Below are 225,644 nucleotides of genomic sequence, written 5' to 3'. Positions count from 1 at the left end.
ATTTAAAGCGTAATTCAACCCAAATATGTTTATGACAAGGTGTGAGAATGAACAATAAAAACCTGCAACAACGTCGTCTGGATGCCACCCCGCGTGGGGTGGGCGTGATGTGTGATTTTTATGCCCAGTCGGCAGAAAACAGCACCATTACGGATATCGAGGGCAATCAGTACATTGATTTTGCTGCCGGGATTGCCGTGCTGAACACCGGACACCGTCATCCTCGTCTGGTGCAAGCTGTTGAAGCACAGCTTCAGGCTTTTACTCATACGGCTTATCAAATCGTCCCATACGAAAGCTATGTGTCCTTGGCTGAGAAAATCAACGCCGTCGCACCTATCGACGGCAAGCGTAAAACCACCTTCTTCACCACCGGGGCTGAAGCGGTGGAAAACGCAGTAAAAATTGCCCGCGCGTATACCGGCCGTCCAGGTGTTATCGCGTTTGGTGGGGGTTTTCATGGGCGTACTTACATGACGATGGCGTTAACAGGCAAAGTGGCGCCGTATAAAAAAGGTTTCGGTCCGTTCCCGGGCTCTGTATACCATGCGCCGTATCCTTCTGCGTTGCAGGGGATTTCCACAGCGGATTCCATCAAAGCGATTGAGCGCCTGTTCAAAGCTGATATCGATCCAACCCAGGTGGCGGCGATTATTTTTGAACCTGTCCAGGGCGAAGGGGGCTTCGTAGTGGCACCGGCGGAGTTTGTGGCTGCCATCCGCCGTATTTGCGATGAGCATGGCATCGTGATGATCGCTGATGAGGTGCAAAGCGGATTTGCCCGTACCGGCGAGCTGTTTGCAATGGATCATTACGCCGATAAAGCGGACCTGATGACCATGGCGAAGAGCCTGGCTGGCGGGATGCCACTGTCAGGGGTAGTGGGTAAAGCAGACATTATGGATGCGCCTGCGCCGGGTGGTTTAGGCGGTACTTACGCCGGGAACCCGCTGTCGATTGCAGCGGCCCATGCGGTGCTGGATATCATTCGTGATGAAAAGCTGTGCCAGCGTGCGGCGGCTCTCGGAGAACAACTGCGTGCCACTTTGACAGATGCGCAAGCAGAGTGTCCTGAACTGGCTGAAGTGCGTGGCTTAGGCTCGATGATTGCCGCTGAATTCTGTGATGCTGCGACGGGGGAACCCAGTGCGGCCGTGGCACAACGCGTGCAGAAGAAAGCCCTTGAGCAAGGATTGCTGCTGCTAACCTGTGGGCAGTATGGCAACGTTATTCGTTTCCTTTATCCACTGACGATCCCGCAGGATCAGTTCGCCAGAGCGCTTGATATCATCAAAGTGGCCACCAAATAGTAGCGCCGCACACTATTAATGAAAGCCGACAGTAGCTCTTGCCGTCGGTTTTCCTTCGTTCGCATAAATTGATCCACTTCGTGTGCATTGCAGTAATTTTCGGGAATGGGTTGCCAGTTTATTCGTTATGTAATTTAATACATATCGATTTTTACTCCTCTCTTCAGATGGTATCCCATGTTAAGTCTCCGTTCTTTTGCGCTGGTATGTGCCAGCATGTTGTTCGCGTTTGCTGCCCAGGCCGACCGGACGATCACCGACCAGCTTGGTCGTCAGGTGACCATTCCTGATCGCGTCGATAAAGTGGTCGTGCTGCAACACCAGACGCTGAATATTCTGGTCCAGCTCAATGCGCAGCAGGACATTGTTGGCGTGATGTCGAGCTGGAAAAAGCAGCTTGGGCCTGAGTTTGCGCGCTAAAACAGGGTATTCGCCTGATTGCGGACGTCGTAGGGCGTAAACCGCAGGCCGAAACCTTAATTGATTACGTTTTTGCGGCGCGGACAAAATTCAACGCACCAGTCTCAAACATCCCGGATGCGCAAAAAGTCCGTATTTATATGGCTAACCCCGACCGCGCTGAACACGGCGTTTAGTAGGTTTTAGCGCATCGTTTATTAACAGCATTATGCGGACAATTAATTGAACTGAAGGATAAAAACAGAAGGTTTATTGAGGAATAACTATGGGAAGCAGCACCAAATCATTGAGATAATTTGGTGCGTCCGAGTGGACTCGAACCACCGACCCCCACCATGTCAAGGTGGTGCTCTAACCAACTGAGCTACGGACGCAAGATGGTGCGTTCAATTGGACTCGAACCAACGACCCCCACCATGTCAAGGTGGTGCTCTAACCAACTGAGCTATGAACGCAACGTTGTAGGTGACAACGGGGACGAATATTAGCGGCACAGACCGAATGAGGCAAGAGGGAAATAGCATTTTTCTTCCTGATCTCACGCGATTGCAGAGTAATTAAGCAAGTTGACTATATTTTGTTGATTTTGCAGCGTGTTTTTTATTCAGGCAGCAAGCAGGTGCATAATGTGAACGGTTTTGAATGACTTGAGCGCTCAGTCTTTTAGCGCTGCAAGGATCGTGGCTTCTATTTTCTCTGGGGTCGTGAAGGGGGCAAAACGTTTAAGCGGCTTGCCGTCACGCCCGATCAGGAACTTAGTGAAGTTCCACTTGATCCGCCCACCCAGCATGCCGGGTAATTCGTCTTTAAGGAAACGAAACACCGGATGTGTAGCAGCGCCGTTGACGTCCACTTTCTCAAACATTGGGAAGCTCACACCGTAGTTGATGTGACAGGTTTGAGCGATTTCATCGGCTCCACCAGGTTCCTGCTTACCAAACTGGTTGCAGGGGAAACCCAGCACCACCAGACCCTGCGCGGCGTACTTCTTGTAGAGTGCTTCGAGGCCTGCATATTGTGGCGTGAAGCCACAATGGCTGGCGGTATTCACCACCAGCACCAGTTTGCCAGCGTAATCGGCCATCGAGATGGGTTGGCCATTGAGACTGGTGGCAGTGAGTTGATGAAAGGTGGTCATACCGGAATCCTCAAATATGGTTGCATTACTCATATTGCCTGCGGGTTACAGGCTTCGCTTCGTGACTTGTTATTATGGTAGCAACTGCCAGATTAATAAAATGACTAAGTTGAGAGGAAGGGAAAGGATTTTTCAACGGGTTAAGGGCGATTAATCTTCACTCTGAATTTTGCTGATAAAACGTGGATAAGATTCTGAAAACTCCCGGCGAAGGTAACTCGTCGGGAGCTGTCTTTATTTATTGAGCCAACTGTAACAGGTCGAGTTCAGAACACCGGCAAACCCAGCCCTAGCTTCACTTCTCTTAATGTCTGATGTGTGACTTCATGCGCCTGTTCGCTGCCTTTTTTGAGCATCGCCATCAGCATGCCTTTATCCTGGATGTAAGTTGCGCGCCGCTCGCGCATCGGGGCAATAAGCTCTTGCAAGCACATCTCCAGCTCGTTTTTGCATGCACGGTCGCCCAGCCCGCCGCGCTGATAATGCGCTTTCATCTCCGCGACTTTTGCTTTATCCGCATGAAAAGCATCGAGGTAAGTGAATACCATATTGCCGTCAATCTGCCCTGGATCGGACACTTTTAGATGATTGGGATCGGTGTACATCGCGCTGACCGCATGATGAATGGCCTCTTCGCTGGCGGACAAGAGTAATGTATTGCCAAGCGATTTTGACATTTTGGCATTACCGTCGATCCCCGGAAGACGGCTGGTTTCACTCAGCAGCGCTTTACAATGCGACAAGACGGGGGCAGGTAACAGACTATTCATTTTATGCACGATTTCATTGGTCTGTTCAATCATTGGCAACTGATCGTCGCCAACGGGAACCACTTCGGCTTTGAAGGCTGTAATATCTGCCGCCTGGCTGATGGGATAAACCAGAAAACCAACCGGTAACGAGCGGGCAAACCCTTTCTGCGCAATTTCGTTTTTGACCGTAGGATTACGCTCCACGCGAGCCACGGTGACGATGTTCATATATAGCGCGGTCAGCTCCGCAAGGGCAGGCAGGGCCGATTGCAAACAAATAGTGGTCAGTGAAGGATCTATTCCTGCAGCAAGATAATCGGCCAGCACTTCGGGAATATTGTCGCGGATCTTTTGCGGTGTGCTGCCGTTATCGGTCAGCCCTTGGAGGTCAGCAACTAATACAAACTGCTGATAATCGTGTTGCAGCATGGCGCGCTGACGCAGCGAGCCAACATAATGACCGAGGTGCAACGGGCCGGTAGGTCGATCGCCAGTGAGGATAATGGTTTTGTTGTTCATATAAGACTCCTTAGTCATAAAACCGAAAGGGGTCTTCAAATGCAAATAACCGCCTTTCGGCGGTTATCTAAAATGGGGAAAACACATTCTGACCGCCTTTAAGAAGGCAGCCACCACAGGTTGTGATTAAAAGCGGTGATATCGTGTTTTGTGTTCATTGAAATAACATATCACCGCCTGGCATCGAGGTAAAGCCATGTTCAGCTCGCTTCCAGCATGCCAAAGCTCACGATGCGCGAACGTCCCAGCTCTTTAGCGCGATACAAGGCCACGTCTGCAGCACGCAGCAGGTTGTCGCTCTGGGCGTGCTGAGGATAGCTGGCTACGCCAATAGAGACATCGACGTGACCAATTTCAGAGACGCCAAAGCGCAGCGACAGTTCCCGTACACCGTTATAAATATCCGTCGCAAAGCGGTTGGCGGCCTGCTCATCCGTATTGGCCAGCAGCACCAGAAATTCCTCACCGCCATAGCGGAAAGCCATGCCGCTGTCGTGGACCACGCGCTGAATAGTCGTGGCGATACTTTTTATCACGCTATCTCCTGCCTCATGACCAAAGCGATCGTTAATATTTTTAAAATGGTCGATATCGATCATCAGGCAACTGATCGGCTCCTGGTTGCGTACGGCCTGGCTCATCTGAGTGCGTAAGGAATCTTCCAGATGATGACGGTTGCGCAGACCGGTTAGCGGATCGTAGAGCGCTTTCTCAAGCAGCGCATCGCGCAGGCGCTGGTTGGCTAAGGCCAAACCGAGTGCTTCCGCCATCAGCTCCAGATACGCACGCGAAGGAGCTGACTCATTGCTGAGATTCTGGAATGAAAGCAGGCCAATGGCTTCACCCTGGGCAATCAGTGGCACGCACAGAGTATGTTGCTGGCATGATTCCGGCAGATGGTAGCAGGCGATATCGGGTTCGCCTTGCACCGGCGGATGGCTCTGACCGCGGCGCACTGCCCAGCACTCATCCGGATGGAAAGCATCTGCTTTGCCCTGCGGTGAGAGCCATTGTGCAACGGAGCGCATCTGCCAGGGCTCCCGGTCAAGAATGTAAAGTCGTCCAGCAATACCTGGGGCAATATTCGGTGCAAACAGCTCAGCCACATTGATGACATCAGCAAAACTCTCGCAGCCCTGTAAGCGTTGTGTCATACGCGCCAACAGTTCGCGAATTGCCCAGTCAGCGTCTCGTTCTTGCTCCAGCTGTTGCCGTACCAGGCCGTTTTCGCGAAAAATGCGGATCGCCTGCGCCATATCGCCGATTTCATCAATCTGGTTAAAGCTTGGCGTCTCAACGGCGTAATCCTGCGATGCCAAACGGTTGACCACATCGCTCAAACGCACGACGGGACGCAGTACACGGCGTTTTAAAATAAAGCCGAGGACGAACAAAAATAGCAGAGCCGTAAGCCCAACCATCACTTCAGAGGCCGTACGCAGCTTACGCGATGTTTGGGTTGCATCTTCAATGGCATTACGCACGCGGTTGTCGAGCAACTGGCGGAAATGGTCTATGCGATCCTGAGCTCGCTCCAGTTCCTGTTCATAGGCTTTCCCGTACAGCAGGGCGATGGCCTGCGACTCTTCTCCACGCGCGACGCTGGCAAGCGCCGTGGCCTGCTCATCCTGCAGGGCATCCACAATCTGCAGCCCTTCATGCAATAGCGCCAGCTCTTCATCCGTTGCCCCAAGGTCTTTTAGCTTCGACAATCGCTGTTCAACCGCTTTTAGCGACGCTTCTTTCTGGCGGTAGGTGTTAAGTGCTTCTGAATCTTTTGCAATAACATATTCGCGTGCCAGATCTGATAGAGACCAGGCGTCAAGCTCCACTTCTTCGGTCAGTTGATCGAATTGATAACGCTGCTCCACCACCTGGCGTTCGGTATTATCGGCGCTGGAGGCCATCAGCATGACAATGCCGGAGGCGATGGTCAGACATACCGTCGCGCTATAGGCCCAGTTGGTAATTGTGGCTATTCGCACTGATGAGTTCCTTTTGCGACGATTAATGAATAAGCATGATTGAAATTATAGGAAACGTATGATTTTGCGTGAAAACAAAAGGCGGCCCTGAGACCGCCTTTTGTTATCGTCCAGCCATCACAGATCTGGAGGATTTTTTCCTTCTTCCATAAAAGCTTCGTCGATTCCTTCCACGTTACCTTCATGGTCACGTCCGGAAAACAGATTCCAGCAGGTAATGAACAGCGCGGCAATTAGCGGGCCAATTACAAAGCCGTTGATACCGTAGATCTCCATCCCGCCGAGGGTGCTTATCAGGATCAGGTAATCAGGCATTTTGGTGTCTTTACCGACCAGCAGCGGGCGCAGGATATTGTCCACCAGCCCGACGATAATCACGAAGAAGCCGACGATGAACAGCCCTTGCCATATCTGATGCGTGGCGAAAAGGAATATTGCCGCAGGTACCCAGACGATCGCTGAGCCGACAGCGGGCACGAGGGAGAGAAACGCCATTAGCGCGCCCCACAGTACGCTGCCGTCGATATCAACAACAGCAAACGCGATGCCGCCAAGAATCCCCTGAACCAACGCGACTACCGCCGTGCCCTTAACCGTAGCCCGTGTCACGCCAACGAACTTAGCGAAGAGGTGCTGTTTGGCAAAATCAGAAAGCGGTAATGAGTCCAGAATCTGGCGTACCAGATAAGGTCCGTCCTTTAGTAAGAAAAACAGCAGATACAGCATGATGCCAAAGCTAATAGCAAAGCCGAATGTCCCTTTACCAATCAGGAACGCGCTACCTGCCAGGTACTGGCCACCCTGCAGCGCAACGTCCGACAGTTTTTTCTGGAGCTGTGCAACGTTATCCAGATTATGTTCGGCGAGGAATCCTCTGGCCCAGTCAGGAAGATGCGAAATAATGGAGGTGACCACTTCCGGGAACTGTGTGTCGTTTTGTTGTAATTTGGTATACACCACGTTCAACTCAATCGCCAATGAGGAGAGGATCACCATCAGTGGGATAAAGACAATCAGACAGATAATGCCGATGGTGAGCAGTGATGCCAGCCCGTTGCGTTCGCCAAGGGCACTGCGCAGCCTGTTTTTCACCGGGTTGAATATTGTGGTCAGGATGGCAGCCCACAAAATAGCAGAAAAGTAGGGGGACAATACATCGAAAAACGCCCAGGTAACGAGGGCAAGGATGAAAATGAAGAAACCTTTAGTCAGTCCGTTAAATCGCATTAGTGAACCCTGTAATGAGAAGCAGTCCCGACTATAGAACTGTTCAGGGAAATTACCAACTTTCACTGCAAATATTCGTTATTTATGATTAATGTATCCGAACATTAAAAATTAAAGCTCACGAAAGTATGTCGTTTAAATATGCTTTACTTAATGGAACAGTCACACGAATCCTTCCCGAAAAGGGGCGCAAACAAAAGAGGGGATCGTTATGCATACTCAACCTGTTATCGGGATTAGTGGATGTTTGACCGGCTCAGCCGTGCGATTCGATGGTGGGCATAAGCGGATGGGGTTTGTGATGGACGTGGGTGACTTATAAACCTGTCTGTCCGGAGATGTCCATCGGTTTGCCTGTACCACGTCCCGCGTTGCGTCTGGTTCAGACTTCCCAAGGGGATATTCGCATGTGTTTTAGCCATGCGCCGGGTGAAGATGTAACCGATAAAATGTCCGAATTCACCGCCTCATATCTACAGGGACTTGGTAGTCTGGCGGGTTTTATCGTTTGTGCTAAATCACCGAGCTGCGGGATGGAAAGAGTAAGGCTGTATGACGAAAAGGGAAATCGTGGGCGAAAAGAGGGGACGGGTTTATTTACTGGTGCATTAATGGAAACCTACCCGTGGTTGCCGGTCGAAGAAGATGGCCGCTTGCACGATCCGGTGCTGAGGGAAAATTTTGTCGCGCGAGTGTTCGCGTTACATGAGCTAAATAAGTTGCGAGCCAATGGCCTTACTCGCCACGGATTAATACACTTTCATAGTCGCTATAAGCTCCAGCTGCTGGCTCATAACCAGGCGGGTTATCGGGAAATTGGCCCCTTTGTTGCCTCGCTTCACCAGTGGGATGATTTGGATGCTTTTTTCGTGGCCTATCGTGAAAAGCTTATGGCTATTCTTAAAAAGCCCGCATCGCGGAAGAATCACACCAACGTGCTGATGCATATTCAGGGTTACTTCCGTGAGCAATTGAGCGCTCGCCAGCGCGGAGAGTTACGTGACGTCATCCTCAACTACAGCAGTGGACTTTTGCCAATCCTGGCTCCACTCACGCTACTCAAGCACTACCTGGCTGAATACCCGGACAGCTACCTGCTTGGCCAGAACTATTTTGATCCTTATCCGAATGAATTAGCGCTTCGTTTAATGGTTAATTAGCTTACTGTTGGCGAATACGGGAAGTTATCACATTTTATTTAAACTTCCGTGAGGATGTGGTGATCACAATGCTGCCATGATGCGCTCATGTCATTCATGGAGAGCGCATCATGCGACCATCAACTTCAGAAACGGTACACCCGCTTTGGCTGCGCTGTTGCCATTGGGTAAATGTCGTTGCTATCGCGGGCATGTTGTTTAGCGGTTGGCGCATCTACAACGCCGCACCGCTATTTTCATTTGAGTTTCCTGCACAAATAACCCTCGGTGGCTGGCTGGGGGGCGCACTCCAGTGGCACTTTGCCATGATGTGGGTACTGGCCTTAAATGGCGCAATTTATCTCTCGCTTGGCATAGCCAGTGGCCGTTTTCGGCAAAAGTTTTTTCCGTTGTCATATCGACAGTTGAAGGACGATCTCTTGCAGGCGCTGCGAGGGAAACTCCAGCACGCCGATCTGCGCCACTACAATATGGTGCAAAAAATAGCCTATCTGTTCATTCTTCTCGATGGCATCGTGCTGGTTTTATCCGGTCTGGTACTGTGGAAATCCGTACAGTTCCCGTTTTTACGGACCTTATTCGGTGGATATGATTCTGCGCGGTATGTCCATTTCTTCGCCATGAGCGCACTTGCGCTGTTTATTGTCATTCATCTGCTAATGGTCCTGCTGGTTCCGCGCACGTTGCTGGCAATGTTACGGGGGCGCTAAGGAAATACATCATGAAAAAATCCCGATTTCTCTCCGACACTGACACGCATTACCTGGTCAAAGAAGCGGAAAAATTACTCAGCCCGGACCGCCGTCGTTTACTGCGCCAGGGACTGACGCTCGGCGGCATCATGATGCTTACCGGTTGCGATATCAGCGATAACACGGATGTGGAAAATGTGCTCTCACGTATGTCACGTTTTAACGATCGGGTGCAGGGGTTTTTATTCAGCGACCGTGCGCTTGCGCCTGAATATACATCCGCAGAGATCACGCGTCCTTTTCCATTTAATGCTTTTTACGGGCCAGAAGATATTCCGCAGGTGGATGGCCGGGACTATCGCCTTGAAATTCGCGGGCTGGTGCGTGACAACCGCAACTGGACGCTGACGGAGCTGCACAACATGCAGCAGACAAGTCAGATTACCCGTCACATTTGCGTTGAGGGATGGAGTGCAATTGGAAAATGGGGTGGTGTGCCGTTTCGCCACTTTTTGACGCTCGTTGGTGCCGATTTGCGCGCGAAGTACGTCAGCTTTCGCTGTGCAGATGACTACTACACCAGCATAGACATGGCCACGGCGTTACACCCTCAGACGCTGATGGCATTGACGTGGGATAACCAGATCCTCCCGGCAGAATATGGCTACCCCATAAAGCTACGTATCCCTACCAAGCTGGGGTACAAGAATCCCAAACATATCCAGGTCATTGAAATCACGAATCGTTTCCCGGGCGGTTATTGGGAAGATCAGGGTTACAACTGGTTTGGTGGCAGTTAATACTACAACACAACGAGGAACTACCATGAAAAAGATGATCATCGCCGCAACCGTATTTTCCGCTCTGTTTATGGCAAACGTACAGGCCGCCGATTCGATGGGCAAAGACGGTATGGCTAAAGACACAATGTCAAAGACACATGACAACATGTGTAAAGACAATATGTGCAAAGACACTATGAGCAAAAAACCAATGACCAAAGACAGTATGGGAAAAATGGACAATATGAAAAAAGATAATATGAATAAAAACCATGAAATGAAAAATTAATTCTTTTTCAATTTCACAGATGTACCCTGTTTTAAAACAGGGTACATTAATTTTTAACGGCGACTGCAGGATGTCAGTCAGTGACTAAAAGTTAATTAACATCCTTTTTCCCAAGGCCAGGCCATTCAGAGCTGGGGAGGCGTTTGTGATTTAACCATGTCTGATTTCCTTATCAATACAAGGTTGAGGTTTACCAAACAGATATCCTTGCGCGAAATCGCAGCCGAGAGCCTGCAGTCTTTCCAGTTGTTCCTGCGTTTCAACACCTTCTGCGACAGCCTTCATATTAAGGGACTTCGCCATGCCAGTGATCAGTTTGATGATATTAAGGGCATCTTCCTGTGTAGATATCGAATGCACAAAGGACTTGTCTATTTTGATTTTATCGAAGGCAAGCCTGCTCAGTCGCGAAAGAGAAGAGTATCCGGTACCAAAATCGTCGATGGAGATTTTTACGCCAAGGGCTCTGAGTTTATTCAGGGTATTCATCGGCGTTGTACTCTCAGTAAAGATAGAGGATTCTGTCACCTCCAGTTCAAGACGATCAGGTGGTAGTCCTGTTTCTTTCAGAATGGACAGCACGATACCGGCAAAGGTTTTGCTGCTTAGCTGAACGGGAGAGACATTGACTGAAATTTTAACCGGAATTGCCCAACAAGCTGCCTCCCGGCAAGCAATTTCGAGCACGGCTTTCCCCATCTCATTAATCATTCCTGTTTTTTCAGCAACGGGAATGAAGCTATCCGGTGACAGGAGGCCCTTAAGAGGATGGAGCCATCTAATAAGTGCTTCGTAACTGTAAATTTTCTGGCTGAAAGAGTCGACAATAGGCTGATAATAAACCACGAATTCTTTGTTCACAATTGCCAGGGCCATATCATGCTCAAGTGTTCTGCTTTCTTGCAGCTTTTCTAACATTCGTTGCCGGAAGACCTTTATCTTGCCAGAACCGTCGTTTTTGGCTTCATAAAGCGCCAGATCGGCAAATTTATAAAGATAGTCGGGGCGACGTTCAGTATCTGAGATAACAATACCAACGCAGGTAGTTATATTGATAATTGTGTTGTAAATAGTATAGGGTTGGCTGATATATTCACATATTTTCTGAGCTCGTGAAACTGCGCGACTTTCTGTCAAACCGCTTGAGAGAAACGCAAACTCATCTCCACCTAATCGATACAGTGTATCCGAAGTCAGGCTTATCGAAGTCAGACGGTTTGATATCTGACGTAGTAAAATGTCACCGGCATCATGACCATAGGTATCATTTACCTCCTTGAAGCGATCTAAATCAAACAACATCACAATCACAGAGTCGTTATTTTTTTCTGCCATCTCGATTGTTTTATTTAAATCACCCCAGAATAGCTGGCGATTATTCATCTCGGTAAGAGAGTCATGGTAGACGTCATATTCCAGTTTAGCATTCTGGATTTGTAGCTTTTCTTTAGATATCTGCAGTTCTTCGGCAAGACTCTTAACCTGAAGGTGTGCACGTAGGATATTTCTGTTTTGATAGAAAATGAGCACGCCCAGAATCGCACTCAGTATTATCAGTAGCACAGAGGTTGCTGAATATATGTAGTACAGTGTTTGAATTTTCTGGTTGGCGTTATTGATCGAGTTAACATCCTTGTTTAACGCGCCGGACGAAAGACGACCAAGTGGCGCATCCAGAGTATGCATTTTTTTTAGATAGTCCTGGAGTGCTGAACGGTTCATTTTTTCCAGATTAACATCCAGAAAATTCAGGGTGTTTTCAAGTTTTACCGCCAGTTGACGGTGCGCTATATTGCTTTCAATGTAGCGCCCCAAATCACCCTCTTTGATCAAATCACTCTGGCTGAGCATAATGTCGAGACGCATGCGTACATTATCGAGATTCATCGTATCATCGATAGTGTAAAGAGCTAACAATGATTCAAATCGATAATATTGAGATACCAGCTGTGCAGCAGACCAGGAATCGGTGTAGTGAGTTAGCTTCTGTAACTCTTGTTGTCTTTCATGCACGAGGAATGAGATATATCCAGTAGATATAAAAAGAAAAAAGATGATGCCAGCCAGTATTCTGTTCATGATGTTCCTCTGAACGTCTACTCGATATCCATACTACTGACCTGCCATGCAGACCTGGAGTAATAAATCTGGTTATTCAGTTCCGGCATGCTGTCATAGGGGTACACAATGAATAACGGGCCTTTATCACGGATGCGCATATATTTTCCGTTGATTTTTAAAGCAAGGATAGCATCGTATTTTTTGAAATCACTGAGAGGGATAACGGTCGTGTAGTCATTGAGCGCAGTCACCTTTACAACCGATCCTTTTGCCCCGACATAATCCATGAGCTTTTGTAATGGAATGCCCGTAAAGGTCGTGCGACCATTATACCAGGGGGAGGTGGTCTGGAAACTTACCATTCCCAGTTTCTCAAGGCTGGCGGTATCAAAAACGGCTTTCCCGTCTTCATTTGTATTTTCAATATTTCCGGACAGTGTTAAAAGGACTTTACCTGCAGGTTTGGGCAGTTCGCTGGCATAGACCTGGGTGACGAGCATAAAGCTTAACAACATGGCGATTAATCGCATTCTGACCTCACCGGCTACCGGATGTGTAAAAGAATTATAATTTAGATATTATGTTAATTATATATGCGGCCTGGTTAATATTTGTTGAATAAACGTGAATATATTTTTATTGATAAAAATCAGATGGTTAGGGTTTGCTTGCTTTTAAAGTTGCTCAAGCAAAGTTGATGAAGTTATTAGAAGGGCGTTAATCTTTATTGATTTGTACAAAAAACAACCTGCATGTTTAACTGGGGTAATTAAACACGCAGAGATGCGAAGGTTTATCTTTTGTGTAGTCACAAGGTAATACTGTTTTTCTTGCGGATGGCTATGTCGGCACAACGCCCCCTCAGCATGTGGCGGAGCACTTTGTGCCAGTAATGAATGACAGGTCACTGACCTGCGCTAAGGCATACCTTATATGACCATCTTACTCATTTAACGGTGTTGACTGACGGGCATACAGGTAAGCGGTAGCTCTGGATACCCCCAGATGCTGTGCCACGGTATCCATTGATTTTCGTACGTTTAGCAAACCCTCTTTGCGTAACTGTTGAATCAGCAGCTTACGGTCTTCAGGTTTAAGGGCGCGGGCCGTCGTTGCGCGTTTAGCGGCAAAGTCATCGATACGCTGGCGGATGACTTCATTACTGCCAGGGTCGATATGTTCCTTAATAGGCGAGTTTTCGGTTTCAGTAAATTGTGCAAGGGCACTCTGCATGCCACGAAACAGCGTCATATCCACGTTCAGACAGAGTGCTGCTACGTATTTACCTTCTTCGTCTTTGATGCCAATGGATGTACTTTTCACCGGGCGGCCATCGGCAAACTGGTTGCTGTAATTCGCAATGATGCTGGGAAATTCGGGCGATGCGATTCGCGCCAGACCCAGTTCTGTTGCCGGCTGGCCGGGTTTGCGTCCTGACAAATTGTTATGGATGGACAAAATGGCATGTTCAGGATTCTTGAGATCATGAACCACCACTTCGCAAAATGGAGAAAAGGTCTCGCCGAGCCCCCTGGCGATAGTGTCAATTTGGCTGAGAAGCGAGTTGTTGTCAGTTTTGGGCATGCCAGTCTCCTGTGGTGATGCCTGTAGCCACGATTGCGAGCAGTTTACAGTGAGCAAGGTTCGCTTTTCCAGACAGGAATATACAGACAGTAATAAGGTATCCGCATAGCAGATACCTTTTTGATCAACTTACGAGGAATTCACTGTAGCGGCTGATATCCACGTTCCCGCCGCTAATGATAATACCGATTTTCTTACCGCGAAGTTCTGCCTTGCGGGCTCGCGCAGCAGCAAAACCCAGGCATCCGGTCGGCTCCACGACGATTTTCATGCGCTCAGCGATAAATTTCATCGAGGCGACCAGTTCATCATCTGAGACGGTCAGAATATCGTTAACGTTTTGCTGAATGATCGGAAACGTTATCTTCCCGAGATGTTGGGTCTGCGCACCGTCAGCGATGGTTTTGGGCGTATCAATATGAACAATTTTTCCGCTGCGAAACGACCGTTGCCCATCGTTTCCCGCTTCGGGTTCGACGCCATAGATGAGGCAGTCAGGGGAGAGATGTCGGGCTGCCAGTGCGGATCCTGAAAGCAGGCCGCCGCCACCCAGACACACGAACAGAACGTCCAATTGACCCACTTCTTCAATCAGCTCTTTTGCGGCAGTGCCCTGGCCCGCAATCACGTGCGGATGATCGTAAGGCGGGATTAGCGTCAAACCGTGTTTCTCTGCCAGCTCCCGGCCTATTTTCTCACGATCTTCGGTATAGCGATCGTAAATCACCACATTTCCACCATAGCCTTTTGTTGCCGCAACTTTAGCTGCCGGGGCATCGTGCGGCATGATAATCGTCGCCGGGATCCCCAACAACTTTGCCGACAGGGCAATGGCCTGCGCATGGTTGCCGGAAGAAAAGGTGACGACGCCTGCAGCGCGTTGTTCTGGTGTAAACTGGCGCAGCGCATTCATAGCTCCGCGAAATTTAAACGCGCCCATTCTCTGGAAGTTTTCGCATTTGAAGAAAACGTCAGCCGCAAATTCGTCATTAACCGTTCGGGAGGTCATCACCGGTGTTTTGTTGGCATACTCGGCGATGCGCTCTGCCGCAGCGGCAACATCGTTATAATCAGGCAGTGTCATTTCAGTCATTCTTGTTCACCTGTATGTCGTTAAACGTCACGCTTGTGGGGCCAAGGCAATAGCTTCGATTTCCAGCGCGAAACCATAATGAAGCTCTGCAACACCGGCTACTGCTCGAGATGGGCGGAAATCACCGATCCACTCGCCATAGATTTTGTTAAACGTTGGCCACTGGTTGATATCTGTCACATAGACGCGTACTGACACCAAATGCTGTCGGGAAATTCCAGCGCCAGCCAGGCAGGCATCAATATTCTGTAGCACCAGTCGCGTCTGCTCTTCAAAAGAAGCATTCGTTTTCTTTTCGCCATCAATAGTGACCGGCAACTGGCCGGAAATGAAGACGAACCCGCCAGCCGTTGTACTGTGCGAGTAATGACCAGCAGGTGGAAAGCCCCCTGCAGATGCGTTCAATGTAATCTCCACAGACATAAAGAATCTCCTGATGTTGATGATAATTCATTTTGTATAAAATAATACATTTTGTATTATTTTATACGCTTTCATGCAACGTCAGGCTAGTGATAATTTTCACAGGTGCTGATTTTGTGAACTATTGCAAATGTGGTTAACGTAAAAGCTATGCTGAGTGGGAACAGGGAGGTTTCGGTTTTAACGAGGGGAAAGCAGTATCAGTGGTGAAACGCCCCGGGGAGGGGCGTCTGAAGCAAAAAATTAGCCAATATTACCGTGGTTAATTTTACTTAACGGCTCATTAATATCGAAGATTTTGAACGTCACGTCTTCCACTCCCAGATGCTTCAGACGGGCAGTGTGCTTTTTGATATAGGCTAGCGCGCTGACTTCATCCTGAAACAGGTAGATGCCACCGGCTTCGTGGTTTGCTTCGTTCTCGGTCCAGATTTTCCAGATGAACCCCGGCTCCTGGTTGATGGATTCGGCCAGTTCAACAAGCTGATTCGACATCTCAGCGCCAAACGGACCATGAAAATCAAAGTGTATCTGCACGAGTTTGTTCGCCATAAATCCTCCTTGGATTGGTTAATTCGGGGAGAGCTGCTAGCGCAACAGCACTTTCCCAGTTAGATAAGTGATTGCCTGTCCGCCGATATAAACACGCGTTCCTGCCAACTGGCAGCGTAAATCTCCGCCGCGCGCAGAGACCTGGCGTGCCAGCATCTGTGATTTATTGAGTTTTGCAGCCCAGTAAGGAATCAGCATGCTATGTGCCGAGCCCGTGACAGGGTCTTCCGCTACGGCTTCACCCGGACAGAAGAAACGGCTGACGAAGTCGTATTGCCCGTCACCCGGCGCGGTGATACAAACCATTTTCCGCAACGGAAGCATGGCGTGGATGTCCGGGCGTACAGCCTCAACCTGCTGTTGATTATCCAAAACAATCATATAATCGCGCGCGACACGCACTTCCTTGTATTCGGTGATGCCTAATGTTTCCAGCAGTAAGGCGGGCGGTTCGGTGGGCTCGCTTTGCCAGGCAGGAAAATCAAGCGTCAGCCATTCACCGCTGCGCGTGACCGTCAGTGGCCCCACGAATCGAGTGGCAAAATGGAGGGTCGTACCTGGGTAGTCCAGATGTTCAAAGATGACATGTGCGGCGGCAAGCGTGGCATGTCCACACAGATTGATTTCTCCCTGAGTGGTAAACCAACGCAACTCAAAGCCATTCTCGTTGACGACAAAAAAAGCGGTTTCTGACTGGTTATGCTGCTGCGACATTTTCAATAATGTTTCATCGGGCAACCAGTCTGGGAGCGGACATACTGCTGCGGCATTACCGCCAAACGTGGTGGTGGTAAAGGCATCTACCATATAGAAATCGATTTGTTGCACGGTGTAACCCTCTCATCGTACTCGGGATAACCCACACTCTATCATGCCTGTACGACTCAAATTCGCCAGTCTGGTGAAAATTGGATATGATCTGCTCCCACATTTCATTCTGGCCGCACATGTCTACGATCCTCGATACTTTTATTGCCCCGCCTTGTCATGACGAGATAGAGATCCTCTATCAGGACGAACATCTGGTGCTTATCAATAAACCTGCCGGGCTGCTAAGTTTGTCGGGGAAAAATCCGCAAAATCTCGATTCGGTACATCATCGGCTGGTACAGATTTATCCCGGTTGCACGCTGGTACATCGGCTCGATTTTAGCACTTCAGGGTTGATGGTGGTTGCCCGTAACAAAGCGATCAACGCCGCGCTTTGCCAGCAGTTCAGTCGACGTACGGTAAGCAAAATGTACAGCGCGCTGTTATGTGGGCATCTGAAAAATGATGAAGGGGTTATAGACGCAGCGATAGCCAAAGACCCGGCGTTGTTTCCACGGATGTCGATTTGCGCCTTCAACGGCAAACCCGCGCGCTCGCGCTATCAGGTTGTTGAGCGTTTTCATTATCGCCAGGAAAATGGGGCGTCACTCTGCCTGACCCGGGTACAACTGACGCCTGAAACCGGGCGTACCCATCAACTGCGGATCCACTGTCAGTTGTTAGGACATCCGATTTTAGGCTGTGATTTGTATGGAGGTTGTCTGCTGCCAGGCACTGAAAGGGCGCCGCGACTGATGCTGCATGCCAGTGAATTGCATTTCAGGCATCCCATCAGTCAGGAATGGATGAATGTCCAAAATGCCAGTCCGTTCTGAGGATGAAAAAAGCCGCCAACGGCGGCTATTTGGGTATTATCGTGCAGCTCGTTGCAATATAACCGCTGACGGTTGGCGTTGTAGAAAACGCATTCGCAGCATCATCAGCACCGCCGCAGAAGTCAGGCCGATAATAAAGCCCATCCAGAATCCTGCTGGCCCCATCCGGTCAACCACCAGATCGGTCAGCGCCAGAATATAGCCGCTCGGCAGACCCAGCACCCAGTAGGCCGTAAAGGTAATAAAGAAAATTGAACGGGTATCTTTATAACCACGCAGGATACCGCTGCCAATAACCTGGATAGAGTCAGATATTTGATACACCGCCGCCAGCAACATGAGCTGTGCTGCCAGAGCGACAACTTCCGGGTTATTGTTGTAGAGCAGGGCAATGTGTTCACGGAATGTCACGGTGAAAATCGCCGTTACCACGGCCATGCAGACACCGACGCCCAGACCCGTTCTGGCTGCGGTTTGGGCATCCAGCGTGGAACCCTGACCCAGACGATAACCGACACGAATGGTGACGGCGGCAGCCAGAGACATCGGCAGAACGAACATTAACGAGCTGAAGTTCAACGCGATCTGGTGTCCGGCGACGTCAACAATCCCCAGTGGGGAAACCAGCAACGCGACTACTGCAAACAGCGTCACTTCGAAAAACAACGCCAGCGCGATAGGTAAACCCAATTGCACCAGACGCTTCATTACTGCGGTGTCCGGCTTCTGGAAACCACGCTCATTACGGATGTCGCGCATTGAGCGTGCGCGTTTAATGTAAGACAGCATCGCGATAAACATTACCCAGTAAACCGCTGCCGTAGCGACGCCACAACCCACGCCGCCCAGTTCCGGCATGCCTAAATGCCCATAAATGAAAACGTAGTTAACCGGAATGTTCACCAGCAGCCCGAGAAATCCCATCACCATTGCGGGTTTGGTCTTGGCCAGACCTTCGCACTGGTTACGGGCTACCTGGAAGAACAAATACCCCGGTGCGCCCCACAGCAGCGCGCGAAGATAGCCAACGGCTTTATCCGCCAGAGCCGGGTCGATGTTATGCATGGAGCGAATAATGTAGCCTGCGTTCCATAGCACGATCATAATCAGAACGGAGACGCTACCCGCCAACCAGAATCCCTGACGTATTTGATGGGCAATCCGATCGCGGCGTCCGGAACCATTGAGTTGCGCAATGACCGGCGTCAGAGCCAGTAACAGTCCATGGCCAAACAGAATAGCTGGCAGCCAGATGGACGTTCCAATAGCGACGGCAGCCATGTCCGTGGCGCTGTATCCACCCGCCATGACGGTATCAACGAATCCCATTGCAGTTTGAGCGATTTGCGCAAGAATCACCGGAATTGCCAGAGCTAATAACTGACGCGCTTCACTTACATACTTTTGCACGTGTACACCACTATATTGTTGTTATTTGAGAGACTAAAAAAGCCGCCTTATCTGGCAGCAAGGAGAAAAAGCTGGGGAAATTTCAGTCTATTGTAGCGAGGAATACGTAATTCTCCAGTGAAAAAACAGGCAGTAGCGGCGCATCGCTGGCAACCTGAATTTCCACCTGCTATTGTGCTGTGCAGAGATGTCTTAATTGAGTTCAGGAGTTAGAAGTATGTTTACGGGTATTGTGCAGGGCACCGCGAAATTGGTGTCTATTGATGAAAAACCAAATTTTCGTACGCATGTTGTGGAGTTACCTGAATATATGCTGGATGCGCTTGAGACCGGCGCATCGGTTGCCCACAATGGGTGCTGTCTGACGGTCACCGAAATCAACGGTAACCAGATAAGCTTTGATCTGATGAAAGAAACGTTGCGTATCACAAATCTGGGGGATCTGAAGGTCGGAGATTTGGTCAATGTTGAGCGCGCGGCAAAATTCAGTGATGAAATCGGCGGGCATTTAATGTCGGGCCATATTATGACTACTGCCGAAGTATCGAAAATTCTGACCTCAGAAAACAATCGCCAGGTGTGGTTTAAAGTTCAGGATCCGTCACTGATGAAATATATCCTGTACAAAGGATTTATCGGTATTGACGGCATCAGCCTGACGGTAGGCGAAGTCACACCGACACGCTTTTGCGTGCATTTGATTCCGGAAACCCTGGAGCGTACGACGCTTGGCAAGAAAAAACTGGGTGCGCGGGTCAATATCGAAATCGATCCGCAAACGCAGGCGGTGGTTGATACCGTTGAGCGTGTGCTGGCGGCGCGAGAAAGCGCTATCAGCAACGTCACAGGTGAAGCAGGAGCCTGAGAGTAAAGCCCCCGTTAGCACGGGGGCGATAATAATTAGCGGGGAACGCGTAGGCCGTGTTCAACTCCGCGGGAGAAAACCACCTGCCATAGCTGAATGTCGCGAGCGCGAAATGCGCCTGCGCAAGCGTTCAGGTAATAGCTGAACATCCGTTTAAAGCGCTCGGTGTAATTATCGGCGATTTCAGGCCAGGAACTCATGAAACGTTCGTGCCAGGCCATCAGGGTGGTATCGTAATCCGCACCAAAATTATGCCAGTCTTCCATCACAAAATGCGGCTCGCTGGCGTTGGCAATTTGGCGAACTGACGGTAAACAGCCGTTCGGGAAGATATATTTATTGATCCACGGGTCAACGTTATTGTCGGTTTTATTAGAACCGATGCTATGCAGCAAAAAGAGACCGTCCGGTTTTAAATTGCGATCGACTACGTCAAAATAGGTCGCGTAATTTTTCGGTCCTACATGTTCAAACATGCCGACGGAGACAATGCGATCAAATTTGTCGTTCAGGTCGCGATAATCCTGCAGCAAAATGGTGACATCCAGCCCCGCACAACGCGCTTGCGCCATTTTCTGTTGTTCTGCAGAAATGGTCACGCCTACCACGCTTACGCCATATTGTGATGCCAAAAACTGGGACAAGCCACCCCAGCCGCAGCCTATATCGAGTATCCGCATTCCTGGCTGCAACTGCAGTTTTTCGGCAATCATTTTCAGCTTCGCCTGCTGGGCAGATTCCAGGGTGTCGGCATCTTTCCAGTAGGCGCAGGAATACTGCATATAAGGGTCGAGCATGCGGGAAAAGAGATCGTTGCCTAAATCGTAATGTTCTTTGCCGACAACCCACGCACGTTTTTTGGTCTGCAAATTAAACAGGCGAGCCGCTGCAATTCGCAGTGTATCTTTGAAATGGCGGGGGAGTTGGTTTTCAAGACCGGCGCGCAGGGCTTTACTAAAAAACATGTCCAGCCGGTCGCATTCCCACCAGCCATCCATATAACTTTCACCCAAACCTAACGATCCTTCCTGCAATACGCGCTTGAAAAATCTAGGGTTGTTAACGCGAATATCTGCCGGTGCCGGACCATTAACGGCGATGCCTGCACGGCTTAACAATTCACTGGTGATGCGGTACCAGTTATCATCCGGTACGCTGATGTCTTCTATACACGATGAACTCATAGCTTCTCCATCACTGGTCGGTGATCAGAACCTTAAAACAGCGTAGACGCTTTTTTGGGCTGTGTGAGAAATCTCACGAAATTAATCCGTGAATCTATAATCCGACGTAGAACAGAGGAAGGGAGGAACCCTTGCCGAAAAGACCATCCGTGGGAATACGAGAACGTTCTTGTTCCCGTTACCGCATAAAAATTATCGTTTTTTTAAAAACCGGAAATCAGTATAGGCCTGAATTTTTTATGATTCAACATATAATTGTTAGCGGGCTAATTAATAGCCCGCGGTAATTATTAGTGAGACTCTCCGTGGACAATTTGCACACGGTCGTCTGTTTGAGGGGTGCCAGCTTTCTGTGATTGCATTTTGTACCCTACGGCCGCCAGTAGCACCGTAGTCAGCATCACGCTGGTAGTGGTGAGCAGCGGGGTGGCGATCAGCCAGGAAACCACAAGGCTTGCCAGGAAGCATAAACCCAACTGCAACGTATTCTGCAATGCGGCTGCTCGTCCGGTCGCCTGCGGGAACGGGCGTAATGCCTGAGCGACAACGATAGGGTAGATGGCACCGTTGGCAATCGCCATCACGCAGAATGGGATCAGGATTTCAGCGAGCGCAACATGGTGAATAAAGCCGGTAGCCCAGGTGGCAACGACACTAATCGCATACAGGATGAGTAACCATGGCAGCAGTTGACGACCTTGCCATTTTTGTAACGCAGCGCGACAGCCGTAACCGCCGACTAAGAAGGCAATGGTTTGCGGTACATAGCTCAGGCCAATCACTGCCGGGCTGTAGCCCATTTCGCTGAGGATGAACGGGGAGCCCGTCAGCCATGCGAAGAAGCTCGCGGAACAGGCGGCATAAATCAGTACGTTCCCGCGATAGGTTTTCGAGCGTAGCAGGGTGGCGAATGTCAGTTTATCCTGGCTGTCGTCGCGCGCTTTAGCCGTTGGTTTTAAGCGCAGGGCAGGAAGCATCAGAATTAGGGTTATGGCAAACAGGGTGGCGAAAATGGCCTGCCAGGAAAAATGTACAAGGATCCAACTGCCTAACAACGGCGCCAATGCCGGAGATAATCCGACCAGCGGCATAATGGTGGCAAAGATGCGATTTACTTTTTGTGACGGATAATAATCAGTGACCAGCGCCTGCCAGATTACCGATGCCGCACAGACACCAACGGCTTGAACAAAACGCAGCGCCAGCAGGCCTGTGGCGTTTTCAACCCACAGCATGCCCAGACTACCCAGAGCAAAGATAGATAAACCCAGCAACAAAATAGGTTTGCGGCCGTAGTGGTCGGAAAGTGGCCCCCACAGAAGCTGTGCCACGGCAAAACCGGCTAAGAACAAGCTAAGGCTGGCGCTGACGGCTGATGCAGGCGTTTGCAGATCGGACTGAATTGCGGCGAAGGCGGGCAGATACATATCCGTTGCCAGAAAGCCGAGCACGCTAAGACCCGCCAGCCAGACTAAAAACCCTTTCCCAGGTTGCATCATCATTTCTCTTTTTTTAGCAGTAGAACAATGCCGCTGAGTGTAGTGAGTGTAATTCTTGCTGTGAAACGCTAATATTTGCTTACTGATTTCAAATTTTTTGCAGGCAGAATATGTGGTCGGAATATTCACTTGAAGTGGTTGATGCGGTTGCGCGTAATGGCAGCTTTAGTTCGGCCGCGCAGGAGTTGCACCGTGTACCCTCGGCGGTAAGCTACACCGTACGTCAGCTGGAAGAGTGGCTGGCGGTGCCGCTTTTTGAGCGACGTCATCGGGATGTGGAGTTGACGCCTGCCGGTGCGTGGTTCCTCAAAGAAGGCCGCTCTGTTATCAAAAAAATGCAGATCACCCGCCAGCAATGTCAGCAAATTGCCAACGGCTGGCGCGGACAGCTGGCGATTGCGGTAGATAACATTGTTCGCCCGGATCGCACCCGACAGATGATCGTGGATTTCTATCGTCATTTTGATGATGTGGAACTGTTGGTTTTCCAGGAAGTGTTTAACGGCGTCTGGGATGCGCTGTCCGATGGCCGCGTTGAGCTGGCAATTGGCGCCACGCAGGCGATTCCGGTGGGGGGACGCTATACCTTTCGCGACATGGGAATGCTGAGCTGGAGTTGCGTGGTGGCCAGCCATCATCCGTTGGCGTCAATGCCTGGGCCGCTTAGCGACGACACGTTGCGCAACTGGCCGTCGCTGGTGCGTGAAGATACTTCCCGTACGCTGCCAAAACGCATTACCTGGCTGCTGGATAACCAAAAACGTGTCGTGGTGCCTGACTGGGAATCTTCCGCTACCTGCTTATCCGCAGGGTTGTGTGTTGGCATGGTACCGACGCATTTTGCCAAACCGTGGATCGATAGCGGCAAGTGGGTCGCGCTACAGCTGGAAAATCCATTTCCTGATGCCGCATGCTGTCTGACATGGCAACAGAACGATACGTCACCTGCATTGAGCTGGCTGTTGGACTATTTAGGGGATAGCGAAACGCTGAACAAAGAGTGGCTGCGGGAGCCAGATGAGGCTCCCGCACAACGGTCTTAACGACGGTAATCGCGGAACGGGCCGTCGGCAACGGAGCGACGCTCTACCAGACGCGGATGCACCTCGATAGATTGCGACTCTTCACGTTTATTCACGATACGGTCTAACAGCATATTGAAGGCCGTTTCACCGAGCGAATCTTTAGGCTGGTGAATGGTCGTCAGAGCCGGCGTGAAGAAACGGGCGTTGCGCACGTTGTCGTAGCCGATAAGCGAGATATCCTGCGGTACCCGCAGTCCCATCTCATCAGCGGCGCACAGCGCACCCATCGCCATGATATCGCCACCACAGAAGACGGCGGTCGGACGATGCGGCTGTGACAGAATTTGCTGCATGGCGCGATAGCCGGATTCAGGCTCAAAATCCCCCTGGACAATCCAGTTGTCCGGTACTTTTATCAGCGCTTCTTCCATCGCTTTCATAAAGCCAGCCAGACGCCCGGCTCCGGTGTTACGTTCCATTGGGCCTGGGATCACGCCAATCTCACGATGACCGCGTTCGACCAGATACCGACCCGCCATGTAACCACCTTCGAAGGCATTATCAATGACGGTATCGGTAAAGTCGGCTTTGGCCTCGCCCCAGTCCATGACGACCATCGGGATATGGCGGTATTCTTCGAGCATCGAAAGCAGCGACTCCGGATACTCAGAGCACATCACCAGCAGACCATCAACGCGCTTTTGCGCCATCATCGACAGATAAGCCTGCTGTTTTTCAAGGCTGTTCCATGCGTTACCCAGAATCAGGGTATAGCCTTTCTGGAAACAGTTTTTCTCAACGGCTTCGATAATTTCAGCGAAATAGGCCGCTTCACTGCTGGTGGCCAGCAAGCCAATAGACTTGGTGTGATTCACCTTCAGGCTGCGCGCAACTGCGCTCGGAGAATAGTGCAGCTCTTTGATTGCCGCCCAGACAGCATTACGCGTTTCTTCCGCGACAAAGCGCGTCTTGTTAATCACGTGTGATACGGTTGTAGTGGAAACGTTTGCTCGCTTCGCTACATCTTTAATTGTTGCCATTACATCTCACTCCAGACCATATCCTAAGCTCCTGAGAAAACTCCAGGTAAACGTTTGCCTTCACACACCCTTAGCGCAACGTAAGGGTTGCGGCACGCCGGGAAAACGACACGGAACGTCAGGAAGGGGTCAATGGCCGGTACGCTAATCAAGTAAGCGTGGAATTTTGTCTGATCTTAACGAAAAGGGGAAGAGTTAAAAGCAGTTATCAATATAAATCGTGAGAGATTTTTGCTTTCAAGTGTGTAAAAATGCGCAATATCACTTTTTGTGTGGGAATAAAAAGGAGAAAACTTGATGAGCACCGATCTGAAATTTTCGTTAGTGACTACCATTATTGTTCTGGGTTTGATCGTCGCGGGTGGCCTGACCGCAGCGCTGCATTAATTTCCTCGAGGGAGTTAGCTCTCCCTCACTCTTTCCGCTCGTCTATCTCTTCTATTGTTTGCGAATAAGCAAAAGTCTTTTGCAATTTTGTTAACTTTATTAATTTTGCGATCAATGTCATGCTTTTGACTCTTATTTTATGTCGCGCCACGGCTCGACGTTACGGAGTCGCAATATGAAACTCAATTATCCTTTACTGGCGCTGGCGATCGGAGCGTTTGGCATTGGCACCACCGAATTTTCGCCAATGGGATTATTGCCCGTCATAGCCAAAGGAGTGGATGTTTCGATTCCGGCCGCCGGCATGTTAATCAGCGCGTATGCGGTTGGCGTGATGGTGGGGGCTCCGCTGATGACATTATTATTGTCTCATCGTGCGCGACGTAATGCGTTGATTTTCCTGATGGCGATTTTCACGTTGGGTAATGTCCTCTCGGCGATTTCACCGGATTACTCCACGCTGATGTTATCACGCATTTTGACCAGTCTTAATCACGGGGCATTTTTCGGCCTTGGCTCTGTGGTTGCTGCAAGTGTGGTGCCCAAACATAAACAGGCCAGTGCCGTGGCAACCATGTTTATGGGGTTAACCATTGCCAATATTGGCGGCGTTCCGGCGGCGACCTGGCTTGGTGAAAGCATCGGCTGGCGCATGTCGTTCATGGCAACGGCAGGGCTCGGCGTTATCGCCATGGTCAGTCTGTTCTTCTCATTACCCAAAGGCGGGGCGGGAGAGCGTCCGGATGTCCGCAGCGAACTGGCGGTACTTATGCGTCCTCAGGTGCTGTCGGCTCTGCTGACGACCGTTCTGGGAGCAGGGGCGATGTTCACGCTTTATACCTACATCTCACCGGTGCTGCACACTATCACTCATGCCACACCAGCATTTGTGACCGGTATGCTGGTGCTGATTGGCGTGGGCTTCTCAATCGGTAACTATTTTGGCGGCAAGCTGGCTGACCGTTCAGTCAATGGTACGTTGAAAGGCTTTTTACTGCTGTTAATGGTTATTATGCTGGCCATTCCTTTCCTTGCGCGTAATGAGCCTGGCGCGGCGGTCAGTATGGTGGTCTGGGGTGCGGCGACATTTGCAGTGGTTCCACCGTTGCAGATGCGAGTGATGCGTGTTGCCAGCGAAGCGCCGGGTTTATCATCGTCAGTCAATATTGGCGCATTTAACCTGGGGAATGCACTGGGGGCCGCAGCCGGTGGGGCGGTGATATCCGGTGGCCTGGGTTACAGTTTTGTGCCTGTGATGGGGGCGATTGTGGCAGGGCTTGCGCTGATGCTGGTGTTCATTTCCGCAAGAAGACAGCCTGAAGAGGCTTGCACTACCGCGAATTAATGCAAAAACGCAGAAGGAAGCCCTTCTGCGTTATCTTTTTTATGCTGCGAAGTTCTTCGCAACAAACTCCCAATTCACCAGCGCCCAGAAATGTTCCAGGTAGCCAGGACGAGCATTGCGATAGTCGATGTAGTAGGCGTGTTCCCATACGTCAACGGTCATCAGTGGCGTCGCGTCGGTGGTCAGCGGCGTACCCGCGTTGGAGGTTGAAACGATAGCCAGTTTGCCATCCGTTCCTTTAACCAGCCAGGTCCAGCCAGAACCGAAGTTTTTGATAGCGGCATCGGTGAACTGTGCTTTGAAATCTGCAAAGCTGCCAAAGGAGGCTGCAATGGCTTCGGCCAGTTTACCAGTCGGTTCGCCACCTGCGTTCGGTGCCAGGCAGTTCCAGTAGAAAGTGTGGTTCCAGACCTGGGCTGCGTTATTGAATACACCACCTTCAGAGCTACGAACGATCTCTTCCAGTGATTTACCTTCAAACGCCGTGCCTTTGATCAGGTTATTCAGGTTAGTAACGTAAGTCTGGTGATGTTTGCCATAGTGGTATTCCAGCGTTTCAGCAGAAATGTGCGGGACCAGAGCATCTTTGGCATACGGTAATGCAGGTAATTCGAACGACATTGCTTCTCTCCTTATTATTTATATTGAGTACACACAATAGCCTCATTGTGAGTAAGGATAGGGTAGCAAATTGAAAGGTTATGCAAAAGAAGAACTTACCCTACAGCATGTTCTGTAGGGTAAGTTTTTAGCGAATTGTTTTTGGCGTCATTACCCGGCGAGCGCCCACATAGTGGCGCTGCCAGTAATCTTCGCTCAGCGAGGTGATTTGAATTTCCCGGCCGCTGCGCGGGGACTGAATAAATTTTCCGTTGCCGACATACACACCAACGTGATCGGCTGTTCCGCGACCCTGAGTACGGAAAAAGACCAGATCGCCATTTTTCAGTTCGCCACGTTCAATCGGCGCGGCATCACGTAGATGGTACATTTCGTTCGCAGTACGGGGAATGCGGAATTTCACCAGATCTTTATATGCATAATAGACCAGACCGCTGCAGTCAAACCCGGTTCTTGGCGATGTACCGCCCCAGCGATAAGGCTTGCCTATTTGATTCATCAGCGTGGACATGGCGGTTTTAGTGGCTTTCTGCACTTTGACCTTGTGTGCGTCAGCGAGCGTAGTCGGAGCCGTGGTTTTCACTTTTACACAGCGTGGCTTATGGCCTTTACGCGGCGTGCATTTTTCAGTCCAGGTCACGGCAGCGGTTTGTGCTGCGGCGGTTTTGCCTCGACGGTTTGCAGTTTTAGTCGACTTTGCCGGAGTGGCAGTGCGATTTTTAGAAGAGGAAGCGGTTTTGGTGCTGGTTTTACTGGAGGTCTTTGTCGCCGTTTTCTTGTTGGTCTTTGTTGTTTTTTGGCTGGTTGTTGCGCTTTTCTTTTTATCTACCGTTTTGATGGGGTGGGATTGGGTAGTTGTCGTCCTGGCCTGCTTGGAAGCATGAGCCATAGGCGTAAAGGGCAGTGTAGTAAAAAGTAAAGCACAGAGCGTGATCGAGATTCGGTTTATCCGCGCCACTGAGCAGTCCTCTGGTAAGGCAGGTCTATAGTGCCTGCGTGTGATTTTCAAAACTTGATGATTCTAATCTATAGAAAGAGGGAAAGTTAATAGCTTTTTTTGTTTAAAACTGTGTTTCGTAACCGACCGCAAAAAAAAACAGCAATTAACGTGGGAACAGGTGAAAGGACAATCAAATCCACAGGCTTCAAGGGGATAAATGAGATTATGAATGCAACTTTTAGCGTCAGGGGATAAAATAATAAGGCGTAATGAAAATGTTATTTTCCGTTGCCTGTCTGACCCGTTACAATGTCAGACTACTGCCGTAAAAGAAGTTTAAGGAAGCAAGATAATGAGCACCACTATCGAAAAAATCCAGCGCCAGATCGCTGAAAACCCGATTCTCCTGTACATGAAAGGTTCCCCTAAACTGCCAAGCTGCGGTTTCTCCGCTCAGGCTGTGCAGGCGTTGTCTGCCTGTGGTGAACGTTTTGCTTACGTTGATATTCTGCAGAACCCGGATATTCGCGCCGAGCTGCCGAAATACGCAAACTGGCCGACCTTTCCGCAGCTGTGGGTTGATGGTGAGCTGGTTGGCGGCTGTGACATTTTGATCGAAATGTACCAGCGCGGTGAGTTACAGCAGCTGATTAAAGAAACAGCGGCGAAATACAAAACCGAAGAACCAGACGCTGAGTAATTTTAGCGGAAATAAAAAAGCGACCTGTGACGGTCGCTTTTTTTATCGATCCGTTATGCCTCTTCAGGCACGGGAAGAGGCCAACCGCCGAGGCGTTTCCAGCGGTTAACGATTTCGCAAAACAGTACGGCCGTCCGTTCGGTATCATACAGCGCCGAGTGCGCCTGATTCCCGTCAAACTCCATTCCAGCCGCCAGACATGCTTTTGACAACACCGTTTGCCCCAATGACAGACCGCTTAATGCCGCAGTATCAAAAGTGACAAATGGATGAAATGGATTTCGTTTGAGAGAGGCGCGCTCTGCTGCGGCCATCATGAAACTGTGATCGAAGGTAGCGTTATGCGCCACCATGATAGCCCGATTGCAGCCGCTGTCTTTAATCCCTTTGCGTACCATTTTGAAGATGGCATGCAGTGCGTCATATTCGCTGACCGCACCACGTAGCGGATTGTTAGGGTCAATACCGTTAAAGGCGAGGGCTTCCGGCTGTAAATTCGCGCCTTCAAATGGCTCTACGTGGAAATGTAACGTCGTGTCCGGCATCAGCCAGCCTTGTTCATCCATTTTCAGTGTGATGGCGGCGATCTCAAGCAGCGCATCGGTTTTGGCATTGAACCCTGCGGTTTCGACATCAATGACGACAGGATAAAAACCACGAAAACGGTCACACAGACCGGAAAGTTGAGCGTTATCGGACATCTGGGTCTCTTAATACGGGAAAATTGCAGCACGTATTATTGCAAAATGATGAGTATAAAACTACGGGCACAGACGATCTGCGCCCGAGGGGGAAGTTAGTCGCCCAGACCGCGCCCGGCGTCTTTCTCTTCGATCAGCTCAATTTTGTAACCGTCCGGATCTTCAACGAACGCGATCACTGTTGTGCCGCCTTTTACCGGACCCGCTTCACGCGTTACGTTGCCGCCATTCTGACGAATACGTTCACAGGCTTCGGCCGCATTGTCTACACTCAGGGCGATATGGCCGTAGGCTGTGCCCAGCTCATACTTATCGACACCCCAGTTATAGGTCAGTTCGATCACCGCTTCACTGGTTTCCGGGCCGTAGCCGACAAAGGCCAGAGAGTACTTATATTCAGGGTTCTCGCTGGTACGCAGCAGCTTCATGCCCAGCACGTTGGTGTAAAACTCGATGGAACGCTGCAGGTCACCCACGCGCAGCATGGTATGAAGTAAACGCATCTTTTTCCCCTTCGAAAATGGCTAATACATTCAAAATGTTGTTTTATTATAGCGGCGTTGTTACACCGCTATCAATGGCAGAACTGAGTTTGTGACGTTAGAGGGTAGGATAATCGGTGTAACCTTCAGCGCCGCCGCCGTAGAAGCTTTCGGCACGCTGTGGATTCAGCTCCGCTTTACGCTGCAGACGCGCGACCAGATCCGGGTTAGCGATATAAGCGCGACCAAAAGCAACGGCGTCGATCAGACCTTTTTCGATCAGCGATTCTGCTTTTTCTGGTGTGTAGGCGCCCGCGCCAATGATCGGACCGTGAAAACGCGCGCGAACTTTTTCGCGAAACGCATCGGAATACGGCTCGCCACCGGCCCAGTCAGGTTCCGACATATGCAGGTAAGCGATGCCGCGTTTGCCCAGTTGTTCAATCAGATAAAGCGCATCGGCTTCTTCGTTCGGACCGTTGTCAACGTTCTGGAAAGAGCCAATCGGGGAGATGCGAATACCAATGCGATCGGCACCCCATTCTTTAATACCTGCATCGACAACGTCCAGTACCAGACGCGCACGATTTTCGACGCTACCACCGTATTGATCGGTACGCTGGTTAGACGTTGGTGACAGGAACTGGTGCAGCAGGTAGCCGTGAGCGGAGTGCAGTTCTACCATGTCGAAACCTGCTTCGCGTGCGTTGGCTATAGCCTGACGGAAGTCATTTACAATGCCTGGAATTTCTTCGGTTTCCAGAGCGCGCGGCATGGAGGTATCGACGCGTGTTGCCAGGCCGTTTTCATCACGCAATGAGGTGCGGGTACCGGCGATAATTGCAGAAGGTGCAACCGGTGCCTGTCCATTTGGCTGCAGACTGGCGTGAGAAATGCGCCCGGTGTGCCACAACTGAACGGCAATATGACCTTGCTCAGCGTGTACAGCCGCAGTGATTTTTTTCCAGGCGACGATTTGTGCTTCGCTGTGTAAGCCGGGGGCTCCAGCATACCCTTTTGCCTGGGCGGAAATCTGCGTGGCTTCGCTGATAATAAGGCCTGCGCTGGCGCGTTGACGGTAATACTCGACCATCAGCGGAGTAGGGATGTCGCCAGGCTCGATGCTGCGCAGACGCGTCAGTGGCGCCATGAATACGCGGTTAGCTGCCGTGATGGCACCCACTTTCAGTGGGGAAAACAGTTTTTCAGATGACATGTGGCACTCCTGAATAGACCGGTCGTCTAGTAATAAAGTAAATAAAAACGCCTGTTAAACGGCAGGCGTTGTGATGATGTTTTTAACGTGCGCCAGCGCATTTTCCAGCGGGGTGGCGCTACGAGAAATCTTGGCCTGCAGGTTGGCACCAAGCCAGAGTGCATACAGGACCTGCGCTTGCTGTAACGGCTCGCCAACAAAGGACAGACATTGGTTGGCCCGACCTTTCTCCAGCGCCTGCGCTAACAGCGCAATAATGTGTCGCGCGCCTTTATCCATCGCTGTGCGCATATCTTCTGACAGATCGCATACTTCAGCAGAAAGTTTTACAGTTAAACAGCCGCTAATAATCCCGTGCTGGCTAAACTGGTTCAGGGTTTCCTGATAGTAGGCCAGTATTCGGTCGCGGTAATTCCCCGCCCCTGTATCAAAATGCGTAGCCAGTCGCTGATGATAGGCCGCATAGTGGCGTTCCAGCATCGCGACACCGAATGCTTCTTTAGAGCGAAAATAGTGATAAAACGAACCCTTAGGAACTTCAGCAGTTTTCAGTAGTTCGCTTAAACCCATGCCGGTGAAGCCGCGCTGCATACACAGCTGTTCGCCAGTCGCCAGCAGATGTTCGCGTGTATCGTATTCAGTGACTTTGTTCATGAGATGGAGTGTAATAGACCAGTCGGTCTAATGCAATAGCCCCTTGCGAGAAATTCAGTTAACGTCTTCAATAAGTATATCAATTTTACTAAAGGAGGGGATGTGGCGGAACAGCTGGAGTTTTTCCCCGTCCAGAGCCCATGCCGTGGAATATGTCAGTCTGACGAGCGCGGCTTTTGCCGTGGCTGTTTTCGTAGTCGGGATGAGCGTTTTAACTGGCAAAAGATGAGCGATGCCGAAAAGCAGGAAGTGCTGCGGCTTTGTCGTCAGCGTCTGATGCGTAAATTACGCGCAAACAAACCCAATCCTTCGGAAGAACCGCAACAACCTTCACTCTTTTAAAAGTGTAATTGCGTATACTCGATGCACATTCACTCATAAGGAAGCTGCTATGGTTCAGCGTATTACTATTGCGCCACAAGGTCCTGAATTTTCTCGCTTTGTGATGGGGTATTGGCGCCTGATGGACTGGAATATGTCCGCGCGCCAGTTAGTCAGCTTTATTGAAGAGCATCTGGATCTGGGGGTTACCACCGTCGATCACGCCGATATTTACGGTGGATACCAGTGTGAGGCGGCGTTTGGCGAGGCAATGAAGCTGGCCCCGCATCTGCGTGAAAAAATGCAGATTGTGACTAAATGTGGGATCGCGACGACAGCACGCGCGGAAAATGTGCTGGGCCATTACATTACCGATAGTGCGCATATTATTGCCAGTGCGGAACAGTCGTTGAAATTACTGGCGACCGATCATATTGACCTGCTGCTGATCCACCGTCCTGACCCGCTTATGGATGCAGACGACGTAGCAGACGCTTTTAAAAAATTACACCATAGCGGCAAAGTACGTCACTTTGGCGTTTCTAATTTCACTCCCGCACAGTTTTCACTGCTGCAATCGCGTCTACCGTTTACGCTGGCAACCAACCAGGTTGAGATCTCTCCGGTACATCAGCCGCTCCTGCTGGATGGTACTTTAGATCAACTGCAGCAACTGCGTATTCGTCCAATGGCCTGGTCCTGCCTTGGTGGCGGTCGCTTGTTTAATGACGATGCGTTCCAGCCATTACGCAATGAACTTGCCGCGATCGCAGAAGAGTTAAACGCGCAGTCTATTGAGCAGGTGGTGTACGCCTGGATTTTACGCCTGCCGTCCCAGCCGCTGCCAATCATTGGCTCAGGTAAGATAGAACGTGTCCGCGCCGCCATTGAGTCTGAGTCACTGGACATGTCTCGCCAGCAGTGGTTCCGTATTCGTAAAGCCGCCCTGGGTTACGACGTACCTTAATCGCGTTTTCAGCGCTTTACCGTTCAAATTAGCGTCACTGGTTTACACTTATCAATCAGACACCTTTTGGACGGAGTTCTTATGAAGCGTTTGAGTTTGGCCATTATCACATTACTCGCCTGTGCAAGTGCACAGGCTGCCAGTGAAGAAAACGTGACGATGAATCTGGTAACGTCGCAAGGCGTCGGCCAGGCGATTGGTACGGTCACTATTACTGAAACCGCGAAAGGACTGGAGTTTACGCCCGATCTTAGAGCGCTGCCGCCAGGTGAACATGGCTTCCATGTGCATGCGAATGGCAGCTGTCAACCGGCTATTAAGGAAGGAAAAGCTTCAGCCGCAGAATCGGCTGGAGGCCATTATGATCCACACAAAACTGGCAAACACGAAGGGCCGGAAGGCGCAGGTCACATGGGCGACCTGCCGCTGTTACTGGTAAATAACGACGGGAACGCCACAACACCAGTTGTTGCACCGCGGCTGAAAACGCTCGACGAGGTGAAAGGTAAGGCGCTGATGATCCATGTGGGCGGCGATAATATGTCCGATCAACCGAAACCGCTGGGCGGTGGCGGAGCGCGCTACGCTTGTGGCGTTATTAAATAATCAACTGCTTAGTGTACCCGGCGGCGGCGCTTGTTCGAGTTGCGAAAGCGAACAGTGTAGCCGCCAGACAAGCGCAGACAGTTCCTGCGCGGCAGGTTGATGATGGTGGGCAAGCGTATCGCAGATGCGCTGTAACTGATTTAGCGTGGCATTCAGCGGTCGTTGCTGGACGCCACGTTCACTCATCACGTCACGGAGCAGTAAGATACATACGTCCCTGACGCGAGCGAGTGGATCTGAACGCGCCTCCCATGTGCGAAGCTGCCACACCACGTGTGAGCAGTTCAACAAAACTACTCCCCAACGCAATAACCAGCGTCTCGCCAGCGCGTCCTGACTGTTGCTAAGCTGGCTGACGTGGTGATAGGTCAGCGACTCAAATTCGTTTTCACTGAGTGAGGGACGTCGACTCAGCTGATCGACAAAATACCTACGCAGGGCACGAATATGACGCCGACTTTTCCGCGCATCTGAACCTGGACGCAGAATAGCGAAGGCCAGCCAGGACAGCGCCACGCCGATGATTTTCGCCATATTGTCATTCAGGAAATCAGCGAAATCATAAACCGGCGGATTGGTTACCGCGATAAACGATCCCATAAACACGATCAGCTGTCCCCACAGGCCCGCCAGCGCAGGCATTTGTAGCTTCAGGAGTTGCATGGTGGCGAGAAGCGGGAAGAGAAAAAGAATGAATTGCCAGAGATCGGAAATTTGCACCATCAGGCCAAACTTAACCACGAAGCTAAACAGCGACAGCAGAACCAGCGTGCGCATCAGCAGCGAAAGTGACTTGAATGGTGTAGCGACGGTAGAATACAGAACGCTGCTGATGGCTGCGAGCGTGAGCGCGCCAGATCCTGATTCCCATTGTGCGCCAATGCTCCATGCGCCGATAAGCATCAACGTGCAGAATGTACGCAACCCGCTCCAGATGGCTTCCGCATTATCAGTGTGGCGCGCAAGACCTGGCGTACGGTCAACATTAATCTGTTCCGCAGTGACCCCATTTTCAAGTAAATGCAGGTAATGGCTACTGCGCAGGTAAATTCGGCAAAAATAGCGTAACCGTTGCCAGAAAGCGACGTGTCGGTAGTCGCGCGCATCGGTTGGGCGAAGAGGGGCAATAATACGCGCAACGGTGTAGCTGTCGGTATTGGATTTGACCAGCGCGCTGAGCAACTGCTCGATGACCTCCCGGGTATTGACCGGGGGATTAGGCCAGTTCAGCAACATCCTGCGCAGACTGGAAATCACGCTGGTCATACGCAACTGCTGGTGCAACAGCGAATTGAGCAACGCATTTTGACGGCGAAAGCGGTAGTGGCTCCAGAACGCCTGTATACGCAGCAGGTTCATGGTCAGGATCTGCCCGATGACACTTTCATGAGCCGTACGAATGGCGTCCGTTGTCTCCGGTTGCCAGAGTAAGCAGGCATGTTCCAGTAAACGAGAATGCATGTTTTTCAGCGCGGTAAGTAACGTGGTGCCATCGGAGGTGCTGGGCAGGATCATCATCATCATCCCACCGCACAGGATACCCACGATAACCTCGCACACGCGGGCCTGCGCGATATTCCACAACTGCGTAATCTCAATGGTATTAACCATGGGAAACGCAATGATTGCCGCGGTGTAGCCCGCCAATTGAAAGGCGTAAGCGACGTTATTGGTAAAATGGGCACAGGCCCAGGTACAAAAACCAATCCACAGCGACATGCAGAGCAAAAACAACCACGGCTCATTGAGGGCATGTCCGGCAATAATTAAGGCGGCGGTGGCACCAAGCAAGCTACCCGCAACGCGACCGAGGCTTTTACTGATAACCCCGCCAACAGTAGGAAAGCTGACCACCGCCGCCGAGGTCATCGCCCAGTAGGGTTCATCCAGATTCAGGTAATAGGCGAACGTTAACGCCAGACACATCGCAATGGTGTTTCGCAGTGCATAGCGCCACTGCGCCGCCGTGGCTTTAAACCACGGCAAATTGCCAGGTGTCAGATGGGGCAGTTTCATTTACGCTGACCGATAGACACGCTGCAGGTCGTACCTGAAACCAGCGTGATACCCTGCACTGGCTCGTCGAATTCGATGCGCACCGGAACACGTTGCGCCAGGCGCACCCACGGCACGTTAGGTTTAATATCGGGGATCAGGCCGGAGTCACTTTCCACACTTTGGTCGTAGATGGCACGACCAATACTGGATACGTGACCCTGTAACTTTATATTGCCACTGTAGAGGGTGATCAGCGCAGGCGCACCTTCGCGAATATGGCGCAATTTGGTTTCTTCAAAATACCCCATTACATAAAAAGATTGACTGTCGACAAGGGCAAAAAGGGGTTTACCGGTTGAGGCGTAGTCTCCGGTACGGATTGAAAGGTTGGTGACCCAGCCTGCCACGGGGGCTTTGACCACCGTTTGTGTCAGTTGCCACTGTGCCTGGCGCAGACTGGCCTCTGCTGCTTTAACGCTCGCCTGCATGGCTTTCACGTTGAGGTTGGCGGTATCCAGGTCTTCGGCAGAGATATAATTTTGCGATAAGTGACGGCGGCGGTTGGCCTCGTTATTGGCTTTTGCCAGATCGGACTGTGCTTTAGCCAACTGGGCTTGTGCATTCAGTTCAGCAATGTGAAATGGCGTCTTGTCGATAACAAACAGGACATCGCCTTCATTCACAAACTGGTTATCTTTTATGTTGAGTTCGCTGATACTGCCCGAAACCTGCGGCGTGATGCTGACCTGCTCAGCGCGCACTTTGCCGTCACGGGTCCAGGGCGATTGCATATAGTAATTCCACATCCACCATCCGGCGAAAACTGCGATTGCAGCGACTATAATCGTGGAGAAGTATTTAACGGTTTTAAGCGACATAATCACCACACAATCAGCATGACAAAGGCCAGACATACGCATAGCGTAAAGAGGGACAGATCCATTAACAGGGGATGCCAGATTTCGCCGGAATAAATCCAGTCGCGAAGCAGGCGATGAACAACCAGCCAGAGAAGGAATCCTGCTACAAATGCCTTGAAAACAGGCGGGAAGTAGACAGATGCGCCGATCATTAAATCTTGTAGGGGCAATCCTGTTGCATTAAACATAAACTTCACGGGCAAAATCCTTGGCGGAAGAGAGCATCGCTATAGGTTTAGCAAAAAAGAGACAACGAGTCTCTGTAACGCATAATGTCTGAAAAAATGTCTGCCGGTAAGCAAATTTGGCAATACATTTGTTTTGGCAATACAAATGCTGCACACTATTCTAAAATCAGCACAATAACTTAGCAAGCTAATTATAAGGAGATGAAATTGGAATCGCCATTAGGTTCTGATCTGGCACGGTTGGTGCGCATTTGGCGTGCTCTGATTGACCATCGCCTGAAACCTCTGGAGTTGACGCAGACCCATTGGGTTACGCTGCACAACATTCATCAATTGCCGCCCGATCAATCGCAGATTCAGTTGGCGAAAGCGATTGGCATCGAACAGCCTTCGCTGGTACGTACGCTTGACCAACTGGAAGAAAAGGGACTCATTTCACGCCAGACTTGCGCCAGCGATCGCCGGGCAAAGAGAATTAGACTGACAGAAAAAGCAGAGCCGCTGATCGCGGATATGGAAGCGGTTATCAACAAAACACGTGGAGAAATTTTGGAAGGGATTTCAGCTGAGGAAATTGATCTGCTGATTAAACTGGTCGCCAGACTGGAACATAATATTATTGAGCTACAGTCACAAGGCTGATACAGAAGATAGCGTGTGGCCAGAGTCTGACCACACGTAAATTCGATTAGCGTGGAGACACGGTAACCTGGCTGCCGTTGTTTGCCATAACAACGCGTTGACCGGCTGAAAACTTGGTCGCACCCTGTTTCTGAACCACCATAATGGTATTACCGTCGTCCTTACGGATTTCCAGTTCCACACCCTGGGTTTTATTCATCGCACCTTGTACGCTTTGACCCGCTACGCCGCCGGCAACGGCGCCTGCAGCCGTCGCTAATGAACGACCCGTACCGCCGCCAACGGTGTTACCGAGGAACCCGCCGAGTACCGCACCGCCAATAGCGCCAATCACGTTTGCGTCATCACCACCCTGGATTTGCACCGGACGAACATGAACAATCGTACCGTAGGTCACGTTCTGAACTTGTTTCGCTTCGGATGCGGTATATACGTCGCCCGAAAGGCTATCATTGTTAACGCAGCCCGCTAAAGATACGCCCATTAATGAAACAATCAGCACACGTTTAATCATTTACAAATCTCCTTTGTCGCCACGAAATGCTCAATAAGCACCCTTCATGACTAAATTATATGGCATTTGTGAACCCAAGTTCACATGTTCTACTGGAACAATATGAAAATCTTAACTGAAATCGGATATACCGAGTATAAACGAATCATTCATATAATTGATGTAATAAAGCATCCATTGTAATGATTAGCCATCAAAAATCATTAAGGAAGCATGGCATTACTCGGCACTTTATGGTTGAGTGTCAAGGCTAATTTGCTTAAAAGGATGACATATGAAATCGGGCCGTTTTATCGGTGTAATGTCTGGAACCAGCCTTGATGGCGTCGATGTTGTGCTGGCGACAATAGATGAAACGATGGTTGCGCAACAGGCGAGTCTGAGCTGGCCTATCCCTGGTCATGTAAAACAAGCGATTCTGGATATCTGTCAGGGTCAGCAGCTTACGCTTTCTCAGTTTGGGCAACTGGATGCACAGCTCGGTTATCTGTTTGCTGAGGCGGTGAATGCCCTGCTGGCGCAGGAAAAGATGAAACCGCAGGACATTGTTGCGATCGGTTGTCATGGGCAAACCGTGTGGCATGAACCGACAGGCCCCGCGCCGCACACGCTGCAAATTGGCGACAATAATCAGATTGTGGCACGCACAGGGATAACCGTAGTAGGCGATTTTCGCCGCCGCGATATCGCCCTCGGCGGGCAGGGGGCACCGTTGGTTCCGGCTTTTCATCAGGCACTGCTGGCTCATCCAACGGAGCGGCGGATGGTGCTAAACATCGGCGGAATTGCCAATTTGTCTCTGCTTATTCCCCAGCAACCCGTTCGCGGCTACGATACCGGACCTGGCAATATGCTGATGGATGCCTGGATCTGGCGGCAATGTGGTCAACCCTACGACAAAGATGCGCAGTGGGCCAGTTCAGGAACGGTGATCCTGCCTTTACTGCAAAATATGCTTAGCGATCCTTATTTTTCTGCGCCTTCACCCAAAAGCACCGGTCGTGAGTATTTCAATTATGGCTGGATAGAACGTCATCTGTCGCAGTTCCCGGGTATAAGTCCGCGGGATGTACAGGCGACGCTTGCCGAACTGACCGCGGTGACTATTTCAGAGCAGGTCTTGCTCAGCGGCGGCTGTGAACGACTCATGGTCTGCGGGGGAGGAAGCCGTAATCCGCTGTTGATGATGCGTCTGGCGGCATTATTGCCGGGTACAGAGGTCACCTCAACCGATGAAGCCGGGATTAGCGGCGACGATATGGAAGCGTTAGCCTTTGCCTGGCTGGCGTGGCGAACGCTTGCAGGGTTACCGGGAAATCTGCCTTCAGTCACCGGCGCATCAGAGCCGAGCGTTTTAGGGGCGATTTATCCAGCTAACCCACGAACTCAGAGTTAACTGAAATTATTCAGCGCCATATGCCGGTAAACTAGGAATATTAGGGAGGGTGCCATTACCCTCCAGGACCAGGAAAGTCTTCAGGATATGGCTATGAAAAAACTGTTGTTAGTGTGTCTGCCGGTACTGCTTAGCGGGTGTAGTGTGTACAACCAATTTGTCGAACGTATGCAAACGGATACGCTGGAATATCGTTGTGACGAAAAACCGCTTACCGTGAAGTTGAACAATACCCGTCAGATGGCAAGCTTTGTATATGATAATCAGCTATTGAACCTCAAACAGGGCGTGTCGGCATCAGGTGCGCGCTATACCGATGGTATCTACGTCTTCTGGTCTAAAGGCAACGAGGCAACGGTCTATAAACGAGACAGAATTGTGCTAAATAACTGTCAGTTACAGAACCCGAAGCGTTGAGATTTTCACCTGGGCGGCGCACAATAGCGTCACCCACTGACAATCCGTAGCCAACATCATGTCTGATAACGACGAATTGCAGCAAATAGCGCATCTGCGCCGTGAATACACGAAAGGCGGTCTTCGCCGCCGCGATCTTCCCGCCGACCCCCTTGCACTGTTTGAGCGCTGGCTGGGGCAAGCCTGTGATGCCAAACTCGCCGATCCCACCGCGATGGTCGTTGCGACCGTCGATGAAAATGGTCAGCCGTATCAGCGTATCGTGTTGCTCAAACATTATGATGATAAAGGGCTGGTGTTCTATACCAACCTCGGTAGCCGTAAGGCGCATCAGATCGAGAAAAACCCACGCATTAGCCTCTTGTTCCCCTGGCACACGCTGGAACGGCAGGTGATGGTTATCGGTAAGGCTGAGCGTCTTTCCACACTTGAAGTGGTCAAATACTTCCACAGTCGCCCACGCGACAGCCAGATTGGCGCCTGGGTATCTAAACAATCCAGTCGGATCTCCGCTCGCGGTATTCTCGAAAGCAAATTCCTCGAACTGAAACAGAAGTTTCAGCAAGGGGAAGTGCCTCTGCCCAGTTTCTGGGGCGGCTTTCGTGTGAGTATTGAACAAATGGAGTTCTGGCAGGGTGGTGAAAACCGCTTACACGATCGTTTTTTATACCAACGCGAAGATAACGCGTGGAAAATTGATCGCCTGGCTCCCTAAAGATGCAAATTTCTTGTTTTAAGCGCTGGTGCTGAACAATCCGGCGCTTTATTCTATGTTTCTTTCGCATCAGGCGAAAAGTCGTGTACCGGCAAAGGTGCAGTCGTTTTATACATGGAGATTTTGATGGCAAGCAGTAACTTGATTAAACAATTGCAAGAGCGGGGGCTGGTGGCCCAGGTGACGGACGAGGAAGCGTTAGCAGAGCGACTGGCGCAAGGCCCGATCGCGCTCTATTGCGGCTTCGATCCTACCGCTGACAGCTTGCATTTGGGGCATCTGGTTCCATTGTTATGCCTGAAACGCTTCCAGCAGGCAGGCCATAAACCTGTCGCACTGGTAGGTGGCGCAACCGGTCTGATTGGTGACCCGAGCTTTAAAGCCGCCGAGCGTAAACTGAATACCGAAGACACCGTGCAGGAGTGGGTGGACAAAATCCGCAAACAGGTTGCGCCGTTCCTCGATTTCGACTGTGGCGACAACTCGGCGATTGCTGCGAATAACTACGACTGGTTTGGCGGTATGAACGTACTGACCTTCCTGCGTGATATCGGCAAACACTTCTCTGTTAACCAGATGATCAACAAAGAAGCGGTGAAGCAGCGTCTGAACCGCGACGATCAAGGGATCTCCTTTACCGAGTTTTCTTACAATCTGCTGCAGGGTTATGACTTTGCCTGTCTGAATAAACTGCACGGCGTGGCGCTGCAGATTGGTGGTTCAGACCAGTGGGGTAACATTACTTCAGGTATCGATTTGACCCGTCGTCTGCATCAGAATCAGGTATTTGGTCTGACCGTTCCGCTGATCACTAAAGCTGACGGCACCAAATTCGGTAAGACTGAAGGCGGCGCTGTGTGGCTGGATCCGAAGAAAACCAGCCCTTATAAATTCTACCAGTTCTGGATCAACACCGCCGATGCGGACGTTTATCGCTTCCTGAAATTCTTCACTTTCATGGACATTGAAGAGATCAATGCGCTGGAAGAAGAAGATAAAAACAGCGGTAAAGCACCGCGTGCCCAGTATGTACTGGCCGAACAGGTCACGCGTCTGGTTCACGGTGAAGAAGGTCTGGTTGCGGCAAAACGCATTACCGAAAGTTTGTTCAACGGTAATTTGAGCGATTTGAGCGAAGCTGATTTCGAACAGCTGGCGCAGGATGGTGTGCCGATGATCGAAATGGATAAGGGTGCCGATCTGATGCAGGCGCTGGTGGACTCCGAACTGCAGCCTTCTCGCGGTCAGGCACGTAAGACCATCGCGTCAAACGCGGTGACCATCAACGGTGAGAAGCAATCTGATCCGGAATATTTCTTCCAGGAGAGTGATATCCTGTTCGGGCGCTACACCTTACTGCGCCGTGGTAAGAAGAATTATTGTCTGATTTGCTGGAAGTAAGATTTAGTTAGCAGGGGCGTGGGAAACTTCGCCCCTTTATTTTTTCAGGGTTGTGGTAAGCAAAATGAAGAATATCCTCGCCATCCAGTCCCACGTTGTTTTTGGTCATGCGGGCAATAGTGCAGCAGAGTTTCCAATGCGTCGTCTTGGCGCAAATGTCTGGCCGCTGAATACCGTTCAGTTTTCTAACCATACACAATACGGTAAATGGACCGGTTGCGTTATGCCGCCGAGCCACCTGACCGAAATCGTTCAGGGTATTGCCGATATTGATAAACTTCAAACCTGTGACGCAGTCCTGAGCGGTTATCTTGGTTCAGCAGAGCAGGGCGAGCATATTCTGGATATTGTACGCCAGGTGAAAGCGGCCAATCCGCAGGCGAAATACTTCTGCGACCCGGTGATGGGGCATCCGGAGAAAGGGTGTATCGTTGCACCCGGCGTCGCTGAGTTTCACGTGCGCCATTCGTTGCCGGCCAGCGACATTATCGCCCCGAATCTGGTTGAACTCGAAATTTTGTGCGAACACGCGGTTAACAGCGTCAATGAGGCAGTGGCAGCCGCACGTGAGCTCATTGCGCAAGGACCGGCAATTGTGCTGGTGAAGCATCTGGCTCGTGCAGGTATTAGCTCAGATCGTTTCGAGATGTTGTTGGTCACAGCCGACCAGGCGTGGCACATCAGCCGACCGTTAGTTGATTTTGGCGCTCGTCAGCCCGTTGGCGTCGGTGATGTCACCAGTGGCTTGTTGCTGGTTAAACTGTTGCAGGGGGCGTCTTTACAGCAGGCGCTTGAGCATGTGACAGCGGCGGTGTATGAAGTGATGATCGCCACCAAAGAGATGCACGAGTATGAGTTGCAGGTGGTGGCCGCGCAGGATTCTATCGCCAGGCCTGAACATTACTTCAGCGCGACGCAGCTGTAATCAATGCCCGATGGCGCTCTCGCTTATCGGGCATTGGTTTGACTATAGGCCGGGTAAGCGCCAGCGCTACCCGGCAACAGCAGTTAATTTAACCCTTCAGCTTTCAACGCCGCTGCAACCGCCGGGCGTTCAGCCATCCGCGCCATATACGCGTCTATATTGCTTAAACCGGCCATATTCAGCTTCACCGCATAGGCCCAGCGCAGCACGGTGAACAGATAAGCGTCCGCAATGCTGAAGCGCGAGCCACAGATCCATGGGTTATCTTTCAGCGAGTCATTCACATACTGCATTTTTTTCTCCAGCAGCGCGCGAACGGTTGGCTTGAAGTCCTCCGGCGTATCGGGACGGAAAAGTGGTGTAAAGCCTTTATGCAGCTCTGTCGCAATGTAGTTAAGCCATTCGATGGTTTTGTAACGGGAGAGGCTGCTTGTAGGGGCCAGGAGCTGACGGTCTGGCACGCTGTCTGCCAGGTATTGCATGATGGCGACGCCTTCGGTCAGTAGCGTTCCGTCATCCAGCAGCAGCGCGGGGACTTGACCTTTTGGGTTTACCGCGAAAAAATCATCGCCGTTTTCCAGACGTTTCTTCATCAGATCAACACCATCCAGCGTGAAATCTTTACCGCTCTCACGAAGCGTGATGTGGGAAGCGAGAGAACAAGCGCCCGGTTTGTAGAACAGTTTCATCGGTAACTCCTTTTGGCTGAGGTATACCGTATGGTAGTGCTACCTCAGGCAAAAAAAAAGCCGCTAACATCAGTTAGCGGCCGGAAAGAAAGTTTCCCTGAGAATTACGCTGTTGCGGCCTTAGCGGCTTTCTCATCGGCTTCGTCGTCCTGAGTCATACGATTCAGTTTCGGTGCCGTCAGCAGCATCAGAACAGCGATAACCGCCGTTGCAACACCAATCTGCAGGAACACGCGACCGTAGACTTCCAGAGACATCAGCGGGTCAGTCACATTCTCTGGGACCGCCATCATGTTAGCCACGTAACCACCGATGATATTGGCACCGGCAGTGGTCAGGAACCAGCTCCCCATGATGAAGCCCATCAGGCGTTGCGGAACCAGCTGTGCCACCATTGCCAGACCCAGACCGGAGATCATCAGCTCACCGATACTTTGCAGGCCGTAGCAGATGATCAACCAGTTAACGGAAACGATGCCCGCGTCGGTAGCGAATTTCGCACCCAGCGGCAGGATCAGGAACGCACCGGAACACAGCACCATACCAATCGCAAACTTGGTTGGCATCGGCAGCGTATCGCCCATCTTGTTATAGATAGCGGCGAGGATTGGGCTACCAATGATAATCCAGAACGGGTTCAATGCCTGGTATTGTTCAGGTTCAAAAGCAATACCAAGAATAGAGTGCTCAACGTTACGAATCGCGAAGAAGTTCAGCGAGGTCGGCATCTGGCTGTACAGCACGAAGAAGATAATCGCTTCCAGCATCAGAATGAAGGCAACGATCATTTTACGACGGGCAGCACCTTTCATGGTGAAGGCTTCTTTACCGAAGATAAACACGATACCAATGGCAATCACACCCAGAACCATACGTGCGATCTGCTGGTTATGCAGCAGCCAGGTTGCAATCGCGATCAGCACCACAACGCCAACGATGGTCAGCAGCAGGTTACGGAAGTTGATTGGCTCAAAGTCAGGCTTAGAACCGTACTGTTTAACCCAGCGCTGGCAGAATGCGAAGTTAACCACGGTAATCAGCATACCCACGACGCTCAGTGCGAACGCGGTGCTCCAGCCGTAACGCGCAGCCAGCCACGGCGTTGCCAGCATAGAGAAGAATGAACCGATGTTGACGGACATATAGTACATGGTAAATGCACCATCAAGACGCGGGTCATCTTTGGCATAGCAGGTAGAGAGCAGGGATGATGGGTTTGCTTTAAACAGACCGTTACCGACTGCGATGGCCGCCATACCCATATAAACGATACCCGCATCGTGACCGGACCATGCTACCAGCGCATAACCAATCGCCAGCACAACGGCACCCAGCATAATGACGCGTTTTGTACCCAGAACTTTATCACCTAACCAACCGCCAATCGCAACCAGGCCATATACCAGGGCGCTAAAGGAGGAGAAAAGGGTGATGGAATCCGCTTCTGACATGCCCAGTTGTTTAACCAGGTAGACGGCCATAATTCCTTGCAGGCCGTAATAACCAAAACGTTCCCACAGCTCAATTGAGAAAATGAGATAGAACGCTTTTGGTTGTTTGAAGGCGTTTAAACTCACGCCTTCTGTTGGTTTATTGTTTGCAGTAGACACTTTTACCTCTTTTTTTACATCCCATATCAACGGGGGTGTTCAGGTACGTGATGAGTCAAGTTCATCCGTCCGATTGTTATAGTGGGAGGGGAAACGGCAAGTAATGTTCACTATCTTGACCCTTCAGACAAGTGGTTTGTAATAATCTGTTACATATATCATGACTGGTGAAATCGTCGGGGCGCTGAAATGTTATCTAGCGTTAAATTTCTTCATTTAGAAAATGGCAGATTTTTACACTGTTTAATTACGGTGAAAACCGCAATGTGGCGATATGTTCTGCTATTTGCGGTTGAATCCAGTGATATAGGCCAATATCTGAAAAATAGCTAGTGTAATGTTTTGTTTATAAACTGTTCACTTAGGTCATCTGATTGTCACTTTAACTAAAAAATAAATATTTTTTAACATTGTGTTAGCTGCGTGATCCTGATCACGTATAGATAGAAATTTCTAGTACTAAAAAAACGATTAACCTGCTCAGGCGCTAATTCACAAGAATATTACATTAGAGATGGGTAATTGAATGGCATCATTGTCGGGAAAACTATTGCGAGGGAGTGCATAACTAATCGTTATGTATGCGAGGGGCAAAGAGGATGCCCCGGCAGCATCAGATATCAACTTTCTCTTTGAATTCACAGAGATCTTCGATGATGCAGGAACCACAACGAGGCTTCCTGGCTATACAGGTGTAGCGGCCATGAAGAATTAACCAGTGATGGCAATCGACTTTAAATTCACTGGGTACGACTTTCAGTAGCTTCTCTTCTACCTGTTCGACGTTTTTACCAGGGGCAAATTGTGTCCGGTTACATACCCGGAAAATATGGGTATCTACAGCAATAGTCGGCCAGCCAAAGGCAGTATTTAACACCACATTCGCCGTCTTGCGCCCAACGCCAGGCAGGGCTTCTAATGCGGCTCTGTCTTCCGGAACCTCGCCATTGTGTTGTTCCAGTAAAATGCGGCAGGTTTTAATCACGTTCTCCGCTTTGCTGTTAAACAAACCGATTGTTTTAATGTAGGACTTAACGCCTTCGACGCCTAGCTCCAGCATCGCGGCGGGCGTATTAGCGACGGGGTAAAGCTTGGCCGTTGCTTTATTGACGCTGACATCGGTGGCCTGAGCGGAAAGCAAGACCGAAATCAGCAGTTCGAAAGGTGATGTAAAATTAAGCTCGGTTGTTGGATGCGGATTGTTATCACGCAGGCGAGTGAGAATTTCCAGCCGTTTAGCTTTGTTCATGACACATTCCCTGTTTCACCAGCCGGACTGTCCACGACAGCCGCCTCGGCACGACGTTTCTTCATTTTCTCATCAATAAGATACTTAACTGCCAGCATCAAGCCCAGACCAATAAACGCGCCTGGTGGCAGCATGGCCAGCAGAAACGGCGTATCAGTATGGAAGATCTCAACGCGCAATACTTTAGCCCAGCTACCCAACAAACCGTCGGCGCCATCAAATAGTGTACCGTTACCAATTATTTCACGCAGTGAGCCCAGAACAAACATGGCGCCGGTAGCCCCCATACCGATGGAGAAACCATCGAGCGCGGATAATGCAGGGCCTTTTTTGGCGGCGAAGGCTTCAGCACGACCAACAACAATACAGTTGGTCACAATCAGCGGGATAAAGATGCCCAGAGACTGATACAGGCCAAAGGCGTAGGCATTAATCAGCATCTGCACTGCACTCACCACAGAGGCGATGATCATGACATAAATTGGAATACGGATTTCAGGCGGTGTCCAGCGACGAAGGGCCGAAATCGTCAGATTGGTCAGCGTCAGGACGAGCGTCGTCGCGAGCCCCAGCCCCAGCGCGTTAGTGGCGGTAGAGGTAACAGCCAACAACGGACACATCCCGAGTAACTGCACAAGCGCGGAGTTATTTTTCCATAACCCCTGGACAATAACGTCTTTAATTTCGCTCATGGTTTATTCTCCACAGGCGCTAAGTTGAGGAAGCTGTGCGGGTAGCGTTTGCGCATACAAACCGGCGCGTTTTACTGCATTCACTACCGCCCGCGGCGTAATGGTTGCGCCAGTAAACTGGTCAAAGTCACCGCCGTCTTTTTTTACCGCCCAGTGGGCGTCGTTACCCGCAGCGATTGTTTTGCCACTAAAGTGGGTGATCCAGTCAGAAAGCCGCAGTTCGATTTTGTCGCCCAGTCCCGGCGTTTCATGATGCTCGGTTACCCGCGTACCCAACACAGTACCCGTAAAATCGACACCGACCAGCAGTTGAATAGCCCCGGAATAACCATCTGGCGCCGTAGCTTCAAGAATTGCTGCCACGGGATGGTCGTCCTGGCGCGCAATATACACACGGTGAGTACCTTTACCTAACGCCTGCGCATTAACCAGATAACAGCTCTCAGACAAGTTATTATTGTAGCGCTCGCCTGGCAGAACCTGATCGAACAGTGCTTTTTGCTGCAGTGCGGCCTGTTCATCAATGGTGGACTTGGTTAATTGATTGATTGCCGCGGTTAATCCCGTTGAGCCCGCAGCAAACAGCGCCAGCGTAATACCGTGTTTACGAATCGTTTTCAGCATTGGAATTCCTTAGCGATGTCCGTACACGCGAGGGCGGGTGTAATAATCAATCAAGGGAACCGTGATATTTGCCAGTAATACGGCAAAGGCCACACCGTCAGGATAACCGCCAAAACTGCGAATCAACCACACTAACAGACCTGCAAGTGCGCCAAAAATCAGGCGGCCACGGTTAGTTGTCGAGGCCGTAACGGGGTCGGTAAGAATAAAGAATGCACCCAGCATGGTCGCGCCTGAAAGCAGGTGTAACTGAGGTGATGCGAGTGACTCCGGTGAGATCCACCATCCCAGGGTGGCGCAAACGGCGAGAGACAGAAGAAAGCTAACCGGGATATGCCAGCGAATCGCCTTCTGCCATAACAGAACGATCCCGCCTGCCAGCCAGGCAAGATTAACCCACTGCCAGCCTGCACCTGCCAGCACACCGCTATAGATCGGGTATTGCATCACCTGTTCAACAGTACGCCCTGCATGCAATGACGTCTTAAAGGTGTCAAGAGGCGTTGCCTGGCTGATACCATCAATGCCCATTCGCAGCGTATTCATATCCCCGCCGCTGACGGTGTGGCCGCTAAGGATAACGTTCAGTGCGTCAAAGAACCCTGGCACGGTAGCCGCAATTTCGTGCGGCGGCAGCCAGCTGGTCATCTGTACCGGAAATGAGATTAGCAGCACGACGTAACCAATCATGGCAGGGTTAAACGGGTTCTGACCGAGACCGCCATACAACTGTTTAGCAATAATAACCGCGAATACCGTGCCTAATACCACCATCCACCAGGGGGAGAGCGGAGGAATACTCACGGCCAGCAACAACCCGGTGAGTAACGCGGAGTTGTCTTTTAAAATTGGCACGATGGGTTGTTTCCTCAGTCTAAGCACGCCCGCTTCGGCGGCGATAGCGCTGATGGCGGCCAGAACTATCTGGAACAACGTACCCCAGCCAAAGAACCACAGCTGCGCGGCGATCCCTGGCAACGCCGCAAGTAACACCAACATCATGATTCGTGATGTCTGGCGCTGGTTATGGGTATAAGGGGAGCTTGCTATTCTGAATACCATTTATTCCTCGTTAACAACCTGCTGCTGCGCGGCTTTCTTTGCCTGAGCGCGTGCGATAGCGGCCGCGACGGCGGCTTTACGTGGATCAACCGACTCGGTTGTTGCCGTTGCTGTCTGCTGCTCAAGCTTGCGTGCTTTGGCACGAGCGATTGCCGCTTCCACGGCGGCTTTGCGGGGATCAACCGGTTCGGCTGTTTCCGGTGCTGTCTGCTGCTCAAGCTTGCGGGCTTTGGCACGAGCGATTGCCGCTTCCACGGCGGCTTTGCGGGGATCAACCGGCTCGGCTGTTTCCGTTGTTGTCTGCTGCTCAAGCTTGCGGGCTTTGGCGCGTGCGATTGCCGCTTCCACGGCGGCTTTACGTGGGTCACTACCTGTGCTGTTCTCTTCAACCTGGGCCTGATTTTCCGTTCGGGCCACGCGAGCCTGCGCCTTACGCGCCTCGCGTGCGGCTATCACGGCGCTATTGTCAGGTTTTTCGCCTGGTTGAATCACCACGGGTTGCAGCACCTGAGCCTGCTTTTCTTTTACGCGAGCCAGCGCGGCGGCGATGGCATCATGATCTTTCGCTGCAGGCTGAACGGCTGCGTTTTTGTGACGTTCAAGACGGGCAGCTTTTTCACGTTCAAGGCGTGCCTGTCGGGCTTCAAATCGCGCTTTTGCTTCAGCTGCACGTTTTTCTTCCTGACTAATGGCGTAAATCTCGGCTTTTTCCTGACGGAAATACTGCACCAATGGAATGTTGCTTGGGCATACCCAGGCGCAGGCACCGCATTCAATGCAGTCGGCGATATTGTGGGCCGTGGCTTTGTCGTGCTGTTGCCCTTTACTGAACCAATAAAGCTGCTGTGGCAGGAGATCGGCCGGGCAGGCATCGGCGCAAGCGCTACAGCGAATACAGCCTTTCTCTTCTGGCGTTTCACCCATTTCACTAGCAGAAGGTGCCAGAAGACAGTTGGTTATCTTGACCACCGGTACATCCAGCCATGGCAGCGTAAAGCCCATCAGCGGTCCACCCATAATCACCATCTGGTCGGCGGAAGGACAAAAGCCCGCGTCGTTGAGCAGATGACGAACTGGCGTACCTAAACGCGCCCAGACGTTGCCTGGACGACTGACGGCCTCCCCGGTAAGCGTCACGACACGCTCGGTGATCGGTTCTCCGTCAATTACCGCACGTTTGATCGCATAGGCGGTTCCGACGTTTTGCATCAGCACGCCAATATCGGATGAGCGTCCACCATGGGGAACCTGCTTGCCAGTCAGAATTTGCGTTAACTGTTTGGCCCCGCCGGACGGATACTTAGTAGGGATCACGCGCAAGCTGATATCGTGTGAATCAGCCAACACCGCGCGCAGCATGGAAATTGCCTGCGGTTTGTTATCTTCGATGCCCAACAGAATTTCACGTGGCTGAAGAATGTGGGCCAGGATGCGGATACCTTCGACGACCTGCGCCGCGCAGTCCTGCATCAGGCGGTCATCAGCTGTAATATACGGCTCGCATTCAGCGGCGTTGATGATCAGTGTTTCAATTTTATCACCGCCGCCCTGCAGTTTTACACCGGTGGGAAAACCTGCGCCGCCCAGTCCGGCGACGCCAAACTGATGAATACGCGCGATCAGTTCTTCTCGGCTGCGGGAGCGGTAATCGGCCCAGCCGTCGCGCTCAATCCAGCGGTCTTCGCCATCAGCGTCAATGATAACGCTCAGCTCAGCTAACGCCGATGGATGCGCGGTAGAGTGCGGGGCAATGGCCACCACGGTGCCTGACGTTGGCGCATGTACCGGAAGCATTTTGCCACGCCCTATGGTTAGCGCCTGACCTCGCAACACAGTGTCGCCCACGCTGATGCACAGTTCACCCTCCGCGCCAATATGTTGTTTCAGCGGAATAACAAAACGTGGCGCCAGCGGAACCTGCCGCAGCGGCGTACCGTTTGACTGAGTCTTCATTTCTGGTGGATGAATGCCGCCATCAAAGTCCCAGATTTTATTTTTTCTGAATGCAGAGAATAACTTAAACATGTTGTTCCACGGGAATGATGCGCACAGGAATGGTGTTTAAATCCCATTTCCAGCTGTCTGGTGTCTCGGCTACCGGACGTAACTCGATGCACTGCGTCGGGCACGGATCAACGCACAGGTTGCAGCCGGTGCAGAGATCGCTCATCACCGTGTGCATGGCGCGCGTCGCGCCCACGATCGCATCGACGGGGCAGGCCTGAATGCACTTTGTGCAACCGATACAGTTATTTTCATCAATGACCGCCAGCATACGTACGGGCGTAACATCATGTTCATCACCATCAATCGGCTGCGGGTCGACGTTCAGCAGGGCGGCAATTTTTAACATCACAGCTTCACCACCGGGTGCGCAACGGTTAATTTTTTCACCCTGAGAGCCGATCGCTTCTGCATAAGGATGGCAGCCCGGATAACCGCATTGTCCACATTGGCTTTGTGGTAGAATTTCATCAATTTTCTCCACCACCGGATCATCCTCGACGGCAAAGCGTCGTGAGGCGTAACCCAAAATAGCGCCGAACGCCAGACCCAGTAGACTCACTGCGGCAACGGCAATCCAGATAGCATTCATTACAACTTCACCAAACCACTAAAGCCCATAAAGGCCAATGACATTAGACCGGCGGTAATTAGAGCAATTGCGTTACCGCGAAACGGAGCCGGGACATCTGCCACAGCAAGGCGTTCGCGAATAGCAGCGAACAGTACCATCACCAGCGAGAAGCCGACAGCGGCGGAAAAACCGTACAGTGCCGACTGTAAAAAGTTATGGCCGAGGTTGATATTCAGAAGCGCCACACCCAACACCGCGCAGTTTGTGGTGATCAGCGGCAGGAAGATCCCCAGCAGACGGTAAAGTGCAGGGCTGGTTTTGCGTACAACCATCTCAGTAAACTGCACAACGACAGCGATAACCAGAATAAATGCCAACGTGCGCAGATAGATGAGATTGAGCGGGATTAGAATCCAGGTATCAATCAGCCATGCGCAGATGGATGCCAGCGTCATGACAAACGTCGTGGCAAGGCCCATACCCATTGCGGTTTCCAGTTTTTTGGAAACGCCCATGAATGGACAAAGGCCCAGAAACTTAACCAGTACAAAGTTATTGACCAGTACAGTTCCGACAAACAGCAGCAGGTAATCAGTCATTTTTCGGCCTGAAATAAAAAAGCCGCCTATTATCTGACAATCCAGAACAGGCGACAACAGGTTAACTGTAGGGTTATTACGGGTTCACAAACGTTGTTTTTACGCGCTGCGAGCGTTTAAAGTAGGGTACCAACAGTGCTGCCGCTAACAATGGGAACAACAGTTGGCGCACGGCAAAGGCGTCCGGGACCGGTGAAAAAGCAAACGCTTTAATCGCCAGTAGCACGGAAATCAACAACCACAGAATATAGTGCTTGGGCACACAGGCTCTGCGCTTGAAAAATGCAATCGTCAGCCACAGTGTGTAATACCACATGGCGATTGCGGTAATAAAGGAGACGCCCCATAGCAACAAATTGGCCGTACTTTGTTCACCCAGGGTTTGGAAGGTTTGCGGTGTAGCCAGCGCAGTGACGTAAAGTAGTAACGCCAGCGAAGCGCTCAGCAATGCGACTAACAGCCAGGCCAGTGGCCCAAGTAGCCAGCCTCCGATACGTTGTGCCGGTGTGGTAGTCATCTCTTCTCCAGGTTACGCGCGCGATCAAGCATGCCTTTTATTTTGGGGCAATTATTATAAAGCTTTTAACGTTAAGCGCTACTTTCTTATTTATTGCACGTAATGCCAGACTGATTTAGGGATCTGACCAACATCAAACAGGCGGCCTCCCGAAGTTAGCTCTGCACGGCGGTGGTCTGCCGCACGGTACATATTGATAATGTCGCCGTCGTCGGTGAGCGTGTAGTTAAGATGGTCGAACAGTTTTTCCAGGCTTTCGAGTGAACTGATTTTGCGGAATTTTAATAAGTAATCCTGAACAGTCATAAATGAAGATCCATATTAATAAAATAATACCAACGGAGTAGATAATATAAAAAATAAACAACGTGCACAGGTAAAAGCGGATTTACGCGCAAATGTAAGAAGAGAGTTCATACCTGTGGAAAAGTAGGCGTTATGCACACCTGCAGCAAGGGTAACGCGCTTCGCTACCACAGGCAATATGCTGCGGAGAAGGATGCGGCATAATTCGCTTTTTTTGACAGAATTCGATCTTTTGTAGCCATATGACGCAACTAACACATGTTAATTGCCGGGCGCAAAAGTGCTGCAGATGCTTATTTCTTCTGCACGGTAGCAACGGGCTCCGGCGGCTGGTAATTGTCAATATGATTGGCAATACCCAGCAGGATCACGGAGACGGTGAGAACAATCCAACCAGTTAATTCAATAAGACGATTCATTACTGATGACATTTGCTTTGATTTATCCATAAACACAGGCTGCAAATGTTACTAATCTCTCAATAATACAGCAAGATAATTGGGAACGATTTCTCCCTCTTTTTCGCGGCAAGTTAAGCATAAGTGGCATATGTTTGACTTAAGTTAAGAAACAACCTTTGTAGCGTAAAGGTTATTAAACTATTGAGACGTTGCAGGGTATGGTGTGAAATAGGTCAGTCCTGAATTGAGAGGCAATAACATGAGCGACAACATCCGCGTTGGGCTAATTGGCTATGGTTACGCCAGCAAAACTTTCCATGCCCCGCTGATCGTGGGCACACCGGGCCTGGAATTGGTTGCAGTTTCCAGTAGTGATGAAGCAAAAGTGAAGGCAGACTGGCCGCAGGTCGCGGTTGTTGCTGAGCCTAAGCATCTTTTTAACGATCCGAATATCGACCTGATTGTGATCCCCACGCCTAATGATACGCACTTCCCGTTAGCAAAGTCTGCGCTGGAAGCGGGCAAACATGTGGTTGTTGATAAGCCTTTCACTGTGACACTGTCACAAGCTCGCGAACTGGATGCGTTAGCGCGTAGCCTCGGGCGTGTGCTGTCTGTTTTCCATAATCGGCGCTGGGACAGTGATTTTCTGACGCTCAAAGCTCTGCTGGCGGATGGTGTGCTGGGGGAAGTCGCGTATTTCGAATCTCATTTCGATCGTTTCCGTCCGCAGGTTCGTGACCGTTGGCGTGAACAGGGCGGCCCGGGAAGCGGTATCTGGTATGATCTAGCACCGCACCTTTTGGATCAGGCGATTAACCTGTTTGGTTTACCCGTCAGCTTGACGGTTGATCTGGCTCAACTTCGCCCGGGGGCGCAAGCAACGGACTACTTCCATGCCATTCTGACGTATCCGCAGCGTCGTGTGATTCTGCACGGTACCATGCTCGCAGCCGCAGAATCGGCCCGTTATATTGTACACGGTTCGCGCGGTAGCTATGTGAAGTATGGTCTTGACCCACAGGAAGAGCGCCTGAAAAATGGCGAGCGACTGCCTCAGGAGGATTGGGGTTATGACATGCGCGATGGCGTATTGACGCGAATTGAAGGTGAAGAGCAGGTTGAAGAGACCTGGCTTACCGTACCGGGCAACTATCCTGCGTATTATGCTGGCATTCGTGATGCGTTAAATGGTCACGGTGAAAACCCGGTACCGGCGAGACAAGCGATCCAAATCATGGAACTGATTGAGCTTGGTATTGAATCAGCTAAGCATCGTTCGACATTGTGCCTTGCCTGATTACGCTAATGCCGGATAACTATGCCCGGGCACAGTTATCCGGCTTACAAAAACCAACGTAGGCCGGATAAGCATTAGCGACCTGCGATACTGCCGTTACGCTGCGGCAACTTTCTCACGCAGCGCACGTTTCTCTTCGTTACTCAGAAATGCCATTTCCAGTCCGTTGATTTGCGCCTGGCGGATCTGTTCGCGCGTTAACCCCGCAGCGGGTGCGGCAATGGTGTACTCATGAATAATATCCACCCCTTGCACCGCCGGATCGTCCGTATTTAAACTGGCTACCACGCCGTGCTCGAGGAATGTCTTCAGCGGATGGGTCGCCAGCGAGGCGACGGTGCTGGTCTGAATGTTCGATGTCAGGCAGGATTCGATGCCGATCCGGTGCTCAGCGAGATAATCCATCAACGCACGATCTTCAACGGCTTTAACGCCGTGACCAATACGCTCAGCGCCCAGCTCTTTAATGGCCTGCCAGATGCTTTCTGGTCCCGCGGCTTCACCTGCATGCACGGTAATACGCCATCCCGCGTCACGCGCCTGGTTGAAATGCGACAGGAACAGACTACCCGGGAAGCCCAGCTCGTCGCCGGCCAGATCCAGGGCGGTAATCTGGTCCCGGTGTGCTAACAGCGCATCCAGCTCCTGTAGGCAGGCGGCTTCACCGAAGGTACGACTCATAATGCCAATTAAGCGTGCCTCGACGCCAAAGGTCTTGCAGCCTTCGCGAACGCCGGCAATGACGGCTTCAACTACGCCAGCAACGGGAAGTTGATGCGCCATCGCCATATAGCCTGGGGAAAAACGTAATTCTACATAGTGCAGGCCGTTACGTGCGGCATCCTCAATATTCTCAAATGCCACACGGCGACAGGCATCCAGCGAGGCCAGTACCTTCACGCCCCAGTCGAGCTTGGATAAAAAGCTCACTAAATCCGGCTCAGTAGATGTGATTTGTACATGAGGGATCAGTGTTTCAAGTGTTTGCGCCGGAAGCGTCAAATTGAACTGACGACCCAGATCGAGGATCGTTTGTGCACGGATGTTACCATCAAGATGGCGATGGACGTCGGTTAGTGGGAGGGAAGTATCAATCATGGTCGCACTCGTGTATTTAGGTAAAGTGCGTCGTATTATATGAAAAAATCGGGATAAAAATCTATGTTGCGCAATGAATAATTTCATTGCGCAAACTGAGTTAGCGTACCGAATGGATGGCGTTAATCAATCCCTGAACGCCTTTTTCAAGCTTGGATCGTGGACATCCGGCGTTGAGACGCACAAAACCTCGACCTTCTTCTCCGTAGGTATATCCCGGCATGATGGCGACTCTCTGCTGGTTGATGAGAGCATCCTGCAAGGCATGGTCATCAATATTCAGCGGGCGCAGGTCAATCCATGCCAGATAAGTGGATTGCGGAACCTGCCAGTTAAGTTCGGGGAAGGCCGCATTTAGCTCTTGGGCTACGTAATGCAGATTACTGGCAAGATAGTCGCGCAGCGAATCAAGCCAGCTTGCGCCTTGTTGATAAGCGGCAATATGCGCGCTAAGCGCCAGCACCGCAGGCGAGGAAAGACCATCACGACCCTTCAACGCGCTGAGGTAATCATTGCGGCTTTGCGCATCCTCAATGATTCCATAAGCCCCGGTTAATGCCGGAATATTAAAACTCTTTGAGCCGGAGGTGAGCAGAGCCCAGTTTTCGCGCGCGACGTTACTCCACGGAATGTGCGGTTGTTCTCCCCATACCATATCCATATGGATCTCATCGGAAATAACCTTAACGCCGTGGCGTTCGCACAGTTCCGCCATGGTTTCCAGTTCATTGCGAGTCCACACTTTGCCCGTCGGATTTTGTGGGCTGCAAAGCAGAAGAATTTTACTTTCTGGTCGAGAAAGCGCTTTCTCCAGGGCAACCATGTCGCAATACCAGCCGTCAGTGCGCTTTTCCAGCTCAACTGCGCTTACCTGGCGCTGATTACCTTCAATTGCTTTGTAAAACGCGTCATACGCCGGGGTATGAATAACCACCGCATCGCCCACGCAAGACCACTGGCGGATCAGCTCCGAGACCATATAGATGACCGAGGGGCCATACACCAGCGACTGAGGATCGATTTGCGTATTATGACGCGTATGAAACCAGTGGCTAATCGCTGCCAGAAACTCATCATTTTTCCAGCGACTGTAGCCGAGCACGCCATGTGACAGGCGCTGAGTCAGCACCTCCAGAATACAAGGCGCGGTGGCAAAATCCATATCGGAGATGGTGAACGGCAGCAGGTCGGCTGAACCAAAACGGTCGGCAACGTAATCCCACTGAGTACACCAGGTACCGTGCCTGTCCACTACCTTTGAAAAATCATACATAGTGTTGTCCTTAAGCCTGTACGGTGTTCATCAGAACCGCGATCTCGTCTTTTACTGACTGGACCTGCGGACCAATAACGACCTGAAGGTTATGCTGATTGAGCTGTACTACGCCAATGGCACGATTGTCCTTCAGAGCCTGTACGTTAACAAGCGACATATCTTTTACTGACAAACGCAGACGGGTAATACAGTTATCCAGGCTGACAATGTTTTCCGCACCGCCCAGCGCTGCCAGAATAGCAGGAACGTTGTAACCCGATTTACCAGGCGCTCCAGCCATGACTTTCTCGATGTTGTTGGCAAGTTCTACTTCACGACCCGGCGTCTTCAAATTGAAGCGTGTGATGGCGAAGCGGAAGATCACGTAGTACACCGCAAACCAGATCGCCGCTACAACAGGGACCAGATACCACTTGGTGGACAGCCCGTGCAGAATGCCAAACACCACGAAGTCAATCAGGTTACCGTCAGTATTACCGATGGTGACGCCAAGTACCGCCATTACGGTGAAGCCAAGCCCGGTCAACAGGGCGTGGATCACATACAGAACTGGGGCGACGAACAGGAATAAGAACTCGAGGGGGTCGGTAGTGCCACCAATAACGCAGGCAATCAGACCAGAAATTAATAACCCTTTAATTTTATGACGATTTTCAGGACGCGCGCAGTGGTACATCGCTAATGCCGCACCCGGTAAACCACCGAGGAACGCCGGCATTTTACCCTGGGACAGGAAGCGAGTTGCGCTTTCAGAGAAACCTTGCGTTGTCGGGCAGCTCAATTGAGCCTGGAAAATAGTCAGTGCGCCGCTCACACTATGACCGCAGACTTCCTGAGTACCACCGGCCTCCGTGAAGCGAATTAATGCCACCAGAATATGATGCAGGCCAAAAGGTAGCAGCAGACGTTCACCGGTACCAAACAGCATCGGACCAAATTCGCCTGCGCTGTTGATGATGTGGCCGAGCCCGGTAATACCCATGGCGAAAACCGGCCAAATCAGGGGAATAACCAACCCGACCAGTCCCATCACCACCGAGGAAATGATAGGCACAAAGCGGGTTCCGCCGAAGAATGCCAGCGCATCCGGCAGGCGAATATTGTGGAAGCGTTCATGCAGCATCCAGACAATGATCCCGGCAATTACTGCGCCGAGGATCCCGGTATCGATCGACTGGATCCCCAAAATATTTTGCACGTTGTTGGCTTTCAGGATCGCCGCGTCAGTTGTGGGTAAGATACCTTTGGCGGTTAACCAGAAGTTGACGGCAAGGTTCATGACCGCATACCCGACAAAACCGGCAAAAGCCGCCACGCCTTTGTTCTCGCGCGCCAGACCAAGAGGAATGGCGATACAGAACATCACTGGCAGGAAGCTAAACGCAAATGAGCCAACTTTACTCATCCAGGTAAAGATGGCCTGTAGCAGCGGATTCCCCAACGCCGGGATCAGCGTCAGGACATCATGGCTGCTTAACGAGCTGCCGATCCCCAACATGATCCCACAAAATGAGAGCAGTGCGACGGGCAGCATGAAGGTCTTGCCCAACTGCTGAAAAAATTCCCATAACGTTATTTTTGGTGTGGTTCTCGTCGTCATCAAACGACTCCTTGTAAAAGCTGGCTGACTAATGATGGCGAGAAGATAAAACGTTTTACCTAATTTTAGTGCGGTACAAATCACATTATCGAACGATAATAGAGCGTATAAATATAAGTGATTGATAAAACGTTTTATCCATCACGTTATCAGGGAGTTTTCTGTTTTTATGGCTATAGCCAAAAAAATAACCATCCATGATGTTGCGCTGGCTGCAGGGGTTTCGGTCAGTACTGTCTCATTGGTGCTTAGTGGAAAAGGGCGAATTTCATCAGCGACCGGCGAACGGGTGAATGCTGCTATTGAGCAACTGGGATTTGTACGTAACCGGCAAGCATCTGCATTGCGCGGTGGGCAGAGCGGTGTTATTGGTTTGATTGTGCGCGATCTTTCTGCGCCATTTTACGCCGAATTGACGGCGGGCCTGACGGAAGCGTTAGAAGCACAGGGGCGCATGGTGTTCTTACTGCACGGCGGGAAAGATGGTGACCAGCTGGCCCAGCGTTTCGCGATGTTACTCAATCAAGGGGTAGATGGCGTGGTGATCGCGGGGGTAGCTGGCAGCAGTGACACACTGCAACAGCTGGCTGCTGACAAAGGGATCCCAGTGGTTTTTGCATCACGAGCCAGCTATATGGACGATGTTGACACCGTCAGGCCCGATAACATGCAGGCTGCACAGTTACTGGTTGAACATCTGATCCGCCACGGACACCAACGAATTGCCTGGCTGGGTGGCAAGAGTTCTTCATTGACCCGCGCAGAGCGCGTCGGCGGCTATTGTGCTACGTTGCTAAAATATGGTTTACCGTTTCATAGCGAGTGGGTGCTGGAATGTTCATCCAGTCAGAAGCAGGCCGCAGAAGAGGTGACGGCGCTATTACGTCGCAATCCAACGATCAGTGCGGTGGTATGCTACAACGAAATCATTGCCGTAGGTGCCTGGTTTGGCCTGATGAGAGCGGGGCGTCAGAGTGGTGAAATTGGCGTAGATCGCTATTTCGAACAGCAAATTTCGCTGGCCGGATTCGCCGATGTGGCAGAAAACGCGCTGGACGATATTCCCATTATCTGGGCATGCACGCCTGCGCGTGAAATGGGATACACCCTTGCTGAACGCATGTTACAACGCATTGGCCACGATGAAAGTCATTCACGCAATCTGACGCTTTCCGCTCGTCTGGTGGCAGCGAAATAAAAAAGCCCGACAAACAACGTTATCGGGCCTGTCATCGAGACGTGATTACTGTTGAGGGATGGCTGGAACATCCGGTTCTGCCAGAGAAGGCATACCGAACATACCAACAAACTCATCCAGTGGCATTTTTTGCCCGTTCAGCGTTACCTGGCCGTTAGCGTATTGCAGGCTGGAGCCGATAACGTTGTCCTGCAGCGTCGTAATACGGAACATCTGGCCCATTGCCGCCAGGCCATTAACCTGTTGCTTCGCCAGATCCGCCGCTTCTTCCTGCTGATATCCTTCCAGTTTGGCAATCTTCGTCATGAACTCGGTCGCCATATCGACAGGGATTGTCAGCTTCGCATCCAGTGATTTGACTGAACGGTCCACTTCCTGAGCCAGCGTTTGCGGCTCCACGGTATTTGTGGTCGGATCTTTTAGCAGCAGGGACAGGTTAAATGCGGTTTCACCCTTTGCATTCTTCCAGCTCAGTGGGGCAATGGTGATAACCGGTTCGCCTTTCATCAGAATCGGCAGCGCATTAAAGAAGGCTTCAGTGACTTTCTGTTGATAGAGCTCAGGGTTCTGTACCACATCAATCTGCGCCATCAGCGCTTTGGTTTGGGCGCTGTATTGCTGACTAAACTGATGCAGTGCTTCCCCGTCAATCTGGCCAACTTTCAGCGTCAGCTTACCGCTCCCCATATCCTGACCCTGCAATTTCAGGCTATTCAGGGTGTAATCCAACTGGCTGTTGACGGTTTTGCCATCGTTGATCAGATCGGATTTACCATCGATGCCCATGCCTTCCAGAACCGCTAACTCTTTGCCTTCGACTGAAATCGACAGTTTTTCGAGTGACAGTTTCTGGTCGCCAATGCGTTCACCAAAGCTGGCGATACTGCTGGAACCTTCAGTTTTCAGGTTATTGAACGTAATTTGTACTTTCTGATCATACTCATTAACCGCATTAACCAGACCACTCTGCGCATCGCCAGTTAACGACACAGCATTACCGTCTTTGTCAGCGGTAAACTGGAACTCACCGCCGCTAAAGGCGACTTTTTCATCGCCTTTCTCGTAGTTCAGTGGTTTGAGAGTGAGATCGGAACGGGTATCCCCGCTGTAGCCAATGCGCGAATTAATGACGAATGGCGTCTCGCCTTTGGCAATATCAAACAGTGGTTTGGTAACGTCGTTATTCACCAGCGTCGTTTTCACGGAGGCCATCGCTGGAACCAGATTCAGTGACTTCAGTTGGGCCAGCGGGAAAGGACCGTGATCCACCGTTTCATTCAGGACAATACTTTGCCCCGGTTTCAGCCAGGAATCTGCCTGTCCGGCAATAGGTTTTACCACCAACTGCAGTTGGCTATTGAACACGCCGCGCTGGTAGTTCTGATAACTCAGTTCAATGCCAGCCTCGGGAGAGTAGCGTTTTAACTGATCGTTTGCCTGCGTCACCATCTCGGCGAGATGCGTTTCGAGTTTTTTTCCTGTGTACCAGGCGCCGCCCGTCCAGACGATACCCAGTGCAACCACCACACCCGCAGCTACCAGCGATTTTTTCATTTTGATATCCATATAATAAAACCAGACGCTTGAAGACGCCTGGAGGAGTGACATGTCTCTAACTTACTACAGCTTAGCAAGAGATGTTAAAAATATCAGTATCTTGCTACAGCTTGTTATAAACCCGAGCTAAACGACCCGTGCCGCTGACGTTTATCGGTGATTCATCCGCACTAATAAAGGCCGACTCACCCGGCTGCAACACCAGACGCTGCTCGCCTTTGCTCAGCACGGCTTCACCCTCAATGCAGAACAAAATGGCCGCACTTTGCTGGTTGATATCTGCGCCATCGGCGGTCAGTTCATGCAGAGAAAATGCGAAATCGTCTACCGGAATGGGGAAGTCCAGCTCGCTATTAGTTTTTATCGGTGTCGTCAGCAATTGGTTCGCAGGCTTGGCGACGAACTTAACGTTGGCGACCAGCTCGGGAATATCAATATATTTTGGCGTCAGTCCGGCGCGCAGCACGTTGTCTGAGTTGGCCATTACCTCAAGCGCCACACCTTGCAGGTAGGCGTGTGGAGTTTCAGCAAATAAGAACATCGCTTCGCCAGGATTAAGTTTCACCACATTCAGTAACAGTGGGGAGAAGAGCCCGCTGTCGTTCGGGTAGAAGTCAGCGATCTGGCGAATGGTTTGCCAGGGTTCACCCTGTTGGCTGTTCAGCGCGGATTTCAGGATCGCCAGCGCATGGGATTTCTCCTCATCCTGCATATTCAGCAAACTGGCGAAAAGATAGCTCAGACGTTCGGCATTCGGTTCCTGCAGGAAATGTGCAATAGCCGGATGCGCTGCGGAAACCGGTTGTAACAATGCAACAATGTCTGAGAACTCGCGAAATGCATTCATCGCCAGGAAAGGGGTTAAAGCAAAAACCAGTTCCGGCTTGTGGTTAGGGTCTTTGTAGTTACGCTCGGCGGCATCCATCGGGATCCCCGCCGCGTTTTCTTTAGCAAAACCGATTTCAGAGTTGTGTTTGTTAGGATGGACCTGAATCGAAAGAGGTTGCGCGGCGCAGAGTACTTTAAACAGGAAAGGCAGTTCACCAAAGCGTTTCGCAACGGCATCGCCTAACAGTGCGGATTTGTCATTCTCGATGACGTCGCGCAACGCGATCGTCTGGCCGTTAGCGCCCATAACCTGCGAACTGCTTTTCGGATGCGCGCCCATCCACAGCTCAGCCATCGGCTGCTGAGTGGGATTGGCAATCCCATAAAGTTCCGTTAACGCAGTTTTACTTCCCCAGGCATAGTTCTGCACTGAGTTGATGAGTTTTTGCATGCTCAAGCCCTGTTTCAATGTGGAATTTTCTACGGCTATTAAAGCAAGAAACCCGTGGGGAAGTAACCTGCACATGTAAAAAGTCGTCCTTGTCTCAGTTTTTGTTAAAAAATTGTGTAGGATATGGTGACTCGCTTTTAATACCCTGAGTAATTCCGGTTGCGGAAAGCCCTTCCTTCTGCAACCCGACCTGCGGCAGGGAAGCAGGGCAATGGAACATCTGCCCAGAGAATAACCAGACCGAGCAGTAAGTGAGAGCACAATGTCAAACAAACCCTTTCATTATCAACATCCTTTTCCCCTCAAAAAGGATGATACCGAATACTATCTGCTGACCAGCGACCATGTCTCCGTTGCCGAATTTGAAGGGCAGGAGATTGTCAAAGTTGCGCCGCAAGCATTAACTTTGCTGGCTCGTCAGGCGTTCCATGACGCATCGTTTATGCTGCGTCCTGCGCATCAACAGCAGGTAGCCGATATTCTGCGTGACCCTGAGGCCAGCGAAAACGACAAATATGTGGCACTGCAATTCCTGCGTAACTCTGACATTGCGGCAAAAGGTATTTTGCCGACCTGCCAGGACACTGGCACCGCGATTATTGTGGGTAAAAAAGGCCAGCACGTCTGGACCGGCGGCGGTGATGAAGCGGCGCTGGCGCGCGGTGTGTATGACACCTACATCGAAGATAACCTGCGCTATTCACAAAACGCCGCGCTGGATATGTATAAAGAGGTGAACACCGGTACCAACCTGCCAGCACAAATAGATTTGTATACTGTCGACGGCGATGAATACAAATTCCTGTGCATTGCTAAAGGCGGTGGTTCGGCGAATAAGACCTATCTGTACCAGGAAACCAAAGCACTGCTCACGCCAGGAAAATTAAAAAATTACCTGGTTGAGAAGATGCGAACGCTGGGAACAGCGGCCTGCCCGCCGTACCATATTGCGTTTGTAATCGGTGGAACATCAGCGGAAGCCACGCTGAAAACGGTGAAACTGGCGTCTGCTAAATACTACGATGAGCTGCCGACCGAAGGTAACGAACATGGCCAGGCATTCCGCGATGTGGAGCTGGAAAAAGAGTTGCTGATTGAGGCGCAAAATTTGGGGCTGGGCGCCCAGTTTGGCGGGAAGTACTTTGCTCATGATATCCGCGTAATCCGCCTGCCGCGTCACGGCGCGTCGTGTCCGGTCGGAATGGGAGTCTCTTGCTCTGCTGACCGTAATATCAAAGCTAAAATCAACCGCGAAGGTATCTGGATCGAAAAACTGGAACATAATCCAGGCAAGTACATTCCAGAAGAGTTGCGTCAGGCTGGAGAGGGGGAAGCGGTGCGCGTTGATCTCAATCGTCCGATGAAAGAGATCCTGGCTCAGCTGTCGCAGTATCCGGTTTCTACGCGACTGTCGCTCAATGGTACAATCATCGTTGGCCGAGACATTGCTCATGCGAAACTGAAAGAACGTCTGGATAACGGTGAAAGTTTGCCGCAGTATGTTAAAGATCACCCGATCTATTACGCCGGTCCGGCAAAAACGCCAGAGGGCTACGCCTCTGGTTCGCTTGGTCCGACCACAGCCGGGCGTATGGACTCGTATGTTGACCAGCTTCAGGCCGCTGGTGGGAGCATGATCATGCTGGCGAAAGGCAACCGCAGCCAGCAGGTTACCGATGCCTGTCATAAGCACGGCGGTTTCTACTTAGGCAGTATTGGCGGTCCTGCGGCTGTACTGGCGCAGGGCAGTATCAAGAGTCTGGAGTGTGTGGAATACCCTGAATTGGGGATGGAAGCCATCTGGAAAATTGAAGTGGAAGATTTTCCGGCGTTTATCCTGGTGGATGACAAAGGCAATGATTTCTTCCAGCAGATTCAGACGTCGCAGTGCGCACGCTGCGTTAAGTAACGTCAGCCGCCCTACGGGGCGGTTTTTTACCGCACGAACCACCAAACGACAGTTTTATCCTCGTTAATACTCATAAGACCAACGCAAGTGGGCAATGTCGAAACATAACCTAATCAATTGTTAATGTGAGGAGCAGGTAATGGTAACGGTACGCCGCGAAAATGATTCAATGGGGGCGATTGATGTCCCGGCTGATAAGCTTTGGGGCGCGCAAACCCAACGATCGCTGGAGCATTTTCGTATCTCTACGGAGAAAATGCCGGTCTCGCTGATCCACGCGCTTGCGCTGACGAAACGCGCCGCAGCAAAGGTTAACCAGGATCTCGGACTGCTGGCGGAGGATAAAGCCCGCGCAATTATGCAGGCGGCAGATGAGGTGTTGGCGGATAAGCACGTTGATGAGTTTCCGCTGGCCATCTGGCAGACCGGGTCTGGTACGCAAAGCAATATGAACATGAACGAGGTGCTGGCAAATCGGGCCAGCGAATTGCTGGGCGGCGTGCGGGGGATGGAGCGTAAAGTACACCCCAATGACGATGTCAATAAAAGCCAAAGTTCAAACGATGTTTTCCCGACTGCAATGCACGTTGCCGCGCTGCTGGCTCTGCGCAAATCGCTGATCCCGCAATTGCAGGTGTTAACCAAAACGTTAAGCGATAAATCCCACGCGTTTGCGAATATTGTCAAAATTGGTCGTACGCATCTGCAGGATGCCACACCGTTGACGCTGGGCCAGGAGATTTCCGGCTGGGTGGCAATGCTCGAACATAGCCTGAAGCACATTGAAAACAGCTTGCCGCATGTGGCGGAACTGGCGCTTGGTGGAACAGCGGTAGGGACCGGACTCAACACCCATCCGGAGTATGCCCGGCGGGTCGCGGATGAACTGCGAGTCATCACCTGTGCGCCGTTCACTACCGCACCGAATAAGTTTGAAGCGCTCGCCACTTGTGACGCGCTAGTTCATGCCCACGGCGCGCTAAAAGGGCTGGCGGCGTCGCTGATGAAAATTGCCAACGATGTGCGCTGGCTGGCATCCGGTCCGCGTTGTGGCATTGGTGAGATTTCGATTCCGGAAAATGAACCGGGCAGCTCGATCATGCCGGGCAAGGTCAATCCTACCCAGTGTGAAGCGCTAACCATGCTTTGCTGTCAGGTGATGGGCAACGATGTCGCGATCAACATGGGGGGGGCGTCGGGTAATTTTGAGCTCAACGTTTACCGACCAATGGTCATCCACAACTTCCTGCAGTCGGTACGGCTGTTGGCAGACGGTATGGAAAGCTTTAACGAGCACTGCGCAACGGGGATTGAGCCCAACCGTGAAAGAATCGATCAGCTGCTTAACGAGTCGCTAATGTTGGTGACCGCGCTCAATACCCATATCGGTTACGATAAAGCGGCTGAAATTGCCAAAAAAGCGCATAAAGAAGGGCTGACCTTAAAAGCCTCCGCCCTGGCACTGGGGTATTTGACCGAAGCGGAGTTTGACAACTGGGTACGCCCGGAGTTGATGGTGGGTAGCATGCGGCCTGGCAGTTAATCAGCAACGTACAGGTGCAGCCGGGGAATAATCAATCTCAACGGCTGCGCCTGAGGTTTAAAACGATGCTGGACATTGTCGGCATCGTAATTCAGTAACTCGCCGATATCCGGTACGGTCATACCGTTTTCATTGTTGATCAGCGCGATCAATGGCGTCGGACAGGCGTATTGTACCTGCTTTTGTGCTCCTTTGTACCAGACGCGGGCGATCGGCTGCACTTTTACCGGTCGTTTAATCTTCAGGCGCGCATGCTGCCCCAGAGCGGCAATATCCTGATATTCACGTTCAAGTTTTGCCTGCCACTCTTCACGCGTCCAGGGATGTACGCTACGCGGCGACGTCAGGCTTTTTTCCAGTTGCTGCAACACTTCATCGCGCTTCAGATTTTTAATAATGTGTTTGTTGGCCCAACCAAATCGCAGAGTCGCCGGTTCTCTGACAAGGGTAAGTGTACGGTAGGCATTCAGCGTAATCAGCCCGGGCAGGTGGCGATGCACCCATTCAAAACGGGCTGCCGGTGCGAGCCCGGATTCCACTGTGACAATGCGCTCAAAGGTGGTTTTGAGCTGATTAATACGCTGTATTTGCGCTTCCAGATCACGTTGAGTCGCATTATCCACCTGATAACACAGCACGCCAGGCAGGCGGACAGCTGCTTTACTGCTACGATTCTCTGATTGTTGCTGGATAAACAAATGACGATAGTGGCGCAGCGCCAGTGTTTCTGCTTCTTTACCTAAATGCTGTTTAACATCAATGCTCGGTAGCGGGGCGTGTTCTGCTTCTTTAACCACTTCCGGTAACGAGAATACGCGTGCAATCAGCAGCGTCTGCTGCAACAGATTTTCATTCAGAAGTGCCAGCTCTTGTTCCATCTGGCGGAAGGTGCCGTTCAGGCGGTCGACGAGATCGTAACGGGTCATTGGGGTTACCATTTTAGTTACAACATACTTTTTTATAGCATAACATCTGCCACCTGACTACCGAGCAGAACGGGTCAGGCAGGTGAAATTTCAGGAATGTCATGCCAGACGGGCCAACTGAAGCAAAAGCGGGCGCCGCCGAGCTCACTTTCATCGCAGACGACCGTGCCGCCCATTGCCAGTGCGATTGAATGTACGATAGCTAAACCAAGCCCGCAACCACCGGTCGCCCGGTCGCGGCTGGGATCAAGGCGTACAAACGGTTCAAAAATCTGTGCGCGGGCATCAGGTGCAATACCGGGTCCGTCGTCTTCCACAACCAGCGTCGCCTGATTTCCGTTTAATAGCAGGCTTGCTTGTACCGTAGACTGGCAATAGCGCAGGGCGTTATTCAGGAGATTATCCAGGACACGCTCCATCAGGCGCATATCCAGCGCACCATAGTCGCCGCTCTTTAGATGGCGTAAGCGCACCGCTCGATCAGGGTTTACGCTTTGCACATCCTCCAGATGGGTTGTCAGCCAAACGGGCAGGTCCGGTACCGTGAGCTTTAATTCGTTTTGTGGGCGGTCCAGCCGGGCATAGGTCAGTAACTCCTCGATTAACGCTTCCAGTTGACCAATATCACGATTCAGGGCCAGCGATTCCTGCTCGGTGAGGTTATCGCTCATTTCCAGCCGGTAGCGTAAGCGTACCAGTGGGGTGCGAAGCTCATGGGCAATGCCATCGATAAGCTGTTTTTTACTGGCGATTAAGGCATTGATATTATCTGCCATCTGATTAAACGCCACGCCCAATCGCTCAAAGCTGGAACCACTGTCAAAATGGAGGCGCTCACCCAGATGCCCTTCGCCAAAACGCTGTGCAGCGGCTTCCAGTCGGAGCATTTCCTGCCAGTGCGGACGCATCCAGATAAGCACCGGGAAGGCCAGAGAAATAGCAATAAATGCCATCAGCGCGATGTCCAGCAAGCGCATTTGATGGAGAAAATAGAGATAAGGGACCGGGCCAACGGCCAGTACATAGTGACTGCGAGGGATCCGTTGAATAAAGGTGTACTGATCGTCAAGCGCGACGATATCGCCTTCGCGCAAACGCTGCATGGTTGGCGCGTCCAGTGTGTATTTATTTAGCGGCTCAACACGCAGGTCAAAAGAGAGGTTCAAATCCATCTCTTTTAGCGTCTTACCCCAGTCACGTGGCGGGATTTCGCGTAACTCGCTACGCATCAGGTATAGCGAGCTTTTCATCAAATCGTCGAGCGACTGCCGGCCTGCGCGTTCTGCGGTGAATTTGTATACCAGACCGACCAGTAGGGTCATCACCAGAAAGCAGACAAACAGCAGGAGATAAAACTGCACAAACAGCTTCTTCATCAAAATCACCAGACGCTCAAAGGGTTAGCTAATCTCATCGAAAATGTGCGGGTGCGGATAACTCTCCGAATGCCATTAAGCACACTCAGTGGAGCAGATTACACTGTATCAACTATTTCTGCATTGCCATGCTCCGCTCGGCGCTTTGGCATGTATGACGTATAATGCGGCTTTGATGCATTCTGAGCTATTCCACGACTAATAAAATGACTCTCAATCGTTTCTGTTACTTGCTACTGATTTTGGCCGCGTCAGGCAGTATGTTCACCTCACATCCCTTTGTCATGTGGTGTCTGCTTGCTAATGTTTTGACGCTGGTCATTTACGGCGCAGATAAAATGGCGGCGCGCAGGGCCTGGCGCAGAGTGCCTGAATCCACTTTGCTGGTGTTTGGCGTGGTGGGCGGGTGGCCTGGCGCGATTGTGGGCCAACAACTCTTTCATCATAAAACACAGAAACAGCCATTCAAAACTTATTTCATTATCAGTATCTTATTGAGTGTTTCAACGATGGCAGCTGTTTATTGGCTCTTTCCACTTTCATTTTCCTGAGCATCAATCACAAGCATTATAAACAGCGGAGACAGGATGATATGAAGATCTATATTATTGACCAGAATGGCGATTTAACCTTACAAAACGGTCGCAGTATTGTTGTTGAGTTTGCTGATGGCAAATCGCTTGAACTGGCTGGTAGCCCACAACCTTTACCAAAGGGAATTCCTGAAGGGCTTCATATTTGGGGGGGCAGAATTCCGTATCAGACGTCAGAAGAAGTGAAGACCTCGCAACTGGATTTTAAACCGGTAGCGGCCAATGGCATGATTGTTTCACCACTGCCGATTAAAGAAGCTGATTCCGGTGTTACAGGAATGTTTATTGCTGATGATGACGGTTCTTTGCAACCGGTAAAACAAAACAGGGTGGTTATCGCGCTTGATAATGGCAAAACTCTGGAGTTCATGGAGCATTATGCCAAAAGTGGGCTGCTGGTCTGGGGGGGACGCGAGCCCGATCCGCAACTTCCTTTTGAAGAAGTTAAGCAAAGAACCGAGAGCCTTGGATTGTATCTACTGGCAGGCAACGTTGTTCATGTATTTCCCTATAAAGTGGAGTAACAGTATGCTTTTTCGCCTCAAGGCTCAATCAAATAAAGGGCCGCATTGGATAAATCTGTAGTCAATGGCTGGCTCAGCCGATGGGGGCTCGTTCCTGATGGCGAACAGATAGAACGGCAACGTTTGCTGATGTGGATTATTGCCTGGTGTGGACTATCGTCCGCCTGGTTTATGCAAGACGGGTGCAGAGCGACAGTCCCCCTGTGCGTAGCGGAGTTAGCGACTGCGGAACTTGCTTCAGGTGGCCATCAACTTTGTTCTACGACACTGGGTTGGTAATTCTTAAAAGTTATCATTAGCACGGTAAACGTTTTAATAATCAATCAGTGAACGGCGGTGTGGAGGCGCAGGGACTTCTTTCGCAGGCGTTTTCACTGCAGGGAGGATTGTGGGATGCCGTCAGTGATTTGAGTGACCATATGGGGAATGTCGGGTTTGCCATTATTGGCGTCTTTATCGGTTGCTGGATTTTTTCTGCACTAAACTACCGTTGGAAAAAATACGACGGACTGACGTTTAGTTGAGACAAAAAGACGGTTTTAAAATAGTGGGAACGGAATATAGGGAGCGAGAAGGTGAGCGGCCATTCAAAAATGTAGAATGGAGCTGGAGGGCGTTTGTATGCCTGTTATGCAGCCGAGTTTGTGTGACAGTGTAACGCAAAGGGAGAGGTGGCCGATCAATATGACCGGCTCGGTGGATTACTTCTGAGGCCCGACATCCCAGGCATGCGGCGCGAACAGATAACCTTTGTTGCGTATCGTTTTGATTCGGTAGGGTTCCGTCGCGTTATCGAGCAGTTTTTTGCGTAACCGGGAAATTGCGACATCGACACTGCGATCCATGCCGTCATAACTTACACCGCGCAGATTTTTCAGCAACGCATCGCGGTCCATAATTTGCCCGGCATGAGTTGCCAGTTCCCACAGTAATTCGAAATCGGCGGTGGAAAGAGATACCTGCTCGCCGCCAAGCAGCACGGAACGATTGGTTGGGTCGATGGCGAGTGTGCCAAAGCGCAGCGTTGCATGTGGTGTGATTGTTGCCGCCTGAATGCCTTTAGACTGCGCAGAGTGTTCATTCTGGCGCAGATGCAGGCGCAGGCGGGCCAGCAGCACCGCTGGTGGCGTTGTTTTCAGAATATAATCGCAGGCCCCCATTTCCAGCGCCAGAATATGGTTCATGTCGCTGTCCAGCGAGGTAAGCAGGACAATTGGACCCTGCCAGCGTCCACGCAAATCGCGGCAGATAGTCATCCCATCTTTGCCCGGCAGCATGATATCTAATAACACCAGGTCGGGTTGAACTTGCAGGATTTTCTCCTCGGCTAAATCGCCACGAGGTTCCACGATAACCTCAATATCATGCCGAGCCAGATAGGCCGCGATCAGCGAACCCACTTCGGGATCATCTTCAACAAATACGATGGTATTCATATCATTAATTTTGAATATAAAACGTCAACATACACCGCCCTCGTTTTTCCTTCCATTAATCTTTTCTAAACAAGAATGCTTCCGTTATGCTAGAGGCTGATGTTATTGATGTGTTAAGGCAGAGTGATGGGACTCGTTATAAAAGCGGCGCTCGGTGCGCTGGTGGTGGTGTTGATTGGTTTGCTGGCGAAAACAAAGAATTACTATATTGCCGGATTAATTCCGTTGTTCCCAACCTTTGCGTTGATTGCCCACTACATCGTGGCCAGTGAACGTGGGATCGAGGCGCTGCGTACAACCATTGTATTCAGCATGTGGTCGATTATTCCTTATTTTGTCTACCTCGTTTCGCTGTGGTATTTCACTGGATTTATGCGTTTGCCTGTCGCGCTCGGCAGTTCAGTGGTGTGCTGGGGCCTGAGCGCGTGGTTGCTGATTTTCTGTTGGATTAAACTGCATTAACGCAGATGACGTCCACCATCAAGGGCAAAACTACGTCCGGTGACAAAACAGCTGGTTAGCAGATAGTCAATTAAATCAATGACCTCTTTTTCACCTGGCGCTGTTTTCATCAGGGATTTATTTAATGCCTGCTGGCGATACTCTGCATCGTCACCCTCGTTAAACAGGATTAGCGAAGGGGCAATGGCGTTCACTTTCACTTCCGGCGCCAGTTTACGCGCGAACGAGCGGGTCATATTATCCAGCGCCGCTTTGCTGGCAGCATAGGCAATGTGCTTATCGCTGCCGCGCTCCACCACATAATCCGTAAAATGGATAATATCGCTGGCTGCGTGTCCATGACCGCGCAGCAATCCTTCAAGCGCATGGTTAAGCAGGTAGGGCGTATTGACGTGAATTTGCATCATAGTTGACAGCACGTCGCTCAACGGAGTGCCGGGTTTTTCTGCAAGCCAGGCACTGGCATTATGCACAATGGCGCGCAGGCCATTGGTATGTGCCTTTACGTCATCAGCAAAGGCCAGCACGCCTTCATCGCTGGAGAAATCAGCCTGGATACACAGCGCGCCCGCACCCCGTAGGCCATCAATAGCGGGGTAATGCGTACGGTAGCTGACGATAACCGGCTGTTTTTGATTCAGAAAATGCCATGCAACGGCGAGGCCGATGCGACGGCCTCCACCGGTGATAAGAATTGGCAATGGGGGTTTTTGACCCATCGTAATCTCCATGTGTCGCGAACGATGGGGATAACGTTACCCCATCAGCATCCAGGTCGCCGGAACAGAAGCTACAAGCAGCAGGCCGATCAGCGCAATCTCCTGGCGGTTTAAAACGTTTTCATGTACGTGTGTTTTTCGGGCATACAGGAAAACCAGCAGTCCCGGTGCATACAACACCACGGACAGCAGCAGGTGCATCGGACCTGATGCATACAATAACCATATACCATAAATACTGGCGCCGACACCGACAGCCCGATGAAGCGGACGAGAGGCGATTTTCACCAGGAAGGCACCGACCAGGAAATAGGGCACCAGAATCATTTCTGAGGCGATGGTCAGTAACGTATTGTAGTCCGAACCTGTAAGCCAGATCAGTACCAGACAGATCTGAACGCAAACGTTGGTCAGCCACAGCGATGCGGAAGGTGCGCCTTGTGCATTCTGGCGGGCAAAGATGCGCGGGAAGGCTTTGTGTGTGGCGGCGAGGAACGGTACTTCCGCCGCCATAATCGTCCAGCTTAAATAGGCGCCGCACACTGAGACAATCAGACCTGCAGCAATAATTATTTCGCCCCATGGGCCCATCATTTTAACCATCAGACCGGCCATTGATGGGTTACGGATTTCCGCCAGTTCGGGACGCGCGACAACGCCCAGAGACAGCAAAGTGACCAGCAGGTATACGCCCAGCGCGGCGAGTACCGCCAGCAGCGTAGCACGCCCGACATCGCGTTTGTTTTTGGCTCTGGCAGAAACCACTACCGCACCTTCCACACCGATGAATACCCACAGGGTAATGAGCATGGTGTTTTTAACCTGCTCCCAGACGGGAACGCCCAATGCAACGCCGGTAAAATCAAGGGTAAAGGTGTCTAGCTTAAACAGCATGAAAGCCAGCACGATAAACAGACCCAGCGGCAGTAACTTCGCCAGCGTGGCGACCAGGTTAATACTGGCTGCGGTTTGCACACCGCGGAGCACAAGAAAGTGTACGACCCACAGTAGCACCGATGCGCCAACGATCGCCTGCCAGGTATTACCGTCGCCAAACAGACGTAACTCTGGCGTATCGGTAAAGAAGCTGAGTGCAGAGAAAACGATGACCAGATAAGAAACGTTAGCGATAACGGCACACAGCCAGTATCCCCACGCGGAGCAGAAGCCAATCAGTTCGCCGAAACCTTCCCGCGCATAGCTAAAGATGCCACCGTCCAGTTCAGGACGGATACGCGTGAGGATCAGCATGGCAAAGGCGAGCAACAGGATACCCGCGCCGGTAATTGCCCAACCAATCAGTAATGCGGCCGGACTGGCTACTGCCGCCATATTTTGTGGCAGGCTAAACACGCCAGCGCCAAGCATTGAGCTTAAAACCAGCGCTGTCAGCGCGCTCAGACCCAATTTCTTTTCCATTTCTATCCAGTTACAAAAACGAGAGTGAGAGAATAATTATTTTGGCAAACCGCATAAAAATGGTGAAAGCCACTAAGGCGCGGGATTTTACGGAGAGAAGAGATTGCATGCAATGGGGATAGGCAGATTTGTGACTAAAAATGCTAAAGGCGGCATAAAGCCGCCTTTTAATGTTACTAATGACGATTACTTGTACAGGTCAGCGCTGATCGTAATGTTGTTACCACGTTCAGACCACTGGCGAGTGATGTGATAGTATTTCGCGCCTTTCTTCGCAGCGCGTTTGGCCACCTGGTACGAGATTTCGGTCATGTTGCCATAGTTACCGGTGAACTTGATGCTGTCGAACGGAACCATCATGGCGGCAGTCGCTTTGTTCAGTTCTTCAACTTTCGTTCCATCCGGCAGCGTGACAGTGTAACGCCCACCTTTGGTGGATTGCGTTTCGAAGAAGCGACCCACTTCAGCGCTCGGAGACGCGGTAGTCGCAACGCCCGGGATCTCAACTTTCTTCGCGGCTTCCCCGCCTGCTGCTAATGCGGCGCGACCGGCATCAGAGTCAGCTGGGATCGCATCAGGGCTTTGCACAACGCGTTTTTTCGCATCAGCTTTGTAGATAAATGCAGTAATACGTTGGTTGCCGCCCTGGTTGGCATCGACCTGGCGCACGATATAGAAGGAGTAAGCACCTTTCTCTTTCGCCGCTTTGGTGATGGCATCGTTCACTTCAGGTTGGCTGCGGTAGAAACCCTGCACCGTAACGGTATCATAAGGTTCTATCAAAACGGCCTGATCTTTGGGTAATTCCATTACACCGTTAATGATACGGTTTTTGGATGCTTCCGCTTTTTCAGCGTCGGCTTTGTAAACGTCAGCGACAACGCGCCAGTTACCGCCGCTGCCAAAATCTGAGGTATCAACAACATAAAAGGAGGCTGCACCGTCTTTATCTGCACGGCGTGATACGGCAGTCACCGCATCACCGATCGCATTAAAACGACCGGTAACCACAATGCGGTCATAGGGTTTAAGGGCAGCAGCTTGCTCCGGCGTCAATTCTGTCGCTGCATTTACAGAAAAAGCAGTCGCAGAAATAAGTGCGGACGCCAGGAAAGTGTTCTTAAGCTTCATAAAAATAATCCTTCGCCTTGCGCAAACCAGGTACTGGTATTGTTATTGACTAGAAACGTCGCTGATTATTGCATTTAAATTGTGTCAGTGTCTGCGTCATTTTTCACTCATCGTGCCACCTGACGTAACAACATCGATAATATTTTGTGATATGTCGAAAATTTCGGCGTTTGGTGACAAAAACTGATAAAGCAGTTGAATTTAATAAGTTAATTTAATGTTAATTAATTGTTTTTGACAGGTGCGTAATCATGTTTTGCCGCTTCGTTTGAGCGAATTATCGGTCTTTGTGGGCTATTTTTAGGGCATTTTATCTGTCTGAGGTTCGAATCATCTCTATTTTGCAAATTTCATAATAAATACTGTTTTTTGGCGCTAGATCACAGGCGTCATTTTCAGTAGGTTATACAGAGTTTGTTACTGTTTTATTTTATTGAGGTAACACTGACCTCTTTCGAGAGTGCGCGCATGCCTCGTGCGAACATTGATAAACCATCATCATAAATACAGATGGAAGGGAACATTATGCGAATTGGCATACCAAGAGAACGGTTAACCAATGAAACCCGTGTTGCTGCCACGCCGAAGACGGTTGAACAGCTGCTTAAATTGGGTTTCAGCGTCGCGGTTGAAAGCGGCGCAGGTCAACTTGCAAGTTTTGACGATAAGGCGTTTGTACAAGCAGGCGCAGAAATTGTTGACGGAAATGCGGTCTGGCAGTCAGAGATTATCTTGAAAGTCAATGCGCCGGAGGCGGCGGAAATTCCGTTACTCAACCCGGGCACGACGCTGGTGAGTTTTCTTTGGCCCGCGCAAAACCCTGAGCTGCTGCAAAAGCTTGCAGAGCGCAACGTGACGGTTATGGCGATGGACTCCGTGCCGCGTATTTCGCGTGCGCAGTCGCTGGATGCCTTAAGCTCGATGGCAAATATCGCCGGGTATCGCGCCATTGTTGAAGCTGCACATGAATTTGGTCGCTTCTTCACCGGGCAAATCACCGCCGCAGGTAAGGTTCCACCTGCCAAGGTTATGGTGATTGGTGCGGGTGTGGCTGGTCTGGCGGCGATCGGTGCTGCAAACAGTCTGGGCGCTATCGTGCGTGCATTTGACACCCGCCCGGAAGTGAAAGAACAAGTTCAGAGTATGGGCGCCGAGTTCCTCGAACTGGACTTTAAAGAAGAGGCGGGCAGCGGCGACGGTTACGCTAAGGTAATGTCCGAAGCGTTCATCAAAGCCGAAATGGAACTCTTCGCCGCGCAGGCGAAAGACGTCGATATTATTGTCACCACCGCGCTGATCCCGGGCAAACCTGCCCCGAAACTGATCACCCGCGAGATGGTCGATTCGATGAAAGCGGGTAGCGTGATTGTCGATCTCGCCGCGCAAAACGGCGGTAACTGCGAATATACCGTGCCTAACCAGGTGACCACCACCGAGAACGGAGTGAAGGTTATCGGCTATACCGACCTGCCGGGACGTTTGCCAACGCAATCTTCCCAGCTGTATGGCACGAACCTCGTCAACCTGCTCAAACTTTTGTGCAAAGAGAAGGACGGCAATATCACCGTCGATTTTGACGACGTGGTAGTGCGCGGTGTCACGGTCGTTCGTGAGGGTGAAATCACCTGGCCTGCGCCGCCAATTCAGGTTTCTGCTCAGCCGCAGGCTGCGGCAAAAGCCGCACCCGCGCCAAAAGAAGAGAAAAAACCTGCCTCACCGTGGCGCAAATATGCTCTGATGGCGTTGGTGATCATTCTGTTTGGCTGGCTCGCCGACGTTGCTCCGAAAGAGTTCCTGGGTCACTTTACGGTGTTCGCGCTTTCCTGCGTGGTGGGTTACTACGTGGTCTGGAATGTGTCGCACGCGCTGCACACTCCGCTGATGTCCGTGACCAACGCCATCTCCGGCATCATCGTTGTCGGGGCGTTATTGCAAATTGGCCAGGGTGGCTGGGTGAGTTTCCTGAGCTTTATCGCGGTGCTTATTGCCAGCATTAATATTTTCGGTGGCTTCACCGTGACTCAGCGCATGCTGAAAATGTTCCGGAAAAACTAAGGGGTAACATATGTCTGGAGGATTAGTTACAGCTGCATACATTGTTGCCGCGATCCTGTTTATTTTCAGTCTGGCGGGGCTTTCGAAACACGAAACCTCACAGCAGGGTAACAACTACGGTATCGCCGGGATGGCGATTGCGCTGATTGCCACGATTTTTGGCCCGGATACCGGCAACGTTGCGTGGATTCTGGTGGCGATGATCATCGGCGGCGCGATTGGTATTCGTCTGGCGAAGAAAGTCGAGATGACCGAGATGCCGGAGCTGGTGGCGATTCTACACAGCTTCGTCGGTCTGGCTGCGGTACTGGTGGGTTTCAACAGCTATCTGTATCACGACACGGGCCTGGAACCGATTCTGGTGAACATTCACCTGACGGAAGTCTTCCTGGGTATCTTCATCGGTGCGGTGACCTTTACCGGTTCCGTGGTGGCGTTTGGCAAGCTACGCGGCAAGATCTCTTCTAAACCGCTAATGCTGCCGAATCGTCACAAAATGAACCTGGCAGCGCTGGTAGTTTCTTTCCTGTTGCTGGTGGTGTTTGTTCGTACAGAAAGCGTGGGCCTGCAGGTTCTGGCGCTGTTGGTGATGACCATTATTGCCCTGGCCTTTGGCTGGCATCTGGTGGCCTCCATCGGCGGTGCGGATATGCCGGTAGTCGTTTCAATGCTCAACTCTTACTCAGGATGGGCGGCGGCGGCGGCGGGCTTTATGCTGAGCAACGATCTGCTGATCGTCACCGGTGCGCTGGTCGGTTCTTCAGGTGCGATCCTGTCTTACATCATGTGCAAGGCGATGAACCGTTCATTCTTCAGCGTTATTGCGGGCGGCTTTGGTTCCGATGGTTCTTCTACTGGTTCTGATGAAGAAGTGGGCGAGCACCGTGAGATTAATGCAGAAGATACGGCAGAAATGCTGAAGAACTCGCACTCTGTGATTATCACCCCGGGCTACGGTATGGCAGTTGCTCAGGCGCAGTATCCGGTAGCGGAAATCACCGAGAAGCTGCGCGCGCGCGGCATTAAAGTGCGTTTCGGTATTCACCCGGTAGCAGGGCGTTTGCCAGGTCATATGAACGTACTGCTGGCGGAAGCCAAAGTACCTTATGATATTGTGCTGGAAATGGATGAGATCAACGATGATTTCGCCGATACCGATACCGTGCTGGTGATTGGTGCCAACGATACGGTGAACCCGGCGGCGCAGGATGACCCGAACAGCCCTATCGCCGGTATGCCGGTGCTGGAAGTGTGGAAAGCGCAGAACGTCATTGTGTTCAAACGGTCGATGAACACGGGCTATGCTGGTGTGCAGAATCCGCTGTTCTTCAAAGAAAACACCCAAATGCTGTTTGGCGATGCCAAAGCCAGCGTGGATGCGATCCTGAAAGCGCTGTAATCGTCAGCGAAAACTGAAACGGCCTCTGCGGAGGCCGTTTTTATTTTACTCTTTATTGAGATCGCTCAGTAACACGGCAATGCTTTGACCGCCATTGGTTTGCTCAAGCGCGATTTTCACAATGATGGTTAGCGGAACAGAAAGCAGCATCCCGACAGGGCCGAGCAGCCAACCCCAGAAGATTAACGACAAAAATACCACCAGTGTAGACAGTCCAAGTCCACGCCCCATGATCCGCGGCTCAAGGATATTCCCAAACACCAGGTTAATGACCAGGTAGCCAGCCAAAACAACGAGAGCGTCATAAAGGCCGCTAAATACCAGAACCTGAGCAATAGGGGGAATGGCTGCCAGCACCGAACCGATATTAGGAATATAGTTGAGGGCAAACGCCAGTAACCCCCAGACAAAGGCGAAGCGTACGTCCAGCGCGGCGAGCATGCTCCAGGCCACCAGCCCGGTGACAATGCTGATCGCCGTTTTTAGCACCAGATAGTGGGATACGCTGTCGATGGCGCGTTGAATCGCTGCCATTCCCTCAATAGGGCGGCTCATCATTTGTTTTAGCTTATTGGGCAATTGCGGTACTTCCAGCAGCATAAAAACCACCGTCAGCAACAGTAAAAATATCGATGACATGGCATTCGAAAGCTGTGCCAGCAAATTGGTCACCAGCGTCATTGCCGCGTTTGGATCGATATATTTAACCAGTTCGTCCACGGAAACGCCGATTCCTGCGCGTTGTAGCCATGGCTCAAGATTTTTTAGCGGGACTACCAGTGAAGATCGATACTGTGGCAGCGTACGCGCAAGTTCATTTAAGGATGTACCTAAATACGCTAATAGCAGCACCATTAGCATCACAATAATTACGATGAGCAATGACACCGCGACTACACGCGGGATGCGAAGTTTGACCAACCACTGCACCACGGGGTTAAGCACAACGGCAATAAATAACGCCAAAATAAAGGGAACGATGATATCTGCGGCAAAGCGGATGCCACTCAGGATGATCACCAACATGCCCAGCATAATGACTATTTTAAGACCGTTAAGCGTGATGATCGGTTTTGTCATGTGTATTCCTTCGTTTTTATTTTGAACCTGAATAATAATGTGACTTGCGTCGAGTCGTTATAATAAAAATCAAACGCACTGAGTAAAGAAGTGAAAAGGTTTTGAGTTCGTATTGAAGCTATGATACAAATCACCTGTGTTTAACTACCGAGGACAATTATCATCCGCGATGATGAGAAGCAACACTGCGGATAATTGTAATATTATGGACAATATGTTCAGGATGTTTTTGCGTTTACCTACACTTCTTCGTACTTCTCCCTCTTTCCTGCTTGCGGGTGAGCAACACTGGCGCAACGCGCTATAGTCCCTTCTTCTGCCTGAGCTGGCGCTGCGCGCTGAGCTAACTCACTTTATTTTTTTGGTTTACTGCATGCAGTAGGCCCAAAGGACTATATTCTCACGCAGGAGAAGCATCATGTTTTACTGGATATTATTAGGTCTGGCCATCGCGGCTGAAATTACCGGTACGCTTTCAATGAAATGGGCAAGCGTCGGTCATGGTAATTCGGGCTTTATTTTAATGCTGGTAATGATCGCCTTATCGTATATTTTTCTCAGTTTTGCCGTTAAAAAAATTGCCCTTGGTGTGGCCTATGCCCTGTGGGAAGGGATCGGTATTTTATTTATTACGCTATTTAGCGTGCTGTTATTTGACGAAACCTTGTCCACACTGAAGGTGGCAGGACTGGCTTCGCTGGTGGTCGGCATTGTGCTGATCAAATCCGGCACCCGAAAGCCTGTTAAACCGGGCAAAGAGGTGACTCATGCAACAGTTTGAATGGGTTCACGGTGCCTGGCTGGGTATGGCCATCGTGTTAGAAATCGTCGCTAATGTCTTTTTGAAATTTTCCGATGGTTTTCGCCGCAAGATTTATGGCGTGCTGTCGTTGGCTGCTGTATTAGCGGCCTTTAGCGCGCTGTCGCAAGCGGTAAAAGGTATCGATCTTTCTGTGGCTTATGCCTTGTGGGGCGGATTCGGTATTGCCGCAACGTTAGCGGCTGGTTGGGTGCTGTTTGGTCAGCGCCTGAATAATAAGGGCTGGATCGGTGTGGTACTGCTGCTGGCCGGAATGATAATGATAAAACTTGCCTGATATCCGTGCTGCCCGGTAATGCGGGCAGCACATGTTAATCCTTCGCCAACTCTTCCAGCTTATCGCGAAAACCGGTCACGGATATGGCGCGATTATCTGCCCGCCAGCGATCTTTGGCAGCCGGAGCGGAGCTTTGCACACCAATCAACTGCCAGCCAGACTCGGTCTGCAGCATCAATGGCGAACCGCTGTCACCCGGGAGCGTGTCGCACTGGTGTGACAAGACGGTATTCTGTGCCCAGCCGGTCACGACACAATCCTGATGCGTGTACAGGTCGTCCAGATGATCTTCTGGATAGCCCGACTGGGTGACTTTACGATCTGCAGTTTTTAGCGCTGCGGTTAACGCATCTTTGTCGCCGTTAAACAGTGGCAGCGGTGTGATGCCCGAAGGCGGATTACGCAGTACCACCAGACCAAAATCCCACGGGGCTGCGGCAGGCGGCACTATCCAGCCATCACCATCGGCTTTTAAACGTTTGGCAAGTGAGGGCGCAACCCGTCCTTCAATGTCGTGGATTTCATAGCGCCATAGACCCTTTTTAGACACGAAGCGCAATGCGACGGCCTTGTCCGGTTTGCCTTTCGGGGGCGTGAGTAAGCAGTGTCCGGCTGTCAGGGCCAGATGTGGCGAAATAAGCGTGGCGGTACACAGGTTACCGCTGGCGGTTTCCAGTTGCCCGATAGCGTCCCACGGCGATTGTGTCGGGTCAGTCACCTTTATGCGATCGTCATGACCAAAAAACAGCGTTTTTATATTTTCTTTTTCAGCGCTGTCCGTTGCAGGCTTGTCCGCATGTGCAACGACAGGAAGTAAACAAAGTGAACCCAGTAATACAGCAATGGTTTTAGGCATATCACGCTCTGGTGGGGAATTATGATTTTTAACAGCAAACCCTCAGTTAATACTATAGACGGGACGACGAGAAAGTGGGAGTAAAATCAGATAACTACATTCAGGAAAGATAAAAACGCATGGCGATGATGGCGCAAATTATCAGGGTAATAAGAATGAACTCAAAGCGGTAATGTGACACCATTTTACCCTCCGAATGGCGGCGCTAAATCCGGTTGATTTAGCGCCGTTTGCTATGGCGTGGGGGACGCCACAGTGACTACAAAGACGTTATGCTGCAGGCTGAGCAGCCGGTTTAGCGGTGTCGTGTTTTACCGCTTTTTTGGTGTGTTTTTTAGCGGCCTGAGCTTTTTGCTCCGGCGCTTTCTGTTCTGCTACTGGTTTGGTTGCCGCTTTTTTTGTGTGTTTTTTAGCGGCCTGCGCTTTTTGCTCCGGCGCTTTCTGTTCTACTGCCGGCTTGGTTGTCGTTTTTTTAGTGTGTTTTTTGGCTGCCTGCGCTTTTTGCGGCGCTGCTTTGTGCTGTTTTTTGTGGTGAGTGGTTTTCGCCGGGGCTGCTTTGGTAGTTGCAGCAGCAGCCGGAGTGGTGGTAGCAGTTGTTTCAGCAGCAAATGCAGCAGAAGACAGACCCATAGCAGCGGCAACAACCAGAGCTAATACTTTTTTCATTCTCATACCCTCGATTTGGTTTTTCATTCAACCCCACTGCGGGGCCGTTGAAATAACTATATCGCTGTAATCACAGGGCTTCCGTGAGTCATTGGTTTCGGCGTGTAACGATATGTACAATGACTCACGGTATGAGATTACAAATAGCGGGCTTCCAGGTGAGCGCGGAAATAACGGCTGCTAAGCGGCTCCCCGGTGGCCTGGGTAATAAGCTGTTCAGTTGTAAAACGGCTGCCGTGCTGCCAGATATTCTGACGTAACCAGTCAAATAATGCGCCAAACTCGCCTTGCGCAATAGACTGATTTAAATTCGGCAACGCACGGTTAGCGGCACTGAATAACTGCGCTGCGTACATGGCACCTAAGGTATAAGAAGGGAAGTAGCCAAAGCCGCCGTCGGTCCAGTGAATATCCTGCATACAACCGTTACGATAGTTGCCGATCGTTGACAGTCCCAGCCAGGCCTGCATTTTCTCATTCCACAATGCCGGGATATCATCCACTTCAATATCGCCATTAATGAGCTCACGTTCGATTTCATAACGCAGGATCACGTGAGCGGGGTAGCTTACCTCATCGGCATCAACACGGATAAATCCGGGTTTAACCTGCTGATTCCAGGCGATGAAATTGCTTTCTTCAAACGCAGCCTGATCGCCAAAATACCGCCTCACCGCCGGAATTAACCGCGTCAGGAAGGCTTCACTACGGCCCAGTTGCATCTCGAAAAACAAACTCTGGGATTCATGAATGGCGGTTGAGCGTGCCAAAGCGATAGGTTGACCTGACCAGTTGCGCGGCAGATTTTGCTCGTAGCGGGCGTGACCGGTTTCATGGATCACACCAAACAGCGCGCTGAGTAATTCGTTTTCATCATAGCGGGTGGTGATACGAACATCTTCCGGTACACCGCCACAGAAGGGATGTGCACTGATATCCAGTCGGCCAGCCGTAAAATCGAATCCCAACTGAGCCATTGTTTCCAGACCCAGCTCACGCTGGAGAGCGGTTGGGAAGGGACCAACCGGGGCAATGAGCGACTGCTGAGACTGCTTCGCCACAACGTTGTTGAGCAGGTTAGGAAGCCAGCTCTTAACGTCAGTAAACAGGACATCCAACTGGGCGCTGGTCATCCCTGGTTCAAAAATGTCCAGTAGCGCGTCATAAGGCGTACAGCCTTTAGCCTCTGCGCGCAGTCGGGCTTCTTCTCGGCTGTACTTCACGACTTCTTTCAGGTTGTCGGAAAATCCTTCCCAGTCATTCGCGGGGCGCTGGTTGCGCCAGGCGTGTTCGCAACGACTTCCCGCGAGGGATTTCGCTTCTACCAGCGATTCAGGCAACAACGATGCCTGGTGATGCAGACGCGACATTTCGCGCAGGTTGGCCTGCTCAACATCGTTGAGGTCTTCCTGTTGGGCCGCGGCGATCCACATTGCCACCTTCGGATCGGTTAACAGCTGGTGCTCGAGCACGCTCAACTCGGCCAGCGCTTCACCGCGTGCTTTACTGCCGCCGGATGGCATCATGGTAAACATGTCCCAACTGGCGATTGCCGAGAGGTGGGAGAAGCGAGAGAGCCGCTGGAACGTGCGGGTGAGCTGATGGTAATTATCATTGCTACTCATTTTTTGTTCTCGTTCTGTTTAGGTGTATGAGAAGTTTACCGTGATTCATTCACTTTTCATAAACACACCTTTGTAACCGGTTTTCCGTAACAGCTTTTTATAGCGAAAAGCCAGCAGCACGGCAAAACAAATGGCGTAGATAATGGGAAGCGGGGATAACACTTTTACTGACCACAGGTAATGAAGCGGTAGCAAAATGGCAGTCAGATAAACGTAATTGTGCAGTGTTTGCCAACGTTTACCCATTTTACGCTGCGCGGCTTGCGTGGACGTTATCGTCAGCAAGAGTAAGATTATCCAACCTATTATGCCCAGCGTCAGCCATGGGCGTGAAACCAGTTCACGACCCAATAGTCCCAGATTTTGTATACCCAACTCCAGCAGCGCATAGCTGGTCAAATGCAGCGTGGCCCAGGCAAAACACCATAAACCTAACAGCCGCCGAGTGCGAAACAGCAAAGGTTGTTTTGCATAGCGTGCGAGCGGCGATATTAGCAAAGTCACAAGTAAAAACTTCAGCGCAGTGATACCTGTAAAGTGCTGGATATCTTTTCCTGGGTCGGCACCTAATCCGCCATGCTGTACGGCCCAGAAAAGCCACACCAGGGGGAAAAAACCGGCGAGATGCAGCAGCACTTTCAGGCCCGTTATCTGTTTTACGGTTAACCTCACTTAAAAATACTCCCGTAGATTCATGCCCTGATATAAAGACGCCACATCATCGGCATAACCATTAAAAGGCAATGTAGGCTGCCGCTGTACATCGAGAATGCCACCCGAACCGATAAAACGCTCTGAAGCCTGAGACCAGCGGGGGTGATCGACCTGTGGATTTACATTGGCGAAAAAACCGTATTCGTTTGGCGCCGACATATTCCAGGTTGTCGGTGGCTGCTCTCGCGTTAGCTTAATACTGACTATCGATTTAATACCCTTGAAGCCGTACTTCCAGGGGACCGTCAGGCGTATTGGCGCCCCGTTTTGTGGCGGCAACGCTTTGCCATACACGCCCACGGTCAGAAGTGTGAGCGGGTGCATGGCCTCATCCAAACGCAGACCTTCGACATAGGGATATTTCAGTCCTCCACCAATGAAGCGATCTTTCTGGCCAGGCATTTCGTCAGGGGCGTAGCGAGTTTGAAAAGCGACGTATTTGGCATGGCTGGTTGGCTCAACCAACGCCAATAATTTATGCAAGGGAAAGCCAACCCATGGCACGACCATTGACCAGGCCTCGACGCAACGCATCCTGTAAATGCGTTCTTCTAACGGAAAACGCGTGGTCAGTGCATCATGATCCAGCGTCAAAGGCTTGTTTACTTCACCGCTGATAGTTAACGTCCAGGGATCGGTTTTCAGGCTACCGGCATTCGCGGCAGGATCGGCTTTATCCAGACCAAATTCGTAGAAGTTGTTGTAGCCCGTCACCTTGTCTTCCGGCGTCAGGGGCAGATTGCTTTGCCAGCGCTCGGGTTTTGCGAATTCGAGCGTTTTGCCCGCCGGAACAGGTGGACGATCGTTACCTTTAAACCAATTCAACAAATTGGCCTGTGTCGGGGAAGACAACGATGCCGCAGCCGCGCCTATCCCAAGAGCTTTAAGGATCTGTCGTCGTTGCATAAAAAAAACTGACTCGGCTGTTACATCAGCTTCCCGAAGTAGGCGTTTTTTCTGCATAACTTTTCCTTTTTGTTGTCATATTGAGGAAAACAAAGCGACGTTTCGCTTTGAATGCCTGACGTGTCTATATCGACATACTGGGCGCAGGGGTATCCCCTGATCCTCACGAAAAGTTAAAAATTTTGTGATAACTTCCGCCCCTTGCCTGAGGTAAGCTTTCAGTATGACGAGAGGGGGATGACACTGATGACTGGCGCAAAAAAGATATTTCTGGTGGAAGATGACAGTGATATTGCCTCACTTTTGCAACTGAGTCTGAAGGATGAGGGGTACGAAATTATACATGAAGCAAATGGTGCGCGTGCGCTTGAGCAACTCGAGAAGCACGTCTGGGATGCCGTTATCCTCGATTTGATGCTGCCAGGAGTGGACGGCTTGGAGATTTGTCGTCGCATTCGTCAAATGAGTTTCTATCTACCCGTCATCATTATCAGCGCCCGTACCAGTGAAACGCACCGTGTTCTGGGGCTGGAAATGGGCGCCGATGATTATTTAGCTAAACCTTTCTCCGTGCTGGAGTTAATGGCTCGGGTGAAGGCGTTATTTCGCCGTCAGGAGGCAATGAGTCAGAACCTGCGTATGGAGGCCGGGATTATCACCGTTCATGGCGTAGAGATTGATCCATTAGCCCGGGAGGTCCGCCTGCAAGGTAAAACCCTCGATTTGACGCCGCGGGAGTTCGATTTGCTCTATTTTTTCGCCCGTCATCCAGGAGAGGTTTTTTCGCGTCAGGCACTGTTAGATCAGGTGTGGGGCTACCAGCATGAAGGGTATGAACATACGGTGAACAGCCATATCAATCGTCTGCGGACCAAAATTGAAAAAGATGCGGCTGAGCCGGAAATTATTCTCACCGTTTGGGGAAGAGGCTATAAGCTTGCTGCGGTTAACGCGGAGCATCAGTCATGATTTATCGCCTGTCGCTGAGCCAGCGACTGACCCTGGTCTTTACCGCCATTATGCTGATTTGCGCGGTTGCCGTCAGCGCTGTTCAGATCCGCAGCAGTAAACAGTATGGTGATGCGATGGTGCAAAGGCTCTCGTTGGCGTTGGCGAGTAAGATTGTTGAAAGTGAGCCACTTATTGACTCCAGCGGGCAAGTTAATCGCCAGACCTTAAAAGGACTTTTCAATCACCTGATGACGCTCAACCCAAGCGTGGAGCTGTATCTGGTTTCACCGTCCGGTGAATTACTCGCTGATGCTGCCCCGCCTGGGCATCTGCAGCAACAGAAAATTAGCGTACAACCAATTAAAGCGTTCCTTAATTCGAACGAGTTGCCCGTATATGGCAACGATCCGCGCAGTAGTCAGCAAAAGGTTTTTAGCGCCGCGCCAGTGTTATTCAACGGTGAGCTGCACGGCTATTTGTACATCATTCTCCAGGGCGAAGACCTGAATATGCTGGCAAATAACGCCTGGCAAAAAACGCTTTGGAACACCGTGGCCGGGACGTTAATTCTGGTTTTATTCGCTGGTGCAATCGCGGGGTTCCTGGTGTGGCGATGGGTGACGAATCCGGTGAAAAGGCTGACCGGTCAGGTGGTCAAACTGGAACAGGACAGCATTAGCGTTATTAAACAGCTGGCACAAAAAAATCCTGATCCGGCTCCGGCGAATGAGATTGCCTTACTGAACAACGCGTTTATCGAGTTAGCGCAGAAAATCGCACAGCAGTGGGATTTATTGGCTGACAGCGATCGTCAGCGCAGAGAATTTATTGCCAATATCTCACACGATTTACGCACGCCGCTCACATCGCTGCTGGGGTACCTGGAAATGCTGTCGCTGAAAGCGGATACGATGACGCCGGATGAAAACCGGCATTATCTGAGTATCGCGTTACGCCAGGGGCATAAGGTTCGTCATCTGTCGAAACAGTTGTTTGAGCTGGCGCGACTGGAGCATGGTGGTATAAAACCGCAGCGCGAGCGTTTTGCAATTGGCGAGCTTATCCAGGATGTGGCGCAGAAATTTGATCTCCCCGTTGCCATGCGTCATTTGCAGTTGCACCTTGAAGTAATGGGGCCGTTGCCATTGGTGAATGCCGATTTATCAATGATGGAAAGAGTGGTGACGAATTTGCTGGATAATGCTATCCGTCATACGCCTGACGGGGGCGATGTATGGTTGAAAGTCTGGTGTGATGCAGACCGCCTATTAGCGGAAGTGCAGGACAGCGGACCTGGGGTGGAGGACGCTGTACGAGAAGTCTTATTTCAGCGACCGACCGCGTTAATTCCCCGTGAGCAGCGGGCTGAACGTGGTGGTCTGGGCTTACTGATTGTGCGAAGAATGCTCGAGCTGCATGGGGGGGATATAAGCCTGGTTAATTCATCGGCAGGGGCCTGCTTCCGTTTTACGTTGCCGCTGGCGGATTCTCCACTGAGTAGCTGACGATGATATTCCTGAGTAAAGAGAGGCTATAACACTTCCTGGCATTGATGCCGATTATGCTGCATATAGTGATGAATTGAACGGTTATTGCCCTGCAAATGGCGGCTCAGATGTTACTGTCAGGTTCATGAAGATGATGCCCGGAGGCCGGGCATCGAGGATTACACGTGCAGACGATGGTGTAAACGTGTGCCGACCAGCAACGCCAGCACCAACATCAGGGCGATAAATCCGCCTACGCCGTTCCAGCCATAGCTGTGCCAGAATACACCGCCCAGCGTGCCAGCAATGCTGGATCCCAGATAATAACTGAACAGATATAAGGAAGAGGCCTGGCCTTTAGCGCGTTTTGCCCGTGGCCCAATCCAACTGCTTGCCACGGAGTGCGCGGCAAAGAATCCAGCTGAAAAGAGCAGCATCCCGGCGAAAATTAGCCATAGCGATGTAAAAAGGGTCATCAACAGCCCAACCAGCATCACGCCGGTTGAAAACAACATTACCGGGCCGCGTCCGTAGCGGGTGGTCATCGAACCTGCTTTCGGCGAACTCCAGGTCCCGGTCAAATACGCCACTGACAGCAGGCCGACAACAGCCTGGCTGAGTTCCCACGGGGAGAGCATCAGACGGTAGCCGATGTAGTTAAACAACGTCACAAAAGATCCCATTAACAAGAAACCTTCGGCGAACAGCAGCGGCAACCCTCTGTCGCGCCAGTGCAAACGAAAGTTAATAAATAACGTCTTCGGGCGCAGCGACGTCGGTCTGAAATGACGAGATTCCGGCAAGATTTTCCAGAACATCAGCGCGGAGGCAAGGGCAAAACACCCGATCGCCGCCAACGCGATACGCCAGTTAAAGAAGTCGGTAAACACGCCGCTGATCAAACGACCACTCATACCACCAATCGAGTTACCGCTGATATATAAACCCATTGAAAAGGCGACGAAGCTGGGATGAATTTCCTCACTCAGGTAGGTCATACCCACTGCCGCCACGCCGCTCAGCGAAAGGCCTATCAGTGCGCGCATGATTAAAATACCGTGCCAGCTGGTCATCATCGTGGAAAGCAACGTACAGCAGGACGCGAGCAGGAGTGCCGTTACCATTACCGGCTTGCGACCTATCGCATCAGAAAGTGGGCCGGTAAACAATAAACCAATGGCGAGCATCGCCGTTGAGATGGAAAGCGAAATACTGCTGCTGGCGGGAGAGACCCCAAACTCGTGTGAGAGCACGGGCAGAATGGGTTGCACACAATAGAGGAGAGCAAAAGTTGCCAGTCCGGCAGAAAACAGCGCCAGCGTGACGCGCATAAATGGGGATGTGCCACGTTTGATAAAACCATCCGGCGTGGTAACTCTCTGCGCATCAACATCGCTTGCCGGCGCGGTATCGACAGTTGTTGTACGGCTCACTTGAAATCCTTGCTCAATCAATTACCTCTACAGGTCTAGCCTTAAGAGTATGAAACTCACAATATTCTGTCTAATATATTAATAATCTCAAATAATATTTTAAAAATATGAATATCGAATTGCGTCATTTACGTTACTTTGTGGCGGTTGCCGAAGAGCTGCATTTTGGTCGAGCTGCGGCTCGACTGAATATTTCGCAACCGCCACTCAGCCAGCAAATCCAGATCCTGGAACAGCAGGTCGGTGCCCGACTTCTGGCGCGCACTAACCGTAGCGTGGCGCTGACGTCTGCCGGCAAGCAGTTTCTGGCGGACAGCCGACAGATCCTTAGTCTGGTTAATGAAGCTGCTGCCAGGGCTGAGCGTTTGCATCTGGGAGAAGCAGGGGAGTTGCGTATCGGCTTTACATCATCGGCGCCGTTTATCAAAGCAGTTTCTGATACGTTATCCCTGTTCCGCCAGAGCTACCCTGCAGTCCATATGCAAACCCGGGAAATGAATACGCGCGAGCAAATTGCCCCGCTTAACGAAGGAACGTTGGATTTAGGACTATTACGCAACACGCATCTTCCGGAAACGCTGGAGCGTGAAATTATTCTGCATGAGCCCTTGATGGCGATGATCCCGCGCGCGCATCCGCTGGCGCAAAAGCCGGTAGTTACGCTGGCAGAGCTGGCCAACGAACCCTTTGTCTTTTTTGATCCACACGTGGGGACGGGGTTGTATGACGATATTCTTGGTTTGATGCGTCGCTATGGACTGAAGCCTACTATCGCTCAGGAGGTTGGTGAGGCGATGACTATCATTGGGCTGGTGGCTGCAGGATTAGGTGTTTCCATTCTTCCCGCGTCCTTTAAACGGGTGCAATTGAATGAAATGTGTTGGCTCCCGATAGCGGAAGAAGATGCCGTCTCAGAAATGTGGTTAGTGTGGCCTAAGCATCATGAACAAAGTCACGCCGCACAGCGCTTTCGCGAGCAACTGCTGGCGGTTGTTCATACGATTAATTTAGTTTAAAAATGGGCGAAAATGTGCAGTAAATCACACGGCTAAGTAAAAATTTGACGGGAGCCATTGAAGTGCTTCACCATAGTCTACAGATTATTTCGGAGCGCGAAAATAAAGGGAGTAAGTGGTGGTTGCTGATAGTCAGCCTGGGCATATCGATCAAATTAAGCAGACCAATGCGGGCGCGGTTTATCGCCTGATTGATCAGCTGGGTCCGGTATCGCGTATTGATCTCTCTCGCCTGGCACAATTGGCGCCTGCCAGCATTACTAAAATTGTCCGCGAAATGCTCGAGGCGCACCTGGTACAAGAGCTGGAAATCAAGGAGGCGGGAAGTCGTGGGCGTCCGGCCGTTGGGCTGGTTGTTGAAACGGAAGCCTGGCACTACTTATCTATTCGTATCAGTCGCGGAGAGATTTTTTTGGCGTTGCGCGATCTGAGCAGCAAGCTGGTGGTTGAAGATTGTCTTGAGATGGCGCTGGTCAGTGAAACCCCGTTGCTGGAACGTGTTATTACCCAGGTCGATCAGTTTTTCATCCGCCACCAGCAAAAGCTGGAGCGCTTAACCTCCATCGCCATCACCTTACCCGGTATTATTGATACTGAAAACGGTATCGTCCATCGCATGCCGTTTTACGAAGATGTCAAAGAGATGCCGCTTGGGCAGGCTCTTGAAAATCATACTGGTGTACCGGTGTATATTCAGCACGATATCAGCGCCTGGACCATGGCCGAGGCACTTTTTGGTGCATCGCGTGGCGCGCGCGATGTCATTCAGGTGGTGATCGATCATAACGTGGGTGCAGGGGTGATCACCGACGGTCATTTACTGCATGCTGGCAGCAGTAGTCTGGTTGAAATTGGGCATACACAGGTGGATCCCTATGGTAAACGCTGCTATTGCGGCAACCATGGTTGCCTGGAAACGATTGCCAGCGTCGACAGCGTGCTGGAACTCGCACAGGTGCGATTGAAACAGTCAATGAGTTCTTCTCTACACGGGCAACCGTTAACGGTAGACGCGCTGTGTCTGGCGGCCATGCAGGGAGATTTGTTGGCGAAGGATATCATTAGCGGCGTCGGAACCCATGTAGGCAGAATTCTTGCCATCATGGTGAATTTGTTCAACCCGCAAAAGATATTGATCGGTTCTCCGTTCAGTAAAGCGGCGGATATTTTGTTTCCCACTATTGCTGACAGCATCCGTCAGCAGGCGCTTCCGGCCTACAGTCAGCATATTGTCGTCGAAAGTACGCAGTTCACCAATCAGGGAACGATGGCCGGTGCGGCGCTCGTTAAGGACGCGATGTATAACGGTTCTTTGTTGATTCGTCTATTACAGGGTTAACATTTTTTAACTGTTGTACGAAAAATTGCGCTATCTCAAGCCGATTCTTATCGCCATACCTTAGACTTTCTCCACTGTTTTATTTTCCTGATTTATATTTTCAAAGCATAACGGTGGAGTTAGTGATGCTGAAGCGTTTCTTTATTACAGGTACAGACACTTCTGTTGGGAAGACCGTGGTTTCCCGCGCATTACTACAAGCGTTAGCGTCAGGAGGTAAAAGTGTTGTGGGTTACAAGCCCGTAGCCAAAGGAAGCAAAGAGACGCCTGAAGGTCTGCGCAACAAAGACGCGCTGGTGCTACAAAGCGTGTCGACAATCGAGCTGCCCTACGAGGCGGTCAACCCGATTGCACTCAGTGAAGACGAAAGTAGCGTAGCGCATAGTGGGCCGGTCAATTACACCCTGCTCTCTAACGGCCTCGCAAGCCTCAGTGAAAAAGTCGATCACGTTGTCGTGGAAGGCACAGGAGGCTGGCGGAGCCTGATGAACGATCTGCGTCCGTTATCTGAGTGGGTGGTACAGGAACAATTGCCGGTGTTGCTGGTGGTAGGTATCCAGGAAGGCTGTATTAATCATGCCATCCTTACTGCGCAGGCGATTGCCAGCGACGGACTGCCGTTAATCGGCTGGGTCGCGAACCGTATCAATCCAGGGCTGGCGCATTATGCGGAAATCATTGATGTGCTGAGCAAAAAATTACCCGCACCGCTTATCGGCGAACTGCCTTATCTGCCTCGCGCAGAGCAGCGCGAGCTGTCTCAGTTCATCCGCCTGTCAATGCTCGGCAGCGTGTTGTCGGTAGATCGAGTCGTGGCGTAACGTTCGCGATAGCACCGACGCCACCACACAGGCAATCAGCAACCCGGGGAGCAGACGGTACTCCCCGGTCATTTCACAAACCATCAGTGTCGACATTATTGGCGCATGTGTAGTTGCTGCCAGCAGCGTGGCCATACCCGTTAATCCCAGCAAAATAGCAATCTCATCCGGCCCCGGTAACCACAATCCCCACATCCGTCCCAGTAGCATGCCCACCGACAGACCGACAAACAGCGTTGGCGTAAACACACCGCCTGGCGCGCCGGAACCACTGCTGGCTAATACTGCCAGTATTTTGCAGATAAAGATCCCGCTCACCACGGCAAGTAACGGAGGGGCGGTCAAATATGACTGCACTACGCTGTAGCCATTGCCCCAGACCGCAGGCGTGAGCAGCGACAGCAGGCCAACGATCAGTCCGCCGAGTGCCAGTTGCCACGGAGGGGAGAGTTTTAAGCGCAAAAAACCATTATGGCTGGCGGTCATCAACCACATAAACAGCGGCCCGCAAACGCCGGCTGCCAGACCGGTACTGACGATCATGACATATTCCAGCACATGTAGCTCGCGCGTGAATCGTACGGCATACAGGAGCGCATTGCTATCGCTCAGTACATTGGTGGTGAGCAAGGCCACGACGGCAGACACCACCACTGGTCCCAGTGATGCGAGGATCAGCGTGCCAAACAATACTTCAGCAATAAATAAACTGCCCGCCAGTGGAGCATGGTACGCTCCAGCCATACCGGCAGCGGCTCCACAGGCAATCCATAACTTCCATTCCGTACGCGGGGTGAAGCGTTTAGCAAAGCAGGAGGCCGCCAGCGCAGCCAGTAAAATCATGGCGCCTTCGCGCCCGATGGCGCTCCCGCTGGCGACAACCAGTAATGAGGCGAGTGATTTAACCAGGCTTGCACTGACGTCAAATTGACCGTCGGTTTGCAGGGCTTCCATATAATCGGTAGGGGCCTGTGGGCGTAAACGGTTAAACTTTTGCCATCCCCAAAGCAGTAAACCTGCCGCCAGACCACCTAATGCAGGCGTCAGCGCACGTCTTAGAGGCGAAAGACTTGTTGCCGCATTGACCAGACTCCCGGTGTCGTTGCTCAGGAACAACCATTCAAGCAAGAACATGGCATGACGAAATCCTGCAACGGCTAACGCGGCAAGAATACCAATCAGCGCTGCAATCATCAGACGGCGGAACATGGCGCGCAGATCAGGATAAGCATGTAAATGGTGCATGAGTGTCCAGAAAGGAAGTTGCAGACGCTTCATTTTGCGGTTATTTGGCAACAGAAGCAAAAGCTTAGCGTGCGCAACAGGATGTCCCACAGGCAGGATGCATTCTGCCTGTGAGGAAATTAGCGAAACAGAGGTTTTTTGGCTATCGGGATCAGTAACTGCGATTGCCATTTAGCCAGTGTCAGACGGGCCAGCTCACCGAGCGCCTGATAGAACGGGTGGTCGGCTTTGTCGATAAATACGTCAAGGAAGCGGGATGACCACGGGAACAAATGCCACGCCAGCAACTGCTCGCATTCGGTATGGCGTTCGTTCTCAGCAAGCCAGGCCGTAAGCAACAGCAACGAACCAAAGTGATCTTCCGGCTCATTTTGCTGCATGGCGAACTGGATGCCGTTTTCCCGCATCCATTGGCGTAATGCCAGCGTGGAATCGCCAAACAACACGTTTTCACGATCCAGCCAGACGGATCCCCAGGGCGGAGAAGGTAGTGCATACGGACCGACAAACAGACGCTGCCAGGCTTGCGGCAGAGGCTCATCGGCCTCGACTTGCAGTTTTTCTGCCAGCGGAGAAAGCGTTGCCTGATCAAGCGGCCACTGGACCTGCCAGCCTTCGGTTCTTAACGCATTGACTAATGCAGAGGTTTCTGCGCTTTCAGGTGCATAATAAAATAGCGCACCCAGCACACGCGCTGCGGTAGAGAAGTTGTCACGTTGTGAAAAATGGGTCATGCATACAATCCTGAACAGTGCGGGTTGCCCCGCACCCGAGAGTTAACCTGCGACAGCCATTCCGACTGTCATATGTAATCCGTAAAACAAACCGCGGCCAATGATTTCACCGGCGAGGACTGAAACCAGGCCCAACGCCAGTCCGCCAACGGACGGTTCTTTGCGACGGACAAGCGGACATATCCAGCACCCCAGACCCGCAGCCAGCAGGAGGATACGCCAGACCTGTAAACTTGCGTAGTCGGGCACCAGCGCGCTGGCGTTTTGTACCGAACTGTGGATCTCACCGAGCGCCAGTCCCTGCAGAACGATAACCGCCACGGTCACCAGCAGGGCCAGAACGCTTACGCCGGCGAATCTGGCAGGGCTACAGGAAACACCTGCAGCCCGCAGCAGCAGGGTGGCAAACAGCGGCCCGCTGAGCAGCATCGTCATAAAAAATGCCAGCGTCGTATAGCCATTATACCAGGTCGGGACGGTGTCTATCAGATAGACGCGGGTCATCGCCAGCACAAATACCAGACCCAGCACCATGCCTGCCAGCAGCCAGATTTTACCTAAAGCTGCAGGCATTTTACCGAGAAACGCCACCAGCCACCACAGGCCACCGACGGCGAAAAACAGCGACCCGCTGGCGATTTCGTTACTCAGCGCCGATGCGCCGACTCTGTTCAGCGAGTTAAAGGCGCGCAGCGGCGAACCCAGATGCATCACCGAGGCGAGAAAGGCGATGCCCATCACCAGCCACAGAAAAAACATGTTGCGCACGATACGCTGTTTTATCGCATCGTCTTTAGCGGTCAGCCAGCCGTAACCACTCACCAGCAGCGCCCCGGTCACGCACTGGCCGAGCACCGTAAACAGAACCAGCGGCCATTCATGCCATCCATTACCCATGTCACACCTCCTTCGGGTTGGCCAGATAACCCGTAGTGTCCCCGGTCGGGCGGCTATTGGCGTTGGGTTTGATTACAATACTCGGTTTGGTGAAGTGCGGGCCCGGCAGCGGAGCAACCGCCGCCAGCTCACCGTGTTTTTTGCGCAGCTCATCAATGGGACCAAAGTCCAGCGCGCGCAGCGGACAGGATTCGACACAGACGGGCTTTTTGCCGTCGGCGACGCGATCGTGGCAGCCGTCGCACTTGGTCATATGCCCTTTGGCGGCATTGTACTGTGGTGCGCCGTACGGGCAGGCCATGTGGCAGTAACGACAGCCAATACACACGTCTTCATCCACCACCACAAAACCATCTTCACGTTTATGCATAGCCCCGCTGGGGCAAACCTTGGTGCAGGCCGGATCTTCGCAGTGGTTACAGGCAATGGAGAGGTAGTAGGCGAAAACGTTCTGTCGCCAGACGCCGTTGTCTTCCTGCCAGTCTCCCCCGGCGTATTCATAAATCCGGCGGAAACTGACGTCGGGCGTGAGATCCTTGTAGTCTTTGCAGGCCAGTTCGCAGGTTTTGCAGCCGGTGCAACGACTGGAATCAATAAAAAATCCATACTGAGTTGTCATGGGTTAGTCCTTAAACCTTCTCGATCTCGACCAGGTTAGTGTGCTGTGGATTGCCTTTTGCCAACGGCGACGGACGCTGAGTTGTCAGCGTGTTGACGCAGGCGCCGTGATCAATTTTATCGCCAGCCATATCGGCATCATGCCATGCGCCCTGGCCCATTGCGCTTACGCCGGGTAGGATTCGTGGCGTTACTTTTGCCGGGATACGTACTTCACCGCGATCGTTAAAGACTCGAACCATATCGCCATTTGCAATGCCTCGTTTTTGGGCATCGACGGGGTTGATCCACACTTCCTGACGGCAAGATGTCTGGAGAACATCGATATTGCCGTAGCTGGAGTGCGTACGGGATTTGTAGTGGAAACCAAACAGCTGGAGCGGAAATGAACTGCGTTTCGGATCATCCCACCCTTCAAAGGTGGACGCGTAAATGGGAAGCGGACTGATCACTTCATCCTTTTGCAGTTCCCAGGTGTTGGCAATTTTCGCCAGTCGGCTGGAATATATTTCAATCTTTCCGGACGGTGTTTTGAGCGGATTGGCCTGTGGATCGTCGCGGAATTTTTTATAGGCGACAAAGTGGCCATTAGGATCTTTACGTTTATAGATCCCCATTTTTTTAAGCGCGTCATAAGAAGGGAGGGCAGGATCTTTGGCCAGCATTTTGGCATACAGATACTGGAGCCACTGTTCCTGAGTACGGCCTTCGGTAAAACGTTGATAGACATCATCTCCAAGACGTTTTGCCACTTCACTCATGATCCAGTAGATCGGTTTGCGCTCGAACTTAGGTGAGGTTGCTGGCTGAATGAAAATGAGGTATCCCATATTGCCCGCATAGTCGTTAGGAATGATGTCTTCCTGCTCCACAGTCATTAAATCAGGCAGCAGGATATCGGCATATTTGGCCGAGGATGTCATGAAGTTCTCAATGACCACTATCATTTCGCACTTTGTATCGTCCTGCAGGATAGCATGCGTTTTATTGATATCTGAGTGCTGATTGGTGATGGTGTTTCCCGCATAGTTCCAGATAAATTTAATCGGCACATCGAGCTTTTCTTTCCCACGCACGCCATCGCGGGTAGCGGTCATTTCCGGACCCCGGGCGATGGCGTCAGTCCAGCTAAAGCAGGATATCTGGGTCTTAATGGGATTATCTGGCAGCGGCATACGCTCAATTGTGATGGTATAGGTTGATTCTCGTGCACCGCTATTGCCGCCATTGATGCCGACGTTGCCAGTCAGGATAGGCAACATCGCGATCGCGCGTGAGGTCAGTTCGCCGTTAGCCTGACGTTGCGGCCCCCAACCCTGACAAATATATGCCGGTTTCGTGCTGCCGATTTCCCGAGCCAGTTTGATAATGCGATCGGCTGGGATTCCGGTGACTTGGGATGCCCATTGGGGGGTTTTGGCGATGCCGTCATCGCCATCCCCCAGAATATAAGCTTTGTAATGTCCGTTTGCTGGCGCATCGGAGGGCAGGGTTTTCTCATCATAACCGACGCAGTATTTGTCAAGGAACGGCTGGTCGATAAGATTTTCGTTAATCATAACCCAGGCAAGTCCCGCTACGAGTGCGGCATCGGTTCCCGGTCGGATAGGGATCCACTCATCTTCGCGACCCGCTGCGGTATCGGTATAGCGCGGATCGATGACGATCATCCGGGCATTAGAGCGTTCCCGGGCCTGTTCAAGGAAGTACGTTATTCCGCCGCCGCTCATGCGCGTTTCGGCAGGGTTGTTGCCGAACATTACCACCAGTTTGGTGTTTTCGATGTCGGACGTGCTGTTGCCGTCATTTGAGCCGTAGGTATAGGGCATTGCCGCCGCGATTTGGGCGGTGCTGTAAGTACCATAATGGCTCAGAAATCCGCCATAGCAGTTCATCAGGCGAGCGACCAGCGAGGCATAAGGAGAGGAGCGCGTAATGTTGCCGCCTACAATGCCTGAGGTGTAGTTAATATAAACAGCTTCATTACCGTATTTCTCCACGGTATTTTTTAAACTGTCACTGATGGTATCCAGCGCTTCCTGCCAGGTTATACGTTCGAATTTTCCCTCACCGCGTTTTCCCACCCGCTTCATTGGGTAATTCAGGCGATCCGGATGATTGATCCGTCGGCGGATTGATCGTCCACGCAAACAGGCACGAACCTGATGCTGACCATAAATATCGTCTCCGGTTGTATCGGATTCCACCCATACAACCTCGTCATCTTTGACATGGAGTTGCAGGGCACAACGACTACCGCAGTTCACGGAACACGCGCCCCAAACCACTTTTTCTTCAGCTGGTTGAATAGCTTGTTGTACCGCAGCGGCGGCGGTGCGTATTCCGAAAGGTAATGACAGCCCGCCAGCGGCAAGCGCCAGCGAACCGATAGCCGTGGATTTCACTAACGCCCTGCGGCTGATGCCTCCATATTGCTCAGTTTCAGACATAACTCACTCCATTATTGTTATCGTTATATAATAATTTCTATAACGCAATTAATAGCATGCTAATAATAGAGAGAGTTTACCCACTTGTAGGTAGAGCATATTAATGCATATCAAACTGGAGTGACCCTCCGCGCACGGAGGGCGTGATTTATTGCGGTTCGGCGGCGTGTCCGTCTTGAGAAGATGTGCTATTCGCGGGGGCGTTGCCACTGTTAGTCCGGGTATAGAGAATTTTGTGCGTATCGTTTGCACAATGTCCGACTACCAGTGAGTCAGGCTGATCTGCCTGATCGTTGGGGACAATATTCAGCGTGAAGCTGGATTCAGCCACACCATTATTGATGATACGCTGTTCGATATCGCTTTTTACGCGTTCACATGACGACGGGGCAGCCAGAACCTGCGGGGAAGCGACTACCAATATGATCGCGGCAATTCCTGGTATGTTTTTCATCATCAGCTCCTTTATGATCAACTTAAACTAAGATTAGCATTTCTGGTGTAAATAACTGTATTTGCTAATATGATTGAGAATTATCTTCTTATCCCGGTGAAAAATGTGAAGAAACAGACCTTGTTAGGTTTCCTGTGCCTCTTGCTGGTTGGGTGTGATAACGCCAAAGGGCTGATTTCCTTTACGCCGGAAATGGCCAGTTTTTCAAATGAATTTGATTTCGACCCGCTGCGCGGACCGGTGAAAGATTTCAGCCAGACGTTGCTCAATGACAAAGGTGAGGTTACTAAACGCGTTGTTGGTACGCTCTCACAGGAAGGGTGCTTCGATACGCTTGAATTGCACGATATTGAAAATAATAGCGGCATGGCGCTGGTCCTGGATGCTAACTATTACCGGGATGCCGAAACGCTGGAAAAAAGGATCCGCTTACAGGGTAAATGTCAGTTGGCAGAGCTGCCTGCTGCGGGTGTGGTTTGGGATACCGATGATAACGGTTTTGTCGTTTCCGCTACGGGCAAAGAGATGAAAGTGCAATATCGCTATGATGCGGAAGGCTACCCGCTGGGTAAAACAACCGTCAATAACGATAACACCTTGCAAGTTGATGCCAAACCCTCGGTTGATCCGTTGAAGAAGCTGGATTACACCGCGGTGAGTCTGCTTAACAATCGTCCTGTAGGCAACGTCAAACAAACGTGCAAGTACGATGACTATGCTAATCCGGTCAACTGCCAGCTTGTTATCGTTGACGAGAGCGTGAAGCCGGCAGTTGAACACCATTACTCAATTGAAAACACCATCGAGTACTATTAGTCAGTCTTTACTGAGCGGTAGGTTGCAGCAAATTAGGACCTGACGTTTTATGTTCTGCCAGATACTGCTGCTGGAAGATACACATGCGGATAGTGTTGCGGTATTGTCCGTTGATAAAGAATTCATGAATTAGTTCGCCTTCGACCATAAAGCCGAGTTTACGGTAGATGTGGATAGCTTTTTCGTTCTCTTTATCAACGATCAGATACAGCTTATACAAATTGAGTACGGTAAAGCCGTAATCCATCGCCAGTTTAGCCGCACGCGTTGCCAGACCTTTACCCTGATAATCAGGGGAGATAATGATCTGGAATTCCGCCCGGCGGTGCACATGGTTAATTTCAACCAGTTCTACCAGCCCGGCTTTTTCACCGTTGCATTCCACAACAAAGCGACGTTCGCTTTGGTCGTGGATATGCTTGTCATAAAGATCTGACAGCTCAACAAACGCTTCGTAAGGTTCTTCAAACCAGTAACGCATTACGCTGGCGTTGTTATCAAGCTGATGGACGAATCGTAAATCTTCACGCTCCAGCGGGCGCAACTTAACACTGAGGGCGCTAGTCATATCGTATCCTTTCAATATCCTTCAAAGTGCAATGTTTATGGGGCAACGGTGCGGCCTGTGCGGCGGTCAAGGCAGCGCAGGGTGTTGGGTTCCCAGTACGCATTAATATTAGCGCTCTGTTCGCACTTATCACGGCTATCGAAGGCGGCGTCGGTTTTGTCCCACTCTTTCTCTACACGTTTATTGACTTTCTGGCGTAGCTGACGCGTATCGTTCCATTGTTCCTTTTCCATTGCAGCCTGTTGACGACTCTGCGCACTGTCCCCGGACTCAATGACCAGTTTACTGGTTTCAGCAAATGCGGAAGAGGTGTACACAGCCGCCGCCAGCGTCAGCATAGCCGTCAGGCACAGGCGTTTGGTCAGTGTAATATTCATGGCGAATTCCTTTTATGGGAAAGGGGATAAATCGTAAAACAGGGTTAAATTCTACACTATTACGTTTCGTGGGCATACCCACTCAGCGGATATGGATACGCTGATGATATTCTGTCGTATCATGGTTAAACCGAAGGTAACTGAATAACATCAATGCTTAAGACCACATTGCTTTTCTTCGTCACCGCGCTATGCGAAATCATTGGCTGCTTTTTACCCTGGCTCTGGCTTAAGCGAGGGGCTACGGCCTGGCTGCTGATCCCCGCAGGGGGGGCACTGGCATTATTCGTCTGGTTTCTGACGCTGCACCCGGCAGCAAGCGGGCGTGTCTATGCAGCCTATGGCGGGGTTTACGTGGTAACCGCGCTGCTATGGCTACGCATCGTCGACGGCGTAAAACTCAGCCTGTACGACTGGTCGGGGGCGCTTGTGGCGTTGTGCGGCATGCTGATCATTGTGGCTGGATGGGGGCGCGCATAGCGCCTTTTTTGTGATCAAGAAGCGCTTTTTCGATCGTTATACTTGTATGGTAGTAGCTCAGTTGGGTAAATTTCATGCATCTCAAGAACAGATGTAAGGAACAAGAAATGAAGATTGTCGGGGCTGAAGTTTTTGTCACCTGTCCGGGGCGTAATTTCGTGACGTTAAAAATTACGACAGAAGATGGGATCACCGGGCTGGGTGATGCCACATTAAACGGACGCGAGTTATCCGTAGCGTCCTACCTGAAAGATCATGTGTGCCCGCAGTTGATTGGTCGCGACGCGCATCGAATTGAGGACATCTGGCAGTTTTTCTACAAAGGTGCGTACTGGCGTCGTGGTCCAGTCACCATGTCGGCGATTTCCGCAGTGGATATGGCATTGTGGGATATCAAAGCGAAAGCGGCCAATATGCCGTTGTACCAGCTACTCGGCGGCGCGTCGCGTGAAGGGGTCATGGTTTATTGTCACACCACAGGCCATACCGTCGATGAGGTACTGGAAGATTATGCGCGTCATAAAGAGATGGGCTTTAAAGCGATTCGTGTGCAGTGCGGCGTACCTGGCATGAAAACCACTTACGGGATGTCGAAAGGTAAAGGACTGGCCTATGAACCCGCGACCAAAGGGCAATGGCCGGAAGAACAGTTATGGTCAACGGAGAAATATCTCGATTTCACGCCAAAACTGTTTGAAGCGGTGCGCGATAAATTCGGCTTCAACGAACATCTTCTGCACGACATGCATCACCGTCTGACGCCAATTGAAGCGGCCCGTTTTGGCAAAAGCATTGAGCAGTATCGTTTGTTTTGGATGGAAGATCCAACCCCAGCTGAAAACCAGGAGTGCTTCCGCCTGATCCGCCAGCATACGGTCACGCCGATTGCGGTCGGGGAAGTGTTTAATAGCATCTGGGACTGCAAACAGCTTATCGAAGAACAATTGATCGACTACATCCGCACTACCATCACCCATGCGGGGGGGATCACCGGTATGCGTCGGATTGCCGATTTTGCTTCGCTGTATCAGGTTCGCACAGGCTCGCATGGACCTTCCGATCTTTCACCCGTGTGCATGGCCGCCGCGTTGCACTTTGATCTGTGGGTGCCTAACTTCGGTGTACAGGAATATATGGGGTATTCGGAACAGATGCTGGAAGTGTTCCCGCATAACTGGACCTTTGATAACGGCTACATGCATCCGGGAGACAAACCGGGACTTGGGATCGAGTTTGACGAAAAACTGGCGGCGAAATATCCGTATGACCCTGCATATTTGCCTGTAGCCCGCCTGGAAGATGGCACGCTGTGGAACTGGTAAATATAAATTTTACGTACGAAATATGTTGATTAACCCAATACCCTACAGAAGGTTAAACTTATGGTTAGTTCAGTCGATATTAAAAATGACGTAGATAATAAGCCCATTATCCGCCGAGTCGCTTCAGCATCCGCAATTGGTACTGCTGCTGAGTATTATGATTTTTTTGCATATGGGACAGCAGCTGTACTCTTTTTTGGTCATCTATTTTTCCCAAGCGATGATCCGTTAATTAGTACACTCGCCGCTTTTGCAACGTATGCTGTTGGTTTTCTTGCAAGGCCATTAGGAGGAATTGTCTTTGGACATATTGGCGATAAAGTAGGGCGCAAAAAAGCACTAGTAATTACGATATTAATCGTTGGCTTGGGGACATTCTGTATTGGGTTGTTACCTACATATGAAAAAATAGGTGTATGGGCACCCGCTTTACTTATTTTCATTCGTGTATTACAAGGATTTGGTGTCGGAGGTGAACAGGCCGGTGCAGTACTGATGACTGCTGAATACTCTGAACCTAAGCATCGCGGATTTTTCTCTAGTTGGGTTCAAATCGGTGCTCCGGTTGGCTTCCTTCTACCTTTGGCACTCTTTGCGTTGTTAAATGCCACACTTTCTCCAGAGGCAATGATGGATTATGGATGGCGTATACCGTTCCTGTTGAGCCTGCTACTGGTTATTGTTGGACTGTTTATCCGCTTAAAAATTGATGAGTCACCAGTCTTTGCTCAGATTAGGGAGACAAAAGCAGAGGAATCACGCCCATTAGTCGAAGTGATTCGTGATTTTCCAGGTATTGTTGTTAAGGGTGTGTGCGCTAAGCTTATAGAAGCTTGCACATTTGCTATGTTTACTGTGATTGTCCTTGCTTACGGTAAAGCAAATAATCTTGATGCAAATATCTTGATGGAGACAATGATTGTTGCAGTAATTATAGAAATAATAGCAATACCATTGATGGGCTCGCTATGCGATAAGATTGGACGCAAACCAGTCTATATTATCGGAGCGTTGTTACAGGTAGTTATGATTATACCTTTCTTCCTTGCGATTAATCAGGATAGTTTTTGGCTTACGCAAATAGTAATGATCCTGGTACTGAGTATTGGACATAGTATGTGCTATGCACCTCAGGCTTCTTATTTTCCTGAGCTTTTCCCTACCCATATTCGTTGTAGCGGAATAGCATTAATTTGGCAGTTGGGATCGTTAATAGGCAGTGGGATTCTTGGCTTAGTGGCAGTAAAAATTCTACAGGTAACCGGTGGACATTATTATGGACTCGCAACCTATGTGATTGTACTTGGCGTCATCTCAGTCATTGGATTGCTAATGATGCCTGAAACCGCGCCACAGAGACTAAAACGTGAATACCAGCAGTGGCAGAAACATTAATACCTTTGGCGGCAGTGTGCCGCCATATTCACCATTTAAGATGACATATAACTTAGTGATTGATGTCATACCAATCAAGAAAAGCTTAATGCAAGTCAAAACATACAACCCTACAGGCGTTACTCTGAAACAGTCCTGAGTTCATAAATAAATAGGCCATACCATGCAAAACAAGCTCCTGGCAGCGAAGGCTGCGCTTCCCGACTACGATCGTACAAAACTGGTTCCGCGTATTGTTCATCTGGGATTTGGCGCGTTTCATCGCGCACATCAGGGTGTTTACGCTGACATTCTGGCTGCAGAGCACGACAGTGACTGGGGCTATTGTGAAGTGAACCTGATTGGCGGTGAGCAGCAAATTGCCGATCTGAAACAGCAAGATAACCTGTATACCGTTGCGGAAATGTCAGCGGATGCCTGGACTGCAAGAGTCGTGGGCGTGGTGAAAAAAGCGCTGCATGCACAGGTTGATGGTCTGGAAAGCGTACTGGCTGCGATGTGTGAACCGCAGGTCGCGATCGTTTCCCTGACCATAACGGAGAAAGGATACTGCCATTCTCCGGCGACCGGTCAACTGATGTTCGACAATCCAATGATTGCCGCCGATCTGCAAAACCCAAAACAGCCAAAAACTGCGCCAGGCGTAGTGGTTGAGGCTTTGGCACGTCGCAAAGCGGCAGGTTTAGGCGCCTTTACCGTGATGTCTTGCGACAACATGCCAGAAAACGGTCACGTAATGCGCAATGTTGTCACAGCGTATGCGAGGGCGGTGAATGAAGAACTGGCGGCGTGGATCGAGCAACATGTGACGTTCCCGTCGACTATGGTTGACCGGATTGTCCCGGCGGTTACCCCAGAGACGCTGGACAAAATTGAACACATCACTGGCGTACGCGACCCGGCAGGCGTGGCATGTGAGCCATTCCGTCAGTGGGTCATCGAAGATAACTTTGTCGCCGGTCGCCCTGAGTGGGAGAAAGCAGGAGCGGAGCTGGTGGCAGATGTCATCCCATTTGAAGAAATGAAGCTGCGCATGCTCAACGGCAGCCACTCTTTTCTGGCTTATCTTGGTTATCTGGGGGGATATCAGCACATTAACGACTGCATGGGCGATGAAAATTATCGTCTTGCCGCTCGCGCGCTAATGTTGCAGGAGCAAGCGCCTACGTTAAAAGTTAAAGGTGTGGATCTACAGCACTATGCCGATCTGTTAATTGAGCGCTACAGCAACCCGGCACTGCGTCATCGAACCTGGCAGATCGCTATGGACGGCAGTCAAAAATTGCCTCAGCGTATGCTTGATTCCGTTCGTTGGCACATTGTAAACGGCAGTCACTTTGATCTACTGGCGCTGGGTGTGGCTGGCTGGATGCGCTACGTCGGCGGTGTTGATGAGCAGGGCCAGGCGATTGAAATTAGCGATCCGTTGTTGCCAGTGATCCAGAATGCGGTGCGTAGTAGTAACGAGGGCGAAGATCGTGTTCGGGCGCTGCTGGCGATCGATGCTATTTTTGGTCGTGAACTGCCGCAGGTCGAATTGTTCAAAAACAAGGTTACACAAGCATATCTTGCTTTAGTGGCTGAAGGGGCAAAGACAACAGTTGCGAAGTATGTTGCAAAACTGAAGTAACGAAAAGCATCGATTTAGCTCGCCATCTGGCTGTAAACGGGCCAGATGGCGCATTGTTTTGGCATTCACACCAATTAGTTCATGCCCAAACGAATCAGTTCGAGGGGGGCATATTTACCTTCACACCCTTCGATTTCCACTGTTTTACCGCGACGAATTTGCTCAGCGGTCAGGCCATCGGTATCTATCGCTGTAATGCGGCCTGTGAGTCCGGTGTCGCTAATCATGACGCGGCTGCCAGTGGTGATTGCGTTACGGTTACGATCGTATGTTTTCATGGTGTTTTCTCCTTTCCAACTTACCGTCAAAGCCCGTGGGCTTTTAGTCCCACGTAATGGGCGCAATATAAATACGCTTCTCGTTAATGATTTTTTTTGTTTTCGATCAAAATCACAGCTTTTTTTATGCAGATGTGCAGGAGAGTGGGGGATGCAGAATAAACTCACCTCTGCGCGAGGTGAGCGTAATATTAATCTTCGCTGAACCAGTCGCTATTTTCCTGACGAATAAGCTGAACGGACTCACCTATTTCCTGAAGATGTAGCATCATTGCGCGCTCAACGGCATCGCAATCATGCTTCTCAAGTGCGGCAAAGATGTCGTGATGCTGGCGCAGCAGCATTTCTGGCGGAGAGATATGATCCAGACTCATATAGCGAACGCGGTCAATCGTGGCCTTTATATTTTCGACGGTATCCCAGGCGAGCTGACACTCGGCGATTAAAGCCAGTTTCTGATGAAATTCGTCATCGAGCTGAAAGAAATCATTAATTTGTTTTCGGTCAATCGCAATACGTTGCTGATGCAGATTCTGTTCGAGCTGATAGCTCTGTTTATCGGTGATCAATGCTGCGGCGCGGCGAACTACGGCACATTCAATTGCCTGGCGTACAAAACAGCCATTTTGTACTTGCGACAGCGAAATTTTGTTCACGTAACTGCCACGCTGCGGGCGAATTTGAATCAGGCCGTTTTCTGCCAGTTTGATGAATGCTTCTCGTACCGGCTGGCGGGACACATTAAAGCGTACGGAAACCTCTTTCTCCGACAACGGTGTACCGGGTGCGATCAGACAGTGCACGATATCGCGACGAAGAATACGGTAGATCTGTTGATTTACCGGCTGTGTAGGGTTGAGCTGCGTTTCTTCGGTCATTCATTATTACTTTTTAGAGAGTTAACCCAGAGATCTTATCACTTATTTCAGGCTATCTATACCCGGCACAAGGCCGGGCAGTGAAATTAGCTCCGATGAATACTCAGTCCTGCAAATGACTGTGTGACAGGCATCATTTCAAGGGTGTTAATGTTGACATGAGCAGGTAAGGACGCCACCCACCATACCGCTTCTGTGACATCTTGCGGGGTCAGCGCGGTCGTATTTTCGTAAGCTTTTTCAGCTTTGGCGTCATCGCCTTTGAAACGCACATTCGAGAATTCCGTACCGCCAACCAGGCCTGGCTCAATGTCGGTAACGCGAATCGCGGTGCCGTGTAAGTCAGTACGTAAATTCAGACTAAACTGGCGAACAAACGCTTTGGTCGCGCCGTACACGTTACCACCAGCGTATGGCCAACTGCCCGCGGTAGAACCGATATTGATAATGTGACCGCGGTTACGCTCAACCATGCCTGGCAAAACGGCACGGGTCATATAAACCAGACCTTTATTATTGGTGTCGATCATATTTTCCCAGTCTTCAATGCTGGCCTTATGGGCTGGCTCAAGACCCAGCGCCAGACCCGCGTTGTTGACCAGTACATCAATATTGCGCCACTCAGCAGGTAGGGCGTCGAGCATCCCTTCTATTGATGCACGATTACGTACGTCCAGCTGTGCGGTATAGAGGCGGTCACCCAGCTCGTCTTTGAGCTCCTGCAGGCGCTCCTGGCGGCGTCCGGTGGCAATAACTTTATGCCCATTCTCAATAAAACGACGCGTAATGCACTCACCAAAACCTGCGGTTGCTCCGGTTACTAAAACGATCATCTCACTGTTCCTCAACGCTTTTTATGTAGCACTACCATAGCACGTCATTTCCGTTCAGAGCTATTCCTGCTTAACGCGATTGCGGTAGATTACAGGGAAGTCTACTCTGGTAAACAAATCGTTTTCAGGAGTGAAAGATGTCGTTAACGAATCCTTTTTTACACCACAGCACATTGCCGTATCAGGCGCCGCAATTTGATCTGATAGACGTGCAGCATTATCGTCCTGCGTTCGAGGAAGGCGTGCGGCAAAAACGCGCAGAGATCGAAGTGATTGTGCAAAACCCACAGATCCCTGATTTTGCAAATACTTTGCTGGCACTTGAACAAAGCGGCGCGCTGCTCACACGCGTGACCAACGTTTTCTTCGCGATGACGGCGGCTCACACTAATGATGAAATACAGCGCCTCGACGAAATGTTTTCCGCAGAGCTTGCCGCGCTGGCCAACGACATTTACCTCAATGACGCGCTTTTTGCGCGCGTCGAAGCCGTATGGCAACGGCGCAGTACATCAGGTCTGGATAGCGAGTCATTACGCCTGTTGGAGGTCGTCCACCAGCGTTTTGTACTGGCTGGTGCCCGTCTGAATGAGGCGGATAAAGCCAGCCTGAAAGCGCTCAACACGGAATCCGCCACCCTGACCAGTCAGTTTAATCAACGGCTGTTGGCAGCGAACAAGTCCGGTGCTTTGGTGGTGGACGATGTCCGGCATCTGGACGGGTTCAGCGCTGACGAAATTACCGTTGCCGCCGAAGCAGCAAGGGAAAAAGGGCTTGAAGCGCATTGGGTTATTCCGCTCCTAAACACGACTCAGCAACCGGCGCTTGCGATGTTACGCGATCGCCAGACCCGTGAAAACCTGTTCACCCGCGCATGGACACGGGCCGAAAATAATGACGCCAACGACACGCGGGCGATCATTCAGCGGCTGGTTGATATTCGGATGCAGCAGGCAAAACTCCTCGGTTTTGCCAATTACGCCGCCTGGAAAATTGCCGATCAAATGGCAAAAACGCCGGAAGCGGCACTAAATTTCATGCGGGCGATTGTTCCTGCCGCGCGAGCGCGGGCGTTGGATGAGCAGGCTGAAATCCAGAAGGTTATCTCTAAAGAAAACGGGCAATTTAGCCCAGAGGCCTGGGACTGGTCATTCTATGCCGAACAGGTCCGCCGTGAGAAATATGCGCTTGATGAGCTGCAGCTCAAACCTTATTTTGCTCTGGATACGGTGCTGAACGAGGGGGTTTTCTGGACGGCTAATCAACTGTTTGGCATCAAGTTTATCGAGCGTTTCGACATTCCGGTTTATCACCCCGATGTACGGGTATGGGAAATATTCGATCATGATGGCGTAGGACTGGCGTTATTTTATGGTGATTTCTTTGCCCGGGAATCAAAAAGCGGCGGTGCCTGGATGGGCAATTTTGTTGAGCAATCGCGGCTAAACGAAACCAGACCGGTGATTTACAACGTCTGCAACTATCAGAAACCCGCTCAGGGCCAACCCGCCTTGCTGCTGTGGGATGATGTTATTACGTTATTTCATGAGTTTGGACATACGTTGCACGGCCTTTTCGCCACTCAGCGTTATGCCACGCTCTCAGGGACTAACACTCCGCGTGATTTTGTCGAGTTTCCATCGCAGATTAACGAACACTGGGCGAGTCATCCGCAGGTCTTTGCCCGTTTTGCGCGTCATGTTGATACCGGGGAGCAAATGCCACCGGTATTACGGGATAAAATGCAACAGGCCAGCTTGTTTAACAAAGGTTACGACATGACTGAACTGCTCAGCGCCGCATTGCTGGATATGCGCTGGCACTCCCTGGATGTGAGTGACTCATCTCGCTCGGTCGATCAATTTGAACAGCAGGCACTGGCGGCGGAAGATTTGGACCTTAAAGCCGTGCCACCGCGTTATCGCAGCAGTTACTTTGCCCATATCTTCGGCGGGGGTTATGCCGCAGGTTATTACGCCTATTTGTGGACGCAAATGCTGGCCGATGACGGCTATCAGTGGTTTGTGGAGCAGGGCGGATTAACGCGTGAAAATGGGCAGAAATTCCGCGAAGCGATTTTATCTTGCGGGAACAGTAGTGATTTAGCTGAGCTTTATCGCCAGTGGAGCGGGCGCGATCCACGAATGGCTCCAATGCTGGAACATCGTGGTTTGAGCGCGTAGGATTTGTTCAGATAGTGAGAGTAACCGGGTGTAATGCCCGGTATTTGCGTATTTAAATATCTGATTCTGAAAAGCCATCAGCGAACGTTGCCTGGCGTCATGAATAATTTTATCTTCCCAATGGTGGTGAATCCCCCTGAGCGGTGGGGCGTCCAGCCATACCTCCTTTGCCTGGTATGCAACGCGAAACTAACCGGCTGGGGCTGTTTCACCGGGAGGCACCCGGCACCACAGGTATAATAAATGTTATCAACATTATCCACCCCATTAGCCTGTCATGAATGACAGGCTTTTTTTATTGTCTTTCCCTAATGGTAATGCTCCAGGCTGTCAGTTAATAATGTCAGGGCGCTATTTTTTACCTGATGCTGAAAATATCGCTACAGTACCGGTTACTTGCGTATTAACATGTTCAAAATGCGCTGACAGAATCTGTTTCAGTCCCTCTTCAGAATCATTAGCGTTTGAGAAAATACCTTTCTTATTGTAGATGCTCATGAGTTTATTTCCGAAAGTGTTGTGTATAACACCATCGCCAAGAATAGTTGCGCCATACAGCGTACCCGTGTCTGTTAAAGCCCGTGCGGCATTTGCTATCACACTGGCTTTCGCTGATATATTGCCAGGCAAGCAGTGCAGGAGATAAAACATGGAAATGGAATCGAACTCATTGTGCAAATCCGTAGGGTAAGATTCGAACACGTCATGCTTAATTTTGCGCTGAATTTTCGCTTCCCCGATTCTTGATGCAGCAGCGTCCAGACTGGCTTCATTCAAATCCATTAGCGATATTACACAGCCGTCAGGAGCGTGATAGGGGTAAAATCCGGTTCCAACGCCAATATCCAGATGTGTTTTACTCATATGCTGGAGAAAATGGGGAAGAAGGTGTTCCCTGGTCGGACACTTCCAGGCATATTGATTTGATACTCCTAGCACCCACCAGTCATAAAGTTTTAGCGTCATTGGTGTGTAAATTTTAGCGCCATCGTCAGTCATTTTATTCATTAGTTTCTATCTGTTATTGTTTTGGCTGGGAATTAAATCAATAATCGCGATAAATGGCAAGTGCTATGACACCATTGATTTCTATAACTAAATTTACATAAATTTTCTTTTTTATGGTTAAAATCCCGGTTCAAAGTGTTCATTCAGGGAAGGAAACCGTGATGATGAAAAACACAGCGGAAATAGATGCAATCATAAATGAGTTGAACAACTCAATTGATGCCCACTACAAATGGCTGGTAAAAATGTTCCGCTGCGCTGTGTCCTCAGATGTTACTCATCCCGATATTACGGGTGACAACGCTCATTTTGTTTGTCGATTTGGAAAATGGATAAATGATCAATCGCTGAACAATGAGGATGATAGTAGTTATGTGAGCAAGATTTATTCTGTTCATGAAAAAATGCATGTAATAGGAAAGGAGTTGCTATTGGCAATAGTGGAGAATCGTAGCCATACATGGCATTTCGACAGCTTCCAGGACGCGCTATTGGCATTTACGTCTGCTGTAATGGACTACAAGATATATTTATTGAACATCCGCAGTAATATCGATGTATTAACGGGTTTACCCGGGAGAAGAATGCTTGATGAGTCATTTGATCAACAACTACTCGACGCCGAACCGCTAAATCTTTATATATTGTTATTGGATATCGACCGTTTTAAACACGTTAATGATACTTATGGTCACCTGGTGGGGGATGTAGTGTTGCGTGCTATGGCCTCAAATTTGTTGGCATGGACGCGATATGACGAGGTAGCGTACCGCTACGGCGGTGAAGAGTTTATCATCATCATCCGGACTAAAACTGACGAACAGGTCTGCCTGGCGGGATTGCGGCTTTGTCAGCTTATTGGCCAGAAAAAAATACCCTATGCTGATGGCGAAATTGGTATAACGGTAACGGCTGGAATAACCCGGGTTCAACAGGGTGAAACGCTGGATACCGCACTGGATCGCGCTGACAGAGCGATGTATCAAGGGAAGCAGAACGGCAGGAATCGCTGTATGTTTATGGATGAATACGAGCGGATCACTCAGGTTGACACTAATCGTGTGATCTCATACCCCTTAGCGCATGAGATTTGCGAACACCGTTTCGAAGTAGTTACGTTTCGTTTAGCTTTCATTGGGGTTGCCAGTGATAGGTTAGCTGACTATCCGTTATCTTCGCAGGGAATTGCCAGATAGCGTATAAAAGCAAAACACAAATCTATCCATGCAAGCATTTACCGCTGGTTTAACCGGCGGTTTTTTTTATCTGCTAATCAGGGACAAGATGCGGAAGGGCGATGCAGGTAAAAAAAATGGCCCCTTGTGCAGCTACGCAACAAGGGGCCGGGTCGGTTCAGGACTATCTCCGTTCATCAATCATCCCATCTGTGGCTAAGATACGCGGCCAGGAAACCGGAAAATAAAATAATTCCCAGAACAGCCATAAAAATATTCATATTACCCAGCATAGTAAATGCTCCTTTATCTGTGAGTTTCCTCTCTTACCTTAAGTTCACCTCGCTTATGACTATAGTAGCAATTCAATCTTAAACAAAGGCTGAACTGTCTGAATATTTCGGCTAAAAAGTAAAGTTTTGACGCGATAACGTCGGGAAAAATAAATAATAGTGACGAGGATCGTTTATCTGCGCACAAATAGCCCTGATTTTATACCGGGACACGTTGTCATGATGCTGTAATACGGACACAAATTGTTGCACGCTTATAATGCAGCGTTGTCTCATCGTGGTTCAATTGATCGTGCAATTATTCCTTGTAGCAGAAAATTTTAATGCCCCTCTTCGTAAATTAATTATAATTCATTGATTTTATATGATTTTTTAATATCTGGCATTGTTTTTGCCTTATCACTTCTGAACACCCTTATTTTGCACCGTTTTATCTGCCCGGCTGCACCGGAGCTTTCAACAAGTCTAATTTCAGGAGTGAAACTATGCAGCGTCGTAAATTTTTAAAAATTTTTGCACTTTCCACCTCTGTAGTCGCGATGGGAATGAGTTTTAGCGTTCAGGCGGCCGATACCATTAAGGTCGGCATCATGCATTCGTTATCCGGCACGATGGCCATTTCCGAAACGCCGTTAAAAGATATGGCGTTGATGACTATTGATGAAATCAATGCGAAGGGCGGGGTGTTAGGAAAAAAGCTGGAGCCAGTGGTCGTTGACCCAGCCTCGAACTGGCCCTTATTTGCTGAAAAAGCCCGTCAGTTGTTGAGCCAGGACAAAGTGGCGGCGGTCTTCGGCTGTTGGACATCGGTTTCACGTAAATCAGTTTTACCGGTATTTGAAGAGCTAAACGGTCTGCTGTTTTACCCGGTGCAATATGAAGGTGAAGAGATGTCGCCTAACGTCTTCTATACCGGAGCTGCGCCAAATCAGCAGGCGATCCCGGCGGTTGAGTATCTGATGAGTGAAGACGGCGGCAGTGCTAAGCGCTTCTTCCTGTTGGGCACGGATTATGTTTATCCGCGTACAACGAACAAAATTTTACGCGCCTTTTTACATTCGAAGGGCGTTGCTGATAAAGATATCGAAGAGGTGTACACCCCATTCGGACACAGCGATTACCAGACCATCGTCGCCAGTATCAAGAAATTTGCTGCAGGAGGAAAAATGGCGGTGGTGTCGACCATCAACGGCGATTCTAACGTTCCATTCTATAAAGAGTTGGCGAACCAGGGCCTAAAAGCCACCGATGTTCCGGTGGTGGCATTCTCCGTGGGGGAGGAGGAGTTACGCGGTATTGATACCAAACCGCTGGTGGGCAACCTTGCCGCGTGGAACTACTTTGAGTCCGTAGATAACGCGACCAACAAGAAATTCGTTGCGGATTACCGGGCGTATGCCAAAGCGCACAAACTGCCAAATGCTGATTCGGTGGTAACCAATGACCCCATGGAAGCCACTTATGTTGGTTTGCATATGTGGGTGCAGGCGGTAGAAAAAGCCGGAACGACTGATGTGGATAAAGTCCGCGTAGCGATGGCAGGACAATCATTTGCTGCACCATCAGGTTTTACCCTGACCATGGATGCCACCAATCATCACCTGCATAAACCCGTCATGATTGGCGAGATTGAAGGCAACGGCCAGTTTAACGTGGTGTGGCAATCCGATGAACCGGTCCGCGCCCAGCCGTGGAGTCCGTACATCGCCGGTAATGACAAAAAATCTGCACAGCCCGTTAAAACTGCCAGCAATTGATCGTGTGCCCTCCTGCGGGCGGGCAACGCTTTGGAGAACGCTCATGAAAGCTATGCGCTTTATTCGTGGTGTGTTGTTGCTGACGTGGTTTTTGCCGTGGATAGCGCAGGCATCAGATGCCGATACCTTTACAGCCGCAAATCGAACTCAGCAGGCCGCCTTGCTCGAACAATGGTCGATCAATCCCGACATTCAGCGTTTGCCGATGCTCAACGCGTTGCGCGAGGAGCATCTGCTGACTGATAACGCGAAAAATACCTTCATCATGAACGGCTCGCACGCACAGCCGTTAGGAACAGCGACAACCCCAAACGGCGAGCTAAAAAAAATTCGCCTGACTAACCGTCTGCGCAATCTGGTTGCCGGAACGCAGGCCGTTCATCAGCTTTTAAGTGACAGTGTCATATTAAAGTTGAAGGCAGCTCGTACATTACAGCGTGAGGCACAGCCGGGTATGCTGCCGTTTTTACAGCAACGACTGGCTCAGGAGTCAAATGGTGATGTGAAATCCGCGCTGGCTATTGCACTGGCAAATCTGCAGCTGAACAGTTCCTCGCCGGAGGTCAGACGTCAGGCCATTGTGCTTATAGGGGCTTCAAACGATCCTGAAACTCAGGCGCGCCTGCAACCATTCACCCGGGCTGAACATGAACCCGATACCCGCGTGCGTGCTGCCGCCAGCGACAGTCTGAGTTCCATCGCGTATCGCATGAAGATTGGCGATCTTCTTGGACAGGCCTTTATGGGGCTATCGCTGGGTTCTATTTTGCTGCTGGCGGCATTGGGTCTGGCTATAACCTATGGATTACTTGGCGTCATTAATATGGCGCATGGCGAGATGTTAATGCTCGGGGCTTACTGTACCTGGATGGTACAACAACTGATGAGCCAGTTTTTCCCGCAATGGCTAGCCTGGTATCCGGTTATTGCGCTGCCGGTTGCCTTTTTACTTACCGCGGCGGTGGGAATGCTGCTTGAGCGCGGGGTGATCCGCCATTTATACGGGCGTCCTCTCGAAACGCTGCTGGCGACCTGGGGGATCAGCCTGATGCTCATCCAGTTGGTGCGTATGTCCTTCGGCGCGCAAAACCTGGAAGTCGCCAATCCGGCATGGCTTTCAGGGGGAATTCAGGTTTATGCCAATCTGATTTTACCGTGGAACCGAATTGTGGTGCTTGGATTTGCCATTCTGGTGCTGTTTTTTACCTGGTTGTTGTTGAATAAAACGCGTCTGGGGCTGCGCGTACGTGCCGTGACGCAAAATCGCAGTATGGCGGCCTGCTGCGGCGTACCTACCGGACGAGTCGATATGCTGGCCTTTGGCCTTGGTTCAGGCATTGCCGGGCTGGGGGGCGTAGCGCTCTCGCAGTTGGGCAACGTAGGACCGGAATTGGGGCAAAGCTACATTATCGATTCGTTTCTGGTTGTGGTGCTGGGCGGCGTGGGACAACTCGCCGGGAGCGTGGCCGCGGCGTTTGGACTGGGGATCTTCAATAAAATTCTGGAGCCTCAGGTAGGGGCGGTTCTAGGTAAAATCATGATTCTGGTGCTGATTATTCTGTTTATTCAGAAACGTCCGCAGGGGTTGTTCGCGCTAAAAGGGAGGGTTATTGACTGATGACGATGCCAATGACATTAACGCTGGCGCGTAAAGCGCCACGCGCGACGCGCATCCTGGGGCTGGGGTTGCTGCTGGCGTTGATTATTCTGCCGTTTCTTGCGCTGTTACCTGCGGACCATCCGCTGGCTATATCGGTGTGGACGCTAACGCTGGCCGGGAAAATTCTCTGTTATGCCATTGTCGCGGTCGCGCTGGATCTGGTGTGGGGCTATGCCGGCATGCTCTCGCTGGGACACGGTATTTTCTTTGCGCTGGGAGGGTATGCGATGGGAATGTACCTGATGCGCCAGGCCTCTGGCGAAGGATTACCGGCCTTCATGTCATTCCTGTCGTGGAGCGAGTTGCCGTGGTTTTGGTGGGGGACGCAACATTTTATCTGGGCGCTACTGCTGGTTGTTCTGGTTCCTGGCCTGCTGGCGCTGGTATTTGGTTGGTTTGCCTTTCGGTCAAAAATCAAAGGGGTCTATTTCTCTATCATGACCCAGGCCCTGACGTTCGCAGGAATGCTGCTGTTTTTTCGCAACGAAACGGGTTTTGGGGGAAATAACGGTTTTACCGGCTTTACCACCATTCTGGGATTCCCGGTAACCGCCACCTCAACCCGTATCGCGCTGTTTCTGGCGACGGTCATGCTGCTGGTGCTGGCATTATGGCTGGGATTGGCGCTGGCCCGCAGTAAGTTCGGTCGTATTTTGACTGCCGTGCGCGATGCAGAGAACCGTCTGATGTTCTGTGGTTACGATCCGAAAGGTTTCAAGTTACTGGTGTGGACGCTTTCCGCTGTACTGTGCGGCCTGGCTGGAGCGCTGTATGTTCCGCAGGTGGGGATCATTAACCCCAGCGAAATGTCGCCGACCAACTCGATTGAAGCGGCGATTTGGGTTGCTCTCGGCGGACGTGGAACCCTGATCGGCCCGGTATTCGGCGCCGTGTTGGTGAACGGTGCGAAAAGCCTGTTTACGGTGATTATGCCGGAATACTGGCAGCTGTTTCTTGGCCTGATCTTTATTGGCGTTACGCTGTTTTTATCCCGAGGTGTAATGGGTCTGTTTCGCAAGGGAGACAAATGATGCAGCCAGATGAAGGGCTATTTACTCGCCAGATGCCGGGAGATCGGTTTCGCAACCAGACTGACCCGGTGCTACAGCTGGAAAAAATTAACGTTAACTTCGATGGATTTCAGGCACTGACCGATCTCTCGCTCAATATTGGCGTTGGGGAACTTCGTTGCATCATTGGCCCCAACGGTGCCGGAAAAACGACGTTAATGGATGTCATTACCGGCAAAACCAGGCCGCAAAGTGGTCGTGCGATATACGATCAGTCGACCGACTTGACCATGCTGGATCCCATTGCTATTGCGCGCCAGGGTATCGGGCGGAAATTCCAGAAGCCCACGGTATTTGAAGCGTTAACGGTGGAGGAGAATCTGGAACTGGCGCTGAAAAGCGATAAATCTGTTTGGGGCGTTTTACGGGCGCGTCTTTCAGGCGAACAGCGGGATCGCATTGATGAAATACTGGCACTGTTGCGACTGGGCAATGAGCGCGCCCGCTCCGCTGGGCTGCTATCTCACGGGCAAAAACAATTTCTTGAAATTGGCATGCTGCTGGTACAGGAACCGCATCTGTTGCTGCTGGATGAGCCTGCGGCGGGTATGACGGATGCGGAGACGGAATACACAGCGGAGCTGTTTCGCCAGCTTGCCGGGAAGCATTCTTTGATGGTTGTTGAGCATGATATGGGATTTGTCGAAACCATCGCCGATCGCGTCACGGTATTACACCAGGGGCAAGTATTGGCTCAGGGGAGTCTGCGTGAAGTGCAGGCCAACGAGCAGGTTATTGAAGTTTATCTCGGGCGTTAAGGAGTGCAGATGCTGCAGGTGAAAGAACTGAATCAATATTATAGTGGCAGCCATATTCTGCGAGGCGTGACCTTCGAAGCGCATATCGGCGAAGTGACATGTCTGCTGGGACGTAACGGCGTGGGTAAAACGACGCTTCTGAAGTGTCTGATGGGGCTGATTCCCGCCCGCAGCGGAAACGTGTTCTGGCAGGAGAAAAATGTTACTCACTGGAAGCCGCATCAGCGGGTCAGGGCCGGTGTGGCGTATGTCCCACAAGGGCGCGATATATTTCCGCGTCTGACGGTAGAAGAGAATCTTTTGCTCGGTCTTTCCCGATTTTCCACGCAGGAGGCCCGAGGCGTTCCGGATGATATTTACGCGCTTTTTCCGGTGCTACAGGAGATGAAACATCGGCGGGGCGGCGATTTGTCCGGCGGGCAACAGCAGCAGCTGGCGATTGGACGGGCGCTGGCAAGTCGCCCGCAGTTGTTGATCCTTGATGAGCCCACCGAGGGGATCCAGCCGTCGGTGATTAAAGAGATTGGTCAGGTGATTTCCCAGCTGGCGCACCGTGGGGACATGGCCATTTTGCTGGTGGAGCAGTTCTATGATTTTGCCGAGCAGCTGGCCGATAAGTACCTGCTTATGTCGCGGGGCAGCATAATTCAAAGTGGTGAGGGTAAAAATATGGAGTCCGAGGGCGTTCGGGGTCTGGTCGCCATCTGAGATACGCGACAGAGTGACTGTGGCTCTGTCGCGAACATAACTAGCAGACCGCCGTCTGGCCCCAGGGTTTGGCGCGCATGCCTTTTATCATCAGCGCCCAGGCAAGTACGATTGCCACCATCAACGCCACAAACAGCGACCATGGCGGCAATGTGGTTAGGATGACGCCGCTAACTAATGGGTTTACCGCTGCCCCCAGCCAGCCTAACGACTGGGCGGAAAAATAACTGGCTTTCATGCCAGCAGGTGCGATGTTGTCGATGAGCATGTATTCACCTGGTGCGTAGATGACCTCACCAATAGTGAAAAAAGCAGCAGAAAGTCCCCATAACAGCAGACTGTTACCGGAGAAGGTGAAGCCCACCAGGCCGACCACAAAGAACAGTGTGCCCACTGTCATTAGCGGGCGGATATTGGTGGCGGTGAGTCTGCGCCCGAGGGCGTATTGCAGTGATACCACAATGGCGGCGTTGACGGGCAGGACGACTGCCACCACTTTCTCGGCAAAATCGCCGTCTGCAACCACCATAACGTATTGCGAAATACAGGACGCAAAGGCGCCGCCAACGAATGACGCCAAAAAGGCTGACAGCGTAAACCAGAATAATGCTCTGTCACGCAGCAGTACTGAAGGGGACCAAACCGCGGTGTTTACACCGTCTGCGGCTGCCGGTGAACGTTTTACCCACGTCTGGATAAACACCAGAGGTAGCGCAGAACATGCAGCAGCCAGCCAGAATGGCAGGTTAATGCTTTGCATGACCAGCAGCGTGCCCAGCGGTGGACCAACGGTCCAGCCGATGTTCAGCACGGTATAGTTAAGTGAGAAAATTTTCGTTTTATTGGTTGCAGACAAGTTATCGGCAAACCAGGCTTTCAGCACCGTGGCGAAGACGGAGTAGGCGCAGTTGATCAGGGCAAAGAGCAAAACCACTATCACGACGTTATGCACCAGCGGAATAGCGATAAAGCCGGAGGCAAAGCCGCAGATAGCCAGCAGCATATAGCGTTTTTTATCGAACTTGTCGGCCAGAATACCAAAGCCAAGGCTGAACACCACGCCAATGGTCAGCGCGACCGTCATCGCATAACCGATTAGATCGACACTCAGGTTGTACTGCCGGCTGAGATAGATCGTCATAAAAGGCAGCGTGGCGCCACGACCAATGGTTAATAACAAAGATGACGCGAGTAAAGCGAGAGTGGACCTTCTCAGAGAGATATTCATTTTCCTGCCCGACAATGCATGTTGTTATGTTTTTTTTAGATATCAGAAACAAATAGCATGCTAAAAGTGTGATGTACACCCAATAAGTTGTCCGAAAATGCCCTGTATGGCCTACCTGAATTAATGATCTGTTACGGTACAACGATTTCCGTTACTTTAACTTGTTTACAAAAATTTAATATTTGCAGGGGCGGTGGTATGTCGCGTAAAGACGGGTTATTGGCGTTACTGGTCGTCGTAGTTTGGGGGCTGAACTTTGTTGTCATTAAGGTGGGTTTGCACAATATGCCGCCATTGATGTTGGCAGGGTTACGTTTTTTGCTGGTGGCGTTCCCGTCTATATTCTTTGTTGCCCGGCCGAAAATTCCGCTTTCGCTTTTACTCGGCTATGGCCTGACCATTAGTTTTGGGCAGTTCGCGTTTCTCTTCAGCGCCATCAAATTCGGTATGCCCGCCGGGTTAGCTTCTCTGGTATTACAGGCCCAGGCGTTTTTCACCATCATTCTGGGGGCATTCGCCTTTGGCGAACGTCTGCAGGGCAAACAGTTAGTAGGAATTGCGCTGGCCGTTTTTGGCGTACTGGTGCTGATTGAGGCCAGTCTGAACGGACAGCATGTCGGTATGCTCGGTTTTATGTTGACGCTGGCGGCAGCGCTAAGCTGGGCCTGCGGCAATATCTTTAACAAAAAAATCATGCAGCATACGTCGCGCCCGGCCGTGATGTCGTTAGTGGTATGGAGTGCATTAATCCCGATAGTTCCATTTTTCCTGGCCTCATTACTTCTTGATGGCCCAACGCAAATAGCCCAAAGTCTGGTGGCGATAGATTTGACGACCATCCTGTCGCTGGTTTATCTGGCGTTTGTGGCGACCATTGTGGGTTATGGCATCTGGGGATCATTACTCGGACGTTATGAGACCTGGCGTGTCGCACCGCTGTCGCTGTTGGTACCCGTTGTTGGTCTGGCGAGTGCGGCCGTACTGCTGGACGAAACGCTAAGCGGATTACAGCTGCTTGGTGCATTACTGATAATGGCTGGACTGTATATCAATGTGTTTGGCTTTCGTTGGCGTAAGATTGCCCAGGCGAGAGAGTAAAAAAAGCCCCGCAGTGACGGGGCAATAAAATTAAAGGTTGCGCAGATTGTAATAAGGCACGCCTAATTCATCGGACTTGTCGCTACCTGCGCCCATATGATTAAAATCAAACGGGGACTGATCGTGTGCTGAGGGCATAATCATCGCGTCGCGATTGTTTTGTGCGGCAGCAGGTTGCGCGGTTTGTTCCGCCATGCTCTGGCCCGAAAAAGCAAACATCAGGGCCAGCATTGCATATGACAGAAGTTTCATGATTTCCTCGGTTACGTCGTTAACTGGCGATTAGCAATTACATTGATTGAGTGGCAGCAAATAACGTGATTCGCCGTGCATATTCGTCATACGGTATTTATGCGGCGGAACATCAAAATAGTTTTTGAATGTTCGGGTCAGCGTCTGCTGTGATTCAAAGCCGTAACGCTCCGCCAGATACAGGATCGGTTCGTTACTCTCTTTTAATTTTTGCGCTATTTCAGTCATTTTACGGCTGCGGATGTATTGACCAAGTGAATGACCGGTTTCTTTTTTAAACATCCGTTGCAGGTGCCATTTGGAGTAACCTGAACGCTCTGACACTTTTTCCAGCGAGAGCGGCGATTCAAGGTTATTTTCGATCCAGTCCAAAATGCTATGAATAGTGATTGTGTCAGTATTGCGTCTGGACATCGTCATACCTCTTTCTGTTTACGGCAGGACTTTCTTAAGCAAATGCTCAAGCGTGGTGACTTCATCCGCCGTTAAGTTTTTTGTTAGTTCCTGGTGCAGGTCTTGCCCTACTAATTGATGACACTGCTCGCAAATTGCTGCGCCATGCTCGGTGAGTTTCACCAGCACGCCTCGCTTGTCATGTGGATTCGGAAGCCTTTCAATCCAGCCTTTACAGGCCAGTCTGTCCAGCATCCGCGTCAGGGCGCCGAGATCGACAGACAGCACTTTTTTCAATTCGACAGGGGTGATGCACACCGCGCAACGGATGGAGCAGAGCACCTTGAACTGCGATGCCGTGATATCCAGCGGTGACAGATAGTCGTTTAGTAAACGATCTTTTTTCTGATTAACCATATAGATCAAACGACCCAGTGGGATGATTTCGTTAAACAGATCACTGGTGCTTTTCACAATGGTTGCCCTGGCAAGTAGTTAGTCACGGCTGATATTATTGCTTAGGCAAATATAAGTCAAATGAATGGGTCAGCAAATGCCACGTTTTGCTAAAACATCAGGAGCACGCCAGGCAGAGCGTGTTTTTAACATTCTGAGCCGTTGGGTTTATGCGAAAAAAGAGCTAATGAATCCTTACATCGACAACATGGCTTAACCCTTGAGTTTGCCCTTATACTTGCCGTTGACGAAAAACGCACAGGAAAGATGACATTATGATGGACTTGTTTAAAGCAATAGGACTGGGGCTGGTAGTCCTGTTACCGTTGGCAAACCCGTTAACCACCGTGGCGCTGTTTCTCGGCCTTGCAGGCAACATGAATAGCGCCGAGCGTAACCGTCAGTCACTCATGGCATCTGTCTATGTTTTTGCCATTATGATGGTGGCCTACTACGCCGGGCAGGTGGTAATGAATACGTTCGGGATTTCTATTCCCGGATTACGTATTGCAGGTGGATTAATCGTTGCGTTTATCGGCTTTCGCATGTTGTTCCCACAGCAGAAGGCGCATGATTCTCCGGAAGCGAGAAGCAAGTCAGAAGAGCTGGAGGACGAACCAACGGCCAATATTGCTTTCGTCCCGCTGGCAATGCCAAGCACTGCAGGCCCGGGTACGATTGCGATGATCATCAGTTCGGCCTCCACCGTGCGTCATGGCTCCGAATTTCCAGAGTGGGTGATCATGGTTGCGCCACCGATTATCTTTGCGGTGGTTGGGGTTATTCTGTGGGGCTGTTTACGCAGTTCCGGGGGGATCATGCGCCTGGTCGGCAAAGGGGGGATCGAAGCGATTTCCCGTCTGATGGGCTTCCTGCTGGTGTGTATGGGCGTGCAGTTTATTATAAACGGCGTGCTGGAAATTATTAAGACTTACGCGTAAAGCAAGGTGCCCGGTATGGTCTACCGGGCACTTTTTATCAATGCTGGGGCTGTTCTTCCAGCGATACCGGCCATTTACGAAAGATAATCACTGACCATATCAACGCTACAACGGCAGGCACTGCGCCTACGTAACCAATCGTAGACATTGACCAGTGCAGACTCACCTGATTGCCCACCAGGGCGCCAGCGCCAATACCGATATTGAAGATTCCGGAGAACAATGCCATAGCGACGTCGGTGGCATCCGGGGCCAGCGCCAGCACTTTTACCTGCATGCCCAGACCTATCAACATAATGGCGATGCCCCAGAAAATACTCAGGACAGCCAGATGCATTTCGCTGCCAGCGGCGGGCAGTAATAGCACCAGACATATCGTCAGCAGGGCAATGGCGCTGCTAATCAGTACGGAGGCATGTTGATTACCCAACTTGCCGAATATGACGCTCCCGACAATACCCGCACCACCCAGAACCAGCAACAGTACGGTAGCAAAGTTTGCGCTCAGCCCGGCGACAGTCTGCACAAACGGTTCAATATAGCTATAGGCCGTGTAATGCGCGGTGACCACAATCACCGTTAGTACATACAGACTCATCAACGCCGGACGGCGGAATAACACCGGCAGACTTTTTAATGAACCGGAATGCTCACTGGGTAATGTTGGCAGGAGCTTAATCAGGCAAAGCAGAGTAATTAGCGCCCCCATACCAATGGCGAAGAAGGTAGTGCGCCAGCCAAAATACTGGCCGACGATGCGTCCGATAGGCAGCCCCAGCACCATCGCCAGCGCGGTGCCGGTCGCAATCAGACTGAGTGCCTGCGCGCGTTTCCCGGCCGGAGCAAGGCGGATCGCCAGCGATGCGGTAATCGACCAGAAAATGGCGTGTGCGAAAGCTATACCAATACGACTAATCAACAACACGGTAAAATTCCATGCCAGGAAAGAGAGTACGTGGCTGGCAATAAACACGACAAACAGGCAGATCAGTAGCTTGCGGCGTTCTACCTGGCTGGTGAGCAGCATGAAGGGTAGCGACATCAAGGCCACAACCCAGGCGTAGATCGTCAGCATGATCCCGACCTGAGCGGTCTGCATATTAAAGCTTTGTGCGATGTCGGAAAGCAAACCGACAGGGACAAACTCGGTGGTATTAAAAATAAAACCGGCAATAGCAAGCGTAACTACCCGTAGCCACGCGACCTTGCGGGAAACAGTGTCTGTTGTCATATCTAATAGGTGGATTAGCTGCGAAAAGGTAAGGGCACGATCTTAAAACGTTTGCTGGCGAAAATACAATCATTTTGTGATTCAGATCGCATTTCATTGACTGGATGACATAATTTGCTGCCGAACATTCTGCGTATTTTTAACTATTTCATTATTAATGAAATTCCGGGCGAGGGTATCTCGCCCGGATGGGGATTTAGCGCAACGATGCCCCACCGCATATGACTAACTCCTGCCCGGTTACCGCAGCGGCATTTTCTGATACCAGCCAGGCGACCAGCGAAGCGACTTCCTGAGGTTTAATCAGGCGGCCAATGGGTGGCACGTTGGGAGGAGAACTTTCACGGCCAGGCATCTTCAGCATTGGCGTTTGCGTAGCGCCTGGGGCGACCACATTCACTGTAATCCCTTTTGGTGCAAGTTCTGCGGCCCAGCTTCTGATCATTCCCACCAACGCGGCTTTGGTTGCCGCATACTGTGAACGACCAGCCGCACCACGAGAGGTTCGACTTCCGATGGCCACCACCCGCCCGCCAGCGACCATCCGGGGAGCAAAGTAATTGACCAGCGTTTCGACGGCCTCAATATGTAAATGCCATAATCGCTGGCTGATGTCGGCGTTCAATTCCCCCAGCGGTGCCGCAGCCATAATACCTGCGGCATGAATAATAGCGTCAGGTGTGGCGAGCGTTGGCATTATGTCCCATAAAGATGAGTTGTCGCTCAGATCCACATTCACGCAGCAAAACGCAGGATCGCTGCGTGCGACGGAGGAGCGGCACAAACCTGTTACTTGCCAGCCGTCATTGAGCAACTGAGTGACAATGGCCTCGCCGATCCCGGAGCTGGCTCCGGTGACAATCGCGTGACGCATTTAAACCTCCGGAGATGACAGGGGAACTTTGAACACGGCTTTGCGGACTGTTCCTGGCTGGCTGACCGCACATAATGCCTGATGCGCTTCACCAGGCATAAAGACGGCAAAATCTCCTGCTCGTAACGTTATCGTGACATTCAGTTCAGCCTGTGTAGAAATAAAAAGGTCGGGTTTGCGTTCTTCATCACCGTTGAAAAAAGCAGATTTTCCCCCCGCGTTGATACGCTCTTCTCCTGTCAAAACCACCTGTATATCGGCCCACTGGCGATGGTATTCAGTATGACGCTGCGAGGCTTGCTGGGTTTGCGCTGGGCCAAGAGTACAAAACCAGTCGACATTATCAGGCTGCCATCGGCCATCTTCTCGTGCCTGTAAGGCCGCGAGATGGCAGCGGGGATCGCGCAGTATATCCTGCAGACAGAAGGGTAACCCTGCCAGATCGAGAACGTTAAGATTACCGATAATCATCAGTGATCCTCCTGAATCCATTCCGGAGTGAGGCGAACGTATTTAATGGCCTGACGAAAATACGTATAAGCAATGTGCAATTGACCATCAGCACCCTGTTTAATACTGGGATAGGAAAACTCACGGTTGAGTTTTTCTTGTGAATTGTTGGTCATGCAATAACCGTCGCCTTCATCAAGATTACGCTGCCAGGGCCACGTTTTACCCCCATCGGCAGAGAGGGCGACGGTCATCGGTGCGCGTGGTGCGCCCCAGAAAGCCGAACGGCCTGATGTCACTACCGGCTGGATGCGGTCATCATCGCCATCGTCAATTTCATCATACAGTGATGTGCGGCGCTCACTGGCTCCGGTCGCGTTCATCGCGTTGAATACCAGCGCGAGCCTGCCATCATCCAGCGTAGTAACCTGAATTGAGGAATTATTATTGGGTAATGTCGTTGGTTGTGGTGCCGACCAGCTTTCACCCATATCGGTGGACGTGCTGTACCAGATATTGTCGGCCCAACGGCTGCGGTACAGGGCGATAAGTGAGCCGTCCAGCAGCGGTGTAATATTCATATGAACGCAGCCAAGACTTTGCGGAACTTCCACATCACGCCAGGTTTTACCGCGATCGGATGAAATTTTGACTGCGCTAATATCATCATTACCGACCCATTTTTCGCCCGTACGTGTGCGGCAATAGAAAACCGGAAGCAGCCAGTTGCCATTGTCCATCACCATAATTGGCTGGCGGATAAAGGTGCCCGGTTTATCCAGCAGGGTACCTGTCTCGCCCCAACTCTCCCCAAGGTCATGTGATTGACGATAACGCACAATAGCCGTGTCCTGATTGCCAGAGATCTGGGCGGTCCAAAGCAGCCATAAGACGTTATCTGGCGCGAGGAACAGCACAGGGTTTTGCTCTGAGCGACCCGGATCATCAGACAGTTTAACAGCCTGGCTCCAGCGCTCGCTTCCTGGGCGCAGACGTGAGCTCCAGATTGAGATGTCTGCGATGCCTTCCTGAGTACCGCCGAACCAGACGCACATCAGTGAGCCATCGGGCAGAGGCATAATATTGGCGGCATGATTCTGCGGGCATTCTGAAGGCAGCATGGCAATAACCACACGCTCATCTTGTTCGAGTTTTCGCAGCATGCCATCGCGATTTACGGTTACGGTCATTTTAGACTCCATTATTTTCGACAGGTTTGGGAGTAGCTTGCTGGGATTTGTTAGGGATTAGACGGTCGAGAATCATAATCACCGCAGGCGTCAGCAAGGCGATGTACATATTATTGATACCGAACGGGTCACCCAGCAGATACCAAACGGATGTCACTACGCAGGCTCCCAGCAGGGCACAGTTTGCACCGCGAGTACTTTTAAAGAACGGCGCATAGAAGGCGATAATGGCGACGACGGTAATGGAGAGTCGGATCGCACGGGTAAAGAAGGAGAGCTTTAATACTTCCGGTACCAGCAGGACGAAAATCAGCGGCAGGAAGCCAATGAACAAGGAGATCCAGCGAGTCGCTTTAAACTCCTGTTCCTTGGTAGGGTTACGCATTGGCACATAAAAATCTTTCACCACCAGTGAGGCGATAGCCAGAGCAACGGTACTGACACTAACAAAAATAGAGGCTACAAGTGACGTTGTCACAAGGCCGGCCAGCCATGGGTCCATATCCTGCAGAAAAATGGGCATTGCATACAGGCTGTTAATTTCTGGGTGAAGAAACTTCGCCGCCACACCGATAATGGCGATAGCAAAAGCAATTGGTAAACAAAAGAAGAAGGCGATCCATGTTGATCGTTGGGCGGATTTGACATCTTTAGTTGATGAAATCGCCTGGATCACAAACTGTGTACAGAAAATAGAACCAATGGTACCGATGAGCCATGCGACGATAGTACCCGCGCCGATGTTGCCATCCCAGGTCCAGTAAAAGTCTGGCATTTGTTCAATCATCGGTGAGAAACCGCCGGTTCTTGAGAGAGCAAACCCCATAATGATCAACAGACCAATGTACTTTAGGGCACTGTGCAGCATCGTTACCCAGGCAACGCCTTTCATGCCGCCAAAGGCAAAATAGAAGGTGCTCACAATGGCGGTTATAAAGGCGGCAACAGGTAAATTGACCTGCAGTACTGTCGAAATCGCCGCGGCGCCGCTGACGTAGTTTCCGACGTTTACCAGCAGCAGGGCGTAAATCATGATGATAGAGATAATGTTTTTTGTGCTGTTGCCATATTTCTCGGCAATGGCACCCGATATAGTGATTTTCCCTGTATTGTAGATACGTTTAACCAGTATCAGACCGAACAGAGGAAAACCTATAGCGGCACCGAGAACAGACCAGGATGCGGCTATTCCGCCTTCAAATGCTGCCTGAGCGGTACCAATGGTAGATTTGGCGCCGATATATTCGGACATAAGGAGAATACCGACGATGAAGGCAGGCATGGCACGCGAGCCTTCCATAAAATCGCCAGCATTTTTACTGCGTAGGCGGAAAGTGAGCCAGGTTGTAAAAATAATATAGGCAATCACGATCCCTACAATGATCAGAGTGTCTGAAGAGGTAAATGAGTTCATCTTAGCCGCCCTCCAGGGCGTACGAATCCAGGGGGCGCCAGGCTCCCGGGTATTCTTGTGACGATTGAGAAATCCTTTAGTGGGCGAGATGCGACACTATCTGGCGGATAGTATTTTCCTGTTGCTCACTAAACGTGACGGCGTAACGACTTGCGCCTACCTCATATCCCATGATTTGCAATGCTTTTTTGACTGCGGCGGGCGAGAACGCAACGTTATAGAGCTCGGTTCGCAAACCCGTGACGCTTTCCTGCGCTTCACGCGATCCGACAACATCACCGGCCTTGAATCGTGTCCAGATAGCGTTAATTTCTTTTGGCGCTACGTTCGCCAAACCGGAAATACAGGCTGAACAACCGTCAACGAATCCTTGATGAATCAGCGAGTCCGGCCCATTTAGCACATCAAAACCTTCGATATCTTTGACGGCGTTGAGGAAACCTTCGAGGCTTTCATAGCTCCCGGCGCTGTCTTTGATACCAATGATGTTGGGATGCGCCGCCAGAACGCTTGCGGTTTCTGGTTCAATGGTGTTACCCGTACGTGCCGGAATGTTATAGAGAAATACCGGCACCGATAGCGCGTCGGCAATCGCGGTATAATGAGCAATCAGTTCCTGCTGTTTGAGCGGAACAAAATACGGCGTAATCACCGATACGGCATCGACGCCCATTTTTTCAATTTGCTTGCCCAGACGAATGGTTTCACGGGTTGAGATTTCACCGATATGCGCCACTACATTTGCCCGTCCAGCGACTTCCTCAACGCAGGTGCGGGTCACTGCTATTTTTTCTTCCTCGTTAAGCACAAAAAACTCACCGTTCGTACCGCCGCAGAAAATGCCGTTGCCGGCGTTTAGCTGGCGATTAACCTGATTTTTGAGCTCGTGGAGGTTTAGCGCCCCTTCGTTGTCAAAGGGGGTGACGATTGCCGTCAGTACACCACAAATTTTCTTACTCATGATTCACTCCTTTGGTAATCAGTTCTGGAAAAAGTGTTTGATAAATAGCCATAACATCGTCATGGCTTACCTGACAGGGGGTGTTGTTAATAAGACGTTTTACGTTGAGCGCGGCATCGGCGAGAGTGGAAATATCTGTGGGTGGTACCCCGAGCGTTGCCAGGTTATCGGGCAGGTTGAGTCGTTTCACAAGTGCGGAGAAGTATTCCACCAGCGCGAATGATTTTTCTTCGGTACTCAGGGTCCGATCGGCATCAGGCAACAGATCCCAGACCTGAGCGAACTTGTCGACCACATGAGGACGGATAGCTTTCATGCAAGGGGCTAACAGAATGGCATTGGCTATACCATGAGGCAGGTGATAGCGACCTCCGAGTGGGTAAGAGAGTGCATGGACAAGATGTGTTCCGGCATGATTAATCGCGACTCCGCCATAATATGACGCCCACAGCATTTCAAGTTTAGCCTGCAAATTGTTCGGTTCATTAACCGAGGTTTCGATGTTCTTTAGCAACTTCTGTAACCCGATGAGCGCCGCATTGTCACTGATCGGATTGGCGATGGTGGCTGTAAAGCACTCAATCAGATGACATAACGCATCTATTCCGGTTGATGACGCAATATGCGCTGGCATGCTGGTCGTCAGTTCCGGCAACAGGGCAACGTAATCGGGTAATAGCACCGGAGAAATGATGCCGACCTTGGTGTTTTGTTCCGGGATCGCCAGAATCGCATTAGGAGTTGCTTCAGAACCCGTCCCTGCAGTGGCTGGAATCAGCACTGAAGCTACGCGGTGCAGCGGTTTCTCGCCTGCCAGCATGGCGTCAAGAGAAGAGGATTCAGGATGACATAAGACTGAGAGCAACTTCGCTACATCCAGTACGCTGCCACCACCAATACCTATCACCATCTCTACGTTAAGACCTTTAACGCTTTCTAACAGTGCCGCAACGTCATGATGACCCGGCTCGGCAGGCACGCTATCAATAAGTGTGACCTGGCGGCCATCGTTACTGAGCAAGGTGCGGATCTGCGCCACTGCATCCAGCCTGACGATATTGCTATCGGTCACCAGCAATAGCTGGTGCTTGCCTGTCAGTATTGGTTCCAGCGCGGGGATGGCATTTGAACCGCTAATCACGGTGCTATTGATTGTTGCCACAACATTCTCCTGTAGGTGAGTGATTGAATTCGCTCATTTCGTTTCAAAAGCGATTTCATCATGGGCTAAATTTATAATTTATCTCGGAACTGAATAACTTGAGCTTGCTCACATTTAATCAAATGTGATTGAATATAATCATTATCAAAATTCAACAACCCGGAGCATGGATGAGTAGACATGTTGTAAGACCCCAGATCCTTGTCATTGCTGATGACTTTACGGGGGGAAATGATGCGGGAGTGAGTCTGGCGATGACGGGAATGACGGTGAACGTTGCGTTCACCGTGCCTTATTCCGTTGATACGGATGCACTGGTCATAAACAGCGATAGCCGGGCACTGGATGCTCAACAAGCCGCGGCGAGGGTAAGCGATTTGGCTCTTGCCTGTCAGGCAGAACCTCAGACGCAGTGGCTGAAGAAAATCGATTCAACATTACGGGGTAATCCGGGGGCGGAACTGGACGCGTTGATGCGAGTAACGGGCAAAAAACGTGCCATTTTAGCGGCTGCTTATCCTGCCGCAGGCCGTACCACCGAGCAAGGGCAATGCCTGATTCACGGCGTTCCGGTAACGCATACCGAATTTGCCAGCGATCCTAAAACACCGGTGATGAGTGCTGATATCTGTGAAGTGATACAGGCGCAAACCACCATTGCGTGTCGGTCGATGTCTCTAAATGACTACACGCAGCACCTGCATGGGCCTGTTGTTGAGACGCCGCAGATTTGGGTTGTGGATGCGCGGACTGACGCTGACCTGGATGTGATTGTTACTCAAGCGCTGATGCAGGATGAGCTGCCGTTGTTGGTGGGGTCAGCCGGAATCTGTGATGCACTGGCGCGCCATGTGCAGGCACCTTCTTCCCAGCGCTTGCTGGCTGTTGTGGGATCAATGAGTGAAATCGCTCAACAACAGGTTGCCGCTGTGTACCAGAACCCGCAAGTGGGGATGGTATTCATCGATATCGAGAATATTTTCAGCGGTGGTTCAACAGCGTACGTGCAGCGCATTGTTGGAATCCTCGCCTCTGGTAAACACTGCATCGTTCACACAAGTCCCGACAGTGAAGCACGCCATCATATTCCGCAGTTGTGCGTGCGCATGGAGATGAATCGCGTTCAGCTCGGTGAAAAAATCTGCCTGTTTCTTGGACAGCTTATCCGCCAGGTTTTGCAAGAGGTATCGCCAGGCGCGCTGTATCTCTCTGGTGGCGATGTGGCGATGGCGGTTGCAGACGCCCTTAAGGCAACAGGATTTCGAATTACCGACCGTGTGGCCCAGTGCGTGCCGTACGGTCATTTTGTCGGTGGCGACTGGCAACGCCCGGTTATGACAAAGGCAGGGGGATTCGGTGACGAAACGACGTTGCGTCAGGTTTTAAATTTTATCGAGGAGAACATGAGTGAATAACATTATTGCAGTAACAATGGGCGATCCTGCCGGTATTGGACCTGAGATTATTATTAAATCGCTGGTGGAGGGAGAACTCTCTGGCGCGCCGGTTGTGGTTGTGGGATGTGCCCAAACGCTGCGTCGTATCCAGTCATTAAATGTCACACCGCCAGCGGAACTTCGGGTTATCGACAGCGTAGACCTGGCGCAATTCGCCCCAGGTGTTATCAACGTGATTGATGAACCGCTTGCCGATCCTACCGCTCTTCAGCCAGGAGTGGTGCAAGCGCAGGCGGGAGATTTGGCCTATCGCTGCATAAAACGCGCTACAGCACTGGCGCTAAGTGGTGAAGTTAAGGCTATTGCTACCGCGCCGCTGAATAAAGAAGCGTTGCATCTGGCGGGACATCATTATCCCGGACATACCGAACTGCTGGCACAACTGACCAACAGCAAAGACTACGCGATGGTACTTTATACCGATCAGCTTAAAGTCATTCACGTTACCACCCACATCGCGTTGCGCAAATTTCTTGATACGCTCAGCGAGCAACGTGTAAAAACGGTCATTCAGGTGGCGAATGATTTCCTGCGTCGGGTAGGGTTCGATAATCCACGTATTGCGGTTGCTGGCGTCAACCCCCATGCCGGCGAAAATGGCCTGTTTGGCGAGGAAGAGATAACGATTGTCGGTCCTGCGGTGCGTGCAATGCAAGCGGAAGGGGTAAATGTTACGGGACCCTGTCCACCGGATACGGTATTTATGCAGTGCCACGAAGGTATGTACGACATGGTGGTGGCGATGTATCACGATCAGGGCCATATTCCGCTAAAATTGTTGGGATTTTATGATGGGGTGAATATCACCGCCGGATTGCCGTTTATTCGCACCTCTGCGGACCACGGTACGGCGTTTGATATTGCCTGGACAGGAAAAGCCAAGTCTGAGAGCATGGCGGTGTCTATCCAGTTAGCAATGCAAATTACGCGGGAATAAAATGAAGGGATATAATCGGTTAGAACAGATTATGGATTATCTGAAAGGGCATAATCTGGCGACAGTTGAACAGCTCGTCGCTGTGACTCAGGCCTCTCCGGCGACCATTCGTCGCGATCTGATCAAGCTTGACCAGGAAGGTGTCATCAGCCGTACCCACGGAGGCGTCACGCTTAACCGGTTTATTCCTTCACAACCTACCACGCATGAGAAAATGCAGCGTAGTCTGCTGGAAAAGCAGGCTATCGCCTGTGCGGCGGCAAACCTGGTGAAAGCCGGTGATGCTATTGTTCTCGACGCGGGGACGACAATGATTGAGCTGGCTCGTCAGCTCACCCATCTGCCGCTGCGGGTTATCACCAGCGATCTGCACATTGCGCTTTTCTTCTCTGAGTTTAAACAAATTGAAGTGACCATTATTGGCGGACGTATCGATGATTCCAGCCAGTCCTGCATCGGTGAACATGGACGTAAACTGCTGCAGAACGTCTGGCCAGATATCGCGTTTTTGAGCTGCAACGGTTGGGACATAACGCGAGGGATCACCGCGCCGACTGAAGAGAAGGCCGGATTGAAAAGCGACCTGATTGCTAATGCCAAACGTCGGGTACTGCTGGCGGACAGTTCGAAATACGGCGCATGGTCACTGTTTAACGTTACACATCTGGATGCGTTGACGGATATCGTGACCGATGCGCATCTCAATGAAGACGTGCGCGAGCAACTGGAACAGCTACCCTGCCAACTGACTATTGCCAGTTAATCCCTGGTCTGCGACAACTGGGGGTTCAATACCTCAATAAACGCTTCCAGTTGCCTCGTCATTGCGCCTCTGCGCCATACCAGCCACGTATTCAGCCAGCGCCAGTTTTCGCTTAGCGCCCAGGCGTTGACCTGATGATGTCCTGGCATACTCTCCAGCATCGAGCGTGGGATCAGCGCGATCCCCGCGCCGGCAATCACACAGGCCAGCATCCCGTGATACGACTCCATTTCATGAATAGTGCCGGGCATGGCGCGATCGGCATGAAACCAGCTTTCAAAATGGCGGCGGTAGGAACAGTTGGCCCGAAAGGCGTAAATACTGCACCCGTTAACGTCGCTGGCCCGCTGGATGGGAGGATGACCGTACGGAGTGACAATCATCATCTCTTCACGGTAGACCGGCATTCCTTCAAGGCCTGGGTGGGTAATCGGTCCGTCAACAAAGGCAGCGTTCAGCGTCCCGTCGAGCACACCATCCAGCATTGTGCCTGAAGGACCGGTCGCCAGCGCAAACTGAATTTTGGGATAACGCTGATTATATTCAGCCAGCGTCGCAGGAATGCGCACGGCAGCGGTGCTTTCCAACGAGCCAAGTGAAAACAATCCCTGCGGTTCATCCCCGGCGACAACCATTCTCGCTTCATCAACCAGTGCGAGGATCCGCTGGCTATAGCGTAAAAAGTTGTGGCCGGACGGGGAAAGCCGCAGACGCTGGTTTTCACGAATAAACAGATCGACGCCAAGGTCGGCCTCAAGCTGGCGGATGCGGGTGGTGAGGTTGGATGGCACACGATGCACCTTCGCGGCAGCCTGGGTAATACTGCCCGTCTCCGCGACGGCATTGAACATTTCCAGTTGCGTCAGGTCCATAATATTCTCTATTCGTGAATGGAGTGGTTAATATTATTCATTTTTCAGAAAGAGTAAATATGCGCATGATATAACCATACCCTGCGATAAAGAGAGGCAACTATGACTATCACTGCAGCAACACATGCGATTTCTGTCAATCCTGCTAATGGCGAAATGTTAACGGCGATGCCGTGGGCCAGCGCGGAAGAGATTACTCATGCACTGACCCTTGCCGCGAATGGTTACAGCGAATGGAAACACACTTCCGTTGAGCACCGTGCGCAAACGCTGCGTGATATCGGGCAGGCTCTGCGTAATCGCGCGGAAGAGATGGCGCAGTGTATCTCACGTGAAATGGGGAAACCCATCAAGCAGGCGCGTGCTGAAGTGGCCAAATCAGCCGCATTGTGTGACTGGTACGCCGAACATGGACCGGAGATGCTCAATCCGGAACCCACGCTGGTGGAAAACAATCAGGCGGTGATTGAGTATCGCCCCGTAGGAACCATTCTGGCGGTCATGCCGTGGAACTTCCCACTCTGGCAGGTACTGCGTGGCGCCATTCCAATTCTGTTGGCCGGAAATGGCTATCTGTTAAAACATGCGCCTAACGTAACCGGCTGTGCTGCGATTATCGCGCAGGTTTTGGCTGATGCCGGCGTACCTGCAGGTGTGTACGGTTGGGTGAATGCCGATAACGCCGGGGTGAGTCAGATGATCAATGACCCACGTATCGCAGCCGTAACGGTGACGGGCAGCGTTCGTGCTGGTGCGGCGATTGGTGCTCAGGCGGGCGCAGCGCTGAAAAAATGCGTGCTTGAACTGGGTGGTTCCGATCCGTTTATTGTCCTTAATGATGCCGACCTCGAGCTGGCCGTTAGAGCGGCGGTTGCCGGACGTTATCAAAATACCGGGCAGGTTTGTGCGGCAGCCAAGCGTTTTATAATCGAAGAAGGGATTGCGGCAGAATTTACCTCACGCTTTGTGGCGGCCGCGAGCGCGCTGAAAATGGGCGATCCGTTAAACGAAGAAAACGATCTGGGTCCGATGGCGCGATTTGATCTGCGTGATGAGTTGCACCAGCAGGTCGAAGCCTCCCTTGCTGAAGGGGCGCGGTTGCTTCTCGGCGGGGAAAAAATTGCCGGTAAGGGCAACTATTATGCCGTGACGGTACTGGGTAATGTCACCCCGGAGATGACGGCGTTCCGTCAGGAGTTGTTTGGTCCGGTCGCGGCGATTACCGTGGCAAAGAATGCGGAACATGCCTTAGCACTGGCTAATGACAGTGATTTCGGTTTATCAGCCACGGTATTCACGGCGGATGAAGCGTTGGCTCAGAAGATGGCGGCACGCCTGGAATGTGGGGGCGTATTCATCAATGGCTACAGCGCCAGCGATGCCCGCGTTGCGTTTGGTGGCGTTAAGAAAAGTGGGTTTGGCCGCGAGCTTTCACACTTTGGTCTGCATGAGTTCTGTAACGTGCAAACTGTCTGGAAAAACCGCCTCTGATGGTGTGGTGCCTCCGTCGGGGGCACCTTTCGAAATTGTATATTATGAATCTCACCAGCTTATGCAGGCTATAGCCAGATTCCGCCTTCCGGCCTGACGCTGCGTATTCAGCTCTGTTATACTCGCAGGCCTTTCATACCTGCGAGCAAGGAGCATGTTGTGGCCAGGGCCATGAACAATTCAATTTTAGAGACCATTGTGCAGCAGGTTCGTCCGCTGATTGGTCAAGGTAAAGTCGCTGATTACATTCCTGCGTTAGCCTCCGTTGACGGTTCAAAACTGGGTATTGCCATTTGCACCGTTGATGGAGAGCACTACCAGGCGGGGGATGCGCAAGAGCGCTTTTCTATTCAGTCAATTTCAAAGGTGCTCAGTCTGGTCGTGGCGATGCGTCACTATCAGGAAGATGAGATTTGGCAACGCGTCGGTAAAGATCCTTCCGGTCATCCTTTTAACTCCCTGGTGCAGCTGGAAATGGAGCAGGGGATCCCACGTAATCCCTTCATCAATGCAGGGGCGCTGGTGGTTTGCGATATGCTGCAAGGGCGTCTGAGCGCACCGCGTCAACGGATGCTGGAAGTGGTACGGGCATTAAGCGGCGTGTCGGATATCGCCTATGATGCGACGGTGGCGCGCTCTGAGTTTGAGCATTCAGCACGTAACGCGGCTATCGCCTGGCTAATGAAGTCCTTTGGCAATTTCCATCATGACGTGACCACCGTATTGCAAAATTATTTTCACTACTGCGCCCTGAAAATGAGCTGTGTGGAACTGGCGCGTACATTCGTCTTTCTGGCAAATCAAGGGCATGCTTTTCATCTTACGGAGCCGGTGGTTACACCCATGCAGGCCCGGCAGATCAACGCGTTGATGGCGACAAGTGGCATGTATCAGAACGCAGGGGAATTTGCCTGGCGGGTTGGCTTACCGGCGAAATCTGGCGTCGGTGGCGGTATTGTGGCTATCGTTCCCCACGAGATGGCGATTGCCGTCTGGAGTCCTGAGTTAGATCCGGCGGGAAACTCACTGGCCGGCATCGCGATGCTGGAGCAATTAACGCAACAGCTGGGGCGCTCGGTTTACTGATGAATAGGCTCGATCCTCTTTTTGCACGGCTGGCGAAATCAACGTTCCGCTCGCGCTTTCGTCTTGGTCACAAAGAGAGACAATATTGTCTGGATAAAGGTGCGCCGGTTATTGAACAACACGCTGTGGATTTTATTGCTAAACGACTGGCTCCGGCGTTTCCTGCCAATGATGGCAAACAGACCCCCATGCGCGGACATCCGGTATTTATCGCTCAGCATGCCACGGCAACCTGCTGTCGGGGATGCCTGGCGAAATGGCATGATATCCCTCAGGGTGTGGCGTTAAGCAACGAACAACAACGTTACGTTGTTATGGTGATTTATCACTGGTTAGTGCTCCAAATGAATAAGCCATAGATAACATAATCCTATGATACGACTCCTTGTGTTGTGCTTTTGTTAAAAGCAGTATGAAGGCGTCAATCTAAGGAGAAAAAATGGCTTCCTCTACCCCCTGCTTTGTGCTGAGCGCGGCACAGATTCTGTCGAGAGTCGACGAGCTCAGCGATATCCTTGAAACATGCGTCAATAACGGCGCTTCCGTTAGCTTTATGTCACCTTTTAATCGTGATAAATCACGGCCATTCTGGTTGAACGTCGCACAAAGTGTTACTCGTGGTGAAAGGATTGTTCTGGGCGCGGAGGACGCTCAGGGGGCGCTTGTCGGTGCCGTCCAGCTTATTCTCAATCAACCCGAAAATCAGCCTCATCGTGCGGACGTCGCTAAACTGCTGGTGCACACCTCGGCACGGCGGGGCGGCGTTGCCAGAAAATTGATGAGCGAACTGGAAAGCTGCGCACGTGAGCAAGGTAAAACGTTGCTGGTGCTCGATACAGCGACGGGCAGTGGCGCTGAGTTGTTCTACCACAATTGCGGATGGCAAAAAGTAGGGGTGATACCCGATTATGCCAAAATGCCAGACGGGACGCTGACCGGGACCACACTTTTCTATAAATACCTCTAATTTGTTGCTGGGGATTGATCAAAACAGGGTTTCAATGTATTAAAGTTTGATAACCTATTGTACCAATTAAATCAGGTTGTATGACTAATTAAAAAGGGAACCCATTGTGCAAACACTAAATCGTCGCGATTTCCCCGGTGCTCAGTATCCTGAACGCATTATTCAGTTTGGTGAAGGTAACTTCCTGCGCGCTTTTGTTGACTGGCAGGTAGATTTGCTGAATGAACATACCGATCTGAACGCCGGTGTGGTCATTGTTCGTCCTATCGAAAGTACTTTCCCGCCATCGCTGAGTACCCAGGATGGTCTCTATACCACCATCATTCGTGGTTTGAATGAGCAGGGCGAAGCCGTGAGCGATGCCCGTTTGATTCGTTCGGTTAACCGCGAAATCAGCGTCTATAGCGAATACGATGAGTTCCTGATGCTGGCGCATAATCCGGATATCCGTTTTGTGTTTTCTAACACCACTGAAGCAGGCATTAGCTATCACGCGGGCGACAAGTTTGAGGATGCGCCAGCAGTAAGCTATCCGGCTAAACTGACCCGACTGCTGTTCGAACGCTTCCGCCATTTTAATGGCGCGTCAGATAAAGGCTGGATTATCATTCCGTGCGAACTGATTGATTACAATGGTGATGCGCTGCGCGAACTGGTTCTGCGTTACGCTCAGGAGTGGATGCTACCGGAGGCGTTTATTCAGTGGCTGGATCAGGCCAACGCATTTTGTTCCACGCTGGTGGACCGCATTGTTACCGGTTATCCGCGTGACGAGGTGGCGAAACTTGAAGCTGAGTTGGGTTACCACGATGCATTTCTTGATACGGCAGAACACTTCTATCTGTTTGTTATTCAGGGACCGAAGTCATTAGCTGCGGAACTGCGTCTGGATAAATATCCGCTCAACGTTCTGATTGTTGATGACATCAAACCGTATAAAGAACGGAAAGTGGCGATTCTCAATGGCGCACACACCGCACTGGTTCCTGTTGCCTGGCAGGCAGGGCTCGACACCGTGGGTGAAGCAATGAATGATGCGGAAATTTGTGCCTTTGTTGAAAAAGCCATTTATGAAGAAATCATTCCGGTACTGGATTTACCGCGCGATGAGCTGGCGTCCTTTGCCAGTGCGGTGACGGGGCGTTTCTGCAACCCGTACATCAAGCATCAGTTGTTGTCGATTGCCCTGAACGGCATGACTAAATTCCGTACCCGCATATTGCCGCAACTGCTGGCCGGGCAACAGGCCAGCGGTCAATTGCCCGCACGTCTGACGTTTGCGCTGGCGGCGTTGATTGCGTTCTACCGCGGGGAGCGTAACGGTGAGTCTTATCCGGTCCAGGATGATGCGCACTGGATTGAACGTTTCCAACAACTGTGGAGCCAACATCGCGATCGCCAGATAAGTACTGAGGCGTTGGTGCGTTCTGTACTGGCGGTCAAAGAACATTGGGAGCAAGACCTGACCCAGGTTTCTGGGCTGGTGGAGCAGGTTTCTGCCGATCTGGATGCCATCCTGGCAAAAGGTATGCGTGAAGCCGTGAAACCACTGTGCTAAAAAATGCTTAATATTCATTTATAAGCTTTTTATTTTAGCAGGCCGCAAAGGTGTTTAATTCAGGGAGAGGTTACTCTCCCTGAGCTATTTTATTTTGTAATACAAATTATGTTTTTTCCGTAGTTCACCCGTGCAAACTATACTTTTTTTAATTATAAAACTATAGAATTACACCACACACCATAATAGCATCATGATGAAAGTAGTCCCCATGGGTATTATCACCATCATTATCTCTAACGACATATAAAACTAAGTGCATTTTACCTGTTTCTGCATATAACATTTTTGATCCAATCTGTAAAAAAAGTTATAAATAAAGCTATATAAAAACCATGAAAAAATGAAGGCTTTTAGTGGGTGGGGATTACAAAAATTTCATTAAACGATACCGATTGAAATTTTTGATGAGATATTTGTCGCGTAAGTTATTATCAGTGAGGAAATCTTAGGAAATAATTATGTTTTCAGTTTTTTTCGTTGATTAAATAGTTGTTGATTTAATTTTGAGCCTGTTGATAATCGATTCAGCTTCTCAGAGAGACTCTGTTCTTTTTGAAATGCACAACAACTCGTTATATTTTTATCAGGAACAACATAATGAAAAAAATCGCCGCTATCGTTGCATTCAGCAGCGTATTTGCTGTCTCTGCTGTTCAGGCAGCCGGAAATGGTACTATTAATTTTACCGGTGCGGTAAATAACCAGACCTGTAGTGCTACGATTAATGGCGCAACAGGTAGTACTGCGGCGGCTGTGACGCTGCCAACTGTTCAGGCAAATATTTTAGGTACCGCAGGTAATGTCGCGGGTCAGACATCTTTTAAAATGGATGTCACTGGGTGTGCGTCGACTAACCCAGCAGGCGCGGGCACTGTTAAGGCCTTTTTTGAAAGAGGAGCAAATGTAGACAGTAATGGTCGTCTTGTTAATACCAATACAACAGGTGCGTCCAATGTTGTGCTGGAGCTTGTTGACGGTTCCGGGAATACGCCAATTAAGGCTGGCGACATTGCGCAGAACACGGGTAACTACGTGCCTATTAGTGGTGGTAATGCAACTCTGCCATATGCCGTACGCTATTATGCAACGGGGGCAGCTACTGCTGGTGCGGTTGCGTCTAGCGTAACGTATTCGTTGATCTATAACTGATATCAGAATATTACTTAAGAAAATTTGGTAAAAGTATTTCTCCGAATAATATAGATAAACATTTTCAAAGTGTTCTATAAACTCCAGTAATTTTCTTACTTCGTAACAAGCCGGAGTGGAAGGTTTTATGTCGAACCTTCCTCTCCGGATTTTATAAAAATAAAGAGCATATCGTTAAATATTCTGTTTTAAAGGCAATAATACTATGAAACTGCACCGATTCTTTTCTGCTACAGCGCTTTTACTGGCTACGGGAATACCAGCGACGTATGCCAGTATTCAAATCAATACCACCCGAGTCATTTATCATGCTGCGGAAAAAGATATCAGCGTGCAAATTACGAATCCAGGAAAATATCCGGTATTGCTGCAAAGCTGGACCGATGACGGTAATCCAGAAATTAAACCTGACGCAATGCGCACTCCTTTTGTGCTGACTCCTCCATTGACGCGGGTGAATGCCGACGCAGGACAAACGTTACGCCTGTCATATACCGGGACTGCTTTGCCCGCCGACAGAGAGAGCGTTTATTGGTTAAACGTGCTGGAAATCCCGCCTGTAGGTGAGAAAGGGACAAATCAGGTGCAGGTGGCCTTTCGATCACGGATCAAGCTGTTTTATCGCCCTGTCACACTTGACGACAAAGGCGCTCGTACGGCAATCGCGCAGCTGCGCTGGCAGGCGCAGGGTAATCATATCATCCTGAGTAATCCGACGGCGTACTACGTTTCTGCCGTGGCTGTAACCGCGACGCACGCAGGCAAAAAAACAACGATCCCCGCCGATATGCTGGCACCGCACGGCAGTCTCGATCTGACGCTTCCCTCTGGTGTAGTGGCGGATGGCCTTACCGTGGAAGCGATTAACGATTACGGCTCATCGGTTACAGAACCTGTAAACCGGTTGTAATACCAGGGGATACTCATGCGTAAAACTTATCTTGCTGAAATGCTGTCGGCAGGGCAGCCCGTTGCCTGGATATATGCGTCATTACTGATCATACCTGTTATGGCAAAGGCAGCGCCAGACGATGACGTTGAGTTCAACATCACATTTCTTGACAGCGCGTATACAGCGGGTATCGACCTGCAGCAGTTCAGGCAGGGGAACAACTTGCCGGCGGGAGAGTATTTAGCGGATATCTGGCTAAATGATGAGTTGGTGACAACGCAGAAAATGACATTCAATAAAACGTCTCAAGGGACGGTTGTTGCCTGCATGACTCCAGAGTTGCTGGCTCACCTGAATATTATGCCGTCCGCTTTGCACGACACGGATAAGCTGACCCGCGGCAACTGCGTGCCCGTAGAGCAGGTGATCCCATCAGCAAAACTCACATGGAATAACAGCGAGCAAAAGCTGGTTATTGCCGTACCCCAGCAGGATCTCGCGAAAACGGCGCGCGGTACCGTGTCGCCATCGCTCTGGCAGGATGGCAGTCTGGCGGCATTTATGGGTTACAACGCCAGTGCCTATCAATCATCGTCTGGCGGTGAAACGTTTAACTCACAGTATTTGAGTCTGAACAGCGGGCTTAACGTTGGAGGCTGGTATCTGCGACATAACGGTAGCCTGACCAATCAGACCGGAAGCGGCAATCGTTATCAAAGCATTAATACTTACCTCCAGCATGATGTCAGCTCTGTTCGCGGTCGTTTCCTGGTGGGTGAAGCTAATACCTCAGGACGTCTTTTTGATTCGTTGTCATATACCGGCGTCTCGCTATTCAGCGATGATCAAATGTTGCCTGAATCACAGCGCGGTTATGCACCTGAAATCCGCGGTATCGCCCGCAGCCATGCGCGCGTCACCGTACGGCAGAGCGGGAATGTGATTTATGAAACTACCGTTCCGGCAGGGGCTTTTGTTATTAACGATCTTTATCCTACCGGTTATGGTGGCGACCTCAGCGTGACCGTACGCGAAGCGGACGGTAGTGAAAGCACATTCCTTGTGCCTTACGCCTCGGTAGCAGATTTGTTGCGTCCTGGCGCATCGCGTTATGAAGCGGTGGCAGGAAAATACCGTCAGTCGAATGGGCGTGACGGTCAGCCTTTTTATCAGGCGACCTGGCAGCAGGGTATTACTAACTTCTTGACGTTATATGGTGGAACCCAATTTAGCGATGGCTATCAGGCGTATCAGGCCGGCAGCGCGGTATCGACCCCGCTGGGTGCCGTGGCGCTGGATGTGACCCAGGCTATGACCTCCACGAGCAGAGACAAACTGAGCGGGCAAAGTTATCGCATTACCTACAACAAACTCATTTCTGACACGCAGAGCAATATTGCGCTGGCCGCATATCGTTTCTCCACGCGTGATTATCTGGATTTTGCTCAGGCCATGGAATACCAGAACTTGCAGAAAGGGGATGCGATTTATGCCGGGTTACTGTACCGGACCAAAAACCGATACAGCCTGACGTTAAGTCAGGGGTTGGCGGAAGGTTGGGGGACATTCTCTGCCACCGGGCTTTCGCAGAATTACTGGAATCGCAATGGGAACGACATGCAATACCAGTTTGGTTACTCAAACCGCTGGAAACGATTGAGTTATACCCTGACCGCTACGCGTAACCGTGCCCCAGAGGGAAACATGGAAACCAGTTGGCTGGTTTCCTTCAGTTTGCCGCTGGGTGAGGAGCGCCCTGTCACGTTTAGTAGTTCGGTTTCCCATGATAACGGTGGCCTGGCTGAGCAGGTAGCGCTGGCCGGAACTGCCGGAGATAAGCAGCAGATGAGCTGGGGCGTTTCGGGAACCCACAGTGAACAAAGTGGCAGTACCGGTAGCGTAAGCGGTCAGTACCTTTCACCATGGACATCCGTCAATGCGTCTGTAGGTGTAGGTCGGGATAACCATACCTTGTCTGGTGGGTTGTCAGGTTCGATAGTGGCGCATCCACACGGAGTAACCTTTACGCCTTATACCAGTGACACCTGGGTGGTAGTGAATGCCCCAGGTGCTGCAGGTGCGGAAGTGCTGAGTTATCCGGGATTAAAATTGGACCGCTGGGGCAATGCTGTCATGCCTGCCTCAATGCCTTATCAGCGAAATTCGGTCAGCCTCGATCCGAAAAATCTGTCTCACCAGGTTGAACTCGAAAATACCACTCAAAATGTGGTGCCGCGCGCAGGTGCGGTAGTGGTGGCGGAATTTGCCACGCATCAAGGCTATGCCCTACTGCTGACGCCAGCGCGACCAGAAGTAAGTTTATCCTTCGGCGCGACGGTAACGGATAGTCAGGGCAATACCGTCGGCATGGTAGGGCAAGGTGGAATGGTCTACGCCCGGGTAAATACAAAAACAGGCCAGCTGTTTGCCACCCATGATGTAACAGGCAAAGCCAGTACCTGCATTATGCCGTTCAGCGTGACGGATGAAGCGAAAGCGATGCAGCAGATAACCTATTCGTGCGGACGCTAAGACAACAGCCGCTTTGATTTACGATCATGGAGAATACATGTTCAGTTTGATTCGTTCCAAAATACATCTGCGGATAGTTCAGTTGTTCGTTGCGACGAGCGGGCTGTTATTTGCTGGCCATAGCCTTGCCGTCTGCTCGACTGGAAATCAGCAGTATACCGTTCAGGTTCCACTCCAGGCTGCAACGTTTAGTGCCGGAGAGGATTTTCCAGTAGGGAGTAATATCCGCGTACAGCAGGTTCGTGGCTATGCGGCTGTTCCTGTGACTTGTACTAATTCTGGTGCCTATTCGCGCATGAGTCTTTCAGGAGGCACGCTATACCCCGGTCAAAGCAACATCTATCAAACGGGGATTAATGGATTAGGGGTGCGTTTTCGTAACCCTTATGAGAATAAATATTATCCGTTTAATACTACCTGGATGGGTACTTACAGTCCTGATGGCTGGTTAGTGTTCACTATTGAGCTGGTCAAAATGGGGCCAATTACTGCCGGAACAGTGAATAGCGCACTTTTTCCGCAAGTGAGAATTGATGCTATAGATGCCGACAATAATCCGACTCGAGTGGCATGGCATACGATTACCGGCGGTTTTACGCTGCAAACGCCAACGTGTACGACGCCCAACTTTAATTGGGATCTGGGAACGACTAACACCACACTCTTACGAAATCAGGGTGACGCCAGTGTGTGGGTTGATACGCCAGTGACATTGACCGGGTGTTCTACATTCCTGGGTAATAACAGTAATGGAAGCTATACCCAGTACAATATTCAAGGCTTTAATTCTGGCAGCGTATCCCAGTCAGGCAGTATTGCGCCCAACAAACTTACTATGACGCTGACACCGAACACCTCCGCTATTGATTCCGTAAATGGAATTGTCGCTCTGGATAATACGGCCACCGCATCAGGATTTGGCGTACAGCTCGCCTCGAAACAATCAGGAACCTACGTTGCGCAGAATCTCGCGGGCAGTATGGTTGTCACGCCGACGGTTGGAGACAGCAGTGGTTCAGTCCGTTTTCCGTTGGGGGCACGCATCATCCGAACCAGCGATTCGGTGCAGGGCGGGTCGATCAAAACTAGCCTGACTTACACTATTAATTACCAGTAATCGCAGCATGATAAACAGCTATAAGCAACGTTATGTTTGTGAGCCGGTTTATACTATGGCGGGGCGTCTGGTTGCCATGGAAGTGCTGACATCGTTTACGACGCCTGAAGGGAATACGGTCTCGTACAACGATGTGACCGATATTCTCACGCCGGAGTATAAATGGCTAAATTTTGTGCGCCAACTGCACGGTGTTAGCTGCTGGCAAAATTGGTTGGTTCGCCACCACATCGTTATCTCACTGAATGTGGATGCTGATACGGCTGTTTGGCTTCTTCGTGACAAGGCCGTACTTTCTATGATCGCTAAAATGCCGTTTATTCGTCTTGAGGTACATGAGCATTTCCCCACCTCAGACAAAGAAAAACGGGGATTACTGCATCATTTACGGCCCCATGCCTCAATGTGGCTGGATGATGTTGGCTCCGGAAGCCATAACAATTTTGGTTTGCTGATCAGGGGATATTTTAGTGGGGCGAAGATTGATAAGTCTTTTTTCTGGCAACACCATGTCAGCGATAAGGCATGGCTGGAAAAGGTTATCCGCGATCTGACTCGTTTTGCAGGAAATGTCATCGTGGAGGGAGTAGAACACACCGGCCACACAATGGCTCTGATGACGACCCCGCATTGCTGGCTTCAGGGGCATCTGTTTCAGCGTACCGATATTGATCGCATTCCAGAAGTCCCATTATGGATTAACTCCGTCTTAACCGCGCCATCAGGCTAATTTTCACAGGATAAAAAGGTGTATCTCGTCATTACTCAGGATCGTTTTTTATTTTATTCAATTTCCTGTATTTTGGGTCCGGATATGACAGAGCATATCCGTTGTGTAGAAGATATTTGTCTGCAACGTCATCGGCATGCTCATGTGATATTAGATACTTTTAAAAATAATGTCATTTATACGCCATTGGCCGAGAGGATTGCGTTGATTGAACCTGAACGCATGTATATTATGTCACCTTTTGGGATTAAAAAATGCTTTCCTGGAATGAAGGTTAGGTTTATCCCACGAGCAATTCAGGTACAAGATTTAAGAGAATTGGTTGTTCATGGTCGGTTCTATGAATGGCAACCTAAAATATATTTAACCAGAAGACAACATCATATCATAACAATGACATTATTGCATAAGAGTCAGCGTGTGATTACGGATGACTTGAATATTGCCATAAAAACGCTCTTTAGCCACAAATATAATATTATGTTATTGCTCAACCTTAAAAAGTTTAGTGGGTTATTGAGCCATCCGTTTTCACTATACCTACGTTATGAACAGCATGACATGCACGGTATGGCAGAGTAGCTTTGCATTGATAACTAACGTACTTTCCAAAAATCAGCGGGTGTATTCGACGTGATTTTTCGAAAGGCTTTATTAAATCCGGATAATGACTCATAGCCCACGCGTGATGTTACTTCTTCAACTTTGTAGCCTCTGCGCAATAAGTTAATGGCGATGTTAATACGCAGTCGGGTTACCAGCTCATTAGGAGTATAACCGCATATATCATCTATCTTTCTGATAAAGGTTGAGCGACTCATATTTACTTTACCGGCCATCATATCAATTGACCAGTCGAGTGTAGGGTTATGCATAATCTGCAATAAAAGATCAGAGAAGGGGGCGTGTTGTGAAATATCCAACAGTTTTATATCGACAAGATGTTCATCAACAATTTGCTCAACAATGTAAACCAATAAAAGATCGGTGAGTCGTGCGAGAGCCAGTTCGCACCCTGACTGTGAGACTGAACATTCCAGCTGTAAAATAGCAACCAGTTGGCTTATTTTCTGGCTGGATGTATCATCTTTTTTGATTATCATGAATTCCGGCAGTAGAGCAAAAAGAATTTCGCCCTGTATGGTTTTTGGGTGCAAAAAACCGCACAGAAGGGCGGTATCGCCATCTTTAGGTTCACTGATGGAATACATCGATTTTTTTGGAATATTCTCGGTATTCGCCTCGGGAGAAGAGACTAAATAAAATGGCATATTAAAGAAAAAGAATACAATATCACCTTCGGACAGGTTTACGACAGTGTTACGATCGGTGAAGCGAAGCCAGCATTGCCCTTCCAGCACCAAATGAAAACTGGGCATACCGGTTGGGTATGTTGATGCTTTCCAGTCGTCGCAGTACCTACCGAGATGAAAAACGGAGGTGGCAACATGCGTCTGATTCGCGAGCCATTCTTTAATGTACATAATTTATTCTCTGATTTTATGTAATTTATATCCCAATGAATGACTGTAATGCCCACTAAGAAACTGAAGATACAATACCCGTCCGGTCATTCAATATAAAGTTAGCATACGTTATCTGTTTCGAATGTGAGGTATTTTCCGAATGATAATGATAAATCTTATTTAGTTACAACATACAATAAACACTTTCAAAAAACACCGTTCCGTAACTACGGAGTTGACTAAGTTTTTAGCAGGGAAGAAGCTGGTGAGGTCAGAGGCTTGCAACATTGATCACAATCAAGTTTAATGCGTTGGCTTCCAACCATTTCTAAGATAACCATGATCGTTAGACCTCAACAACACTGGATACGCCTGATTTTTGTCTGGCATGGCTCCGTATTATCAAAAATCTTTACCCGGCTGCTTCTTAATTTCCTTCTTTCTATTGTGGTTATTATCATCCTGCCATGGTATACGATGCTGGGTATCAAATTTACCCTGGCACCGTTCAGCATTCTCGGCGTGGCGATAGCTATTTTTCTGGGATTTCGCAATAACGCCTGCTATTCACGTTACGTTGAGGCTCGACACCTGTGGGGGCAGTTGATGATAACTTCCCGCTCATTACTGCGAGAGGTTAAAACCACCTTACCGGACGACGCTGATCTGAGGGATTTTGTTCATCTGCAAATCGCATTTGCCCACTGTTTACGCATGACTTTACGCCGACAGCCTCAGGCAGAGCCGTTAGCGAAGTACCTGAGCGAGAAAGATATACAGACGGTATTTGCCTCACAATCACCGGCAAACCGCATCTTGTTGCTGATGGGCGAGTGGTTGGCCGTACGCAGACGTAATGGTCAACTGTCTGACATATTATTTCACAGTTTAAACAATAGGTTAAATGATATGTCTGCAGTACTGGCCGGTTGTGAGCGGATTGCTAATACCCCGGTGCCGTTTGCTTATACCTTGATCCTTCATCGTACTGTGTACCTGTTTTGTATCATGTTGCCATTCGCATTGGTGGTCGATCTGCACTACATGACACCGTTTATTTCAGTGCTTATTTCCTATACTTTTATTTCGCTCGACACGCTTGCCGAAGAGCTTGAAGATCCATTTGGCACTGAGAACAACGATCTGCCGCTGGATGCGATTTGCAATGCAATCGAAATCGATTTGCTGCAAATGAATGATGAAACAAATGTGCCAGCAAAGCACATGCCGGATAAGCATTACCAATTAACCTAGTTGCGCTCGTTTTGCCACCAGATCGGCCGTATCTCGTAGAACGAATGAAACTCTGGCGCCAGGTCTTCATCGTTAGGATCGTCAAAAGCCCCGGCTAAAAGCGCAATTACCGGGGCGTCATCAATAGCGCCCACAGAACTGCCGCACTGGGGGCAAAAGGCTCGACTGGCTGTCTCTGATGAGCGCCAGATTGTTGGTCTTCCGGCTTTTCCCGTCCATTCAACATTTTCCGCATCAAACTCAATCCAGACGACGGTCGGTGCGCCAGTATGTTTCTGGCATATATTGCAGGAACAGGTATGGGAATTATTAGGGCTACTGGCAGTGAAGCGGATAGAACCACACAGACACCCACCAGTGTAGATTTTAGACATAACAACCCCCGTCATAATCACGTTGCAAGACACTAGCAGATGCCCGACATTGCCACTAGATACTTATGATAAAAAGGCGAGGGCGCTCATAGACGATAGTTCATTCCTGTGATCTATCTGATGATAAATGCTTAATTATTGCGTCTGGCAACAATAAACATACGTGGAAATGCCAGCAAAATTTTGCCATTTTCCTGTAGTGGATATTGCTCCTGAAGTAATTCATGATAGCGCGCCAGGTACTGACGTTGCTCGCTTTCACTCAAATCCTGCAACCAGGGACGCAGGCCTGTAGAGTTTACCCAGTCGATAATCGCCTGATGAGAATCCATAATGTGATAATACGTCGTACGCCAGATATCCACCTCACAGCCCGCCTCGGTCAAAATATCATAATAGGCATGTACGCCAGGTAGCGGCGCTCGGCCCCGATCGGGGTAACCCTGTTCATAAGCCACTTCGCGCATCAGAACGTGCGTAGGTTCCAGCCAGTTATCCGGCATTTGCACCGCCAGAACGCCGTTGTGACCCAACAGCGATACCAGATTTGGGAACAGATCATAGTGTTCGGGTACCCACTGTAACGATGCATTGGCATAAAGCAGATCCACGGGTTGCTCTGCCTGAAACGTACTGATATCCGCTTCAATAAAATGGCATTTTGGTAATGTGTTGCGCGCTTCATTCAGCATCGCGGGTGAGGTATCAACCCCAGTTATTTGAGCTGAAGGCCAGCGCTGATGCAGTAATGCTGTACTGTTTCCCGGACCACAGCCAAGATCGACAACTGAACGAACACTTTCTAACGCCACTCTGCTAAGTAATTCCGCTGCGGGTCTTGAACGTTCAGTTTCATATTGCAAATAAAGCGAAGGGTTCCAGTCGGCCATGTATGAATCTCCAGTATAAGAAGAAAAGGCGGAAAGGGGGTTCATTAGTCCTTGCCGATGAGCAGCTTCTTTTAGAAGATTATATGAAAATGAATGATAAGGGCAGATTTATGCTGGAAACATCGAGACTGATTCTCCGTCAGTGGGAAGCGAAAGACAGAGCGCCATTCGCCGCGTTAAATGCCGATTCCGATGTGATGCGTTTTTTTCCGGCTCCATTGCTACGGACGGAAAGCGACAATCTTGCTGGAAGATTCCAGGAAGGCATTACAGAGCGCGGCTGGGGATTTTGGGCCGTTGAACTACAAGAAACACACCAGTTTGTGGGCTGCGTAGGTTTACATCCACAACCTGATAAGTTTCATTTTTCACCCTGTACTGAAATAGGCTGGCGTCTTGCGAGATCATTCTGGCATCAGGGGTTGGCATTGGAAGCTGCCGAAGCCTGCCTGACTTTTGCTTTCGAGGAACTGGCGTTAACTGAGGTGGTTTCATTTACTTCGGTGCTGAACAAACCGTCTGAGAACCTGATGATACGCCTTGGCATGAGTAAAGCAGAAGAGTTTGTGCATCCCGCGTTGCCGCCAGATCATCGATTAGCACAACATGTCCTGTATCGTCTGATTCGCAGCAGCGCCGTTTAACACTATGTTTCAGCTGCACAAGGACGACCAAAAAAACTCAGGTTCTTTCTTACTCTATCTAAGTGCGCATAATGTGGATGCAGCTTATGTTGAATCGCCGCAGCCGTGCGACCGCGTCGGCTAAGGCGACCGCGGGGATTTAGCATAGGCTGCATTGTGCGCACCATGCCTGGCTGTTTTGAAATGTCTGCTTCACCGCCAAATTCAAATGTCCTCTCGATCCATTTAGATCTTCCATCTACTGATGCCCGTCAGGGCATGGGAGCGCCAGCGATACCTACCGCGCTGTATTGCGCGGGGTTTTTCTGTTCCGGCTCCGTGGTGAACTGGTTCCCGTTCATCAGTCCGGTGATGCTGACCATGTACGGCAGTTCGCCCCCTTACTGCAAAGCGGGTTTTAATCACCGGCGTTTGTGGCGGTAGTGACTTGCTGGTTAGCATCGTTCCCATTTTGGGCGGTGTCATTGTTGCTGTCGGAATGGTTCAGGAATAGCGGTGAGTGCGCAGCGCTCCCCCGCAAGAATGAGGAGGGGATGCTGCCGCTCACCGTTTAGACCTTCCTGGTGACGGGAGCGCAATGAAGCGGCCAGACGGGACGATATGACACGTACTTTAATAGTGTTATATCGTCCAAACCGTGGACTTCCAGCAATCCCATATCTTGTGTTTTTTGTTGTAAAATTGAATGTCTAAGTCCATTTAGACACAATATGTAGTGAGGTGTGACCAGTTGTTATGAAAGAATGGTTGATCTACTCTGTGATTTTGACTTCTCTAACGTAGTGCCTGATTAACATTGCTTCTAATAGGGTTTCAATGCAGTTTTTTTCTTCTGGATTTAGTTTTTCTGCTTCGCTGATTTTCAGAGACAATCTTTGGTCTGCGCTGGTTTCATTTCCAGTGCATATCTCTTCAATACTGACACCAAAAAGTTTAGATAATATAACTAGTTGAGAAGCTTTAGGCTCTGACTCTCCTCTTTCCCATGTTTGAAGTGTTTGTGTTGTTATTCCTAGTTCTGCTGCGATCTTTTTTGGGTTAGTTTTTCTTCTCTCTGAGTGTACGTAATCTTTCGTTCAACATGATGAACCTCAAAAAACATGATTTTTCATTATTGTATAACTGGTTTTTTATACAGATGCATTGCTGTCAAGATTTTCCTTGTGTATGATGCAAGGAAAATTAGCCCTTGACAGGTTTTTTGAATGTTCGACTTCATCGGATTACGGATCAGTTTTAAAGACGCTTACGTCAAGTATTCATGGCTTGATGATCGTCTGCTTGGCTCCGTTGATCTGGAGGAGTGCGGCAAGCGGGGCGTAAATATTGTTCCCCGTGAAATGACCTGGGAGATTGACGGGCTTCACCAGTGCCACAATCTGTACTGTCCGTGGGATAGCCTGCCGTCGAGCTTTACAGGTGTGGCGTTTAAGGTTTTTCAGGGTGGCGGTTTTAATGTGTTGCCATATCTTGAAATCAAGGCATCTCCGGCAAAGCTTGCGCAGGGTCATAACGTTTACGGCTCTGAATCTCTCGAACTGGGTGTTCGCCTGATGTACCAGACCTTAAAAGCCACGATGCCGGAATTTGCGGATATGCTTGATTTTCCTTCCGCGCATGTTTTCCGCCTTGACTCAACTTATTCGGTACGCCTCCCCGATGAAGATGCTCTGGCCTCTGCACTTCGGGCACTGGCAAACGTCAGTAACCGTTACCTGCGGCCTTCCCGTGATATGGATTTTGAATCCACGATCTATTTCAACAAAGCCAAGGATAAGCCTGGTACTGGTCGTGTTTCACAGACAGTAATTTATTCCAAAAAAGATGAAGTGGAACATCAGCTTAATGACCTGAGAAAGAAGGCGCATAAGGAGCGCACCCATCGATATGATCCGGTTATTGAGGCGTTATCTTCTCCTGATCTCCAGAACTTTGCGCTTTATCTTTTGCGCATGGAAACACGTTGTAAAACATGGTTTTTTCAGCGTCGCAATGTACCTATTTCGGTTACAGGGATGCTTGATTACATCCGGGGATTTGAACAGGAACACGGTTCCGGTAGCTTCTGTCGCTGGCTGTGGCGGGAAGCAACATTTGATCTGATTGATGCTATTTCAGGGCAGCAACTGGAAGTTATTCACGACGGTAAAATACGGCGTCTTTTGCATGCTACCTATGACACGGAACGAAACGGAAAGAAGAGTACAGCTAAATCGCTGCGTCTGTTCGGTTTCTACCGTCGCCTGGTTCATGAAGGATATAGCGAGGTAAAACGTACCATGGGTCGTTCATCTTTTTACAATGCTGTTAATGATGTAATGGCAATCGGTCTTTCAAAGGCCGAGTTACAGAATCTTCATAAAGGGCAGAAAAAGCCCCTCCTGAATCTTATTAAAGTCGATTTTGATGCTCAACGTCCGGCGTCATATCAGGAACCGGTAATGCCCGCGCCTGAACTGACGTTCACTGAGTTTCTGGCATCACTGGATACTTCTGCACCAGTACAAACAGAGAATGCACCGCTTCCGGCATGGGTTACACCTGATATGCGCCTTATTCATGATCTTAATGAACTGGGTGTGAGTGCTGAATGTGTGGCAGGTCTTAAAGCGGGTCGTAAGGTTCGGATGAGTGAGGATAAGGAGCTGTCGCTCGCGTTCTGGCGTGATGGTTCATTTAATCTTGTTGTTAATTCCGTTAATGGAGATTTTTAGAAATGACTAAAATAGTTGTCCACTATGCACAATATGGAAAGATGGAAAGCGGTACTCCGTATGCGTCTATGAATTCATCATCTCTTAAATTTAGTGTGAAAGATAATTCAGCCGGATATCGAGCAAATAAAGTTAATATTGATACAAGTAATGATAATGCGCTTGGTCGTCGTTTGGTTGATGACTTAAAGGCGGCGGGGCGTCCAGTTATTATTGATGCGGAACTGGAACAAGTTGACTCAAAAGAAATTGCTAAATATGCACTTGTTGACTATGAATTGCTTTCTTCTACTACTGAAATTATTCCTTCACTTTCACCAGTAAAGGATAAATCAAAGGAACAACCTTCTGTTAAATAGTGGGGTGATTTATGTCTAATGAACTGACCGGAACAATCTGTAATATGGTAGATAAAGTTTGCCAGTCTGTTTCTATAGATGTGACAAGCGTTCCTGTCAGTCTGTCATTGTCATCGCCTGTTTATTCTGAATCTGCACCTTTTTTTATTATTGGATTTTCATCTGTATTAATACTCTGGCTTACTTCTCATTGTGTCGGGTTACTGCTGGGTATGATTAAACGTGGGTAGGGGGTATGTATGACTTAAAACAACCTGTCTTGTCTTTTTTGTTTTGCCTTATTATTTTATCAAAGAGGGATTTATTATGTTCAAATTTTTATCTGTTTTATCATCGTTAAAAGCTGAATTTATTGCCGCTTTATCACTGGCTCTTTTTTCTGTCCATTCTTTTGCTGCTGATGCACCTGATTATACGGCTATTACCAGCGCCGTTGATATGGGTGCGGTAATTACTGCTATTATGGCTATTGCAGCTATTTTGGCGGGTTTGTATGTTGTTATTATGGGTGTCAAGAAATTGATTCTTTTCCTGCGCACCAACTAATTAATATACAGGAGCGGGGAAGGGGCAACCTTTCCCCTTTTTTATGGGTGAACTCTGGAATGTTGTATTTTTTCTGTGGGGTCTGCTATGTGCATACGTTGTTATTCTTGGCCTCAAAGGTTAGTTGTTTATCTTCTCTGTGTATTTATTCTGAATTTTTCATATCCCCGAAAGGCTAACGCTTTTGTCCCCATACTTGCTCTTGCTGCAATGCCTGCGGGTACAACTGCAATGGCTACTACAATAAGCTCTGCTTTAACCTATGTTATGTATGGTCTGGGTATTACCGCTGTGGGTATGGCAGGAACAATTACATATATAAAAGTCGCTGAGGAACTGGACAGGAGCACGCCTGCCAGTGTGGGTAATAATCTGCGTTCTGATGGTCATGTGCCTGCTGTCGCGGCGTCTGCGGTGTCTCTCGGCGCTGTTAATCCATCTGATTTCAATATCAATACATATAACGGTAAAGTCGTTAATGTGACATCTCCGGCTGAACTGGCGGCGCTTTCGCCGTCTGTATCAGGGGCTGATGCAATGTACGGTACGCCATCCCGTTTAAATCCTGTACCTGTTCGTATTCCTCCTTTATCACCGGATTATTATCCCTCAGTTTCTCCTGGAACAAAGTTTTCCGGCTCCCGAAATGGGGTATATAACTATTCGTCAACAGGGCTTTCCGGTAATCCTGATAATCTTTCTTATGTGACTTCAGATACGGCTTCCGGATTACTGGATTTTTATATTTCAGGCAGCGCTTCGGTTGTTGAGAGATATTACAATCAACTCGCAAAAGAATATAAATCACTGTCTGATTCCTGCAATTTATGTATGACGGGAGGTGTTGTGGAATTAGGCGGTTATCGCAAAGTGTATACACTTATCCGCCTGGATGATTTTTCCTTTCCTGATATTTCTAAATCTGTTACTGATTCTGATGCCAGACAGGCATACAACATTAATGGCTCCATTGTTTCATTACCGTCACTTTCATATTTATCTGCCTTTATTCCTCCGTTAACGCTTTATAACATTTATAAGGAGGAGGAATATAGAATGATTAATGATGTTTATTATTTACAGTCTTCCGTTGTCAGGTCACGTACCGTTGAATTTCCTGGGTTTACTTTTTTAAATACTACGGTTAATCCTTCCTCTGAATTAACAGTAAAGGATAATACGGGTTCAAAGGGTGCGGTCATTATTCCGCCTCTGTATACACAACCTGATTATGTCCAGGAGCTTCAGAACAGGCCGCTTTCATCGTCGCAGGTGTCATCAATGATAAATGCTGCGTGGCAGCGGGCGTCATCACGGGCTGATTACAGGGGCATTCCTTACAGTTCGTCGGTGGCCGTCACAGCGACGATGGTTGATGAGATACTGGAGGCGCGTAACATGGCACTGACCACGGCTGACTTACTGGTGCCTGTCAGTAAAACTGGTTACTGGGATTTGCCTGTTTATAATATTACGCTCAATCAGTTTGTTTCAAATACCTATATTGAGCAGGTTCCCGAACTGGATTTTGGTATTAATCCTGATATACAGGCTCCCGTTTTTCCTGCACCGCTGCCGATGGATGTTATTCTTTTACCGATAACCAGTATTCTCCCGTTTATGAAGGATATTCAGTTACGCTCAAGGGCTGCACAATGTCCTGTCTTTGATTTGAATATTGAATATCTTAACTTCAGTCAAAGGGTTGATAGCCATTGTTTTATTCTTGATAAGCAGGCTCCCCTTATTGAAATGTTTGCGGTTATAGCCTGGACAATGATGTCACTCTTTATTGTTATTCGCAGGAGGGTTTGAGATGAAAAAATCATTCTGTTTAATTTCGATTTTTCTGTCTTTGTCGGTGTCGGCTGCGCCACTGCCAAATGGCAGCGTGCTTGATTCATCCGGCGTTGTTGATGAATTATTATCTGTTTCGTTTTCAATGGCGCTTACACGTGCGATTGAGTATTACAGAACGCAGGAAACACCTTTACCTGACAGGGCGTATGAAAACACCATTAAAGCGGTTTCATCCGTTCTTAATTCAAAGCTGAGTTTATCAAAATATTCATTATTTAATGGTCTGTCATATGCTAATTTATTCCTTAACTCTGGCGTGGTGAAATCATCTTCGTTTAATGCTGTTTCCGTTGCATCTTCATTCTCTGATATTCCTGCCTCTCTTTTATGGGTAACATCTTTATCTTCTGATGTTTATTATTCCGGTGACTTTGGTAATCCTTCTTTTACTAATCCCTTACCGCTTATATCGTACAAATCTGTTTCTGATACACAGGTCAGTACGGGTGTAACTCGTTTTACATCTTCTTATAAGGATGATGTTTTTAGCTATCCTTATAATAATGGCTATATCGTTTCAGATGATGCGGAGGATATTGTTGACTTTTTAATTAACCTTGTACAGGATACCGTTTATAATGAATTTTATCTTAAACATGCTGCACGTGAAAAAAGCTTCTTGGTGAAACAGATAAAAACGGGACATTCATTTATACGCATTGTACTTTGACGACTTATACAGATAAAAAACTTACCCCCTCGGGAATGAATGAATACAGTGTTAATGATTCTCCCGTTTTGCTTCCTCGTTCTTATACCTTCTCTCTTATGCTTCGCGGTAACAGTGTCTGTATTGCCACAACCGGCTTTGAAAATTCATTTTCTTTCTCGTCTAACGCTGGCACTGGCAATAATTCTTTAATACAGAACAATGCGCCTTTCTATCAGAATTTCACGTATAAACTTGTTTTTTCTCCTTTCCTCGGTGGAGATGATATTTTGAAAAATGCCTATCTTTCATCTTTGCAGTCAACGCCGTTACTGGCTTCCGCTTTTTCTTTATTGCTGAACAGTGCATGGGTTGAGGCGGCTGCGGCTGCTGATTATCAGGGCGTGCCTTATACCTCGTCATTATCTCTGTCATCGGCTGATATCAGTCATGTTATGAATGAGCGTGAATTAAATCCGACGTACTCTGATTTATTTGTTCAGGTCAAAGACGGTCAGTTGCATTTAATGCAGTGGGACGATACGCAGAATGCCTATATCAGTAATGAAATGGTTTCTAAACAGGAATCGGTTAAAGTTGATTTTGGCCCTGACCCTGGTATCCAGTCGCCGGAACTTGATGATGGCGGGACTATTGACAAGGTCTTGTCTCCGATTACGTCAGTGATGCCGTTTTTACAGAAATTTGAGTTAACGACTCATGTCGTCCAGTGTCCGGTTATTAATATTCCGTTTTACGATAAAACGTATTCGATGGATTCATTCTGTATTCTGGCTGAAGCCAATAAAAAGTTAATTGCCCTGTTCTTTGTCATTTGCTGGACGATGCTGGGCCTCATTATTCTGGTTCGATAAGGAGTTTTTTATGTATCGTATTCTTGTTTCTGCAATTAATTATCTGCTGGGTTGGGTGTTAAAACAGGCCACGATGAAAGCCATTATCTTTGGGGCGCTGACATTCCTGATATCTGAGATTATGGGCGTGGTTACTAAATTATTGCCTGATTCTACAAATCTGGTTTCGCTTTTTGACCAGTTACCGGATCCGGCCTGGTACTTCATCAACCTGGCGCAATTACCGTTTGGCTTATCCGTGGTGTTTTCCGCACTGGTGACACGTTTCATTATCGGGATGATCCCCATTGTCGGGAAGTAAGGGGACGTTATGGCTATTTCTGGTTATATCGGTATACCGGGTTCCGGCAAGTCTTACGAGTGCGTGGCGAATGTGCTCCTGCCTGCCGTTCTGGCAGGTCGGCGGGTTGTGACCAACATCATTGGTGTCGTTCCTGATGCTATTTATGATTATTGTGTCGATAAGCTCAAAGCTGACCGTGACGCGCTCGGGCAGGTGCTGGTTGTCGATGATGACGACATGAAGAAAAAGGATTTTTTCCGTATAAAGGTAAAGATGGTTTAGCCGTTCCTGACACATTTTGTAAGCCAGGTGATTTGATTATTGCTGATGAATTACACCGTTTATGGGACAAAGATTCTGCTATCTGTAATGAACATCGTTCGTTTTTTGCGGAGCATCGTCATTTTACCGATGCTGAAACAGGGGTTTCCTGTGACTTTGTTTTTATGAATCAGTCACTGGCAACGGTTGCCCGTTTCATTAAGGATCGTACATCCAAGACGTTCAGAATGACAAAACTAACGGCGCTGGGACTGTCAAAGCGTTATCGGGTGGATGTGTTTGAAGGAGTTAAACTGGTCAAGACAAGCCGCATTCAGTCTTATCAGTGCGGGTATAAAAAAGAAATATTTCCGCTGTATAAGTCGTATGACGGTAATAACGGGAATGAAAAGATAGTTGATAAGCGCCAGTCTGTTTTTCAGCCTAAATTTGTATTTATTTTCTTTATTATTCCGTTAATTTCTCTTGCTGTTGGCCTGTTTTTTATTATTCGATTCTTTTCGCCTGATTCGTCACCGCTTCTGGATACCCAGAATGCAACGACAAAAAATTCCTCTGCTTCAACGGCTTCCGGTGCTTCCCGGACATCTCAACCGCAATCACAAGGTTTGCCCCCACGTCCTGTGGTTTCTGCTGACTGGCGCATCGGCGGGCGTCTTGTTAAGCAGGGAGTTGGCTTTGTGGTGATGGTTAATACTGACGGGAGAGTCAGAACTGAACCGCTTACTTCATTCACGTTTAACGGTTTGTTTATGTCCGGTGAAATAGACAACGAAAAAATTACGGTGTGGTCAGGTCAGATAACAAAAGGGGCTTCAAAATGAAAGGGATTATATTTTCACTGATTTTTGTCTTGTCCGGTACTTTGCATGCAGCCGGTGTTTCGCTGGAACTTAACAGGGTGGCGTTACCTGAAGCTATTAACCTGATATACAGCGAGGTATTCAGCCGTCCGTATATGCTTGCGCCGGAACTGGCGAATGATCGCGGGTTGTGTCGCTGCGTATCACACCAGAAATTGATGAACGGGCATTTATTGAACGTTATTTTGGCAACCTGAATATTAAAATTCACTCTAAAAACGGGATTGATTATGTTGCGCCAGTGAAAGCGGCTGCGGCGGCTGAACCACGGCGGGAGGTTTTTGTGTATCAGCCCCGTTTCCGCAGCGTGTCTTATTTGTCTGAGATTCTGAGAACGTTCGTCGAGGGGAATTTCAGCGCTAAACAGGGTGTTGGTGGTTTTGATATTTCGCCGGACAAGATTCAGCCTGGCACGGCTACGGATAATTTAAACCGGGCAGGGGATGTGCTTGTTTTTTACGGTACGCGGGAAAATATACGCCGCATGGAGCAGGTTTTGCCGTCAATCGATACGGCTGGCGATGAAGTTTATGTTGCCGGATACGTGTTTGAAGTCCAGACGAATGAGCGCAACGGCTCCGGCCTCGCGCTTGCCGCCAAACTCCTTAACGGGAAAGTGACCATCAGCACCGGTAATCTTACGGGGGTTATGAGAACTTTATTCGTATCGGTAGCTCGTCGCTCGATGCGCTGTATGAGTTGTTCCGCACTGACAGCCGTTTTCACGTTGTCAGTTCGCCACGTCTGCGGGTGAAGTCCGGCTATTCGGCGCAATTTTCTGTCGGTCAGGAAGTGCCTGTTTTGGGCGGTGTCGATCGCAATCAGAATTCGTCCTATCAGTCGATTGAGTATCGTAATGCGGGTGTAATCCTTGATGTAAAACCGGACGTGCGCGGTGCGGTGACGGATATCAAAATCAGCCAGCAACTGAGTAACTTTGTGAAAACGGATACGGGCGTAAATGACTCACCAACATTGCTTAAGCGTGAAGTATCCACGTTCGTTTCGGTTAAGTCCGGTGATATTATTGTCCTGGGCGGTTTAGCCGAGACAAAGGACAGCGATGCGAAAACGGGTTTTTCGTTCCTGCCTAAATCATTCATGTCCTCGTCAGACGAAAAATCGAAAACCGATATCCTGATTGTGTTGCAGGTTCACACGACAAAAGCGTAAGGGGTTTTCGTCGTGTAGCTGCGTGACGAACTGGAGACATTTGTCTCCAGTGCGCGGCGTTCGTCGTTCGTGGCCTGTGCGGTTACGTGAAAAAATGACGTAACAATGAGAGTGGTTAAGTAAAATTTTCACGTAATTTTATCTGTTATAAAACTGATTCAGATTGTCAGGAGGTCAGCATGCAGAGAAGTACGTTTTATTTAATTTATTATCCTAATCATAAAGATGTAAGAGGAACGAATCGTTATTTGAATGTTAATGGTCGTTGGTCATCCTTTCCTTCACGTGGGGTTCCTCTGTTGTACTGGGAAGATGAATTATCGTGTAGTGAAGCCTCATCGATTTTATTAAAAAGCCGATATGGTAGAGATGGTTATCTATGTTCGTTAATTTCGACGACTCCTTTGAGGCATCCAGAAAGGATGGTGAAGTACGATAAGAATCTGCATGAGGCTGCATTAAAGAGTTACATAAAGTAATCAGGTAAATCCATGCTCACATAATCACGGATTCTGTCTGATTCTGCCGTGGTGCGCATAATGTGGATGCAGCTTATGTTGAATCGCCGCAGCCGTGCGACCGCGTCGGCTAAGGCGACCGCGGGGATTTAGCATAGGCTGCATTGTGCGCACCATGCCTGGCTGTTTTGAAATGTCTGCTTCACCGCCAAATTCAAATGTCCTCTCGATCCATTTAGATCTTCCATCTACTGATGCCCGTCAGGGCATGGGAGCGCCAGCGATACCTACCGCGCTGTATTGCGCGGGGTTTTTCTGTTCCGGCTCCGTGGTGAACTGGTTCCCGTTCATCAGTCCGGTGATGCTGACCATGTACGGCAGTTCGCCCCCTTACTGCAAAGCGGGTTTTAATCACCGGCGTTTGTGGCGGTAGTGACTTGCTGGTTAGCATCGTTCCCATTTTGGGCGGTGTCATTGTTGCTGTCGGAATGGTTCAGGAATAGCGGTGAGTGCGCAGCGCTCCCCCGCAAGAATGAGGAGGGGATGCTGCCGCTCACCGTTTAGACCTTCCTGGTGACGGGAGCGCAATGAAGCGGCCAGACGGGACGATATGACACGTACTTTAATAGTGTTATATCGTCCAAACCGTGGACTTCCAGCAATCCCATATCTTGTGTTTTTTGTTGTAAAATTGAATGTCTAAGTCCATTTAGACACAATATGTAGTGAGGTGTGACCAGTTGTTATGAAAGAATGGTTGATCTACTCTGTGATTTTGACTTCTCTAACGTAGTGCCTGATTAACATTGCTTCTAATAGGGTTTCAATGCAGTTTTTTTCTTCTGGATTTAGTTTTTCTGCTTCGCTGATTTTCAGAGACAATCTTTGGTCTGCGCTGGTTTCATTTCCAGTGCATATCTCTTCAATACTGACACCAAAAAGTTTAGATAATATAACTAGTTGAGAAGCTTTAGGCTCTGACTCTCCTCTTTCCCATGTTTGAAGTGTTTGTGTTGTTATTCCTAGTTCTGCTGCGATCTTTTTTGGGTTAGTTTTTTCTTCTCTCTGAGTGTACGTAATCTTTCGTTCAACATGATGAACCTCAAAAAACATGATTTTTCATTATTGTATAACTGGTTTTTTATACAGATGCATTGCTGTCAAGATTTTCCTTGTGTATGATGCAAGGAAAATTAGCCCTTGACAGGTTTTTTGAATGTTCGACTTCATCGGATTACGGATCAGTTTTAAAGACGCTTACGTCAAGTATTCATGGCTTGATGATCGTCTGCTTGGCTCCGTTGATCTGGAGGAGTGCGGCAAGCGGGGCGTAAATATTGTTCCCCGTGAAATGACCTGGGAGATTGACGGGCTTCACCAGTGCCACAATCTGTACTGTCCGTGGGATAGCCTGCCGTCGAGCTTTACAGGTGTGGCGTTTAAGGTTTTTCAGGGTGGCGGTTTTAATGTGTTGCCATATCTTGAAATCAAGGCATCTCCGGCAAAGCTTGCGCAGGGTCATAACGTTTACGGCTCTGAATCTCTCGAACTGGGTGTTCGCCTGATGTACCAGACCTTAAAAGCCACGATGCCGGAATTTGCGGATATGCTTGATTTTCCTTCCGCGCATGTTTTCCGCCTTGACTCAACTTATTCGGTACGCCTCCCCGATGAAGATGCTCTGGCCTCTGCACTTCGGGCACTGGCAAACGTCAGTAACCGTTACCTGCGGCCTTCCCGTGATATGGATTTTGAATCCACGATCTATTTCAACAAAGCCAAGGATAAGCCTGGTACTGGTCGTGTTTCACAGACAGTAATTTATTCCAAAAAAGATGAAGTGGAACATCAGCTTAATGACCTGAGAAAGAAGGCGCATAAGGAGCGCACCCATCGATATGATCCGGTTATTGAGGCGTTATCTTCTCCTGATCTCCAGAACTTTGCGCTTTATCTTTTGCGCATGGAAACACGTTGTAAAACATGGTTTTTTCAGCGTCGCAATGTACCTATTTCGGTTACAGGGATGCTTGATTACATCCGGGGATTTGAACAGGAACACGGTTCCGGTAGCTTCTGTCGCTGGCTGTGGCGGGAAGCAACATTTGATCTGATTGATGCTATTTCAGGGCAGCAACTGGAAGTTATTCACGACGGTAAAATACGGCGTCTTTTGCATGCTACCTATGACACGGAACGAAACGGAAAGAAGAGTACAGCTAAATCGCTGCGTCTGTTCGGTTTCTACCGTCGCCTGGTTCATGAAGGATATAGCGAGGTAAAACGTACCATGGGTCGTTCATCTTTTTACAATGCTGTTAATGATGTAATGGCAATCGGTCTTTCAAAGGCCGAGTTACAGAATCTTCATAAAGGGCAGAAAAAGCCCCTCCTGAATCTTATTAAAGTCGATTTTGATGCTCAACGTCCGGCGTCATATCAGGAACCGGTAATGCCCGCGCCTGAACTGACGTTCACTGAGTTTCTGGCATCACTGGATACTTCTGCACCAGTACAAACAGAGAATGCACCGCTTCCGGCATGGGTTACACCTGATATGCGCCTTATTCATGATCTTAATGAACTGGGTGTGAGTGCTGAATGTGTGGCAGGTCTTAAAGCGGGTCGTAAGGTTCGGATGAGTGAGGATAAGGAGCTGTCGCTCGCGTTCTGGCGTGATGGTTCATTTAATCTTGTTGTTAATTCCGTTAATGGAGATTTTTAGAAATGACTAAAATAGTTGTCCACTATGCACAATATGGAAAGATGGAAAGCGGTACTCCGTATGCGTCTATGAATTCATCATCTCTTAAATTTAGTGTGAAAGATAATTCAGCCGGATATCGAGCAAATAAAGTTAATATTGATACAAGTAATGATAATGCGCTTGGTCGTCGTTTGGTTGATGACTTAAAGGCGGCGGGGCGTCCAGTTATTATTGATGCGGAACTGGAACAAGTTGACTCAAAAGAAATTGCTAAATATGCACTTGTTGACTATGAATTGCTTTCTTCTACTACTGAAATTATTCCTTCACTTTCACCAGTAAAGGATAAATCAAAGGAACAACCTTCTGTTAAATAGTGGGGTGATTTATGTCTAATGAACTGACCGGAACAATCTGTAATATGGTAGATAAAGTTTGCCAGTCTGTTTCTATAGATGTGACAAGCGTTCCTGTCAGTCTGTCATTGTCATCGCCTGTTTATTCTGAATCTGCACCTTTTTTTATTATTGGATTTTCATCTGTATTAATACTCTGGCTTACTTCTCATTGTGTCGGGTTACTGCTGGGTATGATTAAACGTGGGTAGGGGGTATGTATGACTTAAAACAACCTGTCTTGTCTTTTTTGTTTTGCCTTATTATTTTATCAAAGAGGGATTTATTATGTTCAAATTTTTATCTGTTTTATCATCGTTAAAAGCTGAATTTATTGCCGCTTTATCACTGGCTCTTTTTTCTGTCCATTCTTTTGCTGCTGATGCACCTGATTATACGGCTATTACCAGCGCCGTTGATATGGGTGCGGTAATTACTGCTATTATGGCTATTGCAGCTATTTTGGCGGGTTTGTATGTTGTTATTATGGGTGTCAAGAAATTGATTCTTTTCCTGCGCACCAACTAATTAATATACAGGAGCGGGGAAGGGGCAACCTTTCCCCTTTTTTATGGGTGAACTCTGGAATGTTGTATTTTTTCTGTGGGGTCTGCTATGTGCATACGTTGTTATTCTTGGCCTCAAAGGTTAGTTGTTTATCTTCTCTGTGTATTTATTCTGAATTTTTCATATCCCCGAAAGGCTAACGCTTTTGTCCCCATACTTGCTCTTGCTGCAATGCCTGCGGGTACAACTGCAATGGCTACTACAATAAGCTCTGCTTTAACCTATGTTATGTATGGTCTGGGTATTACCGCTGTGGGTATGGCAGGAACAATTACATATATAAAAGTCGCTGAGGAACTGGACAGGAGCACGCCTGCCAGTGTGGGTAATAATCTGCGTTCTGATGGTCATGTGCCTGCTGTCGCGGCGTCTGCGGTGTCTCTCGGCGCTGTTAATCCATCTGATTTCAATATCAATACATATAACGGTAAAGTCGTTAATGTGACATCTCCGGCTGAACTGGCGGCGCTTTCGCCGTCTGTATCAGGGGCTGATGCAATGTACGGTACGCCATCCCGTTTAAATCCTGTACCTGTTCGTATTCCTCCTTTATCACCGGATTATTATCCCTCAGTTTCTCCTGGAACAAAGTTTTCCGGCTCCCGAAATGGGGTATATAACTATTCGTCAACAGGGCTTTCCGGTAATCCTGATAATCTTTCTTATGTGACTTCAGATACGGCTTCCGGATTACTGGATTTTTATATTTCAGGCAGCGCTTCGGTTGTTGAGAGATATTACAATCAACTCGCAAAAGAATATAAATCACTGTCTGATTCCTGCAATTTATGTATGACGGGAGGTGTTGTGGAATTAGGCGGTTATCGCAAAGTGTATACACTTATCCGCCTGGATGATTTTTCCTTTCCTGATATTTCTAAATCTGTTACTGATTCTGATGCCAGACAGGCATACAACATTAATGGCTCCATTGTTTCATTACCGTCACTTTCATATTTATCTGCCTTTATTCCTCCGTTAACGCTTTATAACATTTATAAGGAGGAGGAATATAGAATGATTAATGATGTTTATTATTTACAGTCTTCCGTTGTCAGGTCACGTACCGTTGAATTTCCTGGGTTTACTTTTTTAAATACTACGGTTAATCCTTCCTCTGAATTAACAGTAAAGGATAATACGGGTTCAAAGGGTGCGGTCATTATTCCGCCTCTGTATACACAACCTGATTATGTCCAGGAGCTTCAGAACAGGCCGCTTTCATCGTCGCAGGTGTCATCAATGATAAATGCTGCGTGGCAGCGGGCGTCATCACGGGCTGATTACAGGGGCATTCCTTACAGTTCGTCGGTGGCCGTCACAGCGACGATGGTTGATGAGATACTGGAGGCGCGTAACATGGCACTGACCACGGCTGACTTACTGGTGCCTGTCAGTAAAACTGGTTACTGGGATTTGCCTGTTTATAATATTACGCTCAATCAGTTTGTTTCAAATACCTATATTGAGCAGGTTCCCGAACTGGATTTTGGTATTAATCCTGATATACAGGCTCCCGTTTTTCCTGCACCGCTGCCGATGGATGTTATTCTTTTACCGATAACCAGTATTCTCCCGTTTATGAAGGATATTCAGTTACGCTCAAGGGCTGCACAATGTCCTGTCTTTGATTTGAATATTGAATATCTTAACTTCAGTCAAAGGGTTGATAGCCATTGTTTTATTCTTGATAAGCAGGCTCCCCTTATTGAAATGTTTGCGGTTATAGCCTGGACAATGATGTCACTCTTTATTGTTATTCGCAGGAGGGTTTGAGATGAAAAAATCATTCTGTTTAATTTCGATTTTTCTGTCTTTGTCGGTGTCGGCTGCGCCACTGCCAAATGGCAGCGTGCTTGATTCATCCGGCGTTGTTGATGAATTATTATCTGTTTCGTTTTCAATGGCGCTTACACGTGCGATTGAGTATTACAGAACGCAGGAAACACCTTTACCTGACAGGGCGTATGAAAACACCATTAAAGCGGTTTCATCCGTTCTTAATTCAAAGCTGAGTTTATCAAAATATTCATTATTTAATGGTCTGTCATATGCTAATTTATTCCTTAACTCTGGCGTGGTGAAATCATCTTCGTTTAATGCTGTTTCCGTTGCATCTTCATTCTCTGATATTCCTGCCTCTCTTTTATGGGTAACATCTTTATCTTCTGATGTTTATTATTCCGGTGACTTTGGTAATCCTTCTTTTACTAATCCCTTACCGCTTATATCGTACAAATCTGTTTCTGATACACAGGTCAGTACGGGTGTAACTCGTTTTACATCTTCTTATAAGGATGATGTTTTTAGCTATCCTTATAATAATGGCTATATCGTTTCAGATGATGCGGAGGATATTGTTGACTTTTTAATTAACCTTGTACAGGATACCGTTTATAATGAATTTTATCTTAAACATGCTGCACGTGAAAAAAGCTTCTTGGTGAAACAGATAAAAACGGGACATTCATTTATACGCATTGTACTTTGACGACTTATACAGATAAAAAACTTACCCCCTCGGGAATGAATGAATACAGTGTTAATGATTCTCCCGTTTTGCTTCCTCGTTCTTATACCTTCTCTCTTATGCTTCGCGGTAACAGTGTCTGTATTGCCACAACCGGCTTTGAAAATTCATTTTCTTTCTCGTCTAACGCTGGCACTGGCAATAATTCTTTAATACAGAACAATGCGCCTTTCTATCAGAATTTCACGTATAAACTTGTTTTTTCTCCTTTCCTCGGTGGAGATGATATTTTGAAAAATGCCTATCTTTCATCTTTGCAGTCAACGCCGTTACTGGCTTCCGCTTTTTCTTTATTGCTGAACAGTGCATGGGTTGAGGCGGCTGCGGCTGCTGATTATCAGGGCGTGCCTTATACCTCGTCATTATCTCTGTCATCGGCTGATATCAGTCATGTTATGAATGAGCGTGAATTAAATCCGACGTACTCTGATTTATTTGTTCAGGTCAAAGACGGTCAGTTGCATTTAATGCAGTGGGACGATACGCAGAATGCCTATATCAGTAATGAAATGGTTTCTAAACAGGAATCGGTTAAAGTTGATTTTGGCCCTGACCCTGGTATCCAGTCGCCGGAACTTGATGATGGCGGGACTATTGACAAGGTCTTGTCTCCGATTACGTCAGTGATGCCGTTTTTACAGAAATTTGAGTTAACGACTCATGTCGTCCAGTGTCCGGTTATTAATATTCCGTTTTACGATAAAACGTATTCGATGGATTCATTCTGTATTCTGGCTGAAGCCAATAAAAAGTTAATTGCCCTGTTCTTTGTCATTTGCTGGACGATGCTGGGCCTCATTATTCTGGTTCGATAAGGAGTTTTTTATGTATCGTATTCTTGTTTCTGCAATTAATTATCTGCTGGGTTGGGTGTTAAAACAGGCCACGATGAAAGCCATTATCTTTGGGGCGCTGACATTCCTGATATCTGAGATTATGGGCGTGGTTACTAAATTATTGCCTGATTCTACAAATCTGGTTTCGCTTTTTGACCAGTTACCGGATCCGGCCTGGTACTTCATCAACCTGGCGCAATTACCGTTTGGCTTATCCGTGGTGTTTTCCGCACTGGTGACACGTTTCATTATCGGGATGATCCCCATTGTCGGGAAGTAAGGGGACGTTATGGCTATTTCTGGTTATATCGGTATACCGGGTTCCGGCAAGTCTTACGAGTGCGTGGCGAATGTGCTCCTGCCTGCCGTTCTGGCAGGTCGGCGGGTTGTGACCAACATCATTGGTGTCGTTCCTGATGCTATTTATGATTATTGTGTCGATAAGCTCAAAGCTGACCGTGACGCGCTCGGGCAGGTGCTGGTTGTCGATGATGACGACATGAAGAAAAAGGATTTTTTCCGTATAAAGGTAAAGATGGTTTAGCCGTTCCTGACACATTTTGTAAGCCAGGTGATTTGATTATTGCTGATGAATTACACCGTTTATGGGACAAAGATTCTGCTATCTGTAATGAACATCGTTCGTTTTTTGCGGAGCATCGTCATTTTACCGATGCTGAAACAGGGGTTTCCTGTGACTTTGTTTTTATGAATCAGTCACTGGCAACGGTTGCCCGTTTCATTAAGGATCGTACATCCAAGACGTTCAGAATGACAAAACTAACGGCGCTGGGACTGTCAAAGCGTTATCGGGTGGATGTGTTTGAAGGAGTTAAACTGGTCAAGACAAGCCGCATTCAGTCTTATCAGTGCGGGTATAAAAAAGAAATATTTCCGCTGTATAAGTCGTATGACGGTAATAACGGGAATGAAAAGATAGTTGATAAGCGCCAGTCTGTTTTTCAGCCTAAATTTGTATTTATTTTCTTTATTATTCCGTTAATTTCTCTTGCTGTTGGCCTGTTTTTTATTATTCGATTCTTTTCGCCTGATTCGTCACCGCTTCTGGATACCCAGAATGCAACGACAAAAAATTCCTCTGCTTCAACGGCTTCCGGTGCTTCCCGGACATCTCAACCGCAATCACAAGGTTTGCCCCCACGTCCTGTGGTTTCTGCTGACTGGCGCATCGGCGGGCGTCTTGTTAAGCAGGGAGTTGGCTTTGTGGTGATGGTTAATACTGACGGGAGAGTCAGAACTGAACCGCTTACTTCATTCACGTTTAACGGTTTGTTTATGTCCGGTGAAATAGACAACGAAAAAATTACGGTGTGGTCAGGTCAGATAACAAAAGGGGCTTCAAAATGAAAGGGATTATATTTTCACTGATTTTTGTCTTGTCCGGTACTTTGCATGCAGCCGGTGTTTCGCTGGAACTTAACAGGGTGGCGTTACCTGAAGCTATTAACCTGATATACAGCGAGGTATTCAGCCGTCCGTATATGCTTGCGCCGGAACTGGCGAATGATTCGCGGGTTGTGTCGCTGCGTATCACACCAGAAATTGATGAACGGGCATTTATTGAACGTTATTTTGGCAACCTGAATATTAAAATTCACTCTAAAAACGGGATTGATTATGTTGCGCCAGTGAAAGCGGCTGCGGCGGCTGAACCACGGCGGGAGGTTTTTGTGTATCAGCCCCGTTTCCGCAGCGTGTCTTATTTGTCTGAGATTCTGAGAACGTTCGTCGAGGGGAATTTCAGCGCTAAACAGGGTGTTGGTGGTTTTGATATTTCGCCGGACAAGATTCAGCCTGGCACGGCTACGGATAATTTAAACCGGGCAGGGGATGTGCTTGTTTTTTACGGTACGCGGGAAAATATACGCCGCATGGAGCAGGTTTTGCCGTCAATCGATACGGCTGGCGATGAAGTTTATGTTGCCGGATACGTGTTTGAAGTCCAGACGAATGAGCGCAACGGCTCCGGCCTCGCGCTTGCCGCCAAACTCCTTAACGGGAAAGTGACCATCAGCACCGGTAATCTTACGGGGGTTATGAGAACTTTATTCGTATCGGTAGCTCGTCGCTCGATGCGCTGTATGAGTTGTTCCGCACTGACAGCCGTTTTCACGTTGTCAGTTCGCCACGTCTGCGGGTGAAGTCCGGCTATTCGGCGCAATTTTCTGTCGGTCAGGAAGTGCCTGTTTTGGGCGGTGTCGATCGCAATCAGAATTCGTCCTATCAGTCGATTGAGTATCGTAATGCGGGTGTAATCCTTGATGTAAAACCGGACGTGCGCGGTGCGGTGACGGATATCAAAATCAGCCAGCAACTGAGTAACTTTGTGAAAACGGATACGGGCGTAAATGACTCACCAACATTGCTTAAGCGTGAAGTATCCACGTTCGTTTCGGTTAAGTCCGGTGATATTATTGTCCTGGGCGGTTTAGCCGAGACAAAGGACAGCGATGCGAAAACGGGTTTTTCGTTCCTGCCTAAATCATTCATGTCCTCGTCAGACGAAAAATCGAAAACCGATATCCTGATTGTGTTGCAGGTTCACACGACAAAAGCGTAAGGGGTTTTCGTCGTGTAGCTGCGTGACGAACTGGAGACATTTGTCTCCAGTGCGCGGCGTTCGTCGTTCGTGGCCTGTGCGGTTACGTGAAAAAATGACGTAACAATGAGAGTGGTTAAGTAAAATTTTCACGTAATTTTATCTGTTATAAAACTGATTCAGATTGTCAGGAGGTCAGCATGCAGAGAAGTACGTTTTATTTAATTTATTATCCTAATCATAAAGATGTAAGAGGAACGAATCGTTATTTGAATGTTAATGGTCGTTGGTCATCCTTTCCTTCACGTGGGGTTCCTCTGTTGTACTGGGAAGATGAATTATCGTGTAGTGAAGCCTCATCGATTTTATTAAAAAGCCGATATGGTAGAGATGGTTATCTATGTTCGTTAATTTCGACGACTCCTTTGAGGCATCCAGAAAGGATGGTGAAGTACGATAAGAATCTGCATGAGGCTGCATTAAAGAGTTACATAAAGTAATCAGGTAAATCCATGCTCACATAATCACGGATTCTGTCTGATTCTGCCGTGGTGCGCATAATGTGGATGCAGCTTATGTTGAATCGCCGCAGCCGTGCGACCGCGTCGGCTAAGGCGACCGCGGGGATTTAGCATAGGCTGCATTGTGCGCACCATGCCTGGCTGTTTTGAAATGTCTGCTTCACCGCCAAATTCAAATGTCCTCTCGATCCATTTAGATCTTCCATCTACTGATGCCCGTCAGGGCATGGGAGCGCCAGCGATACCTACCGCGCTGTATTGCGCGGGGTTTTTCTGTTCCGGCTCCGTGGTGAACTGGTTCCCGTTCATCAGTCCGGTGATGCTGACCATGTACGGCAGTTCGCCCCCTTACTGCAAAGCGGGTTTTAATCACCGGCGTTTGTGGCGGTAGTGACTTGCTGGTTAGCATCGTTCCCATTTTGGGCGGTGTCATTGTTGCTGTCGGAATGGTTCAGGAATAGCGGTGAGTGCGCAGCGCTCCCCCGCAAGAATGAGGAGGGGATGCTGCCGCTCACCGTTTAGACCTTCCTGGTGACGGGAGCGCAATGAAGCGGCCAGACGGGACGATATGACACGTACTTTAATAGTGTTATATCGTCCAAACCGTGGACTTCCAGCAATCCCATATCTTGTGTTTTTTGTTGTAAAATTGAATGTCTAAGTCCATTTAGACACAATATGTAGTGAGGTGTGACCAGTTGTTATGAAAGAATGGTTGATCTACTCTGTGATTTTGACTTCTCTAACGTAGTGCCTGATTAACATTGCTTCTAATAGGGTTTCAATGCAGTTTTTTTCTTCTGGATTTAGTTTTTCTGCTTCGCTGATTTTCAGAGACAATCTTTGGTCTGCGCTGGTTTCATTTCCAGTGCATATCTCTTCAATACTGACACCAAAAAGTTTAGATAATATAACTAGTTGAGAAGCTTTAGGCTCTGACTCTCCTCTTTCCCATGTTTGAAGTGTTTGTGTTGTTATTCCTAGTTCTGCTGCGATCTTTTTTTGGGTTAGTTTTTTCTTCTCTCTGAGTGTACGTAATCTTTCGTTCAACATGATGAACCTCAAAAAAACATGATTTTTCATTATTGTATAACTGGTTTTTTATACAGATGCATTGCTGTCAAGATTTTCCTTGTGTATGATGCAAGGAAAATTAGCCCTTGACAGGTTTTTTGAATGTTCGACTTCATCGGATTACGGATCAGTTTTAAAGACGCTTACGTCAAGTATTCATGGCTTGATGATCGTCTGCTTGGCTCCGTTGATCTGGAGGAGTGCGGCAAGCGGGGCGTAAATATTGTTCCCCGTGAAATGACCTGGGAGATTGACGGGCTTCACCAGTGCCACAATCTGTACTGTCCGTGGGATAGCCTGCCGTCGAGCTTTACAGGTGTGGCGTTTAAGGTTTTTCAGGGTGGCGGTTTTAATGTGTTGCCATATCTTGAAATCAAGGCATCTCCGGCAAAGCTTGCGCAGGGTCATAACGTTTACGGCTCTGAATCTCTCGAACTGGGTGTTCGCCTGATGTACCAGACCTTAAAAGCCACGATGCCGGAATTTGCGGATATGCTTGATTTTCCTTCCGCGCATGTTTTCCGCCTTGACTCAACTTATTCGGTACGCCTCCCCGATGAAGATGCTCTGGCCTCTGCACTTCGGGCACTGGCAAACGTCAGTAACCGTTACCTGCGGCCTTCCCGTGATATGGATTTTGAATCCACGATCTATTTCAACAAAGCCAAGGATAAGCCTGGTACTGGTCGTGTTTCACAGACAGTAATTTATTCCAAAAAAGATGAAGTGGAACATCAGCTTAATGACCTGAGAAAGAAGGCGCATAAGGAGCGCACCCATCGATATGATCCGGTTATTGAGGCGTTATCTTCTCCTGATCTCCAGAACTTTGCGCTTTATCTTTTGCGCATGGAAACACGTTGTAAAACATGGTTTTTTCAGCGTCGCAATGTACCTATTTCGGTTACAGGGATGCTTGATTACATCCGGGGATTTGAACAGGAACACGGTTCCGGTAGCTTCTGTCGCTGGCTGTGGCGGGAAGCAACATTTGATCTGATTGATGCTATTTCAGGGCAGCAACTGGAAGTTATTCACGACGGTAAAATACGGCGTCTTTTGCATGCTACCTATGACACGGAACGAAACGGAAAGAAGAGTACAGCTAAATCGCTGCGTCTGTTCGGTTTCTACCGTCGCCTGGTTCATGAAGGATATAGCGAGGTAAAACGTACCATGGGTCGTTCATCTTTTTACAATGCTGTTAATGATGTAATGGCAATCGGTCTTTCAAAGGCCGAGTTACAGAATCTTCATAAAGGGCAGAAAAAGCCCCTCCTGAATCTTATTAAAGTCGATTTTGATGCTCAACGTCCGGCGTCATATCAGGAACCGGTAATGCCCGCGCCTGAACTGACGTTCACTGAGTTTCTGGCATCACTGGATACTTCTGCACCAGTACAAACAGAGAATGCACCGCTTCCGGCATGGGTTACACCTGATATGCGCCTTATTCATGATCTTAATGAACTGGGTGTGAGTGCTGAATGTGTGGCAGGTCTTAAAGCGGGTCGTAAGGTTCGGATGAGTGAGGATAAGGAGCTGTCGCTCGCGTTCTGGCGTGATGGTTCATTTAATCTTGTTGTTAATTCCGTTAATGGAGATTTTTAGAAATGACTAAAATAGTTGTCCACTATGCACAATATGGAAAGATGGAAAGCGGTACTCCGTATGCGTCTATGAATTCATCATCTCTTAAATTTAGTGTGAAAGATAATTCAGCCGGATATCGAGCAAATAAAGTTAATATTGATACAAGTAATGATAATGCGCTTGGTCGTCGTTTGGTTGATGACTTAAAGGCGGCGGGGCGTCCAGTTATTATTGATGCGGAACTGGAACAAGTTGACTCAAAAGAAATTGCTAAATATGCACTTGTTGACTATGAATTGCTTTCTTCTACTACTGAAATTATTCCTTCACTTTCACCAGTAAAGGATAAATCAAAGGAACAACCTTCTGTTAAATAGTGGGGTGATTTATGTCTAATGAACTGACCGGAACAATCTGTAATATGGTAGATAAAGTTTGCCAGTCTGTTTCTATAGATGTGACAAGCGTTCCTGTCAGTCTGTCATTGTCATCGCCTGTTTATTCTGAATCTGCACCTTTTTTTATTATTGGATTTTCATCTGTATTAATACTCTGGCTTACTTCTCATTGTGTCGGGTTACTGCTGGGTATGATTAAACGTGGGTAGGGGGTATGTATGACTTAAAACAACCTGTCTTGTCTTTTTTGTTTTGCCTTATTATTTTATCAAAGAGGGATTTATTATGTTCAAATTTTTATCTGTTTTATCATCGTTAAAAGCTGAATTTATTGCCGCTTTATCACTGGCTCTTTTTTCTGTCCATTCTTTTGCTGCTGATGCACCTGATTATACGGCTATTACCAGCGCCGTTGATATGGGTGCGGTAATTACTGCTATTATGGCTATTGCAGCTATTTTGGCGGGTTTGTATGTTGTTATTATGGGTGTCAAGAAATTGATTCTTTTCCTGCGCACCAACTAATTAATATACAGGAGCGGGGAAGGGGCAACCTTTCCCCTTTTTATGGGTGAACTCTGGAATGTTGTATTTTTTCTGTGGGGTCTGCTATGTGCATACGTTGTTATTCTTGGCCTCAAAGGTTAGTTGTTTATCTTCTCTGTGTATTTATTCTGAATTTTTCATATCCCCGAAAGGCTAACGCTTTTGTCCCCATACTTGCTCTTGCTGCAATGCCTGCGGGTACAACTGCAATGGCTACTACAATAAGCTCTGCTTTAACCTATGTTATGTATGGTCTGGGTATTACCGCTGTGGGTATGGCAGGAACAATTACATATATAAAAGTCGCTGAGGAACTGGACAGGAGCACGCCTGCCAGTGTGGGTAATAATCTGCGTTCTGATGGTCATGTGCCTGCTGTCGCGGCGTCTGCGGTGTCTCTCGGCGCTGTTAATCCATCTGATTTCAATATCAATACATATAACGGTAAAGTCGTTAATGTGACATCTCCGGCTGAACTGGCGGCGCTTTCGCCGTCTGTATCAGGGGCTGATGCAATGTACGGTACGCCATCCCGTTTAAATCCTGTACCTGTTCGTATTCCTCCTTTATCACCGGATTATTATCCCTCAGTTTCTCCTGGAACAAAGTTTTCCGGCTCCCGAAATGGGGTATATAACTATTCGTCAACAGGGCTTTCCGGTAATCCTGATAATCTTTCTTATGTGACTTCAGATACGGCTTCCGGATTACTGGATTTTTATATTTCAGGCAGCGCTTCGGTTGTTGAGAGATATTACAATCAACTCGCAAAAGAATATAAATCACTGTCTGATTCCTGCAATTTATGTATGACGGGAGGTGTTGTGGAATTAGGCGGTTATCGCAAAGTGTATACACTTATCCGCCTGGATGATTTTTCCTTTCCTGATATTTCTAAATCTGTTACTGATTCTGATGCCAGACAGGCATACAACATTAATGGCTCCATTGTTTCATTACCGTCACTTTCATATTTATCTGCCTTTATTCCTCCGTTAACGCTTTATAACATTTATAAGGAGGAGGAATATAGAATGATTAATGATGTTTATTATTTACAGTCTTCCGTTGTCAGGTCACGTACCGTTGAATTTCCTGGGTTTACTTTTTTAAATACTACGGTTAATCCTTCCTCTGAATTAACAGTAAAGGATAATACGGGTTCAAAGGGTGCGGTCATTATTCCGCCTCTGTATACACAACCTGATTATGTCCAGGAGCTTCAGAACAGGCCGCTTTCATCGTCGCAGGTGTCATCAATGATAAATGCTGCGTGGCAGCGGGCGTCATCACGGGCTGATTACAGGGGCATTCCTTACAGTTCGTCGGTGGCCGTCACAGCGACGATGGTTGATGAGATACTGGAGGCGCGTAACATGGCACTGACCACGGCTGACTTACTGGTGCCTGTCAGTAAAACTGGTTACTGGGATTTGCCTGTTTATAATATTACGCTCAATCAGTTTGTTTCAAATACCTATATTGAGCAGGTTCCCGAACTGGATTTTGGTATTAATCCTGATATACAGGCTCCCGTTTTTCCTGCACCGCTGCCGATGGATGTTATTCTTTTACCGATAACCAGTATTCTCCCGTTTATGAAGGATATTCAGTTACGCTCAAGGGCTGCACAATGTCCTGTCTTTGATTTGAATATTGAATATCTTAACTTCAGTCAAAGGGTTGATAGCCATTGTTTTATTCTTGATAAGCAGGCTCCCCTTATTGAAATGTTTGCGGTTATAGCCTGGACAATGATGTCACTCTTTATTGTTATTCGCAGGAGGGTTTGAGATGAAAAAATCATTCTGTTTAATTTCGATTTTTCTGTCTTTGTCGGTGTCGGCTGCGCCACTGCCAAATGGCAGCGTGCTTGATTCATCCGGCGTTGTTGATGAATTATTATCTGTTTCGTTTTCAATGGCGCTTACACGTGCGATTGAGTATTACAGAACGCAGGAAACACCTTTACCTGACAGGGCGTATGAAAACACCATTAAAGCGGTTTCATCCGTTCTTAATTCAAAGCTGAGTTTATCAAAATATTCATTATTTAATGGTCTGTCATATGCTAATTTATTCCTTAACTCTGGCGTGGTGAAATCATCTTCGTTTAATGCTGTTTCCGTTGCATCTTCATTCTCTGATATTCCTGCCTCTCTTTTATGGGTAACATCTTTATCTTCTGATGTTTATTATTCCGGTGACTTTGGTAATCCTTCTTTTACTAATCCCTTACCGCTTATATCGTACAAATCTGTTTCTGATACACAGGTCAGTACGGGTGTAACTCGTTTTACATCTTCTTATAAGGATGATGTTTTTAGCTATCCTTATAATAATGGCTATATCGTTTCAGATGATGCGGAGGATATTGTTGACTTTTTAATTAACCTTGTACAGGATACCGTTTATAATGAATTTTATCTTAAACATGCTGCACGTGAAAAAAGCTTCTTGGTGAAACAGATAAAAACGGGACATTCATTTATACGCATTGTACTTTGACGACTTATACAGATAAAAAACTTACCCCCTCGGGAATGAATGAATACAGTGTTAATGATTCTCCCGTTTTGCTTCCTCGTTCTTATACCTTCTCTCTTATGCTTCGCGGTAACAGTGTCTGTATTGCCACAACCGGCTTTGAAAATTCATTTTCTTTCTCGTCTAACGCTGGCACTGGCAATAATTCTTTAATACAGAACAATGCGCCTTTCTATCAGAATTTCACGTATAAACTTGTTTTTTCTCCTTTCCTCGGTGGAGATGATATTTTGAAAAATGCCTATCTTTCATCTTTGCAGTCAACGCCGTTACTGGCTTCCGCTTTTTCTTTATTGCTGAACAGTGCATGGGTTGAGGCGGCTGCGGCTGCTGATTATCAGGGCGTGCCTTATACCTCGTCATTATCTCTGTCATCGGCTGATATCAGTCATGTTATGAATGAGCGTGAATTAAATCCGACGTACTCTGATTTATTTGTTCAGGTCAAAGACGGTCAGTTGCATTTAATGCAGTGGGACGATACGCAGAATGCCTATATCAGTAATGAAATGGTTTCTAAACAGGAATCGGTTAAAGTTGATTTTGGCCCTGACCCTGGTATCCAGTCGCCGGAACTTGATGATGGCGGGACTATTGACAAGGTCTTGTCTCCGATTACGTCAGTGATGCCGTTTTTACAGAAATTTGAGTTAACGACTCATGTCGTCCAGTGTCCGGTTATTAATATTCCGTTTTACGATAAAACGTATTCGATGGATTCATTCTGTATTCTGGCTGAAGCCAATAAAAAGTTAATTGCCCTGTTCTTTGTCATTTGCTGGACGATGCTGGGCCTCATTATTCTGGTTCGATAAGGAGTTTTTTATGTATCGTATTCTTGTTTCTGCAATTAATTATCTGCTGGGTTGGGTGTTAAAACAGGCCACGATGAAAGCCATTATCTTTGGGGCGCTGACATTCCTGATATCTGAGATTATGGGCGTGGTTACTAAATTATTGCCTGATTCTACAAATCTGGTTTCGCTTTTTGACCAGTTACCGGATCCGGCCTGGTACTTCATCAACCTGGCGCAATTACCGTTTGGCTTATCCGTGGTGTTTTCCGCACTGGTGACACGTTTCATTATCGGGATGATCCCCATTGTCGGGAAGTAAGGGGACGTTATGGCTATTTCTGGTTATATCGGTATACCGGGTTCCGGCAAGTCTTACGAGTGCGTGGCGAATGTGCTCCTGCCTGCCGTTCTGGCAGGTCGGCGGGTTGTGACCAACATCATTGGTGTCGTTCCTGATGCTATTTATGATTATTGTGTCGATAAGCTCAAAGCTGACCGTGACGCGCTCGGGCAGGTGCTGGTTGTCGATGATGACGACATGAAGAAAAAGGATTTTTTCCGTATAAAGGTAAAGATGGTTTAGCCGTTCCTGACACATTTTGTAAGCCAGGTGATTTGATTATTGCTGATGAATTACACCGTTTATGGGACAAAGATTCTGCTATCTGTAATGAACATCGTTCGTTTTTTGCGGAGCATCGTCATTTTACCGATGCTGAAACAGGGGTTTCCTGTGACTTTGTTTTTATGAATCAGTCACTGGCAACGGTTGCCCGTTTCATTAAGGATCGTACATCCAAGACGTTCAGAATGACAAAACTAACGGCGCTGGGACTGTCAAAGCGTTATCGGGTGGATGTGTTTGAAGGAGTTAAACTGGTCAAGACAAGCCGCATTCAGTCTTATCAGTGCGGGTATAAAAAAGAAATATTTCCGCTGTATAAGTCGTATGACGGTAATAACGGGAATGAAAAGATAGTTGATAAGCGCCAGTCTGTTTTTCAGCCTAAATTTGTATTTATTTTCTTTATTATTCCGTTAATTTCTCTTGCTGTTGGCCTGTTTTTTATTATTCGATTCTTTTCGCCTGATTCGTCACCGCTTCTGGATACCCAGAATGCAACGACAAAAAATTCCTCTGCTTCAACGGCTTCCGGTGCTTCCCGGACATCTCAACCGCAATCACAAGGTTTGCCCCCACGTCCTGTGGTTTCTGCTGACTGGCGCATCGGCGGGCGTCTTGTTAAGCAGGGAGTTGGCTTTGTGGTGATGGTTAATACTGACGGGAGAGTCAGAACTGAACCGCTTACTTCATTCACGTTTAACGGTTTGTTTATGTCCGGTGAAATAGACAACGAAAAAATTACGGTGTGGTCAGGTCAGATAACAAAAGGGGCTTCAAAATGAAAGGGATTATATTTTCACTGATTTTTGTCTTGTCCGGTACTTTGCATGCAGCCGGTGTTTCGCTGGAACTTAACAGGGTGGCGTTACCTGAAGCTATTAACCTGATATACAGCGAGGTATTCAGCCGTCCGTATATGCTTGCGCCGGAACTGGCGAATGATCGCGGGTTGTGTCGCTGCGTATCACACCAGAAATTGATGAACGGGCATTTATTGAACGTTATTTTGGCAACCTGAATATTAAAATTCACTCTAAAAACGGGATTGATTATGTTGCGCCAGTGAAAGCGGCTGCGGCGGCTGAACCACGGCGGGAGGTTTTTGTGTATCAGCCCCGTTTCCGCAGCGTGTCTTATTTGTCTGAGATTCTGAGAACGTTCGTCGAGGGGAATTTCAGCGCTAAACAGGGTGTTGGTGGTTTTGATATTTCGCCGGACAAGATTCAGCCTGGCACGGCTACGGATAATTTAAACCGGGCAGGGGATGTGCTTGTTTTTTACGGTACGCGGGAAAATATACGCCGCATGGAGCAGGTTTTGCCGTCAATCGATACGGCTGGCGATGAAGTTTATGTTGCCGGATACGTGTTTGAAGTCCAGACGAATGAGCGCAACGGCTCCGGCCTCGCGCTTGCCGCCAAACTCCTTAACGGGAAAGTGACCATCAGCACCGGTAATCTTACGGGGGTTATGAGAACTTTATTCGTATCGGTAGCTCGTCGCTCGATGCGCTGTATGAGTTGTTCCGCACTGACAGCCGTTTTCACGTTGTCAGTTCGCCACGTCTGCGGGTGAAGTCCGGCTATTCGGCGCAATTTTCTGTCGGTCAGGAAGTGCCTGTTTTGGGCGGTGTCGATCGCAATCAGAATTCGTCCTATCAGTCGATTGAGTATCGTAATGCGGGTGTAATCCTTGATGTAAAACCGGACGTGCGCGGTGCGGTGACGGATATCAAAATCAGCCAGCAACTGAGTAACTTTGTGAAAACGGATACGGGCGTAAATGACTCACCAACATTGCTTAAGCGTGAAGTATCCACGTTCGTTTCGGTTAAGTCCGGTGATATTATTGTCCTGGGCGGTTTAGCCGAGACAAAGGACAGCGATGCGAAAACGGGTTTTTCGTTCCTGCCTAAATCATTCATGTCCTCGTCAGACGAAAAATCGAAAACCGATATCCTGATTGTGTTGCAGGTTCACACGACAAAAGCGTAAGGGGTTTTCGTCGTGTAGCTGCGTGACGAACTGGAGACATTTGTCTCCAGTGCGCGGCGTTCGTCGTTCGTGGCCTGTGCGGTTACGTGAAAAAATGACGTAACAATGAGAGTGGTTAAGTAAAATTTTCACGTAATTTTATCTGTTATAAAACTGATTCAGATTGTCAGGAGGTCAGCATGCAGAGAAGTACGTTTTATTTAATTTATTATCCTAATCATAAAGATGTAAGAGGAACGAATCGTTATTTGAATGTTAATGGTCGTTGGTCATCCTTTCCTTCACGTGGGGTTCCTCTGTTGTACTGGGAAGATGAATTATCGTGTAGTGAAGCCTCATCGATTTTATTAAAAAGCCGATATGGTAGAGATGGTTATCTATGTTCGTTAATTTCGACGACTCCTTTGAGGCATCCAGAAAGGATGGTGAAGTACGATAAGAATCTGCATGAGGCTGCATTAAAGAGTTACATAAAGTAATCAGGTAAATCCATGCTCACATAATCACGGATTCTGTCTGATTCTGCCGTGGTGCGCATAATGTACGACTCGTTATGTTGAAAATGCCGCTGCGACAATGGGTTACACGCGCAGCGGCATCTTTAACATAACGTCATTGTGCGCACCTCTGCCATTTTGGAATGTCCTCTTGATCCTCTCTCGATCCATTCTCTGGCCATGCGCCTTTATCGCTGCAAAGCGGTTTTCTCACTGGTGAAGTTAAGCACCGGCTTTCACGTTCCTGTCGTTCGTCGATATTCCAGTTCGGTAGGTAGTTACATCCATGAGGAGAGAGAAGGCAACGCTCGCCGCAGACAAGCGACCGAACGGAGTGAGCGAACGGTCGAGGAAGCGTAAAAGATGCGGGGTTAAGAAGGGCACTTACGCGCCGTGGGTGGGCGATGGCGCATTGGCTTTTTGTTCGCCAGCGCCACGCGGCGGGAAAAAACCCCGCTATGTAATACGGGGGTTAATTCAACGGGACAATGCGGATCCGTCCGCAATTGCTCGTTTTCTGGTCAGGTATTCAGGGCGATAGGGAGGTTAGATTTAGCTGTGTGTAAGAGGCGGGTCATTCATCGTTGTTGCTTAATTCAATTGTGATGCACTTCACATTACTCGTTTTTTTCTTAATAGTCTCTTGGCTAATCATATCTTCTACTGCATCTTTTGCATAATTATCAATTAGATAAGTGATGATTTCACTCCATTTAATTGTTTTTCCAACCTTGTAACTCATATCAACTGCCATTCTTTCAAGTTTCAGGTACTTATCTACTGGTACGTTATAACCCTTTCTTTTATCTGCCATTTTTCACCTCTCTTTAGATTTCAGTTAAGCACAATGAACTCTAGTATTCTTTCGCACTAATTTTCATTTTCTCTTGTGGTCAAGTTATCACTTGATGTATAAAAATTTCAGGTAATCATGACCACATGAGAACATGATGGAAATCATAGCAAAGGATCTCAACAAAACTTCTACTCTCACCAGTGCGGTAGCTGTGGATCTTCCTGATGATCGTCCTGTCAATATCGACTGGCTGGCGTTTGTCATGCATTCCTCGGCGGTGAAGGATTTTGTGACCTTTCCTGAGCAGGCCGAATGGCGTAAATACGGTATCCATCCTGTTTACCGCAATCATGTTAAAGCGCGGGATGCTTTCTTTACTGACGTGATTAATCCAAAAACGCGCGTCTGGTGTCCATTAACTGATTCCGATATTGAGGAATCATTTGATGATTTTGTCGATGGTTATACATTTCCGATCACTGATTTCGATGGGGATTTTCGTCAGGCAAGAAAAGCGTTTGATGCACAACTTGATAGCTATAATAAAAAGGTTCTTGAATCGCGTGTTGAATTGATCCGGCGTTGGCTCGCTGCCGAATTGGGTTTACATCTCGGTATATTTCGTGGATATGGTCGTTTTTTATATGAGGATTCAGCGCCGTTATATGCTCATGATGATGAAAACTGTACTGAACTAGGATTCCTTTATTTTGGCGGAAATGAGGGGACTGTATTTATTCAGATTAATGCTCACGGTTGTAAGCATGTTTTTTCGGGTACATCGCCAGAACATTTGTATAAGTGGTTTACACATCTTGGAATAACGACAATAAACCGCCTTGATTTATGCGTTGATGATTTTGATGGTGTATTTACTGTGCAACACGCATATCAGGATTTCAAAAATGATGCATTCTATAGAGGTCGTGGGCGTCGTTCGTCGGCTCATACGTACACGATTGGTGATGTTGAAATGCTGACGGTGGGAAGCCGTCAGTCGTTAACATTCTGGCGGATTTATAACAAAGCGTTAGAGCAGGGACTTGATATTGTATGGAATCGCTCTGAGGTTGAACTTAAGCATGTACCTGTTGAAATATTGTTAGATATTCAGAGTTATTTTACAGGGCTTTGCGATTACGCAGCACAATTAAACCCTTCAAAACCCCGTAAAATAAACCCGTTTAATCCGTCTCTGTCTGATTTGCGTAAGGCCGTTCATTCTTTCGAGTCAGATGTGAAATGGTTACGTACTCAATGCTCAAAGAAAATTGCTTCCGTTATTCATCAATTGGGATATGACGTCGAAGCATTAATATCAACTATTGTCAGGAGAGAACATATAGAAGATGAAAGTATAAGATTTGCAACTAATGACTGTTATCAACAAATAGTAAGAAATCAATTTAAAAACAGGCCGATTCCTTTTTAATTAAATATATATGAATAAACGGCCTTTAATCAGTCTGGTAAATATTAAATATATGAGGTAATAAAATGTCAAAACTCGCTAATTCAATTTGTGTTTTTGGTGGATCCATTATTCAATACACCAATAAGAGTACAGGGGCTATTGAACATATGTGTCCGGTTGATACGCTCGCCGATTATGAAGATGGCGACCGTTCTGTCGGGCGTGGCTTTATCTCTGAGCAATTCACTGTGGGTGATAATTTTGCTCTTATTAAGCGTTTACAGAATGATGTCCGGCAGGCTAATCAGCAGGGCTATGATTATATTTTGATTATTCCTCATGATAAACGCACTGCCCGTGGCCGTGGTCAGGCTCAACGTGTTGTCGGTGATTATGAGCTGGTTGGTTATGGCAAACTGACCCATACGCCTATTGAAGCTGTTAAACAGCAGGCTAAATCCTGATGGTTCTGGCCTTCGGGCCGGAATTTACAGGAGGTGATAATCATGGCTAAATTATATCCTGGCATTTCTGACCAGTCAGATTATATCCGATTCTGTGATATTAATTCATTTGATCCGGATTCGCCGTTTATCCGCAAATACTATAAAAATTCTGTCGCTGAACTGGCGAGGTGTCAGGAAAGGCGTGAAATGCGCTGTTCTGCTTGCCGTCCGACTCCCGTTGTCGCTATTGGCCTGACGTCTGCTATAGAGCTTGCTGTTAACCATCTGACGGGCAATACAGGTTATGCGCGTCCGGTTAAGCATCGTTGCGTTCTGTGCAACTGTGAGTTTGCAGGACAGCGTGTTTGTCCTGAATGCGGGAATCATGTTTTTTGCGTAGGGGCTGATTATGAATCTTGAAAATAAAGCGTCGCGTGAATTAATCGAATATGCATCTATTTTTTCGTAGATGATAAATCATAATGGCTTCTGGTGATTTTTATTTAATATTGTTGTATGGGCTGGCCCCGTTGATATTGTTTATTCTGTCGTTTATCGCGGGGCTTTTGTTGGGGGATTAATTAAATGGGGTATTTATATGACTTAATAGATCCGTTTCTTAAGGATAAAGAGCCTGTAGAGTATCTTTTTATTTTATGGTTTTTTTCTTTATTATCTGGTTTTGGCTCTGGTTTTCTTCTCGCTTTTATTAAGCGAACGTTTATTTCTTCTTCCCGTTAAAGAGGTATTTCATGAATATTACTACTGGTTTTAAATTAAAAGCTGTGGCTGCTGCTGTAATGGCTGGCACCTCTGGCTCTGCACTGGCAGCGGGTACGCCTCCAGATCCGTCTACGTTTATTACTACGGCTATGCTGGAAGCAATTTCAAATCCTATTCTGGTTACTATGGGGGCGGTTGTAACAGCGGCGTTCGGTATCCTGACCTTTAAACTTGTTGTTTCTGTCGGTATGGGGGTTATTAAATCTTTCTTTGCTAAAGCAGCACAATAAATTTAATTAATTGAAGCCTCCTTTTAAGGGGGCTTTTTTTAGAGATTCATAACATGAAAATCATTTTTTTCATCCTCTCTTTTTTTGTCTTTTCTGCTAATGCTAATAATAGTGTTTCGCCACTGGCTGATACAGAAATAAACCCTGATACACATCCCATCATTTATGAAGGGGGAATGGATCTGGCTGTCAAAACCGATGACGGTTTTTATAAGGCTACTTTTTTTGGAAAGGAATATATTTGTTTTAATTGCGTTATTGATGGGAGTACAAAACGCCCAACGGGAATTTGGCACCGCAATCTACCCGCTGATGATACTGATGTATTTAACCCTGTAAAAAACCCTGATTGTTCATCTTATAAATTATCTCCAAATACGGGTTTTCTTACTGATGATATAAAACGCCCTGGTCAGTCATCTGCTTATATTTCTTATGGAACAAACTGCTTGTATTACATTGATGAAAAAGCAGTCGAAAGAGTTTTACCTAATGTTACCTATCCTGAGATTAAAAGACTTTTTTTAGTGAAAAACTTTCAACCCTATATTAAAGGGCGTTATAATCGTTTCCGACCTGTTGTTTCTCAAGAGGTGCTTAAGTTGTACCCTGAGATATCTCTCAGAGATCCAGTGATAGAAATTATTAAAAATACCTTTTATTATTCTTATGAATATCAATACGGTTTAATTAAGGGTTCATTTGGCTATATACAGTTGAGACCTAAAATGTCCCGTCTTGAGATTTCTTACCCTTATTTTAATATTCCAGTTCATCCGTATTACTCATGTCCTGAATTACCAACACCTACAAGTATTCTTCAACAAAAGGATACTCTTACTTCTTGTACTCTGAATTCCGAGTTTGCTATTAAAACCGTTGATGATCCAGTGTTTGGCCCGACTGCTCAGATCGTCCTTAAAGAGTCTGGCCCCAGTGATGGCGATGATGGTTCCGGTGATGGTTCTGGCGGTGGTTCCGGTGGTGGTTCCGGCGGTGGTTCCGGCGGTGGTTCCGGCGGTGGTTCCGGCGGTGGTTCCGGCGGTGGTTCCGGTGGTGGTTCCGGTGGTGGTTCCGGCGGCGGTTCTGGCGGCGGTTCTGGCGGCGGCAACGGCGGCGGCGACGGCTCCGGAGGCGGCGGCGGGGGCGACGGCTCAGGTGGTGGGAATGGTTCTGGCGGTAACGGCTCCGGTGGCGGGAATACTGATGGCGACGGCGACTTACTTGCTGAGGTTAAAGCCTTTCATCGTTCCTTTAAAGATAGCCTGGTTTTTAATGATAAGACACCTGAATTTGATGATTCAAATCTTGATTTTTCAGACCTTACTAATACAACAAACGGGTATCTCGATAATATAGAGGAAAGTTTTAATTCCTCAGTTCCTTCTTTTAAATCATCATTAGATGCGTTAAAAAATCAAGTTCCTGATATGTCATTAAATATAGATGACATTAATAATACACTTGTTGGCATAACGGGGGTATGTCGCCCATTATCATTTGATATTACTCTCGGCCTTGTTGATAACAAAACACTAAAAAAAACTATTGTACTTAATGACTTTTGTATATGGTATGACAAAAATTTAAGAGGCTTTATTACATGGGTATTTAAAATAATGACGGCGGTTGCTGTCTATTTCATTGTTGTTCGTGGATTACAGGGGTTAAATAATGTGGTATATTGCGCTTGTTAACGTTCTTTCATTTTTATTTCGTACCTCGTTAGCCTGGGTGATTTCACAACTCACTCGGCTTATTTCGGTTGGTTCTGGATTATTTTTTTATTCTTTATTTAATCTTACATCGGGTCATATTTTATTTTTAACTGTATTTGTTAGTGTTGTTGGTGTGGCGGTTAAATCTCTTTTAGATATGGCTAACGGTTATCTTTATGATTTATTGAATACAGGTTCTTTCTCTGGCGAACTTTGGTTATGTTTTATGAGTTTGTTACCTGTTAATTTAACTCAATATATCAGTATAATTGTCTCTGCTCAAACCGCAGTTTTAGGTGTTCACTTCTTAATTATTTATTCAAGAGAATTGTTAAGAATAACTACTTCTCCTTTTTCCCTTCCATTTTTTAAAAAGTAACGGGTGATATATGACTGTTTATGTAACGCAGGGAGGGCTTGGAGCGGGAAAGGGGATATTTGCTGCTTACATTATGTCCCTGACTTATAATGATGGTGATTCCAGTATTCGTTGCGCGTCAAATTATCCTTTTTTTACTGAATTTCTTGGCCCTAAATCAGCTAAAGAAATAACTGTATTACCTTTTAATATTCGTTCTTCTGACCTGAAATCTTTAGGCTGGGGTTCGCCTGAATCCTGTAAAGATAAACATGGCGTGCTTATTCTTGACGAATGTGCAAACTTTCTCAATACGCGGGATTTTAAACATCGAGATAGAGAATCTGTTATTGACTGGATACGGCACGCCCGCAAATGGCATTGGGATGTTTATTTAATTGTTCAACACCCTGATCATATTGATTCGCAGGTCAGAGATTTATATGATCAGGTTGTTGTTCTTAATCGTCTTGATAAAATTAGAATCCCTTTCGTGTCAACAATTATTGATTTTATTAAGCCCAAAAAATCAATAATACCTCATATTGTCCAGGCAAATTATTATCACAAGAAAAAAGGGCAGTATGATAAACCGATTAACAGCCTTTCTTTCTTTGCTAAGGAATATTATCAATTTTATGATACAGATTTAAAATTCACTGATGGTTATGAACTAATTGGTGATGATTTGGTTGATATGCGTGCAATTTATTCTCTTATTCCAGGTGGGGTTATGTCAGGTAACATCACAACTGTTAAATCTTCTGATATTACACAAGATTCCAGTGTTTCAGAAAATAAGCCTGCCAGAAAGAAAGGGTGTTTTTTATTTATATTAAAATTCTTTTTTCTTGTTGTGCTGGGGTATGTTGCTTATCTGCTTTGTTCTTCTTATTTTGGTGCTGATACTGAAAATACCCATTCTGTCCAGTCTGCTGGCGTTCCAGACGCTCCCGCTGCTGCTGCCGTTCCTGCTGCACCTGCTTTGCCTGTTCTGTCGTCTAAGTGGCGGCTGTCTGGCTATTTAGTTTCTTCTGATACTGAGCGTTATTTTATCCTGACGGATAATGCGGGGAATGTTCGCTATCATGCATCTGAACAGCAATATAAAGGGCGTTTTACTCAACTTGTCATCGGCAATGAATTGATCACGTTTTATTCCGGCACCACTGGTGCTTCTGTTAATCAACCTGATATGACTGAACAACTTAATTCAGGTGTCAGTAATGCTACGTCATCATTATTTAAATGAGGTTAATATTATGCGATTACTTTCGTTTCCCTTGTTTTGTTTGTGTTCTCCGGTATTTGCTGCGGGTACAGATTTTGAAGTTAATGCTATGAAATTCCCCGAGGCGGTTTCTGTAATCTGGAATCAGGTGCTAAAACGTCCATTTATGCTGTCACCTGAATTGACACAAGATGCAAGAATGTTGACGCTGCATATTCACCCTGATAATGATGAACGGGATTTTATTCTTCGTTATCTGGAAAACATGAATGTGAAAGTGACACAAAAGAAGGGTGTTGATTATCTTTATAGTTTTAAACCTGTTATTACTCCGCAACGTTTTTACACATATACCTATATTCCGCGTTTTCGCGATGTACCTTATCTTGCGCAGGCATTGGGGACATCATTCACGCAGAATATTTCAAATGCTGGCGCTGATTCTTTGCAGGTATCCAGTGAACAACCATTTATGAGCACATCAGGTGATACATTTGTTTATCGTGGTACTAAACGTAATATAGACCAGATAGAAAAGTTATTAGAGGAAATCGATGTCAGAGCGGAGCAGGTGCTTGTTTCTGCATTTGTATTTGAAGTACAGACTAATGAAAAAAATGGCTCTGGCCTTGTTCTGGCGTCTAAACTGCTTAATGACCGATTTAGTATTGGTATTGGTTCAAAACAGGGATACAGTAATTTTATTCAATTTAATGGTCCTTCATTTGACGCGCTTTATGAGTTGTTTCGTACTGATAATCGTTTTTCTCTTGTCAGTTCGCCACGGCTGCGGGTCGTGTCAGGTCAGGAATCCGCATTTTCAGTCGGGGCTAGTGTGCCAACTGTCGGCTCTCTGACGTATGAGAACGGCACGCCTGTACAGTCGATTGTTTACCGTAATACGGGTGTTGATTTCAAAGTCAGACCGATAATAACGCGCGATTTAGTGTCGATGAAAATAGACCAGCAATTAAGTGATTATGCAGAAACTACAACGGGGGTAAATAATTCCCCTACATTCACAACACGCCAGATCGTGACAAACGTTAACATGAAAGATGGTGATATTATCGTTTTATCGGGTCTTGCTGAGAATAAAGATGGCGAGCAAAACACAGGGCTTTCGTTCTTACCTAAATCATGGTCTACGAAATCAGACCAGAAACAAAGTACTGATTTATTAATCGTCATCCAGGCTAAAAAGGTTTAAGGGGAGGGCATGGATTACAATGATATTTTTGTCTGGCCTGATGGTTCATGGCTTTATCGTGGTGATTACAGCGATGAGTGTGATCGATGGCGCGGTGATGATTATGAGGTGCTTTATGTTGGCACGCCGGATTACCATGATTTTCTCGATATCCGTGAAGAGTGATTTTTTTGCTGTTGTATTGTGCATATAATGAGTGCGGGAGTGAACGCTGAAGGCGGGCAGCTCCTGCACACAAAACAGCACGATGTGACAGGAAGGTGTATGCATAAACGGATCATGCGGTTTCTTTTGCCTGGCTGGTTTGGGACGGGCTTTTTGGTCGGTGTGTTTTTTCCGGTTTATTTGTGCATCTATAAAAAGCCGGTATTTGATGACCGATCCTGAGTATCATTGATTTGTTATCGCTTTTACCATAGCGGTCTCCAGTGCGCGGCGTTCGTCGCTGTTGGCCTGTGTGGTTAGTAAAGTTGGATTGCAGTTTTTAGCATTCATAAATTCTGAACAAAAATGAGCGCCGGAACCTGATTTCATTCACGTGGGGGTGGATTTGTTGACAAGGATAACTGGCGCTCATTTTTCCCATATCAGGCATACATAAGCCGTGGTGCGCATAATGTACGACTCGTTATGTTGAAAATGCCGCTGCGACAATGGGTTACACGCGCAGCGGCATCTTTAACATAACGTCATTGTGCGCACCTCTGCCATTTTGGAATGTCCTCTTGATCCTCTCTCGATCCATTCTCTGGCCATGCGCCTTTATCGCTGCAAAGCGGTTTTCTCACTGGTGAAGTTAAGCACCGGCTTTCACGTTCCTGTCGTTCGTCGATATTCCAGTTCGGTAGGTAGTTACATCCATGAGGAGAGAGAAGGCAACGCTCGCCGCAGACAAGCGACCGAACGGAGTGAGCGAACGGTCGAGGAAGCGTAAAAGATGCGGGGTTAAGAAGGGCACTTACGCGCCGTGGGTGGGCGATGGCGCATTGGCTTTTTGTTCGCCAGCGCCACGCGGCGGGAAAACCCCCGCTATGTAATACGGGGGTTAATTCAACGGGACAATGCGGATCCGTCCGCAATTGCTCGTTTTCTGGTCAGGTATTCAGGGCGATAGGGAGGTTAGATTTAGCTGTGTGTAAGAGGCGGGTCATTCATCGTTGTTGCTTAATTCAATTGTGATGCACTTCACATTACTCGTTTTTTCTTAATAGTCTCTTGGCTAATCATATCTTCTACTGCATCTTTTGCATAATTATCAATTAGATAAGTGATGATTTCACTCCATTTAATTGTTTTTCCAACCTTGTAACTCATATCAACTGCCATTCTTTCAAGTTTCAGGTACTTATCTACTGGTACGTTATAACCCTTTCTTTTATCTGCCATTTTTCACCTCTCTTTAGATTTCAGTTAAGCACAATGAACTCTAGTATTCTTTCGCACTAATTTTCATTTTCTCTTGTGGTCAAGTTATCACTTGATGTATAAAAATTTCAGGTAATCATGACCACATGAGAACATGATGGAAATCATAGCAAAGGATCTCAACAAAACTTCTACTCTCACCAGTGCGGTAGCTGTGGATCTTCCTGATGATCGTCCTGTCAATATCGACTGGCTGGCGTTTGTCATGCATTCCTCGGCGGTGAAGGATTTTGTGACCTTTCCTGAGCAGGCCGAATGGCGTAAATACGGTATCCATCCTGTTTACCGCAATCATGTTAAAGCGCGGGATGCTTTCTTTACTGACGTGATTAATCCAAAAACGCGCGTCTGGTGTCCATTAACTGATTCCGATATTGAGGAATCATTTGATGATTTTGTCGATGGTTATACATTTCCGATCACTGATTTCGATGGGGATTTTCGTCAGGCAAGAAAAGCGTTTGATGCACAACTTGATAGCTATAATAAAAAGGTTCTTGAATCGCGTGTTGAATTGATCCGGCGTTGGCTCGCTGCCGAATTGGGTTTACATCTCGGTATATTTCGTGGATATGGTCGTTTTTTATATGAGGATTCAGCGCCGTTATATGCTCATGATGATGAAAACTGTACTGAACTAGGATTCCTTTATTTTGGCGGAAATGAGGGGACTGTATTTATTCAGATTAATGCTCACGGTTGTAAGCATGTTTTTTCGGGTACATCGCCAGAACATTTGTATAAGTGGTTTACACATCTTGGAATAACGACAATAAACCGCCTTGATTTATGCGTTGATGATTTTGATGGTGTATTTACTGTGCAACACGCATATCAGGATTTCAAAAATGATGCATTCTATAGAGGTCGTGGGCGTCGTTCGTCGGCTCATACGTACACGATTGGTGATGTTGAAATGCTGACGGTGGGAAGCCGTCAGTCGTTAACATTCTGGCGGATTTATAACAAAGCGTTAGAGCAGGGACTTGATATTGTATGGAATCGCTCTGAGGTTGAACTTAAGCATGTACCTGTTGAAATATTGTTAGATATTCAGAGTTATTTTACAGGGCTTTGCGATTACGCAGCACAATTAAACCCTTCAAAACCCCGTAAAATAAACCCGTTTAATCCGTCTCTGTCTGATTTGCGTAAGGCCGTTCATTCTTTCGAGTCAGATGTGAAATGGTTACGTACTCAATGCTCAAAGAAAATTGCTTCCGTTATTCATCAATTGGGATATGACGTCGAAGCATTAATATCAACTATTGTCAGGAGAGAACATATAGAAGATGAAAGTATAAGATTTGCAACTAATGACTGTTATCAACAAATAGTAAGAAATCAATTTAAAAACAGGCCGATTCCTTTTTAATTAAATATATATGAATAAACGGCCTTTAATCAGTCTGGTAAATATTAAATATATGAGGTAATAAAATGTCAAAACTCGCTAATTCAATTTGTGTTTTTGGTGGATCCATTATTCAATACACCAATAAGAGTACAGGGGCTATTGAACATATGTGTCCGGTTGATACGCTCGCCGATTATGAAGATGGCGACCGTTCTGTCGGGCGTGGCTTTATCTCTGAGCAATTCACTGTGGGTGATAATTTTGCTCTTATTAAGCGTTTACAGAATGATGTCCGGCAGGCTAATCAGCAGGGCTATGATTATATTTTGATTATTCCTCATGATAAACGCACTGCCCGTGGCCGTGGTCAGGCTCAACGTGTTGTCGGTGATTATGAGCTGGTTGGTTATGGCAAACTGACCCATACGCCTATTGAAGCTGTTAAACAGCAGGCTAAATCCTGATGGTTCTGGCCTTCGGGCCGGAATTTACAGGAGGTGATAATCATGGCTAAATTATATCCTGGCATTTCTGACCAGTCAGATTATATCCGATTCTGTGATATTAATTCATTTGATCCGGATTCGCCGTTTATCCGCAAATACTATAAAAATTCTGTCGCTGAACTGGCGAGGTGTCAGGAAAGGCGTGAAATGCGCTGTTCTGCTTGCCGTCCGACTCCCGTTGTCGCTATTGGCCTGACGTCTGCTATAGAGCTTGCTGTTAACCATCTGACGGGCAATACAGGTTATGCGCGTCCGGTTAAGCATCGTTGCGTTCTGTGCAACTGTGAGTTTGCAGGACAGCGTGTTTGTCCTGAATGCGGGAATCATGTTTTTTGCGTAGGGGCTGATTATGAATCTTGAAAATAAAGCGTCGCGTGAATTAATCGAATATGCATCTATTTTTTCGTAGATGATAAATCATAATGGCTTCTGGTGATTTTTATTTAATATTGTTGTATGGGCTGGCCCCGTTGATATTGTTTATTCTGTCGTTTATCGCGGGGCTTTTGTTGGGGGATTAATTAAATGGGGTATTTATATGACTTAATAGATCCGTTTCTTAAGGATAAAGAGCCTGTAGAGTATCTTTTTATTTTATGGTTTTTTCTTTATTATCTGGTTTTGGCTCTGGTTTTCTTCTCGCTTTTATTAAGCGAACGTTTATTTCTTCTTCCCGTTAAAGAGGTATTTCATGAATATTACTACTGGTTTTAAATTAAAAGCTGTGGCTGCTGCTGTAATGGCTGGCACCTCTGGCTCTGCACTGGCAGCGGGTACGCCTCCAGATCCGTCTACGTTTATTACTACGGCTATGCTGGAAGCAATTTCAAATCCTATTCTGGTTACTATGGGGGCGGTTGTAACAGCGGCGTTCGGTATCCTGACCTTTAAACTTGTTGTTTCTGTCGGTATGGGGGTTATTAAATCTTTCTTTGCTAAAGCAGCACAATAAATTTAATTAATTGAAGCCTCCTTTAAGGGGGCTTTTTTTAGAGATTCATAACATGAAAATCATTTTTTCATCCTCTCTTTTTTGTCTTTTCTGCTAATGCTAATAATAGTGTTTCGCCACTGGCTGATACAGAAATAAACCCTGATACACATCCCATCATTTATGAAGGGGAATGGATCTGGCTGTCAAAACCGATGACGGTTTTTATAAGGCTACTTTTTTTGGAAAGGAATATATTTGTTTTAATTGCGTTATTGATGGGAGTACAAAACGCCCAACGGGAATTTGGCACCGCAATCTACCCGCTGATGATACTGATGTATTTAACCCTGTAAAAAACCCTGATTGTTCATCTTATAAATTATCTCCAAATACGGGTTTTCTTACTGATGATATAAAACGCCCTGGTCAGTCATCTGCTTATATTTCTTATGGAACAAACTGCTTGTATTACATTGATGAAAAAGCAGTCGAAAGAGTTTTACCTAATGTTACCTATCCTGAGATTAAAAGACTTTTTTAGTGAAAAACTTTCAACCCTATATTAAAGGGCGTTATAATCGTTTCCGACCTGTTGTTTCTCAAGAGGTGCTTAAGTTGTACCCTGAGATATCTCTCAGAGATCCAGTGATAGAAATTATTAAAAATACCTTTTATTATTCTTATGAATATCAATACGGTTTAATTAAGGGTTCATTTGGCTATATACAGTTGAGACCTAAAATGTCCCGTCTTGAGATTTCTTACCCTTATTTTAATATTCCAGTTCATCCGTATTACTCATGTCCTGAATTACCAACACCTACAAGTATTCTTCAACAAAAGGATACTCTTACTTCTTGTACTCTGAATTCCGAGTTTGCTATTAAAACCGTTGATGATCCAGTGTTTGGCCCGACTGCTCAGATCGTCCTTAAAGAGTCTGGCCCCAGTGATGGCGATGATGGTTCCGGTGATGGTTCTGGCGGTGGTTCCGGTGGTGGTTCCGGCGGTGGTTCCGGCGGTGGTTCCGGCGGTGGTTCCGGCGGTGGTTCCGGCGGTGGTTCCGGTGGTGGTTCCGGTGGTGGTTCCGGCGGCGGTTCTGGCGGCGGTTCTGGCGGCGGCAACGGCGGCGGCGACGGCTCCGGAGGCGGCGGCGGGGGCGACGGCTCAGGTGGTGGGAATGGTTCTGGCGGTAACGGCTCCGGTGGCGGGAATACTGATGGCGACGGCGACTTACTTGCTGAGGTTAAAGCCTTTCATCGTTCCTTTAAAGATAGCCTGGTTTTTAATGATAAGACACCTGAATTTGATGATTCAAATCTTGATTTTTCAGACCTTACTAATACAACAAACGGGTATCTCGATAATATAGAGGAAAGTTTTAATTCCTCAGTTCCTTCTTTTAAATCATCATTAGATGCGTTAAAAAATCAAGTTCCTGATATGTCATTAAATATAGATGACATTAATAATACACTTGTTGGCATAACGGGGGTATGTCGCCCATTATCATTTGATATTACTCTCGGCCTTGTTGATAACAAAACACTAAAAAAAACTATTGTACTTAATGACTTTTGTATATGGTATGACAAAAATTTAAGAGGCTTTATTACATGGGTATTTAAAATAATGACGGCGGTTGCTGTCTATTTCATTGTTGTTCGTGGATTACAGGGGGTTAAATAATGTGGTATATTGCGCTTGTTAACGTTCTTTCATTTTTATTTCGTACCTCGTTAGCCTGGGTGATTTCACAACTCACTCGGCTTATTTCGGTTGGTTCTGGATTATTTTTTTATTCTTTATTTAATCTTACATCGGGTCATATTTTATTTTTAACTGTATTTGTTAGTGTTGTTGGTGTGGCGGTTAAATCTCTTTTAGATATGGCTAACGGTTATCTTTATGATTTATTGAATACAGGTTCTTTCTCTGGCGAACTTTGGTTATGTTTTATGAGTTTGTTACCTGTTAATTTAACTCAATATATCAGTATAATTGTCTCTGCTCAAACCGCAGTTTTAGGTGTTCACTTCTTAATTATTTATTCAAGAGAATTGTTAAGAATAACTACTTCTCCTTTTTCCCTTCCATTTTTAAAAAGTAACGGGTGATATATGACTGTTTATGTAACGCAGGGAGGGCTTGGAGCGGGAAAGGGGATATTTGCTGCTTACATTATGTCCCTGACTTATAATGATGGTGATTCCAGTATTCGTTGCGCGTCAAATTATCCTTTTTTTACTGAATTTCTTGGCCCTAAATCAGCTAAAGAAATAACTGTATTACCTTTTAATATTCGTTCTTCTGACCTGAAATCTTTAGGCTGGGGTTCGCCTGAATCCTGTAAAGATAAACATGGCGTGCTTATTCTTGACGAATGTGCAAACTTTCTCAATACGCGGGATTTTAAACATCGAGATAGAGAATCTGTTATTGACTGGATACGGCACGCCCGCAAATGGCATTGGGATGTTTATTTAATTGTTCAACACCCTGATCATATTGATTCGCAGGTCAGAGATTTATATGATCAGGTTGTTGTTCTTAATCGTCTTGATAAAATTAGAATCCCTTTCGTGTCAACAATTATTGATTTTATTAAGCCCAAAAAATCAATAATACCTCATATTGTCCAGGCAAATTATTATCACAAGAAAAAGGGCAGTATGATAAACCGATTAACAGCCTTTCTTTCTTTGCTAAGGAATATTATCAATTTTATGATACAGATTTAAAATTCACTGATGGTTATGAACTAATTGGTGATGATTTGGTTGATATGCGTGCAATTTATTCTCTTATTCCAGGTGGGGTTATGTCAGGTAACATCACAACTGTTAAATCTTCTGATATTACACAAGATTCCAGTGTTTCAGAAAATAAGCCTGCCAGAAAGAAAGGGTGTTTTTTATTTATATTAAAATTCTTTTTCTTGTTGTGCTGGGGTATGTTGCTTATCTGCTTTGTTCTTCTTATTTTGGTGCTGATACTGAAAATACCCATTCTGTCCAGTCTGCTGGCGTTCCAGACGCTCCCGCTGCTGCTGCCGTTCCTGCTGCACCTGCTTTGCCTGTTCTGTCGTCTAAGTGGCGGCTGTCTGGCTATTTAGTTTCTTCTGATACTGAGCGTTATTTTATCCTGACGGATAATGCGGGGAATGTTCGCTATCATGCATCTGAACAGCAATATAAAGGGCGTTTTACTCAACTTGTCATCGGCAATGAATTGATCACGTTTTATTCCGGCACCACTGGTGCTTCTGTTAATCAACCTGATATGACTGAACAACTTAATTCAGGTGTCAGTAATGCTACGTCATCATTATTTAAATGAGGTTAATATTATGCGATTACTTTCGTTTCCCTTGTTTTGTTTGTGTTCTCCGGTATTTGCTGCGGGTACAGATTTTGAAGTTAATGCTATGAAATTCCCCGAGGCGGTTTCTGTAATCTGGAATCAGGTGCTAAAACGTCCATTTATGCTGTCACCTGAATTGACACAAGATGCAAGAATGTTGACGCTGCATATTCACCCTGATAATGATGAACGGGATTTTATTCTTCGTTATCTGGAAAACATGAATGTGAAAGTGACACAAAAGAAGGGTGTTGATTATCTTTATAGTTTTAAACCTGTTATTACTCCGCAACGTTTTTACACATATACCTATATTCCGCGTTTTCGCGATGTACCTTATCTTGCGCAGGCATTGGGGACATCATTCACGCAGAATATTTCAAATGCTGGCGCTGATTCTTTGCAGGTATCCAGTGAACAACCATTTATGAGCACATCAGGTGATACATTTGTTTATCGTGGTACTAAACGTAATATAGACCAGATAGAAAAGTTATTAGAGGAAATCGATGTCAGAGCGGAGCAGGTGCTTGTTTCTGCATTTGTATTTGAAGTACAGACTAATGAAAAAAATGGCTCTGGCCTTGTTCTGGCGTCTAAACTGCTTAATGACCGATTTAGTATTGGTATTGGTTCAAAACAGGGATACAGTAATTTTATTCAATTTAATGGTCCTTCATTTGACGCGCTTTATGAGTTGTTTCGTACTGATAATCGTTTTTCTCTTGTCAGTTCGCCACGGCTGCGGGTCGTGTCAGGTCAGGAATCCGCATTTTCAGTCGGGGCTAGTGTGCCAACTGTCGGCTCTCTGACGTATGAGAACGGCACGCCTGTACAGTCGATTGTTTACCGTAATACGGGTGTTGATTTCAAAGTCAGACCGATAATAACGCGCGATTTAGTGTCGATGAAAATAGACCAGCAATTAAGTGATTATGCAGAAACTACAACGGGGGTAAATAATTCCCCTACATTCACAACACGCCAGATCGTGACAAACGTTAACATGAAAGATGGTGATATTATCGTTTTATCGGGTCTTGCTGAGAATAAAGATGGCGAGCAAAACACAGGGCTTTCGTTCTTACCTAAATCATGGTCTACGAAATCAGACCAGAAACAAAGTACTGATTTATTAATCGTCATCCAGGCTAAAAAGGTTTAAGGGGAGGGCATGGATTACAATGATATTTTTGTCTGGCCTGATGGTTCATGGCTTTATCGTGGTGATTACAGCGATGAGTGTGATCGATGGCGCGGTGATGATTATGAGGTGCTTTATGTTGGCACGCCGGATTACCATGATTTTCTCGATATCCGTGAAGAGTGATTTTTTTGCTGTTGTATTGTGCATATAATGAGTGCGGGAGTGAACGCTGAAGGCGGGCAGCTCCTGCACACAAAACAGCACGATGTGACAGGAAGGTGTATGCATAAACGGATCATGCGGTTTCTTTTGCCTGGCTGGTTTGGGACGGGCTTTTTGGTCGGTGTGTTTTTTCCGGTTTATTTGTGCATCTATAAAAAGCCGGTATTTGATGACCGATCCTGAGTATCATTGATTTGTTATCGCTTTTACCATAGCGGTCTCCAGTGCGCGGCGTTCGTCGCTGTTGGCCTGTGTGGTTAGTAAAGTTGGATTGCAGTTTTTAGCATTCATAAATTCTGAACAAAAATGAGCGCCGGAACCTGATTTCATTCACGTGGGGGTGGATTTGTTGACAAGGATAACTGGCGCTCATTTTTCCCATATCAGGCATACATAAGCCGTGGTGCGCATAATGTACGACTCGTTATGTTGAAAATGCCGCTGCGACAATGGGTTACACGCGCAGCGGCATCTTTAACATAACGTCATTGTGCGCACCTCTGCCATTTTGGAATGTCCTCTTGATCCTCTCTCGATCCATTCTCTGGCCATGCGCCTTTATCGCTGCAAAGCGGTTTTCTCACTGGTGAAGTTAAGCACCGGCTTTCACGTTCCTGTCGTTCGTCGATATTCCAGTTCGGTAGGTAGTTACATCCATGAGGAGAGAGAAGGCAACGCTCGCCGCAGACAAGCGACCGAACGGAGTGAGCGAACGGTCGAGGAAGCGTAAAAGATGCGGGGTTAAGAAGGGCACTTACGCGCCGTGGGTGGGCGATGGCGCATTGGCTTTTTGTTCGCCAGCGCCACGCGGGGAAAACCCCCGCTATGTAATACGGGGGTTAATTCAACGGGACAATGCGGATCCGTCCGCAATTGCTCGTTTTCTGGTCAGGTATTCAGGGCGATAGGGAGGTTAGATTTAGCTGTGTGTAAGAGGCGGGTCATTCATCGTTGTTGCTTAATTCAATTGTGATGCACTTCACATTACTCGTTTTTTTCTTAATAGTCTCTTGGCTAATCATATCTTCTACTGCATCTTTTGCATAATTATCAATTAGATAAGTGATGATTTCACTCCATTTAATTGTTTTTCCAACCTTGTAACTCATATCAACTGCCATTCTTTCAAGTTTCAGGTACTTATCTACTGGTACGTTATAACCCTTTCTTTTATCTGCCATTTTTCACCTCTCTTTAGATTTCAGTTAAGCACAATGAACTCTAGTATTCTTTCGCACTAATTTTCATTTTCTCTTGTGGTCAAGTTATCACTTGATGTATAAAAATTTCAGGTAATCATGACCACATGAGAACATGATGGAAATCATAGCAAAGGATCTCAACAAAACTTCTACTCTCACCAGTGCGGTAGCTGTGGATCTTCCTGATGATCGTCCTGTCAATATCGACTGGCTGGCGTTTGTCATGCATTCCTCGGCGGTGAAGGATTTTGTGACCTTTCCTGAGCAGGCCGAATGGCGTAAATACGGTATCCATCCTGTTTACCGCAATCATGTTAAAGCGCGGGATGCTTTCTTTACTGACGTGATTAATCCAAAAACGCGCGTCTGGTGTCCATTAACTGATTCCGATATTGAGGAATCATTTGATGATTTTGTCGATGGTTATACATTTCCGATCACTGATTTCGATGGGGATTTTCGTCAGGCAAGAAAAGCGTTTGATGCACAACTTGATAGCTATAATAAAAAGGTTCTTGAATCGCGTGTTGAATTGATCCGGCGTTGGCTCGCTGCCGAATTGGGTTTACATCTCGGTATATTTCGTGGATATGGTCGTTTTTTATATGAGGATTCAGCGCCGTTATATGCTCATGATGATGAAAACTGTACTGAACTAGGATTCCTTTATTTTGGCGGAAATGAGGGGACTGTATTTATTCAGATTAATGCTCACGGTTGTAAGCATGTTTTTTCGGGTACATCGCCAGAACATTTGTATAAGTGGTTTACACATCTTGGAATAACGACAATAAACCGCCTTGATTTATGCGTTGATGATTTTGATGGTGTATTTACTGTGCAACACGCATATCAGGATTTCAAAAATGATGCATTCTATAGAGGTCGTGGGCGTCGTTCGTCGGCTCATACGTACACGATTGGTGATGTTGAAATGCTGACGGTGGGAAGCCGTCAGTCGTTAACATTCTGGCGGATTTATAACAAAGCGTTAGAGCAGGGACTTGATATTGTATGGAATCGCTCTGAGGTTGAACTTAAGCATGTACCTGTTGAAATATTGTTAGATATTCAGAGTTATTTTACAGGGCTTTGCGATTACGCAGCACAATTAAACCCTTCAAAACCCCGTAAAATAAACCCGTTTAATCCGTCTCTGTCTGATTTGCGTAAGGCCGTTCATTCTTTCGAGTCAGATGTGAAATGGTTACGTACTCAATGCTCAAAGAAAATTGCTTCCGTTATTCATCAATTGGGATATGACGTCGAAGCATTAATATCAACTATTGTCAGGAGAGAACATATAGAAGATGAAAGTATAAGATTTGCAACTAATGACTGTTATCAACAAATAGTAAGAAATCAATTTAAAAACAGGCCGATTCCTTTTTAATTAAATATATATGAATAAACGGCCTTTAATCAGTCTGGTAAATATTAAATATATGAGGTAATAAAATGTCAAAACTCGCTAATTCAATTTGTGTTTTTGGTGGATCCATTATTCAATACACCAATAAGAGTACAGGGGCTATTGAACATATGTGTCCGGTTGATACGCTCGCCGATTATGAAGATGGCGACCGTTCTGTCGGGCGTGGCTTTATCTCTGAGCAATTCACTGTGGGTGATAATTTTGCTCTTATTAAGCGTTTACAGAATGATGTCCGGCAGGCTAATCAGCAGGGCTATGATTATATTTTGATTATTCCTCATGATAAACGCACTGCCCGTGGCCGTGGTCAGGCTCAACGTGTTGTCGGTGATTATGAGCTGGTTGGTTATGGCAAACTGACCCATACGCCTATTGAAGCTGTTAAACAGCAGGCTAAATCCTGATGGTTCTGGCCTTCGGGCCGGAATTTACAGGAGGTGATAATCATGGCTAAATTATATCCTGGCATTTCTGACCAGTCAGATTATATCCGATTCTGTGATATTAATTCATTTGATCCGGATTCGCCGTTTATCCGCAAATACTATAAAAATTCTGTCGCTGAACTGGCGAGGTGTCAGGAAAGGCGTGAAATGCGCTGTTCTGCTTGCCGTCCGACTCCCGTTGTCGCTATTGGCCTGACGTCTGCTATAGAGCTTGCTGTTAACCATCTGACGGGCAATACAGGTTATGCGCGTCCGGTTAAGCATCGTTGCGTTCTGTGCAACTGTGAGTTTGCAGGACAGCGTGTTTGTCCTGAATGCGGGAATCATGTTTTTTGCGTAGGGGCTGATTATGAATCTTGAAAATAAAGCGTCGCGTGAATTAATCGAATATGCATCTATTTTTTCGTAGATGATAAATCATAATGGCTTCTGGTGATTTTTATTTAATATTGTTGTATGGGCTGGCCCCGTTGATATTGTTTATTCTGTCGTTTATCGCGGGGCTTTTGTTGGGGGATTAATTAAATGGGGTATTTATATGACTTAATAGATCCGTTTCTTAAGGATAAAGAGCCTGTAGAGTATCTTTTTATTTTATGGTTTTTTCTTTATTATCTGGTTTTGGCTCTGGTTTTCTTCTCGCTTTTATTAAGCGAACGTTTATTTCTTCTTCCCGTTAAAGAGGTATTTCATGAATATTACTACTGGTTTTAAATTAAAAGCTGTGGCTGCTGCTGTAATGGCTGGCACCTCTGGCTCTGCACTGGCAGCGGGTACGCCTCCAGATCCGTCTACGTTTATTACTACGGCTATGCTGGAAGCAATTTCAAATCCTATTCTGGTTACTATGGGGGCGGTTGTAACAGCGGCGTTCGGTATCCTGACCTTTAAACTTGTTGTTTCTGTCGGTATGGGGGTTATTAAATCTTTCTTTGCTAAAGCAGCACAATAAATTTAATTAATTGAAGCCTCCTTTTAAGGGGGCTTTTTTAGAGATTCATAACATGAAAATCATTTTTTTCATCCTCTCTTTTTTGTCTTTTCTGCTAATGCTAATAATAGTGTTTCGCCACTGGCTGATACAGAAATAAACCCTGATACACATCCCATCATTTATGAAGGGGGAATGGATCTGGCTGTCAAAACCGATGACGGTTTTTATAAGGCTACTTTTTTTGGAAAGGAATATATTTGTTTTAATTGCGTTATTGATGGGAGTACAAAACGCCCAACGGGAATTTGGCACCGCAATCTACCCGCTGATGATACTGATGTATTTAACCCTGTAAAAAACCCTGATTGTTCATCTTATAAATTATCTCCAAATACGGGTTTTCTTACTGATGATATAAAACGCCCTGGTCAGTCATCTGCTTATATTTCTTATGGAACAAACTGCTTGTATTACATTGATGAAAAAGCAGTCGAAAGAGTTTTACCTAATGTTACCTATCCTGAGATTAAAAGACTTTTTTAGTGAAAAACTTTCAACCCTATATTAAAGGGCGTTATAATCGTTTCCGACCTGTTGTTTCTCAAGAGGTGCTTAAGTTGTACCCTGAGATATCTCTCAGAGATCCAGTGATAGAAATTATTAAAAATACCTTTTATTATTCTTATGAATATCAATACGGTTTAATTAAGGGTTCATTTGGCTATATACAGTTGAGACCTAAAATGTCCCGTCTTGAGATTTCTTACCCTTATTTTAATATTCCAGTTCATCCGTATTACTCATGTCCTGAATTACCAACACCTACAAGTATTCTTCAACAAAAGGATACTCTTACTTCTTGTACTCTGAATTCCGAGTTTGCTATTAAAACCGTTGATGATCCAGTGTTTGGCCCGACTGCTCAGATCGTCCTTAAAGAGTCTGGCCCCAGTGATGGCGATGATGGTTCCGGTGATGGTTCTGGCGGTGGTTCCGGTGGTGGTTCCGGCGGTGGTTCCGGCGGTGGTTCCGGCGGTGGTTCCGGCGGTGGTTCCGGCGGTGGTTCCGGTGGTGGTTCCGGTGGTGGTTCCGGCGGCGGTTCTGGCGGCGGTTCTGGCGGCGGCAACGGCGGCGGCGACGGCTCCGGAGGCGGCGGCGGGGGCGACGGCTCAGGTGGTGGGAATGGTTCTGGCGGTAACGGCTCCGGTGGCGGGAATACTGATGGCGACGGCGACTTACTTGCTGAGGTTAAAGCCTTTCATCGTTCCTTTAAAGATAGCCTGGTTTTTAATGATAAGACACCTGAATTTGATGATTCAAATCTTGATTTTTCAGACCTTACTAATACAACAAACGGGTATCTCGATAATATAGAGGAAAGTTTTAATTCCTCAGTTCCTTCTTTTAAATCATCATTAGATGCGTTAAAAAATCAAGTTCCTGATATGTCATTAAATATAGATGACATTAATAATACACTTGTTGGCATAACGGGGGTATGTCGCCCATTATCATTTGATATTACTCTCGGCCTTGTTGATAACAAAACACTAAAAAAAACTATTGTACTTAATGACTTTTGTATATGGTATGACAAAAATTTAAGAGGCTTTATTACATGGGTATTTAAAATAATGACGGCGGTTGCTGTCTATTTCATTGTTGTTCGTGGATTACAGGGGTTAAATAATGTGGTATATTGCGCTTGTTAACGTTCTTTCATTTTTATTTCGTACCTCGTTAGCCTGGGTGATTTCACAACTCACTCGGCTTATTTCGGTTGGTTCTGGATTATTTTTTTATTCTTTATTTAATCTTACATCGGGTCATATTTTATTTTTAACTGTATTTGTTAGTGTTGTTGGTGTGGCGGTTAAATCTCTTTTAGATATGGCTAACGGTTATCTTTATGATTTATTGAATACAGGTTCTTTCTCTGGCGAACTTTGGTTATGTTTTATGAGTTTGTTACCTGTTAATTTAACTCAATATATCAGTATAATTGTCTCTGCTCAAACCGCAGTTTTAGGTGTTCACTTCTTAATTATTTATTCAAGAGAATTGTTAAGAATAACTACTTCTCCTTTTCCCTTCCATTTTTTAAAAAGTAACGGGTGATATATGACTGTTTATGTAACGCAGGGAGGGCTTGGAGCGGGAAAGGGGATATTTGCTGCTTACATTATGTCCCTGACTTATAATGATGGTGATTCCAGTATTCGTTGCGCGTCAAATTATCCTTTTTTTACTGAATTTCTTGGCCCTAAATCAGCTAAAGAAATAACTGTATTACCTTTTAATATTCGTTCTTCTGACCTGAAATCTTTAGGCTGGGGTTCGCCTGAATCCTGTAAAGATAAACATGGCGTGCTTATTCTTGACGAATGTGCAAACTTTCTCAATACGCGGGATTTTAAACATCGAGATAGAGAATCTGTTATTGACTGGATACGGCACGCCCGCAAATGGCATTGGGATGTTTATTTAATTGTTCAACACCCTGATCATATTGATTCGCAGGTCAGAGATTTATATGATCAGGTTGTTGTTCTTAATCGTCTTGATAAAATTAGAATCCCTTTCGTGTCAACAATTATTGATTTTATTAAGCCCAAAAATCAATAATACCTCATATTGTCCAGGCAAATTATTATCACAAGAAAAAGGGCAGTATGATAAACCGATTAACAGCCTTTCTTTCTTTGCTAAGGAATATTATCAATTTTATGATACAGATTTAAAATTCACTGATGGTTATGAACTAATTGGTGATGATTTGGTTGATATGCGTGCAATTTATTCTCTTATTCCAGGTGGGGTTATGTCAGGTAACATCACAACTGTTAAATCTTCTGATATTACACAAGATTCCAGTGTTTCAGAAAATAAGCCTGCCAGAAAGAAAGGGTGTTTTTTATTTATATTAAAATTCTTTTTCTTGTTGTGCTGGGGTATGTTGCTTATCTGCTTTGTTCTTCTTATTTTGGTGCTGATACTGAAAATACCCATTCTGTCCAGTCTGCTGGCGTTCCAGACGCTCCCGCTGCTGCTGCCGTTCCTGCTGCACCTGCTTTGCCTGTTCTGTCGTCTAAGTGGCGGCTGTCTGGCTATTTAGTTTCTTCTGATACTGAGCGTTATTTTATCCTGACGGATAATGCGGGGAATGTTCGCTATCATGCATCTGAACAGCAATATAAAGGGCGTTTTACTCAACTTGTCATCGGCAATGAATTGATCACGTTTTATTCCGGCACCACTGGTGCTTCTGTTAATCAACCTGATATGACTGAACAACTTAATTCAGGTGTCAGTAATGCTACGTCATCATTATTTAAATGAGGTTAATATTATGCGATTACTTTCGTTTCCCTTGTTTTGTTTGTGTTCTCCGGTATTTGCTGCGGGTACAGATTTTGAAGTTAATGCTATGAAATTCCCCGAGGCGGTTTCTGTAATCTGGAATCAGGTGCTAAAACGTCCATTTATGCTGTCACCTGAATTGACACAAGATGCAAGAATGTTGACGCTGCATATTCACCCTGATAATGATGAACGGGATTTTATTCTTCGTTATCTGGAAAACATGAATGTGAAAGTGACACAAAAGAAGGGTGTTGATTATCTTTATAGTTTTAAACCTGTTATTACTCCGCAACGTTTTTACACATATACCTATATTCCGCGTTTTCGCGATGTACCTTATCTTGCGCAGGCATTGGGGACATCATTCACGCAGAATATTTCAAATGCTGGCGCTGATTCTTTGCAGGTATCCAGTGAACAACCATTTATGAGCACATCAGGTGATACATTTGTTTATCGTGGTACTAAACGTAATATAGACCAGATAGAAAAGTTATTAGAGGAAATCGATGTCAGAGCGGAGCAGGTGCTTGTTTCTGCATTTGTATTTGAAGTACAGACTAATGAAAAAAATGGCTCTGGCCTTGTTCTGGCGTCTAAACTGCTTAATGACCGATTTAGTATTGGTATTGGTTCAAAACAGGGATACAGTAATTTTATTCAATTTAATGGTCCTTCATTTGACGCGCTTTATGAGTTGTTTCGTACTGATAATCGTTTTTCTCTTGTCAGTTCGCCACGGCTGCGGGTCGTGTCAGGTCAGGAATCCGCATTTTCAGTCGGGGCTAGTGTGCCAACTGTCGGCTCTCTGACGTATGAGAACGGCACGCCTGTACAGTCGATTGTTTACCGTAATACGGGTGTTGATTTCAAAGTCAGACCGATAATAACGCGCGATTTAGTGTCGATGAAAATAGACCAGCAATTAAGTGATTATGCAGAAACTACAACGGGGGTAAATAATTCCCCTACATTCACAACACGCCAGATCGTGACAAACGTTAACATGAAAGATGGTGATATTATCGTTTTATCGGGTCTTGCTGAGAATAAAGATGGCGAGCAAAACACAGGGCTTTCGTTCTTACCTAAATCATGGTCTACGAAATCAGACCAGAAACAAAGTACTGATTTATTAATCGTCATCCAGGCTAAAAAGGTTTAAGGGGAGGGCATGGATTACAATGATATTTTTGTCTGGCCTGATGGTTCATGGCTTTATCGTGGTGATTACAGCGATGAGTGTGATCGATGGCGCGGTGATGATTATGAGGTGCTTTATGTTGGCACGCCGGATTACCATGATTTTCTCGATATCCGTGAAGAGTGATTTTTTTGCTGTTGTATTGTGCATATAATGAGTGCGGGAGTGAACGCTGAAGGCGGGCAGCTCCTGCACACAAAACAGCACGATGTGACAGGAAGGTGTATGCATAAACGGATCATGCGGTTTCTTTTGCCTGGCTGGTTTGGGACGGGCTTTTTGGTCGGTGTGTTTTTTCCGGTTTATTTGTGCATCTATAAAAAGCCGGTATTTGATGACCGATCCTGAGTATCATTGATTTGTTATCGCTTTTACCATAGCGGTCTCCAGTGCGCGGCGTTCGTCGCTGTTGGCCTGTGTGGTTAGTAAAGTTGGATTGCAGTTTTTAGCATTCATAAATTCTGAACAAAAATGAGCGCCGGAACCTGATTTCATTCACGTGGGGGTGGATTTGTTGACAAGGATAACTGGCGCTCATTTTTCCCATATCAGGCATACATAAGCCGTGGTGCGCATAATGTGGATGCAGCTTATGTTGAATCGCCGCAGCCGTGCGACTGTGCTCGGCTAAGGCGCCCGCGGCGATTTAGCATAATCTGCAATTGTGCGCACCTCGGCTGTTTGTTTTGAAATGCCTGTTTCACTGCCAGATTCAAATGTCCTCTTGATCCTCTCTCGATCCATTCTCTGATATTCTAGTTCGGTAGGTAGTTACATCCATGAGGAGAGAGAAGGCAACGCTCGCCGCAGACAAGCGACCGAACGGAGTGAGCGAACGGTCGAGGAAGCGTAAAAGATGCGGGGTTAAGAAGGGCACTTACGCGCCGTGGGTGGGCGATGGCGCATTGGCTTTTTGTTCGCCAGCGCCACGCGGCGGGAAAAAACCCCGCTATGTAATACGGGGGTTAATTCAACGGAACAATGCGGATCCGTCCGCAATTGCTCGTTTTCTGGTCAGGTATTCAGGGCGATAGGGAGGTTAGATTTAGCTGTGTGTAAGAGGCGGGTCATTCATCGTTGTTGCTTAATTCAATTGTGATGCACTTCACATTACGCGTTTTTTCTTCTCCATCTGGATATTGCTGACGATGTCTTTTACGGCGTCATCCATGTAGTGATCAATTAGATGGTTTGTTATATCTGTTGCTTTTATAACCTCTCCAGTTTTGCTTCCTATCTCTATGATTCTTCTTTTTATTTCTAGTTTTCTCTCCTCATTGATTCTTACAGTTGTATCGCCTCTTTTAACTGGTTTTTTCATATCTATCTCCTTTGTTGGGTCATTAAAGCATGCCATATCCTCACATCCAGTATCCGCGCATGTGTATTTACAATCGAAAAATAAAATGATTCCATGTGTGCATGATGTAAATACATTGGGTCGTTAAGCATGGTTATCGAAGGAAAGGATCACAACATCGTTACCCCGCTGGAAAGGTACACCAGTAGTGCGGTAGCCCTGTCTGAGTCGGATCGTGGTGATGATCGTCCCGTCAATATCGACTGGCTGGCGTTTGTCATGCATTCCTCGGCGGTGAAGGATTTTGTGACCTTTCCTGAGCAGGCCGAATGGCGCAAATTCGGTATTCTCCCGTCCTACCGTGGTCATGTTCTGGCGCGTGATACTTTTTTACTGACGTTATAGATCCGAAAACTCGTATGTGGTGCCCTCTGAGTAACCGTGACATTGAAGATTCATTCGATGAGTTTGTAGATGGTTACACATTCCCTAATGAAGATTTTGGCGGGGATTTTCGTCAGGCTCGCAAGGCTCTTGATGTCCAACTTCAAAACTATAACCGTATGGTACTTGATGCCCGGATTGAAATGATTAGGCGCTGGCTGGCTGCTGAGTTCGGTTTACATCTCGGTGTATTTCGTGGATATGGCCTTTATAATTATAAGGATCATGCGCCGTTATATGCCTATAACGACACTAATCGCCAGGAATTAGGATGTCTTTATGTTGGTGGCAATGAAGGGACTGTATTTATACAGATTAACGGGAAGGGGTGTCAGCATGTATTTTCTGGTACATCACCTGAACACCTTCATAAATGGTTTACTCATATTGGTGTGGTGAAGCTGGCTCGTCTTGATTTATGTGTGGATGATTTCGATGGTGTATTCACGGTAGAACATGCTTACAGTGACTTTAAAAATGATGCGTTCTATCGTGGAAGGGGTCGCCGTATAGACAGTAAAAAAGGCTATAAATACACAATAGGTGATGAAGAATCACTAAAGATAGGTAGTCGTAAATCATTGCTTTACTGGCGAATTTATAATAAGGCTCTGGAACTTGGTCTTGATTTAATCTGGAATCGTTCTGAGGCTGAATTAAAAGATGTTTCTGTTGATATTCTGCTTGATATTCGGGGGTATTTTACGGGGCTTTGTGATTATGCAGCCCAGCTTAATCCGGCTGAACCCCGCAAAATAAATCCGTTCCGTCCGTCGCTGTCTGACACACGTAAGGCTCTGAGTTCCTTTGATTCAGAGGTGAAATGGCTTCGTACTCAGTGTTCAAAAAGCTCGCTGCCGTTCTGCATGTTCTGGGCGGCAACGTGGACGTATTTATCAAAACCGTAATAAGAGGTGAGCATATTGACGATGACAGTATAAGAATGCCGATAAATGAAAGTTATGAATATATAGTCCGTGACCAGTTTTTAAAAAGCAGCCCGATACCGTTCTGATAAAGGCTTAGTGTAAGTGGCTTACTTATTGTTCTGGTCAGTCTGAATTTTATGTAATTAAATTAAAGGTGATTGATATGTCTGATTTTTCTGATGCTATTATTTGTATTGGTGCTGATGTTATTCCCTGGACTGACAAAAAAACGGGTGAATCTCGTTTAATGTGTCGTGTGAATACGCTTACAGATTATGAAAGCAATGACCGTTCCACAGGTTATGGCTTTATTGCTGAAGAGGTTCCGGAGGATGATTGCGGCAAACTGACACTTTATCTTCAAAGTGAATATAAGCTGGCACGCTCTAAGGGCTATGATTTTATTTATATCATCCCCCGATTTAAACGTTCTGCCCGTGGTCGTGGTGATGGTAAAAGTGTTCTTGGCGGTTTTGAACTTGCTGGCTATGGTAATTTCAGCCGTGTTCCGCTTGATGCCAAACCCTCTGCTATTGAAAAGCAGTCTGTTAAATCCTGATTTGTTCGGCCCTTCGGGGCCTCTTCTGACGTGGGGTAATTGTGATGATTAAGTCATATCCCGGTATTTCTGACCCGCTGGATTATGCGCGCTTCTGCGATATTAATTCGTTTGATCCGGATTCGCCGTTTATCCGCAAATACTATAAAAATTCTGTCGCTGAACTGGCGAGGTGTCAGGAAAGGCGTGAAATGCGCTGTTCTGCTTGCCGTCCGACTCCCGTTGTCGCTATTGGCCTGACGTCTGCTATAGAGCTTGCTGTTAACCATCTGACGGGCAATACAGGTTATGCGCGTCCGGTTAAGCATCGTTGCGTTCTGTGCAACTGTGAGTTTGCAGGACAGCGTGTTTGTCCTGAATGCGGGAATCATGTTTTTTGCGTAGGGGCTGATTATGAATCTTGAAAATAAAGCGTCGCGTGAATTAATCGAATATGCATCTATTTTTTCGTAGATGATAAATCATAATGGCTTCTGGTGATTTTTATTTAATATTGTTGTATGGGCTGGCCCCGTTGATATTGTTTATTCTGTCGTTTATCGCGGGGCTTTTGTTGGGGGATTAATTAAATGGGGTATTTATATGACTTAATAGATCCGTTTCTTAAGGATAAAGAGCCTGTAGAGTATCTTTTTATTTTATGGTTTTTTTCTTTATTATCTGGTTTTGGCTCTGGTTTTCTTCTCGCTTTTATTAAGCGAACGTTTATTTCTTCTTCCCGTTAAAGAGGTATTTCATGAATATTACTACTGGTTTTAAATTAAAAGCTTTGGCTGCTGCTGTAATGGCTGGCACCTCTGGCTCTGCACTTGCAGCGAGTACGGCTCCGGATCCGTCAACTTTCATTACAACGGCTATGCTGGAAGCTATTTCTAATCCTATCCTTGTCACAATGGGGGCGGTTGTTACTGCGGCGTTCGGTATCCTGACGTTTAAACTCGTTGTCAGCGTTGGCATGGGTGTTATTAAGTCTTTCTTTGCTAAGGCTGCTTCATAAAATTAATATACTCACGCCCTCTTTACAGGGGGCGTTTTTATTGAGATTCACATTATGAAAATCCTTTTTCTTATCCTCTCTTTATTTTCCCTTTCTGGGCATGCTGCCGATACTGAAGTTAATCCTGATACACACCCTGTTATATATGAAGGAGGGATGGATTTAGCTGTCAAAAGGCCGGATGGGTTTTATAAGACTACTTTTTTCGGCAAAGAGTATATTTGTTTTAATTGTGTTATTGATGAAGAAACAAAGCGTGCAACGGGCATATGGCATCGTAATTTGCCATCTGATGATGCTGAAAGTTTCAACCCACAAACAAATTTTTGTTCTTCTTATAACATCCTCAAAGATGAGCAATTTGTTTTAGATAACGTTAAACGCAATGGGCAAACTTCTGATTATACATATTCAGCAAGTAACCATTGTTTTTATTCTATAAACGCTAAATCAATTGGCTCAACTGAGAAAAATAATTACTTCCCATTTATTCAAAAAGTAAAGCTTTCTAAAAACTTCCAGCCTTATATTAAAGGGGTTGTGCGTGATGCTGTTACACCTGTATCTTTTGATGCTTTTAATTCAACTATTCCTTTAGCGCCATACCCTGATGTTAATGGAGATAATTTCCAGCGTTCTTTGCCTGATTATCTTTCTAATTATTCCTCTTATAGCAGAAACGATTTACTTAGCCTGTTTCACTACGTGGAAATTAAAAAACAATGTCACCCTTTGAGCTTTCGAACCCAGAGATCGGAAAGTTTTATATCTGCTCTGTTCCCGGTGCAGCTCCTGGTGATGTCCTCAAAAATTATGATAAGTACTTAAATTCATGTCGTTTAAATCCTTTATTTGCACTTAAATCTGTAGACCCTGCTGTTTACGGATACAGCACACAAATTGTTCTTAAATCTGAGGTGGAACCTGAAGAACCTGATGGCGGTGATTCCGACAACGGTGGCGATTCTGGCGACGGCGGTGGCTCTGGCGGTGGCTCTGGCGGTGGTTCCGGTGGCGGTTCTGGCGGTGGTTCCGGTGGTGGTTCCGGTGGTGGCTCTGGCGGTGGTTCCGGTGGCGGTTCTGGCGGTGGTTCCGGTGGTGGTTCCGGTGGTGGTTCCGGCGGCGGTTCTGGCGGCGGCAACGGCGGCGGCGACGGCTCCGGAGGCGGCGGCGGTGGCGACGGCTCAGGTGGTGGGAATGGTTCTGGCGGTAACGGCTCCGGTGGCGGGAATACTGATGGCGACGGCGACTTACTTGCCGAGGTTAAAGCCTTTCATCGTTCCTTTAAAGACAGCCTGGTTTTTAATGATAAAACACCTGAATTTGATGATTCAAATCTTGATTTTTCAGACCTCACTAATACAACAAATGGGTATCTCGATAATATAGAGGAAAGTTTTAATTCTTCCGTTCCTTCTTTTAAATCATCATTAGATGCGTTAAAAAATCAAATCCCTGATATGTCATTAAATATAGATGATATTAATAATACCCTTGTTGGCATAACGGGGGTATGTCGCCCATTATCATTTGATATTACTCTCGGCCTTGTTGATAACAAAACACTAAAAAAAACGATTGTACTTAATGATTTTTGTATATGGTATGACAAAAATTTAAGAGGCTTTATTACATGGATTTTTAAAATCATGACAGCGGTTGCTGTATATTTCATTGTCGTTCGTGGATTACAGAGGGTTAAATAATGTGGTATGTTGCGCTTGTTAACGTTCTTTCATTTTTATTTCGTACTTCCTTAGCCTGGGTGATTTCACAATTTACACGGCTTATTTCAGTTGGTGCGGGATTGTTTTTTTATTCTTTATTCAATCTTACATCTGGTCATATTTTATTCTTAACCGTATTTGTCAGTGTTGTTGGTGTGGCTGTTAAATCTCTTCTGGATATGGCTAACGGATATCTTTATGATTTGCTGAATACGGGTTCTTTCTCTGGTGATATCTGGCTTTGTTTTATGAGTCTTTTACCTGTTAACCTGACTCAATATATAAGTATAATTGTTTCTGCTCAGGCTGCTGTTTTAGGTGTTCATTTTCTTGTGATTTATTCAAGGGAACTGTTAAGAATTACCACTTCTCCATTCTCTTTACCGTTCTTTAAAAAATAGGTGTTATATGGCTATTTATGTCACGCAGGGGGAATTAGGAGCAGGAAAGGGCATATTTGGCGCTTATATTATGTCATTATATTATAATGACGGTGATAGTGAGGTTAAATGTGCGGCTAACTATCCTTTTTATACTGAACATCTTGGCTCTCGTTCGTCTAAATCAATCACCGTTTTACCTTGTAATGTTCGTTCATCAGACCTTAATGCATTGGGTATGGGTTCACCTGACGCCTATAAAGATAAATTTGGTGTTCTTATTTTGGATGAATGTGCAAGTTTTCTTAATTCCCGCGATTATCGGGACTCTGACAGAAAGAAAATTCTTGAATGGTTGATTCATGCCCGTAAACATCATTGGGATGTTTATTTGCTGGTACAACACCCTGATATGCTTGATTCTCAGGTCAGGGAAGCACTGATAGAGAATCTTGTTATTCTTAATCGTCTTGATCATATCCGCATACCGTTTATTTCTTCTTTTATGGAAATGACCAGACCGAAAGATTATGGCATTAATAAATCTAAAAAATCAATTCTGCCTCATCTTGTACAGGCCCGTTTTTACTATAAAAAGAAGGGGCAACATGATAAACCTTTTAACTCTCTGACATTTCGCGCTAAACATTTTTATCCATGCTATGACACGGATTATAAATTTACTGACGGAGGTGAGCTTGTTGGCAATGATTTTATTGATATGCGTTCGTCTTATTCTCTTATTCCTGGGGTGATTATGTCAGGCAATATAACTCCGGTTAAACAAACTGAGGTTATTTCTGATTCGAAACCATCGGAAAAGCCAGTTAAGGAGAAAGGGTGTTTTTCACTGATTATAAAGTTTTCTGTTTTACTTGTTTTAGGTTATCTTTGTTATCTGATTTGGTCGTCTTATTTTGGCTCTGATAATAAAAGTTCTCATTCTTCTGAATCTCTGTCGTCATCTTCCACGGCTGTTCCCGCTGCGGGTGTTGTTCCTGCCACACCGGCTTTACCCGTTCTTTCGTCAAAGTGGCGGTTGTCCGGTTATCTGGTCTCTTCTGATACTGAACGTTATTTCATACTGACAGATAATGCGGGCAATATTCGTTATCATGAATCTGACCAGCAATATAAGGGGCGTTTTACGCAACTTGTTATAGGTAATGAGCTTGTTACGTTTTATTCCGGTTCTTCCGGTTCTTCCGGTAATTCAGTTAATCAGCCTGATATGGCTGAACAACTTAATTCCGGTGTCAGCAATGCTACTTCATCTATTTTCCAGCAGGGTAAATAATATGCGACTTCTTCCTTTTTCTTTATTTTGTTTGTGCTGTCAGGTATCCGCAGCGGGTACTGATTTTGAAGTTAATACAATGAAATTCCCTGAGGCTGTTTCCGTTTTATGGAATCAGATTTTGAAACGTCCCTTTATGCTGTCGCCAGAACTGACGCAGGATGCGAGGATGTTAACTTTGCATATTCATCCTGATAATGATGAACGGGAGTTTATTCTTCGTTATCTGGAAAACATGAATGTTAAAGTGGTTCAGAAAAAGGGTATTGATTATCTCTACACCTATAAACCTGTTATTTCTCCACCACGTTTTTACACCTATACCTATACGCCGCGCTATCGTGATGTGCCTTATCTGGCCCAGGCGCTGGGGACGTCATTCACCCAGAGCGTGGCTAATGCAGGTGCTGACGGGGTACAGATTTCCAGCGCTGAACAACCATTCATGAGTACATCCGGCGATACGTTTGTTTATCGTGGTACTAAGCGAAATATAGAGCAGATAGAAAAACTTCTGGATGAAATAGACGTCAGAGCTGAGCAGGTGCTTGTATCGGCGTTTGTATTTGAAGTACAGACCAATGAAAAAAACGGTTCCGGCCTTGTGCTGGCGTCTAAATTACTCAATGACCGCTTCAGTATCGGAATAGGGTCAAAACAGGGTTACGGTAATTTTATTCAGTTTAATGGCCCGTCATTTGATGCGTTATATGAGTTGTTCCGTACAGATAACCGGTTTTCGCTGGTCAGTTCGCCACGGCTGCGGGTGGTGTCAGGTCAGGAGTCATCATTTTCTGTTGGTGCCAGTGTGCCCACGGTCGGATCTCTGACGTATGAGAACGGTACGCCTGTACAGTCAATTGTCTACCGTAATACGGGTGTTGATTTCAAAGTCAGGCCATTAATAACGCGCGATCTGGTATCGATGAAAATAGACCAGCAATTAAGCGACTATGCCGAAACGACTACGGGCGTTAATAACTCGCCGACGTTCACGACAAGGCAGATTGTCACCAATGTAAATATGAAGGACGGGGATATTATCGTTTTATCGGGTCTTGCTGAGAATAAAGATGGCGAGCAAAACACAGGGCTTTCGTTCTTACCTAAATCATGGTCTACGAAATCAGACCAGAAACAAAGTACTGATTTATTAATCGTCATCCAGGCTAAAAAGGTTTAAGGGGAGGGCATGGATTACAATGATATTTTTGTCTGGCCTGATGGTTCATGGCTTTATCGTGGTGATTACAGCGATGAGTGTGATCGATGGCGCGGTGATGATTATGAGGTGCTTTATGTTGGCACGCCGGATTACCATGATTTTCTCGATATCCGTGAAGAGTGATTTTTTTGCTGTTGTATTGTGCATATAATGAGTGCGGGAGTGAACGCTGAAGGCGGGCAGCTCCTGCACACAAAACAGCACGATGTGACAGGAAGGTGTATGCATAAACGGATCATGCGGTTTCTTTTGCCTGGCTGGTTTGGGACGGGCTTTTTGGTCGGTGTGTTTTTTCCGGTTTATTTGTGCATCTATAAAAAGCCGGTATTTGATGACCGATCCTCAGTATCATTGATTTGTTATCGCTTTTACCATAGCAGTCTCCAGTGCGTGGCGTTCGTCGCTGTTGGTCTGTGCGGTTACGTGAAAAAATGACGTAATACAGCGGCGTGGTTACGTGAAATTTCACGTAACGGAACATCAAAAAGTTTGTGCATCCGGAGTTTAAAATTCCGTGGCCGGTCGCGCTGCAGCTCAAAAGCCGGTGTGATATGATTTCTTTAATTTCATGCAGTTAGTAAAGTTGGATTGCAGTTTTTAGCATTCATAAATTCTGAACAAAAATGAGCGCCGGAACCTGATTTCATTCACGTTGGGGTGGATTTGTTGACCAGGATAACTGGCGCTCATTTTTCCCATATCAGGCATACATAAGCCGTGGTGCGCATAATGTGGATGCAGCTTATGTTGAATCGCCGCAGCCGTGCGACTGTGCTCGGCTAAGGCGCCCGCGGCGATTTAGCATAATCTGCAATTGTGCGCACCTCGGCTGTTTGTTTTGAAATGCCTGTTTCACTGCCAGATTCAAATGTCCTCTTGATCCTCTCTCGATCCATTCTCTGATATTCTAGTTCGGTAGGTAGTTACATCCATGAGGAGAGAGAAGGCAACGCTCGCCGCAGACAAGCGACCGAACGGAGTGAGCGAACGGTCGAGGAAGCGTAAAAGATGCGGGGTTAAGAAGGGCACTTACGCGCCGTGGGTGGGCGATGGCGCATTGGCTTTTTGTTCGCCAGCGCCACGCGGCGGGAAAAAACCCCGCTATGTAATACGGGGGTTAATTCAACGGAACAATGCGGATCCGTCCGCAATTGCTCGTTTTCTGGTCAGGTATTCAGGGCGATAGGGAGGTTAGATTTAGCTGTGTGTAAGAGGCGGGTCATTCATCGTTGTTGCTTAATTCAATTGTGATGCACTTCACATTACGCGTTTTTTCTTCTCCATCTGGATATTGCTGACGATGTCTTTTACGGCGTCATCCATGTAGTGATCAATTAGATGGTTTGTTATATCTGTTGCTTTTATAACCTCTCCAGTTTTGCTTCCTATCTCTATGATTCTTCTTTTTATTTCTAGTTTTCTCTCCTCATTGATTCTTACAGTTGTATCGCCTCTTTTAACTGGTTTTTTCATATCTATCTCCTTTGTTGGGTCATTAAAGCATGCCATATCCTCACATCCAGTATCCGCGCATGTGTATTTACAATCGAAAAATAAAATGATTCCATGTGTGCATGATGTAAATACATTGGGTCGTTAAGCATGGTTATCGAAGGAAAGGATCACAACATCGTTACCCCGCTGGAAAGGTACACCAGTAGTGCGGTAGCCCTGTCTGAGTCGGATCGTGGTGATGATCGTCCCGTCAATATCGACTGGCTGGCGTTTGTCATGCATTCCTCGGCGGTGAAGGATTTTGTGACCTTTCCTGAGCAGGCCGAATGGCGCAAATTCGGTATTCTCCCGTCCTACCGTGGTCATGTTCTGGCGCGTGATACTTTTTTACTGACGTTATAGATCCGAAAACTCGTATGTGGTGCCCTCTGAGTAACCGTGACATTGAAGATTCATTCGATGAGTTTGTAGATGGTTACACATTCCCTAATGAAGATTTTGGCGGGGATTTTCGTCAGGCTCGCAAGGCTCTTGATGTCCAACTTCAAAACTATAACCGTATGGTACTTGATGCCCGGATTGAAATGATTAGGCGCTGGCTGGCTGCTGAGTTCGGTTTACATCTCGGTGTATTTCGTGGATATGGCCTTTATAATTATAAGGATCATGCGCCGTTATATGCCTATAACGACACTAATCGCCAGGAATTAGGATGTCTTTATGTTGGTGGCAATGAAGGGACTGTATTTATACAGATTAACGGGAAGGGGTGTCAGCATGTATTTTCTGGTACATCACCTGAACACCTTCATAAATGGTTTACTCATATTGGTGTGGTGAAGCTGGCTCGTCTTGATTTATGTGTGGATGATTTCGATGGTGTATTCACGGTAGAACATGCTTACAGTGACTTTAAAAATGATGCGTTCTATCGTGGAAGGGGTCGCCGTATAGACAGTAAAAAAGGCTATAAATACACAATAGGTGATGAAGAATCACTAAAGATAGGTAGTCGTAAATCATTGCTTTACTGGCGAATTTATAATAAGGCTCTGGAACTTGGTCTTGATTTAATCTGGAATCGTTCTGAGGCTGAATTAAAAGATGTTTCTGTTGATATTCTGCTTGATATTCGGGGGTATTTTACGGGGCTTTGTGATTATGCAGCCCAGCTTAATCCGGCTGAACCCCGCAAAATAAATCCGTTCCGTCCGTCGCTGTCTGACACACGTAAGGCTCTGAGTTCCTTTGATTCAGAGGTGAAATGGCTTCGTACTCAGTGTTCAAAAAGCTCGCTGCCGTTCTGCATGTTCTGGGCGGCAACGTGGACGTATTTATCAAAACCGTAATAAGAGGTGAGCATATTGACGATGACAGTATAAGAATGCCGATAAATGAAAGTTATGAATATATAGTCCGTGACCAGTTTTTAAAAAGCAGCCCGATACCGTTCTGATAAAGGCTTAGTGTAAGTGGCTTACTTATTGTTCTGGTCAGTCTGAATTTTATGTAATTAAATTAAAGGTGATTGATATGTCTGATTTTTCTGATGCTATTATTTGTATTGGTGCTGATGTTATTCCCTGGACTGACAAAAAAACGGGTGAATCTCGTTTAATGTGTCGTGTGAATACGCTTACAGATTATGAAAGCAATGACCGTTCCACAGGTTATGGCTTTATTGCTGAAGAGGTTCCGGAGGATGATTGCGGCAAACTGACACTTTATCTTCAAAGTGAATATAAGCTGGCACGCTCTAAGGGCTATGATTTTATTTATATCATCCCCCGATTTAAACGTTCTGCCCGTGGTCGTGGTGATGGTAAAAGTGTTCTTGGCGGTTTTGAACTTGCTGGCTATGGTAATTTCAGCCGTGTTCCGCTTGATGCCAAACCCTCTGCTATTGAAAAGCAGTCTGTTAAATCCTGATTTGTTCGGCCCTTCGGGGCCTCTTCTGACGTGGGGTAATTGTGATGATTAAGTCATATCCCGGTATTTCTGACCCGCTGGATTATGCGCGCTTCTGCGATATTAATTCGTTTGATCCGGATTCGCCGTTTATCCGCAAATACTATAAAAATTCTGTCGCTGAACTGGCGAGGTGTCAGGAAAGGCGTGAAATGCGCTGTTCTGCTTGCCGTCCGACTCCCGTTGTCGCTATTGGCCTGACGTCTGCTATAGAGCTTGCTGTTAACCATCTGACGGGCAATACAGGTTATGCGCGTCCGGTTAAGCATCGTTGCGTTCTGTGCAACTGTGAGTTTGCAGGACAGCGTGTTTGTCCTGAATGCGGGAATCATGTTTTTTGCGTAGGGGCTGATTATGAATCTTGAAAATAAAGCGTCGCGTGAATTAATCGAATATGCATCTATTTTTTCGTAGATGATAAATCATAATGGCTTCTGGTGATTTTTATTTAATATTGTTGTATGGGCTGGCCCCGTTGATATTGTTTATTCTGTCGTTTATCGCGGGGCTTTTGTTGGGGGATTAATTAAATGGGGTATTTATATGACTTAATAGATCCGTTTCTTAAGGATAAAGAGCCTGTAGAGTATCTTTTTATTTTATGGTTTTTTTCTTTATTATCTGGTTTTGGCTCTGGTTTTCTTCTCGCTTTTATTAAGCGAACGTTTATTTCTTCTTCCCGTTAAAGAGGTATTTCATGAATATTACTACTGGTTTTAAATTAAAAGCTTTGGCTGCTGCTGTAATGGCTGGCACCTCTGGCTCTGCACTTGCAGCGAGTACGGCTCCGGATCCGTCAACTTTCATTACAACGGCTATGCTGGAAGCTATTTCTAATCCTATCCTTGTCACAATGGGGGCGGTTGTTACTGCGGCGTTCGGTATCCTGACGTTTAAACTCGTTGTCAGCGTTGGCATGGGTGTTATTAAGTCTTTCTTTGCTAAGGCTGCTTCATAAAATTAATATACTCACGCCCTCTTTACAGGGGGCGTTTTTATTGAGATTCACATTATGAAAATCCTTTTTCTTATCCTCTCTTTATTTTCCCTTTCTGGGCATGCTGCCGATACTGAAGTTAATCCTGATACACACCCTGTTATATATGAAGGAGGGATGGATTTAGCTGTCAAAAGGCCGGATGGGTTTTATAAGACTACTTTTTTCGGCAAAGAGTATATTTGTTTTAATTGTGTTATTGATGAAGAAACAAAGCGTGCAACGGGCATATGGCATCGTAATTTGCCATCTGATGATGCTGAAAGTTTCAACCCACAAACAAATTTTTGTTCTTCTTATAACATCCTCAAAGATGAGCAATTTGTTTTAGATAACGTTAAACGCAATGGGCAAACTTCTGATTATACATATTCAGCAAGTAACCATTGTTTTTATTCTATAAACGCTAAATCAATTGGCTCAACTGAGAAAAATAATTACTTCCCATTTATTCAAAAAGTAAAGCTTTCTAAAAACTTCCAGCCTTATATTAAAGGGGTTGTGCGTGATGCTGTTACACCTGTATCTTTTGATGCTTTTAATTCAACTATTCCTTTAGCGCCATACCCTGATGTTAATGGAGATAATTTCCAGCGTTCTTTGCCTGATTATCTTTCTAATTATTCCTCTTATAGCAGAAACGATTTACTTAGCCTGTTTCACTACGTGGAAATTAAAAAAACAATGTCACCCTTTGAGCTTTCGAACCCAGAGATCGGAAAGTTTTATATCTGCTCTGTTCCCGGTGCAGCTCCTGGTGATGTCCTCAAAAATTATGATAAGTACTTAAATTCATGTCGTTTAAATCCTTTATTTGCACTTAAATCTGTAGACCCTGCTGTTTACGGATACAGCACACAAATTGTTCTTAAATCTGAGGTGGAACCTGAAGAACCTGATGGCGGTGATTCCGACAACGGTGGCGATTCTGGCGACGGCGGTGGCTCTGGCGGTGGCTCTGGCGGTGGTTCCGGTGGCGGTTCTGGCGGTGGTTCCGGTGGTGGTTCCGGTGGTGGCTCTGGCGGTGGTTCCGGTGGCGGTTCTGGCGGTGGTTCCGGTGGTGGTTCCGGTGGTGGTTCCGGCGGCGGTTCTGGCGGCGGCAACGGCGGCGGCGACGGCTCCGGAGGCGGCGGCGGTGGCGACGGCTCAGGTGGTGGGAATGGTTCTGGCGGTAACGGCTCCGGTGGCGGGAATACTGATGGCGACGGCGACTTACTTGCCGAGGTTAAAGCCTTTCATCGTTCCTTTAAAGACAGCCTGGTTTTTAATGATAAAACACCTGAATTTGATGATTCAAATCTTGATTTTTCAGACCTCACTAATACAACAAATGGGTATCTCGATAATATAGAGGAAAGTTTTAATTCTTCCGTTCCTTCTTTTAAATCATCATTAGATGCGTTAAAAAATCAAATCCCTGATATGTCATTAAATATAGATGATATTAATAATACCCTTGTTGGCATAACGGGGGTATGTCGCCCATTATCATTTGATATTACTCTCGGCCTTGTTGATAACAAAACACTAAAAAAACGATTGTACTTAATGATTTTTGTATATGGTATGACAAAAATTTAAGAGGCTTTATTACATGGATTTTTAAAATCATGACAGCGGTTGCTGTATATTTCATTGTCGTTCGTGGATTACAGAGGGTTAAATAATGTGGTATGTTGCGCTTGTTAACGTTCTTTCATTTTTATTTCGTACTTCCTTAGCCTGGGTGATTTCACAATTTACACGGCTTATTTCAGTTGGTGCGGGATTGTTTTTTATTCTTTATTCAATCTTACATCTGGTCATATTTTATTCTTAACCGTATTTGTCAGTGTTGTTGGTGTGGCTGTTAAATCTCTTCTGGATATGGCTAACGGATATCTTTATGATTTGCTGAATACGGGTTCTTTCTCTGGTGATATCTGGCTTTGTTTTATGAGTCTTTTACCTGTTAACCTGACTCAATATATAAGTATAATTGTTTCTGCTCAGGCTGCTGTTTTAGGTGTTCATTTTCTTGTGATTTATTCAAGGGAACTGTTAAGAATTACCACTTCTCCATTCTCTTTACCGTTCTTTAAAAAATAGGTGTTATATGGCTATTTATGTCACGCAGGGGGAATTAGGAGCAGGAAAGGGCATATTTGGCGCTTATATTATGTCATTATATTATAATGACGGTGATAGTGAGGTTAAATGTGCGGCTAACTATCCTTTTTATACTGAACATCTTGGCTCTCGTTCGTCTAAATCAATCACCGTTTTACCTTGTAATGTTCGTTCATCAGACCTTAATGCATTGGGTATGGGTTCACCTGACGCCTATAAAGATAAATTTGGTGTTCTTATTTTGGATGAATGTGCAAGTTTTCTTAATTCCCGCGATTATCGGGACTCTGACAGAAAGAAAATTCTTGAATGGTTGATTCATGCCCGTAAACATCATTGGGATGTTTATTTGCTGGTACAACACCCTGATATGCTTGATTCTCAGGTCAGGGAAGCACTGATAGAGAATCTTGTTATTCTTAATCGTCTTGATCATATCCGCATACCGTTTATTTCTTCTTTTATGGAAATGACCAGACCGAAAGATTATGGCATTAATAAATCTAAAAAATCAATTCTGCCTCATCTTGTACAGGCCCGTTTTTACTATAAAAAGAAGGGGCAACATGATAAACCTTTTAACTCTCTGACATTTCGCGCTAAACATTTTTATCCATGCTATGACACGGATTATAAATTTACTGACGGAGGTGAGCTTGTTGGCAATGATTTTATTGATATGCGTTCGTCTTATTCTCTTATTCCTGGGGTGATTATGTCAGGCAATATAACTCCGGTTAAACAAACTGAGGTTATTTCTGATTCGAAACCATCGGAAAAGCCAGTTAAGGAGAAAGGGTGTTTTTCACTGATTATAAAGTTTTCTGTTTTACTTGTTTTAGGTTATCTTTGTTATCTGATTTGGTCGTCTTATTTTGGCTCTGATAATAAAAGTTCTCATTCTTCTGAATCTCTGTCGTCATCTTCCACGGCTGTTCCCGCTGCGGGTGTTGTTCCTGCCACACCGGCTTTACCCGTTCTTTCGTCAAAGTGGCGGTTGTCCGGTTATCTGGTCTCTTCTGATACTGAACGTTATTTCATACTGACAGATAATGCGGGCAATATTCGTTATCATGAATCTGACCAGCAATATAAGGGGCGTTTTACGCAACTTGTTATAGGTAATGAGCTTGTTACGTTTTATTCCGGTTCTTCCGGTTCTTCCGGTAATTCAGTTAATCAGCCTGATATGGCTGAACAACTTAATTCCGGTGTCAGCAATGCTACTTCATCTATTTTCCAGCAGGGTAAATAATATGCGACTTCTTCCTTTTTCTTTATTTTGTTTGTGCTGTCAGGTATCCGCAGCGGGTACTGATTTTGAAGTTAATACAATGAAATTCCCTGAGGCTGTTTCCGTTTTATGGAATCAGATTTTGAAACGTCCCTTTATGCTGTCGCCAGAACTGACGCAGGATGCGAGGATGTTAACTTTGCATATTCATCCTGATAATGATGAACGGGAGTTTATTCTTCGTTATCTGGAAAACATGAATGTTAAAGTGGTTCAGAAAAAGGGTATTGATTATCTCTACACCTATAAACCTGTTATTTCTCCACCACGTTTTTACACCTATACCTATACGCCGCGCTATCGTGATGTGCCTTATCTGGCCCAGGCGCTGGGGACGTCATTCACCCAGAGCGTGGCTAATGCAGGTGCTGACGGGGTACAGATTTCCAGCGCTGAACAACCATTCATGAGTACATCCGGCGATACGTTTGTTTATCGTGGTACTAAGCGAAATATAGAGCAGATAGAAAAACTTCTGGATGAAATAGACGTCAGAGCTGAGCAGGTGCTTGTATCGGCGTTTGTATTTGAAGTACAGACCAATGAAAAAAACGGTTCCGGCCTTGTGCTGGCGTCTAAATTACTCAATGACCGCTTCAGTATCGGAATAGGGTCAAAACAGGGTTACGGTAATTTTATTCAGTTTAATGGCCCGTCATTTGATGCGTTATATGAGTTGTTCCGTACAGATAACCGGTTTTCGCTGGTCAGTTCGCCACGGCTGCGGGTGGTGTCAGGTCAGGAGTCATCATTTTCTGTTGGTGCCAGTGTGCCCACGGTCGGATCTCTGACGTATGAGAACGGTACGCCTGTACAGTCAATTGTCTACCGTAATACGGGTGTTGATTTCAAAGTCAGGCCATTAATAACGCGCGATCTGGTATCGATGAAAATAGACCAGCAATTAAGCGACTATGCCGAAACGACTACGGGCGTTAATAACTCGCCGACGTTCACGACAAGGCAGATTGTCACCAATGTAAATATGAAGGACGGGGATATTATCGTTTTATCGGGTCTTGCTGAGAATAAAGATGGCGAGCAAAACACAGGGCTTTCGTTCTTACCTAAATCATGGTCTACGAAATCAGACCAGAAACAAAGTACTGATTTATTAATCGTCATCCAGGCTAAAAAGGTTTAAGGGGAGGGCATGGATTACAATGATATTTTTGTCTGGCCTGATGGTTCATGGCTTTATCGTGGTGATTACAGCGATGAGTGTGATCGATGGCGCGGTGATGATTATGAGGTGCTTTATGTTGGCACGCCGGATTACCATGATTTTCTCGATATCCGTGAAGAGTGATTTTTTTGCTGTTGTATTGTGCATATAATGAGTGCGGGAGTGAACGCTGAAGGCGGGCAGCTCCTGCACACAAAACAGCACGATGTGACAGGAAGGTGTATGCATAAACGGATCATGCGGTTTCTTTTGCCTGGCTGGTTTGGGACGGGCTTTTTGGTCGGTGTGTTTTTTCCGGTTTATTTGTGCATCTATAAAAAGCCGGTATTTGATGACCGATCCTCAGTATCATTGATTTGTTATCGCTTTTACCATAGCAGTCTCCAGTGCGTGGCGTTCGTCGCTGTTGGTCTGTGCGGTTACGTGAAAAAATGACGTAATACAGCGGCGTGGTTACGTGAAATTTCACGTAACGGAACATCAAAAAGTTTGTGCATCCGGAGTTTAAAATTCCGTGGCCGGTCGCGCTGCAGCTCAAAAGCCGGTGTGATATGATTTCTTTAATTTCATGCAGTTAGTAAAGTTGGATTGCAGTTTTTAGCATTCATAAATTCTGAACAAAAATGAGCGCCGGAACCTGATTTCATTCACGTTGGGGTGGATTTGTTGACCAGGATAACTGGCGCTCATTTTTCCCATATCAGGCATACATAAGCCGTGGTGCGCATAATGTGGATGCAGCTTATGTTGAATCTGCGCAGCCGAGCGACCGCGTCGGCTAAGGCGCCCGCGCCGATTTAGCATAGGCTGCATTGTGCGCACCTCGGCTGGCTGTTTTGAAATGTCCGCTTCACCGCTAAATTCAAATGTCCCCTCGATCCATTTAGATCTTCCACCTGCTGATGCCCGTCAGGGCATGGGAGCGCCAGCGATACCCACCGCGCAGTATTGCGCGGGGTTTTGCTGTTCGGCTCGGTGGCACACTGGTGCTGTATTTCCCGTTCAATGATGCTGGCCATGTACGGCAGTTCGCGCCCCTCTCTGCAAAGCGGGTTTTGTCATCGCTGCCGGAATGACAGAAAAGGAGGCGAGCGCGCAGCGCTCCCCCGCAAGTATGAGGAGGGGACGCTGCCGCTTGCTCTCCTGGATAACCCGATAATGACGGCGCGATGAAAACCCCGCTATGTAATACGGGGGTTAATTCAACGGAACAATGCGGATCCGTCCGCAATTGCTCGTTTTTGGTCAGGTTTTCAGGGGGATAAAACGACTGGATTTAGCTGTGTGCATGAGGCGGGTCATTCATCGTTACTACTCAAACGTATTGTGATGCACTTCACATTATGCGTTTTTTGTTATCTGGTTTTAATACCAGTTGCCCATCTTCATTTATATCTATGTTTTTTAATGTGTTTTCTATTGCAAAGTGAACTATATCTGATTCTGTATGCACAATGTGCTTTCCGCTCATTATTGCCTTTCTGGTTAATGCATAGGCTTTGTCTTTAAGCTCTATAGCTTCTTGTTTTTTAAGTCTAACCGTTGCCTTTATTGATTCACTCATAAGTAAACTCCTGACGTTTCGTTTTAGCGCTTAGTCTAACGGTCAATTCGCTTCCCCGTCTGCTACTGGTTGACATGTTACATATTATTTGTGTATGTTTGCCGCAAATGTTTCATGTTGCATGTTTCATGTTTTGAGGGTGGCTATGAAGAATGAAAAGGATCTCAACATCAGTGCGGTAGCTGTGGATCGTTCTGATGATCGTCCCGTCAATATCGACTGGCTGGCGTTTGTCCTGCATTCCTCGGCGGTAAAAGATTTTGTGACCTTTCCTGATCAGGCAGAATGGCGCAAGTTCGGTATTCTCCCGTCCTACCGTAGTCATGTTCTGGCGCGTGATACTTTTTTACTGACGTTATAGATCCGAAAACCCGTATGTGGTGCCCTCTGAGTAACCGTGACATTGAAGAATCATTTGACGAGTTTGTAGATGGTTATACATTCCCTAATGAAGATTTTGGCGGTGATTTTCGTCAGGCTCGCAAGGCTCTTGATGCCCAACTTCAAAACTATAATCGTATGGTTTTGGATGCCCGGATTGAAATGATTAGGCGCTGGCTGGCTGCTGAGTTCGGTTTACATCTCGGTGTATTTCGTGGATATGGCCTTTATAATTATAAGGATCATGCGCCGTTATATGCCTATAACGACACTAATCGCCAGGAATTAGGATGTCTTTATGTTGGTGGCAATGAAGGGACTGTATTTATACAGATTAACGGGAAGGGGTGTCAGCATGTATTTTCTGGTACATCACCTGAACACCTTCATAAATGGTTTACTCATATTGGTGTGGTGAAGCTGGCTCGTCTTGATTTATGTGTGGATGATTTCGATGGTGTATTCACGGTAGAACATGCTTACAGTGACTTTAAAAATGATGCGTTCTATCGTGGAAGGGGTCGCCGTATAGACAGTAAAAAAGGCTATAAATACACAATAGGTGATGAAGAATCACTAAAGATAGGTAGTCGTAAATCATTGCTTTACT

General features: G+C 47.9%; 248 protein-coding genes, 2 tRNA genes and 6 pseudogenes (1 of these 256 cut by a window edge). 162 read left to right on the top strand and 94 right to left on the bottom strand.

Features of this window, described 5'->3' with window-relative positions; all coding sequences use genetic code 11:
* Positions 1-47: 47 nt before the first annotated feature.
* Together puuE and NMD08_RS14625 are read left to right on the top strand one after the other, a co-directional pair.
* A complete protein-coding gene (puuE, locus tag NMD08_RS14630; RefSeq protein WP_210905027.1) occupies positions 48-1,310 on the top strand; it encodes a 4-aminobutyrate transaminase in 1,263 nt (420 codons plus the stop codon).
* 177 nt (positions 1,311-1,487) lie between these two features.
* Positions 1,488-1,900 (top strand): annotated as a pseudogene (locus NMD08_RS14625) (hypothetical protein); the annotation flags it as partial.
* Positions 1,901-2,027: 127 nt separating this feature from the next.
* Here NMD08_RS14625 and NMD08_RS14620 read toward each other — a convergent pair.
* From NMD08_RS14620 to NMD08_RS14595, 6 genes are all read right to left on the bottom strand, one after another.
* A tRNA-Val gene (locus NMD08_RS14620) sits at positions 2,028-2,104 on the bottom strand.
* Positions 2,105-2,108: 4 nt separating this feature from the next.
* A tRNA-Val gene (locus NMD08_RS14615) sits at positions 2,109-2,185 on the bottom strand.
* Positions 2,186-2,385: 200 nt separating this feature from the next.
* Positions 2,386-2,868, bottom strand: coding sequence for a glutathione peroxidase (locus NMD08_RS14610; RefSeq protein ID WP_151219065.1), 483 nt, complete (start codon positions 2,866-2,868; stop codon positions 2,386-2,388).
* A 266-nt stretch (positions 2,869-3,134) separates the two neighbouring features.
* Positions 3,135-4,139: a tryptophan--tRNA ligase gene (gene trpS / locus NMD08_RS14605; protein ID WP_370618421.1), complete on the bottom strand. Its 1,005-nt coding sequence runs from the start codon at positions 4,137-4,139 to the stop codon at positions 3,135-3,137.
* A 200-nt stretch (positions 4,140-4,339) separates the two neighbouring features.
* Positions 4,340-6,124, bottom strand: a complete 1,785-nt coding sequence (locus tag NMD08_RS14600) for a diguanylate cyclase (protein ID WP_370618419.1) — start codon at positions 6,122-6,124, stop codon at positions 4,340-4,342.
* 117 nt (positions 6,125-6,241) lie between these two features.
* A complete protein-coding gene (locus NMD08_RS14595) occupies positions 6,242-7,351 on the bottom strand; it encodes an AI-2E family transporter (protein WP_151219068.1) in 1,110 nt (369 codons plus the stop codon).
* Positions 7,352-7,562: 211 nt separating this feature from the next.
* Here NMD08_RS14595 and NMD08_RS14590 point away from each other — a divergent pair.
* The 4 genes and pseudogenes from NMD08_RS14590 (at position 7,563) to NMD08_RS14575 (ending at position 10,274) form a co-directional block, all read left to right on the top strand.
* Positions 7,563-8,511: pseudogene (locus tag NMD08_RS14590) on the top strand (YbgA family protein).
* Positions 8,512-8,621: 110 nt separating this feature from the next.
* A complete protein-coding gene (locus NMD08_RS14585) occupies positions 8,622-9,221 on the top strand; it encodes a cytochrome b/b6 domain-containing protein (RefSeq protein ID WP_151219069.1) in 600 nt (199 codons plus the stop codon).
* An 11-nt stretch (positions 9,222-9,232) separates the two neighbouring features.
* On the top strand, positions 9,233-10,003 hold the full coding sequence (locus tag NMD08_RS14580; RefSeq protein WP_151225404.1) for a molybdopterin-dependent oxidoreductase: 771 nt from the start codon (positions 9,233-9,235) through the stop codon (positions 10,001-10,003).
* Between the two features lie 25 nt (positions 10,004-10,028).
* Complete coding sequence (locus NMD08_RS14575) at positions 10,029-10,274, top strand: pentapeptide MXKDX repeat protein (protein ID WP_151219071.1); 246 nt, start codon at positions 10,029-10,031, stop codon at positions 10,272-10,274.
* Positions 10,275-10,424: 150 nt separating this feature from the next.
* On the opposite strand, the gene NMD08_RS14570 is transcribed toward NMD08_RS14575, so the two are convergent.
* The 7 genes from NMD08_RS14570 to NMD08_RS14540 form a co-directional block, all read right to left on the bottom strand.
* Positions 10,425-12,353 (bottom strand): bifunctional diguanylate cyclase/phosphodiesterase, encoded by a 1,929-nt coding sequence (locus NMD08_RS14570; protein ID WP_151219072.1) that lies wholly within the window; start codon positions 12,351-12,353, stop codon positions 10,425-10,427.
* Positions 12,354-12,370: 17 nt separating this feature from the next.
* Positions 12,371-12,865 (bottom strand): molybdopterin-dependent oxidoreductase, encoded by a 495-nt coding sequence (locus NMD08_RS14565; RefSeq protein ID WP_151219073.1) that lies wholly within the window; start codon positions 12,863-12,865, stop codon positions 12,371-12,373.
* A gap of 412 nt (positions 12,866-13,277) precedes the next feature.
* On the bottom strand, positions 13,278-13,919 hold the full coding sequence (locus tag NMD08_RS14560; RefSeq protein WP_151219074.1) for a transcriptional regulator: 642 nt from the start codon (positions 13,917-13,919) through the stop codon (positions 13,278-13,280).
* 124 nt (positions 13,920-14,043) lie between these two features.
* Positions 14,044-15,012 carry a threo-3-hydroxy-L-aspartate ammonia-lyase gene (locus NMD08_RS14555; protein WP_151225405.1) on the bottom strand — a complete coding sequence of 323 codons (969 nt, stop codon included), beginning with the start codon at positions 15,010-15,012 and terminating at the stop codon, positions 14,044-14,046.
* Positions 15,013-15,039: 27 nt separating this feature from the next.
* Complete coding sequence (locus NMD08_RS14550; protein ID WP_151219076.1) at positions 15,040-15,435, bottom strand: RidA family protein; 396 nt, start codon at positions 15,433-15,435, stop codon at positions 15,040-15,042.
* 243 nt (positions 15,436-15,678) lie between these two features.
* Positions 15,679-15,987: a monooxygenase gene (locus NMD08_RS14545; protein WP_252838347.1), complete on the bottom strand. Its 309-nt coding sequence runs from the start codon at positions 15,985-15,987 to the stop codon at positions 15,679-15,681.
* 36 nt (positions 15,988-16,023) lie between these two features.
* Positions 16,024-16,815: a PhzF family phenazine biosynthesis protein gene (locus NMD08_RS14540; RefSeq protein ID WP_187252505.1), complete on the bottom strand. Its 792-nt coding sequence runs from the start codon at positions 16,813-16,815 to the stop codon at positions 16,024-16,026.
* A 119-nt stretch (positions 16,816-16,934) separates the two neighbouring features.
* Here NMD08_RS14540 and NMD08_RS14535 point away from each other — a divergent pair, with 119 nt between their 5' ends.
* Positions 16,935-17,633 carry an RluA family pseudouridine synthase gene (locus NMD08_RS14535; RefSeq protein WP_210905032.1) on the top strand — a complete coding sequence of 233 codons (699 nt, stop codon included), beginning with the start codon at positions 16,935-16,937 and terminating at the stop codon, positions 17,631-17,633.
* Positions 17,634-17,669: 36 nt separating this feature from the next.
* Here the strand turns inward: NMD08_RS14535 and mdtK are convergent, their stop codons facing one another.
* On the bottom strand, positions 17,670-19,043 hold the full coding sequence (gene mdtK, locus NMD08_RS14530) for a multidrug efflux MATE transporter MdtK (RefSeq protein WP_151219079.1): 1,374 nt from the start codon (positions 19,041-19,043) through the stop codon (positions 17,670-17,672).
* 217 nt (positions 19,044-19,260) lie between these two features.
* Between mdtK and NMD08_RS14525 the strand changes: the two genes are divergently transcribed.
* Entirely contained in the window at positions 19,261-19,908 is a 648-nt protein-coding gene (locus tag NMD08_RS14525; RefSeq protein WP_016152982.1) for a riboflavin synthase, read from the top strand.
* Positions 19,909-19,943: 35 nt separating this feature from the next.
* On the opposite strand, the gene cfa is transcribed toward NMD08_RS14525, so the two are convergent.
* A complete protein-coding gene (gene cfa / locus NMD08_RS14520; protein WP_151219080.1) occupies positions 19,944-21,092 on the bottom strand; it encodes a cyclopropane fatty acyl phospholipid synthase in 1,149 nt (382 codons plus the stop codon).
* Between the two features lie 290 nt (positions 21,093-21,382).
* A complete protein-coding gene (gene punC / locus NMD08_RS14515) occupies positions 21,383-22,588 on the bottom strand; it encodes a purine nucleoside transporter PunC (protein ID WP_151219113.1) in 1,206 nt (401 codons plus the stop codon).
* A 113-nt stretch (positions 22,589-22,701) separates the two neighbouring features.
* Between punC and punR the strand changes: the two genes are divergently transcribed.
* Positions 22,702-23,634: a DNA-binding transcriptional activator PunR gene (punR, locus tag NMD08_RS14510; protein ID WP_151219081.1), complete on the top strand. Its 933-nt coding sequence runs from the start codon at positions 22,702-22,704 to the stop codon at positions 23,632-23,634.
* Here the strand turns inward: punR and purR are convergent.
* Complete coding sequence (gene purR / locus NMD08_RS14505; protein WP_151219082.1) at positions 23,631-24,656, bottom strand: HTH-type transcriptional repressor PurR; 1,026 nt, start codon at positions 24,654-24,656, stop codon at positions 23,631-23,633. The genes punR and purR overlap by 4 nt on opposite strands.
* Before the next feature lie 297 nt (positions 24,657-24,953).
* Here purR and cydH point away from each other — a divergent pair, with 297 nt between their 5' ends.
* The gene (gene cydH / locus NMD08_RS14500; RefSeq protein ID WP_003029209.1) at positions 24,954-25,043 is read left to right on the top strand and encodes a cytochrome bd-I accessory subunit CydH; all 90 of its coding nucleotides are present in this window, start codon (positions 24,954-24,956) and stop codon (positions 25,041-25,043) included.
* 175 nt (positions 25,044-25,218) lie between these two features.
* Entirely contained in the window at positions 25,219-26,388 is a 1,170-nt protein-coding gene (locus tag NMD08_RS14495) for an MFS transporter (RefSeq protein WP_370618416.1), read from the top strand.
* A 39-nt stretch (positions 26,389-26,427) separates the two neighbouring features.
* Here the strand turns inward: NMD08_RS14495 and sodB are convergent, their stop codons facing one another.
* Positions 26,428-27,009, bottom strand: a complete 582-nt coding sequence (gene sodB, locus NMD08_RS14490; RefSeq protein WP_151219085.1) for a superoxide dismutase [Fe] — start codon at positions 27,007-27,009, stop codon at positions 26,428-26,430.
* 127 nt (positions 27,010-27,136) lie between these two features.
* Positions 27,137-27,967: a C40 family peptidase gene (locus tag NMD08_RS14485; RefSeq protein WP_187252502.1), complete on the bottom strand. Its 831-nt coding sequence runs from the start codon at positions 27,965-27,967 to the stop codon at positions 27,137-27,139.
* Between the two features lie 334 nt (positions 27,968-28,301).
* On the opposite strand from NMD08_RS14485, the gene grxD reads away from it, so the two are divergent.
* Positions 28,302-28,649 (top strand): monothiol glutaredoxin 4, encoded by a 348-nt coding sequence (gene grxD / locus NMD08_RS14480; protein WP_003832760.1) that lies wholly within the window; start codon positions 28,302-28,304, stop codon positions 28,647-28,649.
* Between the two features lie 53 nt (positions 28,650-28,702).
* Here the strand turns inward: grxD and rnt are convergent, their stop codons facing one another.
* The 4 genes from rnt to NMD08_RS14460 form a co-directional block, all read right to left on the bottom strand.
* Positions 28,703-29,350, bottom strand: a complete 648-nt coding sequence (gene rnt, locus NMD08_RS14475; protein WP_003029200.1) for a ribonuclease T — start codon at positions 29,348-29,350, stop codon at positions 28,703-28,705.
* Between the two features lie 95 nt (positions 29,351-29,445).
* Positions 29,446-29,853, bottom strand: a complete 408-nt coding sequence (gene gloA / locus NMD08_RS14470; protein WP_003029198.1) for a lactoylglutathione lyase — start codon at positions 29,851-29,853, stop codon at positions 29,446-29,448.
* 97 nt (positions 29,854-29,950) lie between these two features.
* On the bottom strand, positions 29,951-31,048 hold the full coding sequence (locus tag NMD08_RS14465; protein WP_151225409.1) for an alkene reductase: 1,098 nt from the start codon (positions 31,046-31,048) through the stop codon (positions 29,951-29,953).
* A gap of 54 nt (positions 31,049-31,102) precedes the next feature.
* Positions 31,103-31,702, bottom strand: a complete 600-nt coding sequence (locus NMD08_RS14460; RefSeq protein WP_187259505.1) for a TetR/AcrR family transcriptional regulator — start codon at positions 31,700-31,702, stop codon at positions 31,103-31,105.
* A gap of 102 nt (positions 31,703-31,804) precedes the next feature.
* Here NMD08_RS14460 and NMD08_RS14455 point away from each other — a divergent pair, with 102 nt between their 5' ends.
* From NMD08_RS14455 to sodC, 3 genes are all read left to right on the top strand, one after another.
* Entirely contained in the window at positions 31,805-32,044 is a 240-nt protein-coding gene (locus NMD08_RS14455) for a DUF1289 domain-containing protein (protein WP_151219088.1), read from the top strand.
* Between the two features lie 49 nt (positions 32,045-32,093).
* On the top strand, positions 32,094-32,990 hold the full coding sequence (locus NMD08_RS14450) for an aldo/keto reductase family oxidoreductase (RefSeq protein ID WP_151219089.1): 897 nt from the start codon (positions 32,094-32,096) through the stop codon (positions 32,988-32,990).
* A gap of 81 nt (positions 32,991-33,071) precedes the next feature.
* Complete coding sequence (gene sodC / locus NMD08_RS14445) at positions 33,072-33,596, top strand: superoxide dismutase [Cu-Zn] SodC (protein ID WP_252838353.1); 525 nt, start codon at positions 33,072-33,074, stop codon at positions 33,594-33,596.
* On the opposite strand, the pseudogene NMD08_RS14440 reads toward sodC, so the two are convergent.
* The 3 genes and pseudogenes from NMD08_RS14440 to NMD08_RS14430 form a co-directional block, all read right to left on the bottom strand.
* Positions 33,572-35,612: pseudogene (locus NMD08_RS14440) on the bottom strand (FUSC family protein). The gene sodC and the pseudogene NMD08_RS14440 overlap by 25 nt on opposite strands.
* Complete coding sequence (locus tag NMD08_RS14435; protein ID WP_210905035.1) at positions 35,609-36,472, bottom strand: HlyD family secretion protein; 864 nt, start codon at positions 36,470-36,472, stop codon at positions 35,609-35,611. The pseudogene NMD08_RS14440 and the gene NMD08_RS14435 overlap by 4 nt, the downstream one beginning before the upstream one ends.
* 2 nt (positions 36,473-36,474) lie before the next feature.
* Positions 36,475-36,711 (bottom strand): DUF1656 domain-containing protein, encoded by a 237-nt coding sequence (locus tag NMD08_RS14430; RefSeq protein WP_103770040.1) that lies wholly within the window; start codon positions 36,709-36,711, stop codon positions 36,475-36,477.
* 192 nt (positions 36,712-36,903) lie between these two features.
* On the opposite strand from NMD08_RS14430, the gene slyA reads away from it, so the two are divergent.
* Complete coding sequence (gene slyA / locus NMD08_RS14425) at positions 36,904-37,344, top strand: transcriptional regulator SlyA (protein WP_151219093.1); 441 nt, start codon at positions 36,904-36,906, stop codon at positions 37,342-37,344.
* A 46-nt stretch (positions 37,345-37,390) separates the two neighbouring features.
* Here slyA and slyB read toward each other — a convergent pair whose 3' ends face one another.
* The gene (slyB, locus tag NMD08_RS14420) at positions 37,391-37,858 is read right to left on the bottom strand and encodes an outer membrane lipoprotein SlyB (RefSeq protein WP_151219094.1); all 468 of its coding nucleotides are present in this window, start codon (positions 37,856-37,858) and stop codon (positions 37,391-37,393) included.
* Between the two features lie 274 nt (positions 37,859-38,132).
* Between slyB and anmK the strand changes: the two genes are divergently transcribed.
* The 5 genes from anmK to pdxY all read left to right on the top strand — a co-directional run bounded on the left by anmK (position 38,133) and on the right by pdxY (position 42,712).
* Positions 38,133-39,254: an anhydro-N-acetylmuramic acid kinase gene (gene anmK / locus NMD08_RS14415; RefSeq protein WP_151219095.1), complete on the top strand. Its 1,122-nt coding sequence runs from the start codon at positions 38,133-38,135 to the stop codon at positions 39,252-39,254.
* 87 nt (positions 39,255-39,341) lie between these two features.
* Entirely contained in the window at positions 39,342-39,671 is a 330-nt protein-coding gene (mliC, locus tag NMD08_RS14410; RefSeq protein WP_151219096.1) for a C-type lysozyme inhibitor, read from the top strand.
* 58 nt (positions 39,672-39,729) lie between these two features.
* Positions 39,730-40,386, top strand: a complete 657-nt coding sequence (pdxH, locus tag NMD08_RS14405) for a pyridoxamine 5'-phosphate oxidase (protein ID WP_087878779.1) — start codon at positions 39,730-39,732, stop codon at positions 40,384-40,386.
* Between the two features lie 126 nt (positions 40,387-40,512).
* Positions 40,513-41,787, top strand: a complete 1,275-nt coding sequence (gene tyrS, locus NMD08_RS14400; protein WP_003029168.1) for a tyrosine--tRNA ligase — start codon at positions 40,513-40,515, stop codon at positions 41,785-41,787.
* 64 nt (positions 41,788-41,851) lie between these two features.
* Positions 41,852-42,712, top strand: a complete 861-nt coding sequence (pdxY, locus tag NMD08_RS14395; protein ID WP_151219097.1) for a pyridoxal kinase PdxY — start codon at positions 41,852-41,854, stop codon at positions 42,710-42,712.
* Between the two features lie 83 nt (positions 42,713-42,795).
* On the opposite strand, the gene gstA is transcribed toward pdxY, so the two are convergent.
* From gstA to blr, 12 genes are all read right to left on the bottom strand, one after another.
* Positions 42,796-43,401 (bottom strand): glutathione transferase GstA, encoded by a 606-nt coding sequence (gene gstA, locus NMD08_RS14390; protein ID WP_151219098.1) that lies wholly within the window; start codon positions 43,399-43,401, stop codon positions 42,796-42,798.
* Between the two features lie 104 nt (positions 43,402-43,505).
* A complete protein-coding gene (gene dtpA, locus NMD08_RS14385; protein ID WP_187252496.1) occupies positions 43,506-45,011 on the bottom strand; it encodes a dipeptide/tripeptide permease DtpA in 1,506 nt (501 codons plus the stop codon).
* Positions 45,012-45,624: 613 nt separating this feature from the next.
* Positions 45,625-46,260, bottom strand: a complete 636-nt coding sequence (gene nth / locus NMD08_RS14380) for an endonuclease III (RefSeq protein ID WP_003029161.1) — start codon at positions 46,258-46,260, stop codon at positions 45,625-45,627.
* Entirely contained in the window at positions 46,257-46,952 is a 696-nt protein-coding gene (locus tag NMD08_RS14375) for an electron transport complex subunit E (RefSeq protein ID WP_151219099.1), read from the bottom strand. The genes nth and NMD08_RS14375 overlap by 4 nt, the downstream gene beginning before the upstream one ends.
* 3 nt (positions 46,953-46,955) lie before the next feature.
* The gene (rsxG, locus tag NMD08_RS14370; protein WP_370618412.1) at positions 46,956-47,576 is read right to left on the bottom strand and encodes an electron transport complex subunit RsxG; all 621 of its coding nucleotides are present in this window, start codon (positions 47,574-47,576) and stop codon (positions 46,956-46,958) included.
* Positions 47,577-47,585: 9 nt separating this feature from the next.
* On the bottom strand, positions 47,586-48,638 hold the full coding sequence (gene rsxD / locus NMD08_RS14365; RefSeq protein ID WP_151219101.1) for an electron transport complex subunit RsxD: 1,053 nt from the start codon (positions 48,636-48,638) through the stop codon (positions 47,586-47,588).
* Positions 48,639-50,663: an electron transport complex subunit RsxC gene (rsxC, locus tag NMD08_RS14360; protein WP_370618410.1), complete on the bottom strand. Its 2,025-nt coding sequence runs from the start codon at positions 50,661-50,663 to the stop codon at positions 48,639-48,641.
* Positions 50,656-51,234, bottom strand: a complete 579-nt coding sequence (gene rsxB / locus NMD08_RS14355) for an electron transport complex subunit RsxB (RefSeq protein ID WP_006684670.1) — start codon at positions 51,232-51,234, stop codon at positions 50,656-50,658. Before rsxB ends, rsxC begins: the two co-directional genes overlap by 8 nt.
* Positions 51,234-51,815, bottom strand: a complete 582-nt coding sequence (gene rsxA / locus NMD08_RS14350; RefSeq protein WP_003029144.1) for an electron transport complex subunit RsxA — start codon at positions 51,813-51,815, stop codon at positions 51,234-51,236. The genes rsxB and rsxA overlap by 1 nt, the downstream gene beginning before the upstream one ends.
* Positions 51,816-51,891: 76 nt before the next feature.
* Positions 51,892-52,332 (bottom strand): DUF2569 domain-containing protein, encoded by a 441-nt coding sequence (locus NMD08_RS14345; protein ID WP_151219115.1) that lies wholly within the window; start codon positions 52,330-52,332, stop codon positions 51,892-51,894.
* A 90-nt stretch (positions 52,333-52,422) separates the two neighbouring features.
* The gene (ydgT, locus tag NMD08_RS14340; protein ID WP_151219116.1) at positions 52,423-52,638 is read right to left on the bottom strand and encodes a transcription modulator YdgT; all 216 of its coding nucleotides are present in this window, start codon (positions 52,636-52,638) and stop codon (positions 52,423-52,425) included.
* A gap of 293 nt (positions 52,639-52,931) precedes the next feature.
* On the bottom strand, positions 52,932-53,057 hold the full coding sequence (blr, locus tag NMD08_RS14335) for a division septum protein Blr (protein WP_187253015.1): 126 nt from the start codon (positions 53,055-53,057) through the stop codon (positions 52,932-52,934).
* 241 nt (positions 53,058-53,298) lie between these two features.
* Between blr and NMD08_RS14330 the strand changes: the two genes are divergently transcribed.
* Positions 53,299-54,339, top strand: coding sequence for an oxidoreductase (locus tag NMD08_RS14330; RefSeq protein WP_370618408.1), 1,041 nt, complete (start codon positions 53,299-53,301; stop codon positions 54,337-54,339).
* A 96-nt stretch (positions 54,340-54,435) separates the two neighbouring features.
* Here the strand turns inward: NMD08_RS14330 and add are convergent, their stop codons facing one another.
* The 3 genes from add to malX all read right to left on the bottom strand — a co-directional run bounded on the left by add (position 54,436) and on the right by malX (position 58,313).
* Positions 54,436-55,437, bottom strand: a complete 1,002-nt coding sequence (add, locus tag NMD08_RS14325; protein WP_151219119.1) for an adenosine deaminase — start codon at positions 55,435-55,437, stop codon at positions 54,436-54,438.
* Between the two features lie 100 nt (positions 55,438-55,537).
* Positions 55,538-56,710, bottom strand: a complete 1,173-nt coding sequence (locus NMD08_RS14320) for a MalY/PatB family protein (protein WP_370618406.1) — start codon at positions 56,708-56,710, stop codon at positions 55,538-55,540.
* Between the two features lie 10 nt (positions 56,711-56,720).
* Positions 56,721-58,313 (bottom strand): maltose/glucose-specific PTS transporter subunit IIBC, encoded by a 1,593-nt coding sequence (malX, locus tag NMD08_RS14315; RefSeq protein WP_370618404.1) that lies wholly within the window; start codon positions 58,311-58,313, stop codon positions 56,721-56,723.
* A 169-nt stretch (positions 58,314-58,482) separates the two neighbouring features.
* Here malX and NMD08_RS14310 point away from each other — a divergent pair, with 169 nt between their 5' ends.
* Positions 58,483-59,511: a Mal regulon transcriptional regulator MalI gene (locus tag NMD08_RS14310; RefSeq protein WP_151219121.1), complete on the top strand. Its 1,029-nt coding sequence runs from the start codon at positions 58,483-58,485 to the stop codon at positions 59,509-59,511.
* Positions 59,512-59,556: 45 nt separating this feature from the next.
* Here NMD08_RS14310 and NMD08_RS14305 read toward each other — a convergent pair whose 3' ends face one another.
* On the bottom strand, positions 59,557-61,065 hold the full coding sequence (locus NMD08_RS14305) for a YdgA family protein (RefSeq protein ID WP_151219122.1): 1,509 nt from the start codon (positions 61,063-61,065) through the stop codon (positions 59,557-59,559).
* Between the two features lie 106 nt (positions 61,066-61,171).
* Positions 61,172-62,347: a mannose-6-phosphate isomerase gene (gene manA, locus NMD08_RS14300; protein WP_151219123.1), complete on the bottom strand. Its 1,176-nt coding sequence runs from the start codon at positions 62,345-62,347 to the stop codon at positions 61,172-61,174.
* Between the two features lie 262 nt (positions 62,348-62,609).
* Between manA and fumB the strand changes: the two genes are divergently transcribed.
* Together fumB and fumC are read left to right on the top strand one after the other, a co-directional pair.
* Complete coding sequence (fumB, locus tag NMD08_RS14295) at positions 62,610-64,256, top strand: class I fumarate hydratase (protein WP_278237925.1); 1,647 nt, start codon at positions 62,610-62,612, stop codon at positions 64,254-64,256.
* 139 nt (positions 64,257-64,395) lie between these two features.
* Complete coding sequence (fumC, locus tag NMD08_RS14290; RefSeq protein ID WP_210905043.1) at positions 64,396-65,799, top strand: class II fumarate hydratase; 1,404 nt, start codon at positions 64,396-64,398, stop codon at positions 65,797-65,799.
* Here the strand turns inward: fumC and tus are convergent.
* Positions 65,796-66,725 (bottom strand): DNA replication terminus site-binding protein, encoded by a 930-nt coding sequence (tus, locus tag NMD08_RS14285; RefSeq protein ID WP_187252487.1) that lies wholly within the window; start codon positions 66,723-66,725, stop codon positions 65,796-65,798. The two genes, fumC and tus, sit on opposite strands and share 4 nt — an antisense overlap.
* A gap of 74 nt (positions 66,726-66,799) precedes the next feature.
* Positions 66,800-68,101: a two-component system sensor histidine kinase RstB gene (gene rstB / locus NMD08_RS14280; RefSeq protein WP_370618400.1), complete on the bottom strand. Its 1,302-nt coding sequence runs from the start codon at positions 68,099-68,101 to the stop codon at positions 66,800-66,802.
* A gap of 206 nt (positions 68,102-68,307) precedes the next feature.
* Here rstB and NMD08_RS14275 point away from each other — a divergent pair, with 206 nt between their 5' ends.
* From NMD08_RS14275 to NMD08_RS14265, 3 genes and pseudogenes are all read left to right on the top strand, one after another.
* Entirely contained in the window at positions 68,308-68,652 is a 345-nt protein-coding gene (locus NMD08_RS14275) for a DUF1294 domain-containing protein (RefSeq protein WP_151225423.1), read from the top strand.
* Between the two features lie 41 nt (positions 68,653-68,693).
* Positions 68,694-69,218 carry a hypothetical protein gene (locus tag NMD08_RS14270; protein WP_370618398.1) on the top strand — a complete coding sequence of 175 codons (525 nt, stop codon included), beginning with the start codon at positions 68,694-68,696 and terminating at the stop codon, positions 69,216-69,218.
* Between the two features lie 332 nt (positions 69,219-69,550).
* Positions 69,551-69,742, top strand: a pseudogene (locus NMD08_RS14265) (HoxN/HupN/NixA family nickel/cobalt transporter); the annotation flags it as partial.
* Positions 69,743-69,919: 177 nt separating this feature from the next.
* On the opposite strand, the gene rstA reads toward NMD08_RS14265, so the two are convergent.
* Complete coding sequence (rstA, locus tag NMD08_RS14260) at positions 69,920-70,654, bottom strand: two-component system response regulator RstA (RefSeq protein ID WP_151219130.1); 735 nt, start codon at positions 70,652-70,654, stop codon at positions 69,920-69,922.
* A 126-nt stretch (positions 70,655-70,780) separates the two neighbouring features.
* Here rstA and NMD08_RS14255 point away from each other — a divergent pair, with 126 nt between their 5' ends.
* Complete coding sequence (locus tag NMD08_RS14255) at positions 70,781-71,116, top strand: GlpM family protein (RefSeq protein ID WP_043016398.1); 336 nt, start codon at positions 70,781-70,783, stop codon at positions 71,114-71,116.
* Here the strand turns inward: NMD08_RS14255 and folM are convergent.
* The 3 genes from folM to ydgH all read right to left on the bottom strand — a co-directional run bounded on the left by folM (position 71,113) and on the right by ydgH (position 74,385).
* Positions 71,113-71,835: a dihydromonapterin reductase gene (gene folM, locus NMD08_RS14250; RefSeq protein WP_151225424.1), complete on the bottom strand. Its 723-nt coding sequence runs from the start codon at positions 71,833-71,835 to the stop codon at positions 71,113-71,115. The two genes, NMD08_RS14255 and folM, sit on opposite strands and share 4 nt — an antisense overlap.
* 36 nt (positions 71,836-71,871) lie before the next feature.
* Positions 71,872-73,254: an amino acid permease gene (locus tag NMD08_RS14245; protein ID WP_252838360.1), complete on the bottom strand. Its 1,383-nt coding sequence runs from the start codon at positions 73,252-73,254 to the stop codon at positions 71,872-71,874.
* Positions 73,255-73,440: 186 nt separating this feature from the next.
* Entirely contained in the window at positions 73,441-74,385 is a 945-nt protein-coding gene (gene ydgH / locus NMD08_RS14240; protein WP_151219133.1) for a DUF1471 family protein YdgH, read from the bottom strand.
* 525 nt (positions 74,386-74,910) lie between these two features.
* Between ydgH and pntA the strand changes: the two genes are divergently transcribed.
* The gene (gene pntA, locus NMD08_RS14235; RefSeq protein WP_151219134.1) at positions 74,911-76,440 is read left to right on the top strand and encodes a Re/Si-specific NAD(P)(+) transhydrogenase subunit alpha; all 1,530 of its coding nucleotides are present in this window, start codon (positions 74,911-74,913) and stop codon (positions 76,438-76,440) included.
* Positions 76,441-76,450: 10 nt separating this feature from the next.
* Complete coding sequence (gene pntB, locus NMD08_RS14230) at positions 76,451-77,839, top strand: Re/Si-specific NAD(P)(+) transhydrogenase subunit beta (RefSeq protein ID WP_151219135.1); 1,389 nt, start codon at positions 76,451-76,453, stop codon at positions 77,837-77,839.
* A 45-nt stretch (positions 77,840-77,884) separates the two neighbouring features.
* On the opposite strand, the gene NMD08_RS14225 is transcribed toward pntB, so the two are convergent.
* On the bottom strand, positions 77,885-78,919 hold the full coding sequence (locus NMD08_RS14225; RefSeq protein ID WP_151219136.1) for an AI-2E family transporter: 1,035 nt from the start codon (positions 78,917-78,919) through the stop codon (positions 77,885-77,887).
* Positions 78,920-79,334: 415 nt separating this feature from the next.
* On the opposite strand from NMD08_RS14225, the gene mdtJ reads away from it, so the two are divergent.
* Together mdtJ and mdtI are read left to right on the top strand one after the other, a co-directional pair.
* Positions 79,335-79,700, top strand: coding sequence for a multidrug/spermidine efflux SMR transporter subunit MdtJ (gene mdtJ / locus NMD08_RS14220; protein ID WP_161799268.1), 366 nt, complete (start codon positions 79,335-79,337; stop codon positions 79,698-79,700).
* Positions 79,687-80,016, top strand: a complete 330-nt coding sequence (gene mdtI / locus NMD08_RS14215; protein WP_151219138.1) for a multidrug/spermidine efflux SMR transporter subunit MdtI — start codon at positions 79,687-79,689, stop codon at positions 80,014-80,016. The genes mdtJ and mdtI overlap by 14 nt, the downstream gene beginning before the upstream one ends.
* A 34-nt stretch (positions 80,017-80,050) precedes the next feature.
* Here mdtI and NMD08_RS14210 read toward each other — a convergent pair whose 3' ends face one another.
* The 5 genes from NMD08_RS14210 to msrP all read right to left on the bottom strand — a co-directional run bounded on the left by NMD08_RS14210 (position 80,051) and on the right by msrP (position 84,840).
* Complete coding sequence (locus tag NMD08_RS14210) at positions 80,051-80,872, bottom strand: serine protease (RefSeq protein WP_370618395.1); 822 nt, start codon at positions 80,870-80,872, stop codon at positions 80,051-80,053.
* 270 nt (positions 80,873-81,142) lie between these two features.
* Positions 81,143-81,538, bottom strand: coding sequence for an acid resistance repetitive basic protein Asr (gene asr, locus NMD08_RS14205; RefSeq protein WP_187252483.1), 396 nt, complete (start codon positions 81,536-81,538; stop codon positions 81,143-81,145).
* A 137-nt stretch (positions 81,539-81,675) separates the two neighbouring features.
* Entirely contained in the window at positions 81,676-83,163 is a 1,488-nt protein-coding gene (locus NMD08_RS14200; protein ID WP_370618393.1) for a carboxypeptidase M32, read from the bottom strand.
* Positions 83,164-83,208: 45 nt separating this feature from the next.
* Positions 83,209-83,835 (bottom strand): protein-methionine-sulfoxide reductase heme-binding subunit MsrQ, encoded by a 627-nt coding sequence (gene msrQ, locus NMD08_RS14195; protein ID WP_370618391.1) that lies wholly within the window; start codon positions 83,833-83,835, stop codon positions 83,209-83,211.
* A complete protein-coding gene (gene msrP, locus NMD08_RS14190) occupies positions 83,836-84,840 on the bottom strand; it encodes a protein-methionine-sulfoxide reductase catalytic subunit MsrP (RefSeq protein ID WP_370618389.1) in 1,005 nt (334 codons plus the stop codon).
* 189 nt (positions 84,841-85,029) lie between these two features.
* On the opposite strand from msrP, the gene NMD08_RS14185 reads away from it, so the two are divergent.
* Both NMD08_RS14185 and NMD08_RS14180 read left to right on the top strand, forming a co-directional pair.
* Positions 85,030-85,752, top strand: a complete 723-nt coding sequence (locus tag NMD08_RS14185) for a response regulator transcription factor (protein ID WP_151219495.1) — start codon at positions 85,030-85,032, stop codon at positions 85,750-85,752.
* The gene (locus tag NMD08_RS14180; protein ID WP_286540690.1) at positions 85,749-87,239 is read left to right on the top strand and encodes a HAMP domain-containing sensor histidine kinase; all 1,491 of its coding nucleotides are present in this window, start codon (positions 85,749-85,751) and stop codon (positions 87,237-87,239) included. The genes NMD08_RS14185 and NMD08_RS14180 overlap by 4 nt, the downstream gene beginning before the upstream one ends.
* A 161-nt stretch (positions 87,240-87,400) precedes the next feature.
* On the opposite strand, the gene NMD08_RS14175 is transcribed toward NMD08_RS14180, so the two are convergent.
* Positions 87,401-88,654, bottom strand: coding sequence for an MFS transporter (locus tag NMD08_RS14175; RefSeq protein ID WP_151219142.1), 1,254 nt, complete (start codon positions 88,652-88,654; stop codon positions 87,401-87,403).
* Positions 88,655-88,761: 107 nt separating this feature from the next.
* On the opposite strand from NMD08_RS14175, the gene NMD08_RS14170 reads away from it, so the two are divergent.
* The 3 genes from NMD08_RS14170 (at position 88,762) to bioD (ending at position 91,830) form a co-directional block, all read left to right on the top strand.
* Positions 88,762-89,670, top strand: coding sequence for a LysR family transcriptional regulator (locus NMD08_RS14170; RefSeq protein WP_151219143.1), 909 nt, complete (start codon positions 88,762-88,764; stop codon positions 89,668-89,670).
* 118 nt (positions 89,671-89,788) lie between these two features.
* Positions 89,789-91,009 (top strand): sugar metabolism global transcriptional regulator Mlc, encoded by a 1,221-nt coding sequence (mlc, locus tag NMD08_RS14165; protein ID WP_151219144.1) that lies wholly within the window; start codon positions 89,789-89,791, stop codon positions 91,007-91,009.
* A gap of 125 nt (positions 91,010-91,134) precedes the next feature.
* A complete protein-coding gene (gene bioD / locus NMD08_RS14160) occupies positions 91,135-91,830 on the top strand; it encodes a dethiobiotin synthase (RefSeq protein ID WP_151219145.1) in 696 nt (231 codons plus the stop codon).
* On the opposite strand, the gene clcB is transcribed toward bioD, so the two are convergent.
* The 6 genes from clcB to NMD08_RS14130 all read right to left on the bottom strand — a co-directional run bounded on the left by clcB (position 91,786) and on the right by NMD08_RS14130 (position 98,231).
* Positions 91,786-93,075, bottom strand: coding sequence for a voltage-gated ClC-type chloride channel ClcB (gene clcB / locus NMD08_RS14155; RefSeq protein ID WP_151219146.1), 1,290 nt, complete (start codon positions 93,073-93,075; stop codon positions 91,786-91,788). The two genes, bioD and clcB, sit on opposite strands and share 45 nt — an antisense overlap.
* A gap of 119 nt (positions 93,076-93,194) precedes the next feature.
* A complete protein-coding gene (dmsD, locus tag NMD08_RS14150) occupies positions 93,195-93,809 on the bottom strand; it encodes a Tat proofreading chaperone DmsD (protein ID WP_151219147.1) in 615 nt (204 codons plus the stop codon).
* Between the two features lie 42 nt (positions 93,810-93,851).
* Positions 93,852-94,706, bottom strand: coding sequence for a dimethyl sulfoxide reductase anchor subunit family protein (locus tag NMD08_RS14145; RefSeq protein WP_370618386.1), 855 nt, complete (start codon positions 94,704-94,706; stop codon positions 93,852-93,854).
* 1 nt (position 94,707) lies between these two features.
* Complete coding sequence (locus NMD08_RS14140) at positions 94,708-95,325, bottom strand: DMSO/selenate family reductase complex B subunit (protein WP_210905053.1); 618 nt, start codon at positions 95,323-95,325, stop codon at positions 94,708-94,710.
* 10 nt (positions 95,326-95,335) lie between these two features.
* Positions 95,336-97,774 (bottom strand): selenate/tellurate reductase subunit YnfE, encoded by a 2,439-nt coding sequence (gene ynfE / locus NMD08_RS14135; RefSeq protein ID WP_286540676.1) that lies wholly within the window; start codon positions 97,772-97,774, stop codon positions 95,336-95,338.
* 148 nt (positions 97,775-97,922) lie between these two features.
* Positions 97,923-98,231: a DUF1161 domain-containing protein gene (locus NMD08_RS14130; protein WP_370618383.1), complete on the bottom strand. Its 309-nt coding sequence runs from the start codon at positions 98,229-98,231 to the stop codon at positions 97,923-97,925.
* Between the two features lie 102 nt (positions 98,232-98,333).
* On the opposite strand from NMD08_RS14130, the gene NMD08_RS14125 reads away from it, so the two are divergent.
* Complete coding sequence (locus NMD08_RS14125) at positions 98,334-99,044, top strand: YnfC family lipoprotein (protein ID WP_151219150.1); 711 nt, start codon at positions 98,334-98,336, stop codon at positions 99,042-99,044.
* Positions 99,045-99,051: 7 nt separating this feature from the next.
* Here NMD08_RS14125 and speG read toward each other — a convergent pair whose 3' ends face one another.
* Both speG and NMD08_RS14115 read right to left on the bottom strand, forming a co-directional pair.
* The gene (gene speG, locus NMD08_RS14120) at positions 99,052-99,612 is read right to left on the bottom strand and encodes a spermidine N1-acetyltransferase (RefSeq protein WP_151219151.1); all 561 of its coding nucleotides are present in this window, start codon (positions 99,610-99,612) and stop codon (positions 99,052-99,054) included.
* Between the two features lie 35 nt (positions 99,613-99,647).
* Positions 99,648-99,989, bottom strand: a complete 342-nt coding sequence (locus NMD08_RS14115) for a DUF1283 family protein (RefSeq protein WP_151219152.1) — start codon at positions 99,987-99,989, stop codon at positions 99,648-99,650.
* A 153-nt stretch (positions 99,990-100,142) separates the two neighbouring features.
* Between NMD08_RS14115 and NMD08_RS14110 the strand changes: the two genes are divergently transcribed.
* The 4 genes from NMD08_RS14110 to NMD08_RS14095 all read left to right on the top strand — a co-directional run bounded on the left by NMD08_RS14110 (position 100,143) and on the right by NMD08_RS14095 (position 104,816).
* Positions 100,143-100,469: a YnfA family protein gene (locus tag NMD08_RS14110; RefSeq protein ID WP_151219153.1), complete on the top strand. Its 327-nt coding sequence runs from the start codon at positions 100,143-100,145 to the stop codon at positions 100,467-100,469.
* 107 nt (positions 100,470-100,576) lie between these two features.
* Entirely contained in the window at positions 100,577-101,791 is a 1,215-nt protein-coding gene (gene rspA, locus NMD08_RS14105; protein ID WP_151225436.1) for a starvation-sensing protein RspA, read from the top strand.
* 60 nt (positions 101,792-101,851) lie between these two features.
* Entirely contained in the window at positions 101,852-103,186 is a 1,335-nt protein-coding gene (locus tag NMD08_RS14100) for an MFS transporter (protein ID WP_187252472.1), read from the top strand.
* A gap of 163 nt (positions 103,187-103,349) precedes the next feature.
* The gene (locus NMD08_RS14095; RefSeq protein WP_187252471.1) at positions 103,350-104,816 is read left to right on the top strand and encodes a fructuronate reductase; all 1,467 of its coding nucleotides are present in this window, start codon (positions 103,350-103,352) and stop codon (positions 104,814-104,816) included.
* Between the two features lie 74 nt (positions 104,817-104,890).
* Here the strand turns inward: NMD08_RS14095 and ydfZ are convergent, their stop codons facing one another.
* The 3 genes from ydfZ to ydfG form a co-directional block, all read right to left on the bottom strand.
* Entirely contained in the window at positions 104,891-105,094 is a 204-nt protein-coding gene (ydfZ, locus tag NMD08_RS14090) for a putative selenium delivery protein YdfZ (RefSeq protein WP_003032393.1), read from the bottom strand.
* Between the two features lie 191 nt (positions 105,095-105,285).
* Positions 105,286-105,972 carry a GntR family transcriptional regulator gene (locus NMD08_RS14085; protein ID WP_370618380.1) on the bottom strand — a complete coding sequence of 229 codons (687 nt, stop codon included), beginning with the start codon at positions 105,970-105,972 and terminating at the stop codon, positions 105,286-105,288.
* 86 nt (positions 105,973-106,058) lie between these two features.
* Positions 106,059-106,805 (bottom strand): bifunctional NADP-dependent 3-hydroxy acid dehydrogenase/3-hydroxypropionate dehydrogenase YdfG, encoded by a 747-nt coding sequence (gene ydfG, locus NMD08_RS14080; protein ID WP_151219158.1) that lies wholly within the window; start codon positions 106,803-106,805, stop codon positions 106,059-106,061.
* Positions 106,806-106,942: 137 nt separating this feature from the next.
* Between ydfG and dcp the strand changes: the two genes are divergently transcribed.
* Complete coding sequence (gene dcp, locus NMD08_RS14075; RefSeq protein ID WP_210905059.1) at positions 106,943-108,988, top strand: peptidyl-dipeptidase Dcp; 2,046 nt, start codon at positions 106,943-106,945, stop codon at positions 108,986-108,988.
* A gap of 351 nt (positions 108,989-109,339) precedes the next feature.
* Here dcp and NMD08_RS14070 read toward each other — a convergent pair whose 3' ends face one another.
* The gene (locus tag NMD08_RS14070; RefSeq protein WP_151219159.1) at positions 109,340-109,996 is read right to left on the bottom strand and encodes a class I SAM-dependent methyltransferase; all 657 of its coding nucleotides are present in this window, start codon (positions 109,994-109,996) and stop codon (positions 109,340-109,342) included.
* A gap of 161 nt (positions 109,997-110,157) precedes the next feature.
* Between NMD08_RS14070 and NMD08_RS14065 the strand changes: the two are divergent.
* Positions 110,158-111,045, top strand: a pseudogene (locus NMD08_RS14065) (diguanylate cyclase); the annotation flags it as partial.
* Positions 111,046-111,368: 323 nt separating this feature from the next.
* Here NMD08_RS14065 and mgtS read toward each other — a convergent pair.
* Complete coding sequence (mgtS, locus tag NMD08_RS14060) at positions 111,369-111,464, bottom strand: protein MgtS (protein WP_151219161.1); 96 nt, start codon at positions 111,462-111,464, stop codon at positions 111,369-111,371.
* 485 nt (positions 111,465-111,949) lie between these two features.
* Between mgtS and urtA the strand changes: the two genes are divergently transcribed.
* Genes urtA through urtE form a run of 5 tightly spaced genes read left to right on the top strand, consistent with a single transcriptional unit; the run spans position 111,950 to position 117,417 of the window.
* The gene (gene urtA / locus NMD08_RS14055) at positions 111,950-113,221 is read left to right on the top strand and encodes an urea ABC transporter substrate-binding protein (protein ID WP_370618378.1); all 1,272 of its coding nucleotides are present in this window, start codon (positions 111,950-111,952) and stop codon (positions 113,219-113,221) included.
* Positions 113,222-113,264: 43 nt separating this feature from the next.
* Positions 113,265-114,839: an urea ABC transporter permease subunit UrtB gene (gene urtB / locus NMD08_RS14050; RefSeq protein WP_370618376.1), complete on the top strand. Its 1,575-nt coding sequence runs from the start codon at positions 113,265-113,267 to the stop codon at positions 114,837-114,839.
* Complete coding sequence (gene urtC / locus NMD08_RS14045; protein ID WP_370618374.1) at positions 114,839-115,912, top strand: urea ABC transporter permease subunit UrtC; 1,074 nt, start codon at positions 114,839-114,841, stop codon at positions 115,910-115,912. The genes urtB and urtC overlap by 1 nt, the downstream gene beginning before the upstream one ends.
* Positions 115,912-116,709 carry an urea ABC transporter ATP-binding protein UrtD gene (urtD, locus tag NMD08_RS14040; RefSeq protein WP_151219496.1) on the top strand — a complete coding sequence of 266 codons (798 nt, stop codon included), beginning with the start codon at positions 115,912-115,914 and terminating at the stop codon, positions 116,707-116,709. The genes urtC and urtD overlap by 1 nt, the downstream gene beginning before the upstream one ends.
* A 9-nt stretch (positions 116,710-116,718) precedes the next feature.
* Positions 116,719-117,417 (top strand): urea ABC transporter ATP-binding subunit UrtE, encoded by a 699-nt coding sequence (gene urtE, locus NMD08_RS14035; protein ID WP_151219164.1) that lies wholly within the window; start codon positions 116,719-116,721, stop codon positions 117,415-117,417.
* A gap of 40 nt (positions 117,418-117,457) precedes the next feature.
* On the opposite strand, the gene ydeE is transcribed toward urtE, so the two are convergent.
* The gene (gene ydeE, locus NMD08_RS14030) at positions 117,458-118,645 is read right to left on the bottom strand and encodes an efflux MFS transporter YdeE (protein ID WP_151219165.1); all 1,188 of its coding nucleotides are present in this window, start codon (positions 118,643-118,645) and stop codon (positions 117,458-117,460) included.
* Between the two features lie 198 nt (positions 118,646-118,843).
* Here ydeE and eamA point away from each other — a divergent pair, with 198 nt between their 5' ends.
* Positions 118,844-119,743: an O-acetylserine/cysteine exporter gene (gene eamA / locus NMD08_RS14025; RefSeq protein WP_252838368.1), complete on the top strand. Its 900-nt coding sequence runs from the start codon at positions 118,844-118,846 to the stop codon at positions 119,741-119,743.
* Between the two features lie 30 nt (positions 119,744-119,773).
* Here eamA and marB read toward each other — a convergent pair whose 3' ends face one another.
* The 3 genes from marB to marR are packed head-to-tail and all read right to left on the bottom strand — an operon-like array spanning position 119,774 to position 120,862.
* Positions 119,774-119,995, bottom strand: coding sequence for a multiple antibiotic resistance protein MarB (marB, locus tag NMD08_RS14020; protein ID WP_151225441.1), 222 nt, complete (start codon positions 119,993-119,995; stop codon positions 119,774-119,776).
* Positions 119,996-120,025: 30 nt separating this feature from the next.
* A complete protein-coding gene (marA, locus tag NMD08_RS14015; RefSeq protein WP_003032424.1) occupies positions 120,026-120,409 on the bottom strand; it encodes an MDR efflux pump AcrAB transcriptional activator MarA in 384 nt (127 codons plus the stop codon).
* 18 nt (positions 120,410-120,427) lie between these two features.
* A complete protein-coding gene (gene marR, locus NMD08_RS14010) occupies positions 120,428-120,862 on the bottom strand; it encodes a multiple antibiotic resistance transcriptional regulator MarR (protein WP_040231108.1) in 435 nt (144 codons plus the stop codon).
* 257 nt (positions 120,863-121,119) lie between these two features.
* Between marR and NMD08_RS14005 the strand changes: the two genes are divergently transcribed.
* On the top strand, positions 121,120-121,785 hold the full coding sequence (locus tag NMD08_RS14005) for a MarC family NAAT transporter (RefSeq protein ID WP_151219169.1): 666 nt from the start codon (positions 121,120-121,122) through the stop codon (positions 121,783-121,785).
* Between the two features lie 37 nt (positions 121,786-121,822).
* Here NMD08_RS14005 and NMD08_RS14000 read toward each other — a convergent pair whose 3' ends face one another.
* The 7 genes from NMD08_RS14000 to NMD08_RS13970 form a co-directional block, all read right to left on the bottom strand.
* A complete protein-coding gene (locus NMD08_RS14000) occupies positions 121,823-123,016 on the bottom strand; it encodes a sugar transporter (protein WP_151219170.1) in 1,194 nt (397 codons plus the stop codon).
* Positions 123,017-123,212: 196 nt separating this feature from the next.
* A complete protein-coding gene (locus NMD08_RS13995) occupies positions 123,213-123,890 on the bottom strand; it encodes an SDR family NAD(P)-dependent oxidoreductase (protein ID WP_370618371.1) in 678 nt (225 codons plus the stop codon).
* The gene (locus tag NMD08_RS13990) at positions 123,891-124,361 is read right to left on the bottom strand and encodes a YhcH/YjgK/YiaL family protein (protein WP_151219172.1); all 471 of its coding nucleotides are present in this window, start codon (positions 124,359-124,361) and stop codon (positions 123,891-123,893) included. It lies immediately after the preceding gene.
* Positions 124,361-125,530, bottom strand: a complete 1,170-nt coding sequence (locus NMD08_RS13985) for an exo-alpha-sialidase (RefSeq protein WP_151219173.1) — start codon at positions 125,528-125,530, stop codon at positions 124,361-124,363. Before NMD08_RS13985 ends, NMD08_RS13990 begins: the two co-directional genes overlap by 1 nt.
* A 1-nt stretch (position 125,531) precedes the next feature.
* Positions 125,532-126,944, bottom strand: a complete 1,413-nt coding sequence (locus NMD08_RS13980; protein ID WP_151219174.1) for a sodium:solute symporter family protein — start codon at positions 126,942-126,944, stop codon at positions 125,532-125,534.
* Between the two features lie 76 nt (positions 126,945-127,020).
* On the bottom strand, positions 127,021-127,905 hold the full coding sequence (locus NMD08_RS13975) for a dihydrodipicolinate synthase family protein (protein ID WP_370618369.1): 885 nt from the start codon (positions 127,903-127,905) through the stop codon (positions 127,021-127,023).
* Positions 127,898-129,067 carry an iron-containing alcohol dehydrogenase gene (locus tag NMD08_RS13970; RefSeq protein WP_370618367.1) on the bottom strand — a complete coding sequence of 390 codons (1,170 nt, stop codon included), beginning with the start codon at positions 129,065-129,067 and terminating at the stop codon, positions 127,898-127,900. The genes NMD08_RS13975 and NMD08_RS13970 overlap by 8 nt, the downstream gene beginning before the upstream one ends.
* Positions 129,068-129,237: 170 nt before the next feature.
* Between NMD08_RS13970 and NMD08_RS13965 the strand changes: the two genes are divergently transcribed.
* The 3 genes from NMD08_RS13965 to NMD08_RS13955 are packed head-to-tail and all read left to right on the top strand — an operon-like array spanning position 129,238 to position 132,224.
* Positions 129,238-130,482, top strand: a complete 1,245-nt coding sequence (locus NMD08_RS13965; protein ID WP_370618365.1) for a four-carbon acid sugar kinase family protein — start codon at positions 129,238-129,240, stop codon at positions 130,480-130,482.
* Positions 130,475-131,461, top strand: a complete 987-nt coding sequence (locus NMD08_RS13960; RefSeq protein WP_151219178.1) for a D-threonate 4-phosphate dehydrogenase — start codon at positions 130,475-130,477, stop codon at positions 131,459-131,461. Before NMD08_RS13965 ends, NMD08_RS13960 begins: the two co-directional genes overlap by 8 nt.
* 1 nt (position 131,462) lies before the next feature.
* Complete coding sequence (locus NMD08_RS13955) at positions 131,463-132,224, top strand: DeoR/GlpR family DNA-binding transcription regulator (RefSeq protein WP_151219179.1); 762 nt, start codon at positions 131,463-131,465, stop codon at positions 132,222-132,224.
* On the opposite strand, the gene NMD08_RS13950 is transcribed toward NMD08_RS13955, so the two are convergent.
* A complete protein-coding gene (locus NMD08_RS13950; RefSeq protein ID WP_151219180.1) occupies positions 132,221-133,096 on the bottom strand; it encodes a LysR family transcriptional regulator in 876 nt (291 codons plus the stop codon). The two genes, NMD08_RS13955 and NMD08_RS13950, sit on opposite strands and share 4 nt — an antisense overlap.
* 102 nt (positions 133,097-133,198) lie before the next feature.
* Here NMD08_RS13950 and sad point away from each other — a divergent pair, with 102 nt between their 5' ends.
* The 11 genes from sad to NMD08_RS13895 all read left to right on the top strand — a co-directional run bounded on the left by sad (position 133,199) and on the right by NMD08_RS13895 (position 145,203).
* Positions 133,199-134,587: a succinate-semialdehyde dehydrogenase gene (gene sad / locus NMD08_RS13945; RefSeq protein ID WP_370618363.1), complete on the top strand. Its 1,389-nt coding sequence runs from the start codon at positions 133,199-133,201 to the stop codon at positions 134,585-134,587.
* A 159-nt stretch (positions 134,588-134,746) separates the two neighbouring features.
* The gene (glsB, locus tag NMD08_RS13940) at positions 134,747-135,673 is read left to right on the top strand and encodes a glutaminase B (RefSeq protein WP_370618361.1); all 927 of its coding nucleotides are present in this window, start codon (positions 134,747-134,749) and stop codon (positions 135,671-135,673) included.
* The gene (locus NMD08_RS13935; RefSeq protein ID WP_151219182.1) at positions 135,673-136,032 is read left to right on the top strand and encodes a DUF4186 domain-containing protein; all 360 of its coding nucleotides are present in this window, start codon (positions 135,673-135,675) and stop codon (positions 136,030-136,032) included. The genes glsB and NMD08_RS13935 overlap by 1 nt, the downstream gene beginning before the upstream one ends.
* 80 nt (positions 136,033-136,112) lie before the next feature.
* Positions 136,113-136,640: a GNAT family N-acetyltransferase gene (locus NMD08_RS13930; protein WP_151219183.1), complete on the top strand. Its 528-nt coding sequence runs from the start codon at positions 136,113-136,115 to the stop codon at positions 136,638-136,640.
* A 106-nt stretch (positions 136,641-136,746) separates the two neighbouring features.
* The gene (locus NMD08_RS13925; protein WP_210905069.1) at positions 136,747-138,198 is read left to right on the top strand and encodes a tagaturonate reductase; all 1,452 of its coding nucleotides are present in this window, start codon (positions 136,747-136,749) and stop codon (positions 138,196-138,198) included.
* 600 nt (positions 138,199-138,798) lie between these two features.
* Positions 138,799-139,350, top strand: a complete 552-nt coding sequence (locus NMD08_RS13920; RefSeq protein WP_003843639.1) for a fimbrial protein — start codon at positions 138,799-138,801, stop codon at positions 139,348-139,350.
* A gap of 205 nt (positions 139,351-139,555) precedes the next feature.
* Positions 139,556-140,260: a molecular chaperone gene (locus NMD08_RS13915; RefSeq protein WP_053088687.1), complete on the top strand. Its 705-nt coding sequence runs from the start codon at positions 139,556-139,558 to the stop codon at positions 140,258-140,260.
* A gap of 15 nt (positions 140,261-140,275) precedes the next feature.
* Positions 140,276-142,774, top strand: a complete 2,499-nt coding sequence (locus tag NMD08_RS13910) for a fimbria/pilus outer membrane usher protein (protein WP_370618359.1) — start codon at positions 140,276-140,278, stop codon at positions 142,772-142,774.
* Positions 142,775-142,811: 37 nt separating this feature from the next.
* A complete protein-coding gene (locus NMD08_RS13905; protein WP_370618357.1) occupies positions 142,812-143,891 on the top strand; it encodes a fimbrial protein in 1,080 nt (359 codons plus the stop codon).
* A gap of 7 nt (positions 143,892-143,898) precedes the next feature.
* Positions 143,899-144,621 carry an EAL domain-containing protein gene (locus tag NMD08_RS13900; RefSeq protein ID WP_151225449.1) on the top strand — a complete coding sequence of 241 codons (723 nt, stop codon included), beginning with the start codon at positions 143,899-143,901 and terminating at the stop codon, positions 144,619-144,621.
* Between the two features lie 18 nt (positions 144,622-144,639).
* Entirely contained in the window at positions 144,640-145,203 is a 564-nt protein-coding gene (locus NMD08_RS13895) for a hypothetical protein (protein ID WP_151219187.1), read from the top strand.
* A 14-nt stretch (positions 145,204-145,217) separates the two neighbouring features.
* Here NMD08_RS13895 and NMD08_RS13890 read toward each other — a convergent pair whose 3' ends face one another.
* A complete protein-coding gene (locus NMD08_RS13890; protein WP_187259463.1) occupies positions 145,218-146,105 on the bottom strand; it encodes an AraC family transcriptional regulator in 888 nt (295 codons plus the stop codon).
* A gap of 321 nt (positions 146,106-146,426) precedes the next feature.
* Here NMD08_RS13890 and NMD08_RS13885 point away from each other — a divergent pair, with 321 nt between their 5' ends.
* A complete protein-coding gene (locus NMD08_RS13885) occupies positions 146,427-147,341 on the top strand; it encodes a bestrophin family protein (RefSeq protein WP_370618354.1) in 915 nt (304 codons plus the stop codon).
* Here NMD08_RS13885 and NMD08_RS13880 read toward each other — a convergent pair.
* A complete protein-coding gene (locus NMD08_RS13880) occupies positions 147,338-147,715 on the bottom strand; it encodes a GFA family protein (protein WP_151225452.1) in 378 nt (125 codons plus the stop codon). The two genes, NMD08_RS13885 and NMD08_RS13880, sit on opposite strands and share 4 nt — an antisense overlap.
* A 131-nt stretch (positions 147,716-147,846) precedes the next feature.
* Entirely contained in the window at positions 147,847-148,605 is a 759-nt protein-coding gene (gene tam / locus NMD08_RS13875) for a trans-aconitate 2-methyltransferase (RefSeq protein WP_370618352.1), read from the bottom strand.
* Between the two features lie 110 nt (positions 148,606-148,715).
* Here tam and NMD08_RS13870 point away from each other — a divergent pair, with 110 nt between their 5' ends.
* Positions 148,716-149,249, top strand: coding sequence for a GNAT family N-acetyltransferase (locus tag NMD08_RS13870; RefSeq protein ID WP_370620211.1), 534 nt, complete (start codon positions 148,716-148,718; stop codon positions 149,247-149,249).
* 183 nt (positions 149,250-149,432) lie between these two features.
* Entirely contained in the window at positions 149,433-149,672 is a 240-nt protein-coding gene (locus NMD08_RS13865) for a hypothetical protein (RefSeq protein ID WP_370618346.1), read from the top strand.
* A gap of 329 nt (positions 149,673-150,001) precedes the next feature.
* Here NMD08_RS13865 and NMD08_RS13860 read toward each other — a convergent pair.
* Positions 150,002-150,283, bottom strand: a pseudogene (locus NMD08_RS13860) (helix-turn-helix domain-containing protein); the annotation flags it as partial.
* Between the two features lie 171 nt (positions 150,284-150,454).
* Here NMD08_RS13860 and NMD08_RS13855 point away from each other — a divergent pair.
* The 14 genes from NMD08_RS13855 (at position 150,455) to NMD08_RS13790 (ending at position 159,744) form a co-directional block, all read left to right on the top strand.
* Positions 150,455-151,963 (top strand): phage/plasmid replication protein, II/X family, encoded by a 1,509-nt coding sequence (locus NMD08_RS13855; RefSeq protein WP_370618342.1) that lies wholly within the window; start codon positions 150,455-150,457, stop codon positions 151,961-151,963.
* Positions 151,964-151,965: 2 nt separating this feature from the next.
* Positions 151,966-152,322, top strand: coding sequence for a hypothetical protein (locus NMD08_RS13850; protein ID WP_370618340.1), 357 nt, complete (start codon positions 151,966-151,968; stop codon positions 152,320-152,322).
* 11 nt (positions 152,323-152,333) lie between these two features.
* Positions 152,334-152,552 (top strand): hypothetical protein, encoded by a 219-nt coding sequence (locus tag NMD08_RS13845; RefSeq protein ID WP_370618338.1) that lies wholly within the window; start codon positions 152,334-152,336, stop codon positions 152,550-152,552.
* A 76-nt stretch (positions 152,553-152,628) separates the two neighbouring features.
* Positions 152,629-152,868: a hypothetical protein gene (locus NMD08_RS13840; protein WP_370618336.1), complete on the top strand. Its 240-nt coding sequence runs from the start codon at positions 152,629-152,631 to the stop codon at positions 152,866-152,868.
* Positions 152,869-153,099: 231 nt separating this feature from the next.
* Positions 153,100-154,683 (top strand): hypothetical protein, encoded by a 1,584-nt coding sequence (locus NMD08_RS13835; RefSeq protein ID WP_370618334.1) that lies wholly within the window; start codon positions 153,100-153,102, stop codon positions 154,681-154,683.
* Between the two features lies 1 nt (position 154,684).
* Positions 154,685-155,398 carry a hypothetical protein gene (locus NMD08_RS13830; protein ID WP_370618332.1) on the top strand — a complete coding sequence of 238 codons (714 nt, stop codon included), beginning with the start codon at positions 154,685-154,687 and terminating at the stop codon, positions 155,396-155,398.
* On the top strand, positions 155,395-156,252 hold the full coding sequence (locus tag NMD08_RS13825) for a hypothetical protein (RefSeq protein ID WP_370618330.1): 858 nt from the start codon (positions 155,395-155,397) through the stop codon (positions 156,250-156,252). The genes NMD08_RS13830 and NMD08_RS13825 overlap by 4 nt, the downstream gene beginning before the upstream one ends.
* A gap of 10 nt (positions 156,253-156,262) precedes the next feature.
* Complete coding sequence (locus NMD08_RS13820) at positions 156,263-156,553, top strand: DUF2523 family protein (RefSeq protein ID WP_370611727.1); 291 nt, start codon at positions 156,263-156,265, stop codon at positions 156,551-156,553.
* A gap of 9 nt (positions 156,554-156,562) precedes the next feature.
* Positions 156,563-156,817, top strand: coding sequence for a zonular occludens toxin domain-containing protein (locus NMD08_RS13815; RefSeq protein WP_370618328.1), 255 nt, complete (start codon positions 156,563-156,565; stop codon positions 156,815-156,817).
* Between the two features lie 32 nt (positions 156,818-156,849).
* On the top strand, positions 156,850-157,641 hold the full coding sequence (locus NMD08_RS13810) for a zonular occludens toxin domain-containing protein (protein WP_370618326.1): 792 nt from the start codon (positions 156,850-156,852) through the stop codon (positions 157,639-157,641).
* Positions 157,638-157,877: a hypothetical protein gene (locus tag NMD08_RS13805; protein WP_370618324.1), complete on the top strand. Its 240-nt coding sequence runs from the start codon at positions 157,638-157,640 to the stop codon at positions 157,875-157,877. Before NMD08_RS13810 ends, NMD08_RS13805 begins: the two co-directional genes overlap by 4 nt.
* Positions 157,811-158,434 carry a hypothetical protein gene (locus NMD08_RS13800; RefSeq protein WP_370618322.1) on the top strand — a complete coding sequence of 208 codons (624 nt, stop codon included), beginning with the start codon at positions 157,811-157,813 and terminating at the stop codon, positions 158,432-158,434. The genes NMD08_RS13805 and NMD08_RS13800 overlap by 67 nt, the downstream gene beginning before the upstream one ends.
* On the top strand, positions 158,431-158,853 hold the full coding sequence (locus tag NMD08_RS13795) for a hypothetical protein (RefSeq protein ID WP_370618320.1): 423 nt from the start codon (positions 158,431-158,433) through the stop codon (positions 158,851-158,853). The genes NMD08_RS13800 and NMD08_RS13795 overlap by 4 nt, the downstream gene beginning before the upstream one ends.
* 651 nt (positions 158,854-159,504) lie before the next feature.
* Positions 159,505-159,744, top strand: coding sequence for a hypothetical protein (locus NMD08_RS13790; protein WP_370618346.1), 240 nt, complete (start codon positions 159,505-159,507; stop codon positions 159,742-159,744).
* A gap of 329 nt (positions 159,745-160,073) precedes the next feature.
* Here NMD08_RS13790 and NMD08_RS13785 read toward each other — a convergent pair whose 3' ends face one another.
* On the bottom strand, positions 160,074-160,424 hold the full coding sequence (locus tag NMD08_RS13785; RefSeq protein WP_370618350.1) for a helix-turn-helix domain-containing protein: 351 nt from the start codon (positions 160,422-160,424) through the stop codon (positions 160,074-160,076).
* 103 nt (positions 160,425-160,527) lie between these two features.
* Between NMD08_RS13785 and NMD08_RS13780 the strand changes: the two genes are divergently transcribed.
* The 13 genes from NMD08_RS13780 to NMD08_RS13720 all read left to right on the top strand — a co-directional run bounded on the left by NMD08_RS13780 (position 160,528) and on the right by NMD08_RS13720 (position 169,818).
* A complete protein-coding gene (locus NMD08_RS13780) occupies positions 160,528-162,036 on the top strand; it encodes a phage/plasmid replication protein, II/X family (RefSeq protein ID WP_370618342.1) in 1,509 nt (502 codons plus the stop codon).
* Between the two features lie 2 nt (positions 162,037-162,038).
* On the top strand, positions 162,039-162,395 hold the full coding sequence (locus NMD08_RS13775) for a hypothetical protein (protein WP_370618340.1): 357 nt from the start codon (positions 162,039-162,041) through the stop codon (positions 162,393-162,395).
* An 11-nt stretch (positions 162,396-162,406) separates the two neighbouring features.
* Entirely contained in the window at positions 162,407-162,625 is a 219-nt protein-coding gene (locus tag NMD08_RS13770) for a hypothetical protein (protein ID WP_370618338.1), read from the top strand.
* Positions 162,626-162,701: 76 nt separating this feature from the next.
* Positions 162,702-162,941: a hypothetical protein gene (locus NMD08_RS13765; RefSeq protein ID WP_370618336.1), complete on the top strand. Its 240-nt coding sequence runs from the start codon at positions 162,702-162,704 to the stop codon at positions 162,939-162,941.
* 231 nt (positions 162,942-163,172) lie between these two features.
* Complete coding sequence (locus NMD08_RS13760; protein ID WP_370618334.1) at positions 163,173-164,756, top strand: hypothetical protein; 1,584 nt, start codon at positions 163,173-163,175, stop codon at positions 164,754-164,756.
* A 1-nt stretch (position 164,757) separates the two neighbouring features.
* Positions 164,758-165,471: a hypothetical protein gene (locus tag NMD08_RS13755; RefSeq protein ID WP_370618332.1), complete on the top strand. Its 714-nt coding sequence runs from the start codon at positions 164,758-164,760 to the stop codon at positions 165,469-165,471.
* A complete protein-coding gene (locus tag NMD08_RS13750; protein WP_370618330.1) occupies positions 165,468-166,325 on the top strand; it encodes a hypothetical protein in 858 nt (285 codons plus the stop codon). The genes NMD08_RS13755 and NMD08_RS13750 overlap by 4 nt, the downstream gene beginning before the upstream one ends.
* A gap of 10 nt (positions 166,326-166,335) precedes the next feature.
* On the top strand, positions 166,336-166,626 hold the full coding sequence (locus NMD08_RS13745) for a DUF2523 family protein (RefSeq protein WP_370611727.1): 291 nt from the start codon (positions 166,336-166,338) through the stop codon (positions 166,624-166,626).
* Positions 166,627-166,635: 9 nt separating this feature from the next.
* On the top strand, positions 166,636-166,890 hold the full coding sequence (locus tag NMD08_RS13740) for a zonular occludens toxin domain-containing protein (RefSeq protein ID WP_370618328.1): 255 nt from the start codon (positions 166,636-166,638) through the stop codon (positions 166,888-166,890).
* A gap of 32 nt (positions 166,891-166,922) precedes the next feature.
* Entirely contained in the window at positions 166,923-167,714 is a 792-nt protein-coding gene (locus NMD08_RS13735) for a zonular occludens toxin domain-containing protein (RefSeq protein WP_370618326.1), read from the top strand.
* The gene (locus tag NMD08_RS13730; protein WP_370618348.1) at positions 167,711-168,508 is read left to right on the top strand and encodes a hypothetical protein; all 798 of its coding nucleotides are present in this window, start codon (positions 167,711-167,713) and stop codon (positions 168,506-168,508) included. Before NMD08_RS13735 ends, NMD08_RS13730 begins: the two co-directional genes overlap by 4 nt.
* Positions 168,505-168,927: a hypothetical protein gene (locus NMD08_RS13725; RefSeq protein ID WP_370618320.1), complete on the top strand. Its 423-nt coding sequence runs from the start codon at positions 168,505-168,507 to the stop codon at positions 168,925-168,927. The genes NMD08_RS13730 and NMD08_RS13725 overlap by 4 nt, the downstream gene beginning before the upstream one ends.
* A 651-nt stretch (positions 168,928-169,578) precedes the next feature.
* Positions 169,579-169,818, top strand: coding sequence for a hypothetical protein (locus tag NMD08_RS13720; RefSeq protein WP_370618346.1), 240 nt, complete (start codon positions 169,579-169,581; stop codon positions 169,816-169,818).
* 329 nt (positions 169,819-170,147) lie between these two features.
* Here NMD08_RS13720 and NMD08_RS13715 read toward each other — a convergent pair whose 3' ends face one another.
* Positions 170,148-170,480 (bottom strand): helix-turn-helix domain-containing protein, encoded by a 333-nt coding sequence (locus NMD08_RS13715; protein WP_370618344.1) that lies wholly within the window; start codon positions 170,478-170,480, stop codon positions 170,148-170,150.
* A gap of 123 nt (positions 170,481-170,603) precedes the next feature.
* On the opposite strand from NMD08_RS13715, the gene NMD08_RS13710 reads away from it, so the two are divergent.
* The 13 genes from NMD08_RS13710 (at position 170,604) to NMD08_RS13650 (ending at position 179,001) form a co-directional block, all read left to right on the top strand.
* Positions 170,604-172,112, top strand: a complete 1,509-nt coding sequence (locus tag NMD08_RS13710; RefSeq protein WP_370618342.1) for a phage/plasmid replication protein, II/X family — start codon at positions 170,604-170,606, stop codon at positions 172,110-172,112.
* A 2-nt stretch (positions 172,113-172,114) separates the two neighbouring features.
* Complete coding sequence (locus tag NMD08_RS13705; protein ID WP_370618340.1) at positions 172,115-172,471, top strand: hypothetical protein; 357 nt, start codon at positions 172,115-172,117, stop codon at positions 172,469-172,471.
* 11 nt (positions 172,472-172,482) lie between these two features.
* Complete coding sequence (locus tag NMD08_RS13700) at positions 172,483-172,701, top strand: hypothetical protein (protein WP_370618338.1); 219 nt, start codon at positions 172,483-172,485, stop codon at positions 172,699-172,701.
* Positions 172,702-172,777: 76 nt separating this feature from the next.
* Positions 172,778-173,017, top strand: a complete 240-nt coding sequence (locus tag NMD08_RS13695) for a hypothetical protein (protein WP_370618336.1) — start codon at positions 172,778-172,780, stop codon at positions 173,015-173,017.
* 230 nt (positions 173,018-173,247) lie between these two features.
* Complete coding sequence (locus NMD08_RS13690) at positions 173,248-174,831, top strand: hypothetical protein (RefSeq protein ID WP_370618334.1); 1,584 nt, start codon at positions 173,248-173,250, stop codon at positions 174,829-174,831.
* 1 nt (position 174,832) lies between these two features.
* The gene (locus NMD08_RS13685; RefSeq protein WP_370618332.1) at positions 174,833-175,546 is read left to right on the top strand and encodes a hypothetical protein; all 714 of its coding nucleotides are present in this window, start codon (positions 174,833-174,835) and stop codon (positions 175,544-175,546) included.
* Entirely contained in the window at positions 175,543-176,400 is an 858-nt protein-coding gene (locus NMD08_RS13680) for a hypothetical protein (RefSeq protein WP_370618330.1), read from the top strand. The genes NMD08_RS13685 and NMD08_RS13680 overlap by 4 nt, the downstream gene beginning before the upstream one ends.
* 10 nt (positions 176,401-176,410) lie before the next feature.
* Entirely contained in the window at positions 176,411-176,701 is a 291-nt protein-coding gene (locus tag NMD08_RS13675; protein WP_370611727.1) for a DUF2523 family protein, read from the top strand.
* 9 nt (positions 176,702-176,710) lie between these two features.
* On the top strand, positions 176,711-176,965 hold the full coding sequence (locus NMD08_RS13670; protein ID WP_370618328.1) for a zonular occludens toxin domain-containing protein: 255 nt from the start codon (positions 176,711-176,713) through the stop codon (positions 176,963-176,965).
* Between the two features lie 32 nt (positions 176,966-176,997).
* On the top strand, positions 176,998-177,789 hold the full coding sequence (locus NMD08_RS13665) for a zonular occludens toxin domain-containing protein (RefSeq protein WP_370618326.1): 792 nt from the start codon (positions 176,998-177,000) through the stop codon (positions 177,787-177,789).
* Positions 177,786-178,025 carry a hypothetical protein gene (locus NMD08_RS13660; RefSeq protein WP_370618324.1) on the top strand — a complete coding sequence of 80 codons (240 nt, stop codon included), beginning with the start codon at positions 177,786-177,788 and terminating at the stop codon, positions 178,023-178,025. The genes NMD08_RS13665 and NMD08_RS13660 overlap by 4 nt, the downstream gene beginning before the upstream one ends.
* Positions 177,959-178,582 (top strand): hypothetical protein, encoded by a 624-nt coding sequence (locus NMD08_RS13655; protein WP_370618322.1) that lies wholly within the window; start codon positions 177,959-177,961, stop codon positions 178,580-178,582. The genes NMD08_RS13660 and NMD08_RS13655 overlap by 67 nt, the downstream gene beginning before the upstream one ends.
* Positions 178,579-179,001, top strand: a complete 423-nt coding sequence (locus NMD08_RS13650) for a hypothetical protein (protein ID WP_370618320.1) — start codon at positions 178,579-178,581, stop codon at positions 178,999-179,001. The genes NMD08_RS13655 and NMD08_RS13650 overlap by 4 nt, the downstream gene beginning before the upstream one ends.
* Positions 179,002-180,072: 1,071 nt before the next feature.
* Here the strand turns inward: NMD08_RS13650 and NMD08_RS13645 are convergent.
* On the bottom strand, positions 180,073-180,312 hold the full coding sequence (locus NMD08_RS13645) for a hypothetical protein (RefSeq protein WP_370618304.1): 240 nt from the start codon (positions 180,310-180,312) through the stop codon (positions 180,073-180,075).
* A 133-nt stretch (positions 180,313-180,445) separates the two neighbouring features.
* On the opposite strand from NMD08_RS13645, the gene NMD08_RS13640 reads away from it, so the two are divergent.
* From NMD08_RS13640 to NMD08_RS13600, 9 genes are all read left to right on the top strand, one after another.
* Entirely contained in the window at positions 180,446-181,726 is a 1,281-nt protein-coding gene (locus tag NMD08_RS13640; RefSeq protein ID WP_370618302.1) for a replication initiation factor domain-containing protein, read from the top strand.
* A gap of 65 nt (positions 181,727-181,791) precedes the next feature.
* Positions 181,792-182,172 (top strand): hypothetical protein, encoded by a 381-nt coding sequence (locus tag NMD08_RS13635; protein ID WP_370618300.1) that lies wholly within the window; start codon positions 181,792-181,794, stop codon positions 182,170-182,172.
* A 42-nt stretch (positions 182,173-182,214) separates the two neighbouring features.
* A complete protein-coding gene (locus tag NMD08_RS13630) occupies positions 182,215-182,574 on the top strand; it encodes a hypothetical protein (RefSeq protein WP_370618298.1) in 360 nt (119 codons plus the stop codon).
* Positions 182,575-182,906: 332 nt separating this feature from the next.
* Positions 182,907-183,167 (top strand): hypothetical protein, encoded by a 261-nt coding sequence (locus NMD08_RS13625; RefSeq protein ID WP_370618296.1) that lies wholly within the window; start codon positions 182,907-182,909, stop codon positions 183,165-183,167.
* Positions 183,168-183,220: 53 nt separating this feature from the next.
* Positions 183,221-184,864 carry a hypothetical protein gene (locus NMD08_RS13620; protein ID WP_370618318.1) on the top strand — a complete coding sequence of 548 codons (1,644 nt, stop codon included), beginning with the start codon at positions 183,221-183,223 and terminating at the stop codon, positions 184,862-184,864.
* A complete protein-coding gene (locus tag NMD08_RS13615; protein ID WP_370618316.1) occupies positions 184,842-185,264 on the top strand; it encodes a hypothetical protein in 423 nt (140 codons plus the stop codon). Before NMD08_RS13620 ends, NMD08_RS13615 begins: the two co-directional genes overlap by 23 nt.
* A 10-nt stretch (positions 185,265-185,274) precedes the next feature.
* On the top strand, positions 185,275-186,495 hold the full coding sequence (locus tag NMD08_RS13610; protein WP_370618314.1) for a zonular occludens toxin domain-containing protein: 1,221 nt from the start codon (positions 185,275-185,277) through the stop codon (positions 186,493-186,495).
* Complete coding sequence (locus tag NMD08_RS13605; protein ID WP_370618284.1) at positions 186,470-187,684, top strand: type II secretion system protein GspD; 1,215 nt, start codon at positions 186,470-186,472, stop codon at positions 187,682-187,684. Before NMD08_RS13610 ends, NMD08_RS13605 begins: the two co-directional genes overlap by 26 nt.
* Before the next feature lie 9 nt (positions 187,685-187,693).
* On the top strand, positions 187,694-187,849 hold the full coding sequence (locus tag NMD08_RS13600; protein ID WP_370618262.1) for a hypothetical protein: 156 nt from the start codon (positions 187,694-187,696) through the stop codon (positions 187,847-187,849).
* A gap of 1,020 nt (positions 187,850-188,869) precedes the next feature.
* Here NMD08_RS13600 and NMD08_RS13595 read toward each other — a convergent pair.
* Positions 188,870-189,070 (bottom strand): hypothetical protein, encoded by a 201-nt coding sequence (locus tag NMD08_RS13595; RefSeq protein ID WP_370618312.1) that lies wholly within the window; start codon positions 189,068-189,070, stop codon positions 188,870-188,872.
* Between the two features lie 133 nt (positions 189,071-189,203).
* Here NMD08_RS13595 and NMD08_RS13590 point away from each other — a divergent pair, with 133 nt between their 5' ends.
* The 11 genes from NMD08_RS13590 to NMD08_RS13540 all read left to right on the top strand — a co-directional run bounded on the left by NMD08_RS13590 (position 189,204) and on the right by NMD08_RS13540 (position 196,599).
* On the top strand, positions 189,204-190,484 hold the full coding sequence (locus NMD08_RS13590) for a replication initiation factor domain-containing protein (protein ID WP_370618302.1): 1,281 nt from the start codon (positions 189,204-189,206) through the stop codon (positions 190,482-190,484).
* 65 nt (positions 190,485-190,549) lie between these two features.
* Positions 190,550-190,930, top strand: coding sequence for a hypothetical protein (locus tag NMD08_RS13585; protein WP_370618300.1), 381 nt, complete (start codon positions 190,550-190,552; stop codon positions 190,928-190,930).
* Positions 190,931-190,972: 42 nt separating this feature from the next.
* Positions 190,973-191,332, top strand: a complete 360-nt coding sequence (locus tag NMD08_RS13580) for a hypothetical protein (RefSeq protein ID WP_370618298.1) — start codon at positions 190,973-190,975, stop codon at positions 191,330-191,332.
* A gap of 331 nt (positions 191,333-191,663) precedes the next feature.
* Complete coding sequence (locus NMD08_RS13575; RefSeq protein WP_370618296.1) at positions 191,664-191,924, top strand: hypothetical protein; 261 nt, start codon at positions 191,664-191,666, stop codon at positions 191,922-191,924.
* 172 nt (positions 191,925-192,096) lie between these two features.
* On the top strand, positions 192,097-192,447 hold the full coding sequence (locus tag NMD08_RS13570; protein WP_370618294.1) for a hypothetical protein: 351 nt from the start codon (positions 192,097-192,099) through the stop codon (positions 192,445-192,447).
* Positions 192,447-193,595 (top strand): hypothetical protein, encoded by a 1,149-nt coding sequence (locus tag NMD08_RS13565; protein WP_370618310.1) that lies wholly within the window; start codon positions 192,447-192,449, stop codon positions 193,593-193,595. The genes NMD08_RS13570 and NMD08_RS13565 overlap by 1 nt, the downstream gene beginning before the upstream one ends.
* Positions 193,595-194,023: a hypothetical protein gene (locus NMD08_RS13560; protein WP_370618308.1), complete on the top strand. Its 429-nt coding sequence runs from the start codon at positions 193,595-193,597 to the stop codon at positions 194,021-194,023. The genes NMD08_RS13565 and NMD08_RS13560 overlap by 1 nt, the downstream gene beginning before the upstream one ends.
* A gap of 3 nt (positions 194,024-194,026) precedes the next feature.
* Positions 194,027-194,647, top strand: coding sequence for a zonular occludens toxin domain-containing protein (locus tag NMD08_RS13555; RefSeq protein ID WP_370618306.1), 621 nt, complete (start codon positions 194,027-194,029; stop codon positions 194,645-194,647).
* 166 nt (positions 194,648-194,813) lie between these two features.
* Positions 194,814-195,245, top strand: a complete 432-nt coding sequence (locus NMD08_RS13550) for a hypothetical protein (RefSeq protein ID WP_370618286.1) — start codon at positions 194,814-194,816, stop codon at positions 195,243-195,245.
* Positions 195,220-196,434, top strand: coding sequence for a type II secretion system protein GspD (locus NMD08_RS13545; protein ID WP_370618284.1), 1,215 nt, complete (start codon positions 195,220-195,222; stop codon positions 196,432-196,434). Before NMD08_RS13550 ends, NMD08_RS13545 begins: the two co-directional genes overlap by 26 nt.
* A gap of 9 nt (positions 196,435-196,443) precedes the next feature.
* The gene (locus NMD08_RS13540) at positions 196,444-196,599 is read left to right on the top strand and encodes a hypothetical protein (RefSeq protein WP_370618262.1); all 156 of its coding nucleotides are present in this window, start codon (positions 196,444-196,446) and stop codon (positions 196,597-196,599) included.
* 980 nt (positions 196,600-197,579) lie between these two features.
* On the opposite strand, the gene NMD08_RS13535 is transcribed toward NMD08_RS13540, so the two are convergent.
* Positions 197,580-197,819 carry a hypothetical protein gene (locus tag NMD08_RS13535; protein WP_370618304.1) on the bottom strand — a complete coding sequence of 80 codons (240 nt, stop codon included), beginning with the start codon at positions 197,817-197,819 and terminating at the stop codon, positions 197,580-197,582.
* Between the two features lie 133 nt (positions 197,820-197,952).
* Between NMD08_RS13535 and NMD08_RS13530 the strand changes: the two genes are divergently transcribed.
* The 11 genes from NMD08_RS13530 to NMD08_RS13480 all read left to right on the top strand — a co-directional run bounded on the left by NMD08_RS13530 (position 197,953) and on the right by NMD08_RS13480 (position 205,348).
* Complete coding sequence (locus tag NMD08_RS13530; RefSeq protein WP_370618302.1) at positions 197,953-199,233, top strand: replication initiation factor domain-containing protein; 1,281 nt, start codon at positions 197,953-197,955, stop codon at positions 199,231-199,233.
* 65 nt (positions 199,234-199,298) lie between these two features.
* The gene (locus NMD08_RS13525) at positions 199,299-199,679 is read left to right on the top strand and encodes a hypothetical protein (protein WP_370618300.1); all 381 of its coding nucleotides are present in this window, start codon (positions 199,299-199,301) and stop codon (positions 199,677-199,679) included.
* A gap of 42 nt (positions 199,680-199,721) precedes the next feature.
* Positions 199,722-200,081: a hypothetical protein gene (locus NMD08_RS13520; protein ID WP_370618298.1), complete on the top strand. Its 360-nt coding sequence runs from the start codon at positions 199,722-199,724 to the stop codon at positions 200,079-200,081.
* 331 nt (positions 200,082-200,412) lie between these two features.
* On the top strand, positions 200,413-200,673 hold the full coding sequence (locus tag NMD08_RS13515; protein ID WP_370618296.1) for a hypothetical protein: 261 nt from the start codon (positions 200,413-200,415) through the stop codon (positions 200,671-200,673).
* Between the two features lie 174 nt (positions 200,674-200,847).
* Complete coding sequence (locus tag NMD08_RS13510; protein WP_370618294.1) at positions 200,848-201,198, top strand: hypothetical protein; 351 nt, start codon at positions 200,848-200,850, stop codon at positions 201,196-201,198.
* The gene (locus NMD08_RS13505; protein WP_370618292.1) at positions 201,198-202,367 is read left to right on the top strand and encodes a hypothetical protein; all 1,170 of its coding nucleotides are present in this window, start codon (positions 201,198-201,200) and stop codon (positions 202,365-202,367) included. Before NMD08_RS13510 ends, NMD08_RS13505 begins: the two co-directional genes overlap by 1 nt.
* On the top strand, positions 202,345-202,773 hold the full coding sequence (locus NMD08_RS13500; RefSeq protein WP_370618290.1) for a hypothetical protein: 429 nt from the start codon (positions 202,345-202,347) through the stop codon (positions 202,771-202,773). Before NMD08_RS13505 ends, NMD08_RS13500 begins: the two co-directional genes overlap by 23 nt.
* Before the next feature lie 3 nt (positions 202,774-202,776).
* Entirely contained in the window at positions 202,777-203,280 is a 504-nt protein-coding gene (locus tag NMD08_RS13495) for a zonular occludens toxin domain-containing protein (protein WP_370618288.1), read from the top strand.
* A gap of 282 nt (positions 203,281-203,562) precedes the next feature.
* Positions 203,563-203,994 (top strand): hypothetical protein, encoded by a 432-nt coding sequence (locus NMD08_RS13490; protein ID WP_370618286.1) that lies wholly within the window; start codon positions 203,563-203,565, stop codon positions 203,992-203,994.
* Positions 203,969-205,183, top strand: a complete 1,215-nt coding sequence (locus NMD08_RS13485; protein WP_370618284.1) for a type II secretion system protein GspD — start codon at positions 203,969-203,971, stop codon at positions 205,181-205,183. Before NMD08_RS13490 ends, NMD08_RS13485 begins: the two co-directional genes overlap by 26 nt.
* Positions 205,184-205,192: 9 nt before the next feature.
* Entirely contained in the window at positions 205,193-205,348 is a 156-nt protein-coding gene (locus NMD08_RS13480) for a hypothetical protein (RefSeq protein ID WP_370618262.1), read from the top strand.
* Positions 205,349-206,327: 979 nt separating this feature from the next.
* On the opposite strand, the gene NMD08_RS13475 is transcribed toward NMD08_RS13480, so the two are convergent.
* Positions 206,328-206,543, bottom strand: a complete 216-nt coding sequence (locus NMD08_RS13475) for a hypothetical protein (RefSeq protein ID WP_370618276.1) — start codon at positions 206,541-206,543, stop codon at positions 206,328-206,330.
* A gap of 129 nt (positions 206,544-206,672) precedes the next feature.
* Between NMD08_RS13475 and NMD08_RS13470 the strand changes: the two genes are divergently transcribed.
* The 11 genes from NMD08_RS13470 to NMD08_RS13420 all read left to right on the top strand — a co-directional run bounded on the left by NMD08_RS13470 (position 206,673) and on the right by NMD08_RS13420 (position 214,203).
* Positions 206,673-206,927 carry a hypothetical protein gene (locus tag NMD08_RS13470; RefSeq protein ID WP_370618274.1) on the top strand — a complete coding sequence of 85 codons (255 nt, stop codon included), beginning with the start codon at positions 206,673-206,675 and terminating at the stop codon, positions 206,925-206,927.
* Between the two features lie 14 nt (positions 206,928-206,941).
* Positions 206,942-207,874, top strand: coding sequence for a replication initiation factor domain-containing protein (locus NMD08_RS13465; protein ID WP_370618272.1), 933 nt, complete (start codon positions 206,942-206,944; stop codon positions 207,872-207,874).
* A 184-nt stretch (positions 207,875-208,058) separates the two neighbouring features.
* Positions 208,059-208,454 carry a hypothetical protein gene (locus tag NMD08_RS13460; protein ID WP_370618243.1) on the top strand — a complete coding sequence of 132 codons (396 nt, stop codon included), beginning with the start codon at positions 208,059-208,061 and terminating at the stop codon, positions 208,452-208,454.
* Between the two features lie 44 nt (positions 208,455-208,498).
* Complete coding sequence (locus NMD08_RS13455) at positions 208,499-208,858, top strand: hypothetical protein (protein ID WP_370618270.1); 360 nt, start codon at positions 208,499-208,501, stop codon at positions 208,856-208,858.
* A gap of 332 nt (positions 208,859-209,190) precedes the next feature.
* Complete coding sequence (locus NMD08_RS13450) at positions 209,191-209,451, top strand: hypothetical protein (RefSeq protein WP_370618268.1); 261 nt, start codon at positions 209,191-209,193, stop codon at positions 209,449-209,451.
* A 54-nt stretch (positions 209,452-209,505) separates the two neighbouring features.
* Entirely contained in the window at positions 209,506-210,279 is a 774-nt protein-coding gene (locus tag NMD08_RS13445; protein WP_370618282.1) for a hypothetical protein, read from the top strand.
* Entirely contained in the window at positions 210,174-211,157 is a 984-nt protein-coding gene (locus NMD08_RS13440) for a hypothetical protein (protein ID WP_370618280.1), read from the top strand. Before NMD08_RS13445 ends, NMD08_RS13440 begins: the two co-directional genes overlap by 106 nt.
* On the top strand, positions 211,157-211,579 hold the full coding sequence (locus NMD08_RS13435; RefSeq protein WP_370618278.1) for a hypothetical protein: 423 nt from the start codon (positions 211,157-211,159) through the stop codon (positions 211,577-211,579). The genes NMD08_RS13440 and NMD08_RS13435 overlap by 1 nt, the downstream gene beginning before the upstream one ends.
* Positions 211,580-211,586: 7 nt before the next feature.
* Positions 211,587-212,855, top strand: coding sequence for a zonular occludens toxin domain-containing protein (locus NMD08_RS13430; RefSeq protein ID WP_370618264.1), 1,269 nt, complete (start codon positions 211,587-211,589; stop codon positions 212,853-212,855).
* Complete coding sequence (locus tag NMD08_RS13425) at positions 212,821-214,038, top strand: type II secretion system protein GspD (protein WP_370620210.1); 1,218 nt, start codon at positions 212,821-212,823, stop codon at positions 214,036-214,038. The genes NMD08_RS13430 and NMD08_RS13425 overlap by 35 nt, the downstream gene beginning before the upstream one ends.
* A gap of 9 nt (positions 214,039-214,047) precedes the next feature.
* Positions 214,048-214,203, top strand: a complete 156-nt coding sequence (locus NMD08_RS13420; RefSeq protein ID WP_370618262.1) for a hypothetical protein — start codon at positions 214,048-214,050, stop codon at positions 214,201-214,203.
* A 1,134-nt stretch (positions 214,204-215,337) separates the two neighbouring features.
* On the opposite strand, the gene NMD08_RS13415 is transcribed toward NMD08_RS13420, so the two are convergent.
* Complete coding sequence (locus tag NMD08_RS13415; protein ID WP_370618276.1) at positions 215,338-215,553, bottom strand: hypothetical protein; 216 nt, start codon at positions 215,551-215,553, stop codon at positions 215,338-215,340.
* A 129-nt stretch (positions 215,554-215,682) separates the two neighbouring features.
* On the opposite strand from NMD08_RS13415, the gene NMD08_RS13410 reads away from it, so the two are divergent.
* The 9 genes from NMD08_RS13410 (at position 215,683) to NMD08_RS13370 (ending at position 223,212) form a co-directional block, all read left to right on the top strand.
* A complete protein-coding gene (locus tag NMD08_RS13410; RefSeq protein ID WP_370618274.1) occupies positions 215,683-215,937 on the top strand; it encodes a hypothetical protein in 255 nt (84 codons plus the stop codon).
* 14 nt (positions 215,938-215,951) lie between these two features.
* Positions 215,952-216,884: a replication initiation factor domain-containing protein gene (locus tag NMD08_RS13405; protein ID WP_370618272.1), complete on the top strand. Its 933-nt coding sequence runs from the start codon at positions 215,952-215,954 to the stop codon at positions 216,882-216,884.
* A gap of 184 nt (positions 216,885-217,068) precedes the next feature.
* Complete coding sequence (locus NMD08_RS13400) at positions 217,069-217,464, top strand: hypothetical protein (RefSeq protein WP_370618243.1); 396 nt, start codon at positions 217,069-217,071, stop codon at positions 217,462-217,464.
* Between the two features lie 44 nt (positions 217,465-217,508).
* Positions 217,509-217,868 carry a hypothetical protein gene (locus NMD08_RS13395; protein WP_370618270.1) on the top strand — a complete coding sequence of 120 codons (360 nt, stop codon included), beginning with the start codon at positions 217,509-217,511 and terminating at the stop codon, positions 217,866-217,868.
* Positions 217,869-218,200: 332 nt separating this feature from the next.
* Complete coding sequence (locus NMD08_RS13390; RefSeq protein ID WP_370618268.1) at positions 218,201-218,461, top strand: hypothetical protein; 261 nt, start codon at positions 218,201-218,203, stop codon at positions 218,459-218,461.
* 54 nt (positions 218,462-218,515) lie between these two features.
* Positions 218,516-220,081, top strand: coding sequence for a hypothetical protein (locus tag NMD08_RS13385; RefSeq protein ID WP_370618266.1), 1,566 nt, complete (start codon positions 218,516-218,518; stop codon positions 220,079-220,081).
* 514 nt (positions 220,082-220,595) lie between these two features.
* A complete protein-coding gene (locus NMD08_RS13380; RefSeq protein WP_370618264.1) occupies positions 220,596-221,864 on the top strand; it encodes a zonular occludens toxin domain-containing protein in 1,269 nt (422 codons plus the stop codon).
* Positions 221,830-223,047 (top strand): type II secretion system protein GspD, encoded by a 1,218-nt coding sequence (locus tag NMD08_RS13375; RefSeq protein WP_370620210.1) that lies wholly within the window; start codon positions 221,830-221,832, stop codon positions 223,045-223,047. The genes NMD08_RS13380 and NMD08_RS13375 overlap by 35 nt, the downstream gene beginning before the upstream one ends.
* A 9-nt stretch (positions 223,048-223,056) precedes the next feature.
* On the top strand, positions 223,057-223,212 hold the full coding sequence (locus NMD08_RS13370; protein WP_370618262.1) for a hypothetical protein: 156 nt from the start codon (positions 223,057-223,059) through the stop codon (positions 223,210-223,212).
* A 1,213-nt stretch (positions 223,213-224,425) separates the two neighbouring features.
* On the opposite strand, the gene NMD08_RS13365 is transcribed toward NMD08_RS13370, so the two are convergent.
* Complete coding sequence (locus NMD08_RS13365) at positions 224,426-224,653, bottom strand: hypothetical protein (RefSeq protein ID WP_370618259.1); 228 nt, start codon at positions 224,651-224,653, stop codon at positions 224,426-224,428.
* A 145-nt stretch (positions 224,654-224,798) separates the two neighbouring features.
* Here NMD08_RS13365 and NMD08_RS13360 point away from each other — a divergent pair, with 145 nt between their 5' ends.
* Positions 224,799-225,014, top strand: a complete 216-nt coding sequence (locus NMD08_RS13360; protein WP_370618247.1) for a hypothetical protein — start codon at positions 224,799-224,801, stop codon at positions 225,012-225,014.
* Positions 225,015-225,028: 14 nt separating this feature from the next.
* Positions 225,029-225,644, top strand: partial view of a replication initiation factor domain-containing protein gene (locus NMD08_RS13355; RefSeq protein WP_370618245.1) — the 5' portion only. 317 nt of this gene lie beyond the right edge of the window; the window shows 616 of its 933 coding nt (coding positions 1-616); the start codon lies at positions 225,029-225,031; its stop codon lies beyond the right edge, outside the window.

The organism is Citrobacter meridianamericanus, from assembly GCF_041320245.1.
In the GTDB taxonomy this organism is placed as follows: Bacteria; Pseudomonadota; Gammaproteobacteria; order Enterobacterales; family Enterobacteriaceae; genus Citrobacter; species Citrobacter meridianamericanus.
This window is presented reverse-complemented; position numbering and strand designations above follow the sequence as displayed.

What these genes read in the sequence shown, in the direction of transcription:
- puuE (WP_210905027.1), top strand. Translation starts at nt 48, where the DNA reads ATGAACAATAAAAACCTGCAACAACGTCGTCTGGATGCCACCCCGCGT.
- NMD08_RS14610 (WP_151219065.1), bottom strand. Translation starts at nt 2,868, where the DNA reads ATGACCACCTTTCATCAACTCACTGCCACCAGTCTCAATGGCCAACCC.
- trpS (WP_370618421.1), bottom strand. Translation starts at nt 4,139, where the DNA reads ATGAACAACAAAACCATTATCCTCACTGGCGATCGACCTACCGGCCCG.
- NMD08_RS14595 (WP_151219068.1), bottom strand. Translation starts at nt 7,351, where the DNA reads ATGCGATTTAACGGACTGACTAAAGGTTTCTTCATTTTCATCCTTGCC.
- NMD08_RS14585 (WP_151219069.1), top strand. Translation starts at nt 8,622, where the DNA reads ATGCGACCATCAACTTCAGAAACGGTACACCCGCTTTGGCTGCGCTGT.
- NMD08_RS14580 (WP_151225404.1), top strand. Translation starts at nt 9,233, where the DNA reads ATGAAAAAATCCCGATTTCTCTCCGACACTGACACGCATTACCTGGTC.
- NMD08_RS14575 (WP_151219071.1), top strand. Translation starts at nt 10,029, where the DNA reads ATGAAAAAGATGATCATCGCCGCAACCGTATTTTCCGCTCTGTTTATG.
- NMD08_RS14570 (WP_151219072.1), bottom strand. Translation starts at nt 12,353, where the DNA reads ATGAACAGAATACTGGCTGGCATCATCTTTTTTCTTTTTATATCTACT.
- NMD08_RS14565 (WP_151219073.1), bottom strand. Translation starts at nt 12,865, where the DNA reads ATGCGATTAATCGCCATGTTGTTAAGCTTTATGCTCGTCACCCAGGTC.
- NMD08_RS14560 (WP_151219074.1), bottom strand. Translation starts at nt 13,919, where the DNA reads ATGCCCAAAACTGACAACAACTCGCTTCTCAGCCAAATTGACACTATC.
- NMD08_RS14555 (WP_151225405.1), bottom strand. Translation starts at nt 15,012, where the DNA reads ATGACTGAAATGACACTGCCTGATTATAACGATGTTGCCGCTGCGGCA.
- NMD08_RS14550 (WP_151219076.1), bottom strand. Translation starts at nt 15,435, where the DNA reads ATGTCTGTGGAGATTACATTGAACGCATCTGCAGGGGGCTTTCCACCT.
- NMD08_RS14545 (WP_252838347.1), bottom strand. Translation starts at nt 15,987, where the DNA reads ATGGCGAACAAACTCGTGCAGATACACTTTGATTTTCATGGTCCGTTT.
- NMD08_RS14535 (WP_210905032.1), top strand. Translation starts at nt 16,935, where the DNA reads ATGTCTACGATCCTCGATACTTTTATTGCCCCGCCTTGTCATGACGAG.
- NMD08_RS14525 (WP_016152982.1), top strand. Translation starts at nt 19,261, where the DNA reads ATGTTTACGGGTATTGTGCAGGGCACCGCGAAATTGGTGTCTATTGAT.
- cfa (WP_151219080.1), bottom strand. Translation starts at nt 21,092, where the DNA reads ATGAGTTCATCGTGTATAGAAGACATCAGCGTACCGGATGATAACTGG.
- punC (WP_151219113.1), bottom strand. Translation starts at nt 22,588, where the DNA reads ATGCAACCTGGGAAAGGGTTTTTAGTCTGGCTGGCGGGTCTTAGCGTG.
- punR (WP_151219081.1), top strand. Translation starts at nt 22,702, where the DNA reads ATGTGGTCGGAATATTCACTTGAAGTGGTTGATGCGGTTGCGCGTAAT.
- purR (WP_151219082.1), bottom strand. Translation starts at nt 24,656, where the DNA reads ATGGCAACAATTAAAGATGTAGCGAAGCGAGCAAACGTTTCCACTACA.
- cydH (WP_003029209.1), top strand. Translation starts at nt 24,954, where the DNA reads ATGAGCACCGATCTGAAATTTTCGTTAGTGACTACCATTATTGTTCTG.
- NMD08_RS14495 (WP_370618416.1), top strand. Translation starts at nt 25,219, where the DNA reads ATGAAACTCAATTATCCTTTACTGGCGCTGGCGATCGGAGCGTTTGGC.
- sodB (WP_151219085.1), bottom strand. Translation starts at nt 27,009, where the DNA reads ATGTCGTTCGAATTACCTGCATTACCGTATGCCAAAGATGCTCTGGTC.
- grxD (WP_003832760.1), top strand. Translation starts at nt 28,302, where the DNA reads ATGAGCACCACTATCGAAAAAATCCAGCGCCAGATCGCTGAAAACCCG.
- rnt (WP_003029200.1), bottom strand. Translation starts at nt 29,350, where the DNA reads ATGTCCGATAACGCTCAACTTTCCGGTCTGTGTGACCGTTTTCGTGGT.
- gloA (WP_003029198.1), bottom strand. Translation starts at nt 29,853, where the DNA reads ATGCGTTTACTTCATACCATGCTGCGCGTGGGTGACCTGCAGCGTTCC.
- NMD08_RS14465 (WP_151225409.1), bottom strand. Translation starts at nt 31,048, where the DNA reads ATGTCATCTGAAAAACTGTTTTCCCCACTGAAAGTGGGTGCCATCACG.
- NMD08_RS14460 (WP_187259505.1), bottom strand. Translation starts at nt 31,702, where the DNA reads ATGAACAAAGTCACTGAATACGATACACGCGAACATCTGCTGGCGACT.
- NMD08_RS14450 (WP_151219089.1), top strand. Translation starts at nt 32,094, where the DNA reads ATGGTTCAGCGTATTACTATTGCGCCACAAGGTCCTGAATTTTCTCGC.
- sodC (WP_252838353.1), top strand. Translation starts at nt 33,072, where the DNA reads ATGAAGCGTTTGAGTTTGGCCATTATCACATTACTCGCCTGTGCAAGT.
- NMD08_RS14435 (WP_210905035.1), bottom strand. Translation starts at nt 36,472, where the DNA reads ATGTCGCTTAAAACCGTTAAATACTTCTCCACGATTATAGTCGCTGCA.
- slyA (WP_151219093.1), top strand. Translation starts at nt 36,904, where the DNA reads ATGAAATTGGAATCGCCATTAGGTTCTGATCTGGCACGGTTGGTGCGC.
- slyB (WP_151219094.1), bottom strand. Translation starts at nt 37,858, where the DNA reads ATGATTAAACGTGTGCTGATTGTTTCATTAATGGGCGTATCTTTAGCG.
- anmK (WP_151219095.1), top strand. Translation starts at nt 38,133, where the DNA reads ATGAAATCGGGCCGTTTTATCGGTGTAATGTCTGGAACCAGCCTTGAT.
- mliC (WP_151219096.1), top strand. Translation starts at nt 39,342, where the DNA reads ATGGCTATGAAAAAACTGTTGTTAGTGTGTCTGCCGGTACTGCTTAGC.
- pdxH (WP_087878779.1), top strand. Translation starts at nt 39,730, where the DNA reads ATGTCTGATAACGACGAATTGCAGCAAATAGCGCATCTGCGCCGTGAA.
- tyrS (WP_003029168.1), top strand. Translation starts at nt 40,513, where the DNA reads ATGGCAAGCAGTAACTTGATTAAACAATTGCAAGAGCGGGGGCTGGTG.
- pdxY (WP_151219097.1), top strand. Translation starts at nt 41,852, where the DNA reads ATGAAGAATATCCTCGCCATCCAGTCCCACGTTGTTTTTGGTCATGCG.
- gstA (WP_151219098.1), bottom strand. Translation starts at nt 43,401, where the DNA reads ATGAAACTGTTCTACAAACCGGGCGCTTGTTCTCTCGCTTCCCACATC.
- nth (WP_003029161.1), bottom strand. Translation starts at nt 46,260, where the DNA reads ATGAACAAAGCTAAACGGCTGGAAATTCTCACTCGCCTGCGTGATAAC.
- NMD08_RS14375 (WP_151219099.1), bottom strand. Translation starts at nt 46,952, where the DNA reads ATGAGCGAAATTAAAGACGTTATTGTCCAGGGGTTATGGAAAAATAAC.
- rsxG (WP_370618412.1), bottom strand. Translation starts at nt 47,576, where the DNA reads ATGCTGAAAACGATTCGTAAACACGGTATTACGCTGGCGCTGTTTGCT.
- rsxD (WP_151219101.1), bottom strand. Translation starts at nt 48,638, where the DNA reads ATGGTATTCAGAATAGCAAGCTCCCCTTATACCCATAACCAGCGCCAG.
- rsxC (WP_370618410.1), bottom strand. Translation starts at nt 50,663, where the DNA reads ATGTTTAAGTTATTCTCTGCATTCAGAAAAAATAAAATCTGGGACTTT.
- rsxB (WP_006684670.1), bottom strand. Translation starts at nt 51,234, where the DNA reads ATGAATGCTATCTGGATTGCCGTTGCCGCAGTGAGTCTACTGGGTCTG.
- rsxA (WP_003029144.1), bottom strand. Translation starts at nt 51,815, where the DNA reads ATGACTGATTACCTGCTGCTGTTTGTCGGAACTGTACTGGTCAATAAC.
- NMD08_RS14345 (WP_151219115.1), bottom strand. Translation starts at nt 52,332, where the DNA reads ATGACTACCACACCGGCACAACGTATCGGAGGCTGGCTACTTGGGCCA.
- ydgT (WP_151219116.1), bottom strand. Translation starts at nt 52,638, where the DNA reads ATGACTGTTCAGGATTACTTATTAAAATTCCGCAAAATCAGTTCACTC.
- blr (WP_187253015.1), bottom strand. Translation starts at nt 53,057, where the DNA reads ATGAATCGTCTTATTGAATTAACTGGTTGGATTGTTCTCACCGTCTCC.
- NMD08_RS14330 (WP_370618408.1), top strand. Translation starts at nt 53,299, where the DNA reads ATGAGCGACAACATCCGCGTTGGGCTAATTGGCTATGGTTACGCCAGC.
- add (WP_151219119.1), bottom strand. Translation starts at nt 55,437, where the DNA reads ATGATTGATACTTCCCTCCCACTAACCGACGTCCATCGCCATCTTGAT.
- NMD08_RS14320 (WP_370618406.1), bottom strand. Translation starts at nt 56,710, where the DNA reads ATGTATGATTTTTCAAAGGTAGTGGACAGGCACGGTACCTGGTGTACT.
- malX (WP_370618404.1), bottom strand. Translation starts at nt 58,313, where the DNA reads ATGACGACGAGAACCACACCAAAAATAACGTTATGGGAATTTTTTCAG.
- NMD08_RS14310 (WP_151219121.1), top strand. Translation starts at nt 58,483, where the DNA reads ATGGCTATAGCCAAAAAAATAACCATCCATGATGTTGCGCTGGCTGCA.
- NMD08_RS14305 (WP_151219122.1), bottom strand. Translation starts at nt 61,065, where the DNA reads ATGAAAAAATCGCTGGTAGCTGCGGGTGTGGTGGTTGCACTGGGTATC.
- manA (WP_151219123.1), bottom strand. Translation starts at nt 62,347, where the DNA reads ATGCAAAAACTCATCAACTCAGTGCAGAACTATGCCTGGGGAAGTAAA.
- fumB (WP_278237925.1), top strand. Translation starts at nt 62,610, where the DNA reads ATGTCAAACAAACCCTTTCATTATCAACATCCTTTTCCCCTCAAAAAG.
- fumC (WP_210905043.1), top strand. Translation starts at nt 64,396, where the DNA reads ATGGTAACGGTACGCCGCGAAAATGATTCAATGGGGGCGATTGATGTC.
- tus (WP_187252487.1), bottom strand. Translation starts at nt 66,725, where the DNA reads ATGACCCGTTACGATCTCGTCGACCGCCTGAACGGCACCTTCCGCCAG.
- rstB (WP_370618400.1), bottom strand. Translation starts at nt 68,101, where the DNA reads ATGAAGAAGCTGTTTGTGCAGTTTTATCTCCTGCTGTTTGTCTGCTTT.
- NMD08_RS14275 (WP_151225423.1), top strand. Translation starts at nt 68,308, where the DNA reads ATGACTCTCAATCGTTTCTGTTACTTGCTACTGATTTTGGCCGCGTCA.
- NMD08_RS14270 (WP_370618398.1), top strand. Translation starts at nt 68,694, where the DNA reads ATGAAGATCTATATTATTGACCAGAATGGCGATTTAACCTTACAAAAC.
- rstA (WP_151219130.1), bottom strand. Translation starts at nt 70,654, where the DNA reads ATGAATACCATCGTATTTGTTGAAGATGATCCCGAAGTGGGTTCGCTG.
- NMD08_RS14255 (WP_043016398.1), top strand. Translation starts at nt 70,781, where the DNA reads ATGGGACTCGTTATAAAAGCGGCGCTCGGTGCGCTGGTGGTGGTGTTG.
- folM (WP_151225424.1), bottom strand. Translation starts at nt 71,835, where the DNA reads ATGGGTCAAAAACCCCCATTGCCAATTCTTATCACCGGTGGAGGCCGT.
- NMD08_RS14245 (WP_252838360.1), bottom strand. Translation starts at nt 73,254, where the DNA reads ATGGAAAAGAAATTGGGTCTGAGCGCGCTGACAGCGCTGGTTTTAAGC.
- ydgH (WP_151219133.1), bottom strand. Translation starts at nt 74,385, where the DNA reads ATGAAGCTTAAGAACACTTTCCTGGCGTCCGCACTTATTTCTGCGACT.
- pntA (WP_151219134.1), top strand. Translation starts at nt 74,911, where the DNA reads ATGCGAATTGGCATACCAAGAGAACGGTTAACCAATGAAACCCGTGTT.
- pntB (WP_151219135.1), top strand. Translation starts at nt 76,451, where the DNA reads ATGTCTGGAGGATTAGTTACAGCTGCATACATTGTTGCCGCGATCCTG.
- NMD08_RS14225 (WP_151219136.1), bottom strand. Translation starts at nt 78,919, where the DNA reads ATGACAAAACCGATCATCACGCTTAACGGTCTTAAAATAGTCATTATG.
- mdtI (WP_151219138.1), top strand. Translation starts at nt 79,687, where the DNA reads ATGCAACAGTTTGAATGGGTTCACGGTGCCTGGCTGGGTATGGCCATC.
- NMD08_RS14210 (WP_370618395.1), bottom strand. Translation starts at nt 80,872, where the DNA reads ATGCCTAAAACCATTGCTGTATTACTGGGTTCACTTTGTTTACTTCCT.
- asr (WP_187252483.1), bottom strand. Translation starts at nt 81,538, where the DNA reads ATGAAAAAAGTATTAGCTCTGGTTGTTGCCGCTGCTATGGGTCTGTCT.
- NMD08_RS14200 (WP_370618393.1), bottom strand. Translation starts at nt 83,163, where the DNA reads ATGAGTAGCAATGATAATTACCATCAGCTCACCCGCACGTTCCAGCGG.
- msrP (WP_370618389.1), bottom strand. Translation starts at nt 84,840, where the DNA reads ATGCAGAAAAAACGCCTACTTCGGGAAGCTGATGTAACAGCCGAGTCA.
- NMD08_RS14185 (WP_151219495.1), top strand. Translation starts at nt 85,030, where the DNA reads ATGACTGGCGCAAAAAAGATATTTCTGGTGGAAGATGACAGTGATATT.
- NMD08_RS14180 (WP_286540690.1), top strand. Translation starts at nt 85,749, where the DNA reads ATGATTTATCGCCTGTCGCTGAGCCAGCGACTGACCCTGGTCTTTACC.
- NMD08_RS14170 (WP_151219143.1), top strand. Translation starts at nt 88,762, where the DNA reads ATGAATATCGAATTGCGTCATTTACGTTACTTTGTGGCGGTTGCCGAA.
- bioD (WP_151219145.1), top strand. Translation starts at nt 91,135, where the DNA reads ATGCTGAAGCGTTTCTTTATTACAGGTACAGACACTTCTGTTGGGAAG.
- clcB (WP_151219146.1), bottom strand. Translation starts at nt 93,075, where the DNA reads ATGCACCATTTACATGCTTATCCTGATCTGCGCGCCATGTTCCGCCGT.
- dmsD (WP_151219147.1), bottom strand. Translation starts at nt 93,809, where the DNA reads ATGACCCATTTTTCACAACGTGACAACTTCTCTACCGCAGCGCGTGTG.
- NMD08_RS14145 (WP_370618386.1), bottom strand. Translation starts at nt 94,706, where the DNA reads ATGGGTAATGGATGGCATGAATGGCCGCTGGTTCTGTTTACGGTGCTC.
- NMD08_RS14140 (WP_210905053.1), bottom strand. Translation starts at nt 95,325, where the DNA reads ATGACAACTCAGTATGGATTTTTTATTGATTCCAGTCGTTGCACCGGC.
- ynfE (WP_286540676.1), bottom strand. Translation starts at nt 97,774, where the DNA reads ATGTCTGAAACTGAGCAATATGGAGGCATCAGCCGCAGGGCGTTAGTG.
- NMD08_RS14130 (WP_370618383.1), bottom strand. Translation starts at nt 98,231, where the DNA reads ATGATGAAAAACATACCAGGAATTGCCGCGATCATATTGGTAGTCGCT.
- speG (WP_151219151.1), bottom strand. Translation starts at nt 99,612, where the DNA reads ATGACTAGCGCCCTCAGTGTTAAGTTGCGCCCGCTGGAGCGTGAAGAT.
- NMD08_RS14115 (WP_151219152.1), bottom strand. Translation starts at nt 99,989, where the DNA reads ATGAATATTACACTGACCAAACGCCTGTGCCTGACGGCTATGCTGACG.
- NMD08_RS14110 (WP_151219153.1), top strand. Translation starts at nt 100,143, where the DNA reads ATGCTTAAGACCACATTGCTTTTCTTCGTCACCGCGCTATGCGAAATC.
- rspA (WP_151225436.1), top strand. Translation starts at nt 100,577, where the DNA reads ATGAAGATTGTCGGGGCTGAAGTTTTTGTCACCTGTCCGGGGCGTAAT.
- NMD08_RS14100 (WP_187252472.1), top strand. Translation starts at nt 101,852, where the DNA reads ATGGTTAGTTCAGTCGATATTAAAAATGACGTAGATAATAAGCCCATT.
- NMD08_RS14095 (WP_187252471.1), top strand. Translation starts at nt 103,350, where the DNA reads ATGCAAAACAAGCTCCTGGCAGCGAAGGCTGCGCTTCCCGACTACGAT.
- ydfZ (WP_003032393.1), bottom strand. Translation starts at nt 105,094, where the DNA reads ATGAAAACATACGATCGTAACCGTAACGCAATCACCACTGGCAGCCGC.
- NMD08_RS14085 (WP_370618380.1), bottom strand. Translation starts at nt 105,972, where the DNA reads ATGACCGAAGAAACGCAGCTCAACCCTACACAGCCGGTAAATCAACAG.
- ydfG (WP_151219158.1), bottom strand. Translation starts at nt 106,805, where the DNA reads ATGATCGTTTTAGTAACCGGAGCAACCGCAGGTTTTGGTGAGTGCATT.
- dcp (WP_210905059.1), top strand. Translation starts at nt 106,943, where the DNA reads ATGTCGTTAACGAATCCTTTTTTACACCACAGCACATTGCCGTATCAG.
- NMD08_RS14070 (WP_151219159.1), bottom strand. Translation starts at nt 109,996, where the DNA reads ATGAATAAAATGACTGACGATGGCGCTAAAATTTACACACCAATGACG.
- mgtS (WP_151219161.1), bottom strand. Translation starts at nt 111,464, where the DNA reads ATGCTGGGTAATATGAATATTTTTATGGCTGTTCTGGGAATTATTTTA.
- urtA (WP_370618378.1), top strand. Translation starts at nt 111,950, where the DNA reads ATGCAGCGTCGTAAATTTTTAAAAATTTTTGCACTTTCCACCTCTGTA.
- urtB (WP_370618376.1), top strand. Translation starts at nt 113,265, where the DNA reads ATGAAAGCTATGCGCTTTATTCGTGGTGTGTTGTTGCTGACGTGGTTT.
- urtC (WP_370618374.1), top strand. Translation starts at nt 114,839, where the DNA reads ATGACGATGCCAATGACATTAACGCTGGCGCGTAAAGCGCCACGCGCG.
- urtD (WP_151219496.1), top strand. Translation starts at nt 115,912, where the DNA reads ATGCAGCCAGATGAAGGGCTATTTACTCGCCAGATGCCGGGAGATCGG.
- urtE (WP_151219164.1), top strand. Translation starts at nt 116,719, where the DNA reads ATGCTGCAGGTGAAAGAACTGAATCAATATTATAGTGGCAGCCATATT.
- ydeE (WP_151219165.1), bottom strand. Translation starts at nt 118,645, where the DNA reads ATGAATATCTCTCTGAGAAGGTCCACTCTCGCTTTACTCGCGTCATCT.
- eamA (WP_252838368.1), top strand. Translation starts at nt 118,844, where the DNA reads ATGTCGCGTAAAGACGGGTTATTGGCGTTACTGGTCGTCGTAGTTTGG.
- marB (WP_151225441.1), bottom strand. Translation starts at nt 119,995, where the DNA reads ATGAAACTTCTGTCATATGCAATGCTGGCCCTGATGTTTGCTTTTTCG.
- marA (WP_003032424.1), bottom strand. Translation starts at nt 120,409, where the DNA reads ATGTCCAGACGCAATACTGACACAATCACTATTCATAGCATTTTGGAC.
- NMD08_RS14005 (WP_151219169.1), top strand. Translation starts at nt 121,120, where the DNA reads ATGATGGACTTGTTTAAAGCAATAGGACTGGGGCTGGTAGTCCTGTTA.
- NMD08_RS14000 (WP_151219170.1), bottom strand. Translation starts at nt 123,016, where the DNA reads ATGACAACAGACACTGTTTCCCGCAAGGTCGCGTGGCTACGGGTAGTT.
- NMD08_RS13995 (WP_370618371.1), bottom strand. Translation starts at nt 123,890, where the DNA reads ATGCGTCACGCGATTGTCACCGGAGCCAGCTCCGGGATCGGCGAGGCC.
- NMD08_RS13990 (WP_151219172.1), bottom strand. Translation starts at nt 124,361, where the DNA reads ATGATTATCGGTAATCTTAACGTTCTCGATCTGGCAGGGTTACCCTTC.
- NMD08_RS13985 (WP_151219173.1), bottom strand. Translation starts at nt 125,530, where the DNA reads ATGACCGTAACCGTAAATCGCGATGGCATGCTGCGAAAACTCGAACAA.
- NMD08_RS13980 (WP_151219174.1), bottom strand. Translation starts at nt 126,944, where the DNA reads ATGAACTCATTTACCTCTTCAGACACTCTGATCATTGTAGGGATCGTG.
- NMD08_RS13975 (WP_370618369.1), bottom strand. Translation starts at nt 127,905, where the DNA reads ATGAGTAAGAAAATTTGTGGTGTACTGACGGCAATCGTCACCCCCTTT.
- NMD08_RS13965 (WP_370618365.1), top strand. Translation starts at nt 129,238, where the DNA reads ATGAGTAGACATGTTGTAAGACCCCAGATCCTTGTCATTGCTGATGAC.
- NMD08_RS13955 (WP_151219179.1), top strand. Translation starts at nt 131,463, where the DNA reads ATGAAGGGATATAATCGGTTAGAACAGATTATGGATTATCTGAAAGGG.
- NMD08_RS13950 (WP_151219180.1), bottom strand. Translation starts at nt 133,096, where the DNA reads ATGGACCTGACGCAACTGGAAATGTTCAATGCCGTCGCGGAGACGGGC.
- sad (WP_370618363.1), top strand. Translation starts at nt 133,199, where the DNA reads ATGACTATCACTGCAGCAACACATGCGATTTCTGTCAATCCTGCTAAT.
- NMD08_RS13935 (WP_151219182.1), top strand. Translation starts at nt 135,673, where the DNA reads ATGAATAGGCTCGATCCTCTTTTTGCACGGCTGGCGAAATCAACGTTC.
- NMD08_RS13930 (WP_151219183.1), top strand. Translation starts at nt 136,113, where the DNA reads ATGGCTTCCTCTACCCCCTGCTTTGTGCTGAGCGCGGCACAGATTCTG.
- NMD08_RS13920 (WP_003843639.1), top strand. Translation starts at nt 138,799, where the DNA reads ATGAAAAAAATCGCCGCTATCGTTGCATTCAGCAGCGTATTTGCTGTC.
- NMD08_RS13915 (WP_053088687.1), top strand. Translation starts at nt 139,556, where the DNA reads ATGAAACTGCACCGATTCTTTTCTGCTACAGCGCTTTTACTGGCTACG.
- NMD08_RS13910 (WP_370618359.1), top strand. Translation starts at nt 140,276, where the DNA reads ATGCGTAAAACTTATCTTGCTGAAATGCTGTCGGCAGGGCAGCCCGTT.
- NMD08_RS13905 (WP_370618357.1), top strand. Translation starts at nt 142,812, where the DNA reads ATGTTCAGTTTGATTCGTTCCAAAATACATCTGCGGATAGTTCAGTTG.
- NMD08_RS13900 (WP_151225449.1), top strand. Translation starts at nt 143,899, where the DNA reads ATGATAAACAGCTATAAGCAACGTTATGTTTGTGAGCCGGTTTATACT.
- NMD08_RS13890 (WP_187259463.1), bottom strand. Translation starts at nt 146,105, where the DNA reads ATGTACATTAAAGAATGGCTCGCGAATCAGACGCATGTTGCCACCTCC.
- NMD08_RS13885 (WP_370618354.1), top strand. Translation starts at nt 146,427, where the DNA reads ATGATCGTTAGACCTCAACAACACTGGATACGCCTGATTTTTGTCTGG.
- NMD08_RS13880 (WP_151225452.1), bottom strand. Translation starts at nt 147,715, where the DNA reads ATGTCTAAAATCTACACTGGTGGGTGTCTGTGTGGTTCTATCCGCTTC.
- tam (WP_370618352.1), bottom strand. Translation starts at nt 148,605, where the DNA reads ATGGCCGACTGGAACCCTTCGCTTTATTTGCAATATGAAACTGAACGT.
- NMD08_RS13870 (WP_370620211.1), top strand. Translation starts at nt 148,716, where the DNA reads ATGCTGGAAACATCGAGACTGATTCTCCGTCAGTGGGAAGCGAAAGAC.
- NMD08_RS13865 (WP_370618346.1), top strand. Translation starts at nt 149,433, where the DNA reads ATGTCTGCTTCACCGCCAAATTCAAATGTCCTCTCGATCCATTTAGAT.
- NMD08_RS13855 (WP_370618342.1), top strand. Translation starts at nt 150,455, where the DNA reads ATGTTCGACTTCATCGGATTACGGATCAGTTTTAAAGACGCTTACGTC.
- NMD08_RS13850 (WP_370618340.1), top strand. Translation starts at nt 151,966, where the DNA reads ATGACTAAAATAGTTGTCCACTATGCACAATATGGAAAGATGGAAAGC.
- NMD08_RS13845 (WP_370618338.1), top strand. Translation starts at nt 152,334, where the DNA reads ATGTCTAATGAACTGACCGGAACAATCTGTAATATGGTAGATAAAGTT.
- NMD08_RS13840 (WP_370618336.1), top strand. Translation starts at nt 152,629, where the DNA reads ATGTTCAAATTTTTATCTGTTTTATCATCGTTAAAAGCTGAATTTATT.
- NMD08_RS13835 (WP_370618334.1), top strand. Translation starts at nt 153,100, where the DNA reads ATGGCTACTACAATAAGCTCTGCTTTAACCTATGTTATGTATGGTCTG.
- NMD08_RS13830 (WP_370618332.1), top strand. Translation starts at nt 154,685, where the DNA reads ATGAAAAAATCATTCTGTTTAATTTCGATTTTTCTGTCTTTGTCGGTG.
- NMD08_RS13820 (WP_370611727.1), top strand. Translation starts at nt 156,263, where the DNA reads ATGTATCGTATTCTTGTTTCTGCAATTAATTATCTGCTGGGTTGGGTG.
- NMD08_RS13815 (WP_370618328.1), top strand. Translation starts at nt 156,563, where the DNA reads ATGGCTATTTCTGGTTATATCGGTATACCGGGTTCCGGCAAGTCTTAC.
- NMD08_RS13805 (WP_370618324.1), top strand. Translation starts at nt 157,638, where the DNA reads ATGAAAGGGATTATATTTTCACTGATTTTTGTCTTGTCCGGTACTTTG.
- NMD08_RS13790 (WP_370618346.1), top strand. Translation starts at nt 159,505, where the DNA reads ATGTCTGCTTCACCGCCAAATTCAAATGTCCTCTCGATCCATTTAGAT.
- NMD08_RS13785 (WP_370618350.1), bottom strand. Translation starts at nt 160,424, where the DNA reads ATGTTTTTTGAGGTTCATCATGTTGAACGAAAGATTACGTACACTCAG.
- NMD08_RS13780 (WP_370618342.1), top strand. Translation starts at nt 160,528, where the DNA reads ATGTTCGACTTCATCGGATTACGGATCAGTTTTAAAGACGCTTACGTC.
- NMD08_RS13775 (WP_370618340.1), top strand. Translation starts at nt 162,039, where the DNA reads ATGACTAAAATAGTTGTCCACTATGCACAATATGGAAAGATGGAAAGC.
- NMD08_RS13770 (WP_370618338.1), top strand. Translation starts at nt 162,407, where the DNA reads ATGTCTAATGAACTGACCGGAACAATCTGTAATATGGTAGATAAAGTT.
- NMD08_RS13765 (WP_370618336.1), top strand. Translation starts at nt 162,702, where the DNA reads ATGTTCAAATTTTTATCTGTTTTATCATCGTTAAAAGCTGAATTTATT.
- NMD08_RS13760 (WP_370618334.1), top strand. Translation starts at nt 163,173, where the DNA reads ATGGCTACTACAATAAGCTCTGCTTTAACCTATGTTATGTATGGTCTG.
- NMD08_RS13755 (WP_370618332.1), top strand. Translation starts at nt 164,758, where the DNA reads ATGAAAAAATCATTCTGTTTAATTTCGATTTTTCTGTCTTTGTCGGTG.
- NMD08_RS13745 (WP_370611727.1), top strand. Translation starts at nt 166,336, where the DNA reads ATGTATCGTATTCTTGTTTCTGCAATTAATTATCTGCTGGGTTGGGTG.
- NMD08_RS13740 (WP_370618328.1), top strand. Translation starts at nt 166,636, where the DNA reads ATGGCTATTTCTGGTTATATCGGTATACCGGGTTCCGGCAAGTCTTAC.
- NMD08_RS13730 (WP_370618348.1), top strand. Translation starts at nt 167,711, where the DNA reads ATGAAAGGGATTATATTTTCACTGATTTTTGTCTTGTCCGGTACTTTG.
- NMD08_RS13720 (WP_370618346.1), top strand. Translation starts at nt 169,579, where the DNA reads ATGTCTGCTTCACCGCCAAATTCAAATGTCCTCTCGATCCATTTAGAT.
- NMD08_RS13715 (WP_370618344.1), bottom strand. Translation starts at nt 170,480, where the DNA reads ATGTTGAACGAAAGATTACGTACACTCAGAGAGAAGAAAAAACTAACC.
- NMD08_RS13710 (WP_370618342.1), top strand. Translation starts at nt 170,604, where the DNA reads ATGTTCGACTTCATCGGATTACGGATCAGTTTTAAAGACGCTTACGTC.
- NMD08_RS13705 (WP_370618340.1), top strand. Translation starts at nt 172,115, where the DNA reads ATGACTAAAATAGTTGTCCACTATGCACAATATGGAAAGATGGAAAGC.
- NMD08_RS13700 (WP_370618338.1), top strand. Translation starts at nt 172,483, where the DNA reads ATGTCTAATGAACTGACCGGAACAATCTGTAATATGGTAGATAAAGTT.
- NMD08_RS13695 (WP_370618336.1), top strand. Translation starts at nt 172,778, where the DNA reads ATGTTCAAATTTTTATCTGTTTTATCATCGTTAAAAGCTGAATTTATT.
- NMD08_RS13690 (WP_370618334.1), top strand. Translation starts at nt 173,248, where the DNA reads ATGGCTACTACAATAAGCTCTGCTTTAACCTATGTTATGTATGGTCTG.
- NMD08_RS13685 (WP_370618332.1), top strand. Translation starts at nt 174,833, where the DNA reads ATGAAAAAATCATTCTGTTTAATTTCGATTTTTCTGTCTTTGTCGGTG.
- NMD08_RS13675 (WP_370611727.1), top strand. Translation starts at nt 176,411, where the DNA reads ATGTATCGTATTCTTGTTTCTGCAATTAATTATCTGCTGGGTTGGGTG.
- NMD08_RS13670 (WP_370618328.1), top strand. Translation starts at nt 176,711, where the DNA reads ATGGCTATTTCTGGTTATATCGGTATACCGGGTTCCGGCAAGTCTTAC.
- NMD08_RS13660 (WP_370618324.1), top strand. Translation starts at nt 177,786, where the DNA reads ATGAAAGGGATTATATTTTCACTGATTTTTGTCTTGTCCGGTACTTTG.
- NMD08_RS13645 (WP_370618304.1), bottom strand. Translation starts at nt 180,312, where the DNA reads ATGGCAGATAAAAGAAAGGGTTATAACGTACCAGTAGATAAGTACCTG.
- NMD08_RS13640 (WP_370618302.1), top strand. Translation starts at nt 180,446, where the DNA reads ATGATGGAAATCATAGCAAAGGATCTCAACAAAACTTCTACTCTCACC.
- NMD08_RS13635 (WP_370618300.1), top strand. Translation starts at nt 181,792, where the DNA reads ATGTCAAAACTCGCTAATTCAATTTGTGTTTTTGGTGGATCCATTATT.
- NMD08_RS13630 (WP_370618298.1), top strand. Translation starts at nt 182,215, where the DNA reads ATGGCTAAATTATATCCTGGCATTTCTGACCAGTCAGATTATATCCGA.
- NMD08_RS13625 (WP_370618296.1), top strand. Translation starts at nt 182,907, where the DNA reads ATGAATATTACTACTGGTTTTAAATTAAAAGCTGTGGCTGCTGCTGTA.
- NMD08_RS13620 (WP_370618318.1), top strand. Translation starts at nt 183,221, where the DNA reads ATGAAAATCATTTTTTTCATCCTCTCTTTTTTTGTCTTTTCTGCTAAT.
- NMD08_RS13615 (WP_370618316.1), top strand. Translation starts at nt 184,842, where the DNA reads ATGTGGTATATTGCGCTTGTTAACGTTCTTTCATTTTTATTTCGTACC.
- NMD08_RS13610 (WP_370618314.1), top strand. Translation starts at nt 185,275, where the DNA reads ATGACTGTTTATGTAACGCAGGGAGGGCTTGGAGCGGGAAAGGGGATA.
- NMD08_RS13605 (WP_370618284.1), top strand. Translation starts at nt 186,470, where the DNA reads ATGCTACGTCATCATTATTTAAATGAGGTTAATATTATGCGATTACTT.
- NMD08_RS13600 (WP_370618262.1), top strand. Translation starts at nt 187,694, where the DNA reads ATGGATTACAATGATATTTTTGTCTGGCCTGATGGTTCATGGCTTTAT.
- NMD08_RS13595 (WP_370618312.1), bottom strand. Translation starts at nt 189,070, where the DNA reads ATGGCAGATAAAAGAAAGGGTTATAACGTACCAGTAGATAAGTACCTG.
- NMD08_RS13590 (WP_370618302.1), top strand. Translation starts at nt 189,204, where the DNA reads ATGATGGAAATCATAGCAAAGGATCTCAACAAAACTTCTACTCTCACC.
- NMD08_RS13585 (WP_370618300.1), top strand. Translation starts at nt 190,550, where the DNA reads ATGTCAAAACTCGCTAATTCAATTTGTGTTTTTGGTGGATCCATTATT.
- NMD08_RS13580 (WP_370618298.1), top strand. Translation starts at nt 190,973, where the DNA reads ATGGCTAAATTATATCCTGGCATTTCTGACCAGTCAGATTATATCCGA.
- NMD08_RS13575 (WP_370618296.1), top strand. Translation starts at nt 191,664, where the DNA reads ATGAATATTACTACTGGTTTTAAATTAAAAGCTGTGGCTGCTGCTGTA.
- NMD08_RS13570 (WP_370618294.1), top strand. Translation starts at nt 192,097, where the DNA reads ATGGATCTGGCTGTCAAAACCGATGACGGTTTTTATAAGGCTACTTTT.
- NMD08_RS13560 (WP_370618308.1), top strand. Translation starts at nt 193,595, where the DNA reads ATGTGGTATATTGCGCTTGTTAACGTTCTTTCATTTTTATTTCGTACC.
- NMD08_RS13555 (WP_370618306.1), top strand. Translation starts at nt 194,027, where the DNA reads ATGACTGTTTATGTAACGCAGGGAGGGCTTGGAGCGGGAAAGGGGATA.
- NMD08_RS13545 (WP_370618284.1), top strand. Translation starts at nt 195,220, where the DNA reads ATGCTACGTCATCATTATTTAAATGAGGTTAATATTATGCGATTACTT.
- NMD08_RS13540 (WP_370618262.1), top strand. Translation starts at nt 196,444, where the DNA reads ATGGATTACAATGATATTTTTGTCTGGCCTGATGGTTCATGGCTTTAT.
- NMD08_RS13535 (WP_370618304.1), bottom strand. Translation starts at nt 197,819, where the DNA reads ATGGCAGATAAAAGAAAGGGTTATAACGTACCAGTAGATAAGTACCTG.
- NMD08_RS13530 (WP_370618302.1), top strand. Translation starts at nt 197,953, where the DNA reads ATGATGGAAATCATAGCAAAGGATCTCAACAAAACTTCTACTCTCACC.
- NMD08_RS13525 (WP_370618300.1), top strand. Translation starts at nt 199,299, where the DNA reads ATGTCAAAACTCGCTAATTCAATTTGTGTTTTTGGTGGATCCATTATT.
- NMD08_RS13520 (WP_370618298.1), top strand. Translation starts at nt 199,722, where the DNA reads ATGGCTAAATTATATCCTGGCATTTCTGACCAGTCAGATTATATCCGA.
- NMD08_RS13515 (WP_370618296.1), top strand. Translation starts at nt 200,413, where the DNA reads ATGAATATTACTACTGGTTTTAAATTAAAAGCTGTGGCTGCTGCTGTA.
- NMD08_RS13510 (WP_370618294.1), top strand. Translation starts at nt 200,848, where the DNA reads ATGGATCTGGCTGTCAAAACCGATGACGGTTTTTATAAGGCTACTTTT.
- NMD08_RS13500 (WP_370618290.1), top strand. Translation starts at nt 202,345, where the DNA reads ATGTGGTATATTGCGCTTGTTAACGTTCTTTCATTTTTATTTCGTACC.
- NMD08_RS13495 (WP_370618288.1), top strand. Translation starts at nt 202,777, where the DNA reads ATGACTGTTTATGTAACGCAGGGAGGGCTTGGAGCGGGAAAGGGGATA.
- NMD08_RS13485 (WP_370618284.1), top strand. Translation starts at nt 203,969, where the DNA reads ATGCTACGTCATCATTATTTAAATGAGGTTAATATTATGCGATTACTT.
- NMD08_RS13480 (WP_370618262.1), top strand. Translation starts at nt 205,193, where the DNA reads ATGGATTACAATGATATTTTTGTCTGGCCTGATGGTTCATGGCTTTAT.
- NMD08_RS13475 (WP_370618276.1), bottom strand. Translation starts at nt 206,543, where the DNA reads ATGAAAAAACCAGTTAAAAGAGGCGATACAACTGTAAGAATCAATGAG.
- NMD08_RS13470 (WP_370618274.1), top strand. Translation starts at nt 206,673, where the DNA reads ATGGTTATCGAAGGAAAGGATCACAACATCGTTACCCCGCTGGAAAGG.
- NMD08_RS13465 (WP_370618272.1), top strand. Translation starts at nt 206,942, where the DNA reads ATGTGGTGCCCTCTGAGTAACCGTGACATTGAAGATTCATTCGATGAG.
- NMD08_RS13460 (WP_370618243.1), top strand. Translation starts at nt 208,059, where the DNA reads ATGTCTGATTTTTCTGATGCTATTATTTGTATTGGTGCTGATGTTATT.
- NMD08_RS13455 (WP_370618270.1), top strand. Translation starts at nt 208,499, where the DNA reads ATGATTAAGTCATATCCCGGTATTTCTGACCCGCTGGATTATGCGCGC.
- NMD08_RS13450 (WP_370618268.1), top strand. Translation starts at nt 209,191, where the DNA reads ATGAATATTACTACTGGTTTTAAATTAAAAGCTTTGGCTGCTGCTGTA.
- NMD08_RS13445 (WP_370618282.1), top strand. Translation starts at nt 209,506, where the DNA reads ATGAAAATCCTTTTTCTTATCCTCTCTTTATTTTCCCTTTCTGGGCAT.
- NMD08_RS13440 (WP_370618280.1), top strand. Translation starts at nt 210,174, where the DNA reads ATGTCACCCTTTGAGCTTTCGAACCCAGAGATCGGAAAGTTTTATATC.
- NMD08_RS13435 (WP_370618278.1), top strand. Translation starts at nt 211,157, where the DNA reads ATGTGGTATGTTGCGCTTGTTAACGTTCTTTCATTTTTATTTCGTACT.
- NMD08_RS13430 (WP_370618264.1), top strand. Translation starts at nt 211,587, where the DNA reads ATGGCTATTTATGTCACGCAGGGGGAATTAGGAGCAGGAAAGGGCATA.
- NMD08_RS13425 (WP_370620210.1), top strand. Translation starts at nt 212,821, where the DNA reads ATGCTACTTCATCTATTTTCCAGCAGGGTAAATAATATGCGACTTCTT.
- NMD08_RS13420 (WP_370618262.1), top strand. Translation starts at nt 214,048, where the DNA reads ATGGATTACAATGATATTTTTGTCTGGCCTGATGGTTCATGGCTTTAT.
- NMD08_RS13415 (WP_370618276.1), bottom strand. Translation starts at nt 215,553, where the DNA reads ATGAAAAAACCAGTTAAAAGAGGCGATACAACTGTAAGAATCAATGAG.
- NMD08_RS13410 (WP_370618274.1), top strand. Translation starts at nt 215,683, where the DNA reads ATGGTTATCGAAGGAAAGGATCACAACATCGTTACCCCGCTGGAAAGG.
- NMD08_RS13405 (WP_370618272.1), top strand. Translation starts at nt 215,952, where the DNA reads ATGTGGTGCCCTCTGAGTAACCGTGACATTGAAGATTCATTCGATGAG.
- NMD08_RS13400 (WP_370618243.1), top strand. Translation starts at nt 217,069, where the DNA reads ATGTCTGATTTTTCTGATGCTATTATTTGTATTGGTGCTGATGTTATT.
- NMD08_RS13395 (WP_370618270.1), top strand. Translation starts at nt 217,509, where the DNA reads ATGATTAAGTCATATCCCGGTATTTCTGACCCGCTGGATTATGCGCGC.
- NMD08_RS13390 (WP_370618268.1), top strand. Translation starts at nt 218,201, where the DNA reads ATGAATATTACTACTGGTTTTAAATTAAAAGCTTTGGCTGCTGCTGTA.
- NMD08_RS13385 (WP_370618266.1), top strand. Translation starts at nt 218,516, where the DNA reads ATGAAAATCCTTTTTCTTATCCTCTCTTTATTTTCCCTTTCTGGGCAT.
- NMD08_RS13380 (WP_370618264.1), top strand. Translation starts at nt 220,596, where the DNA reads ATGGCTATTTATGTCACGCAGGGGGAATTAGGAGCAGGAAAGGGCATA.
- NMD08_RS13375 (WP_370620210.1), top strand. Translation starts at nt 221,830, where the DNA reads ATGCTACTTCATCTATTTTCCAGCAGGGTAAATAATATGCGACTTCTT.
- NMD08_RS13370 (WP_370618262.1), top strand. Translation starts at nt 223,057, where the DNA reads ATGGATTACAATGATATTTTTGTCTGGCCTGATGGTTCATGGCTTTAT.
- NMD08_RS13365 (WP_370618259.1), bottom strand. Translation starts at nt 224,653, where the DNA reads ATGAGTGAATCAATAAAGGCAACGGTTAGACTTAAAAAACAAGAAGCT.
- NMD08_RS13360 (WP_370618247.1), top strand. Translation starts at nt 224,799, where the DNA reads ATGAAGAATGAAAAGGATCTCAACATCAGTGCGGTAGCTGTGGATCGT.